At 63.9% G+C, this 229028-nt stretch carries 202 protein-coding genes, 2 tRNA genes and 3 pseudogenes (2 of these 207 cut by a window edge); 101 read left to right on the top strand and 106 right to left on the bottom strand.

All coding sequences use genetic code 11. From position 1 onward, the window contains the following. Nucleotides 1-468, bottom strand: partial view of an ATP-binding protein gene (locus ACP2YP_RS08850; protein ID WP_426423705.1) — the start only. The gene continues 2997 nt to the left of window position 1, outside the view; only the first 468 of its 3465 coding nucleotides appear in the window; the start codon lies at nucleotides 466-468; the stop codon falls past the left edge of the window. Between the two features lie 136 nt (nucleotides 469-604). Between ACP2YP_RS08850 and ACP2YP_RS08845 the strand changes: the two genes are divergently transcribed. The 4 genes from ACP2YP_RS08845 to ACP2YP_RS08830 all read left to right on the top strand — a co-directional run bounded on the left by ACP2YP_RS08845 (nucleotide 605) and on the right by ACP2YP_RS08830 (nucleotide 9288). Next, nucleotides 605-7042: an amino acid adenylation domain-containing protein gene (locus tag ACP2YP_RS08845; RefSeq protein ID WP_426423703.1), complete on the top strand. Its 6438-nt coding sequence runs from the start codon at nucleotides 605-607 to the stop codon at nucleotides 7040-7042. 143 nt (nucleotides 7043-7185) lie between these two features. Next, on the top strand, nucleotides 7186-7350 hold the full coding sequence (locus ACP2YP_RS08840; protein WP_426423701.1) for a hypothetical protein: 165 nt from the start codon (nucleotides 7186-7188) through the stop codon (nucleotides 7348-7350). A gap of 229 nt (nucleotides 7351-7579) precedes the next feature. After that, complete coding sequence (locus ACP2YP_RS08835) at nucleotides 7580-8311, top strand: 4'-phosphopantetheinyl transferase family protein (protein WP_426423700.1); 732 nt, start codon at nucleotides 7580-7582, stop codon at nucleotides 8309-8311. Next, a complete protein-coding gene (locus tag ACP2YP_RS08830; protein ID WP_426423699.1) occupies nucleotides 8308-9288 on the top strand; it encodes an LLM class flavin-dependent oxidoreductase in 981 nt (326 codons plus the stop codon). The genes ACP2YP_RS08835 and ACP2YP_RS08830 overlap by 4 nt, the downstream gene beginning before the upstream one ends. Nucleotides 9289-9434: 146 nt before the next feature. Here ACP2YP_RS08830 and ACP2YP_RS08825 read toward each other — a convergent pair whose 3' ends face one another. The 3 genes from ACP2YP_RS08825 to ACP2YP_RS08815 form a co-directional block, all read right to left on the bottom strand. Continuing rightward, nucleotides 9435-10460 (bottom strand): histone deacetylase family protein, encoded by a 1026-nt coding sequence (locus ACP2YP_RS08825; RefSeq protein ID WP_426423697.1) that lies wholly within the window; start codon nucleotides 10458-10460, stop codon nucleotides 9435-9437. Nucleotides 10461-10590: 130 nt separating this feature from the next. Beyond that, on the bottom strand, nucleotides 10591-11532 hold the full coding sequence (locus ACP2YP_RS08820) for an SMP-30/gluconolactonase/LRE family protein (protein ID WP_426423695.1): 942 nt from the start codon (nucleotides 11530-11532) through the stop codon (nucleotides 10591-10593). Continuing rightward, nucleotides 11489-13564, bottom strand: a complete 2076-nt coding sequence (locus ACP2YP_RS08815; RefSeq protein WP_426423694.1) for a PQQ-dependent sugar dehydrogenase — start codon at nucleotides 13562-13564, stop codon at nucleotides 11489-11491. Before ACP2YP_RS08815 ends, ACP2YP_RS08820 begins: the two co-directional genes overlap by 44 nt. A gap of 209 nt (nucleotides 13565-13773) precedes the next feature. On the opposite strand from ACP2YP_RS08815, the gene ACP2YP_RS08810 reads away from it, so the two are divergent. Together ACP2YP_RS08810 and ACP2YP_RS08805 are read left to right on the top strand one after the other, a co-directional pair. Beyond that, entirely contained in the window at nucleotides 13774-14007 is a 234-nt protein-coding gene (locus ACP2YP_RS08810; protein WP_426423692.1) for a DUF6894 family protein, read from the top strand. 9 nt (nucleotides 14008-14016) lie between these two features. Beyond that, the gene (locus ACP2YP_RS08805) at nucleotides 14017-14193 is read left to right on the top strand and encodes a hypothetical protein (protein ID WP_426423690.1); all 177 of its coding nucleotides are present in this window, start codon (nucleotides 14017-14019) and stop codon (nucleotides 14191-14193) included. Nucleotides 14194-14376: 183 nt separating this feature from the next. Here ACP2YP_RS08805 and ACP2YP_RS08800 read toward each other — a convergent pair whose 3' ends face one another. Next, nucleotides 14377-15150 (bottom strand): enoyl-CoA hydratase-related protein, encoded by a 774-nt coding sequence (locus ACP2YP_RS08800; protein WP_426423689.1) that lies wholly within the window; start codon nucleotides 15148-15150, stop codon nucleotides 14377-14379. Nucleotides 15151-15290: 140 nt separating this feature from the next. On the opposite strand from ACP2YP_RS08800, the gene ACP2YP_RS08795 reads away from it, so the two are divergent. Beyond that, the gene (locus ACP2YP_RS08795; protein WP_426423687.1) at nucleotides 15291-16880 is read left to right on the top strand and encodes a gamma-glutamyltransferase family protein; all 1590 of its coding nucleotides are present in this window, start codon (nucleotides 15291-15293) and stop codon (nucleotides 16878-16880) included. 198 nt (nucleotides 16881-17078) lie between these two features. On the opposite strand, the gene ACP2YP_RS08790 is transcribed toward ACP2YP_RS08795, so the two are convergent. The 5 genes from ACP2YP_RS08790 to ACP2YP_RS08770 are packed head-to-tail and all read right to left on the bottom strand — an operon-like array spanning nucleotide 17079 to nucleotide 20804. Beyond that, nucleotides 17079-18362 (bottom strand): NAD(P)/FAD-dependent oxidoreductase, encoded by a 1284-nt coding sequence (locus ACP2YP_RS08790; protein WP_426423686.1) that lies wholly within the window; start codon nucleotides 18360-18362, stop codon nucleotides 17079-17081. 13 nt (nucleotides 18363-18375) lie between these two features. Further along, the gene (locus ACP2YP_RS08785; RefSeq protein WP_426423684.1) at nucleotides 18376-19107 is read right to left on the bottom strand and encodes an amino acid ABC transporter ATP-binding protein; all 732 of its coding nucleotides are present in this window, start codon (nucleotides 19105-19107) and stop codon (nucleotides 18376-18378) included. After that, entirely contained in the window at nucleotides 19104-19757 is a 654-nt protein-coding gene (locus ACP2YP_RS08780; RefSeq protein ID WP_426423682.1) for an amino acid ABC transporter permease, read from the bottom strand. Before ACP2YP_RS08780 ends, ACP2YP_RS08785 begins: the two co-directional genes overlap by 4 nt. A 25-nt stretch (nucleotides 19758-19782) precedes the next feature. Beyond that, nucleotides 19783-20541, bottom strand: coding sequence for an ABC transporter substrate-binding protein (locus ACP2YP_RS08775; RefSeq protein WP_426423681.1), 759 nt, complete (start codon nucleotides 20539-20541; stop codon nucleotides 19783-19785). Next, nucleotides 20538-20804, bottom strand: a complete 267-nt coding sequence (locus ACP2YP_RS08770) for a hypothetical protein (RefSeq protein ID WP_426426485.1) — start codon at nucleotides 20802-20804, stop codon at nucleotides 20538-20540. The genes ACP2YP_RS08775 and ACP2YP_RS08770 overlap by 4 nt, the downstream gene beginning before the upstream one ends. Here ACP2YP_RS08770 and ACP2YP_RS08765 point away from each other — a divergent pair. Beyond that, on the top strand, nucleotides 20722-21372 hold the full coding sequence (locus ACP2YP_RS08765; protein WP_426423679.1) for a helix-turn-helix domain-containing protein: 651 nt from the start codon (nucleotides 20722-20724) through the stop codon (nucleotides 21370-21372). The genes ACP2YP_RS08770 and ACP2YP_RS08765 overlap by 83 nt on opposite strands. A 156-nt stretch (nucleotides 21373-21528) precedes the next feature. Here ACP2YP_RS08765 and ACP2YP_RS08760 read toward each other — a convergent pair whose 3' ends face one another. Beyond that, the gene (locus ACP2YP_RS08760; protein WP_426423678.1) at nucleotides 21529-22794 is read right to left on the bottom strand and encodes a D-amino acid dehydrogenase; all 1266 of its coding nucleotides are present in this window, start codon (nucleotides 22792-22794) and stop codon (nucleotides 21529-21531) included. A gap of 70 nt (nucleotides 22795-22864) precedes the next feature. Further along, nucleotides 22865-24193, bottom strand: a complete 1329-nt coding sequence (locus tag ACP2YP_RS08755) for an aspartate aminotransferase family protein (protein ID WP_426423677.1) — start codon at nucleotides 24191-24193, stop codon at nucleotides 22865-22867. Between the two features lie 149 nt (nucleotides 24194-24342). On the opposite strand from ACP2YP_RS08755, the gene ACP2YP_RS08750 reads away from it, so the two are divergent. Further along, on the top strand, nucleotides 24343-24891 hold the full coding sequence (locus ACP2YP_RS08750) for a cupin domain-containing protein (RefSeq protein WP_275512342.1): 549 nt from the start codon (nucleotides 24343-24345) through the stop codon (nucleotides 24889-24891). Between the two features lie 37 nt (nucleotides 24892-24928). Here ACP2YP_RS08750 and ACP2YP_RS08745 read toward each other — a convergent pair whose 3' ends face one another. Genes ACP2YP_RS08745 through ACP2YP_RS08735 form a run of 3 tightly spaced genes read right to left on the bottom strand, consistent with a single transcriptional unit; the run spans nucleotide 24929 to nucleotide 28732 of the window. Next, a complete protein-coding gene (locus ACP2YP_RS08745) occupies nucleotides 24929-27190 on the bottom strand; it encodes a xanthine dehydrogenase family protein molybdopterin-binding subunit (RefSeq protein WP_426423675.1) in 2262 nt (753 codons plus the stop codon). Continuing rightward, on the bottom strand, nucleotides 27183-28238 hold the full coding sequence (locus tag ACP2YP_RS08740) for an FAD binding domain-containing protein (RefSeq protein WP_426423674.1): 1056 nt from the start codon (nucleotides 28236-28238) through the stop codon (nucleotides 27183-27185). The genes ACP2YP_RS08745 and ACP2YP_RS08740 overlap by 8 nt, the downstream gene beginning before the upstream one ends. After that, on the bottom strand, nucleotides 28235-28732 hold the full coding sequence (locus ACP2YP_RS08735) for a (2Fe-2S)-binding protein (RefSeq protein WP_148753302.1): 498 nt from the start codon (nucleotides 28730-28732) through the stop codon (nucleotides 28235-28237). The genes ACP2YP_RS08740 and ACP2YP_RS08735 overlap by 4 nt, the downstream gene beginning before the upstream one ends. A 240-nt stretch (nucleotides 28733-28972) precedes the next feature. Here ACP2YP_RS08735 and ACP2YP_RS08730 point away from each other — a divergent pair, with 240 nt between their 5' ends. Continuing rightward, nucleotides 28973-29626 (top strand): TetR/AcrR family transcriptional regulator, encoded by a 654-nt coding sequence (locus ACP2YP_RS08730; RefSeq protein ID WP_426426081.1) that lies wholly within the window; start codon nucleotides 28973-28975, stop codon nucleotides 29624-29626. A gap of 65 nt (nucleotides 29627-29691) precedes the next feature. Next, nucleotides 29692-30099, top strand: a complete 408-nt coding sequence (locus ACP2YP_RS08725; protein ID WP_426423673.1) for a DUF4864 domain-containing protein — start codon at nucleotides 29692-29694, stop codon at nucleotides 30097-30099. On the opposite strand, the gene lspA is transcribed toward ACP2YP_RS08725, so the two are convergent. Both lspA and ACP2YP_RS08715 read right to left on the bottom strand, forming a co-directional pair. Then, nucleotides 30096-30551, bottom strand: coding sequence for a signal peptidase II (gene lspA / locus ACP2YP_RS08720; protein WP_426423672.1), 456 nt, complete (start codon nucleotides 30549-30551; stop codon nucleotides 30096-30098). The genes ACP2YP_RS08725 and lspA overlap by 4 nt on opposite strands. A 34-nt stretch (nucleotides 30552-30585) precedes the next feature. Beyond that, the gene (locus ACP2YP_RS08715) at nucleotides 30586-31773 is read right to left on the bottom strand and encodes an MFS transporter (RefSeq protein WP_426423671.1); all 1188 of its coding nucleotides are present in this window, start codon (nucleotides 31771-31773) and stop codon (nucleotides 30586-30588) included. Between the two features lie 431 nt (nucleotides 31774-32204). Here ACP2YP_RS08715 and flhA point away from each other — a divergent pair, with 431 nt between their 5' ends. From flhA to ACP2YP_RS08700, 3 genes are all read left to right on the top strand, one after another. Beyond that, nucleotides 32205-34343 (top strand): flagellar biosynthesis protein FlhA, encoded by a 2139-nt coding sequence (gene flhA / locus ACP2YP_RS08710; RefSeq protein WP_426423669.1) that lies wholly within the window; start codon nucleotides 32205-32207, stop codon nucleotides 34341-34343. Nucleotides 34344-34637: 294 nt separating this feature from the next. Continuing rightward, on the top strand, nucleotides 34638-34838 hold the full coding sequence (locus ACP2YP_RS08705) for a hypothetical protein (protein WP_057747956.1): 201 nt from the start codon (nucleotides 34638-34640) through the stop codon (nucleotides 34836-34838). A 1005-nt stretch (nucleotides 34839-35843) separates the two neighbouring features. Then, entirely contained in the window at nucleotides 35844-36629 is a 786-nt protein-coding gene (locus ACP2YP_RS08700) for a class I SAM-dependent methyltransferase (protein WP_426423667.1), read from the top strand. A gap of 158 nt (nucleotides 36630-36787) precedes the next feature. Here ACP2YP_RS08700 and ACP2YP_RS08695 read toward each other — a convergent pair whose 3' ends face one another. The 9 genes from ACP2YP_RS08695 to fliI form a co-directional block, all read right to left on the bottom strand. Continuing rightward, nucleotides 36788-37039, bottom strand: coding sequence for a hypothetical protein (locus tag ACP2YP_RS08695; RefSeq protein ID WP_426423666.1), 252 nt, complete (start codon nucleotides 37037-37039; stop codon nucleotides 36788-36790). 319 nt (nucleotides 37040-37358) lie between these two features. Further along, entirely contained in the window at nucleotides 37359-37685 is a 327-nt protein-coding gene (locus tag ACP2YP_RS08690; RefSeq protein ID WP_426423665.1) for a hypothetical protein, read from the bottom strand. Between the two features lie 516 nt (nucleotides 37686-38201). Beyond that, nucleotides 38202-38852 carry a hypothetical protein gene (locus ACP2YP_RS08685; protein WP_426423663.1) on the bottom strand — a complete coding sequence of 217 codons (651 nt, stop codon included), beginning with the start codon at nucleotides 38850-38852 and terminating at the stop codon, nucleotides 38202-38204. A 240-nt stretch (nucleotides 38853-39092) separates the two neighbouring features. Then, nucleotides 39093-39596, bottom strand: coding sequence for a methyltransferase family protein (locus ACP2YP_RS08680; RefSeq protein ID WP_426423662.1), 504 nt, complete (start codon nucleotides 39594-39596; stop codon nucleotides 39093-39095). 432 nt (nucleotides 39597-40028) lie between these two features. After that, on the bottom strand, nucleotides 40029-40988 hold the full coding sequence (locus ACP2YP_RS08675; RefSeq protein ID WP_426423661.1) for an AraC family transcriptional regulator: 960 nt from the start codon (nucleotides 40986-40988) through the stop codon (nucleotides 40029-40031). A gap of 168 nt (nucleotides 40989-41156) precedes the next feature. Next, a complete protein-coding gene (locus ACP2YP_RS08670) occupies nucleotides 41157-42212 on the bottom strand; it encodes an anti-sigma factor (RefSeq protein ID WP_426423660.1) in 1056 nt (351 codons plus the stop codon). Between the two features lie 73 nt (nucleotides 42213-42285). Beyond that, the gene (locus tag ACP2YP_RS08665) at nucleotides 42286-42831 is read right to left on the bottom strand and encodes a sigma-70 family RNA polymerase sigma factor (protein ID WP_426423658.1); all 546 of its coding nucleotides are present in this window, start codon (nucleotides 42829-42831) and stop codon (nucleotides 42286-42288) included. A 222-nt stretch (nucleotides 42832-43053) separates the two neighbouring features. Beyond that, the gene (gene fliJ, locus ACP2YP_RS08660; protein WP_128953708.1) at nucleotides 43054-43473 is read right to left on the bottom strand and encodes a flagellar export protein FliJ; all 420 of its coding nucleotides are present in this window, start codon (nucleotides 43471-43473) and stop codon (nucleotides 43054-43056) included. Nucleotides 43474-43594: 121 nt separating this feature from the next. Then, nucleotides 43595-44920: a flagellar protein export ATPase FliI gene (gene fliI, locus ACP2YP_RS08655; RefSeq protein ID WP_426423657.1), complete on the bottom strand. Its 1326-nt coding sequence runs from the start codon at nucleotides 44918-44920 to the stop codon at nucleotides 43595-43597. Between the two features lie 442 nt (nucleotides 44921-45362). Between fliI and ctrA the strand changes: the two genes are divergently transcribed. Further along, nucleotides 45363-46064 carry a response regulator transcription factor CtrA gene (gene ctrA / locus ACP2YP_RS08650; protein WP_015688285.1) on the top strand — a complete coding sequence of 234 codons (702 nt, stop codon included), beginning with the start codon at nucleotides 45363-45365 and terminating at the stop codon, nucleotides 46062-46064. 88 nt (nucleotides 46065-46152) lie between these two features. On the opposite strand, the gene ACP2YP_RS08645 is transcribed toward ctrA, so the two are convergent. Beyond that, complete coding sequence (locus ACP2YP_RS08645; RefSeq protein WP_426423656.1) at nucleotides 46153-47739, bottom strand: hypothetical protein; 1587 nt, start codon at nucleotides 47737-47739, stop codon at nucleotides 46153-46155. A gap of 74 nt (nucleotides 47740-47813) precedes the next feature. Further along, the gene (locus tag ACP2YP_RS08640) at nucleotides 47814-49631 is read right to left on the bottom strand and encodes a CHAT domain-containing tetratricopeptide repeat protein (RefSeq protein WP_426423654.1); all 1818 of its coding nucleotides are present in this window, start codon (nucleotides 49629-49631) and stop codon (nucleotides 47814-47816) included. A 268-nt stretch (nucleotides 49632-49899) separates the two neighbouring features. On the opposite strand from ACP2YP_RS08640, the gene ACP2YP_RS08635 reads away from it, so the two are divergent. Genes ACP2YP_RS08635 through ACP2YP_RS08625 form a run of 3 tightly spaced genes read left to right on the top strand, consistent with a single transcriptional unit; the run spans nucleotide 49900 to nucleotide 51901 of the window. After that, entirely contained in the window at nucleotides 49900-50304 is a 405-nt protein-coding gene (locus ACP2YP_RS08635; protein WP_426423653.1) for a DUF350 domain-containing protein, read from the top strand. 1 nt (nucleotide 50305) lies between these two features. Next, nucleotides 50306-50737 (top strand): hypothetical protein, encoded by a 432-nt coding sequence (locus ACP2YP_RS08630; RefSeq protein ID WP_426423651.1) that lies wholly within the window; start codon nucleotides 50306-50308, stop codon nucleotides 50735-50737. A gap of 3 nt (nucleotides 50738-50740) precedes the next feature. Then, complete coding sequence (locus ACP2YP_RS08625; protein WP_426423650.1) at nucleotides 50741-51901, top strand: glutathionylspermidine synthase family protein; 1161 nt, start codon at nucleotides 50741-50743, stop codon at nucleotides 51899-51901. A 160-nt stretch (nucleotides 51902-52061) separates the two neighbouring features. Here ACP2YP_RS08625 and ACP2YP_RS08620 read toward each other — a convergent pair whose 3' ends face one another. The 6 genes from ACP2YP_RS08620 to chpT all read right to left on the bottom strand — a co-directional run bounded on the left by ACP2YP_RS08620 (nucleotide 52062) and on the right by chpT (nucleotide 58767). Further along, nucleotides 52062-52934, bottom strand: a complete 873-nt coding sequence (locus ACP2YP_RS08620) for a CheR family methyltransferase (protein ID WP_426423648.1) — start codon at nucleotides 52932-52934, stop codon at nucleotides 52062-52064. Next, nucleotides 52931-54133 carry a protein-glutamate methylesterase/protein-glutamine glutaminase gene (locus ACP2YP_RS08615; protein ID WP_426423647.1) on the bottom strand — a complete coding sequence of 401 codons (1203 nt, stop codon included), beginning with the start codon at nucleotides 54131-54133 and terminating at the stop codon, nucleotides 52931-52933. The genes ACP2YP_RS08620 and ACP2YP_RS08615 overlap by 4 nt, the downstream gene beginning before the upstream one ends. 74 nt (nucleotides 54134-54207) lie before the next feature. Further along, complete coding sequence (locus ACP2YP_RS08610; protein WP_007600538.1) at nucleotides 54208-54573, bottom strand: response regulator; 366 nt, start codon at nucleotides 54571-54573, stop codon at nucleotides 54208-54210. A 72-nt stretch (nucleotides 54574-54645) separates the two neighbouring features. Then, nucleotides 54646-55116: a chemotaxis protein CheW gene (locus tag ACP2YP_RS08605; protein WP_426423645.1), complete on the bottom strand. Its 471-nt coding sequence runs from the start codon at nucleotides 55114-55116 to the stop codon at nucleotides 54646-54648. A 23-nt stretch (nucleotides 55117-55139) separates the two neighbouring features. Further along, the gene (locus ACP2YP_RS08600; RefSeq protein ID WP_426423643.1) at nucleotides 55140-57923 is read right to left on the bottom strand and encodes a hybrid sensor histidine kinase/response regulator; all 2784 of its coding nucleotides are present in this window, start codon (nucleotides 57921-57923) and stop codon (nucleotides 55140-55142) included. A 196-nt stretch (nucleotides 57924-58119) separates the two neighbouring features. Then, complete coding sequence (chpT, locus tag ACP2YP_RS08595; RefSeq protein WP_426423641.1) at nucleotides 58120-58767, bottom strand: histidine phosphotransferase ChpT; 648 nt, start codon at nucleotides 58765-58767, stop codon at nucleotides 58120-58122. Nucleotides 58768-58938: 171 nt separating this feature from the next. Between chpT and ACP2YP_RS08590 the strand changes: the two genes are divergently transcribed. Beyond that, nucleotides 58939-59769, top strand: a complete 831-nt coding sequence (locus ACP2YP_RS08590) for a 3'(2'),5'-bisphosphate nucleotidase CysQ family protein (RefSeq protein WP_426423639.1) — start codon at nucleotides 58939-58941, stop codon at nucleotides 59767-59769. Here the strand turns inward: ACP2YP_RS08590 and ACP2YP_RS08585 are convergent. Further along, complete coding sequence (locus tag ACP2YP_RS08585; protein WP_426423638.1) at nucleotides 59759-60244, bottom strand: YHS domain-containing (seleno)protein; 486 nt, start codon at nucleotides 60242-60244, stop codon at nucleotides 59759-59761. The genes ACP2YP_RS08590 and ACP2YP_RS08585 overlap by 11 nt on opposite strands. A gap of 141 nt (nucleotides 60245-60385) precedes the next feature. Here ACP2YP_RS08585 and ACP2YP_RS08580 point away from each other — a divergent pair, with 141 nt between their 5' ends. The 3 genes from ACP2YP_RS08580 (at nucleotide 60386) to ACP2YP_RS08570 (ending at nucleotide 62631) form a co-directional block, all read left to right on the top strand. Continuing rightward, on the top strand, nucleotides 60386-60994 hold the full coding sequence (locus ACP2YP_RS08580; RefSeq protein ID WP_200472330.1) for a DUF1134 domain-containing protein: 609 nt from the start codon (nucleotides 60386-60388) through the stop codon (nucleotides 60992-60994). Nucleotides 60995-61112: 118 nt separating this feature from the next. After that, nucleotides 61113-62396: a hypothetical protein gene (locus ACP2YP_RS08575; RefSeq protein WP_426423636.1), complete on the top strand. Its 1284-nt coding sequence runs from the start codon at nucleotides 61113-61115 to the stop codon at nucleotides 62394-62396. Nucleotides 62397-62556: 160 nt separating this feature from the next. Beyond that, nucleotides 62557-62631, top strand: a tRNA-Val gene (locus ACP2YP_RS08570). A gap of 115 nt (nucleotides 62632-62746) precedes the next feature. Here ACP2YP_RS08570 and ACP2YP_RS08565 read toward each other — a convergent pair. Together ACP2YP_RS08565 and ACP2YP_RS08560 are read right to left on the bottom strand one after the other, a co-directional pair. After that, entirely contained in the window at nucleotides 62747-63592 is an 846-nt protein-coding gene (locus ACP2YP_RS08565; RefSeq protein ID WP_426423635.1) for a methyltransferase domain-containing protein, read from the bottom strand. A 211-nt stretch (nucleotides 63593-63803) separates the two neighbouring features. Beyond that, nucleotides 63804-63974, bottom strand: coding sequence for an RNA polymerase sigma factor region1.1 domain-containing protein (locus ACP2YP_RS08560; protein WP_426423634.1), 171 nt, complete (start codon nucleotides 63972-63974; stop codon nucleotides 63804-63806). A gap of 209 nt (nucleotides 63975-64183) precedes the next feature. Between ACP2YP_RS08560 and ACP2YP_RS08555 the strand changes: the two genes are divergently transcribed. Together ACP2YP_RS08555 and ACP2YP_RS08550 are read left to right on the top strand one after the other, a co-directional pair. After that, nucleotides 64184-64510 (top strand): hypothetical protein, encoded by a 327-nt coding sequence (locus ACP2YP_RS08555; RefSeq protein WP_426423633.1) that lies wholly within the window; start codon nucleotides 64184-64186, stop codon nucleotides 64508-64510. A gap of 507 nt (nucleotides 64511-65017) precedes the next feature. Further along, the gene (locus ACP2YP_RS08550; protein WP_426426080.1) at nucleotides 65018-67063 is read left to right on the top strand and encodes a carbohydrate porin; all 2046 of its coding nucleotides are present in this window, start codon (nucleotides 65018-65020) and stop codon (nucleotides 67061-67063) included. Between the two features lie 174 nt (nucleotides 67064-67237). Here ACP2YP_RS08550 and mntR read toward each other — a convergent pair whose 3' ends face one another. Beyond that, the gene (gene mntR / locus ACP2YP_RS08545) at nucleotides 67238-67714 is read right to left on the bottom strand and encodes a manganese-binding transcriptional regulator MntR (protein WP_426426078.1); all 477 of its coding nucleotides are present in this window, start codon (nucleotides 67712-67714) and stop codon (nucleotides 67238-67240) included. 162 nt (nucleotides 67715-67876) lie between these two features. Between mntR and ACP2YP_RS08540 the strand changes: the two genes are divergently transcribed. The 3 genes from ACP2YP_RS08540 (at nucleotide 67877) to ACP2YP_RS08530 (ending at nucleotide 71315) form a co-directional block, all read left to right on the top strand. Next, nucleotides 67877-68251: a divalent metal cation transporter gene (locus ACP2YP_RS08540; RefSeq protein ID WP_426423632.1), complete on the top strand. Its 375-nt coding sequence runs from the start codon at nucleotides 67877-67879 to the stop codon at nucleotides 68249-68251. Between the two features lie 131 nt (nucleotides 68252-68382). Next, nucleotides 68383-70353: a carbohydrate porin gene (locus tag ACP2YP_RS08535; protein ID WP_426423631.1), complete on the top strand. Its 1971-nt coding sequence runs from the start codon at nucleotides 68383-68385 to the stop codon at nucleotides 70351-70353. 251 nt (nucleotides 70354-70604) lie between these two features. Beyond that, a complete protein-coding gene (locus tag ACP2YP_RS08530; RefSeq protein WP_426423630.1) occupies nucleotides 70605-71315 on the top strand; it encodes a hypothetical protein in 711 nt (236 codons plus the stop codon). A 53-nt stretch (nucleotides 71316-71368) separates the two neighbouring features. Here the strand turns inward: ACP2YP_RS08530 and ACP2YP_RS08525 are convergent, their stop codons facing one another. Next, nucleotides 71369-72988 carry an ATP-binding protein gene (locus tag ACP2YP_RS08525; RefSeq protein WP_426423629.1) on the bottom strand — a complete coding sequence of 540 codons (1620 nt, stop codon included), beginning with the start codon at nucleotides 72986-72988 and terminating at the stop codon, nucleotides 71369-71371. A 160-nt stretch (nucleotides 72989-73148) separates the two neighbouring features. On the opposite strand from ACP2YP_RS08525, the gene ACP2YP_RS08520 reads away from it, so the two are divergent. Next, a complete protein-coding gene (locus ACP2YP_RS08520) occupies nucleotides 73149-73754 on the top strand; it encodes a response regulator (RefSeq protein ID WP_426423628.1) in 606 nt (201 codons plus the stop codon). Between the two features lie 115 nt (nucleotides 73755-73869). Here the strand turns inward: ACP2YP_RS08520 and ACP2YP_RS08515 are convergent, their stop codons facing one another. From ACP2YP_RS08515 to ACP2YP_RS08505, 3 genes are all read right to left on the bottom strand, one after another. Continuing rightward, nucleotides 73870-74199 carry a hypothetical protein gene (locus ACP2YP_RS08515; RefSeq protein WP_426423627.1) on the bottom strand — a complete coding sequence of 110 codons (330 nt, stop codon included), beginning with the start codon at nucleotides 74197-74199 and terminating at the stop codon, nucleotides 73870-73872. Between the two features lie 688 nt (nucleotides 74200-74887). Then, entirely contained in the window at nucleotides 74888-78112 is a 3225-nt protein-coding gene (locus tag ACP2YP_RS08510) for an efflux RND transporter permease subunit (protein ID WP_426423625.1), read from the bottom strand. 44 nt (nucleotides 78113-78156) lie between these two features. Continuing rightward, on the bottom strand, nucleotides 78157-79371 hold the full coding sequence (locus ACP2YP_RS08505; protein ID WP_426423624.1) for an efflux RND transporter periplasmic adaptor subunit: 1215 nt from the start codon (nucleotides 79369-79371) through the stop codon (nucleotides 78157-78159). Nucleotides 79372-79585: 214 nt separating this feature from the next. Here ACP2YP_RS08505 and ACP2YP_RS08500 point away from each other — a divergent pair, with 214 nt between their 5' ends. Together ACP2YP_RS08500 and ACP2YP_RS08495 are read left to right on the top strand one after the other, a co-directional pair. Then, nucleotides 79586-81178 (top strand): efflux transporter outer membrane subunit, encoded by a 1593-nt coding sequence (locus ACP2YP_RS08500; RefSeq protein WP_426423622.1) that lies wholly within the window; start codon nucleotides 79586-79588, stop codon nucleotides 81176-81178. Nucleotides 81179-81435: 257 nt separating this feature from the next. Beyond that, nucleotides 81436-81558, top strand: a complete 123-nt coding sequence (locus ACP2YP_RS08495) for a hypothetical protein (protein WP_426423621.1) — start codon at nucleotides 81436-81438, stop codon at nucleotides 81556-81558. Between the two features lie 58 nt (nucleotides 81559-81616). On the opposite strand, the gene ACP2YP_RS08490 is transcribed toward ACP2YP_RS08495, so the two are convergent. Next, complete coding sequence (locus tag ACP2YP_RS08490; protein ID WP_426423620.1) at nucleotides 81617-82486, bottom strand: undecaprenyl-diphosphate phosphatase; 870 nt, start codon at nucleotides 82484-82486, stop codon at nucleotides 81617-81619. Nucleotides 82487-82871: 385 nt separating this feature from the next. Between ACP2YP_RS08490 and ACP2YP_RS08485 the strand changes: the two genes are divergently transcribed. The 3 genes from ACP2YP_RS08485 (at nucleotide 82872) to ACP2YP_RS08475 (ending at nucleotide 87833) form a co-directional block, all read left to right on the top strand. Further along, a complete protein-coding gene (locus ACP2YP_RS08485; protein WP_426423618.1) occupies nucleotides 82872-83468 on the top strand; it encodes a YqaA family protein in 597 nt (198 codons plus the stop codon). A 92-nt stretch (nucleotides 83469-83560) separates the two neighbouring features. Continuing rightward, nucleotides 83561-84742 carry an efflux RND transporter periplasmic adaptor subunit gene (locus ACP2YP_RS08480; RefSeq protein ID WP_426423616.1) on the top strand — a complete coding sequence of 394 codons (1182 nt, stop codon included), beginning with the start codon at nucleotides 83561-83563 and terminating at the stop codon, nucleotides 84740-84742. Next, complete coding sequence (locus ACP2YP_RS08475) at nucleotides 84735-87833, top strand: efflux RND transporter permease subunit (protein WP_426423615.1); 3099 nt, start codon at nucleotides 84735-84737, stop codon at nucleotides 87831-87833. Before ACP2YP_RS08480 ends, ACP2YP_RS08475 begins: the two co-directional genes overlap by 8 nt. Before the next feature lie 261 nt (nucleotides 87834-88094). On the opposite strand, the gene ACP2YP_RS08470 is transcribed toward ACP2YP_RS08475, so the two are convergent. From ACP2YP_RS08470 to ACP2YP_RS08455, 4 genes are all read right to left on the bottom strand, one after another. Further along, nucleotides 88095-88877 (bottom strand): class I SAM-dependent methyltransferase, encoded by a 783-nt coding sequence (locus ACP2YP_RS08470; protein ID WP_426423614.1) that lies wholly within the window; start codon nucleotides 88875-88877, stop codon nucleotides 88095-88097. Nucleotides 88878-88993: 116 nt separating this feature from the next. Continuing rightward, the gene (gene greA / locus ACP2YP_RS08465) at nucleotides 88994-89476 is read right to left on the bottom strand and encodes a transcription elongation factor GreA (protein ID WP_426426077.1); all 483 of its coding nucleotides are present in this window, start codon (nucleotides 89474-89476) and stop codon (nucleotides 88994-88996) included. A gap of 98 nt (nucleotides 89477-89574) precedes the next feature. After that, nucleotides 89575-90051 carry a hypothetical protein gene (locus ACP2YP_RS08460; RefSeq protein WP_426423613.1) on the bottom strand — a complete coding sequence of 159 codons (477 nt, stop codon included), beginning with the start codon at nucleotides 90049-90051 and terminating at the stop codon, nucleotides 89575-89577. Between the two features lie 176 nt (nucleotides 90052-90227). Further along, nucleotides 90228-90584: a hypothetical protein gene (locus ACP2YP_RS08455; RefSeq protein WP_426423611.1), complete on the bottom strand. Its 357-nt coding sequence runs from the start codon at nucleotides 90582-90584 to the stop codon at nucleotides 90228-90230. Between the two features lie 380 nt (nucleotides 90585-90964). Here ACP2YP_RS08455 and ACP2YP_RS08450 point away from each other — a divergent pair. Further along, nucleotides 90965-91147: pseudogene (locus ACP2YP_RS08450) on the top strand (peroxidase family protein); the annotation flags it as partial. A gap of 245 nt (nucleotides 91148-91392) precedes the next feature. Here the strand turns inward: ACP2YP_RS08450 and ACP2YP_RS08445 are convergent. Further along, nucleotides 91393-91911 carry a hypothetical protein gene (locus tag ACP2YP_RS08445; protein ID WP_426423610.1) on the bottom strand — a complete coding sequence of 173 codons (519 nt, stop codon included), beginning with the start codon at nucleotides 91909-91911 and terminating at the stop codon, nucleotides 91393-91395. Nucleotides 91912-91950: 39 nt separating this feature from the next. Then, complete coding sequence (locus ACP2YP_RS08440) at nucleotides 91951-93498, bottom strand: acetolactate synthase large subunit (RefSeq protein ID WP_426423609.1); 1548 nt, start codon at nucleotides 93496-93498, stop codon at nucleotides 91951-91953. A gap of 268 nt (nucleotides 93499-93766) precedes the next feature. Here ACP2YP_RS08440 and ACP2YP_RS08435 point away from each other — a divergent pair, with 268 nt between their 5' ends. Then, nucleotides 93767-94345, top strand: coding sequence for a L,D-transpeptidase (locus ACP2YP_RS08435; RefSeq protein ID WP_426423607.1), 579 nt, complete (start codon nucleotides 93767-93769; stop codon nucleotides 94343-94345). Between the two features lie 199 nt (nucleotides 94346-94544). Further along, a complete protein-coding gene (locus ACP2YP_RS08430; protein ID WP_426423605.1) occupies nucleotides 94545-95360 on the top strand; it encodes a DUF2927 domain-containing protein in 816 nt (271 codons plus the stop codon). 180 nt (nucleotides 95361-95540) lie between these two features. Here the strand turns inward: ACP2YP_RS08430 and ACP2YP_RS08425 are convergent, their stop codons facing one another. Further along, the gene (locus ACP2YP_RS08425) at nucleotides 95541-96668 is read right to left on the bottom strand and encodes a threonine synthase (protein ID WP_426423604.1); all 1128 of its coding nucleotides are present in this window, start codon (nucleotides 96666-96668) and stop codon (nucleotides 95541-95543) included. Nucleotides 96669-97054: 386 nt separating this feature from the next. Here ACP2YP_RS08425 and ACP2YP_RS08420 point away from each other — a divergent pair, with 386 nt between their 5' ends. From ACP2YP_RS08420 to upp, 3 genes are all read left to right on the top strand, one after another. Next, nucleotides 97055-98311, top strand: a complete 1257-nt coding sequence (locus ACP2YP_RS08420) for a GTP cyclohydrolase II (RefSeq protein WP_426423603.1) — start codon at nucleotides 97055-97057, stop codon at nucleotides 98309-98311. A gap of 7 nt (nucleotides 98312-98318) precedes the next feature. After that, nucleotides 98319-99557 (top strand): URC4/urg3 family protein, encoded by a 1239-nt coding sequence (locus tag ACP2YP_RS08415; RefSeq protein ID WP_426423602.1) that lies wholly within the window; start codon nucleotides 98319-98321, stop codon nucleotides 99555-99557. 168 nt (nucleotides 99558-99725) lie between these two features. Beyond that, a complete protein-coding gene (upp, locus tag ACP2YP_RS08410; RefSeq protein ID WP_426423600.1) occupies nucleotides 99726-100355 on the top strand; it encodes a uracil phosphoribosyltransferase in 630 nt (209 codons plus the stop codon). Between the two features lie 10 nt (nucleotides 100356-100365). Here upp and ACP2YP_RS08405 read toward each other — a convergent pair whose 3' ends face one another. Further along, nucleotides 100366-101496 (bottom strand): M48 family metallopeptidase, encoded by a 1131-nt coding sequence (locus ACP2YP_RS08405; protein ID WP_426423599.1) that lies wholly within the window; start codon nucleotides 101494-101496, stop codon nucleotides 100366-100368. A 3-nt stretch (nucleotides 101497-101499) separates the two neighbouring features. Further along, a complete protein-coding gene (locus tag ACP2YP_RS08400) occupies nucleotides 101500-102648 on the bottom strand; it encodes a YjgN family protein (RefSeq protein WP_426426076.1) in 1149 nt (382 codons plus the stop codon). A gap of 303 nt (nucleotides 102649-102951) precedes the next feature. Between ACP2YP_RS08400 and ACP2YP_RS08395 the strand changes: the two genes are divergently transcribed. Continuing rightward, a complete protein-coding gene (locus ACP2YP_RS08395; protein WP_426423598.1) occupies nucleotides 102952-104217 on the top strand; it encodes a cytochrome P450 in 1266 nt (421 codons plus the stop codon). Nucleotides 104218-104311: 94 nt separating this feature from the next. After that, complete coding sequence (locus ACP2YP_RS08390; RefSeq protein ID WP_426423597.1) at nucleotides 104312-105586, top strand: cytochrome P450; 1275 nt, start codon at nucleotides 104312-104314, stop codon at nucleotides 105584-105586. A 399-nt stretch (nucleotides 105587-105985) separates the two neighbouring features. On the opposite strand, the gene ACP2YP_RS08385 is transcribed toward ACP2YP_RS08390, so the two are convergent. Then, nucleotides 105986-106906: a LysR substrate-binding domain-containing protein gene (locus ACP2YP_RS08385; RefSeq protein ID WP_426423596.1), complete on the bottom strand. Its 921-nt coding sequence runs from the start codon at nucleotides 106904-106906 to the stop codon at nucleotides 105986-105988. A gap of 125 nt (nucleotides 106907-107031) precedes the next feature. Here ACP2YP_RS08385 and ACP2YP_RS08380 point away from each other — a divergent pair, with 125 nt between their 5' ends. From ACP2YP_RS08380 to mdlC, 4 genes are all read left to right on the top strand, one after another. Next, nucleotides 107032-108195: an acyl-CoA dehydrogenase family protein gene (locus ACP2YP_RS08380; RefSeq protein ID WP_426423594.1), complete on the top strand. Its 1164-nt coding sequence runs from the start codon at nucleotides 107032-107034 to the stop codon at nucleotides 108193-108195. Nucleotides 108196-108205: 10 nt separating this feature from the next. Then, nucleotides 108206-109309: a CaiB/BaiF CoA transferase family protein gene (locus ACP2YP_RS08375; RefSeq protein ID WP_426423592.1), complete on the top strand. Its 1104-nt coding sequence runs from the start codon at nucleotides 108206-108208 to the stop codon at nucleotides 109307-109309. A 14-nt stretch (nucleotides 109310-109323) separates the two neighbouring features. Then, on the top strand, nucleotides 109324-110175 hold the full coding sequence (locus ACP2YP_RS08370) for an FAS1-like dehydratase domain-containing protein (RefSeq protein ID WP_426423590.1): 852 nt from the start codon (nucleotides 109324-109326) through the stop codon (nucleotides 110173-110175). 151 nt (nucleotides 110176-110326) lie between these two features. Next, the gene (gene mdlC / locus ACP2YP_RS08365; protein ID WP_426423589.1) at nucleotides 110327-111949 is read left to right on the top strand and encodes a benzoylformate decarboxylase; all 1623 of its coding nucleotides are present in this window, start codon (nucleotides 110327-110329) and stop codon (nucleotides 111947-111949) included. 119 nt (nucleotides 111950-112068) lie between these two features. On the opposite strand, the gene ACP2YP_RS08360 is transcribed toward mdlC, so the two are convergent. After that, nucleotides 112069-112863, bottom strand: coding sequence for an SDR family oxidoreductase (locus ACP2YP_RS08360; RefSeq protein ID WP_426423588.1), 795 nt, complete (start codon nucleotides 112861-112863; stop codon nucleotides 112069-112071). 51 nt (nucleotides 112864-112914) lie between these two features. Then, on the bottom strand, nucleotides 112915-113610 hold the full coding sequence (gene trhA, locus ACP2YP_RS08355; RefSeq protein ID WP_426423586.1) for a PAQR family membrane homeostasis protein TrhA: 696 nt from the start codon (nucleotides 113608-113610) through the stop codon (nucleotides 112915-112917). Between the two features lie 181 nt (nucleotides 113611-113791). Between trhA and ACP2YP_RS08350 the strand changes: the two genes are divergently transcribed. Together ACP2YP_RS08350 and ACP2YP_RS08345 are read left to right on the top strand one after the other, a co-directional pair. Continuing rightward, entirely contained in the window at nucleotides 113792-115261 is a 1470-nt protein-coding gene (locus tag ACP2YP_RS08350) for a YcjX family protein (protein ID WP_426423584.1), read from the top strand. After that, complete coding sequence (locus ACP2YP_RS08345) at nucleotides 115258-116286, top strand: YcjF family protein (protein ID WP_426423583.1); 1029 nt, start codon at nucleotides 115258-115260, stop codon at nucleotides 116284-116286. The genes ACP2YP_RS08350 and ACP2YP_RS08345 overlap by 4 nt, the downstream gene beginning before the upstream one ends. On the opposite strand, the gene ACP2YP_RS08340 is transcribed toward ACP2YP_RS08345, so the two are convergent. After that, nucleotides 116195-117793, bottom strand: coding sequence for a glycosyltransferase family 39 protein (locus tag ACP2YP_RS08340; RefSeq protein WP_426426075.1), 1599 nt, complete (start codon nucleotides 117791-117793; stop codon nucleotides 116195-116197). The two genes, ACP2YP_RS08345 and ACP2YP_RS08340, sit on opposite strands and share 92 nt — an antisense overlap. A gap of 358 nt (nucleotides 117794-118151) precedes the next feature. On the opposite strand from ACP2YP_RS08340, the gene ACP2YP_RS08335 reads away from it, so the two are divergent. From ACP2YP_RS08335 to ACP2YP_RS08320, 4 genes are all read left to right on the top strand, one after another. Further along, nucleotides 118152-119888 carry an adenylate/guanylate cyclase domain-containing protein gene (locus ACP2YP_RS08335; protein ID WP_426423581.1) on the top strand — a complete coding sequence of 579 codons (1737 nt, stop codon included), beginning with the start codon at nucleotides 118152-118154 and terminating at the stop codon, nucleotides 119886-119888. A 331-nt stretch (nucleotides 119889-120219) separates the two neighbouring features. After that, nucleotides 120220-121419, top strand: coding sequence for a molybdopterin-dependent oxidoreductase (locus ACP2YP_RS08330; RefSeq protein ID WP_426423579.1), 1200 nt, complete (start codon nucleotides 120220-120222; stop codon nucleotides 121417-121419). Nucleotides 121420-121430: 11 nt separating this feature from the next. Further along, complete coding sequence (locus tag ACP2YP_RS08325) at nucleotides 121431-121739, top strand: cytochrome c (RefSeq protein WP_426423578.1); 309 nt, start codon at nucleotides 121431-121433, stop codon at nucleotides 121737-121739. Nucleotides 121740-121946: 207 nt separating this feature from the next. Continuing rightward, nucleotides 121947-122147, top strand: coding sequence for a cold-shock protein (locus ACP2YP_RS08320; RefSeq protein ID WP_008134691.1), 201 nt, complete (start codon nucleotides 121947-121949; stop codon nucleotides 122145-122147). 168 nt (nucleotides 122148-122315) lie between these two features. On the opposite strand, the gene ACP2YP_RS08315 is transcribed toward ACP2YP_RS08320, so the two are convergent. Then, nucleotides 122316-122777, bottom strand: coding sequence for an Lrp/AsnC ligand binding domain-containing protein (locus ACP2YP_RS08315; protein WP_025032087.1), 462 nt, complete (start codon nucleotides 122775-122777; stop codon nucleotides 122316-122318). Between the two features lie 113 nt (nucleotides 122778-122890). On the opposite strand from ACP2YP_RS08315, the gene putA reads away from it, so the two are divergent. Both putA and ACP2YP_RS08305 read left to right on the top strand, forming a co-directional pair. Further along, the gene (gene putA / locus ACP2YP_RS08310) at nucleotides 122891-125890 is read left to right on the top strand and encodes a bifunctional proline dehydrogenase/L-glutamate gamma-semialdehyde dehydrogenase PutA (protein ID WP_426423575.1); all 3000 of its coding nucleotides are present in this window, start codon (nucleotides 122891-122893) and stop codon (nucleotides 125888-125890) included. A gap of 112 nt (nucleotides 125891-126002) precedes the next feature. After that, nucleotides 126003-127208, top strand: a complete 1206-nt coding sequence (locus tag ACP2YP_RS08305) for a CaiB/BaiF CoA transferase family protein (protein ID WP_426423573.1) — start codon at nucleotides 126003-126005, stop codon at nucleotides 127206-127208. 270 nt (nucleotides 127209-127478) lie between these two features. Here the strand turns inward: ACP2YP_RS08305 and ACP2YP_RS08300 are convergent, their stop codons facing one another. The 3 genes from ACP2YP_RS08300 to ACP2YP_RS08290 form a co-directional block, all read right to left on the bottom strand. Then, nucleotides 127479-127643 (bottom strand): hypothetical protein, encoded by a 165-nt coding sequence (locus ACP2YP_RS08300; RefSeq protein WP_426423571.1) that lies wholly within the window; start codon nucleotides 127641-127643, stop codon nucleotides 127479-127481. Nucleotides 127644-127666: 23 nt separating this feature from the next. Beyond that, nucleotides 127667-129217: a hypothetical protein gene (locus tag ACP2YP_RS08295; protein ID WP_426423569.1), complete on the bottom strand. Its 1551-nt coding sequence runs from the start codon at nucleotides 129215-129217 to the stop codon at nucleotides 127667-127669. Between the two features lie 95 nt (nucleotides 129218-129312). Then, nucleotides 129313-130305: a hypothetical protein gene (locus ACP2YP_RS08290; protein WP_426426074.1), complete on the bottom strand. Its 993-nt coding sequence runs from the start codon at nucleotides 130303-130305 to the stop codon at nucleotides 129313-129315. A gap of 280 nt (nucleotides 130306-130585) precedes the next feature. On the opposite strand from ACP2YP_RS08290, the gene ACP2YP_RS08285 reads away from it, so the two are divergent. Together ACP2YP_RS08285 and ACP2YP_RS08280 are read left to right on the top strand one after the other, a co-directional pair. After that, nucleotides 130586-130957 carry a Crp/Fnr family transcriptional regulator gene (locus ACP2YP_RS08285; protein ID WP_254134161.1) on the top strand — a complete coding sequence of 124 codons (372 nt, stop codon included), beginning with the start codon at nucleotides 130586-130588 and terminating at the stop codon, nucleotides 130955-130957. Then, nucleotides 130954-131766, top strand: coding sequence for an MBL fold metallo-hydrolase (locus ACP2YP_RS08280; protein WP_426423567.1), 813 nt, complete (start codon nucleotides 130954-130956; stop codon nucleotides 131764-131766). The genes ACP2YP_RS08285 and ACP2YP_RS08280 overlap by 4 nt, the downstream gene beginning before the upstream one ends. Nucleotides 131767-131843: 77 nt before the next feature. On the opposite strand, the gene ACP2YP_RS08275 is transcribed toward ACP2YP_RS08280, so the two are convergent. From ACP2YP_RS08275 to ACP2YP_RS08265, 3 genes are all read right to left on the bottom strand, one after another. Then, a complete protein-coding gene (locus ACP2YP_RS08275; RefSeq protein WP_426423565.1) occupies nucleotides 131844-132341 on the bottom strand; it encodes a TPM domain-containing protein in 498 nt (165 codons plus the stop codon). A 2-nt stretch (nucleotides 132342-132343) separates the two neighbouring features. Then, nucleotides 132344-133231, bottom strand: coding sequence for a TPM domain-containing protein (locus ACP2YP_RS08270; protein WP_426423564.1), 888 nt, complete (start codon nucleotides 133229-133231; stop codon nucleotides 132344-132346). A 136-nt stretch (nucleotides 133232-133367) separates the two neighbouring features. Next, nucleotides 133368-133976: a LemA family protein gene (locus ACP2YP_RS08265; RefSeq protein WP_426423563.1), complete on the bottom strand. Its 609-nt coding sequence runs from the start codon at nucleotides 133974-133976 to the stop codon at nucleotides 133368-133370. A 171-nt stretch (nucleotides 133977-134147) separates the two neighbouring features. Between ACP2YP_RS08265 and ACP2YP_RS08260 the strand changes: the two genes are divergently transcribed. Genes ACP2YP_RS08260 through ACP2YP_RS08250 form a run of 3 tightly spaced genes read left to right on the top strand, consistent with a single transcriptional unit; the run spans nucleotide 134148 to nucleotide 137365 of the window. Further along, entirely contained in the window at nucleotides 134148-134999 is an 852-nt protein-coding gene (locus ACP2YP_RS08260) for an enoyl-CoA hydratase (protein ID WP_426423561.1), read from the top strand. Nucleotides 135000-135004: 5 nt separating this feature from the next. Beyond that, a complete protein-coding gene (locus ACP2YP_RS08255) occupies nucleotides 135005-136153 on the top strand; it encodes an acyl-CoA dehydrogenase family protein (RefSeq protein ID WP_426423559.1) in 1149 nt (382 codons plus the stop codon). Between the two features lie 15 nt (nucleotides 136154-136168). Next, nucleotides 136169-137365, top strand: a complete 1197-nt coding sequence (locus ACP2YP_RS08250) for an acyl-CoA dehydrogenase family protein (RefSeq protein ID WP_426423557.1) — start codon at nucleotides 136169-136171, stop codon at nucleotides 137363-137365. Nucleotides 137366-137553: 188 nt separating this feature from the next. Here ACP2YP_RS08250 and ACP2YP_RS08245 read toward each other — a convergent pair whose 3' ends face one another. After that, nucleotides 137554-139878, bottom strand: a complete 2325-nt coding sequence (locus ACP2YP_RS08245) for a xanthine dehydrogenase family protein molybdopterin-binding subunit (RefSeq protein ID WP_426423556.1) — start codon at nucleotides 139876-139878, stop codon at nucleotides 137554-137556. A 194-nt stretch (nucleotides 139879-140072) separates the two neighbouring features. Continuing rightward, nucleotides 140073-140948, bottom strand: coding sequence for a dihydrodipicolinate synthase family protein (locus ACP2YP_RS08240; protein ID WP_426423554.1), 876 nt, complete (start codon nucleotides 140946-140948; stop codon nucleotides 140073-140075). Between the two features lie 193 nt (nucleotides 140949-141141). Between ACP2YP_RS08240 and ACP2YP_RS08235 the strand changes: the two genes are divergently transcribed. The 5 genes from ACP2YP_RS08235 (at nucleotide 141142) to ACP2YP_RS08215 (ending at nucleotide 144011) form a co-directional block, all read left to right on the top strand. After that, nucleotides 141142-141894 (top strand): transporter, encoded by a 753-nt coding sequence (locus tag ACP2YP_RS08235; RefSeq protein WP_426423553.1) that lies wholly within the window; start codon nucleotides 141142-141144, stop codon nucleotides 141892-141894. A 213-nt stretch (nucleotides 141895-142107) separates the two neighbouring features. After that, nucleotides 142108-142383: a hypothetical protein gene (locus ACP2YP_RS08230; protein WP_426423551.1), complete on the top strand. Its 276-nt coding sequence runs from the start codon at nucleotides 142108-142110 to the stop codon at nucleotides 142381-142383. Nucleotides 142384-142480: 97 nt separating this feature from the next. Next, complete coding sequence (locus ACP2YP_RS08225) at nucleotides 142481-142612, top strand: hypothetical protein (protein WP_426423549.1); 132 nt, start codon at nucleotides 142481-142483, stop codon at nucleotides 142610-142612. A 164-nt stretch (nucleotides 142613-142776) separates the two neighbouring features. Then, on the top strand, nucleotides 142777-143643 hold the full coding sequence (locus tag ACP2YP_RS08220) for a S1C family serine protease (RefSeq protein ID WP_426423548.1): 867 nt from the start codon (nucleotides 142777-142779) through the stop codon (nucleotides 143641-143643). Next, entirely contained in the window at nucleotides 143640-144011 is a 372-nt protein-coding gene (locus ACP2YP_RS08215; RefSeq protein ID WP_426423547.1) for a response regulator transcription factor, read from the top strand. The genes ACP2YP_RS08220 and ACP2YP_RS08215 overlap by 4 nt, the downstream gene beginning before the upstream one ends. Before the next feature lie 11 nt (nucleotides 144012-144022). On the opposite strand, the gene ACP2YP_RS08210 is transcribed toward ACP2YP_RS08215, so the two are convergent. The 4 genes from ACP2YP_RS08210 to ACP2YP_RS08195 all read right to left on the bottom strand — a co-directional run bounded on the left by ACP2YP_RS08210 (nucleotide 144023) and on the right by ACP2YP_RS08195 (nucleotide 148875). Continuing rightward, nucleotides 144023-145099 (bottom strand): sensor histidine kinase, encoded by a 1077-nt coding sequence (locus ACP2YP_RS08210; protein WP_426423545.1) that lies wholly within the window; start codon nucleotides 145097-145099, stop codon nucleotides 144023-144025. After that, nucleotides 145086-145778, bottom strand: coding sequence for a response regulator transcription factor (locus ACP2YP_RS08205; RefSeq protein ID WP_200469931.1), 693 nt, complete (start codon nucleotides 145776-145778; stop codon nucleotides 145086-145088). The genes ACP2YP_RS08210 and ACP2YP_RS08205 overlap by 14 nt, the downstream gene beginning before the upstream one ends. A gap of 97 nt (nucleotides 145779-145875) precedes the next feature. Next, complete coding sequence (locus ACP2YP_RS08200; RefSeq protein ID WP_426423543.1) at nucleotides 145876-146418, bottom strand: hypothetical protein; 543 nt, start codon at nucleotides 146416-146418, stop codon at nucleotides 145876-145878. 120 nt (nucleotides 146419-146538) lie between these two features. Further along, nucleotides 146539-148875 (bottom strand): Tex family protein, encoded by a 2337-nt coding sequence (locus tag ACP2YP_RS08195; protein ID WP_426423542.1) that lies wholly within the window; start codon nucleotides 148873-148875, stop codon nucleotides 146539-146541. Between the two features lie 1202 nt (nucleotides 148876-150077). Here ACP2YP_RS08195 and ACP2YP_RS08190 point away from each other — a divergent pair. After that, entirely contained in the window at nucleotides 150078-151193 is a 1116-nt protein-coding gene (locus ACP2YP_RS08190) for a ring-opening amidohydrolase (RefSeq protein ID WP_426423541.1), read from the top strand. Nucleotides 151194-151312: 119 nt separating this feature from the next. Then, complete coding sequence (locus ACP2YP_RS08185) at nucleotides 151313-152782, top strand: amidase (RefSeq protein ID WP_426423540.1); 1470 nt, start codon at nucleotides 151313-151315, stop codon at nucleotides 152780-152782. A 167-nt stretch (nucleotides 152783-152949) separates the two neighbouring features. Here the strand turns inward: ACP2YP_RS08185 and ACP2YP_RS08180 are convergent, their stop codons facing one another. Beyond that, nucleotides 152950-153267: a hypothetical protein gene (locus ACP2YP_RS08180; RefSeq protein ID WP_426423539.1), complete on the bottom strand. Its 318-nt coding sequence runs from the start codon at nucleotides 153265-153267 to the stop codon at nucleotides 152950-152952. Nucleotides 153268-153401: 134 nt separating this feature from the next. Between ACP2YP_RS08180 and ACP2YP_RS08175 the strand changes: the two genes are divergently transcribed. Both ACP2YP_RS08175 and ACP2YP_RS08170 read left to right on the top strand, forming a co-directional pair. Next, nucleotides 153402-154310: a PaaI family thioesterase gene (locus ACP2YP_RS08175; RefSeq protein WP_426423537.1), complete on the top strand. Its 909-nt coding sequence runs from the start codon at nucleotides 153402-153404 to the stop codon at nucleotides 154308-154310. A gap of 94 nt (nucleotides 154311-154404) precedes the next feature. Next, nucleotides 154405-154770, top strand: a complete 366-nt coding sequence (locus ACP2YP_RS08170; RefSeq protein WP_426423535.1) for a hypothetical protein — start codon at nucleotides 154405-154407, stop codon at nucleotides 154768-154770. Nucleotides 154771-154958: 188 nt separating this feature from the next. Here the strand turns inward: ACP2YP_RS08170 and poxB are convergent, their stop codons facing one another. The 3 genes from poxB to ACP2YP_RS08155 all read right to left on the bottom strand — a co-directional run bounded on the left by poxB (nucleotide 154959) and on the right by ACP2YP_RS08155 (nucleotide 158336). After that, on the bottom strand, nucleotides 154959-156695 hold the full coding sequence (gene poxB / locus ACP2YP_RS08165) for a ubiquinone-dependent pyruvate dehydrogenase (protein ID WP_426423533.1): 1737 nt from the start codon (nucleotides 156693-156695) through the stop codon (nucleotides 154959-154961). An 80-nt stretch (nucleotides 156696-156775) separates the two neighbouring features. Beyond that, nucleotides 156776-157408, bottom strand: coding sequence for a 2-dehydro-3-deoxy-6-phosphogalactonate aldolase (locus ACP2YP_RS08160; RefSeq protein WP_426423532.1), 633 nt, complete (start codon nucleotides 157406-157408; stop codon nucleotides 156776-156778). A gap of 13 nt (nucleotides 157409-157421) precedes the next feature. Then, the gene (locus tag ACP2YP_RS08155; RefSeq protein ID WP_426423531.1) at nucleotides 157422-158336 is read right to left on the bottom strand and encodes a 2-dehydro-3-deoxygalactonokinase; all 915 of its coding nucleotides are present in this window, start codon (nucleotides 158334-158336) and stop codon (nucleotides 157422-157424) included. A 219-nt stretch (nucleotides 158337-158555) separates the two neighbouring features. Between ACP2YP_RS08155 and ACP2YP_RS08150 the strand changes: the two genes are divergently transcribed. After that, nucleotides 158556-159653 (top strand): LLM class flavin-dependent oxidoreductase, encoded by a 1098-nt coding sequence (locus ACP2YP_RS08150; protein WP_426423529.1) that lies wholly within the window; start codon nucleotides 158556-158558, stop codon nucleotides 159651-159653. 58 nt (nucleotides 159654-159711) lie between these two features. Beyond that, nucleotides 159712-160266: a flavin reductase family protein gene (locus tag ACP2YP_RS08145; RefSeq protein ID WP_426423527.1), complete on the top strand. Its 555-nt coding sequence runs from the start codon at nucleotides 159712-159714 to the stop codon at nucleotides 160264-160266. A gap of 208 nt (nucleotides 160267-160474) precedes the next feature. Here ACP2YP_RS08145 and ACP2YP_RS08140 read toward each other — a convergent pair whose 3' ends face one another. The 4 genes from ACP2YP_RS08140 to ACP2YP_RS08125 all read right to left on the bottom strand — a co-directional run bounded on the left by ACP2YP_RS08140 (nucleotide 160475) and on the right by ACP2YP_RS08125 (nucleotide 169289). Further along, entirely contained in the window at nucleotides 160475-162325 is a 1851-nt protein-coding gene (locus tag ACP2YP_RS08140; RefSeq protein ID WP_426423526.1) for a sigma-54-dependent Fis family transcriptional regulator, read from the bottom strand. Between the two features lie 96 nt (nucleotides 162326-162421). Next, nucleotides 162422-165727 carry a carboxyl transferase domain-containing protein gene (locus tag ACP2YP_RS08135; protein ID WP_426423524.1) on the bottom strand — a complete coding sequence of 1102 codons (3306 nt, stop codon included), beginning with the start codon at nucleotides 165725-165727 and terminating at the stop codon, nucleotides 162422-162424. An 11-nt stretch (nucleotides 165728-165738) separates the two neighbouring features. Continuing rightward, nucleotides 165739-167460 (bottom strand): AMP-binding protein, encoded by a 1722-nt coding sequence (locus ACP2YP_RS08130; RefSeq protein WP_426423522.1) that lies wholly within the window; start codon nucleotides 167458-167460, stop codon nucleotides 165739-165741. 146 nt (nucleotides 167461-167606) lie between these two features. Then, on the bottom strand, nucleotides 167607-169289 hold the full coding sequence (locus ACP2YP_RS08125; RefSeq protein ID WP_426423520.1) for a methyl-accepting chemotaxis protein: 1683 nt from the start codon (nucleotides 169287-169289) through the stop codon (nucleotides 167607-167609). A 307-nt stretch (nucleotides 169290-169596) separates the two neighbouring features. On the opposite strand from ACP2YP_RS08125, the gene ACP2YP_RS08120 reads away from it, so the two are divergent. Together ACP2YP_RS08120 and ACP2YP_RS08115 are read left to right on the top strand one after the other, a co-directional pair. Continuing rightward, nucleotides 169597-170151, top strand: a complete 555-nt coding sequence (locus tag ACP2YP_RS08120; RefSeq protein WP_426423519.1) for a glycine-rich domain-containing protein — start codon at nucleotides 169597-169599, stop codon at nucleotides 170149-170151. 4 nt (nucleotides 170152-170155) lie between these two features. After that, nucleotides 170156-170980 (top strand): TIGR04222 domain-containing membrane protein, encoded by an 825-nt coding sequence (locus tag ACP2YP_RS08115; protein WP_426423517.1) that lies wholly within the window; start codon nucleotides 170156-170158, stop codon nucleotides 170978-170980. Between the two features lie 20 nt (nucleotides 170981-171000). On the opposite strand, the gene ACP2YP_RS08110 is transcribed toward ACP2YP_RS08115, so the two are convergent. Together ACP2YP_RS08110 and ACP2YP_RS08105 are read right to left on the bottom strand one after the other, a co-directional pair. Then, nucleotides 171001-171930, bottom strand: coding sequence for a CobW family GTP-binding protein (locus ACP2YP_RS08110; protein ID WP_426423516.1), 930 nt, complete (start codon nucleotides 171928-171930; stop codon nucleotides 171001-171003). A 3-nt stretch (nucleotides 171931-171933) separates the two neighbouring features. Continuing rightward, nucleotides 171934-173424 carry an amidohydrolase family protein gene (locus ACP2YP_RS08105; RefSeq protein WP_426423515.1) on the bottom strand — a complete coding sequence of 497 codons (1491 nt, stop codon included), beginning with the start codon at nucleotides 173422-173424 and terminating at the stop codon, nucleotides 171934-171936. A gap of 226 nt (nucleotides 173425-173650) precedes the next feature. On the opposite strand from ACP2YP_RS08105, the gene ACP2YP_RS08100 reads away from it, so the two are divergent. The 4 genes from ACP2YP_RS08100 (at nucleotide 173651) to ACP2YP_RS08085 (ending at nucleotide 176920) form a co-directional block, all read left to right on the top strand. After that, a complete protein-coding gene (locus ACP2YP_RS08100) occupies nucleotides 173651-174532 on the top strand; it encodes a LysR family transcriptional regulator (protein ID WP_426423514.1) in 882 nt (293 codons plus the stop codon). 140 nt (nucleotides 174533-174672) lie between these two features. Next, nucleotides 174673-174912 (top strand): hypothetical protein, encoded by a 240-nt coding sequence (locus ACP2YP_RS08095; protein WP_426423512.1) that lies wholly within the window; start codon nucleotides 174673-174675, stop codon nucleotides 174910-174912. Nucleotides 174913-175059: 147 nt separating this feature from the next. Beyond that, nucleotides 175060-175734 (top strand): peroxiredoxin-like family protein, encoded by a 675-nt coding sequence (locus ACP2YP_RS08090; protein ID WP_426423511.1) that lies wholly within the window; start codon nucleotides 175060-175062, stop codon nucleotides 175732-175734. 85 nt (nucleotides 175735-175819) lie between these two features. Beyond that, nucleotides 175820-176920, top strand: coding sequence for an alkene reductase (locus ACP2YP_RS08085; protein ID WP_426423509.1), 1101 nt, complete (start codon nucleotides 175820-175822; stop codon nucleotides 176918-176920). 21 nt (nucleotides 176921-176941) lie between these two features. Here the strand turns inward: ACP2YP_RS08085 and ACP2YP_RS08080 are convergent, their stop codons facing one another. Continuing rightward, nucleotides 176942-177949 (bottom strand): AraC family transcriptional regulator, encoded by a 1008-nt coding sequence (locus ACP2YP_RS08080; protein ID WP_426423507.1) that lies wholly within the window; start codon nucleotides 177947-177949, stop codon nucleotides 176942-176944. Nucleotides 177950-178080: 131 nt separating this feature from the next. On the opposite strand from ACP2YP_RS08080, the gene ACP2YP_RS08075 reads away from it, so the two are divergent. After that, entirely contained in the window at nucleotides 178081-178617 is a 537-nt protein-coding gene (locus ACP2YP_RS08075) for a carboxymuconolactone decarboxylase family protein (RefSeq protein WP_426423505.1), read from the top strand. A 51-nt stretch (nucleotides 178618-178668) separates the two neighbouring features. Then, nucleotides 178669-179172: a YkgB family protein gene (locus ACP2YP_RS08070; RefSeq protein ID WP_426426073.1), complete on the top strand. Its 504-nt coding sequence runs from the start codon at nucleotides 178669-178671 to the stop codon at nucleotides 179170-179172. A 166-nt stretch (nucleotides 179173-179338) separates the two neighbouring features. On the opposite strand, the gene ACP2YP_RS08065 is transcribed toward ACP2YP_RS08070, so the two are convergent. After that, a complete protein-coding gene (locus ACP2YP_RS08065) occupies nucleotides 179339-179872 on the bottom strand; it encodes a 2'-5' RNA ligase family protein (protein ID WP_426423504.1) in 534 nt (177 codons plus the stop codon). Between the two features lie 220 nt (nucleotides 179873-180092). Between ACP2YP_RS08065 and ACP2YP_RS08060 the strand changes: the two genes are divergently transcribed. The 3 genes from ACP2YP_RS08060 (at nucleotide 180093) to ACP2YP_RS08050 (ending at nucleotide 181722) form a co-directional block, all read left to right on the top strand. Then, nucleotides 180093-180434, top strand: a complete 342-nt coding sequence (locus tag ACP2YP_RS08060; RefSeq protein ID WP_426423503.1) for a hypothetical protein — start codon at nucleotides 180093-180095, stop codon at nucleotides 180432-180434. Between the two features lie 363 nt (nucleotides 180435-180797). Then, a complete protein-coding gene (locus tag ACP2YP_RS08055; RefSeq protein WP_426423501.1) occupies nucleotides 180798-181268 on the top strand; it encodes an aminoacyl-tRNA deacylase in 471 nt (156 codons plus the stop codon). Nucleotides 181269-181302: 34 nt separating this feature from the next. Then, the gene (locus ACP2YP_RS08050; protein WP_426423500.1) at nucleotides 181303-181722 is read left to right on the top strand and encodes a CBS domain-containing protein; all 420 of its coding nucleotides are present in this window, start codon (nucleotides 181303-181305) and stop codon (nucleotides 181720-181722) included. A gap of 119 nt (nucleotides 181723-181841) precedes the next feature. Here ACP2YP_RS08050 and ACP2YP_RS08045 read toward each other — a convergent pair whose 3' ends face one another. Together ACP2YP_RS08045 and ACP2YP_RS08040 are read right to left on the bottom strand one after the other, a co-directional pair. Beyond that, complete coding sequence (locus ACP2YP_RS08045; RefSeq protein ID WP_426423498.1) at nucleotides 181842-184625, bottom strand: UPF0182 family protein; 2784 nt, start codon at nucleotides 184623-184625, stop codon at nucleotides 181842-181844. A gap of 602 nt (nucleotides 184626-185227) precedes the next feature. After that, entirely contained in the window at nucleotides 185228-185722 is a 495-nt protein-coding gene (locus tag ACP2YP_RS08040; RefSeq protein WP_426423496.1) for an HlyD family efflux transporter periplasmic adaptor subunit, read from the bottom strand. A gap of 250 nt (nucleotides 185723-185972) precedes the next feature. Here ACP2YP_RS08040 and ACP2YP_RS08035 point away from each other — a divergent pair, with 250 nt between their 5' ends. Together ACP2YP_RS08035 and ACP2YP_RS08030 are read left to right on the top strand one after the other, a co-directional pair. Then, entirely contained in the window at nucleotides 185973-186521 is a 549-nt protein-coding gene (locus tag ACP2YP_RS08035; protein WP_426423495.1) for a hypothetical protein, read from the top strand. Between the two features lie 312 nt (nucleotides 186522-186833). Continuing rightward, complete coding sequence (locus ACP2YP_RS08030) at nucleotides 186834-187061, top strand: hypothetical protein (RefSeq protein WP_426423493.1); 228 nt, start codon at nucleotides 186834-186836, stop codon at nucleotides 187059-187061. A gap of 65 nt (nucleotides 187062-187126) precedes the next feature. On the opposite strand, the gene ACP2YP_RS08025 is transcribed toward ACP2YP_RS08030, so the two are convergent. The 4 genes from ACP2YP_RS08025 to mnmA all read right to left on the bottom strand — a co-directional run bounded on the left by ACP2YP_RS08025 (nucleotide 187127) and on the right by mnmA (nucleotide 190169). After that, nucleotides 187127-187203: transfer RNA gene (locus ACP2YP_RS08025), tRNA-Met, on the bottom strand. A 308-nt stretch (nucleotides 187204-187511) separates the two neighbouring features. Next, nucleotides 187512-187874, bottom strand: a complete 363-nt coding sequence (locus ACP2YP_RS08020; protein ID WP_426423491.1) for a hypothetical protein — start codon at nucleotides 187872-187874, stop codon at nucleotides 187512-187514. 263 nt (nucleotides 187875-188137) lie between these two features. Beyond that, nucleotides 188138-188776 (bottom strand): class I SAM-dependent methyltransferase, encoded by a 639-nt coding sequence (locus ACP2YP_RS08015; RefSeq protein WP_426423490.1) that lies wholly within the window; start codon nucleotides 188774-188776, stop codon nucleotides 188138-188140. 211 nt (nucleotides 188777-188987) lie between these two features. Next, on the bottom strand, nucleotides 188988-190169 hold the full coding sequence (gene mnmA / locus ACP2YP_RS08010) for a tRNA 2-thiouridine(34) synthase MnmA (protein WP_426423489.1): 1182 nt from the start codon (nucleotides 190167-190169) through the stop codon (nucleotides 188988-188990). A gap of 345 nt (nucleotides 190170-190514) precedes the next feature. On the opposite strand from mnmA, the gene ACP2YP_RS08005 reads away from it, so the two are divergent. From ACP2YP_RS08005 to ACP2YP_RS07965, 9 genes are all read left to right on the top strand, one after another. Next, complete coding sequence (locus ACP2YP_RS08005) at nucleotides 190515-192158, top strand: flagellar hook-length control protein FliK (RefSeq protein ID WP_426426072.1); 1644 nt, start codon at nucleotides 190515-190517, stop codon at nucleotides 192156-192158. Nucleotides 192159-192171: 13 nt separating this feature from the next. Continuing rightward, complete coding sequence (locus tag ACP2YP_RS08000; protein ID WP_426423488.1) at nucleotides 192172-192891, top strand: flagellar hook assembly protein FlgD; 720 nt, start codon at nucleotides 192172-192174, stop codon at nucleotides 192889-192891. A gap of 230 nt (nucleotides 192892-193121) precedes the next feature. Beyond that, nucleotides 193122-193397 (top strand): DUF1153 domain-containing protein, encoded by a 276-nt coding sequence (locus tag ACP2YP_RS07995; protein ID WP_002714638.1) that lies wholly within the window; start codon nucleotides 193122-193124, stop codon nucleotides 193395-193397. 189 nt (nucleotides 193398-193586) lie between these two features. Continuing rightward, nucleotides 193587-195197, top strand: a complete 1611-nt coding sequence (fliF, locus tag ACP2YP_RS07990) for a flagellar basal-body MS-ring/collar protein FliF (RefSeq protein WP_426423486.1) — start codon at nucleotides 193587-193589, stop codon at nucleotides 195195-195197. 17 nt (nucleotides 195198-195214) lie between these two features. Continuing rightward, nucleotides 195215-196312, top strand: a complete 1098-nt coding sequence (fliG, locus tag ACP2YP_RS07985) for a flagellar motor switch protein FliG (RefSeq protein ID WP_426423484.1) — start codon at nucleotides 195215-195217, stop codon at nucleotides 196310-196312. Continuing rightward, the gene (locus ACP2YP_RS07980) at nucleotides 196312-196932 is read left to right on the top strand and encodes a FliH/SctL family protein (protein ID WP_426423483.1); all 621 of its coding nucleotides are present in this window, start codon (nucleotides 196312-196314) and stop codon (nucleotides 196930-196932) included. The genes fliG and ACP2YP_RS07980 overlap by 1 nt, the downstream gene beginning before the upstream one ends. A gap of 3 nt (nucleotides 196933-196935) precedes the next feature. Continuing rightward, nucleotides 196936-197286, top strand: coding sequence for a flagellar motor switch protein FliN (gene fliN / locus ACP2YP_RS07975; RefSeq protein WP_426423481.1), 351 nt, complete (start codon nucleotides 196936-196938; stop codon nucleotides 197284-197286). A 53-nt stretch (nucleotides 197287-197339) separates the two neighbouring features. Next, nucleotides 197340-198725, top strand: a complete 1386-nt coding sequence (locus ACP2YP_RS07970; protein ID WP_426423480.1) for a sigma-54 interaction domain-containing protein — start codon at nucleotides 197340-197342, stop codon at nucleotides 198723-198725. Between the two features lie 174 nt (nucleotides 198726-198899). After that, nucleotides 198900-200048, top strand: coding sequence for a M20 family metallopeptidase (locus ACP2YP_RS07965; protein ID WP_426423479.1), 1149 nt, complete (start codon nucleotides 198900-198902; stop codon nucleotides 200046-200048). 115 nt (nucleotides 200049-200163) lie between these two features. Here the strand turns inward: ACP2YP_RS07965 and ACP2YP_RS07960 are convergent, their stop codons facing one another. The 7 genes and pseudogenes from ACP2YP_RS07960 to ACP2YP_RS07930 all read right to left on the bottom strand — a co-directional run bounded on the left by ACP2YP_RS07960 (nucleotide 200164) and on the right by ACP2YP_RS07930 (nucleotide 206948). Then, a complete protein-coding gene (locus tag ACP2YP_RS07960; RefSeq protein ID WP_426423477.1) occupies nucleotides 200164-200319 on the bottom strand; it encodes a hypothetical protein in 156 nt (51 codons plus the stop codon). A gap of 84 nt (nucleotides 200320-200403) precedes the next feature. Next, nucleotides 200404-200985, bottom strand: a complete 582-nt coding sequence (locus tag ACP2YP_RS07955; RefSeq protein ID WP_426423475.1) for a flavin reductase family protein — start codon at nucleotides 200983-200985, stop codon at nucleotides 200404-200406. A 32-nt stretch (nucleotides 200986-201017) separates the two neighbouring features. Then, the gene (locus ACP2YP_RS07950) at nucleotides 201018-201854 is read right to left on the bottom strand and encodes an ATP-binding cassette domain-containing protein (protein ID WP_426423473.1); all 837 of its coding nucleotides are present in this window, start codon (nucleotides 201852-201854) and stop codon (nucleotides 201018-201020) included. A gap of 7 nt (nucleotides 201855-201861) precedes the next feature. Further along, a pseudogene (locus tag ACP2YP_RS07945) lies at nucleotides 201862-202188 on the bottom strand (ABC transporter permease subunit); the annotation flags it as partial. 414 nt (nucleotides 202189-202602) lie between these two features. Beyond that, nucleotides 202603-203772, bottom strand: a complete 1170-nt coding sequence (locus ACP2YP_RS07940) for a cytochrome P450 (RefSeq protein WP_426423471.1) — start codon at nucleotides 203770-203772, stop codon at nucleotides 202603-202605. 277 nt (nucleotides 203773-204049) lie between these two features. After that, nucleotides 204050-205039, bottom strand: a complete 990-nt coding sequence (locus ACP2YP_RS07935; RefSeq protein WP_426423470.1) for an ABC transporter substrate-binding protein — start codon at nucleotides 205037-205039, stop codon at nucleotides 204050-204052. A 118-nt stretch (nucleotides 205040-205157) separates the two neighbouring features. Further along, on the bottom strand, nucleotides 205158-206948 hold the full coding sequence (locus ACP2YP_RS07930; protein WP_426423469.1) for an adenylate/guanylate cyclase domain-containing protein: 1791 nt from the start codon (nucleotides 206946-206948) through the stop codon (nucleotides 205158-205160). A gap of 542 nt (nucleotides 206949-207490) precedes the next feature. On the opposite strand from ACP2YP_RS07930, the gene ACP2YP_RS07925 reads away from it, so the two are divergent. Then, nucleotides 207491-208879, top strand: a complete 1389-nt coding sequence (locus ACP2YP_RS07925) for a hypothetical protein (RefSeq protein WP_426423468.1) — start codon at nucleotides 207491-207493, stop codon at nucleotides 208877-208879. 190 nt (nucleotides 208880-209069) lie between these two features. Here ACP2YP_RS07925 and ACP2YP_RS07920 read toward each other — a convergent pair whose 3' ends face one another. From ACP2YP_RS07920 to ACP2YP_RS07900, 5 genes are all read right to left on the bottom strand, one after another. Then, nucleotides 209070-209441, bottom strand: coding sequence for a hypothetical protein (locus ACP2YP_RS07920; protein ID WP_426423467.1), 372 nt, complete (start codon nucleotides 209439-209441; stop codon nucleotides 209070-209072). Between the two features lie 812 nt (nucleotides 209442-210253). Further along, on the bottom strand, nucleotides 210254-212026 hold the full coding sequence (locus ACP2YP_RS07915; protein WP_426423466.1) for an adenylate/guanylate cyclase domain-containing protein: 1773 nt from the start codon (nucleotides 212024-212026) through the stop codon (nucleotides 210254-210256). Nucleotides 212027-212193: 167 nt separating this feature from the next. Continuing rightward, nucleotides 212194-212982 carry a helix-turn-helix transcriptional regulator gene (locus tag ACP2YP_RS07910; protein WP_426423465.1) on the bottom strand — a complete coding sequence of 263 codons (789 nt, stop codon included), beginning with the start codon at nucleotides 212980-212982 and terminating at the stop codon, nucleotides 212194-212196. Nucleotides 212983-213221: 239 nt separating this feature from the next. Further along, on the bottom strand, nucleotides 213222-214427 hold the full coding sequence (locus ACP2YP_RS07905) for an LLM class flavin-dependent oxidoreductase (protein WP_426423464.1): 1206 nt from the start codon (nucleotides 214425-214427) through the stop codon (nucleotides 213222-213224). 97 nt (nucleotides 214428-214524) lie between these two features. Continuing rightward, the gene (locus ACP2YP_RS07900; RefSeq protein ID WP_426423463.1) at nucleotides 214525-215208 is read right to left on the bottom strand and encodes an acyltransferase family protein; all 684 of its coding nucleotides are present in this window, start codon (nucleotides 215206-215208) and stop codon (nucleotides 214525-214527) included. Between the two features lie 666 nt (nucleotides 215209-215874). Here ACP2YP_RS07900 and ACP2YP_RS07895 point away from each other — a divergent pair. From ACP2YP_RS07895 to ACP2YP_RS07875, 5 genes are all read left to right on the top strand, one after another. Next, nucleotides 215875-216990, top strand: a complete 1116-nt coding sequence (locus ACP2YP_RS07895) for an ATP-dependent DNA helicase (RefSeq protein ID WP_426423462.1) — start codon at nucleotides 215875-215877, stop codon at nucleotides 216988-216990. 479 nt (nucleotides 216991-217469) lie between these two features. Further along, entirely contained in the window at nucleotides 217470-218171 is a 702-nt protein-coding gene (gene msrA, locus ACP2YP_RS07890) for a peptide-methionine (S)-S-oxide reductase MsrA (protein ID WP_426423460.1), read from the top strand. A 30-nt stretch (nucleotides 218172-218201) separates the two neighbouring features. Further along, the gene (gene msrB, locus ACP2YP_RS07885; RefSeq protein WP_426423459.1) at nucleotides 218202-218621 is read left to right on the top strand and encodes a peptide-methionine (R)-S-oxide reductase MsrB; all 420 of its coding nucleotides are present in this window, start codon (nucleotides 218202-218204) and stop codon (nucleotides 218619-218621) included. A gap of 106 nt (nucleotides 218622-218727) precedes the next feature. Further along, nucleotides 218728-218892 (top strand): DUF3309 family protein, encoded by a 165-nt coding sequence (locus tag ACP2YP_RS07880; protein ID WP_187436663.1) that lies wholly within the window; start codon nucleotides 218728-218730, stop codon nucleotides 218890-218892. 213 nt (nucleotides 218893-219105) lie between these two features. Then, a complete protein-coding gene (locus ACP2YP_RS07875) occupies nucleotides 219106-219402 on the top strand; it encodes a hypothetical protein (protein WP_426423458.1) in 297 nt (98 codons plus the stop codon). Nucleotides 219403-219519: 117 nt separating this feature from the next. Here ACP2YP_RS07875 and ACP2YP_RS07870 read toward each other — a convergent pair. From ACP2YP_RS07870 to ACP2YP_RS07860, 3 genes and pseudogenes are all read right to left on the bottom strand, one after another. Next, nucleotides 219520-220157: pseudogene (locus ACP2YP_RS07870) on the bottom strand (glutathione S-transferase family protein). A 69-nt stretch (nucleotides 220158-220226) separates the two neighbouring features. Then, nucleotides 220227-220769: a DUF4112 domain-containing protein gene (locus tag ACP2YP_RS07865; protein WP_426423456.1), complete on the bottom strand. Its 543-nt coding sequence runs from the start codon at nucleotides 220767-220769 to the stop codon at nucleotides 220227-220229. A 61-nt stretch (nucleotides 220770-220830) separates the two neighbouring features. Further along, nucleotides 220831-221256: a DUF5413 family protein gene (locus tag ACP2YP_RS07860; RefSeq protein ID WP_426423455.1), complete on the bottom strand. Its 426-nt coding sequence runs from the start codon at nucleotides 221254-221256 to the stop codon at nucleotides 220831-220833. A gap of 144 nt (nucleotides 221257-221400) precedes the next feature. On the opposite strand from ACP2YP_RS07860, the gene ACP2YP_RS07855 reads away from it, so the two are divergent. Next, on the top strand, nucleotides 221401-221646 hold the full coding sequence (locus ACP2YP_RS07855; RefSeq protein ID WP_426423454.1) for a hypothetical protein: 246 nt from the start codon (nucleotides 221401-221403) through the stop codon (nucleotides 221644-221646). 263 nt (nucleotides 221647-221909) lie between these two features. Continuing rightward, nucleotides 221910-222200 (top strand): hypothetical protein, encoded by a 291-nt coding sequence (locus ACP2YP_RS07850; protein WP_426423452.1) that lies wholly within the window; start codon nucleotides 221910-221912, stop codon nucleotides 222198-222200. A gap of 132 nt (nucleotides 222201-222332) precedes the next feature. Here ACP2YP_RS07850 and ACP2YP_RS07845 read toward each other — a convergent pair whose 3' ends face one another. Then, nucleotides 222333-223919 carry a hypothetical protein gene (locus tag ACP2YP_RS07845; protein WP_426423451.1) on the bottom strand — a complete coding sequence of 529 codons (1587 nt, stop codon included), beginning with the start codon at nucleotides 223917-223919 and terminating at the stop codon, nucleotides 222333-222335. A gap of 37 nt (nucleotides 223920-223956) precedes the next feature. Next, complete coding sequence (locus ACP2YP_RS07840; protein ID WP_426423450.1) at nucleotides 223957-225249, bottom strand: adenylosuccinate synthase; 1293 nt, start codon at nucleotides 225247-225249, stop codon at nucleotides 223957-223959. 423 nt (nucleotides 225250-225672) lie between these two features. Here ACP2YP_RS07840 and ACP2YP_RS07835 point away from each other — a divergent pair, with 423 nt between their 5' ends. Then, nucleotides 225673-226605, top strand: a complete 933-nt coding sequence (locus ACP2YP_RS07835) for a DMT family transporter (protein WP_426423449.1) — start codon at nucleotides 225673-225675, stop codon at nucleotides 226603-226605. Nucleotides 226606-226665: 60 nt separating this feature from the next. Here the strand turns inward: ACP2YP_RS07835 and ACP2YP_RS07830 are convergent, their stop codons facing one another. Beyond that, nucleotides 226666-227055 (bottom strand): DUF1330 domain-containing protein, encoded by a 390-nt coding sequence (locus ACP2YP_RS07830; RefSeq protein ID WP_426423447.1) that lies wholly within the window; start codon nucleotides 227053-227055, stop codon nucleotides 226666-226668. Nucleotides 227056-227160: 105 nt separating this feature from the next. On the opposite strand from ACP2YP_RS07830, the gene ACP2YP_RS07825 reads away from it, so the two are divergent. Further along, nucleotides 227161-228096 (top strand): DMT family transporter, encoded by a 936-nt coding sequence (locus tag ACP2YP_RS07825; RefSeq protein WP_426423446.1) that lies wholly within the window; start codon nucleotides 227161-227163, stop codon nucleotides 228094-228096. A gap of 107 nt (nucleotides 228097-228203) precedes the next feature. Here the strand turns inward: ACP2YP_RS07825 and ACP2YP_RS07820 are convergent, their stop codons facing one another. Further along, on the bottom strand, nucleotides 228204-229028 hold the 3' portion of the coding sequence (locus tag ACP2YP_RS07820; RefSeq protein WP_426423444.1) for a methyl-accepting chemotaxis protein. Its footprint extends 861 nt past the window's final position; the window shows 825 of its 1686 coding nt (coding positions 862-1686); its start codon lies off the right edge, out of view; its stop codon occupies nucleotides 228204-228206.

The raw sequence follows: 229028 nt of genomic DNA, 5'->3' as shown, positions 1-229028 counted from the left end.
ATGCGCCGTCGGGTAGCCGAAATAAACCAGAATGCCGTCACCGACGAAGCGGGCGGCAAAGCCCTCGTAATGCTTGACCACGCGCACGCAGGTCTCGCGGAAGCTCGCGATCATGTCGCGCACGTCTTCCGGATCGAACTGGGCGGAGAGCGCGGTGGAATCGACCATGTCGCAGAACATGGTGGTGAGCTGACGCCGCTCGGCGCCGACCTCGGTGCGGATCGGCCGGTGCGCGGGCGCGGCCGGCGCCTCCGCCGTCTCGGCCTGGAACAGCGACGCGGTCGCCCGCTGCAGCCGCTTGCGATCGCCGAGCGGCAATCCGAGCTCGGCAAGATCAGCCTCGGTCAGGTCGCCCATGACGTCGAGGTCGACGCGGTGCTGTGCGAACAGATCGGTGTAATGGCCAAGACCGATGCGTTCGAGCCAGCTCTTCAACCCGACTTCCGTCCCAGGCTCTTTCTCCAGCATGGTGATCCCGCCCGACACTCCCCCCGCCGAAGGGCTTAAGGTCCCCTCAACCACAGATTTTGGGGCCAAAACTTCACCTCAGACTGGACGCGTTCCCTAACTCTTGGGAAGAATAGCCCAATCAGATCAAAAGGGAATGGCGTTGTCGGGGATTGCATCCGGGGCGGGAGAAGGATCGGCCGGCGCGGGCCCCGAGGCCGAAACCCTTGCCGATATCGGCACCCTTCTCGCCTTCCATGCGCGGACGATACCGGCGGCACCGGCCCTGCTCGCCCCCGGCCGGCCGCCTCTGACCTATGGCGCGCTCGGCGCCAGAATCGCGCATCTCGTCCAGACGCTGCGCGCGCGCGGCATTGCACCTGGCGACCGGATTGCCGTTGCGCTGCCGCGCGGCGCCGACAGCGCGCTGGCTCTGATCGCGGTCGCGTCCACCTGTGCTTGCGTCCCCGTCAATCCCGACCTGACGGCTGACGAACTGCAACGGTATTTCAGCGAATTGAAGCTGACGGCGCTTGTCACCCGGTCCGACATGAACTCACCAAGCCGTGACGTCGCCAGAGCGCTCAATATCGCGGCGATCGACTTCGTGCCGGGACCGGAGATGGACCTCGGCGGCTGCGAGTTCGTCGGGCCGACGATCGGTCCGGCAAGCACAAACGGCGCCGCGCGCGCCGAGGACGATGCGTTCATCCTGCTGACGTCAGGCACGGCGGCGCGGCCGAAAATGGTCCCGCTGACGCATCGCAATGTGTGCCTCTCCGCGCAAAATGCCGGCCGCGTGCTGTCGCTCACATCGCACGATCGCCTGCTGAATGCCTTGCCGCTGTTTCACGCCCATGGGCTGATCTCCGGACTGCTCACGGCATTGGCCGCCGGCTCCAGCGTGATCGCGACCGGCGGTTTCGACGCGCCGTCCTTCTTCGGCTGGATGCGGGACCTGCAACCGACCTGGTACACGGCGGTGCCGACCATTCATCGCGCGCTGCTGACGGCCGCGGAGACCAACCCGGAGCGCGCCCGCGGGTCATCGCTGCGCGTGATCCGCTCGGCCTCGTCCTCGCTTGCCCCTGCGATCCTGAACGGGCTGGAGGCTCTGTTCGGCGTGCCCGTGCTGGAAACCTACGGCATGACGGAAGCGGCCTCGCAGATTGCCGCCAATCCGTTCGAGCTGCGCAAGATCGGATCGGTCGGCCGTGCCGCCGGTCCTGAGATCGCGATCATGGACGAGACCGGCCGCGTGCTTGCAAGCGGCGCGCGTGGCGAGATCATGCTGCGCGGAGCGAACATGAGCCGCGGTTATTATAATGACGAGGCCGCGACGCGGGCCGCATTTCGCGACGGCTGGTTCCGGACCGGCGATCTCGGCTATCTCGATGCCGACGGCTATCTCTTCATCGTCGGCCGCATCAAGGACGTCATCAACCGCGGCGGCCAGAAGGTGTCGCCGCTGGAGGTGGAAGAGGTGCTGCTGGCCCACCCCGCGGTGCTGGAAGCCGGTGTCTTCGCCGTTCCCCACGCCAAACTCGGCGAGAACGTCGCCGCCGTCGTGGTGCTGCGGGAAAATTCCGAGGCGACCTCCGACCAGCTGCGCCAGTTCGCGCGCAAACGCCTCGCCGCCTACAAGGTGCCAAGCCTGATCCGCAGCGTGGCGGTGCTGCCGAAGGGCGCCAGCGGCAAGGTCAAGCGCAACGCACTGGCCGAGCTGATTTCGGCGTCGCATGATGACGACGAGACGCAGCTGCCGCGCACCGCGTTGGAGACCCAGCTTGCGGAGATCTGGGCCAATCTTTTGGAGCTTCCGCAGGTCGGCGTCGATCAGGATGTCTTTGCGCTCGGCGCGGATTCGCTCGCGGTCACGCAGATGCGCTCCCGCCTGCGCGAGCGCTTCAACGTCGACTTCTCGTTCGAGGACATTTTTGATTGCGCCACGGTCGGCGCTCTTGCGACCCGGCTCGAGACCACGGCGCATCGCGATCCGATGCTGCCGGCATGGCGCCCGGCAGCCTCTGAAGGAGACGCGCCGCTGTCGTTCCAGCAGCAGCGGATGTATGTGCTCTCGCGGCTCGATCCGACGCGCTACAATTATAACGTGGTCGAGGTCGCACTGCTCAAGGGCGAGGTCGACATCGCCGCGCTACAGGCGAGCCTCGCGGCGATCTGCGCGCGCCATGAGGCGCTGCACTCGGTCTTCGTCGAACGCGAGGGCGAGCCCGTGCAGCGCGTGCTTCAGACACCGCCGCGGTTCGAGCGGATCAAGCTAAGACCCTGCCCTCCCCACCGGCGGGCTGCGGTCGTCAGGCGCGAGGCGCTCAAGCTGGCGCAATATCCGTTCGATCTCGCCCGCGAGCCGCCGCTGAAAGTCACGCTGCTGTCGTTCGACAAGTCCAGCCATGCGCTGGTGGTCAATGTCCATCACCTCGTCACCGATGGCTGGTCGCAGCGGCTGTTCTGGGAGACGCTCGCCGCCGGATATTCCGCCGCGCGCAAGGGGAGCACGACGATGCTGCCCTCGCCCGGCTTCCAATATCGCGACTTTGCGCGCTGGCAGCAGAGCTGGGCGCAGACACCGGCGGCAAAAGAGCAGCTCAATTACTGGCGAACGCAGCTCGAAGGCGTCACCACGCTGCCGCTGCGGACCGACCGGCCGAGGCCGGAGACGTGGAGCGGTCACGGCGCCCGTCACTATTTCGAATTGTCCAAGACCCTTTCGGCCGACATTCGCGCGCTGAGCCAGGACCAGGGCGTCACGCCGTTCATGGCGCTACTCGCGGTGTTCCAGTGTCTGCTGTTTCGCCATACCGGACACGAGGATGTCGCGACGGGCTCGCTGATCGCGAATCGCAACCAGATCGAGAGCGAACGGCTGATCGGGCTGTTTGCCAATACGCTGATCCTGCGCACCGATTTCGGCGGCGACCCGACTTTCGGCGAGATGCTGCGCCGGGTGCGCCAGGTCACGCTCGATGCCTATCGCAACCAGGACCTTCCGATCGAGGAAGTCCTGCGCGCGTTGCAGATCGCGCGAAGGAGCGATGGCAATCCGCTGTTCCGGATCATGTTCATCCTCCAGAACGCATCGATCGAGGCGGCGCGCTTCCCCGGCCTGTCGACGCGGCGGCTGGAGATCGACCCAAAAGTCGCGCGCTTCGACATCACGCTCGAGCTGGTCGAGGCCGAGGGCCGCTTTACCGGCTTCTTCGAATACGCCACCGATCTGTTCGACGCGGGGACGATCGAGGGCATGGCGGATCAGTTCAAGACCCTGCTCAAGGCGGTTATCGCCAATCCCGAGCAGCGCATCTCGCGTCTGCCGCTGCTGACGGAGGCGGAACGCCGGCGTCTGCCGGCGAGAGGCCGGCCGGCCAATTTCAGCACCCGTGGCAATCTCTGCGAACGCTTCGAGCGGCAGGCGAAGAAGACGCCGAACGCCGTGGCGATATCCGACGGACGTCTGTCCCTGAGCTATCGCGAATTGGCGCGCCGCAGCCAGGCGATCGCGCGGTGGCTCACGCGCGAAGGCGTCGGCGCCGAGAGCGTAGTCGCACTGCTTGCCGATCGCGGGCTCGACCTGCTCGCGGCGATGATCGCGGTCCAGTGCGCGGGTGCGGCCTTCCTGAATCTCGATCCCGAGCAGCCACCGGCAAGGCTCGCAACCATCCTCGGATCAAGCTGCGCAAGCGTGCTGCTGACGGGGCGCGCGCAGTCCGCCATGGTCGACGCGCTGCTCGAGCCGCTGGTCGCGCGCATCCAGGTCGCCGGGATCGAGGATGCGAGCGCGCTGGAATCGACCAGGCCGGCCCGTGCGGCGCGGCGCGCAAGCGCGAGCCTTGCCTATCTCATCTATACGTCCGGCTCTTCCGGCGCGCCGAAGGGCGTCATGATCGAGCAGCGCGGGCTGTCGAACCATCTGGCGTCGCTGATCGCCGAGCTCGGCCTCACGGCAAGGGACGTGATCGCGCAGACCGCACCGCAGAGCTTTGTGATCTCGGTCTGGCAGTTCCTCGCCGGTCCCATGGTTGGCGCGCGCGTCCATGTCTGCGGCAATTCGGTCGTGCAGGACCCGATGATGCTGGCCCGGGAGATCGAACGCGAGGGCATTACGGTGCTCGAGATCGTCCCCTCGCTGCTCCGCGTCATCCTCGAACGTCTCGACGAGGCGCCGATGCTGCGCGCCTTTGCGAAACTGCGGCTCCTGATCTCGACCGGCGAGCCACTGCCGGTCGAGCTCTGCCGCGCCTGGTTCGCCCGCTGCCCGAAGGTGCCGCTGATCAACGCCTATGGTGCCTCGGAATGTTCTGACGACGTCTCCCTGCACCGGCTGACCAGGGCGCCGGACACGGCGACGACCAATGTCCCGGTCGGCGCGCCACTGCCCAATACCCAAATCCACGTGCTCGATCCTGGTCTGGAGCCGCAGCCGATCGGCGTGGTCGGCGAGCTCTGCATCGGCGGCGCCGGCGTCGGCCGCGGCTATGTCAACGATCCCGCCCAGAGCCGGCAGCGCTTCATCCCCGATCCGTTCGCGCGCCAGCAAGGCGCGCGGCTGTACCGCACCGGCGACCTCGCCCGCCGCCGCGCCGACGGGACGATCGAATGCCTGGGCCGCGCCGACCTTCAGGTCAAGGTCCGCGGCTATCGCATCGAGCTCAAGGAGATCGAGGCTGCGCTTGGCGACCACGCAAGCATCCGCGCCGGCATCGTCGAGCCGCGCCGCGACGCCAATGGCGATGTCAGGTTGATCGCCCATGTCATTGCCAGGGCCGGCAGCCAGATCAGCGCCAGCGAGCTGCGCGACTTCCTCAAGAGCCGGTTGCCTGTCCATGCCATCCCGTCGGCCTTTCTGTTCCTGGATCAGGTTCCGCTCAATGCCCACGGCAAGCTCGATCGCTCCGCGCTGCTTGCGCCCGCGCAACAGGAGAGCGCGGGGACGGACGCCGCCGTGCCGGCCCGCCGCTTCACCGAAAAGGTGCTGTCCGACATCTGGATCGACCTGCTGAAGGTCGAGAGCATCAGTGTCACCGACAATTTCTTCGACCTCGGCGGCCATTCGCTGCTCGCCGGCCAGGCGATGGCACGCGTGGCCCGTGCGCTCGGGGTCTCGCTGCCGATCAAGACCATCTTCGAGGCGCCGGCGATCGAGGATCTCGCCCGGCGGGTCGACGAGGCCGTGGCCACGAAACCGCAAATGCCCGCGGGCGGCGTCCCCCGCCTGGCCGACAACGGGCCTCCCACGCTGTCGATCGCGCAGGACCAGATGATGCGAATCGAGCAGAACCTGCCCGATCTGCCGCTTTTCAACCTGCCCTTCGCTTTCCACCTCGAAGGCCCGATTGATCCGCTCACGCTGGCGCAGGCCATCGACGACATCGTGCGCCGCCACGAATCGCTGCGGACGGCGTTCGGCTGGAATGGCGAGGAGCCGGTCAGCCGGATCATCGCACCCGCCGCGCTCGGTCCGGTCCTGACCGTCGAGACCATCGGCGACGGGCGGCCCCACAACAACAAGCGCCGCAAGGCGCTCGAGCTGAAGAAGATCGAGCTCCTGATCGCGCAGGAGACCTACACCCCGGTCGACGCCGCCCGGGCGCCGCTGCTACGGGCGCGGCTGCTGCGGCTGCACGCCGAGGATCACGTCCTGCTGCTGACGCTGCATCATGCCATCGCCGATGGCTGGTCGATCGGCGTGCTGTTCGAGGAATTGTCCAACCGCTACGCCGCGCTGGCAGGCCATCCGTCGACGCCCTTGCCGAAGATGCCGCTGGCGTTCTCCGACGTTGCACGCTGGCAGCGCTGGTGGTGCGGCACCGAGGCGGCCCGCCGCCAGGCTGCCGACTGGACCGAGACCTTGCGCGGTTCAGCCCCCCTGTTTGACGGCGAAGCGCGGCCGGGTGCATCGACCGGCCATCATCCGCTCAGCCTGGAGCGCGACCTGGTCGGCCGGCTCGCGGCCTATGCGCGACAGCACAATGCCACGCTGTTCATGTGCCTGCTCACCGGCCTCAAGGCCCTGCTGCTGGCGCGGACCGGACGCACCGACATCTCGGTCGCGACCGCCATGGCCAATCGCGCCCAGTCGGATACCGAAGGGATCGTGGGTCCGTTCGAGAACACGGTGATTGTCCGCAGCCGAATCACGCCGGATCTATCGTTCACACAGGCCTTAGGCCACGTGCGCCAAAGCGTGCTCGACGCGCATGCCCGGCAGGAGCTGCCGTTCAACATTCTGGCCGACCATCTGGAGCAGGAGGGCATCGATCCGGCTTCGCTGCTCCAGGTCTATTTCACTCTGCAAAATCCGCTGCGCCAGCCGCTCGACCTGCCCAATGTCGCGCTGCGATCGATCGGAAACGTCGCGCGCGAGGGCCAGCCGGTACTGCCGGTCGACCAGACCTGGCTGTCGCTGATGCTCAAGGAGCGCCCGACCGGAATCACAGGCTCGTGCAATTACAAGGGCGAGCTGCTCGACGGAACCATGGTCGGCACGTGGATGGAGGATCTTGTCGCGCTGCTGGGAGCCGCCATCACCCAGCCGAATACGCCGCTCGATCGGCTGCTCGCCCGCCGGGCGGCATGACTGGCTGTGCAGGACGGGCGAACAGAGTTCGCTCGCCAAAGCTGTGAATGATCAAGTTGCATCTTGATTATTTGGCGCCAGCGCGCAAGATTATTCCCGCGTTTTGATTTGGACTATTATTTTCAACCGGGGGAGTGCTTATTATGGGTTTCATCAAATTTACCAAGGGTACCTCGCTGAGCGACAAGGACCGCAAGTCGCTTCAGAAGCTTCTTACCGACGAGAAGAAGAAGCTCCAGGCCGCTCTGAAGGACGTCGACGCCAGCCTTTCCATGCTGGGCGGCAAAAAGGCCAAGAAGAAAAAGTAAGACTCGTCGGCCGGGACGCCGCACGAATCTTCAAATTCATTTCCAAATTTTGGCCGCTCGCCTGTCGAGTTGGGGTCTCGCACAAGCTTGCGCCTGTAAACCGGCCAGCAATCGACAAGAATTTGCCCGGGTGGACCGCTAGAAGCGGTCTGCTCAGTTGCTTCCTGCTCGGTTGATTCTTTCGGTCAGGGCCGGATTTGGCCTCCGCCTGACGCTATGGGCCCAATTGATGGCAGACGACGAAATTGAACTGTTTGTCGGACTGATCGAGAGCATCGACACGCCGGGCGCGGTCGAAGCCTGCCGGCGGCTGCTCTCGGTCGATGAACGGATACGCGCCGACCGCTTCATGTTGGAGCGGCATCAGCGGCAATATATCTTCGCGCATGCGATGTTGCGCCTGGCGCTGTCGCACGCGGCCCCCGAGGTCGAACCGACCAACTGGTCGTTTTCGACCGGCCGCTACGGGCGGCCCTTTGTCGCGGCGCCGGCGACTTCGAGGGCACTGCATTTCAGCCTGTCCCATGCCGACGGCTGCGTGGCTTGCGTCGTGTCGAAGCACGAGACCGTCGGCGTCGACGTCGAGACGGTGTCGCGGCGCGTCGCGCCACTCTCCACCGCGCTTCGCTTCTTTGCGCCGGAAGAGGTCGAGACGCTGCGCGGCCTGCCGGAGCCGGCCGCCATCGAGCGCTTCTTCGACTATTGGACGCTGAAGGAAGCCTATCTGAAAGCCAGGGGTTTTGGACTCAACCTGCCGCTCGACGCATTCGCGATGCAGGTCTCGCGGGAGGCGATCGAAATCAGCTTCAAGCCCGATATCTCCGACGATCCCGCGGGCTGGCGCTTCTCGCTGTGCTCGCCATCGCCCTCGCATCGCCTGGCGATCGCCGACGGCTCCCGTGCGGCCGGCGGCCTTCGCATCACCCGCAATGCCTGGCCGCTGCAGGAAGCGGCGGAATGATGCCGGCGCGGCTGCGCGTCTTTCCCGCAATTTCGCGCAACCGCGATCCCAAGAAATATGTCGGCGAGCTGATACGGGTGGCGGAGTTCGCCGACCGCAACGGTTTCGAAGGCATTTTGCTGTTCGAAGGCAATGACGTCTTCGTCGAGCCCTGGGCCATGGCCCAGCACATCATCGCGGCAACGATGCGATCCTCGCCGCTGATCGCCGTCAATCCGGTCTACATGCACCCGTTCACGGCCGCGAAGTTCGTCTCGTCGTTTGCGCAGCTCTACGGCCGTAAAGTTCATCTCAACATGATCACGGGAACCGCGATCAGCGATTTGCAGGGGCTGGGCGACGAGCAGTCGCATGCCGACCGCTATGTCCGGCTCGGCGAGTTCGTCGCGATCGTGCGCCAATTGCTTTCGAGCTCGCGCCCGGTCGATGTCGAGGGCCGGTTCTATCGTGCCAGCAATTTGCAATTGCGGCCACGCTTGCCGGCCGAGCTGATGCCGGAATTCCTGATCGCAGGCCAGTCGGAGGCGGCGCAGCGCGTCGCAGCGGAGACCGGTTGCATCAAGATGCAGATGCTGCCGCCCGACCTCGATCGCGGTCTCAATGCCCCCGGAATGAATTTTGGCATCTTCGCGCGCGAGAACGGAGAAGAAGCGCGGCAGGCGGCGAAGCTCCGCTTCCGCGACAACCCTGATGACCGCGAGCTGCTCGCACTCACGGTGGAGAACTCGGATTCCGTCTGGAAGCGGCGGCTATATGAAGGCCAGAGCGGCGAGCTCGCCGATAATGGCTATTGGCTGCTGCCGTACCTCACCTTCCAGGCCGACTGCCCCTATCTCGTCGGCAGCTATGCCGAGATCGGCGCGAAGCTGAAGGAGTTTGCCGCGAAGGGCCTCACCACGATCATGCTCGACATGGTCGCGGACGAGACCGAGATGCAGCACGTCTGCAACGCGCTCAGGGCGAGCGGGATGTTTTGAGCACTGATGCCGCCGAGCCAATCACTCTCCCTCATGCAAGGTTGCATCCACGTCGTCATTGCGAGCGCAGCGAAGCAATCCAGAGTCGTCGCGAGGAAAGATTCTGGATTGCTTCGCTACGCTCGCAATGACGAGAATGACGAACCTCACCTTGCCTCTTCGAATCCCGCCAGCACCGAGGTCAGGTTCGCGCCGAGGATATCCGAGAGATAACCGCCTTCCTGCACGAACACGGTCGGCAGGCCCATCTTCGCGATGGCCTGGCCGATGCGGCGGAAGCCGGGCGTGGTGACGGCAAGGCCCTTCAGCGGATCGTGCTCGGAGGCGTCGAGGCCGAGCGCGATCACGAGCGCGCCGGGCGCAAAGGACTCGATCGCCTTGCGCGCGACATCCATCGCCCGGATATAGCCGTCATCGCCGGTGCCGATCGCCAGGGGGATGTTGAGATTGGTGCCGAGGCCGGGACCCTCGCCGCGCTCATGGGCATAGCCCCACACGTAGGGATAATACGCGATCGGATCGGCGTGAATCGAGACCGTATAGACATCCGGCCGCGCATAGAAAATTCCTTGCGTGCCGTTGCCATGATGGACGTCGACGTCGAGGATCACGACGCGCTCGTGCTTGAGCCGCAGATGCGCGGCCGCGATCGCGCTGTTGTTGAGGAAGCAGAAGCCACCGGCCATGTCGCGATAGGCGTGATGGCCGGGCGGACGGCATAGCGCATAGGCCGCGTCCTCGCCGTCCATCACCATCTGCGCCGCGGTGACCGCAACATCCGTCGCCGCGCAGGCCGCGGCCCAGGTGCCCGGGCCGATCGGAGCGGCGGTGTCGGCGGTGTGCCAGCCGAGTCGGCCTACGATATGCGTCGGATAGGTCGCGGCATGGCGCACGGGATGAATGTTGCCGATCATCTCCAGACCGGAATCGCCGAGCGCCGTCCAGGCATCCCAGGCTTCACTCAGGAACGACAGATATTCGGGACTGTGAATGCGCGCGCGCGGGCCTTGGCCGAACTTGGTCGGCTCGACCAGTTGATGCTTGCCGTCCTTCAGGCCTTTGAGCAGGCGATCGGCGCGCTCGGGCTGTTCGGTGGTGCGCTTGACGATGCCGCGGACCAGGAAGAATTGCGGATCGTGGCTGCGGTGCAGTTCGGTATGGACGGCTTTCACTCAACACTCCGTGGTCGCGTGCTCTTTAACGATGCCACAGAATGTCTAAATCCCGGCGGCGGCCAGATGCAAGCAAGAAGAGTGCCGCCTTCGCGCTGCGGCTCTGCGTCAAGAGCAGCCTTTGACGAGCCTAGCAACGGCCCCGCTGGAGACAGTGCTCGCGGCCCTGCTGGTCCGTGCGGAACGATTCGATAAAGCCGCCCTGACGCTGGGTGACGAAGACGGTCTTGCCGTCGCTGCCGCCGAAGGCGAGGTTGGTCGGCTCTTTGCCCTTCAGCGCGATCTCGCGCTCGACCGCGCCATTGGGCTTCATCAGCGCGATCGTCCCCTTGAGAATGCGCGCGACGTAGAGGCGGCCGGTGACATCGGTGCGCAGGCCATCGATGGTGTCGGGCTGGAATGCCTTGACGAGCTTTGCGTCGGTGAGCTCGTTGCCGCGGATAGTGTAGGACCAGACCTGTCCATTGCTGGATTCACCGACATAGAGCGTCTTGCCGTCAGGGCCGAGATCGATGCCGTTGGTGGTGCCCATCGCGCGCGGCGCCGGCATGATTTGTCCCTGCACCGATCCGTCGGCCGCTTTCGCAATGCGCCAGATGTGGCCTTCCCGGCCCTTCCAGTTCGGATCGCTCGCATAGATCGTGCCATCGCGGGCGATGGTGATGTCGTTGGGCTGGTTCATCTCGTCGGAGTGAAACCAGACGCTGGGTTCGATGCCGCCCTTCGGGATCGCAAAGATGTTGTGCTTCTTGTAGTCGGCGATGAACATCGTGCCGCTGCGATCGAAGCGGATGGCGTTGCCGACGCTGCCCTCGGGGAGCGCCGTGAAGGCTTCCGACGCCGCACCGCCCGCGGGCAATCGGCCGATGGTGCCGGGCTTGCCGAAATTGACCACGAAGAGGTTGCCATCGAGATCGGCGGCGGGCCCTTCGATGCCGAACGTATATTCGCTGGCCGGCGTCACCTGCACGCTTTCGAACAGCTTCGTCTCGGCTGCGACGAGCGGCGTGGCGACGACGAGCAGGATGCTACTGCACAGGCACCAGAAATTCCTGCCGAATGAAATAGCCATCGTCGTCGCTGCACTCGCCATTCAAATAAGGATCGGCCGCCCGGAAGAATCGGCTGAAGCCCGGTTTGTCTACAGCGTTCCTTTGTGTCACGACAACGACCTTGGCGGCCGGTATTTCGCCGCATTCCTTGTTCGCCTTGCCATAAAACTTGCGCTGCGGCAGGCCGAGCTTGATGCGCATCCGCGTCCCCGGAACCATCTTGGCAACAAGCAGATCCACAGTCGTGAGCAGCGCCGCATAACCGGGCTCGGTTTTCGGCAGGCTCTCGCCGCCCGGCGGCATCAGCTTCTCCGCGCCAATGCCGCGCAGCCGCGTGCGCAGCTTGCCGGACTCCGGATCGCCCGGATAGATCCAGCCATCCTGCGACAGCATGAACCTCAGCACGGTCGCGTCCTTGTCGCCGTCCAACTGTCCCGTCTTCAGGCCAAAATCGGAGTGGCAGCCGATGCAGTGCTTTTCGACGAGGTTTTTGCGCAGCGTGGTGAGCCGGATCTTGTTTTGCGCATCCTTGGCGACGAAGGCGGCGAGCTGGTCGATCAGCGCTTCGCTGCGCGTGTCGCAGGGCAGCGGCGGCGGTGGATCGCCCGCGGCGCGATCGATGCGGATGATCGTCTGGTTCTTGTCCTCGACCAGCCAGATCGCACCGTCCTCTGCGACCGTCATGCCGACCGGCGCGCCTTGCGGCCGCGCACCATTGACGCGGTGCCAGCCGGCGATCAACTCCTCGAACGGCGCGGCGGCGACATCTCCGGCGTCGGTCTGAAAATTGTGGGTCGGATCGGCCGCACAACTGACGTGGTAGCGCACCGGCGCCGGGGCGGGCTTCGGGAAACCGTGGTCGTCGACGTCGTAGACGACGACGCGGCTGCCGGTCGGGCGATAACCGTGCAGGCCGACCAGCAGCTTGCCTTCGAACTCCGGAAATTTAGCGCCGTGATAATACAGCATCGCCAGCGGCGCACCGTGGGGCGGCAGCAGCGAGAACGGCGCCTTATAGGGCGCGTTGCTCGTGCAAAGCGATTTGTAGACGCCGGATTGCAGCACGCTTCTGAACTCGGGGCTCGGCGTCGACAGGTCATAACAATAGGGCCAGCCATAATGCCTGCCCTGCTCGATCGCATTGATCTCCTCGTTCGGCTTGAAGATATCGGGCAGATCGCGGCCGTTCTCGCCTTGCAGGAACGCGTAGCCGGCATCGGGAAAGTTCGGATGCAGCGCCAGCGCCATCGAATTGCGCAAGCCCCGCGCGTAAACCGCATGTGGCGGATCCGGATCGTTCGGCTTTAACGCCGGGAAGACGCCGCCTGACGGCGGCGTGAACAGCCAGATCGCAGCCATGGCGGAAGGACCTTCAGCCGGCGCACAAGGCCGCGTGATCGGCGCCGGCGTGATGCAGTCGTCGCTGTGGGCGCCGACATTGACGAACAGCCGCCCATTGCGATCGAACACGAACTGCTTGAGCGGGTGCGCGCTCTCATCGAGCCTGGTGCCGTCAGGCAGCGTGATGCGGCGGCCCGGCATGTGACGGATGATGGTCTCGACCGTGCCGCGCGGATTGTCCGCGAGCGGATCGAAGCGGAAGATGGTCTCGGCGGTCGAAGCGTAGAGCTTCTTGTCCGGACCGATGACGAGGCCGAACGGATATTCGACCCCGGTCAGGAGCTCCTTGAACCGCTGGCCGCTGGTGGCGTGGGGATCGAGCAGCAGCAGCCGGCCATCGGTATGGCCCCAGCCGCCCATATCGGCGACCACGAACAGGTCACGACCGGGCACCTGGATGATCGACCGCGGAAATTTCAGATGGTCCTCTTCGCTGGCGACGAGGCCGGCACAAAAACCGGCCTTCATGTCGATCTGGATCTTGGGAAAGGCGAGATCGCCGCTACCGCACGTCTCCGTTCCCACCGCGTAGCCGCTTTTCCTCACGGGATCGGACGCGGCCAGTGGACCAAAGCCGAGCAGGACCGCCGCGAAGGCGGCGACACCCACGCACAAGCTTCCGCGTCCACCCTGAAATGTGAGCTGATTCACAGCGGCCTCTCCCCGGCTTTCGGCCGAGAGTTGTTCCACGCCGCTTTGGCGACGTCCAGTTGAACATCACCCCCCTGTGATCAAACCCACAGGGCTCTTCGTGCCGACCAATCCCCGTAGATTCCCTTACCGGGCTTGGCCCGAATATTTTTCGCTCTCCCCGGATGGTATCGATATGCCGTCCAAATCGCTTTCCAGAGGAGGCGTGTATGGTTCAGATGTATTTCCACTGCTCGAATGCCGATGGCACGCTGATCGATCGTTACGGCACGGCAGTCGCCAACCTGACCGAGGCGCGCGACCGCGCCGCCCAGATCATGCGCTCGATGATCGAGACGCCCGGCGCCGAGGATTGGCGCGATTGGGTGATCCATATCAGCGACGACGATGGCGAGGAGATCTTCGATCTCCCCTTCACTGCCATGCTCGGCAAGCCGCATTGAGGTGATGCCATGCTGTTGGCTTCTTTGACCCTGTTACGCCAGCCCTTCGCCTTCGTCGCCACCAAATGGCAGAAGCTGGTGCGGATCGCAGGCAATCCCTATCGCCCCGAGCTCCACTACATGCGCGGCCCGGGTCCGAAATGGCACGCCAAATATCAGGCTAGCCGGCTGAACCGCGGGCTCTGAGCCTAGCGCCTTCGCTGCTTTCCAACTGATCGGTCTCTCAACTCGTCATGCCCGGGCTTGTCCCGCCTGCGCGGCCGAGGCCGCTTCGACGAGGCGAAGGCCCGGGCATCCACGTCTTTGTCTCTAGCGCGGAAGAACGTGGATGGCCGGGACAAGCCCGGCCACGACGGCGCGGAGACAGGGTCACCGCCCCGTAAATTTCGCCTTGCGCTTCTCGACGAAGGCCTTGCGGCCTTCGATCGCATCGGCGCTTGTGCGGATCGTGGCTTGAAGCTCGATCTCGCGGCGAAACTGCGCCTCGTAGCTTGCGTGCTCGCTCTCCTCGACCAGCGCGCGGGTCGCGACCAGAGCGCGGGTCGGGCCATCGGCGAGACGGCGTGCCAACGTCAACGCCTCCTCCATCAGCTTCGCGTCGTCGACGACCTGCCGCACCAGACCGATCTCCTGCGCCCGCTCGGCCGTGAGCGCCTCGTTCAGCAGCATCAGTTCGAGCGCGCGCTGTCGGCCGATCAGCCGTGGCAGCAGCCAGGTCGAGCCGAGATCGGGCACCAGCGCGATACGGCTGAACACCTGGATGAAGCTCGCCGACCGCGCCGCAACAATCATGTCGCCGGCCATCGCCAGACTGAAGCCGCCGCCGGCCGCAACGCCGTTGACGGCAACGACGACAGGCACGCGGCATTCGCGTAGCGCCTTGAAGGCCGGCCAGTAGAAGCGCATCACGCCGGCCGCGAGGTCGTCGCCCAACGCTCCGGCTGCCTTCAAATTCTGTCCTGAGCAAAAACCACGCCCCGCGCCGGTGAGGACCAGCGCGCGGACCTCCTCATCCCCAGTCGTCTCGGCGACCGCGGCGGCAAGCGCGCCGAGCAGATCGGGCGTCATCGCGTTCAGGCTTGCCGGGTCGTCGAGCGTCAAAATCCCGACGGCGCCATCCCGCGCCTGTTTCACACCTGCCATGTCGCGCCTTCCTTTCGATGTTCTCGTTGACGGCAATGTGCCATTCTTCGCGCGCTCCGCCAATTGCGGAGCTTCGACGTCAGCGCAACGAAGCCAAGACAACTGACAAGACAACCGACCAGACAAGCACAAGCGACATCATGCCTCATCAGTTCAGCCTCAACCAAACCGTCCGCAAACCCGCCGTCACGTCCAGGGGCGGCATTGTCGCGTCGCAATCGCGGCGGGCGGCCGAGGTCGGAGCGCAGGTGCTGGCAGCGGGCGGCGATTGCGTCGACGCGATCGTGGCAACCACTTTTGCGCTGAACGTTCTGGAGCCCTGGAACAGTGGCATCGGCGGCGGCGGCGCGATGGTGCTCTACCGCGCCACGGAAAATCGCTACGAGGTGATCGACTACGGCATGTGCGCCCCGCAGAGCCTGCGCGCCGCCGATTATCCCATCACTGGAGAACGCACAGCTTCCGACCTGTTCCCCTGGCCGCGGGTGAAGGGCGATCGCAACGTTCACGGTCCCGGCGCGATCGCCGTGCCAGGTGTCGTCGCCGGCATGGAGGAGGCGCACCGCCGACACGCCAGGATGTCGTGGAAAGATCTGGTTGCTCCGGCGGTGGCGCTCGCCGGCGAGGGCCTGCTGGCGGACTGGTGGACCACACTGACGATCGCGGGTTCGGCGGCAGATCTCCGGCGCTATCCCGCGAGCGCGGCTGCATTTCTGAAGGACGGCCTGCCGCCGAGCCCGCCCTGGAGCATCGAGGCCGAGACGCGGCTGCCGCTGGACACGTTGAAGGCGACGCTCGCGCACCTCGCCGAAGCCGGTCCGCGCGACTTCTACCAGGGCGACCTCGCCAGGAGCATCGCATCCGACATCGGGGCTGACGGCGGCTCGCTGTCGGTCGAGGATCTCGCCGCGTTCCGCAGCCATTTGCGCGAGCCGCTGGCGATCCCCTATCGTGACGGCAAGGTCTATGCGACGCCCGAGCTTACGGCCGGCCCGACCATGGCGCATGCGCTGCGTCTGTTGCAGCAGAGTCTGAAGCCGGCGGGCGCGCCGGACGCTGCCGCCTATGTCGAATATGCGCTCGCCTTGCAGGCGGCTTTCCGCGAGCGGCTCAAGGACATGGGCGATGCCGACGGCAAGCGCTCGCTCGGCGCCGAATATCTCGCGCCCGCCTGCACCACGCATTTCTCGGTCGTCGACCGTCACGGCAACATCGCTGCGGTGACGCAGACGCTGCTCTCGTCGTTCGGCTCGAAATATGTGACGCCGCACAGCGGCATCGCCATGAACAACGGCATCATGTGGTTCGACCCGACACCCGGCACCACCAATTCGCTCGCGCCCGGCAAGCGCTGCCTCTGCAACTACACGCCTGTCATCGCCGAGACCAAGGACGGCAAGCGCCTCGCGGTCGGTGCGTCCGGCGGCCGCCGCATCCTGCCGTCGGTGATGCAGCTCGTCTCCTTTGCGATGGATTTCGACATGGGCCTCGATGCCGCCATCCATCAACCCCGCATCGATTGCAGTGAAGGCGCGATCGTACTCGGCGACACGCGGCTGCCGGCGGATGCACGCAAGGCGCTTGCCGCACGCTTCGACTACAAGGAAACGCCGGTGCAGACGCTGCCGCAAAAGTTCGCTTGCCCGAGCGTGGTGATGCGCGACGGCGACATCAATTCCGGCGCAGTCGAGATCTTCCAGCCCTGGGCCGACGCGGTGGCGGAAGGCTGATTAAGGAAACGCGATCGGGCCAGGGGCACTGCTGCACCTCTCCCGCTTGCGGGAGAGGTCGACGCGCTCGCAGAGCGCGGGTGAGGGCTTTCTCCTCTTGGGGGTTCCTCACAGCGGAGACACCCTCTCCCCAGCCCTCTCCCGCAAGCGGGAGAGGGAGCGCACCTGCCCTGTGGCCCGATCACATCTGAACGCGCTCTAAATCCCCAGCCTATCTCGAACACGGCCGGCAATCACCGCCGTCGTCACGCCGACCGGCCAGAACGCATGCATCGGGATCGGCGTGATGCCGGTGACGGGCATATCGATCTCCGCCTTGGCACCACCAATCAAGCGGCGCGCGAGCTGCGCGCCCATTGCGGTCGAGAGCGCGACGCCGCGGCCGTTGCAACCGAGCGAGATCAGGATGCTCTCCGCGGGCTCATGCACATGCGGATAATGGTCCTTGGTGATCGCGAGCCGGCTGTTCCAGCCATGGGTCCAGGCGACACCCTTGAGCTGCGGCCATAGCCGCTCGGCGTAGCGGATGAGATAGGCGACGTCGTTCGGCGAGCTGATCCAGCGCATCGGGCCGCGGCCGCCCATCAACAGGCGGTTCTGCTGATCGATGCGGTAATAGACCGTGATGTGGCCGCTTTCGTAGAGCACCGGGCGCGTCGGCATGATCGAGCGGGCAATGTCGTCCGAAAGCGGCGCGGTGGCAGCGATCGACGAAAACACCGGCACGATGGTGCGGCGAAGCGCAGGCCAGAGATCGTCGGTGAAACCGTTGGTGGCGAGCAACACCTTGTCGGCATGCACGACCGCGCGCGGCGTTTCGATGCGCCAGCGGCTGCCATCGCGACGCAGTGACAGCGCCGGCGTCTCGCCGTGGACCTTCGCGCCCGTCGAGATCGCGGCTCGCGCGAGGCCGCGGGCGTAGCTGAGCGGATGCAGGTCGCCACCGCGGGTGTCCAGCATGGCGCCGATATAGCGATCGGTGCCGGTCATCTCGCGCAACTGCTCGCGGTTCAGATACGACACCGGCATACCGCGGCGGATGCATTGCTGCGCGGTCCTTTCGATCGCTGCGGCACTGGCCTCGTTATAGGCCGCGCGCAACGTTCCGTTTTGCCGGGCTTCGCAGGGGATCTGATAGCGGCGGATCAAATCGTGCGTGAAGTTTGTGGTGCCATAGGAGAACGCGATCATGCGGCGGCCGAGCTCGGCGCCGAAATCAGCCTCGATCTGATCGGGATCGTGCTTCAGGCCGGGATTGGTGTGGCCGCCATTGTTGCCCGACGCGCCCCAGCCCGGCTCCTGCGCCTCCAGCACCAGCGCCTCGACACCCTGCTCCGCCAGATGCAGCGCCGTGGAAAGCCCCGTATAGCCGCCGCCGACGATCGCGACGGAAACATTCTTGTCCGCATCGAGCGGCGGCGTATCCACTGGCGCGACGGCGGTGTCGGCATAAAGCGAGGGCGGCAGAGGCAGGCGCGTCATTATAAAAGTCCGGTCAAAGCGGATGCAGCACGCGGCGCAAAAAGTCCTGCGTGCGCGGATGCTGGGGTTGGTTGAGCAGCGTTTTCGCCGGCCCCTGCTCGACGATGACGCCGCCGTCGATGAAGAGCACACGGTCGGCGACGTCGCGGGCAAAGCCCATCTCGTGGGTGACGACGACCATGGTCATGCCGTCGTCGGCGAGCTTGCGCATCACGCCGAGGACGTCGCCGACGAGCTCCGGATCGAGCGCCGAAGTCGGCTCGTCGAACAGGATGGCCTTGGGCTGCATCGCCAGCGCACGCGCGATCGCGACGCGTTGCTGCTGGCCGCCGGAAAGCTGCGGCGGATGCACGTCCGCTTTCTCGGCAAGCCCAACGCGAGCGAGCAGCGCGCGTCCGCGCTCGTATACCTGGGCGCGCGGCTCCCTCTTCACGAACAGCGGCCCCTCGATGACGTTCTCCAGCACTGTCCGATGCGGGAACAAATTGAAGCGCTGGAACACCATCGAAACTTGCGTGCGGATGTTCACGATCGACGGCGCATCGCGGTCGACCTTCAGGCCCTCGACGCTGATCTCGCCGCGGTCGTAGCTTTCGAGCCCGTTGATGCAGCGCAGGATGGTCGATTTGCCCGAGCCGGACGGCCCGATGATGCAGACCACCTCGCCCTTCTCGACCTTCGCCGTGATGCCCTTGAGCACCTCGACCTTGCCAAAGCTCTTGTGGACGTCGCTGAGCTCGATCATTTCTTGCCCGCCCGCTTCTCGAAGTGACGGACCAGCAGGATCAGCGGAATGCTCATGGTGAGATACATCAACGCCACCATCGTAAAGACGTTGGTGTTCTTGAAGGTCGAGGACGCGATCAGCTTGCCTTGAAGGGCGAGCTCGGCGACTGTGATGGTCGAGGCTTGGGAAGAGTCCTTCAGCATCATGATCATGACGTTGCCGTAGGGCGGCAGCACGATACGGACCGCTTGCGGCAGCACCACGCGGCGCATGGTGAGCCACCAGCCCATGCCGATCGACTGCGCCGCCTCGATCTGACCCTTGTCGATGGCCTCGATGCCGGCGCGGAAGTTTTCAGCCTGATAGGCCGAATAGGCAATGCCGAGACCGAGGATCGCGGCCTGTAGCGCCGACAACGTGACGCCGAGATCCGGCATCACGAAGTAGAGGTAGAACAAGAGCACGATGATCGGGATGCCGCGGATCACGTTGATCAGGCTGGCGCTGAGCATCGACAGCGCCTTGATGCCGGAGACCCGCATCATCGCCCAGATCAGGCCGAGCACCGTCGAGAGCAGCAGCGAGCCGATGGTGACGACGATCGTCAGCGCGACGCCGCTCATCAGGATCGGGAAGAACTCGACGACGTCGTGCCAGAAGCCTTTCATCGGGCAGCCTTCGATGACCCTCTCATCAGCCCTGGGCCTTCAGGCCCCACTTGCCGAGAATCTTTTCGATGGTGCCGTTGGCCTTGAGCTTCGCGAGCGACGCGTTGATCTTGCCGAGCAGTGCGCTCTCACCCTTGCGCACGCCGATGCCGACGGAGCCGACAGTGACGGGCTTGTAGCCGTCGACGAGGCGCACCTCGGGGAAGCCGCCCTGCTTCAGATTGTAGGCGAGGATCGGATAGTCGGCGTAACCAGCCTTGAGACGGCCGGTGTTCACGTCGCGCAGGATGTCCGGAATGGTGTCGTAGGCCTTGACGTCGGCGAACAGGCCGGACTTCTTCAGCGCATCGACGAAGGCGGTGCCGACCTGGGCGCCGACCGTCTCGCCCTTCAGATCGTCCTGCGTGGCATAGGCCTTGGTATCGCTCTTCGGCACGACCAGGCCTTCGCCATAGGTGTAGATCGGGTCGGAGAAATCGACGACCTCCTTGCGCGGCGCGGTGATGAACATCGCGGCCGCGATGATGTCGATCTTGCTAGAGGTCAGCGACGGGATCAGCGCCGAAAACTGCATCGGCTCGATCTGCACGCTGAAGCCGGCATCCTTGCCGATTTCAGTGACGAGATCGACCATGATGCCCTGGATGGTGTTGGTCTTGGTGTCGAGGAAGGTGAAGGGGATGCCCGTCGGCGTCGAGCCGACCTTCAGCACCTGCTGCGCCGACGCCGGCACGATGGCCGCAAGTGCAAGCGCCGCGACCGCGGCCAGACCAAAACGCTTCATCGCATCCCCCTTTGGGTCCCGGCCAGTGGCGGCGCTCGCACGTCGTGATCGCAGACGTTGCGGACCGAGCCGTTTCGGCCTATTTTCACCAATATGAAAATTTGGTCACACTTTCGCGGATGACGCAAGCGGTTTTCATGCACATGAAGGAAGCGGTTTGACGTGAGCGGTGGCAAAAGAATGCGCAAACCGGCCGCCGCAAAGCCGGCCAGGAAGGTCAGGAGCGGCAGGAAGGTGACCGCGAAGCCGGCGGAGCCTGCCATGGACGTCGCGGTCGGCCGCCGCATCCGCGATCTCCGCCGTGTCAGGCAGTTCTCGCTCGAGACGGTCGCCGCGCGCACGGATCTGTCGATCGGCTTCCTCAGCCAGATCGAGCGCGGCCTGTCGTCGCCGTCACTGCGCGTGCTGGCCACGCTTTCCGACGTGCTCGGCGTCGGCATCGCCGCGCTGTTCGGCGCAAACCCGAGCGCCGACGGCGCATCCGATCAGGTCGTGACGCGTGGGTCGCAGCGGCCCGAACTCAAACTCTGGCGCACCGGCGTCTCAAAACAATTGCTGAGCCCTGCGAGCGCCGACAACAAGCTCAATTTGTTCCTGGTGCATCTGGAGCCTGGCGGCTCGACGGGCGACGAGCTCTACACCCATGACGGCGAAGAGGCTGGCCTGGTGCTCGAAGGCGAGATGTTGCTGACGGTGGACAGCGAGACATGGTCGCTCAAGACCGGCGACAGCTTTCGGTTCGCGAGCCGAAGGCCGCACCGGTTTTCCAATCCGGCGCTGGATGCGAAGGCCGTGGTGCTGTGGGTGAATTGCGTGACGGGGACGGGGTAGCTGCTTTTCCCTCTCCCCGTTCTTACGGGGAGAGGGTCAGGGTGAGGGGCTCTTTCCACGCAGGCGGTGACCGACGGACTCGCGGAGGCTCCCCCTCACCCGGAATTTGCTCTGCAAATTCCGGCCTCTCCCCGCACGCGGGGAGAGGCAAAGAAATCACCCAAACCGGTGCGCGTAGCGATCCACTGTCAGCGCGCTCACATCCACCTCCGGCTTCTTGCCCGACAGCATGTCCGCGAGCACACGCCCCGAACCGCAGGACATGGTCCAGCCGAGCGTGCCGTGACCGGTGTTGAGGTGAAGATTGGCATATTGCGTCGGGCCGATCACGGGCGGGCCGTCCGGCGTCATCGGGCGCAGGCCGCTCCAGAACGTCGCCTTGGAGAGATCGCCGCCGCGCGGAAACAGATCAGTCAGGGAGTGATCGAGCGTGGCGCGCCGGGCATCGTACAGCTTGGTCGAGAAGCCCGAGATTTCGGCGGTGCCACCGACGCGGATGCGACTTCCCAGGCGCGTGATCGCGACCTTGTAGCTCTCGTCCATCACGGTTGATTCCGGCGCGCCGGAGGCGTCCTTGATCGGGACCGTGATCGAATAGCCCTTCACCGGATAGACCGGCAGCGAGATGCCGAGCGGCGCGACGAGCCGCGACGACCAGCTTCCGAGCGCGAGCACGTAGCTGTCTGCCTGCAACATCCCGGCGCTGGTTGCGACACCGTTGACGCGCGTGCCGTCGGTGACGATGCGGTCGATGCCGGTGTTGAACATGAAACGCACGCCGAGCGCTTCGGCATGCTTGGCCAGCGCCTGCGTGAACATGTGGCAGTCGCCGGTTTCGTCCTGCGGCAGACGAAGCCCGCCGGCAAACTTTTCCTTGACGCCGGCAAGCGCCGGCTCGACCGCGATGCAGCCCTCGCGGCTCAGCACCTCGAAAGGCACGCCATATTGCTTGAGTACAGCAATGTCTTCGCCGGTGCCGTCGAGCTGCGCCTGGTAGCGGAACAGCTGGAGCGTGCCCCGCGAGCGCTCGTCATATTGAATGCCGATGTCGCGGCGCAGATCGCGCAGGCAATCGCGGCTGTATTCCGCGATCGGAATCATCCGGCTCTTGTTGACCGCATAGCGCGCGCTGGTGCAGTTGCGCAGCATCTTGAGCAGCCAGACCCACATCACCGGGTCGAGCTTCGGCCGGACCACCAACGGGCCGTGCTTCATCAACAGCCACTTGACCGCCTTCACCGGCACGCCGGGGCCGGCCCATGGCGAGGAGTAGCCGGGCGACACTTCGCCGGCATTGGCAAAAGAGGTCTCCAGCGCCGGCTCGGGCTGACGGTCGACGACCGTTACTTCGTGGCCGGCACGGGCGAGGTAGTAGGCAGAGGTGACACCGATGACACCGCTGCCGAGGATCAAAACTTTCACGCTTGGTCAAACTCCCGCGGCATCACGCGCGCCGCTGCAAGGAAACAACTCGCAACGGCGAGAGCAATTATCAGGCCACCCGCTTGATGGCATCGCCCAGGATCGACACAATGTCGTCGATGTGGCTCTTCTCGACGATCAGGGGCGGCGACAGCGCGAAGGAGTCGCCGCTCATGCGGAAGTACAGCCCGCGATTGAAGCAGTCGACCATGACGTCGTAACCACGCGCACCGACCGTGCCGTCGCGGGGCGACAGCTCGACCGCACCCATCAGACCGCAATTGCGGATGTCGACCACGTTCGGCAGGCCTTTGAGCGAATGCAGCGCATCGCGCCAGTATTCGGCCATCGTCGCACCGCGCGTGAGCAGGCCTTCGTCCTTGTAGATGTCGAGCGTCGCGATACCCGCGGCGCAGGCGGTCGGATGCGCGGAATAAGTGTAGCCGTGGAACAGCTCCATCTGATTCTCCGGGCCGACCATCATGCCATCGTGAATCTTGCGGCTCGCGAACACCGCGCCGCAGGGAATGGCGCCGTTGGTGATGCCCTTGGCCGTCGTCATCAGATCCGGCGTGACGCCGAAGAAGTTCGCGGCGAACGGCGTACCGAGGCGGCCGAAGCCGGTGATGACCTCGTCGAAGATCAGGAGGATGCCGTGCTTGTCGCAGATCGCGCGCAGGCGCTGCAGATAGCCCTTCGGCGGCGGCAGCACCGCGGTCGAACCCGGCACCGGCTCGACGATGACGGCGGCGATGGTCTCGGCGCCGTGCAACGCGACCAGACGCTCGAGATCGTCGGCAAGCTCGGCGCCATGCTCCGGCTGATCCTTGGCGAAGGCGTTGCGGGTCAGATCATGCGTGTGGCGGATGTGGTCGACGCCCGGCAGCAGCGTGGCGAAGGCGCGACGGTTGGCGACCATGCCGCCGACCGAGGTGCCGCCGAAGCCGACGCCGTGATAGCCGCGCTCGCGGCCGATCAGGCGGGTGCGGCTCGACTGGCCGTTGGCGCGATGATAGGCGAGCGCGATCTTCAGCGCGGTGTCGACCGATTCAGAGCCGGAGTTGGTGAAGAAGATGCGGTCGAGGCCCTCGGGCGCGATCTCGGCGAGACGCTCGGCGAAATCGAACGCCAGCGGATGGCCCATCTGGAAGGTCGGCGCGAAGTCCAGCGTCATCAGCTGCCGCTCGACGGCGGCGGCGATCTGCTTGCGGCCGTGGCCGGCATTGACGCACCAGAGGCCGGCGGAGCCGTCGATCACCTTGCGGCCGTCGACGGTGGTGTAGTGCATGCCCTCGGCCGAGGAGAACAGGCGCGGCGCCTTCTTGAACTGACGGTTGGCCGTGAACGGCATCCAGAACGAGTCGGTCTTGATCGTGTTCGGAATCTGATGAAGGGTCACGGGCCACGCTCCTTTGCTGACGGCGTAGCAGAGGCACGGCTTCGATAGGACAACAAGTCCTTTTCTGATGACCTGCAAGCCATTGATTTCACTGGGGCAGCCGGTCCATATTTGCGCGATTCGCAACACCTGCAACAGGGGCCAGGGGCATGAGCGTCGACATCGGTGGACGGCTGCGATTCATCCGGGCGCGCCACAAGCTGTCGCAGCGTGAGCTCGCCAAGCGCGCCGGCGTCACCAATTCGACGATTTCGCTGATCGAATCCAACCAGATGAACCCGTCGGTCGGCGCGCTGAAGCGCATCCTCGACGGCATCCCGATGGGGCTCGCCGAGTTCTTTGCGCTGGAGCCGGAGAGCAGGCGCAAGATCTTCTACCGCGCCGAAGAGCTCACCGAGGTCGGCAAGAAGCCGATCTCGTATCGGCAAGTCGGCGACAATCTGTTCGGCCGAACCCTGCAAATCTTGAAGGAGCGCTACGAGCCCGGCAGCGACACCGGCCGCGTGCATCTCGTTCATGACGGCGAGGAGGGCGGCATCGTGATCTCGGGCAAGCTCGAAGTCACCGTCGAGGACGAGCGGCGGATCCTCAATCCAGGCGATGCCTATTATTTCGAGAGCCGCCGTCCGCATCGCTTCCGCTGCGTCGGTGGCAAGCCGTGCGAAGTGATCTCGGCCTGTACGCCGCCGACGTTCTGAAGCGGCGGAGCGAGGAGATCCCGCCCCGCCCTTTACCTCAAAGCCCCGGCAACAGCTCCTCGATCCTGATCGGAAAACGGCGCACCCGCACGCCGGTCGCATGCCAGACCGCATTGGCGACCGCGCCGGCGCTGCCGGTGATGCCGATCTCGCCGACGCCCTTGATGCCGAGCGCATTGACGTGCGGATCGTGCTCCTCGACCGTGATCACATCGAGCGGCGGCACGTCGGCATTCACCGGGATATGGTACTCGCCGAGATTGGCGTTCATGATCCGGCCGCTGCGGCGGTCGGTGATGGCTTCCTCGTACAGCGCAAAGGACATGCCCCAGATCATGCCGCCGAACAGCTGGCTCTTCACCAGATGCGGGTTGACGATGCGCCCTGCCGCGAAGGCGCCGACCATGCGGGTGACGCGGATCTGGCCGAGTTCGGGATCGACCTTCACCTCCGCGAACACCGCGCCATGGGCATGCATGGCGTACTCCTCCATCGCCGCCGGATTCGGCGCACCGGTGCCGCGAGCCTCGACCTCGGCGACGCCGGCGCGCGCGAGGATCTCGGTGTAGCTCTCGCTGCGGCTCTCGTCGTCGCGCCGGATCAACCGGCCATCGCGCGCGATCACGCCGGCATTGCCGGCGCCGAACAGCGGCGAGCGCTCGTCCTTGGTGGCGAGATCGGCGAGTTTTGCGATCACGGCAGCGCCGGCGCTGTGGATCGCAGCACCGGCGGTTGCCGTGTGCGCCGAGCCTCCGGCGATGCCGGCATCAGGCAGGTCGGACGTTCCGGCCTTGAACGTGACGCGATCGATATCGAGCCCGACGGCATCGGCTGCGATCTGGGCCAGCGCCGTCCAGGCGCCCTGGCCCATGTCATGCGCGCCGATCTCCATCGCGCCGGTGCCGTCACGGCGGATCGCGGCGCGCGCCTCGGCCTGGAACATCAGCGCCGGGAACGTCGCGGTGCCCATGCCCCAGCCAACCAGCAGGCCGGCATCGTCGCGCATCTGCCGCGGCTGGAGCGAGCGCTTCGACCAACCGAAGCGTTCCGCACCTTGATCGTAGCAGGCGCGCAACGCTTTGGACGAGAACGGCTTGCCGGTGATCGGCTCGACCTCGGCGTAGTTCTTCAGCCGGAAGGCCAGCGGATCCATACCGCAAGCCCAGGCTATCTCGTCGATCGCGCTTTCGAGTGCAATCGAGCCCGTCGCCTCGCCCGGCGCACGCATGAACAATGGCGTGCCGGTATTGACGCGCACGGCGTCGTGCGAGGTGCGGATCGCGGGCGCCGCATAGAGCGTGTGCGAGGCGTCGGCGGCCGGCTCGTAGAAATCGTCGAACGTGCTCGACACCGTCCTTGCATGGTGATCGAGCGCGGTCAGGCGGCCCTCACCGTCGGCGCCGATGCGCAAGCGCTGACGCGTCGGCGCGCGATGGCCGACCGGGCCATACATCTGCTCACGCCGCAGCACGAGCTTGACCGGCTTGCCGACCAGCTTTGCGGCCATCAGGCCGAGCACGGGAGGACCGCCCATGAGCCCCTTGGAGCCAAAACCGCCGCCGAGGAATGGGCTGCGGATGTGGATCTTGTCCGGTGCGATCCCGAACAATTCGGCGATGCGCCCCAGCGACAGCATCAGGCCCTGGGTCGGCATGTCGACCGACAGATTGTCGCCGTCCCAATGGGCGACGATCGCGTGCGGCTCCATGGCGTTGTGATATTGCGGCGGGGTCTCGTAGACAGCCTCGATCCGCTTGTCCGCGGCGGCAAGGCCTGCCTCGACGTCGCCGCGATGGTTTTCGGTGGGGTTACCGACACCAACGACGGGCGGCACAAAACTTTCGCCGGCATCGAGCCCAACGAGCGCAGGCAGCGTCTCATAGCGCGGCGCCAGCAGCACCGCGCCTTCGGTCGCGGCCTCGAGCGTCTCGGCGATCACGACGGCGATGGGCTGGTTGGCGTAGCGGACCTCGTTGCTCTGCAACACCTCCATCCGGAACACGAACGGATTGGTCTTGATTTCAGGATCAATCGCGAGCTGCGGCTTATGGTCCGGCGTCATGATTTCGACAACGCCGGGATGACGCTTGGCCGCCGCGACATCGAGCGAGGTCACGCGGCCATGCGCGATGCTGGACACGGCCATCACCGCAAACAGCATGCCGGGCGGATGATTGTCGGCGGCGTAGGTCGCCTGCCCCCTGACCTTGAGCACGCCGTCGCGGCGGGTCAGCGGCTGGCCGATGCTCGAGCCGTGGCGGAGATGGGCGGGAGCGCTGGTGAGATTGAGCTCAGGCATGGATGGCTCCAGACGTCGAAGCAAAGGGGGAAGCCGGCAGCGCGGGGATACGCGCGGGCGTACCGGCAGCGGCAAGGGTCAGCGCGCGCACGACAATGCGGCGCGCCAATTCGATCTTGTAGGCGTTGTCGCCGGACGGCTTTGCGTCGGTGAGCGCGCGCCAGGCGGCCTCCCGGAAGGCATCTGCCGTTGGTGCGACGCCGCTGAGCACATCCTCCGCGGCGCGGGCGCGCCAGGGCTTTGGGGCGACGCCGCCAAGCGCAAGCCGCGCCTCTGCGACCTTGCCGTTCTCAATCCGCAGCGCCGCCGCAGCCGAGACGACGGCAAACGCGTAGGACGTACGCTCGCGAACCTTGAGATAGCGCGTATGCGCGGCAAAACCACGCGCCGCGGGCGGCAGACGTACCGCGACGATGAGATCGCTGGGCTCAAGCGCGGACTCGCGCTCGGGCGTATTTCCTGGCAGGCGATGCAGTTCGTCGAGCGTGATCTCGCGACGACCGTTCCTGCCTTCGATCTCGACGATGGCGTCGAGCGCGACCAAAGGCACGCAGAAGTCAGACGGATTCGTCGCAATGCAGCTTTCGCTCCAGCCAAGCACCGCGTGCGTCCGGTTCTCGCCTTCGCGGGCGTCGCAGCCGCTGCCGACCTCGCGCTTGTTGCAACGGCTGGCGGTGTCGTAGAAATATGCGCAACGGGTCCGTTGCAGCAGATTGCCGCCCACGGTTGCTGCGTTGCGCAGTTGCGCCGATGCGCCGGAGAGCAGCGCTTCTGCCACGGCCGGATACGACTTCGCGAACTCCGAGTCATGCGCGAGATCGGCATTGCTGACGAGCGCACCGATCCGCAACGACCCGTCGGCGAGGCGTTCGACCTGATCGAGGCCATCGAGATGCGTGACGTCGACGAGCCGATCCGGACGGCTGACGCCGCTCTTCATCAGATCGAGCAGATTGGTGCCGGCCGCAAGATAGGTCGCGCCCGGCTGGGCGGCGGCGGCGACGGCTTCAGCGACCGTGGCGGGCCTGACATAATCGAACTGTTTCATGCGGAGCGCCTCTGGTTGGATTCGTCGGCACCGGCCTGCGCCTCCAGCACGGCATCGACGATGCCGGCATAGGCGCCGCAGCGGCAGAGATTGCCGCTCATGCATTCGCGGATGCGTTCGGGATCATTGCCGGCCTGGGCTTCCTGCATCATGCCGATGGCGCTCATGATCTGGCCGGGCGTGCAGAAGCCGCACTGAAATCCGTCATGGGCGATGAAGGCCGCCTGGACCGGATGAAGCTGGTCGCCGCGCGCAACGCCCTCGATGGTGAGGATGTCGGCGCCGTCATGGCTGATGGCGAGTGCGAGGCAGGAATTGATGCGCTTGCCGTCGACGAGAATGGTGCAGGCGCCGCACTGGCCGCGGTCGCATCCCTTCTTGGTTCCGGTGAGATGGAGGCGCTCACGCAGGAGATCGAGCAGCGTGACGCGCGGATCGTCGAGGACGAAATCGCGCCGCGCACCGTTCACGGTGAGGCTGATGGAGTGGTTCATACAAGGCTCCGATCAGATATGGACATGGCTCATCGCTCAGCGCACCACCGCCGTGGCCGCCGTCGATATCGCGCCGCCCGGACACATTCCGGGCCGGCACCCAGCGAAGATACGGAGGCACCCTCCGCTTAACAAGGGCCGTCGAAAAATATTTGGAATTCGTCAAAAGCCCGTGCGCAGACAACGCGATGCAGCTAGCCAAGGGTTCAATCTAACCAATTCGTGATCTACATTGCCGGGATGGACGACCACACCGACCAGAGCCGAAAGCCCCGCGCCGATGCCGTGCGCAATCGCGAGCGCGTGCTCGAGGCAGCCAAGGTCGTGTTCAACGCCGGCGGCCCGGAGGCGAGCCTGGAGGCCGTGGCCAAACGCGCGGGCGTCGGCATCGGAACGCTCTACCGGCATTTTCCGACGCGCGAGGATCTGTTCGAGGCGGTGTACCGGCGCGAGGTCGAGCAGCTCAGCGAGCTTGCCGAGCAGCTAAAGAACGCCAAGGACCCGGTCGATGCGCTCAGGCGCTGGCTGCGCTCCAACGTCGAATTCGTTGCCACGAAAAAGGGCATGTCGGCGGCACTGGCGCTGACGTTCCAGAGTTCGTCGGACCTGGCTGCCTTCTCGATGGATCGTCTGACCAAGGCCATTGGCTCGCTGCTCGACCGCGCGGTCGCGGCAGGCGAGATGCGCGGCGACGTCAGCCCGCATGACCTGCTCAGGGCCCTCGTCGGCATGTGCTACATGCACGACCAGCCCGGCTGGCAGTCCTCGGTGCTGCGGATGCTCGACGTATTCGTCGACGGTTTGCGCGTGCAACCCGGCGCGAAGGCCAAGTCACACACCGCCAAGTCACGCACCGCCAAGCGAGCCAAGCCGGCGGTGAAACCGAAGCGATAGCGCGTCCGTATTTGCCAAGGTCGTGCTAGGATCAGCATCGCCGGGATTTCAACGCGGAGCCTGCCATGCGCATTGCCGCCTTGCTGGTCGTTCTCAGTATTGCTTGCAGCCCTATCCCCGCACGCGCCGACGATGTCGCGACAGCGCAAGGCGTGATCCGGGCTCAGGAACAAGCCTTCGGCCACGACGACGCGGCGGCCGCCTATTCCTACGCGGCACCTGCGATCAAGCAGATATTCCCCGCGCCCGACATCTTCATGTCCATGGTGCAGAACGGCTACGCGCCGGTCTATCGTCACAAGAGTTTTGAGTTCGGCGAGAGCAGGATCGAAGGCAGCTCGGTCGCCCAGCGCGTTCACATCATCGATGCCAATGGCGAAGCCTGGGAAGCGCTCTACACACTCGAGCAGCAGGCGGACGGAAGCTACAAGATCACCGGCTGCTCGCTGCTGAAGGCAGGACAGGCGGTCTAGGTTGCCTCCAGACATAAAGACACCACGGTCGCGACTGCGCCCAAAGTGATCGCGGTGTCGGCGACGTTGAAAATGGCGAACGACCAGGCCTGATAGGAGAGATGGACAAAGTCGATGACCGAACCGATCCGGGCGCGGTCCAGCATATTGCCGAACGCGCCGCCGATGATCAGGGCTAGTCCGGCAGCCAGGATCGGCTGGCGCGGTGGCACGCGGCGGAGCCACCAGCCCAGCAGTCCGCAGGCGAGAAGCGAGAGGCCAACCAGCGGCCAACGCTGGGCATCGTCCGCGAACCGCAGGAAGCTGAACGAAACGCCCTTGTTGTAGGACAGCACGAAGTCGATGGATGGCAAGACCGTGGACGAGAAGATGATCATCGGACGATCGGGCTCCAGCCAGCCGACGACGAGCTGCTTCGTACCCTGATCCAGCAGCACGACAAGTGGGATCAACCAGATCCAGCGGAGGCTGCCATGTGATGGCGTCCTAGGTTGCAAAACCCGGTCCCGCCTTGACTGAATTCATCCGCGAGCGGATCAGCAGGGTCAATACAATGCCGATATTGAGGGCATTCCACGCCACGCCGTTGGCGAACGCAGCCGCGTAGGAGCCGGTGGCATCGAAGATGATGCCGGACACCCAGCCGCCAAAGGACATGCCGAACACGGAGGCGAAGATCACGATGCCGACGCGGGTCGCGGCCTCGCTGGCCGGCATCGCCTCGCGCACGATGATGGCATAGCTCGGCACGATGCCGCCCTGGAACAGGCCGAACATCGCGGAGATCAGATAGAGCGAAGTGAGGCTGTCGAAGAACAGGTAAAACACCAGCGCAAAGCCCTGCGCCATTGCCCCGATCAGCAGAGTCGGAATGCCGCCGATCTTGTCGGCGAGATAGCCCGACCCGATGCGGCTGACGATGCCGCAGGCCATCATCAGCGACAGCATCTCGGCGCCGCGCGCCACGCCGTAGCCGAGATCGCCGCAATAGGCGACGATATGGACCTGCGGCATCGCCATGGCGACGCAACAGGAAACGCTGGCGATCGAGAGCAGCGCCGTCAGCGTGTTGGTCGAGAGCCTGAGATCAACCCGCGGCGGCGGCGCGTTGGCGTGATTCCGGACCTTGTCATCGCCCATCTGCGCGCGCAGGACCAGCACCAGGATGGTCATCAACACCACGCAGACGACGGCGATGCCGATATGGGTGGTGCGCCAGCCGATCCTCTCCATGCCCGAGCTGATGAGCGGCGGCCACATCGTGCCGGCAACGTAATTGCCGCTCGCGACGATGGTCACAGCCAGTCCGCGATAGCGCTCGAACCAGTGCGAGGCCTCTGCCATCAGCGGCGCGAAGGTCGCGGAGGTGCCGAGCCCGATGAGGAAATAGGCTGCCACGAACTGCCAGAGCTGGGTCGACAGTCCCGCAAGAATATTGGCGACGCCGAGAAAAGCGATGCTGATCGCCATCGCCAGCACGATGCCGAATTTGTCGGTGATCTTGCCGGCGATCACGCCGCCGAGTCCGAAGCCGAACATCATCAGCGTGAAAGCCAGCGACACCGCGCCGCGCGTGGCGGCGAATTCGGCCTGCACGACGGGAAGCACCACGACGACCGCCCACATGCCGACGCCGCCGATCGAGCCGATCAGCAGCGCGAGCAAAAGCCGCACCCAAGCCTGACGGGAGTCAGGGCTGAATGAAGCCGGTTTTTGTGCTGGGTGATTTGGTGCGTGCACGGCGGCAAACTCTCCGCCGCCCGGGCTGCGGTCAAGCACCATGGCGCCATATTAGGCATGCGCAGTGTGCACCGCAGTTGCATCCCACCATCGTCATTCCGGGAAGCGGCTCTTGGCGCGAGCCCGGAATGACGGTCTGAGGGGCAGAAATATCCGCGCCAGACCTCTTCCCGCACCCCTCGTTAACCCTTTGCTAACCATACACCGGGCAAAAATTGCCGGGTGAAGTCGAGTGTCGTCAGCCGCGTAGGACGGGAGCTCCCGTGGACGCCAGTGCGGTGCCTCACTTTCGGAACGGCGGCCCATCGGCCGCCGCGCAGACATTTGGGGCGCGTGGACGTCAGTCGCGCGGGGAGACAGCTACCATGGTCGACGTCACCGCGGGACAAGGCGTAGGCAGCGCAAAGCCCGGCCTTCCCTCCCTTTCCGAAATCGTCAACATCCTCAAGCGCGGCGACATCGCGCTGGCGCTCGGCGTCCTCACCATCCTGGTGGTGCTGATCCTGCCGCTGCCCGCGATCGTGCTGGACCTGTTCCTGGCGATCTCGATCACGCTGTCGATCCTGATCCTGATGACGTCGCTGTTCATCCAGGCGCCGCTGGAATTCTCCGCCTTCCCGACCATCCTGCTGATCTCGACCATGCTGCGCCTGTCGCTCAACATGGCCTCGACCCGCCTGATCCTGTCGCACGGGCACGAGGGCACGGATGCCGCCGGTCACGTCATCGAAGCCTTCGGCAGCTTCGTGATGGGTGGCAATTTCGTCATCGGCATCATCGTCTTCGCCATCCTGGTCATCGTCAACTTCGTCGTCATCACCAAGGGTTCGGGCCGTATCGCCGAAGTCGCCGCCCGCTTCCACCTCGACGCCATGCCCGGCAAGCAGATGGCGATCGACGCCGACCTGTCCGCTGGCTTGATCGACGAGAAGGTCGCCAAGGAGCGCCGCAAGGCGCTGGAGGACGAGAGCGGGTTCTTCGGCGCCATGGACGGTGCCTCGAAGTTCGTCCGCGGCGACGCCATCGCCGGCCTTTTGATCGTCTTCATCAACGTGGTCGGCGGCATGATCATCGGCGTGGCGCAGCAGGGCCTGTCCTTTGCGGACGCCGGCCGCAGCTACACGCTGCTGACCGTCGGTGACGGCCTCGTCACCCAGGTGCCGGCGCTGATCGTCTCGACCGCGGCAGGCCTGCTCGTCTCCAAGGCCGGCGTCTCCGGCGCCGCCGACAAGGCGCTGATGAAGCAATTCTCCGGCTATCCGCAGGCGCTGGCGATGTCCTCAGCAGTCATGCTGGTGCTGGCGGTGCTGCCGGGCATTCCGACCCTCCCCTTCCTCGCGCTCGGCGCCGGCGCCGGCGCGCTGGCCTGGTCGGCGCGCAACCGCAACCGTGCGACGGCCAAAGCCGAAGCAGCTGCAAAGGCCGCACCCGCTGCCGGGACGCCCGGTGCGCCCGGCGCCGCGGCGGAGGAGCCGATCTCGGCGGCGCTCAAAATCGACGACCTCAAGATCGAGCTCGGCTATGCGCTCTTGCCGCTCGTCAACGGCCCTGACGGCACCGACCGCCTCACCGAGCAGATCAAGGCGCTGCGCCGCTCGCTCGCGATCGAGATGGGCTTTGTCATGCCGGCGGTGCGCATTCTCGACAACGTCCAGCTCGAGGCCAACACGTACATCATCAAGATCAAGGAGGTCGACGCCGGCACCGGTAAAATCTGGCCGAACCAGTTCATGGTCATGGATCCCGGCGGCAGCCAGGTACAGGTGCCCGGCATTCACACCACCGAGCCGACCTTCGGCCTGCCCGCGACCTGGGTCGACGCCAGCCTCAAGGAGGAGGCCTCGCTCAAGGGCTACACCGTCGTCGACGCCGCGACCGTGCTCTCGACCCACCTCACCGAGTTGCTCAAGGCCAACATGTCGGACCTGCTCTCCTATGGCGAGGTGCAGAAGCTGCTCAAGGAGCTGCCGAAGGAGCAGAGCGAGCTGGTCAAGGACATCGTGCCCGGACAGGTCACGGTCTCCGGCATCCAGCGCGTACTCCAGCTGCTGCTCGCCGAGCGCATCTCGATCCGCGACCTCTCCACCATCCTCGAAGGCATCGCCGATTCGCTCGCCTTCTCGCGCAATCCCGCGACTATGGTCGAGCATGTCCGCGCCCGTCTGGCGCGGCAAATCTGCGCGCAGAATACCTCGTACAACGGCTATCTGCCGCTGATCGCGCTGTCGGCGCGGTGGGAGCAGGCCTTTGCCGAATCCATCGTCGGCCAGGGCGAAGAGCGCAGCCTCGCGATGCAGCCCTCGAAACTGTCGGAGTTCATGACCGGCGTGCGCGAGGCCTTCGAGCGCGCCGCTCGCGAAGGCGAGGCGCCGGTGCTGGTGACCTCTGCGGCAATTCGTCCCTTCGTCCGCTCCCTGGTCGAGCGGTTCCGGGCCCAGACCACCGTGCTGTCGCAGGCCGAAATCCACCCGCGAGCGAGGTTGAAAACGGTCGGAAGCATCTGATTTGCCTTAAGAAGCCGTGTGTTTTTTGGCCACAGGCAAATGGTTTTTGAGTTCCTGGCGCTTGGTCGACCAAATGCTGACGAGGCGCCTGAGAAGCACATTACATCCTTGAAATAATTGCGAAATCGAACGATCAAGCCTCGTTTTCGATCGCGACCTTTCACGTCCTATCACGCTCTTGTGATGACCCCTTGGGAACGAATCCCCCCAATACTAAGTTGTTGGGCACCGGAAGCATGAACCCGCCTGACAAAGGTAGCGACTACTTCGGGTAGATGGCGGCAGGAGCCTTCCATGAACCACTCGATTTACAGCGCAGATCGCTCGACCCACCTGAAGGTGGTGGCCGTTGCGCTCGTTGCCGGCATCGCAGTCGCGGGCTTTGGCATCTCAGCGCGCTCGGGTTCGGACGAAGGCCTCACGCAGACTGCCCGCGTCATCAAGGCCGGTAAGCCGGTTGTAATCACCAGCTCGAACGCATCGCTCGTTCGCTAAGGAGATCTGAGTTTCAGGAATTCACGCGGCTCTTTACCAGCCCCCCAAAGTCGCCACGTGGATATGTAGACGACCCCAACCCCAAGTCGACTACAGAAAGCGCCCGCCCCCCACGGGCGCTTTCTCATGTCTGGGGTACGTCGCGTCAATGCGGCGCGTGCCCGCGTCATTCTCCCCTCTCGTGTCCCGGACGCGCCGCAACGCGCTAGCGTTGCTGCGCAGAGCCGGGACCCAGGAAGCCGCACGGTACGCTGATGGATGGGCCCCGGCTCTGCAGCGCATCACTTCGTGCTGCGCAGCGTCCGGGGCACGAGACTTTTGCTCAACGATATACATGGCTTCTCATCCTCGCGGCTCATTTCGCCCGAGCTTTGCTTCGTCGTTTCACCCTCAATGAAAGAGGGCGCAGGGAAGACCGGGCGCCGGCTGGCACCCGCAGTCCACTGTGCGAAGTTGCAGCGAGAGAATTTGCACAGCGGCATACAGGTGAAGCCAGGACATCCGGCCTTCCCTGCGCAGTGGTTTGACGGCTTATGTCGCGCTCTCCCCGGGGAGCGATGCACTATTGCCCCCGTCGCCTTGCCGATCACTGATGCAAGAGCCCGGTTGGGTACCCACATCACCACAAGACTTGGCGCACAGACCCCGGGCGCCAGGACCACACGATTTTGCCGTACGCAGATTACATCGGTCGTGCGCGCGACGCATCCGCTCACGGTTGCCCGCCCTGCGATTGCTTTTCGCGCCGATGTGGCCCACGTCCACCGCCGGCCGGCCCGCGTTCGTGACGATCGCGATACGCCCCTCTTCCTTGGGCCGGAGTAGGCGATACATACGCCGTTTCCGAATTTCGGTAAAGTGGAATATTTTTGGCGACGTGGGTTGTCCCAAGTCTGGCGTGTTTTGGCCGTCAGGCAACGCAAGGGCTTGTAGATGAGGCGACCATGCCTTGAACGAAGGGCCTTGCCTGGCTAGGTTTCACAACCTGAAGAAGCGGGGCACTCCATGGAGCAGCGCTTTACCTTCGATCAAATCGCGGGTGCATATGGGGCCTCACGCCCCGAATATCCCGAAGCCCTCGTGGACGACGTGGTTTCGTACGCCAGCGTGACGCCCGGCGATCCCATTCTCGAAGTCGGCTGCGGCACGGGACAGGCAACAAAGAGCTTCGCGACGCGAGGCTTACAGATCGTTGCGATCGATCCCGGACCCGAAATGGTCCGCGCTGCGCGTGCGAGCTTGGCAAAATTTGATAATGTCGAACTGGTTGAGGCGACGTTCGAGGCGTGGTCACAAGACAAGGCACCGTTCCGACTCATCCTCGCTGCGCAGTCGTGGCACTGGGTTTCGCCGGAGTTGCGGTTCGTGAAGGCCGCGAAGCTGCTTTCATCTGACGGATCGTTGGCCGTCTTCGGCCATGTTCCGACAGGACTTCCCGTTGCGTTACTCGAACGGTTCAGGGACATCTACCTGCGTCATACCGGCCGCTGGGGGCCGCCGCCGGAAGCTTGGTACCTGCCCAGCGGTCCATTCAAAGGCTGGTTTGACGAGTCGGGCTTGTTTGGACCGGTGGAGCACCGCTGCTATCCGTGGATGCGGCGGCACACAACATCAAGCTACGCCAATTTCCTGGGGACGCGCTCGGATATCCGGATGCTCATGCCAACGATCCGCGACGAACTGATCAATGACATTTCCGAAGCGATCGATGGGCACGGGGGAGGATTCGAAGTGGACTACGAAACTCACCTCTACATAGCCCGCCGAGCTAGTCTCGATAAGCAGCTCTGACGTGTTCAATGTCTGGAATTGGGTCAGAAGCTGACGGTCGACGGGTGGTACGCGAGGTGAGCTATGGGGCCAGAAGCGGACACTCGACAGTAGCCCAATTCGACGCCTACGAGCATCGGGCTTCTGTCAAAAGATTGTTGCGGCATGGCCTTCGCATCTCAACATATCCTCGCATTGTCGCCCTCGTCGCAAATGTGGCCGGGCACGCCCCGGACCGACGGACCGAACCATACTGGAATGCCCTCCCAGACAATCCAGCAGCCGCCGGGGCCGGTATTGAATATATGACAGGGTGTGCCGTGTACTGTGATGCGCGTTCGCCCGGCTGCGAATTTCTCGCGAGCCACGGCGGTCGTTGTAAGCATGGTGAGCGCGATCAATCCAGTTGCCAAGAGCTTGATTGTGGTCATCGAGCTTGTCCTTTTAACCCTTGATGGCGCTGCGACCTTAGCCTGTTTCCGCAGCCAGTGAAGGACAGGATACGCTTGCTCGTCCGCATCCTGCCCGACGAAGTTCGCCGATGTTGCCCGTGACGACATCCGCCCACGTCACGGGTCACTGCACCCGCAGGATGCCGTGGTGCTTGAGCCACGGTCGACTAAGGGTCAATCGCGTCGGTTGGGCCCTACGGTTATAACTTCCGGTTAGCCCTAGTGAGCGGACTTCGTCAGCGCCAGTCGGAAGGTCTCATTCGGGCCAATATCGGAAGTGGATCGTACCACAGGATAGCTATTGCCAGCGCGTTACGTGTAGACCAAAAATTACGGCTGCGGGGATGCCAACTGCCAAAACGAAAAGGCTGAAATAAAACTCTCGCCGTCCGGCAACGCGCCACCATTTCCAAGCAAAATACGAGGCAGGAACCGCAAAAATAACGATGGTTATCCAGAGCGTGATCGCCCATTCACGGCCTGAGCAGCGCGCCCCGCACAATCCTTGGATCGCCTTCACAGATGGTCCCGTAAGCAGGACCCAAGGGAATACTGGAATAAGTACGCTACCTGGAACAGCCACAAACACAATGACAAGCACGACGACAAATACTATCGCCAACATTGCGGCCACTCTGTTGGCTGTTCAAGGGTGACAATCATGCGCCGACATCGCTCTGCAACATCCTCACACAGGCTCAATAGGCTCATACTTAGATTGTAAGGATGTAATCAGTCAACCTTTGGCCGGTGAGCCGTTCGATTTTGAATGAAGCGGGCGCGACTTCCGCTATGGGTCAAAAAGCGAAGTGGCGGCCATCTCGTGGCCCGTCGGGTTATCTCTCATAAGCAGACGTCGGTCGACACGATGCGTGGGTTCGCGACGGGCCAGACTCGGGCTCTTGCATTGCAGCAAGAAAGCTCTATTCGATCACCACGTTGGCGCGAGCGAGCAACGTGGGCGGCAGTTGCAGGCCAAGTTGACGTGCAGCTTTTTGGTATTACGGTGACAGTGCACCAAATGCCCAGGTCCGAAAAGCTCATCAATTGAGTGCACTGTCACCGTAATACCCGTAATACTCGAACAAGCTGACGATTTCAGAGCCAAGCCGAACTTCGCGTCAGGGCCATTAGCGTCGGATTAGTTGCTTTCGCAACCGTTAGCGCAAGTGCTCTGGCTTGGGCCTACCGCAATGGCAAGGCGCTTCGCATCGCGGAGAACTGGGTAGATCGCAATGCCCGTCATTGTAGTCCAGAAGACCACGCCAAATATCTGGATGAAATTGGCGCCAAACCAAACGAAGCTCGACACCGCGATACCCAACCCAAAGGAAAGAGTACTGAAGAAAATGCAAGACCACAGAAATTGAGATGCATGCCTCTTTGCAGTCTCGCTGGAAGCTAAGCGCTGGACTTCGCGGCGCGTCCAGAGCAGGTCGAAGACGAGAGAAGCGCCGAATAAGACCATGGCTGTGAGGTCAAGAATATCGAGTTGCTTGATGGTCCGTACAAGGAAGAAACCGCACACAAATGCTGAGGGCGCAGCGCAAAAGGCATCGGTTAGTAGCTTTCCCTTAGTGGAATTCATTGCGGTTACAGGAAAGCGCCATGTCAAGCCAGCTACTAAGAGGCTGATGCCAAGAGCGCTCAGTAAACACCCGACCACGATGGCAAACACCTTCGCGATGTTAGCCAGGGGATCTTCGCCCACAATTCTGTCGAAAAAGATTCTGTCGATTCCGACATACAGCAGGCCAAGTGCGGCAAGCAGTGTAAGCCACCGGACTCTCATTTGATCTTTCTTCCCTTGATTCAGGTTAAGCGCGCGCTTTCAGGTGCTTTTGACCTCCGCAAAACACTATAAAATCGGGTATTACGGTGACAGTGCACCAAATGCCAGGTTCGAAAGCTCATTAAATTAGTGCACTGTCACCGTAATACCGTAATACTGACTCAGCTGCTGCACCTGATCAGGGAGGAGAGGCGCGCTTGGACCTTAGCGAAGGCAGTGCCCGTCGTCATGATGCTCGCGTTACGGAACTTGCCATGGCGTCAGCCGTGGAACCCAGCGCGGGACATTGGCCCGAAAGTCCTCGTACTGCGCGCCAAATGTCTGCTTGAGCGTTGGTTCTTCGTACACCAAGACGAAGACGTGGAAAAAGAGCCAGAGCAGCGCGGCATACCAGAGGAGGCGCCAATCGCCGAATAAAAGTGCTTGACCAAAAATGACAGCAGCGACCCCGACGTAAATCGGATTTCGCACGTAGCGATAGAGACCCATGACCACCAGCTTCTGTGTCGGCGCGATCGGGGCTGGCGTTCCCAGCCCCTGCAGTGCAAACCGCGCGAACGAATCCACAACTCCGGGCACTCCGGCAATGATCAACATAAGTCCGATGGCGCGGGTCAGTTCAAAGCCGAAAAAAGCCGGCCGGAACTCCCAATGTGTGATCCACCATGGGACGAACCCCGCCAGCACCAAGGGCGCGACGACGAAGAATAGAGCAGAGCCCAAGATGGCAATCGCCTTCGACACGGGTAGCCCTTAACGCTACTGGTACCAATGTTGAAATCCACACTACTCCAACCAGGCGCGAACCGGAAGACGGGCCCAAAAGCTCCTTCCATCAGGCCCCCTGTCGGAAGCGCCATGTCGGCTTGGGGTCACAGGCGGCAAGGTATGACAGTCCGGCTGATGCCAGCTGTCCTGCTGAAAGCCGACATCAGGAAGGCTTGCGTGTTGTTCGACAACGGGGCCCACTTACAGACATCTCATGACTGACATCTCCGGCCAGGAGTCACTTCAGCCTGTTGTGGTGCGGTGCTTTCTTCGCACTCTGTCGCATCATTTCGCTTGGTTGATGGATGCACGGCCCGGCCCAACGACGCGGTGCTCCATTCGGTCAGGGGCGGCGCCTGCACCGGATCGACCAACCGCGGCAGCGCCCGCCCTGGACAAAATCCCGGCTCAGGCCTCGCGCAGGTCCGAGGGCGTCGCGGCAAAACGCTTGCGGAAGGCGCGATTGAAATAGGATAGGTCGGCGAAGCCCGCGGAATGCGCGATGTCGCTGATCTTGCGCGCTCGCGCGCGGGGATCGCCAAGCAACTTGCGTGCGAGCAGCAGACGCTGTTCGAGCACGAATTCGGTGAAGGTAGTGCCGGCCTGCTCGAACAGCCGCTGCGCCTGGCGCGGGCTGAGGCCTGAGCGGGTGGCAACCTCGGACAGGCAGAGATCGTTGCGGCCGAGGGCGGCCATCACGTCGGCGCGCATCAGATCGAGGCGGGCCGCCGCATGGCCGCGACCGCGCGCGAGCGCCGCGTGCTCGGCGTCGGTGCCGAGCAGGAGGCCGACGAGATCGACCATATGCTGCGCGGTCAGGCGCTGGCCGACGGCGTCGAGATGTGGCGCGTGATGGGCAGCAAGCGCGTGATAGCGGAAGATGGTCTCGGCGACCGCACCGTCCGACAGAACCTGCGACAGCTTCTCCTCGGCGCGCGGATTGATCTCAAGCAGCGCACGGCGCGGCATGCGGATGGTGGTGAAGCGGTTCTCGTCGGTGTGACCAACGCTGCCGGTGATGCCCATATCGGCAAGCACCATCTGCGCCGGTGCAAGCTCGACGGTATGGCCGTTCTGCCGGACGCTGACGAGGCCGGCATGCGCGGCGATCAGCACGAGATCGTCGCTGCCGTCGGCGAGACCGCTCTGCGTGCGCGAATATTGCGCGGAGGCCCCTTCGGGAATGGCGAGCGCGATATTGTCGACCACGCTGATCTGCAGCCGGCAATCGATGCTGTCGCCCTGGCTCGGTCCGATCTCGAGGCCACAGGACCCCAAGGCCCGGTCGCGCCAATGCTCGAACGCCGGCCCCTGCGGCAGGCCAGCATATTGGTGAATAAAGACGCCCGGCGGCTTGGCTGCATCCATCTGATTTCTAGCCCCTCTCCGGAACCTTGATCGGCGGCGCCGACTGCAAATTCCGGGCATTTGACGCCTGGAAATGCATGGAGGTTCAAATCACGGGTGGATTCAGCAGGACTTGTCGGATTGCGACGGCAAAATGGACCGCAGCGACAATGATACGCCTTGTAGCGCCTACTTCTTCGCCGGAACCTGCGGCTGGGACGGCGGCACGGTTTCGATCAGCTTGCCGGAAAACACCGGCGCCGAGGTCGGCTGGCCGTTGGGCGAGCCGCCCGACTGTTCGACCGTCACGGCATAAGTTGCGCCGTTGACGACATCGGCGTCGTAGCCGGCGAGCACCGGACGCGCCGTGAAGTCGCCGCTGCCGATCACGCCCAGCGAACGCGGGCGCGGCAACCTGTCGGAGATCAGCCAGAGCTCAAAACTCTTGCCCGGCTCCGGCGTCGCGCCGACCTTGCGCACCGTGAAGTTCTTGGTCGCCCCGTCAATGGTGAGGATGAAGGCGGGGCCGCCGCTTTGGCCCTGCAACAGCGCGACATATTGCGCGGGCGAAGACAGTGGCGCGGCCGGCGTCTTGAGCTCGACCGTCTGGATGCGCGGTGCGGGCCGCAGCGCGCCCGGCAGCGCATCGGGCAGGAAGATCTGAAGCGACAGCGTCACCAGCAATGCGGCCGCAAGTGCACCCACGGCGGAGGCGATGGTGCGCCAGCGCTTCACGCGGCTCTCGAGATAGATCACGTTGGTGTCGTCGACGACTGGCACCTGCGCGACGGGCGTCACGCTCGGATCGGGCGCATGGGTCTGCGGCACGAATTGCGGCGGGAAAATCGGAATAGCGTCGGAGTCGGATTGGGGCGGCGCCAGCGGCGGCACGTCCAGCGACGATGGTTGCGGCGATGGAGGCTCTGGCGATGAGGGCTCCGGTGAAGAGAGCTCCGGCAGTGGTGGCGCCGGCGCATCCGACAGCGCCGGCGGCGCCTCTGACGAATCCTGCGACGACACTGTCCGCGCGATCTCGCGCTTGATGTTCTCCCACACGATCGGCCGCGGCTCGATCGTGCCGACCATCTGGTTGAAGACGCCGAGCCGGAATTCCCAGGCCTGCACCACGGCGGCGAACTCCTGGTCCACCGCCATCATGGCCGCGACCCGCGCGCGCTCGTCGGCATCGAGTGTGCCGAGCGCATATTCCGCGGCGAGCGCGATATGGTCCTCGCTGTAGGCCATCACTCTGCTTCACCTATCCCATGGAAGAGGTGAAGCAAGAACGCTGCGCCAGCATCTGCACTTTTCATCATCCTCATAGTCCGAGGCACTCCCGGATATCCAGCATGCTGCGCCGCAGCCACGTCTTCACCGTGTTGACGGGCGCAGCGAATTTCTCCGCCAATTGCTCGCGGCTCCAGCCGTTGTAATAGGCGAGAAGCACGAGCCGCTGACGATCCGGCTCGAGGCGGCCGATACATTCCAGCAGCCGCTTCAACTCCTCGGACATCTCCCGGCGTGCCAGGGGATCGGGACTGTCGGCGGCGACCTCCATCGCCTGCGGCTCCTCCTCGATGGAAGCCTCCGTCTTCTTGCGCACGATATCGATGGCACGGTTGCGCGCGATCGACGCCATCCACGTGATCGGCGATGACAGCGTCGGATTGAACTGGCCGGCGTTGTTCCAGATCTTGACGTAGGTCTCCTGGATGACCTCCTCTGCGAGATCCTGTCGGCGCAAGATACGGAGGACGACGCCATAGAGTTTCGCGCGCGTGGCGCCGTAGAGACGCTCGAACGCGGCCTGGTCGCGCTTCGCCACCGCCTCAATCAGCCCGACCAGCTCTGCTGGCGTCAGCATTCAGCCCCCCAACGCGCGGCCCCGTCGCTTCTGTTCACCTCTCCCGGACGGGGAGAGGTGGACACCTCCCTCGCTGGCACCGCTTTCATCCTCGCTACCATAGCGCGCGGCCAAGCCCGTCACCAAGGGGCGGCGCGCCACGCTGTGGACAGCACACGCAAAAACCCGGACCTTGCGGGTCCGGGCTCGCAAATTCTCGGGCGATTTTGGCCGGCGCCGCCGTTAGGCGACGGCACCGATGCGGGAGCGCATCAGGCCGATGCTGTCGAGATCGGCCTGCTCGCGGGCATTTTCCTCGGCGCGCTCGCGGGCCTGGTCGCGCTCGTCCAGGAGCTCGACCTTCTTCAGCTCCTCGAAAGCCTCGCCGAGCGCAGCCTTGGCCTCCTCGAGCTGGCCCTTCAGCTCGTCGGCCGAACGGGTCAGGTTCTCGCGGCGCTGGATGGCGGCCTTGGCATAGGTCGGATAGGCGAAATGCGCGGGATCGTTGATCCCGGCGCGGTCCTGCTCGGTCTGGATCTCGCGATCCAGATCGGTCGACATCCGCTGGAAGTCGGCGATCATGGACTCGATCTGGGCGACCCGGCGGCGCTTCTCGTCGACCTGAAACTTCTTCAGGCGGATGAGGGTATCACGTGACTTCATCGACTCGTACTCCCCAGAAGTCCCTTGGCTGCACGTGGGACGGCACCGGTCTCGCCACGGGCCCGATTGGGACCAAGACCGGCTCTGCTACTCTGTGTGATCGGATGATGACGGGACAAAGTTAGCGTTCCGTTTCCAAATTGCCGAGGATTTGCGCCAACTGACGGTAACCGTCGGCCAGCGAGGCATTTTCGTCCTTGCGCTGGCGCAGGAAGGCCTCCAGCGGCTCGTGCAGGCGGATCGCCTCGTCGACCTCGGGGCTGGAGCCGGCCCGGTAGGCGCCGAGCCGGATCAGCTCCTCCATGTCGGCGTAGGTCGCCATCACAGCGCGCGCCTTCTGGATGGTCGGCCAGAATTGCGGATCGGCCGATTTCGGCATGGTGCGGGAGACCGATTTGAGGATGTTGATGGCGGGGTAGCGGCCGCGTTCCGCGATCGAGCGCTGCATCACGATGTGGCCGTCGAGGATGCCGCGGACGGCGTCCGCGATCGGCTCGTTGTGATCGTCGCCATCGACCAGCACCGTGAAGATCGCTGTGATCGCGCCCTCCGCCAGGCCCGGTCCGGCGCGCTCCAGAAGTTTCGGCAGCTCGGTGAAGACGGTCGGCGTGTAGCCCTTGGCGGTCGGCGGCTCACCGGCGGACAGTCCGATCTCGCGCTGGGCCATGGCGAAGCGCGTCACCGAGTTCATCAGGCAGAGAACGTCCTGGCCCTCATCGCGAAAATATTCGGCGACGGCGAGCGTCAGATACGCGGCCTGCCGCCGCATCAGCGCCGGCTCGTCGGAGGTCGCGACCACCACGACGGAGCGAGCCAGCCCCTCCTCACCGAGGTCGTCCTGCAAGAATTCCTGCACCTCACGGCCGCGTTCGCCGATCAGCCCGATGACGCTGACAGCGGCATCGACGTTGCGCGCGAGCATCGAGAGCAACACGGATTTGCCGACGCCGGAACCTGCGAAGATGCCCATGCGCTGGCCGCGACAGCAGGTGAGGAAGGTGTTCATCGCGCGTACGCCGAGATCGAGCGGCGCGCCGACGCGCTTGCGCGAATGCGCCGGCGGCGGCGAATTGCGATACGGCATCGGCGAAGCGCCTTGCGGCAACGGCCCCTTGCCGTCAATCGGTTCGCCCAACGCATTGACGACGCGGCCGAGCCAGGCCGACGACGGGCGAACCTGGTTGGCGGCATTGGCGATCACAGCCTTGCAGCCGCGACGCACACCGTCGAGGCCGGCGAACGGCATCACGACAGCGTTGTTGCCGGAGAAGCCGATCACCTCGCAAGGGATGGAACGGTTGGCGCCGGTCTCGATCACAAGCCGCGCACCGACCGACATCGCGTGGATCGGGCCGGCGACCTCGACCATGAGGCCGCGCACGCCGACCACACGGCCATAGATATTGACGCCGTCGATATCGCCGATCTGTTCGGCAAGAGCCTTCATGCAGTTGCCCTCATAGAGCAGCCTTCATAAGAGGGCCTTCATAGGCGCGCGCCTTCATGATTGGGGCCTTCATGACGAAACTCTTAAGTTTCGCCATATTTCTGAACGGCACTTAACTTCGTGTTTACCCGCATCGTTAATCATTGCGTCACTGTCTTTGTGACTGAGCGTGGCTCCCCTTCAGAAGAAGGCTGAGTCGCGGGAGTCGGTTAGGCCCGTCTCTTAAAGTGGAACTTGAACGGAGCCGGGTAACGAAAGCTGCTTCTCGCGCAAGACCTTAGGGCGATTCGACAAAAATTGCACCGGGGGGACTTGCGTTCCAGAATCAGGATTTGTTAACCATCTGTTGTCAGGATCCGAATCAGTTGTTCAAAGGCGTTTTGTTGAGTGCCGCGAATGCGGCCGACCTGACGCCCAGGAGCGGCGACTATGGGGAACTGGCATGCGCGTTTTGCTGATTGAAGATGACAGCGCCGTCGCGCAGTCGATCGAGCTGATGCTGAAGTCGGAGAGCTTCAACGTCTACACGACCGATTTGGGGGAAGAAGGCGTCGATCTCGGTAAATTATACGATTACGACATTATCCTTCTCGACCTCAACCTGCCCGACATGTCCGGCTACGACGTGCTCAAGCAGCTTCGGGTCTCCAAGATCAAGACACCGATCCTGATCCTCTCCGGCCTCGCCGGCATCGAGGACAAGGTCAAGGGTCTCGGCGTCGGCGCCGACGACTACATGACCAAACCCTTCCATAAAGACGAGCTGGTTGCCCGCATCCACGCGATCGTGCGCCGCTCCAAGGGTCACGCCCAGTCTGTCATCCAGACCGGCGACCTCGTCGTCAATCTCGACACCAAGACGGTCGAAGTCGGTGGCCAGCGCGTGCATCTGACCGGCAAGGAATACCAGATGCTGGAGCTGCTCTCGCTCCGCAAGGGCACGACCCTCACCAAGGAAATGTTCCTCAACCACCTCTATGGCGGAATGGACGAGCCCGAGCTGAAGATCATCGACGTCTTCATCTGCAAGCTCCGCAAGAAGCTCGCCAACGCGTCCGAGGGACGCAACTTCATCGAGACCGTATGGGGCCGCGGCTACGTGCTGCGCGAGCCGCACGAGCAGGAAGAGCGCATCCCCGCCTGATCTGGTTTGCGTCGCGAGCCCTGTCGGGCTCACTCCTCCCAGCTTGGACCCCGCCGCAAATGGCGGGGTTTTGTTTTTTGGGAATCCGTCAGGCACTCGCCAGCGAGGCGGTGGCAAGAACGGAGCTCCTGACCGGGACGCGCGCGGCCGCCTCGCGCAGCCAGGCGATCAACGCGTAGCCGATGATGAACCCGAACGCGAAGGTCGGGAGCACGAAAGACCAGACAAACATCCAGCCGGAGACGTTGTCGACGACTTCCATCACCGGCATCGGGCTGACCTGGTGGATGGCCAGCAGCACCCACAACAGCACCGTCAGGCCGCCACCGAAGACGAGGCCGTCGCGCATCCGCCGCGTCTTGCGCGACCGCCTGCCCCAGGTCGAATCCTGCACCAGCAGGGCCACCATCGCCGCGATCCCCCAAGGGAAGATCAGGAGCGGCAATTCGTGCAGGACCACGTCGAGATAGGGCTTTTGCGGGAACTGGTAGAAGTCGAACAGCGCTTGAAGCGGAAAGAAAAAGATCAGGGCACTCCAGAGACCGATCGTGAGAATAAATCCGACCGGCAGCCGGCCGAAAATGGTCTCGTTCGCGAACGCGTATTGGCGCTTGACATAGTAGACCAGCCAGAAGTTCACGATGAGGTACAGCGGCGTCACCAGCAGCGTCCGCATCATGCCGACATATTGGTCACCGGGCATGTGGACGACCTTCCCGGACCCGACCAGCCACGCCAGCGACCAGACAAAGGCGAAGCCCGCCACGACCGCCACGAGCTTCACGATGCCGGGCGGCGACGGCTCCAGTGTGAAGCCGATTGTCCCTAACCTTCGCTGGCTGCGGGCAAACGTCCATTCGCCGGCGAGCGCGGCGCGCGCTGCGAACAGCAGAAGATTGTTGAGCAGGGAATCCATGTCCTTGCGCAGATCCTCCAGCATGCATCCGGCCGCGGTTTGGGCGGCCAGCTGAAGCTGGCTGACCGCGCTGTGGCGGGTCGAGAGCTGGTCGAGCGCCTGCCAGTCGTTCGGCTCGACCTGGCTGTCCTCCATGATCGCACCGTAGATCTCGCCGCTGCTCTTGAGCACGCGGACGGTACGGAAACAGAGGGAGTCGTAGACCGCGAGCAGCTCCGCATAGAGATCGGAGTTGCGCTCCATGAAGGCATCATGACCGGCGGCCCAGCGCTCGAGATGAAGCATGAGCGCCGAGATCTTGAGGAAGCGCGACTGGATCGCGGTCGATTGCGTGGCGCGGAAGTCGTCGACCTGATAGCCGACCCTGGACAGCTTGCGCTGAAGGCTCGGCATGTCGTCTGGACCGACCTGGAACGGTGCTGCGGCCAGCGCGTCGCGCAGTGCGAGCGCGCTGACGGGAATGCCGGCCAGCTCCTGGCAGAATTTCCGCCACACCTTTGGCGCGACGGGAATGAGCCAGGCGCACATCAGGAGCCAGACCGCGGCGAGCGGCGACAGCTTGTCGGGAAGGATGGCGTAGATCACCAGAAACGGCGTGACGAAGACGGCGAAGCCGAACAAGAACAGCGGCCGCGTCGTGAACGAGCGGGTCCCTTTCAACGTATGAAACCTGAACCAGTAGAACAGCACGACCAGAAGCGGTCCACCGAAGGACTCGAAGATCGCATTCAAGGGTTCTACGACATGAGCAAGCGGCACGATGAACTCCTATTGCTAGGGTTCGCTGTTGAAAGGCGCGCCGGACACCGCGGCATCCGGCGGTCGCGTGAGAGTCACGCAGCCTCGGCGATCATCTTGGCCTTCTGGACCAGGAAATCGATATTGTCCGGGGCCAGCGCAATCGCGCTGTCCATATCGTTCTGGGCCTTCACCACGTCCTTGATCTGGGCATAGGCATTGGCCCGGGACACCAGATATTTCGGCTCGTTCTCGTTGGTCGCAATCGCCGTGCCGAAGGCCTTGATCGCCTCCTCGACATAGCCGCGCTTGTCGTCGGTGCCGGCGGCCGTCATGCTGACGATGCCCTTGATCCAGTAGAACTCCGCGTTCCTCGGCTTGAGCTTGATCGCTTCGGTGATGTCGCTGAGCGCGTTCTCGTAAAGACCGACCGTCACGTTGAAATTGGCGCGGCGCACGAAATATTCGGGCTTCGCCGGATCGAGCTTCAGCATGTAGGCAAAGCTCGCGGCGGCTTTCGGGATCTGCTTCTGCTTGTGCTGAAGCGTGCCGAGATCGAAATAGACTTTTGCGAGCCGGACCGAAAGTTCGCTGTCATCCGCGAGCAGGCCGTGCAGCTCCTGTCCGCGCCGGGTCAGCTCCTCCAGCGCCTCGATCGTGGCCGCACCAGCGGCGAGCGCCTCCATGAATTTGTCGCGCCGCTGCCGCAGCAATTCCTTCGAGGGACGCGCCGCCTCGGGCGGGGCGACCTGCGGCTGCGGCGCTTCGACGTCAAAGATCCGTCCGTCGGACGAGCGCATGTAAAGAACGGGAATTCCCCACTCGACCCGGGACTTTTCCTGGATGAATTTGCGCGCAAGCGTCACCGCATCGTCGATCGGACGGTTGCCGGCGAGGGCTGCGTAAAATCCTTCCGACATCGAGATCGCGGCGCTGTCGGTGATCGGAAACTGCATCGCCACCACGGCGGGCAGCCACCCCGTCTTCATCAACCCGATCGCCGGATTGCCGAAGCGGTCGCCGACATTGATCCTGGCGCTCTCGCAGCAATTGAGCACGATCAGGCGCAGGCTGCGCCGTGCTCCCGTCAGCATCATCGCGAGGTCGGAGGCGAATTTCTTCACCGGCTTGCCGTCCTCGTCGACCATGACGACGAAGCCAGAGGCACCGGCGCCGGGCAAGGCTTCCTCGACGCCGCCATGCCCGATGAAGTGGAAGATGTGCCACTCGCCTTCCAGCAGCTTCTTCATCAGGTCTTTGCCGGTCCCGCCGGGGACCCACTGAAAATCGACCTTACCCTCGTGCTGGAGCGCATCGACGCCCTTGTTGATGCGGTCGCGCTCCTTGACGACGTTGAGCTTCGGCCATTCGCTGGTCGAGGGATCGGCGATCATGCCGAGGATGCGCAGCGGTCCCTTGACGCCCATCCGGCCGACGCCGCCCGCGGTCTCGAGATAGCGCACGAGGGGACGCGTGAGGCTCACGAAGCCGGGCATGTCGTCTTCGTCGTAGAGATATTCCCAAGGCAGCCCGGCAAGGTCGGCCGCCTCGATGCGCAGCTTGATCCTCAGATCCTGCGCCGCGCCCTTGCTGCGCTCATAGATGCGCTGGATCGACGGCACGTCGGTAAAGACGCTGCGAAACACCCCGCGGCCGAAATCGCGCAGCACCTGCTCGCCGCGCGTGGTCGGCCCCTGGCGATTCTTCTCGTCGACCTCGAGGACCGCGTTTTCCAGCTCGCCGCGCAGCTTGGCCAGTTCACCGGGCGCGGAGAACCAGAACTTCACCTGGCTCTTCGGCGCTTCGCCCGCCGGCGACCTGACGACGCGACCGTAATATTGCTGAGGACCGCCACCCACGGGCAGATCGGAGCCGATCTCGAGCTCGAAATCTTCGTATTCGGCAACAGGCATTTTGAGCCTCACTCAACAAGATTTTGATCTGAACGAAGAAGCCCTCGAATGTGCATGGCCGATCGCAACCAGGACGACCGTGAATGCGCCAGACTATCACACGCAACCTCGAGACGCATTTGTGAAGCATGTCTCATGCGGCTCGATTTTTTGTGCAGTGCCGGGGCGTACCGCAGAGCAGGCTTGTTTCTGGGGATGAACCTGTTCGACCGATGCGGCGACTAAGCGATCGTGCCAGACTTCGCGGCGCCAAACGTTGGACCTCCCCATGATCCTGCAATCGCTCGCCGGCCTGCCCGCCTTCCTGGTCTATTTCTGCACCGGGTTGGTCGCGATAGTGGCATATCTGTTCGTCTACACGCGGATCACGCCGCACAACGAGTTTCAGCTGATCCGCGACAACGATCCAGCGGCTGCGATTGCGCTCGGCCTCAGCCTGCTCGGCTTCGTGGCGCCGCTGTTCAGCGCGATCGCGCATTCGGCCAACGTGCTGGACTGCCTGATCTGGGCCTTCATCGCGCTGATCGTGCAAGTCGCCGTGTTTTACATTGTGAAAATCCCGGTGCCGAACCTGTCGGGGCGGATCGCCACCGGCGAGCTGGCGCCCGCGATCTGGCTCGGCCTGTCCTCGCTCGCCGCGGGCCTCCTGAACGCCGCCTGCATGATCTACTGACATGCCGAACAAGCCGCCCACCAAGGATTTTGGCAAGCGCAGGCCGGCACCCGCGCCGCCGGCACCACGGGCGCCGGTGAAGCGCTCGGGGCATGTCGCGCTGCTGGTGATGGGGACGATCGCGGTCGGCGCCACTGCCTACACGCTGATGCCGCGGCGGAGCTGCGATCCCCCTCCTCCCGGGACGTCAGTCCCCGGGGCGTCAGTCCCCGGGGCGACAGTCCCCGGGGCCGCGACGCCGGCACAGGCGACCACCAATTGCAGCAGCGGCCATGGCTCATCAGGCAGCTCACACTGGTCGTCGCGATCGAGTTTCTACAGCAGCGACTCCTCAAGCCATTCCTCATCAGGGACCTCGTCCGATTCAGGCTCCGGTGGCGTCACGCGCGGCGGCTTCGGCTCGTTTGCGCATGGCTTCTCGGGCGGCGGCTGACACATGCAACGTATCATTTGTCCCGAGCGCGACGACTGGCAACAGACCGCCGAGCAATGCGGCTTCGCCTTCCACACCATCGACGGCGAGCGTTATTGGGACGAGCGCGCCTATTATGCGTTCACGCTCGACGAGATCGAGCGCTCGATCGAAACGCCGACCGGCGAGATCGACGCGATGTGCCTGGAACTCGCCGGTCGCGTGATCGGCGACGAACGCCATTTGCGGCGGCTCAAGATTCCGGAAGCGTTTTGGGACCTGATCGCGGAAAGCTGGGAGCGAGACGACCACAGCCTCTACGGCCGACTCGACCTGAAATTCGACGGCGAAGGCCCGGCAAAACTGCTCGAATACAACGCCGACACGCCGACCTCGATCTTCGAGGCCGCGGTGTTTCAATGGACCTGGCTCGAGCAGGCGATCGAGCGGCGCATCATCCCTGCGCGCGCCGACCAGTTCAACTCGATCCACGAGCGGTTGATCGAGGCGTGGAAAGCGATCGGCGCGGGCGGTCATCTGCATCTCACGGGCACCACCGGCAGTGAGGAAGACGCGGGCACGCTCGCTTATCTCGAAGATACCGCGCGCCAGGCAGGCCTCTCGACCACGCTGCTCGACATCGAGGAGATCGGCTGGCGCGACGAGGCCGGCGGCTTCGTCGACCTCGATGATCGCGACATGGAGCTTGTCTTCAAGCTCTACCCCTGGGAATGGATGTTCCACGACGCCTTCGGCGCCAAGCTCGCCGGCGCGCCGACGCGCTGGATCGAGCCGCCGTGGAAGGCGGTGCTCTCCAACAAGGGCATCCTGCCGCTGCTCTGGGAGATGTTTCCGAACCATCCCAATCTGCTGCCGGCTTTCTTCGAGGACGATCCGCGCGCAGCCGGGCTCGGCAGCTCCTACGTCCGCAAGCCGCTGCTGTCGCGCGAAGGCGCCAATGTCACGCTGGTGTCGGGCGGAATGTCACTCGACGAGCACGCCGGCCCCTACGGCGCCGAAGGCTTTGTGCGCCAGGCGCTGTCGCCGTTGCCGAACTTTTCCGGCGTCTATCCGGTGGTGGGAAGCTGGCTGGTCAACCACGCGCCGTGCGGGCTTTCGATCCGCGAGGACGAGAGCCCGATCACGGGCAACAGCTCGCGGTTTCTGCCGCACGCGATTTTGTGAGGCTTGTCATTCCGGGGCGCGACAAAGTCGCGAGCCCGGAATCCATAACCACAGGCAGATCGAACAGCCCCACGTCTAACCGCCTGCCTATTTCGATGGCCTGTGGTTATGGATTCCGGGCTCCGCGCTAACGCGCGGCCCCGGAATGACGAGGAGAAGTTCACCTTGCCGCGGCGACTTTCAGCGGCTGCGGCATCAGTCCGCCCATCGCCCGGCCGGAGCGGGCCGGATTGAGCTGGTAGAGACCGCGGCGGTCGGAGATCGGGCGGAACGCATCGGTGATGCCGACGACGGATTCGGCCGCGCCCAGCAACAGCGTGCCATCCGCTTCCAGGCCCTTCGCCATGCGCTCGAAGATCACCGCCTTGGTATCCTGATCGAAATAGATCAGCACGTTGCGGCAGAAGATCACGTCGAACGTGCCGAGATGGGAGAAGTCCTGCAACAGATTGAGCTGGCGGAACTGCACCATAGCGCGGACATCGGCCTTGAGCTGCCAGACGTCGCCGGACTGGGTGAAGTATTTCATCAGCAGCTGGATCGGCAGGCCGCGCTGCACCTCGAACTGGCTGTAGACGCCGGCCTTGGATTTCTCCAGCACCTCCTGCGACAGGTCGGTGGCGACGATCTCGATGCGCCAGCCCGCGAGCGCGGCGCCCATCTCCTTCAGGCACATCGCGATCGAATAGGGCTCCTGCCCGGTCGACGAAGCCGCCGACCAGATGCGCAACGATTTGCGCGCGGCGCGGGCCTGGATCAGGCCGGGCATGATGCTGTCGCGCAGATGATCGAATGGGATCTTGTCGCGGAAGAAGAACGTCTCGTTGGTGGTCATGGCTTCGACCACGTCGGTCGCAAGCCGGCCATCGCCGTTCCTGATCTTGAGCACGAGATCGGGGATGCCCGGCAGGCTCGCCTTGCGGGCTAGCGGCAGCAGTCGGCTCTCGACCAGATACTGCTTGTCGGGCGAGAGATCGAGACCGGAGCGCTCTTTCAGGAACTTGCGCAGATACTCGTAGTCCGCGGGCGTCACGAGCGATCTCCCGCGAACAGGCGGTTGACCTTGGCGCCGATCTGGTTGAGCGGCAGGATCGCCGCGCAGATGCCGGCATTGGCAGCGGCACCGGGCATGCCCCACACGACGCTGGAAGCTTCATCCTGCGCGATCACGCTGCCGCCGGCAGCGACGATGTCCTTGCCGCCGCGCATGCCGTCCGAGCCCATGCCCGTCAGGATCACGGAGAGGATGTTGCCGTGCCAGATGTCGATGGCGGAGGTGAAGAGCGGATCGACTGCAGGCTTGCAGAAATTGACTGCAGGACCGTCGTCGAGCGCAATTGCGACTTCAGCGCCGCTGCGCACCACGCGCATGTGCTTGCCGCCGGGCGCGAGGTAGATGCGCCCCGGCTTCACCGGCTCGCCATCGACCGCCTCGGCTGCCGGCCGGCGGCTCGAACGCGCGAGGTGCTCGGCGAGAATGGTGGTGAAGGTCGGCGGCATGTGCTGGGTGATCAGCACCGGGTAGCGGTCGATCACCGGGCCGAGTTCGGTGACCAGCGCCATCAGCGCCTGCGGGCCACCGGTCGAAGAGCCGATCAGCAGCACCTTCGGCGCCTGGGTCGAGAACGGACGCGTGGTGAGCGAGCCTGACGACAGCGCATGCACGGCCGGAGCCGGTGCGGGCGCGGCGGGCCGCGCGACAGCCGGTGCACGTGCAGCCGGGGCAGCAGAGCTCGCGGGAGCCAGCGGCGGACTCGCAACCGCCGGCTTCCGGCGCAGCCGTGCGCCGAGATGACGGATCTTCTGGACCAGGTCGTGATGGAAAACGTCGGCGGCGGATGTCTCGCGGGTCGATTCTGGCTTCGGAATGTAATCGGCCGCGCCGAGCGACAATGCCTTGAAACTGATCTCCGCGTTGCGGCGGGTCAGCGTCGAGGCCATGATGACGACGAGATCGCGCTTCTTCGCCAGCAGTTGCGGCAGCGCCGAGATGCCGTCGAGCTCGGGCATTTCGATGTCGAGCACGGCAACGTCGGGATTGATGCGCTCGAGCTGGTTGACCGCCTCGAGCCCGGTGCGCAGCGAGGCTGCGACCTCCATGTCGTGCTCGGCACCGATCCAGCGCGAGATCAGACCGCGTATGACAACGGAGTCGTCGACGATCATCACCCGCAGCGGCCCGGCCTCACGCGACGTGCCCGTGGTCGAATTACCTGCGAACGCAACACTCATTACTCACCAACTCAGACTGAAACGGTTTAGTTGAAAACAAACGCCGAAGGAGCCGTTCAGCCTCCGGTGTTCGCTTAGATCAGGCCGACTTCCTGGAACTTCGCCGTCACGATGTCCTTGTCGAACGGCTTCATGATGTATTCGTTGGCGCCGGCGTGCAGCGCGCGCGCGATATGCGCCACGTCGTTCTCGGTGGTGCAGAACACCACCTTGGGCTGGTCGCCGCCGGGCATGCGGCGCAGATGGCCGAGGAACTCGTAGCCGTCCATGACGGGCATGTTCCAGTCGAGCAGCACGGCGTCGGGCAGCCCGCGCTTGCAGGCCTCGAGCGCCTTCTCACCGTCCTCGGCTTCGAGAATCTGGAAGTCGAGGCCTTCCAGGATCCGGCGCGCAACCTTGCGGATGACGCTGGAATCATCAACGACGAGACAAGTTCTCATGTGAACCTCTGCTTCTGATCCCCGGTGCGGGGCACTTCCAATTGCAGGCACGTCGGCGGCGATGCCGCCGTATCAGGCCGCCATCATCTCGGGCGCGAGCTCGAGGACGCGATCGACGTCGAGGACGACCATGAGCTGGCCGTCGAGACGGTGGACACCGCCGGCGAGCTTGGCCATGCGGGGGTCGAGATTGACCGGGTTGTCTTCCTTGCCGTCCTCGGACAGGCGCAGCACTTCGCCGATCTGGTCGATCAGCAGGCCATAGGATTCGCCGCGCATGTCGACGCCGACCGCCATCGCCGTCTTGCCGTCTTCCGGCTTGGGCAGGCCGAGCCGGGCGCGCATGTCGACCACGGTGACGATGCGGCCGCGCAGGTTCAACACGCCCGCGATCTCGCGCGAGGACAAGGGAACGCGGGTGACGCGCTCAGGCATGAACACGTCCTGGACGCGGGAGATCGGCAGGCCGAACAGCTGGCCGCCGATCATCGCGGTGACGTACTCGACCATGACGCCTTCGCCGGTTTGCATCTTCTTGGTCATATCGATCTCTCCTCAGGTCCCGCTCAGGCTGCCGCGCGGCTCAGATCGGAGGCGCCGGCGGCACCCGCGGTCTGTTCCTTCAGCGCCGCGATCAGACCGGGACGGTCGAACTTGGCGACATAATCGTGGAAGCCGGCCTGGCGGCCGCGCTCGATCGCGGCCGGCGACACCAGCGCCGAGAGGCCGATGATCGGCATCGAGCCCAGATTGCTGTCGGAGCGGATCACTTCCGCAAACTCGAACCCGTTCATGTCGGGCATCTCGATGTCGGTCAGGACCACGTCGAAGCTCTGCGCGCGGAGCGCTGCCAGACCCTCCTGCGCGGTCGGCGCGGTGCGGACGCGGTAGCCGGCGGCCTTGAGCACCGGCGCCAGCATGTTGCGGAAGAACGCCGAGTCGTCGACCAGCAGCACCGCCTGCGAGTGCATCGACGGCTTCATCTCCTTGCGGGTGAACCAGTCGGCGAACGCCATCGGCAGGAAGTGACCGACGTCGATCACCTCGGTGGCCTGGCCCTTGATCACGGCCGAGCCCAGGATGCCGCTAGCCGAGCCGCCGACCTCGATGTTGAGCCGTTCCTCGACGATGTCGATGATCTCGTCGACGACGAGGCCCATGGAGCGGCCGTCATCGGCGAACACCAGGATCGGCTGGACGCCCTGGGTCGCGATGGTGACGCTCTCCATGGCGACGAGCGGCATCAACTGCTCGCGGTACTGCACCATGTAGCGGCCGTTGGAGAACTCGATCTTGTCGGCCGGGAGCTCTTCCAGACGAGTGACGAGCCCGAGCGGGACCGCCTTGGGCTGGGCCGAGCCGGCGCGGAACACGAGGAGCGAGGTGGTCTGCTCGCCCGAACCGATGTGATGCGCGCCATTGTCGTCGGCCATGTCATGGGCCGAGGAGCCGGCAGCGCCGAGCGCCTTGGCAATGCCGTTGGGGTCGATGATCATGATGACCGCGCCATCGCCCAAAATCGTGTTGCCCGAGAACATGTCGATGTGGCGCAGTTTCGTCGACATCGGCTTCACGACGATCTCTTCGGTATGGAACACGCCGTCGACCACGATACCGAAGGTCTGGCTGCCCACTTGCGTCACCACGATGAAACCGTTCTCGGGATCGGATGCCGCGCCGTCGTCGATCTTGAGCAGCTTCTTCAGATGGATCAGCGGCAAGAGCTTGTTGCGCAACCTGAGGACAGCGGTGTCCTTGATGCGCTCGATACGGTGCTCCGAGTTGGCGCGGGCGCGCACCAGCTCGACCACCGAGAGCTGCGGGATCGCAAAGCGATCGCCGGCGGCCTCCACGATCAGCGCGGAGACGATCGCCAAGGTCAGCGGGATCTTGATGGTGACGGAGGAGCCTTCACCGGCCACCGACTTGATGTCGATGGTGCCGCCGATCTGGTCGATATTGGTGCGGACCACGTCCATGCCGACGCCACGCCCCGACACCGAGGTGATGGCGGCCGCGGTCGAGAAGCCCGGCGCGAAGATGAACTTGTGGATCTGGGCTTCCGACATCTTCTCCAGCTCAGCCTCGGTGACGAGACCGGAGGAGATCGCCTTGGCCTTGATCTTCTCGGTGTTGAGGCCGCGGCCGTTGTCGGCGATGCAGATGATGATGTGGCCGCCTTCATGATAGGCGGAGAGACGGATGGTGCCCTGCTCGCCCTTGCCGGAGGCGAGGCGCTCGGCGGGGGTCTCGAGACCATGATCGGCGGAGTTGCGCACCATGTGGGTGAGCGGGTCCTTGATCAGGTCGAGCACCTGGCGGTCGAGCTCGGTGTCGGCGCCGTGCATCTCCAGCTCGATCTGCTTGCCGAGTTCGCTGGAGAGATCGCGGACGATGCGGGGCAGCTTCTGCCAGGCATTGCCGATCGGCTGCATGCGCGTCTTCATGACGCCTTCCTGCAGCTCGGCGGTGACGTTGGAGAGACGCTGCAACGGCACCTTGAACTCGGTGTCCTCGTTGCGCCTTGAGATCTCCAGCAGTTGGTTGCGGGTCAGCACCAGCTCGGAGACCATGGTCATCAGATGCTCCAGCGTATCCACGTTGACGCGGATCGACTGGTTGGCGACACGGTCGCCTTCGCTGGCTCCCTCGTCGGCCGTCGACTTCTTCGGCGCGGCCTTCTCCATCGCCTTGGCAGCTTCCTTGGCGACGGGGGCCGGCGCTTCAGCAGCCGGCGCGGGCTCAGCCTTCGCTTCGGCGGGCGCCGGGGCTTCGATCGCGGTCTCGCGGAAGGCGCGCTCGAGCTCGTCGAGCGAGACTTCGCCCGGACGCAAGGGTCGCTCCAGGGTCTGGTCGATCAGCGTGCCCGTGGTCATCTCCTTGGCGGGAGCAGGCGCCGCGGCAGCGGGCGCTTCCGGCACCAGCGGCGGGGCTTCAGCAACGGGAGCGGCAGCGCCGGCAGCCATTGCCGCCATACCCTGCTCGACCATCGCTTCGAGCTTGTCGATGAGATCGCGGTCGTTGCCTTCGGGCTCGGCTTCGGTCGCTTCGAGCCCTGCGAGGATCTCCTTGATGCGGTCGATCGACGACAGGATCAGCGTCACGGCCTGACCGGTCACCGGCATGCCGTCGCGGAATTTGCTCATCAGCGTCTCGCCGGCATGCGCCAGCGCTTCAAGCCGCGGCAGTCCGAGGAAGCCGCACGTACCCTTGATGGTGTGGACCAGGCGGAAGATGTTATCCAGGATCTTGGCGTTGTTCGGCTCCTGCTCGAACTTCACCAGCTGATTGTCGACGGTGTCCAGGCTCTCGCTGGTCTCCGTCAGAAACTCCCGCAACAGATCATCCATGAAAACAGGCCTTCATACAGGGAGGGCGCGCACGACTTGTGATGCGCCTATTCGGAATGAGGCCAGCTTCACCGCAAAGCGTTTAATAATGGTTGAGTATGTGCAAAAGAACGGAACCAACAAGGAGATAAGGCGCTCCGGACAAGCCGAAGCGCCTCGTAAAGATTCGATTAACCTCTGAGAGCGACGGGCGCGTTTACGAAGCGGTAACGATGACGGCCTCGCCCTCCAGCTTGAGCGTCACGGTGAGCCCGCAGGCCTGCGCCAACAGCCGCGTATAATAAGGCTGGATCGCGTGCGCGTCCGCTGCCGGCCCGCGTTGACCGCTCAGAAGCTCGGAGATGTTCTGCGGCAGGCGTGCATTGTGTCCGGTCGCGGTGATACGGAAGCTCATCGTCTCGCCCTCGCCGATCGGATCGATCGTGAGCATGCCGCCACGCGGGATCGTGTGCTGGGACACGACAAGCATATTGAGCAGCAGCTTGACGCGATTCTTCGGCATCAGCAGCCGCGGCAGATTCCACGTGATCGTGCACTTGCCGTCCTCGATGTGGCCGCGCGCCATGGTCTGGGCATCGCCGAGGTCGATCTGCGCGCCGGAGGAGCCGGCCGCGCCGAAGGCGAGGCGGCAGAACTGCAGGCGGGCGGAGGCCGTCTTCGCACTCTTGCGGATCAGGTCGAGCGCGAATTCACGGTCCTCGAGCTTGGGATCGTCATCGAGCACTTCGAGGCCATTGACGATGGCGCCGACAGGGCTGATGAGATCATGGCAGACCCGCGAGCACAGCAGCGCCGCGAGTTCGAGCGCATCGGGAGCGGTAGCGGGTGACGGAGCGTCAGACATAAAGGGTTCCTGGAATTGCACGGCGCGAACGCGGCGAATCAAGCATGCTTGACGGATGGCAGGGGTTCTAACATTCGCAAGCCTGTGGCAGCTAGCTTACGATCGGATCGAAGCGGCCATAAAGCCGCGGCGAATCAGTTGAGTGGGGATGGAATTGCCGATGAATGAGGCATGCAGGTGAGGATTATCGACGGCGAGGCCGCATCCCGGCTGATGGAGCCCCTGACCGCGCTGGTGGTTCAGGCCGGCGAGGCGATCCTTCGCGTCAACCGCGCCGCGATGCGGGTCGACGGCAAGAATGACGGCTCGCCGGTGACCGAGGCCGACCTCGCCGCCGACCGAATCATTGCGGAGGGGCTGGCCAGGCTTGCGAACGATGTGCCGTCGCTCTCGGAGGAACGGTGCGAGCTCGCCTCGCCACCGTTTCGCGGCAGCTTCTTCCTGATCGACCCGCTCGACGGCACCAAGGAGTTCGTCGCCGGCCGCGACGAGTTCACCGTCAACCTCGCCCTCGTGACCGAGGGCGTGCCGCTGCTCGGCATCGTGGCCGCGCCCGCGCTCGGGCTGCTCTGGCGCGGCATCGTCGGCCGCGGCGCCGAGCGCGTGACGTTTGACGGCACCACCATCGGCGCTGCCGAGCCGATCCGGACCCGCAGATTGCCCGCGCACGGCGAGCCCTGGGTCGCGGCGGTGAGCCGCTCGCACGGCGACCCCAAAAGCGAAGCCTTCATCGACAGCCGGCCCAACGCGGTCAGAAAGACGTGCGGCTCGGCGGTCAAATTCGGCCGCATCGCCGAGGGCAGTGCCGACATCTATCCCCGCTTCGGGCCGACCTCGGAATGGGACGTCGGGGCGGGCTGCGCCGTGGTCACGGCAGCCGGCGGCAAGGTGACCGACGGCAAGGGCGGCGAGATCCGGTTCGGCGAACGTGGCGATACCCGCTTCATCATCCCGGCGTTCGTCGCCTGGGGCGATGCCGGAGCGGTCATGCCTACTGACTGAGCTTGTCCTGAAGCGCCGGCCAGCGCTTGCCGACGTCATACAGGAAGCGTTCCGGATCGGCGGCGAAGGCGTCGCGATTGGCTTCGCGGCTGAACAGATAGAGCCGCTGCGCCGAGATCACGAAGAAGCGGGGATTGCCGGCGATGATCACGCCGCGCGCGATGTCGGCCGGGTCGTAACCGCCGAACTGCGGGCCGTAGATTTCGGGATGGGCCAGGAAGGAGGCCCGGTTGCCCTCATTGCGGAAGCGCCAGACCGCGCCCCAGAGATTGGCCTCGAACTCCGCCGTCCCCTGCTCGGGCCCGCCATCGACGAAATAGGCCACGGGATCGAAGCCTTCGATGGCGACGCCCGAGAAGCGATTGACGACGATCCGCTCGGTGGTGGCAGCCTGCGTCGGCAGCCCGGAGCAGGCGAGCAAAATGCCCGCCAGCAGGCAGACCAGACGGCCGATCAAGGCAATTCCGGGGCGCAAAGGGCTATCTTCCTGCCGTTGTGCCGTCATAGTTGCTGCGGATAACATCCGAGTCGAGGGGACATCCGGCGCAACCTAGAACCTTGCCTGTTGGCGTCAGGTTAAGGGAAGCGGACCGGAATCGATACCAGGGGTTCTTTTATGACTTTCGCATCACGCCTTGCCGCAGTGGCGCTCGTAGCGCTGGCTGGCTGGATCGTGCCGGCCTCCGCCCAGACGGCCGCGCCGCCGCCGGACCTGCCGCCGCCGCAGCGGACCCCGACGCCCAACACCTATGGGCCGGACGAGCTCGTCACCGCCGGCCATCGCTTCTTCGGCAACGTCTCGCGCGGCCTTGCCTCGATCATCGAGAAGGCGGTCAGCCAATGGGGGCTGCCGAACGGCTACATCCTGGGCGAGGAAGGCTCCGGCGCGTTCGTCGCCGGCCTGCGCTATGGCGAAGGCACGCTCTACACCAAGAACGCCGGCGACCTGCGTGTCTACTGGCAGGGTCCGTCGCTCGGCTTCGACTGGGGCGGCGACGGCGCGCGCACCATGACGCTGGTCTATAATCTGCCCGCCACCAACGCGATCTACCAGCGCTTCGCCGGCATCGACGGCTCGGCCTACATCATCGGTGGCTTCGGCATGACGGCGCTCACGTCCAACAACATCGTGCTGGTGCCGATCCGCTCCGGCCTCGGGCTGCGCCTGGGCGCCAATATCGGCTACCTCAAATACACGCCGCGCGCGACCTGGAACCCATTCTAGGTCCCCTCCTCCAATTCAGGTCCGGATTCACGTTAACAACAGGGCGGGGCTGGCTTTTTGCCGGCCCGCCATGCATTGTCTTTGGTAAATTTTTCCTTAGCTCTCGGAGTCCTGGCCTATGGTCGAACCGATCATGTACCTGGCGATCGGTTTCCTGCTGTCGATGCTGTGCGGGCTTGCGATCGTGCCGCTGGTGCATAACCGCGCGGTCCGCCTGACCACGCGCCGGCTCGAGGCCGCCACCCCGCTGTCGATGGCGGAGATCCAGGCCGACAAGGACCAGCTCCGCGCCGAATTCGCCATGTCGGCGCGCCGGCTGGAGATGAGCGTCGACCAGCTCAAGAACAAGACCACGAGCCAGCTCGCCGAGCTCGGCAAGAAGAGCGACGCCATCAACCGCATGAAGATCGAGCTCGGCGAGAAGAACGCCACGATCTTCGCGCTGGAGGCGCGCGAGAAGGCGGTGAAGGAGCAGCTCCGCGCCACCGAAGAGGAATTCAACGCCAAGACCGAAAGCTTGCGCGCGGCCGAGATGGCGCTGACCGACAAGCAGGGCGAACTCGCAAAAATCAATTCCGAACTGTCCGACCGCTCGATGATGGCGGAGAGCCGCCAGGTCGAGCTGGTCGCGGTGCGCGCGCAGATCGAGGAATTGAAGAACCGCGTCGGCGATGCCGAGAAAGAGTTCACCGCCACGCAGGCGCGGCTGACGCAGGAGCGCGTCGAGTCGGAGACCGCCTCGCGCGAGCTTGGCGATGCGCGCGGCCGCGTCGAGAATCTGAGCCAGCGCGTCACCGAGCTCGATCGCCAGCTCATCGTGCAGGTCAAAGAGGCCGAGATGCTGTCCAACCGCGTCGCCGACCTCGAAGGGCGCCTCGCCACGCAGGGCAAGCTGCTCGCTGAGCGCGAGTATGAGAACAATCAGCTCCGCCAGACCAATGAAGGCTCCGAGCGCACCATCAAGGAGCTGCGCGTCGAGATCGCCGGCTTAAGCGGTGGCAAGTCGTCGGCCGCGATGGAGTCGCTGCGCGCGGAGAAGACCGCGCTGGAAGAGCAGCTGCGCTCCGCACGCGACGAGCGCGCAAAACTTCAGCGCGACATCAATGCGATCCAGCAGCAGGCGGAAAGCTCCTGGGCGACCGAGCGCATGGAGAACGCGCTGCTGCGCGAGCGCATCAACGACATCGCCGCCGAGGTGGCAAAACTCGCGATGCAGCTCGAGGGCCCGAACTCGCCGATCGAGGCGCTGCTGGCGGCCGAGGCTGACCAGCCGCCGAAGCCGGCGCCGCGCCCGGCCAATGGCATCGCCGCAGCCGCCCTCCCCGAGGGCGGCGGAACGCTCGCCGAACGCATCCGCGCGCTGCAGGCCCACGCCTCCCGCGCCCGCCAGCAGGGCGCGTAAGCGACCCGAAATCCGGCCTCGCTGCCGAATTGCGCGATTGACGGAAGGTTTTCAGGCCTCAAGCCGCCTGAAAACTTGACACTTCTAGCCCGCACTTCTAAATCGCGGGCTCCGATGCGCCGGCCGGCCGACAAGGTCCGGCCGTCTGCATGACGGTCCCGGGCGCATAGCTCAGCGGGAGAGCGTTCCCTTCACACGGGAGAGGTCCAAGGTTCGATCCCTTGTGCGCCCACCATTTCCGGACACGAAAACAATCGGTTAGACGAGCGACGGTTTGAGACCGTTTTCCGGGAAGCGAGCGGGAAACGGCAAAGGCCAACTACGAGCCAAAGGCGCTTCAGGTGGCGTGATTACGCTGGCACGCGGCCCTTTGCCGCGTTGGCGCGCGCACTGTAGGTAATGCGCCCCGCGGCGTCTGCCGGCAGGCGCTCGCGCACCCGTGCCTTGAGCCGTTCGACATCGCTAGACGCCATCGCGGCGACCATCGGTCGAAGGCTCGCGGCCAACAGACAGGTCGTCCAGAACTCGTCGAAATCGGCGAACGTCCGCTGGACCGTGATCTCCCGCGTCTCGATCGCTTCGAGGCCCGCCTCCGTCCACAAGCTCTGCAGGGCATCCATCCGTGATGCGCCCGGGCTGGGCGGCTGCACGGGGTGAAGGCCCATTGTGCGCATTTCCGCCCGGATCGGTTCCAGCGGAAATCCGCCCCCCAACATATCCCACGCATAGGTCGTGACCGTGCCGCCCGGGCAAACCACACGCACCATCTCGGCAAGGCCTCTGGCCGGGTCGGGAACGAAGAAAATCACCAGCGCCATGACGGCGGCATCGAACCTGTCTTGGGGAAATGCAAGCGCGGTTGCGTCGCCCTGGTGAAACGCTGCGCCACGCGCCGCGGGCCGGGCGCGCGCGAAGGCGAGTTGCGCCTCGGACGGATCAATTCCCTGAACTTCGGCCGGCGCGCATCGCTCGACGAGCAGCTCTGTGAAGGCACCGTTGCCGCAACCGATATCGATCCATCGCAAGCCCGGGCGTGGCGCAAGCCAATCGAGGAACACCTCTCCCGCGAGTCGGCTCCAGCTTCCCATGTACCTTTCGTATCCAGCCCCGTCGTCGTAGCGGATTTGATGTTCGACCACCCGCACCTCCCCCGTTTGTGCCAACGTCTCCAGATGACTAGCGATCCGGTCAAACATAGCATTCCGTTCGGCTGGGAAGAAAATCAATAAGCAGCATGCACGGCGCGTCCAGAGTTGAGCCCGAGGTCCGGAAATGGCCCCTTCGCGACGAAATCCGCCTGTCGCCTGTATATCGGCTGTCAGGGGTAGACCGGACCTGACAGAGACCGGGCAAAACCGTCGCGATTGACCCATTGCAGATCTGTATCGCTATGCCAGAGCCAAGGTTTCAGTCTCCTTCAATCCAGATTCCCGCTTCGCTCAGACTGTTGAGAATACGTTCGATGTCGTTGGGGTCCAATGCTTCATTGTCACACAATTTATTCAATTCATCGAAGGTAATCTTGCCGTTCCGTTCACCGATCTCGATGGCTTGTCGAATCATTTCCGGCACGCTCATGTTCTCTCCGTTTCAGCAGCCCCCTACTGTACGCAGAGAGAGTCGGGTTACGGACATTGCGGCGACGTCTCTCGACGGCGCTTTTGACCCGGAACGGACCTGGTGCTGTGTCGGCTTCTACATTGATTTTGATATATTCGGAGCATTGAAGCTCCGCTAAGAGTTGGTATCGTCGACCCATGGAAGTTTTGTCCTCCCTAGAGCAGGCAGTGATCGACGCCATTGCGCTTCAGGTGCCCGAAGTCGCTGATGCGCTTGCTGGCCAGCAGGGAAAAGTGCGCGTCACTGCCCGAGAGAACACGGGAGCTGGTTTCTATACCACGCTCGATGTCTCACATCGTTCGCCAATCAAAGGTGTTGCCTCGCCATTGGGCGATGTCGGAGCGACTGTTGTCGGTCTTCAGCATGGGATGGGATTTATGCTCTGGCTTCGGGATGGTCACATTCATCAGCTGGAAGGCTACTCATATGAAGAGAGCACGTCTGGCATCGATTTTGAGCGGGTAGCGTTCGGGTCAGTCGGGCCGCGTACCTGATGACCCGTCCGCCATATCGCATGTTGGCCCTGATGCGAAACTCTTCACACGGGAGAGGTCCAAGGTTCGATCCCTTGTGCGCCCACCATTCAAATCTAAATTATCAATGCCTTAGCGACTTGGCTCCCTTAAGGTGTGCCCTCGAAAAGGCTAGGGCACAAGCGGGGCACTTCACCATTTAAGGCATCAAACGCGCCGCAAATCGCCCGTTGTACCCCAGACTGTTTCGAGCGGACCGGCGTCCGCAGACAGGCGACGCCCGTTTCCCGAATCCAGTGTCAGGATGAGGAATCGCTGTCGCTTCTCATTCAGCCCTGACTGCCTGGCAAGCCCTTGCCCCCGACAGGGAGGGATATTGTCTTGCGATTGCAACTTGCCTTCAATGGGGTTGGAAGGTACGGCGTGGCTGGCCGGCGCGGAAAACGCGGGAACGCAGATTTTTGCCTTGGGCGACGAGAGTAGATGGCTTCATTTGTCGAGGGGCGGCAAGCTGTCAAATCCGAAGGGATGATAACCGCGCGCGCCGGGGGGTATCCCCATGCGGGAAAGAACCGCATCGCGAGGCGCGACCGCCGAACCCTGCACCCGATCATTGCCGGCGCAACGCTCGGCGCGCTTTCGCTCAGCGGCCCTGCGGTTGCAGCGGAGATCAACTTGCCGGTGAAGGCACCCTACCTGCAACCGGCGTTCGACTGGAAAGGATTTTATGTCGGCGCGCATGCAGGCTTCAGTCGCGGCTCTTCCAAAGCCTCATTGATCGATCCTGCTGTCAGCACGACCAGTAATATCTTCGACGGCATGATCGGCGGCGCGCAGGCGGGATACAATTATCGTCTGCCATCGGGGCTGCTGTTCGGCGCCGAAGCCGACATTTCCCTGCCGAACTACCTGACTTCGAATTCGGTCGTCTCATCACTCGCAACGCCACGGTCCGAAGTCACTGAACAATGGGATTATGTGGCGACCGCGCGCGGCCGCGTCGGTTACGCTGCGAGTTCCTGGCTGTTTTATGTCACCGGCGGACTGGCCTGGGCCGGCGAACGCTTTCGCGATCCGCCTGCGATCGGCGATGACGACAAGATTCTCCATACCCGTTTCGGGTGGGCCGCGGGTGGCGGCGTCGAGTATGGCATCGCCCCGGACTGGAGCGTGAAGCTGGAATATCTCTACAGTCGGTTCAACCAGGCGAAGGTAGCGTTCCAGACGGGCGCGCAATATGCCTCAAGCCTTGATTTCCAGGCTCTTCGTGTCGGCCTCAACCGCAAGATCGACTGGCCGGGCTCGCCCGCTGACAATCCGAAGACCTCGCCGACGGATACGGAATCCGACCGCTGGGAAATCCACGGCCAGTCGACGTTCCTGCCGCAGGGATATCCGGCCTTTCGCGCGCCCTACAGCGGCCCGAACAGCCTGACACCGGCGCCGCAGCTTCAGGAGACCTGGAGTAACAGTCTCTATCTCAACGCGCGGCTGTGGGACGGCGGCGAGGTCTACTACAACCCCGAACTCCTGCAAGGCTTCGGCCTCAACAACACGACCGGCGCCGCCGGATTCCCCAGTGGTGAAGCGCAGAAATCGGGCTTCCCCTACCCGCATTACAACACGTCGCGGTTGTTCCTGCGCCAGACCCTCGGCTTCGGCGGCGAACAGGAGGAGCTATCGAGCGGCCAGTTGCAACTCGCCGAGAAAGTCGACGTCTCCCGCCTGACGCTGCAGATCGGCAAGTTCGCAGTGGCCGACTTGTTCGACGGCAATTCCTATGCGCACGATCCCCGCAAGGATTTCATGAACTGGTCGATGTGGGCGTCCGGCGCCTTCGACTACGCTGCTGACAGGCTCGGGCTCGGCTACGGCGTCACCGCGGAGCTGAACCAGAAGCAATGGGCGCTGCGCGGCGGCTATTTCCTGATGGATGCTGTCTCCAACTCGAACAATTTCGATACCAGGGTGCCGCAGCGCGGCGAATATGTGGTCGAGTTGGAAACACGCTATTCGCTGTTCTCCCAGCCCGGCAAGCTACGCACTATAGCGTGGCTGAACAGCGCCTTCTCCGGAAGCTATCGCGAGACGCTGGACAATCCGGCGCTCAACCTCGATATCGCGCAAACGCGCAGGGGTCGCATCAAATACGGCTACGCGCTCAACCTCGAACAAGCCCTGACCAGCGATATCGGCCTCTTCGGCCGCTGGAGCTGGAACGATGGCAAGAACGAGATCATGGCGTTCACGGATATCGACACCAGCTTCTCATTTGGCACCTCGATCAAGGGCACGAGATGGAGCCGACCGGATGACGTGATCGGCATCGGCGGAGCAGTCAACGCGCTATCGAGGGATCACCGCGATTTCCTCGCCGCCGGCGGTCTTGGACCGGTGATCGGCGACGGCCGGCTCAACTACCGGACGGAGCGCGTGCTGGAAGCCTATTACGCCTTTGCGCTCAACAAGGCCTTCACTTTCACCGCAGACTATCAGTTGATCGCCAACCCCGCCTACAACGCCGACCGCGGCCCGGTCCATGTCTTTTCTGGAAGGCTGCACGGCGAGTTTTGAAAGCTGGGCCGGCCAGCCTATGGCGCACACAAAATGTCGAGGCGGCGGGCCTCACGCGCGGTCTTCCCCATCGCAACGCGCGGAAATGCCGGAAAGTCCGAGTCGGTCCGATCGCCGCCTGGCTCGAATTGAAGTGAGACTGCGATTTCCGAAGACACATCCTGCGCGGACGAACTAGCCGCCGGTATGCGATTTAAGAAAATGGGCAAAGGCTTTCAGCGTGGCTTCCGAGACGTGATGCTCGATCCCCTCCGCGTCAGCCTCGGCGGATTCGGCAGGGACCCCCACCGCGCGCAACAGGTCGACAACGACTCGGTGACGAGCGTGGACCCGTTCGGCCAGCGCGTGGCCTTTTTCGGTCAGAAACACACCGCGATAGGGCCGCGAGGTCGCTAATCCCGCCCGTTTCAGCCGGGACACAGTCTTGATGGCCGTCGCGTGGGATACGCCCAATCGTCGCGCGATGTCGGTCGGACGCGCCTCGCCGACGCTCGCCAGGAGATCGGCGATCAGCTCGACATAGTCTTCAAGCACGGCCGTCGATTGCGCCGAGCGCGTCTTGCCGAAGCGGCGCGCCTGGGTCAGCTCCGTGGGGAGTCCCTCAGGCCCGACGCGGTGCCGTTTCGCTTTTCCCGACGCCGTGGGCTGCATCATAGCTGATCCAAAATGACCGGAATTGTGTGAGCAGAGAACACATCTGAATCGTCGCGTCAAATTGTAGCTCATGCTACATTACGTAGCCGTTGACAAAATTGGATCTGCGCTTACTCTGTAGCTAATGCTACATCTTCGGGCAGATATTGGATCTTCAAAGTGACCGAAATTGTCGCGCAGCGGCAATCGCTTTCCGCACGAACCATGTCGACGGCGCGCCATGTGCTCGCCGGGCGGCGCGCTTATCTCCTGGTCCGCAGGCTTGTCACCATGCTGCCGGCCTTCGCCGTGGTCGCCCTCGGCGCCAACGCAACGAGTGCGCTGGTTATCAATCAGGTGATGCTGAGCATCGCGCTGCCGCTACCGATGATCTCGCTCCTGATCTTCACCAGCCGGAGCGACATCATGGGGCAGTTCGCGAATAGCCGGCTGACCTTCATCGCCGCCCTGGCCGGGACGACAGCGGTGTTGCTGCTCAACATCTTCCTCATCCTACAAACCTTGGGCGTGCCGACGCCCGGTTTTGCGGTCTGATCTGCTTGGCAAAGAGGTCCGCAAGCCTTTGAACTTTGGAGCTGCTCCATGTTGAACGTTAGAGCTATTCTATTGTTGCAAATGACTTGCATTCGCTTTGCTGCGTGATAGTCGGATCAGGGGCGCGTGCAATGTGTTTCGTGAGAGCCTTTCTTTCCGGCCTGTCGTTGTCCGTCGCGTTCGCGGCGTCTGCGACCGCGGCGGATGTTCAGGGCTTCGATTGGTCCGGCCTCTATGTCGGCGGTCATGCCAGCTACGCGCGAGGGCGAGCAAACAACACTCTATTCGATCCCGCCGCTTCCGGGTCGGGCAAGAGCTTCGGCAGCCTCTATGGCGGCCTGCAAGCCGGCTACAACTATCAGCTTCCGTCCGGCTGGCTGCTGGGAGTCGAGGCTGACGTCTCGTTTCCAAATTTCCTGGAAGACGGCTTGATCGGGAGCCGCGCGACGGCGCAGAGCGCGAGTGTTACTGACCAGATCGACTATATCGCTACGCTGCGCGGCCGCATCGGTTACACCTTCGGTCATTGGCTGATCTATGGAACGGGCGGATACGCCTGGTCGCAGGCGCGCCTGGTTGAGACACCTGGCGTTACCCTTGATGCGGACAAGACGCTGCCGATGCGCACCGGCTGGACCGCCGGCATGGGAACCGAGGTCGCCGTCGCACCCGATTGGACGGCACGGCTGGAATATCTCTACGACCGCTTCGGCAGCGTGACCGGCGCGTTTCCCTCCGGCACCCAGTACGCGTCGGCCTTCGATATCCATATGCTGCGCTTCGGACTGAACTACAAGCTGGGTTGGAGCCGCACCGATGCGCCGGCGGCGACGATTGCGCCCACCGACGCCTGGCCGAGCGCATCGGATAACTGGAACATCCACGGGCAATTCACGCTGATCGGACAGGGATATCCTGCGTTCCGCTCGCCTTACGAAGGTCCACAAAGTCTATCCGGCGCGAGCCAGTTCAAGAACACGACGAGCGCGACGGCCTTTGTCGGCGTTCGCGCGTGGGAAGGCGGCGAGATCTACATCAATCCGGAGCTGATGCAGGGTTTTGGTCTCGGCAATACATTCGGCGCCGCGGGCTTCCCCAATGGCGAAGCGCAGAAGTCGAACTTCCCGATGGGACGCTTCAACATCGCGCGCGCCTATCTGCGGCAGACCTTTGGTCTCGGCGGCGAGCAGGAGGCGATCGCCGACGGCCCGAACCAGCTCGGCGGCAAGCAGGACATTTCGCGTATTTCGATCACCGCGGGCAAGATGTCGGTGATTGATTTCTTCGACAACAACGCATTCTCGCACGATCCGAGACGGGATTTCCTCAACTGGAACATGTACTGCTGCGGTTCGTACGACCTCACGATGGACAAGATCAGCTACACCTGGGGCGCATTCGCAGAGCTCAATCAGAAGCAATGGGCCGTTCGGCTCGGTTACTTCCTGGTCCCCACCGTGTCGAACGACAACACCTTCGATACCCATATTCCCGATCGAGGCGAATATATCGGTGAGCTCGAGCTGCGTTATTCGCTGTTCCAGCAGCCGGGAAAGCTGCGACTGATGGGATGGGCCAATCGCGCCACCGCCGGCAGCTATTCAGAGGCCGTTGCCCTGCCAATCAGTTCGACGAACTATCCCGACATTACGCTCACGCGCAAAGTGCGCACGAATTACGGCTTCGTGGCCAACCTTGAACAGGCGGTCACCGCGGATCTCGGCTTTGTTGCGCGCGCGAGCTGGGACGCCGGCCAGACCGAGAAGATCGGATGGACGGACTGCGACAGAAGTCTCTCGCTCGGCGCCGTACTGAAGGGATCTTCGTGGGACCGACCTGACGACAAGATCGGCATTGGTGGCGTGATCGAGGGCCTCTCGCCGGAAGCGCGCGCCTATTTCGCCGCCGGCGGTCTCGGCATCCTCATCGGCGATGGCGGGCTCAACTATCGGCAAGAGAAGGTGTTCGAGACCTACTACGCCTACAGCCTCAACAAGTGGACGACGTTCACCCTCGACTATCAGCTCATCACCAACCCGGCCTACAATGCCGACCGTGGTCCGATTTCGATTCTTGCAGGCCGCCTGCATGCCGAGTTTTGAAGACCTGTCCGCTTATTCAACCCAACCGCGCTGCGTCGATCTTTGGGGCACCATCAGCGACGTTGCGCCGCGAGAGGCACTTAGAGTACTTTGTCGAAAATACGCCCGGCGTGAAACGGGAATAGGATCACCTCTCACTGGGAGGCGGTCCTGTTCCGTAAGCTCAGTGATTCGGTATGCGGAGTTCGCGAGCGACGCGTAACGTCAATTTCACGCGGGACCCATCACCCATTTCCATTTCCAAAGTCCGCATGAGAGAGCGCCACCAGCATCTTAAGAACCATCAACTGGACGCCTGGCTTGCGCGAGGTGCTGTACTCCTTATCGTCGCGTTGCAGGTTGCATTCGTGAACGACTTGTCTGTTGGACCCTGGTGGCTTGCTCCGGCGATAGAGCTGGCACTGCTGATACCTCTGTCAATCGGCACAGCTTGGACGCAACGATCGGTGCGGCAGGCAGAGACGGACAATGCGTGGAGCTTGGTCCGAAACAAGCGAAAATTTGTCAGACGTCTCGCAACCGTTCTCACCGGCTTCAGCACAGTAATCAATTTCATCGCACTTGCCCTGCTGATGCGCGCCATTGTCAACGGCCATGCCGGGACGGGTCGTACGCTTCTGCTTGACGCCGTGAACATCTGGGTGACGAATGTTGTGGTCTTTGCGCTCTGGTACTGGATCCTCGACAGAGGCGGCCCCTCTTCGCGAGGCCTGGTACCGAGCAACATGCGAGACTTTCTCTTCACTCAACAGCAAGGGACGGATCAATCCGCCGGATTTGTGGATTGGTTGCCTGGCTTTATTGATTATGTGTTCCTGGCTTTCACAAACGCGACGGCTTTTTCTCCGGCGGATACGTTTCCGCTCACAGCTCGAGCGAAACTTCTGATGATGGCCGAATCGACAATCTCCCTGATCACCGTTGCAGTGGTGGCTTCCCGCGCCGTCGGAATTTTGAATTAGGCAAGATTTCGAAATTGAGCGACCAGACTCGTCGAGAATCGGAAACACAGAGATCAGCCTGAGCGCGCCTCAACGTGAGGCGCTTCGTTGAGCGCGCCAGCGCCACATTGTTCGGGCTGGCCAAGGTCTACGCCGGGCTTGACAGGCAGCCGGACAGTGAAACGGGATCCCTTCCCTTCCTTGCTGTCGACTTGCACCCCTCCGCCGTGAAGCTCGGCCACCATCTTGACCAGGTAAAGGCCCACGCCGGTTCCGACGATTCCCGATACGTTGCTGCCGCGATAGTATCGTTCGAAGAGTCGGTCGATATCAGCGGAGGGGACGCCGATTCCTTGGTCTGTCACGGAAATCACGATCTCAGCCGATGCGACGATGGCATCAATCTCGACCGGCTTATCTCCTGGAGAATACTTGATTGCGTTCGACAGCAAATTGCTGAACAGCTGAAATAGAAGCCTTGGGTCGCCCCTCATCGGCAAGGCTGCCGCCGCGAACCGCTCGACGATCGGCGCCCCCTGCGCGATCTCACGATGCAACTGACATACTTCGCGCAGTAAAAGTGCGACATCGAGGTCCATTAACTCGAGGGGTAACAAGGCCCCACCTTCGACCAGACGCGAGGAGTTCAGCAAATTGTCGATCAAGTGTGTCAGCCGCAGTACCGATCCGCGGATCCGGCCGGCCCGCTCCCCGATATCGTCGGGCTGCAGCCGGTTCTTCAATTTGATCAGCCGGCGCGCGTGACCATCGATATTGGTCAAAGGCGTACGGAATTCGTGCGAAGCCATGGTCACGAAATTGCGCTGCAGCAACGCCAAGCGCTGCTCCTGCTCCAGCTGCTCCTTCAGCATTGAGGCCTGCTCGGCGAGCGCGCGCTGACTGTTCATCAATTCTATTGCGTTGCTGCGGAACACCAAGGCGGCGCGTGCCATCTCGCCAATCTCGTCGCGTCGCTCGATGCCCGGAAAGCCGATACTGATATCGTTGGCGGCGAGGAGATGCATGCGGCGCGCCAGATCGAGAAGCGGCGCGGAAATCACGCGGACAACATAGATGAGTGCCCCGGCCACTATGAGGCCTGCGATGGCAATGGCCAGTCCGATCAGCCAGAACGCGCGCCGGTAGGCGGCCGCAAGACGATCGCTCGCGATCTGGGAGTTGGCCACAGCGCGATCGGTGAGCTGGTTCAGCGCGTCGTTGACCGCGTTGTAGGCAGCCCGCGAGCCGCTCCTGTGGATCGCGACCGCCTCGGCCTTGCGATTGTTTCGCGAGTAGTCGAGCATCTGATTGACGACCTTGCGATAGTCGTTCCAACGATCCTTGAACTTGGCGTAGAGATCGTCCTCGGTGGCATCGTGCCGGATCTGCTCGAAGCTGCGCTCGGCCTGCGCAATCAATCGATCGAGATCTTCCATTTCCTTTTCGGTTGCCGCGATCTCGGATGGATCTGATGATAAAAGATGACTGCCTTCGATTGCGCGGAAGTCGGATGTAAAATTGTTGAGATCGCCGAGAGCGCGGGTGGTCGGAAGCCATACATCTGCAACGTTGGCGGAGAGATCATTGAAGCTGTTGAGCTGGGAAATGCTGAACAGGCCGAGTGTGCCGGCCAGCAGGAAAAAGAAGACGAAAACCGCGGCAAGCTGGGATCGGACTGAGTGCGGCTGCCACATAGGGCCCAACCCTTCGATTTACGAAACGCCAGAAACTTAAGCGCAACCAACTTCTTTGGCCTAGTGCGGGAACCCGGATTTTGGCAAGATTGGGTCCGCCTAGTACTATTATACCATCTGACATCGATACCCAGCGACGTTGTTTTTTTCAGGTGCACTTATGTCCGAACCGCCCAAAAGGGTGCTTTGTATCGAGGACGACCGCGAAACCGCAGCCTTAATTGCGGAGGATTTGATCGATCGCGGTTATGAAGTCAGCATCGCGCACGACGGCCACGAAGGCCTTGCCGCGATTCTGAAGAATGCGCCGGATCTGGTGCTCTCGGATATCAGCATGCCGGTAATGTCCGGCTTTGAGTTGCTGGAACGGTTGACCAACCTGGCGCCTCGCTTCGCCAAGGTGCCGTTTGTCTTCCTGACCGCGCTCACCGATCGTGACAACGAGCTCAAAGGCCGCCGCCTCGGAGCCGACGACTACGTTTCCAAGCCGATCGATTTTGACCTGCTTGACACCATTATCAAGGCCCGGCTCGCCGGTGTAGCCCGCACGGAGCTATGGCCGAGCCTCGTCGAGCTGAATGATCGGGAAGTGGAATGCTTGACCTGGGCTGCGCGCGGCAAGACGTCTGCAGACGTCGCTCAAATTCTCGGCCTGAGCAAGCGCACGGTCGACTTTCACATCGATAACGCCCGTACAAAACTTGGAGCGGCAACCCGGATCGAGGCCGTCGGCAAGGCGGCCGCCGGAGGCTTGATCGAGCCGTAAAAGCGCGGCGACTTTCGTCGCTCCCATCCTCCCGCCTTGTTGAGGATGACGCGCAGATAAAACCGCGTGGTGCGCGAAAAAGGGTGCCTGCCTTGCGCCACCCTGGGCCTGCACCTCACCAGGTAGCGATCAGGCAGATCAGGGCGAACGGCAGGGCAACGAGGCTGAGATAGACCCAAGTCCGATATGCCCCGGGATCTTTTGGGGGGCTGAACAGATGGATTACGACCCAGATACAAAAGAGCGCGCCCAAGGCCAGCCTGACCAGATCGCCAGGGGTCTCATAAACGCTCCAGATTTCCTCGTTTTGCGGAAGGCTGACGCGCGCGGTCAAGGCCACCAGGATGACGATGAGCGCCGCGCGCAAAACCAGCGCCAACATCCGCAGGCGCCTGGAGGGCGGGGGATGCAGTGATGCGACCGGCTGGTCCGGGTTGGCAGACATCGCCCGACATCCTGGTCTGGATCGACACTGAAGAATCAGCCGCTATGAATGTATGTTTCCGCCTCGGGCCACGCAATAGGTCAGTAGCACCGTCGCCATCGCGCTCAATCCTTACCGCTTCCGCTGGAAGTTGGTGCCGTTGACCGCCCCCAAGCTCTTTGGGGTACCGCGGACGATTCCAGGACCAGCGCCCAGGTGGGTTATACCGGTGCCGCTGATGGTTGCATGGTTCAACGCGGCTGGAGCGACAGACCTCTCGCCAGCGCTCGCCGACCCTGTGGAAAAATTCGGATTCGCCAATCTCGCGCCCGGCTGGGGATCGGGGGGATGGCCCCCTGGCGAGCCGGCGGCTTGGGGGGCCCCTCCCTTGCTGACCGGAAAACCGACAGCATTCGGAGTCATGATCTCGCTTGGCACGCGAGGCGCCTGTTGACCCGCGGAAACGCCGCTCTTGGCTTTCGCTCCACTGGCATTTTGGCCTGGTTTGGTCGCGCGGCCCGACTGCACAGTGATGCGGGTATCGATTGGTTCAGCCTCAGTCCCAGCGCCGCCGGCCGGCGGCGCAGCTTCCTGCGCCCCGCTCGCGTGCGTCATGAGCGCACCAAGCAGGGCAAGAATTATCAAACAGCCCCGGCTTCGCGCGCGGACCTGAGGTACAGGCAAATCATTTGCAGGCCTCCGCCCCATCTTAAGCCTCAGTCGTTTCCGCCGACGGCGGTGAACCGCCTTCATCGCGTGTCAGCATCGTCTGTAGCGCGGGCACGACCACCAGCAGGATGATTGGTCCGATGAACATTCCTCCGACCACCACAGCCGCCAATGGCCGTTGCACCTGGCTACCGATGCCGCTTGAAACTGCGGCGGGCAACAGGCCAATGCAGGCCGACAGCGCCGTCATCAACATCGGGCGCATCCGCTGCTCTGCCGCATGGAACATCGCCTCAATGCTTCCCTGGCCGCTCGCTCTCACCTCATTGTAATAGGTCGTAATCAGGATGCCGTTCATCACGGATACGCCGAACAGCGAGATGAATCCGACCGCCGCCGAGATGCTGAAATCGAGCCCGGAGAAATAAAGCGCCATGACGCCGCCGCCAGCGGCGAACGGAATGCCGGCGAGCGCCATCAAACTGTCACGCAGCGAATTGAACAAGCCATAAAGCAGAACGAGAATGATGACGAGGGTCACGGGGACGATGATTGCGAGGCGCGCCTTGGCCTGCTGCAGCGAATCGAACTCGCCGGCCCATGTGATGCGATAGCCGTTCGGAAGCTTGACGTTTTCTGCGACGCGCCGCTGCGCTTCCTCGACGGTGCTTCCGAGATCGCGATCGCGCACACTGAATTTGACCGGGATGAAGCGCTCATTGCGCTCATGCCAAATATAGCTCGCGCCAGTGTCGAGGGAGATATCGGCGAGATCACTCAGCGGGATATAGGCGTTCGCGCCGCCATTGGTCTGGAATCCGACCTTGACCGCACGCACCTTGTCGATTTCGTCACGATACTTTGGCGCCAGCCGCACAGTGACATTGAACTGTCGCTCGGCTTCGAGCAACGTGGTCGCCACCGTGCCGCCCAGCGCTGCCTGGATCAGCGTATTGATATCGCCGGCGTTGAGGCCGTATCGTGCAGCCTTTTCACGGTCGACCTTGATGTTCAGGTTGGGCTGCCCGAGGACGTGGAAGATACCCAGGTCCGCAACTCCCCTCACTTTCTCCATCTCTCGCATCACCTGATCGGCGAGACGCTCCAGAGTTGCAAGGTCGCGGCCGATGATCTTGACGGAGTTGGCGCCCTTCACGCCCGAGAGCGCCTCTTCGACATTGTCCTGGATGTATTGCGAGAAATTGAGTTCGATTCCGGGAAACTCATTCGAATATTCTGCCTGGACCTGCTTGATCAGGTCCTCTTTCGTCTTTCCTGCGGGCCATTGTTCAAATGGCTTGAGCGGCGCGAAAATCTCCAGATTGTTGAAGCCGGCAGCATCGCTACCGTCGTCGGGGCGGCCGTGCTGGGTGACCGCCGTCGTGATTTCCGGATGATGGAGCAGGATCTCCCGCATCCTGTTTGCGATCGGCATCCCCGCCTCGAGCGATATCGTTGGCGGCATCGTTGCGCGAATCCAGAGATTGCCTTCCTCCAGATGCGGCAGGAATTCGGTGCCGAGGCGCGGGATCAGAACGCCGACAAACGCCAGAAAACCGACTCCGACCGCAACCATGGTCTTGCGGTGCGCCAGCGACCAACGCAAGATCGGCGTATACGCCCTGCGCAAGAGCCGTACGACGATGGTTTCTGTCTCCTCAATGTCCTCTGGCAACAGGTAAGAGGTCAAGACAGGTGTAATGGTGAAGGTCGCGATCAGCGCACCGACCAGTGCATAGCCGTAGGTCTTTGCCATCGGACTGAAGATCTGACCTTCGACGCCCTGCATGGTGAAGAGAGGCACGAACGCCGCGACCGTGATCAGGGTGGAGAAAAGCACGGCCTTGTCGACCTGCAGCGCGCTTGCGAAGATGAGACGCAAGCGATCCGTCCAGGTCGGTGCGAAATCCCCGGCGTGAGTGGAATCGGCGCCAGAGCGGTCGCGCGCGAGCTGATCGAGCAGTGTCTGACGTTCTGCAGGTGGCGCCTGAAAATTCCGGAAAATGTTCTCAACAAGGATGACCGCAGAATCCACGATGATGCCGAAGTCGACCGCGCCGATGGACAGGAGATTGGCGTCTTCACCCCGCAGCACCAAGATCACGATGCTGAAAAACAGCGCAAACGGAATGTTCACGCCGACAATCACCGCGCTGCGGAAGTTTCCGAGGAAAAGCCACTGGATGAAGAAGACCAGCAGGCATCCGAAAATGAGGTTGTGTAGGACGGTATGGGTCGTGACCGACACCAGCGTGCCGCGATCATAATACGGGACCAGCTTGACACCAGCTGGCAGCGTACCGTCGCTATTGATCTTCTCTATCTCTGCCTCGAGCCGCGGCAATACATCATTGGTATGCAGCGTGCGATTCATCACCACGATCGCGGCAACGACGTCATCCTCCTTGTCGCGGCCGGCCTTGCCTAATCGCGGCAGAATGCCGACGTAGACCTTGGCGACATGCTTGATCTGGACCGGTGTGCCGTTCGACTGCGCGAGGACGATGTTCTCGATATCGTCGACCCGATAGCCTTGTGTGAGATCGCGTTCGCCGCCGCTGTCGAGAAGCCCTACCCCCCGAATATTCACCGACTGCTGGCCAACATTGATGGTCCGCCCCCCGACGTTGACATTGGCGTTGCCGATCGCGCTGATCAATTGCGACAGCGTGACGCCATAGGCATCGAGCTTGTTGAGATCGGCCTCCACCTCAAATTCTTTGGTCGTGCCACCCCAGGTGTTGACCTGGACGACGCCGGGGACGGTCAGCAAGCGGCGCTGCAGCACCCAATCCTGAATTGTGCGAAGGTTTGTCAATCCAATGTTCGGGGGGCCGACGAGCTGATAGCGGAATATCTCGCCGACCAGGCTGCCGCCCTGAATGGTCGGCTGCACGTTGTTTGGAAGGCTGACGCGTTGTTGCAGATTGAGCGCCGCCTGGGTGAGCGCGAAGTAGTAGTCGACCCCATAGTCGAACACGACGCGAACGAACGACAGACCATAGAATGAGTTTGATCGAATGACGTTGACGCCGGGGGTTGCGGAGAGGCCGACCTCCATCGGGATCGTGTAGTAGCGCTCCATCTCCTCGGCCGACAGACCAGGTGCCTGCGCGGTGATCTCGAGGATCACGGGCGCCGGATTAGGGTAGGCCTCGATGTTCAGCTTGGTGTAGGCAACCAGCCCCGCGCCGATGAACACCAGTAGGCCAAGGAGAACGATCGGGCGACGCGTCAAGCCGAACGCAAGTATTCCTCTTAGCACCAGTCCCTCTCAGTCTCCGTGCCGCCGCACGTTCGCCAACAAAATTACGACCGCGCCCCGTTGGCCAGTGCGTTGCTCAGGAACAATGCGCCTTCGGTCGCAACAAGTTCGCTTGGCTGCACGCCTTCGATGATCTGGCGCACACCATTGCGCTGTAACCCGATCTTGACGGTGCGCCGCGTGAAGCGGCGGCGATCGGCAGTCACCCACACAGTCATCGTGCCGTCGCCTTCGCGCACGACGCCGTCCACTGGCACCGCGGACGAGGTGAGTGGCTCGCCAACAGTGATGACGAAGTTCGCAAACATTCCCGACTTCAACTCGTGTTGCGAATTTGCGATCTCGGAGCGAACCAGCACACGCCGGGTCGTCGGGTCAACCATCTCGCCGATCCTGGTGATCCTTCCGTGGAAGGTACGCCCAGGAAAGGCATTAACGCTGACGCGCACCTCCTGGCCGACGCGATACGCCGGACTATCGGTCTCGGCCACATTGGCCAGCATCCACATGGTCTCGACATCGGCCACCGTGATCGGAGCCGGCGCGCTGCCCGGCTGCACGTATAGGCCGGGGGCCGCATTGCGAGCCGTAACCCGGCCGGTGATCGGGCTCGGGACCACAAGGACAGACTCAGCCGTGCGTTGGGCAATGACGCGGTCGATCTCAGCCTCGCTCTTGCCGAACAGCCGCACTGAGTTGCGCGCAGCTCTCAACGCGCCCTCGGCTGCCTGCTGATCGGAGGTTGCCTGATCCAGGTCCTTCTGAGAGATCGCCCGGGTTGTGTAGAGCTCTTTCAGGCGCGCCAGATTCCGATTCGTGAACTCGAGCGTTCCGGCAGCAGAAATCAGGGTCGATTCGGCCTGCAGGAGATCGGGGCTATCGATCGTGAACAGGGTGTCGCCCCGCTTCACATCGTCCGCGATTGTCGCAAACGTGCCGATAATCCTGCCAGGGTAAGGCGTGAACACATCGGTCGACACTTCGCCGTTGAACTGGATCGTCCCGACTGCCTCCTTTTCCACAGGGAAAGCTTGCTGGCGCACAGGCTCAACCTTCACCCATGCCAGCTGAGTTTCCGGTAGATCGATGGTGGGCGCGTCTCGCGAAACCTCGGGGCTTGCACGTTCGGTCTTCGCGCCTGTGGTCGCGAGCCCGACATGGATGCCGCCAACCTGCCAAATCAAGATCGCGGCCGCCCCGGCGAGTCCAGTGGCAGCAACGGCTGTTCGGATTCGACTGCCCATTTCAAAGAAAGCCATAAACAATTGACCCCGCGTGCAGAATCGATCGGAGGATAGTCACCACAATGGCCTTCAGACCTCGCGCCGGTCTACTGTGATTAGTCACAGTTCCCGAGACGGTGAATATTTGCCAGTTGTGGTAAGGGGATTACAGCAAAGCCACGGCGGACCTGAAATGATCGACAGCGCAGGCCGGGCCGGGGCGCCGGGGCAATCAGCACGATTGGCGAGCATGACATCGACCGCATCTACTTCGTCGAAGGCCTTTGCGCTGGTCGTCACGGCCCTGCTCGGCGGCTGCGCCGTGGGCCCTGATTTCGCCGTCCCGGCAACTCCTGACGTCGACCGTTACAGCAAGGCGCCCCTGGTCAGCCGCACCAGTTCAAGTGATGCAGCTCTCGGCGGGGCGCAGCACTTCAACGGCGGCAAAGACGTGTCCGACAGATGGTGGGAGCTGTTTCGTTCGCCAGCGCTCAACTCGCTGGTCGAGGCATCTTTGCAAGCCAATCCCAACCTGCAGTCACAACTGGCCGCGCTGCGCTCCGCCAAGGAGCTGGTCTACGCCCAGAAGGGCAAGTTTTTCCCGACCGTCCAGGGGGGGTTCGGTGCAACGCGTCAGCAGTCACCCAATAATCCGTTGGGATCGGCGCCGACCGGGGACGATGGCAACGTCATCAACCCCTTCAACGTGTTTACGACCCAGGTCTCGGTTTCTTACGTGCCGGACGTGTGGGGCCTCACTCGGCGGGGTGTCGAGTCGCAGCAGGCGCTGGCCGATGCCCAGCGTTTCCAGATGGAGGCGGCCTACATCACCCTGACGTCGAATGTCGTTGTCGCGGCGGTCCAGGAGGCATCGCTGCGGGCACAGATTGCTGCGACGCAACAGATCATCGATGTCAATACCAAAATGGTCGAGATCCTGCGCCGGCAATTTTCCACAGGCTATTCCACTCGCAGCGACTTGGCCGTGCAGGAAGCCTCGCTTGCGCAGAACAAGGCCACGCTGCCGCCGCTACGGCAGCAGTTGGCAGTGCAGCGCGATCTTCTCGCGGCGCTCGCCGGCCGATTCCCGAGCCAGGAGCCGACCGAGACCTTCAAGCTGGTGTCGTTCCGCCTGCCATCGGACCTGCCGGTGAGCTTGCCCTCCAGGCTGGTCGACCAGAGGCCGGACGTTCGCGCGGCGGAAGAGCAACTGCATTCGTCAGGCGCGCTTGTGGGCGTCGCGATCGCCAACATGCTCCCGAATTTCACGATCAGCGGCAATCGCGGCTACACGTCGCTGGAGCTCGCCAACCTGATTTCGCCCCCCAACCTGATGTGGTCGGTGGGCGCAAATGCTGTGCACACCATCTTCGACGGATTCTCGTTGTTGCATCAACAGCGAGCGGCGCAAGCGACGTTCGAGCAGGCGGCCTGGAGCTATCGGACGACCGTGGTCGGAGCTCTGCAGAACGTCGCCGACGTCCTGCATGCTCTGCAAAACGATGCCGACGCGCTCAAGGCGGCGCGCGATTTCGAGCGTGCCGCCAAGATCAGCTTCGACCTGGCGCGCCAGCGGATGGAAACCGGCGACGCCAATGTCCTTGTCCTCCTCACCGCGCAGCAGACCTACCTGCAAGCACTGATTCAAGTCGCGCAAGCCCAAGCAAGCCGTCTCTCGGACACGGCAGCGCTCTATGTGGCGCTCGGGGGCGGATGGTGGAACCGCGAAGGCCCGCCCGCACCGGAACAGAAGTTTGATACGGCGACGGCGACGACCCAACCGCTTCCGAGCCAGGAAAAGCAGGGATTCTGGCCGGGCTTTCCATCAAGCGACAAGTTTTGATGGAGTTCGCACGGATCGGGAAGGCCGAAGCCGCCGCTCATGGCTAAGAGCGTCGAGGAGGTTTCGAGCGCAACTAACGCGAAGGTGCAAGAGACAAGCGCTGACTGAGATCCATTCATGGTCAGTGCAGTCTTTCGGTGCGGCCGCGCTGGGCACTAGCCGCACCAATCCGCTGCCGCCGCGTGCCATCGTTCTAGACGAAAAAGCTTGGAGTGACCTCAAGCAGGCGAACGACTGGGCCAATCACAGTCAAACCCATGACCGACGGGGATCATTACGATCGCTACTACAAGCGTCAATCGCAGGAGGACCCGAACCAGTGGGTCTGGCTCGATGATACGGGTGCCGGCACAGCGACATTGTCCGCGGGCAAGCGCTAGAAGGCTAATCGTTCAAGGGCCGGGCGTGCTTGGCGGTTCGCCCAGCCTATGCTCCGGCTCAGAGAACCCCTGCCGTGGCTCCCGCGAGGATGACAACGCCGATGACGAAGCGATAGACTACGAACGGCCAAGTGGAAAACCGATCGAGAATGCGCATCAGGCCCCAGATCGCGACAAACGCTGAAACGGACGCAACCGCGAGACCGACAATCAAAACCGACCATGCATGATGGTCGAGATGAATTTTGTGAAGCTCCCACAGCTCCTTGATGCCGGCCAAGGCGATTGCAGGCAACCCGAGAAGAAATGACAACCGCGCCGCCTCATCTCGTTTGAAGCCGAGCGCGAGGGCTGCCGTAAGAGTCGAGCCCGAGCGCGATACACCAGGTATCAAGGCCCCCATCTGCGCAAGCCCCACGAGCATCGCATCGACAAGACCGGCTTCACCGATGGCCCGCTGATGACGGGCACAGATCTCCGCCAGACCAAGCAGGAACGCCATCGCGACGCACGTCCAACCGATGACTGTGAGCCCACGTAGGGGCGAGTTACAGGTGTTTAAAACGCTCGACGTCAGCAATCCCGCGATAACGATGGGAATCGTCGCCAGAACAATCCACAGAACGAGACGAAACGATCGATCTTCGAATTGCCCGCGTGCCACCGCGGCAATCGAATTCACCGTGAGCGCCTTGACGTCGCGCCGGAAATAACTCACCACGGCCGCTAGTGCGGCAAGTTGCATGGTGGCAGAGAATGCTGATCCCGGATCTTGCCAGCCGAGAAGGGCCGGCACCAATCGCATGTGCGCAGTGGACGAAATCGGCAGCAGCTCGGTTATTCCCTGAACCACCCCGAGGACCGTAACTTTCGCATAGCCAAGCGCGATGAACCCTGTGTCAATGCCATGTGTACATGTGCTCGCCATTCGTACCCGCTCATTGCGCCGACCACATCGACTCGTGACCTGCTCAGTCCGCGATACTGGCAGGCGCGAAAGAACGACGCGGGCCCTCGATGTCGAGGCGGCCTCACCTAAGCTTGTGGAGCTACCCCCAAACGGGAGGCCTGTCACTGTGATAAATCACATCGGAGTCCGGTTGCGCTCCACGACGCCTCTGATATGGCGTTGCCCCCTTCGAGCCCACCCTCAGGACCCTTGGCCCGGGAGCTAGCCAGCTTGCAGCCGTTCTGGCGTTCTCCGGTCCTAGGAACCGTGTCGCGAAATAGGGTTCCGACAGATCCAACGCTTATGTTAGCGTCGAGTAATGCAACCAATGAGGCCGATGGGCCGCGCCGGTAACGAACTGCCAATGCCCTTGTTCTCCAGCAACCACGACCTCTGGCTGCGCCGCGCCGAAGACTTCTCGGACGGCAGATCGGGGCTTGCGCTGCTCGCGCTAATAGCGTTTGCCGACAGTTCTGTTCTTCCGGTCCTGCCGGACCTGCTCCTCGTCCCAATGCTGCTGCTGCGGCCGGAACGAAGTCGGTTGCTGACCGGAGTCTGCGTGTTTGCGTCTTCTGTCGGCGCCCTCGTGGGTTACGGCATCGGCCATTTCGCCTGGGCCACTCTGGGGCAAACCCTGGTCGAGATGTACGGGCAGGCCGACAAGTTTCAGCGCTATCAGGAGCTCGTCGAGAATTGGGGGCTATGGATCATCATCGCCAAGAGCTTCACGCCGATACCCTTCAAGTTCATCGCGATTGCCGCCGGCGCGGCCTCGATGAATCTCTTGACCTTCACAATCGCGACTTTGATCGGTCGTACCCTGCATTTCGCCATCGTCGCCATCCTGGTGGCGTTGTGGGGCCGGCAATTGCTACGACTGATTGAGAAATACGAGCGCTGGATGATCGGCCTTGGGATCGCCGTTCTCATTGGTCTCGGCATTGCCTATGTCACGCGATAACTGATAGCTGTGACGTTCCTCGCCACGATACCTGCCGATATGCTCAAGCACAAAACTGTCATACTCCATTGTATTACCTCGAGACGGATGCGATGAAGAGCACCGATCACCCCAAACGACCCCTGATCCGCCAGTACGTGTTTGCCAGCCTCGTGCTGTTGCTGATCGGTGCGGTGGCGGGTGCGATCGTCTACCGCTTCGCAAGCCGGGAGGCCTTCCACGCCCCCCTGTCCACTGTGGATGAGAACGCGCCACGCCTCGTCAAGCAAGGCAACCGCATCATCATTCCGGAAAACTCACCGTTGCGTAGTCAATTGACGGTCGCGTCCGTTGGACAAAGGGAAGTTGAACGCAATCTCATTCTTCCCGCAGTCGTCGAAACGGACCCCTCACGACTGATCAAGATCCTTCCTCCCCTCTCCGGCCGCATCACGCAGTTGAAAGTGCAACTTGGCCAGCGGGTCGAAAAAACCCAGCCGCTTGCCGTGCTTGATTCACCCGATTTGCAGGCTGCTTACGCTGATTACGGCCGCGACAAGGTCCAGGTGGCTCAAGCTCAGAGCAATCGCGACCGCCTCCGCGCCCTTGGACCGAGCGGAGGCGTCTCGCAAAAGGAAGTCCAGCAGACCGAGACCGATTTTCTGACCGCCCAAACAGAATATCAACGCGCCGAAGCGCGGCTCCGACAAATTGGCGTTGATCCGGAGGTGACCGACAGGTCGCGCACGCTGACGATCCTGGCACCGATCGCAGGCAGCGTCATCGATCTCACTGTGGCCCCCGGTGCCTACTGGAACGACGCGACGGCGCCGCTGATGACCCTTGCCGACCTCAGCCTGGTCTGGGTCACGGCCAACGTCCCCGAGAAGGACACGGCTCGTGTCGCGCAAGGCCAGGCCGTCGACGTCGAGTTGGCCGCCTATCCAGGCGAGATATTCAAGGGGCAAGTCCTGTTCGTCAGCGACGTCGTAGATCCCGACACGCGCCGCACCAAGGTCCGCATCGCCTTCCAGAATACCAACGCACGGTTCAAGCCGGGCATGTTTGCGAATGCGACGTTCTTTGCCCCCAAGCAGGTTCTGCCGATCGTGCCGGCAGGCGCTCTCGTGCTCAGGGATGACACGAACCAGGTGTTCGTGGAGGTCGCGCCCTGGACCTTTGAAGCGCGCCAGGTGGAGATAGGTTTTCAGCAGGGCGATCAAGCCATCGTCCGGAGTGGCGTGCAGGCCGGCGATCGCGTGATCGTCAAGGGAGGGGTCCTGCTCAATGATTGACTGGATTGTCAGCTACGCCTTCCAAAAGCGCCTGATCATCTGGATGATCTGCGTGTTCGTGGCGATCTACGGCTATTACTCCTGGACGCAGCTCCCTCTCGAAGCTTATCCGGACATTGCCGACGTGAGCTCGCAGGTGATCACTCAGGCGCCGGGTCTCGCGGCGGAAGAGGTTGAGCGGCAGATCACCATTCCCCTCGAACGCGAACTGAACGGCACGCCGGGCCTGTTTGTGATGCGCTCCAAGAGCACGTTCGGGCTCTCATTGATCACATTGGTTTTTCGCGACGGCGCCGAGGACTATTGGTCGCGCCAGCGCATATTGGAGCGGGTCCAGAGCGTGCCCCTGCCATCCGGCATCACGCCGGGCCTCGATCCCCTGACCTCTCCGATCGGCGAGATCTTCCGGTACACCCTGGAAAGCAGCAGCAAGAACCTGCGCGATCTCTCCGAGATTCAGCGGTGGACCGTTATTCCAGCCTTGAAGCAGGTGCCGGGCGTCGCCGACGTCACCAATTTTGGCGGAGTAACGACCCAATTCCAGCTTGAACTCGACCCGGCGCAACTCATGCGCTTCAACGTGTCACTCAAGAACGTCACCGATGCCATCAACGCCAACAGTGCCAATGCAGGCGGGAGCGTGTTGACGCGCGGAGAATTGGGCTACGTCGTCCGCGGTATCGGACTGATCGAAAACCTCGACGATTTGGGAAACGTCGTCGTCACGCAGCGCAGCGGAACGCCGATCTTCCTGCGCGATCTCGGCAAGGTGAGGCTGAGCAACCAGGAGCGGCACGGCATTCTCGGCAAGGACAACAGGAACGATACGCTTTCAGGGATCGTCCTGCTGCTGCGAGGCGAAAATCCCTCTCGGGTCATCGAAGGAATTCACGCCAAGGTCGCCGAGCTGAACAAGAGCTTGTCGGCATCAGACGTTCAGATCGTTCCCTATATGGATCGTTCAAATCTGGTCAACGCCACGATTGACAAGGTGTCGCATACGATCCTCGAGGGCATTGCCCTCGTCCTCATCGTGTTGATCGTGTTTCTCGGCGGCGTGATCAGCCCCGTCATCGTCGGGATGACGATCCCGTTTGCCATGCTGACCGCGTTCATCCTGATGAACCTCACCAAGATTCCTGCAAATCTCTTGTCCCTCGGAGCCATCGATTTCGGTATTATCGTCGACGCATCGATTGTCATGATCGAGGTCATCCGCCGCAAACGCGAGGCAGCCCCTACCGAGCCGCTCAGCGAAGCGGATGCGCGCCACGCCGCACTTCAAATCGCGCATCCGATTCTGTTTGCAACCTTGATCATCATCGCCGCCTATTTGCCGCTGTTTGCCTTCCAGCGCGTCGAGGCCAAGCTTTTCCTGCCGATGGCCTATGCGGTCGGGTACGCTCAATTTGGCGCCCTGCTGTTTGCCCTGACGGTTGTGCCCGGTCTCGCCTACGTCGCTTATCGCCATCCACGGCACCTCTTTCACAATGCCGTCCTCGATTGGCTCGAGATTCGGTATCACCGCGCGCTCGAGGGGTTGCTCAGGCGGACGAGCATCGCCTTCGGGCTTACCGCTTTGGCGGCCGCGGCGGTTGTATGGTCCGGCTCGACCGTTGGGCGCGAGTTCCTGCCCGAGCTCGACGAGGGATCAATTTGGCTTCAGGTGCAGATGCCGGCCGGCATTTCGCTGGACAAGGCGACCGAGATGGCTGGCGGTCTGCGCAAGACGGTTCGCGAATTCCCCGAAGTGTCCTACATCGTCACGCAACTCGGCCGCAACGACGACGGCACCGATCCCTGGACGCCGTCGCATATCGAAGCGAGCGTCGGCCTCCACCCCTACGATCGATGGCCGAATGGAGAGACCAAGCAGGATTTGATTCGACGCATGGCGGAGCGCTTCCGCATGTTGTCCGGATTTGACGTCGGCTTCAGCCAACCCATGATCGATGGCGTCAACGACAAGATTGCAGGCGCGCATAGCCAGTTGGTCATCAAGATATTCGGCGACGATTTCGGCGAGCTTCGTCGAATTGCAAGGGAAGTCGTCGATGTCCTGAACGACACGCCCGGTGCCGTGGACGTGGCAATCGATCAAGAGCCGCCGCTGCCGCAAGTTGCCGTCAAGATCGATCGCGAGGCGACGGCGCGCTACGCCATCAATGCGGCCGATATTTCGGACCTGATCCAAAAAGGGATTGGCGGCGCCGCGATCAGCCAGGTCTTCATCGGAGAGCGGCACTACGATACGACGGTGCGCTTTCCTTCGACCGCCCGCAACAGTCCCGAGGCCATTGGCGATCTCGTGCTGACGTCCAGCGGTGGCGCGCTCATTCCGTTGTCGCAGGTCGCCAAGGTCGTATTGCAGACGGGCGAGAGCACCATTACCCGCGAAATAAATCACCGCCAGCTGACGGTCAAGCTGAACTATCGCGGGCGGGACCTTTCCTCGCTGCTCGCCAGTGCTCAGCAGGCGGTCGAACAGAAAGTGCAATTCGACCGCGACAAGTATCGAATCGAGTGGGGCGGACAATTTGAGAACCAACGGCGTGCGGAGACCCGTCTTCTGCTCATTTTCGGCCTTGTTCTCGGGCTGATGCTGGTTCTGCTCTATGCGGGCTTCGGCGCTTTCCGTCAGGCGCTGCTGATACTCGGGGTGGTGCCGCTCGCGATCCTGGGCGGTCTCATTGCGATTCATGTGACCGGCACGACGCTTAATGTCGCGTCGGGGGTCGGGTTCATCGCGCTGTTCGGCGTGGCGGTCATGAATGCCGTCGTGATGGTGGCCAACCTCAATCGTGTTCGCGAACTCGGCATTCCACTATTTGAGGCTGTGGTGACCGGTGCCGGGGAGCGCCTGCGGCCGGTGCTCATGACGGCCGCGGTGGCGACGGCGGGCATGTTCCCTGCCGCAATGGCAACCGGGATCGGCAGCGACGTCCAGCGCGGGGTCGCCACCGTCGTCGCCGGCGGTCTCATCCTGGCCACCATGCTGACGCTGTTCATCATCCCGACCCTTTACTTCGTGATAGAGCGCCGCGTCGAGCGGCGCGCGGCCGGGGTCATCGATCCGGAGCGCAAGCTTTGAGGCGTGCGATCGTGGTCGGCTGATCCAGCGACCTCAAAGGCATTGGGCCGCAAATGACCACGCGTGGTGGCTTTCGCCACCCGTCCGATCGAAACGTCGAAAACAACCCCATGCACCGTAGCCGACATCAGTCGGATCAATGGGTTACGACTTTTCCGAAATTTAGTTGACACGTCGGGCAAAACACCGGCAGGATGGCATGATCCGGGGACTGCAAGCGGCTGCGCCGTCCGTGCGGTGCGGACAGCGCCTACGCCAGCGTCATGCCGATGGAAACGGATTTGCGGCCTTGGTGTATTTCAGCGCGCCGATACCGAAACCTTCCTGGCTGCGGTTCTGGATGAATTCCTTGTGCTCGTAGAACGGCGACAATTCGCGCCATAGCTGCGGGACGCCGCCGGCCCAGGCGCTGGTGTTGCCGCTGGACTCGCAGATGTCGTGGAACAAGATGATTCCACCCTCCCGGACGAAATGCCGGTAGCAGAGAAAGTCCTGCTTGACGCCTTCGTAACGGTGATCGCCGTCGATGAACAACGCATCGATCAACCTGCCATTGAGGAATTTCTCGACCCGCTTGACGGTATCATCGGCGTAGGACGGCATGTCGAAGAAGGTCCATTGCTGCTTCGGCGTCGCAAGCAGCTTCAGCATTTCCTTGTTCTTCACGTGCAGATCGATGCAGATCATCGTCTCCATCGTCGGAAGAAATCGTCCGAACAGGAGGGAGGTGCCGCCGTTCAGCGTGCCGATCTCAACCACGAGCTTCGGAGCCGACGCGGCGATGTAGTCGAGGGCCGACGAGATCTCGGTCTCGATCTGGCAGGAGCCGGTGCCCATATGCTGCTTGGTGAAGTCAATGACGTCCTGCACGCTCGATGCGCGCTGGTACTCCCCGATGATCTCGTCGCGCTTTTGGGTATTGAACTTGAGGCGCAGTGCTGGTCCGCTATCGGCCAGACGCTTCTTGACCTGTCTGACCGCGAGGACGGCTGGATGGAATTTCAGTTCCGTTAGTCGCTCATTGAAGGATTTGCTCAACGACATTATCGAACCTCACTTCATGCAGAGTGCCCGACAGCTCCAAATGCTAGGATCGCTTCAAATTTTGATCAACTTAAGGTTTTTGCTTGACGGCGGGATGAAACGCGGAACCCGGATCGCTACGCGATCCCGATGAGCTCGATCTCCTGAGTTCCCGAGCCGACGACGTCTCCGACGCTCTTCCCCATCAGCGACTTCGCGACCGGCGAAACGAACGAAATCGAGCCGGCCTTCGGATCGGCTTCATCTTCGCCGACGATGCGATAGGTCTGCACGCGGCCGTCGGCGCGGCTGAAGGTCACCGTGCTTCCGAAGGCGACAACATCGGTCGACGCCGGATTGGGAACCAATTGCGCCGTGCGCAGGCGTTCGGTCAGATAGCGCACGTCGCGCAAGGGCACCGCCGATTGCCGGCGCTTCTCGTTGACGTCATCGATGGCTTGCGCGGCTTCATAGGCCTCGCGTGCGTCCTGGAGCTGCTTCTGCAGCGCCTGCAAGCCTGTCTCCGTCACGAGGTTCGGATGCGGCGAGATCGGGCGATCCGGCAACAGCGTCTCGGACGCGGTCTCGGCGCTCTCTTCTTTGGTAAAGGCGACGCTCAATTCGAATATCCTGTCGAGCAGTTTTGGCGTGACCACCGCGCCATCACATCGCGATCCACCGAAATGAACCGCGCCGGGCCGCCGGCGATCGTCCTTCACTATATCTCAAGTTCGACGAAACGGCGCAGCTTGAAGACGAGGTCGGGCAGGGCCTGACGGAACCGGGTCGCGTTCTGGAACTTGGTCGAGAACGGCGCGAAGGTGATCATCGCGTTCCAGTGCCGATAGCCGTAGACCGTCACCGAGACGCCGGAGGCCGGAAAATCCTCGATCTTGCGCAACTCGCCGAGCACCAAATCGGCAATCGCGTCCGCCGGCAGAAGCCGCTTGCCGTCCGGCGTCAGGGGTTGACTGGGCGCAACCGGCTTCGCCGCCACGGCTTGATCGGATGCATCCTGGAGCTTCGGAGATTCCGCTTCCGGGATTTGCGCCACGTCCGCTACCGGTGCGGCCGCCGCCGCAGCCGGCATGAAGTCAGCAAGCGGCGGCGGGCTGGCGGCCTCTGCGCGCTTGTTGCCTCCCAGGATGCTGCTGATCATGGCCACAAGGCCAGCATCCTTCGCGTCGTCGCTCATCACGGCTTCCCCCCTGCTTGGCCCAGTCTAACACCGGTACCGGAGACCGCCACAGGGTCAGCCGATCAGATCACGCCATCGCTCCGGCATGGCGTCCGTTGTATGGCTTCCGTTGCATGGCTCCGGTTCCACCGCGGCGCAAGACGGGCGAGCACCTCGCGCCGCGGTGCGATCGGTCACTGCTTCTCGAACGGAATATATTGCTGGTACTGCTTCGGCACGGAGCTGCGATAGCGCGCCGGAACGGTGCCGGTGTCGACCGAATGGTCGATCTCCTGCTGCCGCGTCATCTTCTTCTTCGCCGGCTTCTTCTCGACACTCTTCTTCGAGCCGGCCGGCGCCGTCGAACCATCGGTGGTCGCAGCCGGCGTGGAGGTGGCGGCCGGTGCAGTGGTCGCAGCAGGCGCTGTCGTGGTGGCCGCGTCGGCCGGCGGCGTGCCGCCTGCGGCCGGTGCGCTCTGCGCCAGCGCGAGCGGTGTCTGCATGATGAGCGCCAGTGCCGCAGTCGCAACCAGCAAATATGATTTTTGCATCAGAACCTCCAAAATGCTGATCCCCAATGACGGAAGCGTAGTCCCGCGGGATCGACGCGTGCAAGTCCGTCGAAGATAGGCGGGACCCGGACTGCAAACTGTGGCCGAGATCACATTACCCATGACGACTTGACCCATGACGACTTGGCCCATCATAGGCCGATGCCGAACGCGGCGCACGCGCCGACACCAAGACGCGCACGACAATGTGTCGGGCGAGTCCCGGAACGCGCGGCGCGCGACTGATATGCAACGCGACGATCGACGAGGCGGCACGCGCACGCCGTTGCAATTTTTGCGCGAACGCGATGTTCGCTACGACAAATTGCTTGCCGATTAGGTCGGCGACGCTGACATTGCTTCGCGTCGCGATTTTCGACAACACGCCGCAGCTCGGCCCGGTCGGCGGACGCATCGTCGCCGAAGTCTTCCTCGGCATGATGTTCGGCGACGCCTCCTCCGTGCTGTCACTCGATCCGAACTGGGCGCCGGTCACCGGTCCCGATTTCCGGCTGAAGGATCTCGTGACCTACGCGCTCGGCCAGGGCGCTCCGCTGCATTGAGCTCTGATGAGATGAGACGCGACTAACGCCCCGACGAAGGTGTGTTCCCTCCCCCCTTGCGGGGGAGGGCTAGGGAGAGGGGTAGCCCAGGAAAAGGTCGTTGACGATGCACCGAGGCGAATGCGCGACGGAGAGAATCCCCGTGTGGCACCCCCCTCCCTGACCCTCCCCCGCAAGGGGGGAGGGAACGGAGAGAACGGTGCTATTGGCCGAATTTGATTCGACTTCGACCCGTCGCTCCCAGTTCAATGCGCGGTCGCCAGACCGCTCTCCGCAAGCCGCTCCGCCAACCAGAGCGACAGCGGCTGATCGACGACGCCACTGACATAGACTTCCGAAATCGTCACGTTGTGCTTGTCCAGCACCAGCAGCACGCCGATCCAATAGGCGAACCAGACATGCGGATCGGTCAGCGCCTTCAGCTTGTGCTGGTCGTGCTCCAGGGGCGTGTGATTGCTCGCCTTGCGGATCTCGACGGTGAGCAGATTGTTCGGAATCTCGCGCTGATGCACGACGACGTCGGGATAGATCGACTTGCCCAGATGATCGTCGGTCGAGATGATCGTGCCGTGCGGCAGATGCAGCGTGCGCTCGCCGAGCCGGTCGTAATTGCAGTCGACCGCCCAGCCCGAAAACTGCCGCTCGAGATAGACGGCGAAGCGGTGCGTGATCGCACGCTCGCCGATGTCCTTCTCGAACAGGAATCCCTCGTGGGCGTAGAAGTCCCGGAGCGCCGCGATCACCTTGTTCAGCTCGGTCTGCATCGTGCCTCCGGGCTTTTGGCGCTCCGTCTCGCGCGTCCCTTACATCTGCACTTCGATCAGCCGCGGCCCGGGCTCGGCGACGGCCTCGGCCAGCGCCTTGTTGAACTCGTCGGCATTGGTGACGGCGCGGCCGGGCACGCCCATGCCCTTCGCCAGCGCGACGAAATCGAGCGTCGGACGGTCGAGCCTGAGCATGTCGGTGGCGCGCTGACCGGGCTCGCCGGCACCGACATTGTCGAACTCGCCGCGCAGGATCTGGTAGATGCGGTTGGCGAACACGATGGTGACGATGTCAAGGTTTTCGCGGGCCTGCGTCCACAGCGACTGGATCGTGTACATCGCGCTGCCGTCGCCGACCATGGTGATGACCTTGCGGTCCGGGCAGGCGATCGCCGCACCGATCGACAGCGGCGTCGAGAAGCCGATCGAGCCACCCATGTTCTGGAGCCAGTCGTGCGGCGCGGCGGCCGCGGTCGGCGGGAAGAAGCCGCGCCCGGTGGTGAGGGATTCGTCGACCATGATCGCGTTCTCGGGGATCGCACATGCGATCGCCTGCGCGATCGAGGCGAAGGTGAGCGCGCCGGTCGGCTTGACCAGCTCCTGCAACGCCTGCGGCCTGACGTCCTTGGCGCTGGCCTTCACGGCGCCGGCCAGGGCTTCCAGCGCTGCGACCGAATTCTCGCCCCAGGAGGTCATGCGATGGACATCGCAGCCCTCGGGCTTGAGCATGCTCGGCTTGTTCGGATAGGCGAAGAACGCCACGGGATCGTCGGACTCGACCAGCACGATGTGACGGAATTTCGCCAGCATCGGCAGCGCGTTCTCGATCACATAGTGGATGCGGTCGATCGAGAAGCGGCCGCGGCCGCGCGCCATCTTGGGACGGAAGGTCGGGCCCATGACGGTGCAGCCGGTCTTGCTCGCGATGCGCTCGGCCAGCGCCAGGCCCTTCTCGCTCAGCGCGCTCCCGGTCATCAGGAGCAGCGTGCCCTCGCCGTCGCCGTGCAGGATCTTGGCGGCCTGCTCGACCGCCTGCGGCGAGTAGCTGGCGCGCTGCTGCTCGGCTGGCACCTCGGCGATGCCGTCGGCCTCGTTCCAGGCGGTGTCGGCGGGCAGGATCAGGGTCGCGATCTGCGGCGGGGCGCTCTTGGCGGCGGCGATGGCGGCGGCACCGTCAGCGGCGACCGATTTGGAGTCTGGCGAGGTGCGGACCCAGGACGACATCGGCCGGGCCAGACCCTCGATGTCGGAGGTCAGCGGCGCGTTGTAGCCGATGTGGTAGACGGCATGCTGGCCGACGATGTTGACGATGCCGGAATTGGCCTTCTTGGCGTTGTGCAAATTGGCAAGGCCGTTGGCGAGGCCGGGGCCGAGATGCAGCAGGGTCGAGGCAGGCAGGCCCTTCATGCGGAAATAGCCGTCGGCCGCGCCCGTCACCACGCCTTCGAACAGGCCGAGCACGCAGCGCATGCCCGGCACACGGTCGAGCGCCGCGACAAAATGCATCTCGGAGGTGCCCGGGTTGGTGAAGCAGACGTCCACCCCGCCCTTGACCATCGTCCGCACCAGGCTTTCCGCACCGTTCATTCTGTCTGCTCCCGCAACCGGCTATTTCCAGTGATCTGTCCGAACGATCATTGTTCGCGGGCCCCGTCAAAGCAAGAGCCGGCATTGCGGCCCTGCCCCGCATGGCGATTTGCCGGCTTGGCTCATGCTTTTTCGGTAAATTGGCGTGGTTGCCGATTTGGTAACGCCAACCGCGGGAGACGACGCCCCTCACGGCCCCGTGGCTTGCGGAACGTACGCGAATATGGATTCTAGCTTTCGTTGAATCGATTTTTTACTGGGGGAAGCAATGATCCGGTTTTTTGCCGCGCAGGTGACCGCAATGGCGCTCTTGCTGGCCGGTGCGGCCGACGCATCCGCGGCGGGGATGATAGACTTCACAGGCACCAGCTCCGCCGGCTATCTCGGCGGTGGCGGCGCCAGCCCGATCCCCCGCACCACCGTCATGTATCCGACAAATTACGCGCCGGGCACCGTCGTGGTGAATACCGCCGAGCGGCGGCTCTATCTGGTGCTCCAGGACGGCCAGGCCCTGCGCTACGGCATCGGCGTCGGCCGCGACGGCTTCCGCTGGGGCGGGGTGCACAGGATCACCGCCAAGAAGGAGTGGCCGGATTGGACGCCGCCGTCGCAGATGGTCGCCCGCCGGCCCGACCTGCCGCGCCACATGAAGGGCGGCATCGAGAATCCGCTCGGCGCGCGCGCGATGTATCTGGGATCGACGCTCTACCGCATCCACGGCTCCAACGAGCCGGAGACGATCGGCCAGGCGGTGTCCTCCGGTTGCTTCCGGATGACCAATGACGACGTCACCGACCTCTACGGCCGCGTCGGGGTCGGCACCACCGTGGTCGTGCTGAATAACTAGGGCTTGGGCCGGCTTCCGTAGGGTGGGCAAAGGCGCACTAGCGCCGTGCCCACCATGTTTACGCAGCTTCGATCAAAATGGTGGGCACGCTTCGCTTTGCCCACCCTACGGCACTGCGCTTGAAAGCGGCAGGAACCCGCAGGGCGCGTGAATTTGCGGACTTGTGCGCGCCTCACGGATACGGCAGCGTCGCGCAACGATGAGCGCATTGGTCCCGCCCTCGGCTGCCCTTCGCTTCGCCCTGCTGGCGTTTGCAGCGCTCACATGTGTGCTTGACACCGCACCCAAGGCAACCGCCGGCGAGCTGCCCGCGATCGCGTCGCGCCAGCGCGCCGAGAAGAAGAGCTTTACCGACGCCGAGATCGTCGACGGCTTTCTCAAGACCGCCTTCGGCGCTGAATTTCACCTCGCCGGCCGCGTCGACCGCATCCGCAAGTTCGAGGGACCGGTGCGCGTGTTCGCCGAGACCGACCGTGCCGACCGCAAGGCGCAGCTCGCAAAGGTCGTGGCCGACATCGGCGCGCGCGTGCAGCATCTCGACATCGCCATGACCGGCACCAGCGAGTCGGCGAATGTGCGGGTGAAGCTCGTGCGCGACCGCGACCTCTACCGCACCATCGCGAGCTTCTACGGCGCGGAGAAGGCGCGCGAGATCCGCACCTCGCTCGATCCGCAATGCCTGTCCGGCTTCCGCAAGAACGACAATTTCGAGATCGAGCATTCCGACGTCATCCTCACCGTCGACAAGGGCGACTTCACCTTCCTCGACTGCGCCTATGAGGAGCTGCTGCAGTCGCTCGGGCCGATCAACGACACCGCGAGCGTGCCGTGGACGATGTTCAACGACAATGTGTCGATGGGCTATTTCGACGTCTACGACCAGTACATCCTCAACCTGCTCTACGACCCCCGCATCAGGCCCGGCATGACCGTGCTGGAGGTGAGATCGGTGCTGCCCGAAGTGCTCACCGACGTGCGCGCCTGGGTGAAGCGCGTGAATGATTTGAAGGAGTGAGGTTCTTCTTTCCCTCTCCCCTTGTGGGCCCCTTGTGGGAGAGGGTGGATCAATCGCGCTCCGCGCGATTGAGACGGGTGAGGGGTATCTGTCCTCACGAACAATCTTGTGCGTGGAAAGAACCCCTCATCCGGCGCTTCGCGCCACCTTCTCCCACAAGGGGAGAAGGGAAGAAACCCTCTACTGCACGAGATCGGCGACGGTGGTCGCAGCCTTCAGCCCGGTACCGGTGAGGACCGCGACCGTGGTCTCGTTCGCCTTGATGGCGCCGGTGGCGGAGAGTTTCTCCAGCGCCGCAGCCGCACTGGCGCTGGTGGGTTCGGCGAACAGACCCTGCCGCGCAAGACGGCGCAGGGCGGCGACGATCTCGCCCTCGGTGAGCGCAATTGTGCCGCCGCCGCTTTCGCGCAGCGAGCCGATGATCTCGCGCAGCCGCAGCGGCTGCTTGATCGCGGTGCCTTCGGCGATGGTCTTGTTGACCTCGCGCGCGACAGGCGTATCGACGCCGGCTTTGAAGCTGGCATCGATCGGCGAGCAATTGAGCGGCTGAGCCGCAAACAGGCGCGGCAGCTTTGCAATCTGCCCAGCCTTCAAGAGCTCGCGGAAGCCGAAGGCGCAGCCGAGCAGACTGCTGCCGGCACCGACGGGGACGATGACATTGTCGGGCGCACGAAAACCGAGATCTTCCCAGATCTCATAGGCGAGCGATTTTGTGCCCTCAAGGAAGAACGGCTGCCAGTTGTGGCTGGCATAGAAAGTCTGGCTCGACTGCCTGATAGCCTCGGCCTCCGATTCCTCGCGCGGGCCCTCGACGAGCTGCACTTCGGCGCCGTAGGCACGCACCTGCGCGATCTTGGCCGGCGAGGTCGAGGCCGGCGCCAAAATCTTCACGCGCATGCCGCCGGCCGCACCGAGACCAGCCATCGACGAGCCGCCATTGCCGGAACTGTCCTCCAGAATGGCATCGACGCCGATCTGCCGCAGGAAGGACAGCATCACCGCAGACCCCCGGTCCTTGAAGCTGCCGGTCGGATTGAACCATTCGAGCTTGAAGAACGGCCGCAGGTCACCCCAATCCTGCTGCACGAGCGGCGTGCAGCCGGCGCCGAGCGAAATCGGGTCCTTGATCTCCACCGGCAGCGCCGCCCGGTACCGCCAGAGTGACCGCGTGCGGCTGTCAATGTCGTCGCGCGAAATCCCCGCGCCCGGCGTCACCAGCAGCGGCGTGCGCTCGTCCGAGCACCAGCGTGGCTCGTGAAGCGGATAGAGCGTTCCATTGCGGGGATCGATGTAGCTGGCGGCGGACATGGCGCACTCCGGGGTGGGGCCGAAGCGGTAGGATATGTCTGATTGCCTGCATCTTGCCTAGTTTGATGCCCGCGCCGCCGCCGCCGGCGCGAGCCCCAAGCTTGCGGCAAGCGAAATAATTAAGATATTTCAATGCATTATATAAATCACCGGAAGTCGAGCGCTGTCATTCGACTGCTTCCGGGACGTGGCAAACTGGAAAGACGCGCCATATCTCCATTTGGTCGAATTTGGCAATGACGGCCCTGCCCGCCCCATACGATTAACTTGTCTGTCGTGGCTGGCCGTTACAATATGATGGATTGCGTCGCCGGGCTCTGTTCCGGCGACGCCGCAGAGCCAGGCCCGTCCGAGCGGCGGGCCGTTGGCTTTTTGGGAGTTTGGGCATGAGCCGCGCGAACCGTACCGACCACATCCGCCTCACCTCGCACCCGGAGCCGGGCCGGAAAGCCGCCTTTCCGATTCACTGGGGCGCAGCCGATGCACGGACCCGCGGGCCGATCATCGGCACGGTGTCGCGTGCACAGGACCGCAACGTGATCGGCAGCCATGGCGGCTCCTACGCGATGTACCGCGCGCTCGCGGTGTCCGCCGGCGCGCTCGATCCGATCCGGCGTCCCGATCTCACCAACACGTTTCCGGCGGCGACCATCGGGCCGTTCGAGCAATGGCGCGATCCCGCAAAGATCGTCGCGCTCGATCCCTGGGGGCATCTCGTCGCCGAGAATTTCGGCAAGGACATCGCCGAAGGCGTCGATATCCGCCCGAGCATCGCGGTGACGCGCGCACGGCTTGACCTGCCCGAGATCCGCGAGGCGCTCGCGGCCAAGCGGCTGCGTGCCGACGGCGAGGTCGTGCATGCCAATGGCAGCGTCTCGGTGGTGAAGATCGCGATCGATCCGGTCTGGTACCTGCCCGGCCTTGCGGAGCGCTTCGCGACCGGCGAAACCGAGCTGCGCCGTACACTGTTCGAGCAGACCGCCGGCATGTTCCCCGAGCTGGTGACCCGGCCGGACATGAAAGTGTTTCTGCCGCCGATCGGCGGCACCACGATCTACATGTTCGGCGACGTTACCAAGCTGCCGGACCACCGCACAAAAATCACCTGCCGCGTGCATGACGAGTGCAACGGCTCCGACGTGTTCGGCTCCGACATCTGCACCTGCCGGCCCTACCTGATCCACGGCATCGAGGAATCCGCGCGCGGGGCGCAGGAGGGCGGGCTCGGGCTCGTCATCTACAACCGCAAGGAAGGCCGCGCGCTCGGCGAGGTCACCAAATTCCTGGTCTACAACGCGCGCAAGCGCCAGGAGGACGGCGACGCCGCCGCCGCCTATTTCGAGCGCACCGAATGTGTCGCCGGCGTCCAGGACGCGCGCTTCCAGCAATTGATGCCCGACACCATCCACTGGCTCGGCCTGAAGCGCATCGACCGCTTCCTGTCGATGAGCGACATGAAATACGACGCGCTGACCTCGCAGGGCATCGATATCGTCGAGCGCGTGCCGATCCCGCCGGAGCTGATCCCGGCCGACGCCTATGTCGAGATCGCCGCGAAGAAGGCCGCCGGCTATTACTCGACCGACATTGCGCCCGAAAAGGACGTCGACGGCGTGGTCGGACGTTCGCTGGAAAAATACTGATCGATTGATGGCGAACGTTTTGGAACGAGAGGCGCGCGCGCTGCTCACCGCAAAGGCGGTCAGCGCGCGCGCCGGGCAAATGCTCGACATCGGCCTGCAGGGCGGGCTCACGCATTTCACCATCGATCTCGATCGCATGGATGGCGTTGCGGAGGCCGTGCTGGCCGTCACGCGCAAAGCCTATCCGACGCTCGACATTCCCTTCCACGCGCGGTGGCGGCATTTTGTGTTCGGCGGCGTCGACCGCTGGGCGCAACTGGCCGACACAGCATCATGGCCTGATCGCGCGGCGCGGGCGCGCGCGGAGTTCGACCTCGCCATCGTCAGCGTGCTGCTCGATGCCGGCGCCGGCGCGACGTGGCGCTATCGCGACGCGGTGACGGGGCAAGGCATCGGCCGCTCCGAGGGGCTGGCGCTCGCAAGCCTCGACATGTTCGCCGGCGGCCTCTTTTCCGGTGACGCGCGCGCACCGTTCAGGGCCGATGCGGACGTGATCGCCAAGCTGCCGCTTGCCGCGTTGACGTCGGCGTTTCAGGCGAGCGATGGCAATCCGCTGCTCGGCCTCGAGGGACGCACCGATCTGCTGCGGCGCCTCGGCAAGCAGGTCGCGGCACGCCCCGATGTCTTCGGCATGCAGGACACGCCGCGACCGGGCGGCCTGTTCGATCATATTGCCGCGCAGGCAACGAACGGCGCCATCCCCGCGCCCGCAATCCTGTCCGCGGTGCTGAACCAGCTCGGACCGATCTGGCCATCTCGGCTCGAGCTCGCGGGCGTCCCGCTCGGCGATTGCTGGCGCCATCCGGCGATCAAGGCCGATGATGCGACCGCCGGCCTCGTGCCGCTACACAAGCTGTCGCAATGGCTGAGCTATTCGCTGATCGAACCGCTGCAGCGCGCCGGATTTGAGGTCACCGACATCGACGGCCTGACCGGGCTTGCCGAATACCGCAATGGCGGCCTGTTCGTCGATCACGAGGTGTTGCGCCTGCGCGACCCCGCGGACGCCGATCGCGCGCATGCGGTGGATTCGCTGCTCGTCGTGGAGTGGCGCGCGCTGACCGTCGCGCTGCTGGATCGTGTTGCGGAGCTTGTTCGCGCCAAGCTCGGCCGCACGCCTGAGTCGCTGCCGCTCGCCAGCATCCTGGAAGGCGGCACCTGGGCCGCGGGTCGGGCGATCGCGTTTGCGCGCCGTCCCGACGGCTCACCGCCGCTCAAAGTGATCAGCGACGGCACTGTGTTTTAAACCCTCTCCCCTTGTGGGAGAGGGTGGCTTCGCGAAAGCGAAGCCGGGTGAGGGGTATGTCTCCGCAGGCACATCTCTCATTGTAATTCGTGGAGAGAACCCCTCATCCGGCGCTTCGCGCCACCTTCTCCCACAGGGGGAGAAGGAAAGAAGCAAGAGCATCCGATCATGGAAGGCGTCACGATCGTCGATCATCCGCTGGTGCAGCACAAGCTGACGCTGGTGCGGGACAAATCGATCTCGACAAAATCGTTCCGCGAGCTGATCAAGGAGATCGGCATGCTCCTGTGCTACGAGGTGACGCGCGACCTGCCGCTCGCCGACACCGTGATCGAGACGCCGCTGGCGACGATGCACTCGGCCAAGATCGCCGGCAAGAAGCTGGTGTTCGTGCCGGTGCTGCGCGCCGGCACGACCTTCGTCGACGGCATGATGGATCTGGTGCCGACCGCGCGCGTCGCGCATATCGGGCTCTACCGCGAACCACACAGTTTTGCCGCGGTCGAATACTTCTTCAAATCGCCCTCCGATCTCGGCGAGCGCCTCGCGATCGTGGTGACGCCTGTCGTCGCGACCGCCAACACGGCCGTCGCCGCAGTCGACCGGCTGAAGGAGCGCGGCGCCAAGGACATTCGCCTCGCCTGCCTGATCGCAGCTCCGGAGGGGCTCGAGCGCCTGCGCGGCTTGCATCCGGACGTGCATATCTGGACCGCCGCGGTGGATGAAGGCCTCGACGAGAACGGCTTTATCCTGCCGGGCCTCGGCGACGCCGGCGACCGCGCCTACGGAACGCGGTAAGCGAGCAAGCTCAGATCTTCCCGCTGCCGCAAATGCCCTTCAGCGCCTGCCACTCCGTGTCGGTCAGCAGCGGCGGGCCGCTGGCGGGACGGTCCTCCTTCGTCATGCGCGCGAGGCGATCCTCGGTCAGCGGGTGGCTTGCCAGGATGGTGAAGCCGCTGTCGCCTTCCTTGCCGGTGATGCGGAACATCAACTCGGCCGCGGGCTTCGGCGAGCGGCCGAGCTTGTGCATGATCTCGATCGCGAAGGTGTCGGCATTGGTCTCGGCTTCGCGCGAATAGGAGGCTTCGACCAGGCTGCGCGAGGCGAAGATCACGGCGGAGGAGCCGGTGACGTCGCCGAACAACAGGCCGATCAGGAACGAGGTGCCACCGTTGTAGATCAGGCCGCGCATGTTGTCGTGATGCTTGAGATGGCCGAGCTCGTGGGCGAGGATGCCGGCGATCTCGTCGGGACTTTCGGCCTTGTCGAGCAAGGCGTTGAGCACGAAGACCTTGCCGCCCGGCAGCGCGAACGCATTCGGCACCGAGCTTGGCAGCACGCCCGCCGTCATCGCATCGTCGTCGAGCCCGGCGGCATCGCGCAGGCGGTTGACGAGCTTGGAAAAAGCCGCCTGGCCAGCCGGATCGCTGCAGGACTCGCGGCCGAAGATGGCCTTCATCTGGACCTCGGACGCATCGCCGATCCGCCGCTCGATCGGTTTCGGCACCAGCGGCGCCAGCCGATCCGCGGCGAGCGGCACGCCGAACAGCACGACGCAGACGATGGAGACGGCGGCGGCAACCGACCAGCCGACGATCTTTGCAACACCACGCCGCGTGGTCTGGTGCTCGTCGAGCCGCGGACATCGTGCGACGAGATCGGCTCCGAAAGCCGCATCGCGAATCTCGAGCCGCGCCAGCGACGGCGCGGACGTCGAGGTCAGGCGCAGGATGCCGGCCGGACTGTCGGCGCGGCGGATTTCGTCATAGGCCCAGCGCATGACAGTCGAGCCGGCCTCTACGTCGCTCAGCTCGGCGATCTCGAGCGCGTCACCGAGCGTCAGCATGACCTGCCGCCGACGGCTCGATAGTCCGTCGAAGAAGATCGCGGGCTGTCCGCGCTTGGTCTCGGCGCCGGGCTCGGCGGTCACATTACTCATTGCTCAAAATCCCGCGACATCCAGACCATCGGCAAAGCCTTCGCCGAGCGCGCTGGCGAGCTCGCCGCTGGCGCGGACATCGGCTGCGGCTCCAATATCGTGCACCGCGACGGTTTCCAGCACCTTGGCCCAGAGATCGCGCTGGAGATAAACGCGCATGATGATGTTGATGGCAAGGGCAACGGCGAAATAGCCGACCACCATCATCACCAGCATGGGGATGCTCCTGGCGTGAGCATTTGGCCCGAGTATCTGGTCGACCGGAAGGCCGCTCAGCTTGACGGCGAGCGCGGTGGCTCCGCCAATGTAGAAGCCGAAGATGGTGATCAGCAACATCCACCAGCCGATCACTTTCCAGTAGAGGCCGTAGAAGGCGTTATGGGACAAATCCGAGGACAGGCTGACGCCGCCGATGCGGATGCCGTTGAGCCACCAGCGCCATTCGCGCGCCTTGAACTCGGCATAGAAGAACGGCGCGAGCGGGAAGATGATCATTGCGATCGGGCTCAACAGCCACAGCCACCAGCCGCGCTTGAAGAACTCCCAGCCGTTACCTTCGAAGTCGCCTTGCAGATCGCCGAAATACGTGTGCTGCATCTTGTAGCGCTCCAGCGACGCCTCGCGCCACGGCAGCGCGAGACCGAGCGTAAGGAACACCAACAGGCCCCACAGCATCGCGCGGAACGAATAGACCCAGCCGGAGCCGTCCATCCAGAAGCGCACGCCGCGCCAGACCGTGCGCGTCAGACGATAGCGTCGCGCGCGAAAAATCGCGAACTGGCCGAAGGCATAGAAGGAGATGAACAGCGGCGTGGAGGCAAAACCCCTCCAGCGCTCGAACTCGATACCGACCAGGAAATAGGCGACGTAGATCGGCACCAGGATCGCGAGCGCGAACAGGAAGCCGATCAAGAGCTCCTTGCCGCGGCCGGTATATTCGGCGGCGTCGCCGTCGATCGCGGTGTTCGACCACAAATGGCGGCGGATGTCGGTGACGAGCCAGAACCGGTAGAAGCCAAAGGTGACGAGCTCCAGCATGGCACCCTTGGTGACCATTTTGCGGAACTCGGTGCGATTGCCGGTGAAGTCCACCCGCGAGGGCGGCAGCGGCGGCGGGACCGGTTCGGAGGGGCCGGCGGGGGTCCATTGCATGTCGTTCACGGCAGCAACCTCGGGATGCGGATCTGATCCGCTCAAACTATAGATCAGAGATTGGTCGATCCCCAAGACGGGCGGGTTCGATTTACCTCGGTTTCGAGCGATTTCTCGCACAGTTCTCCCCTGGGACAGTGTGTCAGAAGTCACGCCGGAGGGAGCACGGCCGGTGCTCTCACAATGGCTGGATGTGGTAAAACTCGCCCTTGCTACGGCGCAGACAACGCGCTGTAATTGCAACCCAAATACCGCAGCGCAGAATTCAACGAGAACGCGCGGTTCATGTCAGGGAGAGCGGTCATGCACGGGACCATCGAGAGCGCGGCAAAGATCGACGCATTGCGCGAGCGCGCGTCGTCACTTCCGCTGGACCAATACGATCCCGGCGATCCCGAACTGTTCAGGACCGATACGTTCTGGCCCTATTTCGACCGGCTGCGCCGTGAAGATCCGGTGCACTATTGCAAGGATTCGATGTTCGGGCCGTACTGGTCGGTGACGCGCTACAACGACATCATGGAGATCGAGACCAACCATTCGGTGTTCTCCTCGGCCTCCGCGCTCGGCGGCATCACCATCCGCGACATCGACCCCGACCTGCGCCGCGAGAGCTTCATCTCGATGGACCCGCCGCGGCACGCCGCTCAGCGCAAGACCGTGGCGCCGATGTTCACGCCGACGCATCTGGACAATCTCGCGCTCAACATCCGCGAGCGCTCGGCCGAGTGCCTGGACAATCTGCCGCGCGGTGAGGTGTTCGACTGGGTCGACCAGGTCTCGATCGAGCTCACCACGCAGATGCTCGCGGTGCTGTTCGACTTTCCCTGGGAGGACCGCCGCAAGCTGACGCGCTGGTCGGATATCGCCACCACCATCCCCGGTCCCGACGGCCTCGTCGCGACCGAGGACGAGCGGCAGGCTGAGCTGACGGAATGCGCGGGCTATTTCGCGCGTCTCTGGAAGGAGCGCATCGAGCAGCCGCCGAAGAGCGACCTGCTCTCGATGATGGCGCACGGCGCCGCGACCCGCGACATGGACGCGCGGAACTTCCTCGGCAATCTCATCCTTTTGATCGTCGGCGGCAACGACACCACCCGCAACACCATGTCGGGCTCGCTTCTCGCGCTGAGCCAGCATCCGGAGCAATACCGCAAGCTGCGCGACAATCCCGCGCTGCTCGACAGCTTCGTGCCCGAGGTGATCCGCTGGCAGACGCCGCTGGCGCATATGCGCCGCACCGCGCTTGCCGATTTCGAGTTCCGCGGCAAGCGGATCAAGAAAGGTGACAAGGTCGTGATGTGGTACGTCTCGGGCAACCGCGACGAGGAGGCGATCGAGAAGCCTTATGACTTCATCATCGACCGGGCCCGCCCGCGCACGCACCTCTCGTTCGGCTTCGGCATCCACCGCTGCGTCGGATTGCGGCTTGCCGAACTCCAGCTCAAGATTATCTGGGAGGAGATCCTGAAGCGGTTCGACCATATCGACGTGGTCGGCGAGCCGAAGCGGGTGTATTCGAGCTTTGTGAAGGGTTTGGAAACGTTGCCGGTCAAGATTGCGGCGTGACCGCAGAATTATAGTGTATAACATTGGCACTTGCGACGACGCCCCTCGCGCCGCCACCGCGACGGCGTGAACGAACACACTGGAGCGACTGCCCATGAACATTCAAACCCCTGTCAAGGCCGACAAGGCCGAACGCATGCGGCGCGCGCATGAGGAAGCCTATGCGACCCCGCTGAAGAATTTTCATCCGGGCGCGCCGCGGCTGTTTCAGGACGACACCTTGTGGCCGTGGTTCGAGCGCCTGCGCAAGGAAGAGCCGGTGCATTACTGTACCAACGCGCCGATCGAGCCGTACTGGTCGGTGGTGAAGTACAACGACATTATGCATGTCGACACCAATCACGGCCTGTTCTCGTCCGACTCGACGCTCGGCGGCATCGGGATCCGCGACGTGCCGCCCGGCTATGACTGGCCGAGCTTCATCGCGATGGACCAGCCCCGGCATTCGTCGCAGCGCAAGACGGTGTCGCCGATGTTCACGCCGACGCATCTGGACGAGCTGGCAAAGCTCATCCGCCAGCGCTCGCAGACCGTGCTGGACAATCTGCCGCGCAACGAGACTTTCAACTTCGTCGAGCGCGTCTCGATCGAGCTGACGACCCAGATGCTAGCGACCCTGTTCGACTTCCCCTGGGAGGAGCGGCGCAAGCTGACGCGCTGGTCGGACGTCGCGACCGCACTGCCCAAGAGCGGCATCGTCGAATCCGCCGAAGAGCGCCGCCGCGAGATGGACGAGTGCTACGCCTACATGTCGAAGCTGTGGAACGAGCGGGTCAACTCGGCGCCGCGCAACGATCTGCTGTCGCTGATGGCCCATAGCGACTCCACGCGCTTCATGGATCCCGACAACCTCATGGGCAACATTATCCTGCTCATCGTCGGCGGCAACGACACCACGCGCAACACCATGACCGGCTCGGTGCTGGCGTTGAACGAGAATCCCGAGCAGTACGACAAGCTGCGCGCCAACCCGGCGCTGATCGACACCATGGTGCCCGAGGTGATCCGCTGGCAGACCCCGCTGGCGCATATGCGGCGCACCGCGCTTGCTGATACCGAGATCGGCGGCAAGCAGATCAAGAAGGGCGACCGCGTCGTGATGTGGTACGTCTCCGGCAATCGCGACGAAGAGATGATCGAGAAGCCGAACGAGTTCATCATCGATCGCGCCCGGCCGCGCACGCATCTCTCCTTCGGCTTCGGCATCCACCGCTGCGTCGGCATGCGGCTCGCCGAGCTCCAGCTTAAGATCGTCTGGGAGGAGATGCTGAAGCGGTTCGACCGGATCGAGGTGGTCGGCGAGCCGAAGCGGATCTATTCAAGCTTCATCAAGGGATATGAGTCGCTGCCGGTGCGGATACCGGCCTAAGGTGGCGTCCGCGCGGCGCTGAACTCTCTCCCCTCACCCTGAGGAGCCTGCGCAGCAGGCGTCTCGAAGGGCGAGGCCACCGGCCGGGCCTTCATCCTTCGAGACGCGCGAAGACGCGCTCCTCAGGATGAGGACAAACACCTCCCGCGCGGCTATAAAATTCCGGCATGACAGGTCGCACCAGATGCGAAGGGCCAGCTGCGGGCATGTGTCCTAAGCATTCACCGAGCGCTGGCTTCGCTCCCTCGCCCCGCTTGCGGGGAGAGGGTTGGGGTGAGGGGGAGTCTCCACGGGGACGGTGACAGTTCGAACTCGCGGAGACTCCCCCTCACCCGGAATTTGCTACGCAAATTCCGGCCTCTCCCCGCAAGCGGGGAGAGGCGAAGAAAGCAACGGCGCTCAAGCCAGCTTGATGTCCCAGACGCCTTCCTTGCGGCAGGCGGCAACCTCGTCGCGCAACAGTGCGGTGACGGCCAGCGAGGCCGTCGAGGGCGGGCGGTCGATCGGAGAGGCGAAAATGAGCTCGCGTGACATCGGCTTCGAGACGGCAGCGGTTTCCAGCCGTCCGTCCGCGACCTCGGCGTGGACCGACGATGGCGGCAGCAGCGCGAAGCCGAGGCCTTCCTCGACCAGGCTCGTCAGCACGCGGAACGAATCTGCTTCCAGCTGGACGTTGAGCTTGATCTTGCGCTGGGCGGCGGCATGCTCGATCAGCGCGCGGAGGCCATGGGAATGACTGGGCAGCACCAGCCGCTGCCGCAGCAGCCAGCCGATATCGACGTTCTTCTTGCGCGCGAGACCGCAGCCGCGCGGACCGACCGCGACGATGTTGTCGCGGCCGAGACTCTGCACATTGAGATGCAGATCGGCCGAGCGGCCGTAGAGGATGGCGAGATCCATTTCGCCGCGATGCAGCCATTCGACGATGTGGCCGCTGTAGCTTTCGACGATGCGCAGCGAAATGCCGGGATATTTTTCGACGCAGCGCCGCGCAAAGCGCGCCGACAGCACGCAGCTCACGGTCGGAACCAGGCCGAGCACGACCTGGCCCGACGGCGGGCCCTTGGCCGACTGGATGTCGTCGCGGATCTGGTCGATCTGCCGCACGATGCCGGAGGTGCGCGCCAGCAGCAGCCGCCCGGCCTCGGTCAGCACCATGCCGCGGCCATTGCGGGTGAACAATTCGGTGCGCAGCTCGTGCTCCAGCAGCTTGATCTGCCGGCTGAGCGCCGGCTGCGCCACGCGCAACGTGTCGGATGCTTTGCTCAGGCTACCGAGCTCCGCCACGCAACTGAAGGTCCTGAGCTGCCGGAAATCCATGCTTGCCAATCCTGGAAGGCTACTCCATACGCTATAGCAAATGAGCATAGGGGGATGGCGTTGTTTTCACAACGCCGGGGGATCGGCCGGCGTTATCTTAACTGCCGCTATCAACGGGAAACGCCATGAGCGAAGAACACGAAGATCACGCCGACATCCGCGAAGCCGTCGCAAAGTTGTGCGCGCAGTTTCCCGGCGAATACTGGCGCAAGCTCGATCGCGAGATGGCCTATCCCACGGCCTTCGTCGACGCACTGACGCAGGCCGGCTATCTCTCGGTGCTGATCCCCGAGGAATATGGCGGCGCGGGCCTGAAGCTTTCGGCGGCGGCTGCAATCCTCGAAGAGATCCAGCGTGCGGGGTGCAACGGCGGCGGCTGCCACGCCCAGATGTACACGATGGGCACGGTGCTGCGGCACGGCAACGACGAGCAGAAGGCAAAATACCTGCCGAAGATCGCAAGCGGCGAATTGCGGCTGCAGGCGTTCGGCGTTACCGAGCCGACCAGCGGCACCGACACGTCCTCGCTCAAGACCTTCGCGCGCAAGGAAGGCAACGACAGCTACATCGTCAACGGCCAGAAGATCTGGACCAGCCGCGCCGAGCATTCCGACCTGATGGTGCTGCTGGCGCGCACCACGCCGAAGGAGCAGGCCAAGAAGCGCACCGATGGCCTTTCGGTGTTCATCGTCGACATGCGCGAGGCCAGGAACAACGGTCTCGAGATCCGCCCGATCCGCACCATGATGAACCACGCCACCACCGAAGTGTTCTTCACCGACATGAAGGTGCCGGCGGAGAATTTGATCGGCGAGGAAGGCAAGGGCTTTCGCTACATCCTCTCCGGCATGAATGCCGAGCGCATTTTGATCGCGGCCGAATGCGTCGGCGATGCCAAATGGTTCATCGCCAAGGCCACCAACTACGCCAAGGAGCGCGCGGTGTTCGGCCGGCCGATCGGCCAGAACCAGGGCATTCAGTTCCCGATCGCCAAGGCCTACGCCTCGATGCGCGCGGCCGAATTGATGGTGAAGGAAGCGACGCGGAAATACGAGGCCGGGCTCGACTGCGGCGCGGAGGCCAATATGGCGAAGATGCTGGCGGCCGATGCGTCGTGGGAAGCGGCGAATGCCTGCATCCAGACCCACGGCGGCTTCGGTTTCGCCGAGGAATACGACGTCGAGCGCAAATTCCGCGAGACGCGGCTGTATCAAGTCGCGCCGATCTCGACCAATCTCGTGCTGTCCTTTGTCGCCGAGCACGTGCTCGGCATGCCCCGCTCGTACTGAGGCCACCATCATGGGAGCATTGGACGGGATCAGGGTGATTGCGGTCGAGCAAGCGGTGGCCGCGCCGTTCTGCTCGTCGCGGCTGGCGGATGCGGGCGCGGAGGTGATCAAGATCGAGCGGCCCGAAGGCGATTTCGCCCGCGGCTATGACGCGGCGGCCAAGGGCCAGAGCAGCTATTTCGTCTGGCTCAACCGCGGCAAGCAGTCCGCGGTGGTCGATCTCGCCACCAAGGAGGGGCGCGCCGAACTGGAAAAGCTGATCGCGAGCGCCGACGTGCTGGTGCAGAACCTCAAGCCCGGCTCGATGGACAAGCTCGGCTTCTCGCGCGAGCGGCTGTTGAAGGATTATCCGAAGCTGATCTCCTGCACCATCACCGGCTATGGCGACGAAGGTCCCTACGCCCACCGCAAGGCCTATGATCTGCTGATCCAGGCCGAGAGCGGGCTTGCCTCGATCACCGGCAATCCCGACGGCGCCTCGCGCGTCGGCATGTCGATCGTCGATGTCGCGACCGGCGCCACCGCGCATGCCGCGATTTTGGAAGCGCTGATCGCGCGCGGACGCACCGGCAAGGGCTGTGACATCCGCATCTCCATGTTCGACGTGATGGCGGACTGGTGCACCGTGCCGCTGCTCAACGCGGAGGCCGGCAATCCGCCCAAGCGCATGGGCCTGCGTCATCCCTCGATCGCGCCCTATGGCGTGTTCACCTCGCAGGACGGCAAGGACATCCTGATCTCGATCCAGAGCGAGCGCGAGTGGAAAACGCTCTGCGCCGAGGTGCTGGACCAGCCCAACCTGCCCGCCGACCCCCGCGTCGCCAACATGGTGGAACGCGTGCGCAACCGCGATTTCACCGACAAGACGGTCGCGGATATCTTCGGCAGGATGACGCGCGACGAGCTGCTGAAGCGGTTGTCCGATGCCGACATCGCGTTTGCCGAGGTCAACACCATGACCGACCTCACCAACCATCCACATCTGCGCCGCATCGAGGTGGATACCCCGAACGGCCGCGTCAGCTATCCCGCGCCGGCGCCGATCATCGTCGGCGAGACACGCGCTTACGGTGCAGTACCCGCGATCGGCGAAAATCCCCAAGCCAGGAAATAACAGAGCGAGGCGTCATGACCGGGAAGCTCGACATCGATCATCTCAGGCAATGGATCGGCCGCAGCGAAGAGGCGACCGACATCGTCACCGCGCAGCTCGTCAAAGGCCTGCGCGCGACGCTGTTCCAGGAGGTCGGCGAGCCCAGGACCGGCGACGCCGCGCCGTTCACGGTGCATTGGTGCCTGGCACAGCCGGTGTTTCCGATGTCGATGCTCGGCCCCGACGGCCATCCGACCCGCGGCGGCTTCCTGCCGCCGGTGCCGCTGCCGCGCCGGATGTGGGCCGGCGGCGAGATCGAGTTCCTGCAGCCCTTGCGCGTCGGCGATGAATCGACCCGGACCTCGCGCATTGCCGACGTGCAGGTGAAATCAGGCTCGACCGGAACGCTGTGCTTCGTCTCGGTCGAGCACAGCATCTCCTCGCCGCGCGGCGTTGCCATCCGCGAGCGGCAGGACATCGTCTATCGCGAGATGACGAGCGGCGCACCCGCTGGCGCCAAGGACCCGCCTCCGCCGCCGAAGGCGCAGCATTGCGAGACCCATCTCTCCGATCCCGTGCTGCTGTTCCGTTACTCCGCACTGACCTTCAACGGCCACCGCATCCATTATGACCGCGATTACGTCACCAAGGTCGAGGGCTATCCGGGCCTGATCTTCCACGGACCCTTGCAGGCGGCGCTCATCATCGAGATGGCGGCAAAACTCCGCAACGGCAAGTCGCCGAAGAAGTTCACCTATCGCGGCCTGCAGCCGCTGTTCGAGGGCAGCGAGTTCTCCATCAACGCCAACGAGACTGCCGATGGCATGGAGCTGTGGACCGCGAATGCGGAGGGGCAGCCGACGATGAAGGGAACGGCGGTGTGGTAAGCCACCGCTGCCTCCTCCTCGTCATTGCGAGCGCAGCGAAGCAATCCAGAATCTCTCCGCGGTGATAGTCTGGATTGCTTCGTCGCAAGGGCTCCTCGCAATGACGGTGAGGCTGGTAGCGCGTCAATCAACAACAGGGGACGGAAAACCAATGTCCAAGAACGGCAAGACCGGCAGCAAGTCCGTCACCGTCAAGCAGGCGACGCTCGACCTGCTGCGCTCGTTTGGCATCAAACGCGTGTTCGGCAATCCCGGCTCGACCGAGCTGCCGTTTCTGAGCGACTGGCCCGATGACATCGACTATGTGCTGGCGCTGCAGGAGGCCTCCGCTGTCGGCATGGCCGATGGTTATGCGCAGGCGACGCGCAATGCCGGCTTCGTCAACCTGCATTCGGCCGCCGGTGTCGGCAATGCGCTCGGCAACATCTACACCGCGCACCGCAACCAGACGCCGCTCGTGATCACAGCGGGCCAACAGGCTCGCTCGATCCTGCCGTTACAGGCATTCCTCTATGCAGAGCGTGCGTCAGAATTCCCCCGGCCTTACGTGAAATACAGCGTCGAGCCGGCGCGGCCTGAGGACGTGCCGGCTGCGATCGCGCGGGCCTATTACACCGCGATGCAGCCGCCCTGCGGGCCGACCTTCGTGTCGATCCCGATCGACGACTGGGCGCATGCGGCGGCGCCAATCGAAGCACGCAAGGTCAGCCGCGAAATCGGTCCCGAGGCTGAGGCCATGAAGGCACTGGTTGCCGCACTCGATTCCGCAAAACACCCTGCCCTCGTCGTCGGCCCCGGCGTTGATCGCGCCGGCGCGGTCGATTTGATGGTACGCGTGGCCGAGAAGGCGAAGGCGAGCGTCTGGGTCAGCCCGTTCTCGGCGCGCTGCTCGTTCCCCGAGCGGCATCGGCAATTCGCGGGCTTTTTGCATGCCTCGCCGGCGCAACTCTCCGACGCACTGCGCGAGCACGACATCATCGTCGTCATCGGCGCGCCGGTGTTCACCTTCCATGTCGAGGGCCATGCCGCGATCTTTGATGGCGGCGCGACGATCTTCCAGATCACCGATGATCCGGATGCCGCCGCGGTAACGCCGGCCGGCACCAGCATCATCGCGACGATGAAGCCGGCGCTGAGCATGCTGCTCGACCTCTTGCCCGAGAGCAAACGCGCCACGCCCAAGGGCCGCACGCTGCCGCCGGCGCCGCAAGCCGCCGATCCGCTGCCGGTTGAATTCCTGCTGCATTCGCTGTCGCTGGCGATGCCGGATGGCGCGTCACTGGTCGAGGAAGTGCCCTCGCATCGGCCGGCGATGCAGAAATTCCTGCCGATGCGCGGCCAGGACAGTTTTTACACCATGGCGAGCGGCGGCCTCGGCTATTCGCTGCCCGCCGCCGTCGGCACGGCGCTCGGCAAGCCGAAGACCCGCACGGTGTGCCTGATCGGCGACGGCTCGGCGATGTATTCGATCCAGGCGCTATGGACCGCCGCGCAACGCAAGCTGCCGCTCACCGTCGTCGTCATCAACAATTCCGGCTACGGCGCGATGCGCTCGTTCAGCCAGGTGATGCAGGTGCGCAATGTGCCCGGGCTGGAGCTGCCGGGCATCGATTTCGTCCGGCTCGCCGAAGGCATGGGCTGCCATGCGGTGCGGGTGAGCAGGGCGGCGGAGCTCGGCGAGGCGCTGAAGGATGGGATGGCGCACGAGGGCGCGAGCCTGGTCGAGGTCGTCGTGGATTCGGCGGTGCCGGTGCTGTACGGGCAGAAACATTAACGAGGCGGATAGCCCGGATGGATCTCGCTTCCGTCATTCCGGGGCGGTCCGCAGGACCGAACCCGGAATCTCGAGATCCCGGGTTCGATGCTTCGCACCGCCCCGGGATGACCTGACGGTCACTTCCCGAACTCCTCGCGCATCTTGGCCTGGATCTTGGCCATGCCTCCGATCCAGCGGTCGTAATTCTCGGTCTTCTTGCGCATGTAGCCGAGCACCTGGGGGTGCGGCAGGATCAAAAACGTCTCCTGCTCAAGGCCGGCGAGCACGTCCGCCGCGACCTGCTCGGGCGTGAGATCACCGTCGCCGGATTGCGGGCCCTTCGGGATCGAGCGCAGCATGTTGGTGTCGACGCCCTGCGGGCAGAGGATCGAGACCTTGATATTGTCAGCCTTGTGCGAGATCGCGAGGTTCTCGGCAAAGCCGACCGCGGCGTGCTTCGTCGTGGAATAGGCCGGGCTGCCGACTTGCGATAGCAGGCCCGCGGCCGAGATGGTGTTGAGGAAATAGCCGCCGCCGCGCGCCTTCATGCGGGGGATGAGATGCCGCGCCGCATAGACATGCGCCATCACGTGGATCGCCCAGCTGCGCTGCCAGGGTTCATCGGAGGCGCCGCCTGCATTGACCGACATCGGATCGAAGCCGCCGCCGATGCCCGCGTTGGAGCAGAACAACGCGATCGGACCGAACTGCCGCTCGGTCTCCTCGATGACGTGCGAAACATCTTTTTCCTGCGCGACGTCGCATTTGAAGGCTGCGCCATCGACCATGGCGGCGACGGCGCGCGCGTTCGCAGCGTCCATGTCCGCGACCACGACCTTGGCCGCGCCCGCCTTGTGGAAGGCGTCGCACAGCGCCTTGCCGATGCCGTTAGCGCCGCCCGTGACGACCACGACCTTGCCGGTCACCTGCATGCGACGTCTCCTCGTTTCTTGATTCGTCTTATCCCGCTGCGCGGGACGCGCTCAGCTCAGCACGAGGTCGAGCACCGCAGTATAATGGCATGCCGCGCCGGCCAAGACAAAGCCGTGCCAGATCGCATTCTGGAAGCGCAGTCGCCGCCAGGCGTGGAAGATCACGCCAAAACTGTAGAGCAGGCCGCCCGCCAGGATGAAACCCAGCGCCAGCGCGGGCAGCGCCTTGACCACGGGGCCATACAGCATCACGCCGCTCCAGCCCATCGCGAGATAGATGCCGACGGCGACGCGGTCGAACCGGCCGGGGTAGCGAAGCTTCAGCACGATGCCGACGATCGCCACGCACCAGACGCAGACGAGCAGCGCCAGCGCGAACACGCTGTCCTTCACCTCCAGGATGAACGGCGTGTAGGTCGCGGCGATCAGAAGGTAGATTGCGGAATGGTCGAAGCGCCGCAGCAGCCATTTGACCGGCGAGACCGGCCAGAGATTATAGCTCGCCGACAGCACCAGCATCGAGAGCAGGCCGGCGGCATAAATCGAGACGCCGACGATGTCAGTCGCATTGGCATAGACCGCCGCCAGCACCACCAGCACGGTCGCGGCGATGATGCCGGAGAGCACGCCGATGGCATGGATGATACCGTCGGCGATCAGTTCGGCGCGGTCGTAGTTCCAGCCCATCGCATCGGCGGCGGCATGGACGGAGTTCGAGGCGAACTGTTTCAGCGTAAAGACGGGCATGGCGGTCCGAAAGCGTCGATCAGTGTCCAATATGGGTCTTTCGCAGTTAACGCAGCGTTCAATGGGTGCTTCGCCCAAGAACGCGGTGGAAGTATGAAGCTTGATTTTCGTCAGGCAGTTGCCACTTTTGTGACCAGTCCATTTTTCGTCTTTGTCCCGCCCGAGATCCATCAACGTTCATATGGCATTCAGCTTTCAGGATATGGTCGAAGAGGCGCGGCTTTCGGCCCGGGCGTTGATCGACTATGGCGAGCACTTCTTCAACCCGACGGTGCGGCTTGGTGTCACCGGCCTGTCGCGGGCCGGTAAGACCGTATTCATCACCGCGCTGATCCACGGGCTGACGCGCGGCGGCCGGTTTCCGGTGTTCGAGGCCTATGCCTCGGGCCGCATCGCACGGGCGCATCTGGCGCCGCAGCCGGACGACGCCGTGCCGCGCTTTTCCTATGAGAGCCACCTGCGCGCACTGATCGAGGAGCGGCGCTGGCCGAGCTCGACCGTCGACATCAGCGAGCTGCGTCTCGTCATCGACTATCAACGCCCGAACGGCGCCGACCGCACACTGACGCTCGACATCGTCGACTATCCCGGCGAATGGCTGCTCGACCTGCCGCTGCTGCAGAAGAGTTTTGAGCAATGGTCGGCGGGAAGCCTGGCGCTGTCGCGCGAGGCGCCGCGGGCGCATTTGGCCGCGGACTGGCACGCGCATCTTGCGACCTTGAAGCCCGAGGCGTGCGAGGACGAGCAGGCGACACTCACCGCCGCAAAGCTCTTCACCAATTATCTGCGCGCCTGCCGCGACGAGCGCTTTGCGATGAGCCTGTTGCCGCCCGGCCGCTTCCTGATGCCCGGCAGTCTCGCCGACACGCCGGCGCTGACTTTTGCGCCGCTCGACGTGCCCGTCGGTGGCCAGGCTCCGGAGGGATCGCTGTGGGCGATGATGGTGCGCCGCTACGAGGCCTACAAGGACGTCGTGGTGCGGCCGTTCTTCAGGGATCATTTTGCCCGGCTCGATCGCCAGATCGTGCTGGCCGATGCGCTTTCTGCATTCAATTCAGGACCCGAGGCGCTGCACGATCTCGAAGCCGCGCTCGCCGGCGTTCTCGATTGCTTCCGCATCGGCCGCAGCACGCTCCTCTCCAGCCTGTTCAGGCCACGCATCGACCGCATCCTGTTCGCGGCGACCAAGGCAGATCATCTGCATCATTCCAGTCACGACCGGCTCGAGGCCGTGCTGCGCCGTGCGGTCACACGCGCCGTGGCGCGCGCGGACGATACCGGCGCGCAAATCGATGTGGTGGCACTCGCCGCCGTCCGCGCCACCCGGGAAGCTCAGGTCACCCGTGGCCGCGACAAATTGCCCTCGATCCTGGGAACGCCGGCCGCAGGCGAAAGCGCCGGCGGCGAGTTCTTTGACGGCAACACGGAAGTCGCGACCTTTCCGGGCGACCTGCCGCTCGACCCCGAACCGCTTTTCAACGGCACCGACGCATTCCGCGGATTGTCGACACAAGCTGCCGAGACAAGCGATTTCCGCTTCCTGCGCTTCCGCCCGCCAAAGCTGGAAAGCGCGGGAACGGAAGAGCCCGCGCTGCCTCACATCCGCCTCGACCGTGCCTTGCAGTTCCTGATCGGAGACAAGCTCGCATGAACGACCGATCCCAGCCGCGGCGGCCGGCGACGTTCCGGCTGGATGATCCCGGCGTCGTCGTGACCGAAGCCGACGAGACAAGCCGGCTCGGTCGCGCCACCATCCAGATCACGCCGGAGCCCGATCCGGCGACATTGCCGGTGCCAATCGAGACCGCGCTTCCGGCGCGACGCGGTTTTCCCTGGGGCGCGCTGTTCTGGTCCGGCGTCGCAGGCCTGACGCTGCTCGGCACCGGGCTCGGCGTCGTGCGTCTGATCGAGGATCTGTTTGCGCGCAGCGAGAGCCTCGGCTTCGTCGGGCTTGCGCTCGCCTTCGTGACCACGCTTGCGCTCGCGGTCGTGATCGGGCGCGAGGCGTTCGGCCTCGCACGGCTTGCCACGATCGAGAAGCTGCATCGGCGTGCCGCCGAGGTGCTCGCCAGCGACGATCGCAAGGAGAGCCGCGCCATCGTGCAGGATCTGATCGCGATCGCGCACCAGAACCCGCAGCTTGCCCGCGCCCGTGCCGCACTCGAAAGTCATTCCGGCGAGATCATCGACGGCGCCGACATGATCCGACTCGCCGAGCGCGAGTTGATGTCGCCGCTGGATGCGGCGGCACGGCGGCTGGTGTCGTCGGCGGCGCAGCGCGTGTCGATCGTCACGGCGGTGTCGCCACGCGCGCTGTTCGACGTGCTGTTCGTGTTCGTGGCCTCGCTGCGCCTGATCCGCCAGCTCGCCCGGCTCTATGGCGGCCGGCCCGGCGCGCTCGGCATGATCCGCCTGCTCCGCCACGTCATCGCCCATCTCGCCATCACCGGCGGCCTCGCCGCCAGCGACAGCCTGGTGCAGCAGATGCTCGGGCACGGGATTGCAGCAAAACTGTCGCAGCGGCTCGGCGAAGGCATGCTCAACGGGCTCTTGACGGCGCGGCTGGGATTGGCCGCGATCGACGTCACGCGGCCACTGCCGTTCGCCGCCCTGCCGCCACCAAAACTGTCGGACCTCGCGACGGATTTATTGCGAAGGAAAGAGGACGAGGCGTAGCTCGCAGGGCCAGCACCCGCCACTGGAACAGCGGCGAGTCCTTTGGCGGAGACAGCTCCGGGGTCCATCCGGTGAGCTTGTCGATTGTGTAGGTATCGATCAGGACACCGCGCCAGCGGCGTTCGACCTGCCCCAACGGTTCGCGCGTCGCGGGGATCGAGTCCCAGAGAGGCGAATGATCGTCGGGCTGGCGGCCGATATAAATTCCGGCGTGTCCTTTGATCCGGTCCATGCCGGGATCGCGGAAATCCTGGAAGCGGCCGCGCTCGTTGATTTCGACCACGGGGACGCGGCCGCGGAACAGCCAGCGCATCATGGCGTAGGTGCGGTAATCCGTGGTCGCGATCCAGGTCGCGCCGGTCTCGTCCAACGCAGCCTGTGCGCGCGCGGCGACTTGCTCGTAGCCGGCCTCGGCGCCGATCGGATCCGCCTTGCCGAGGAAATTCCAGGGCGCCGCGACGTAATAGAGGAACACGAGCACGACGAAGGCGATCCCCGAAACCAGCGCCGCCTTCACCCAGAAGGTGCACGACCGGATCATTCGCGCCGACCAGCCTTCTTTCGGCAGCATCGCAAGGTTCACAGCGGCGGCGGCGAAGCCGATCGGCCACATGAACATCGGCCAGGTGTCGCCGACCCTGAGCGTCAGCGACTTGAAGAAGAAATAGACGAACGGCACAAGCACCGCCGTCGACAGCAGGATCGCCACCGGCTCGCGCCTGCGATAGCCGCGCCACACCGTCATGACGAGGCCCAACAGCACCACCGGCAGCATGACGAAGCCGACGAGGCCAAATTGCAGGCCGACATAATCGCCGACGGTGCGCAGCGAGATGCCGTAATTGGCGGTGGCCCGCACGCCCTGGAAACGGAGCGAGGCCCAGTGGTGCTGCGCGTTCCAGATCAGCACCGGAGAGAACACGACAATCGCGATCAGCACTGCGAGATAAGGATAGGGGCTGCGCAGCCAGCGCCAGCGCCAATCCGGCACCAGCAGAAACGCAGCGACCGCGGGCGCGAACATGATGGCGGTAAATTTCGACAGCAGCGACAGGCCGGCGAACAGGCCGGCCGCGAGCCACCAGCGTCCATCCCCGCTCTGCGCCAGCCGCACCAGCGACCACATCATCGCCGCCGCAAACGGGATCATGGCGACGTCGGGAGCGACCTTGGCCATCAGCAGGCCGTAATAGAGCGCGGCCTCGGGCATCAGCACCGCCACCACGACCGCGCGCACATCGCGGGTGAGGCGGCGGACGATGTCGGCGAGCAGGCACTGCGTCACCAGCATCGCGACGATGCCGCCGAAGCGGACCCCGAGCACGGTGTCGCCGAAGATCGCGGTACCGAGCCAGATCAGCCAGGCGATGCCGGGCGGATGATCGAGGAAGCTTAGTGCCGCCTCCTTCGACCAGGTCCAGTAATAGGCCTCGTCGGTGCGCAGCTCGATCGCGGAGGCATAGACGATGCGCAGCACCGTCATCGCGGCGATCACCAGTGCGGCCATGACGAGCGCCCGGCGCGACGCGCCGTCGGGCTTCACGGTGATGTCGGGAGCGATCGTCACGACCGCGCTTTTCCCTGAGTTGGGAGGGGGAGTCAATGTGGACACCGTCGTCCCGGGCAAGCAAAGCGTTGCGGTCGATGTCTGCCGTTCCGGACAGACTCGTAGGGTGGGCAAAGGCGCTCTGGCGCCGTGCCCACCGCTCCAGAACCACTCCCGATGGTGGGCACGCTTCGCTTTGCCCACCCTACGATACTTACCGTTACGTAACCTTGTCGGTTATGTGATCCGGCCGTTCGTTCACAGGCGGAATTTAACTCTGCGCTGGCTGTTCTCCTCAGTGAACTGATACAACCGAATCATGGCCACCACCGCCTTTTTACGATTGCCCGAACTCGTCCGCTCGACCAGCGCGCGGCAGGTGCGGCTGGTCTGCGGCGTGATCCTGTTCTCTTACGTGGTCAGCCATTTCCTCAACCATGCGCTCGGCAATATCTCGGTCGATGCCATGCAGATCGGGGTCTATTACCACACGTCGTTCTGGCAGTTCCTGCCAGTCGCGATCGTGTTCTATGGCGCAGCCCTGACCCATATGGGGCTTGGCATCTATGCGCTGTACCAGCGCCGCCAGTTCCGCTGGAAGACGATCGAGCCGCTGCAGCTCGTGCTGGGGCTGAGCATCCCCGCGCTGGTGATGGCGCATGTGATCGGTGTCCGGCTCGGCCAGACGCTGTATGGGCACGAGAAGCTGTATCCGCAGGAACTCTATCTGTTCTTTGTCGTGTCATCCAACCGGCTCTGGACGATGACGACCCTGCTCATCGTCGCCTGGGTGCACGGCTGCATCGGCGTCTATTTCTGGCTCCGGCTCAAACCGTTCTTCGTCCGCGCGGCGCCGTACCTGCTGGCGGCAGCCGTGCTGATCCCCACGCTGGCGCTGCTCGGCATCTACCAGGGTGGCCGCAGCGTCGCCGCCGAGAGCGAGGACGGCGAGTGGCGCACACATAACTTCACGCAGCGCCAGGTCGGTACGGTCGCAGAGGCGGATACGCTCGACCGTATCACCGGCGCCCTCACCATCAGCTATGTCGGCCTGCTCGGACTGGTGCTGCTCGGGCGCGGTGTGCGCGGCTGGCGCGAGCGGCGCGGCGGCATGATCGCGCTGTCCTACGGCAACGGCAAGATCGTGCGCGTGCCCAAAGGCCTCTCCGTGCTGGAAGCGAGCCTGCGCCACAACGTGCCGCACGCCAGCGTCTGCGGCGGCCGCGCCCGCTGCTCGACCTGCCGCATCCGCATCATCGGCGACCACGGCACCTTGCCCGAGCCGTCGCAGCGCGAGGCCTTCGTGCTGGCCCGCGTCGGCACCGCCGATCCCTCGATCCGGCTTGCCTGCCAGCTGAGACCGAACTCCGACCTCTCCTTCTTCCAGCTGTTCATGCCGCAAATGCTGTCGGCCAACGCGCATGCGTCCTCGCCTGCACGAATCGGGCAGGAGCGCTATCTCGTCAGCCTGTTCGTGGACATGCGCGGCTCGACGCAGTTGGCCGAGAAGCGGCTGCCGTTCGACACCGTCTTCATCGTCAATCGCTTCCTCGGCGCGGTGTCGCAGGCCGTGATCGAGAATGGCGGCCAGCCGAACCAGTTCGTCGGCGACGGCATGCTGGCGCTGTTCGGCCTCACCAGCGAGCCGCAGACCGCCTGCCGGCAGGCGCTGAAGGCAGTGGCCGCCATCGCGACCCATGTGGACGAGCTCAACGAGCTCCTGAGCCACGATTTGCGGCAGCCGATCCGTTTCGGCATCGGTGTTCACGGCGGTGAGGTCATCATCGGCGACATCGGCTACCGCGACCACATCGTCTTCACCGCGCTCGGCGACGCCGTGAACGTCGCGGCCCGGCTTCAGGACATGACCAAAACGCTCGCCTGCGAGGCGATCGTCTCCGAAGAGGTCCGCCTCACCGCCGGCATTCACGACGATGCGCTGCCGAAGCAGGAGGTCGCGATCCGCGGCCGCGACGAGCCGATGGTGGTGCGCGTCGTTGCGGACACCAGGGCCTTGTCCGCCCTCATTGCCGGCGGCGAGCGCGTCGCGGCGTAAAGCGCGAGCTGCGCGGGAAGTGCGCTCCCTCGCCCGCTTGCGGGAGAGGGGCGGGGAGAGGGTGTCTCCGCAACGGGACAATCCCCAAGAGGCGAGAGCCCTCACCCGCGCCTTCGGCGCGACCTCTCCCGCAAGCGGGAGAGGTGCAGCGAGCGTGCGGCGAGATTGATTCAACCAATCAAACTCATCGCGTAACACCGGCTTGCTGCAGCGCGATGGCATGGGCTTGCTGCGAAAGCACGAATTGACTTCGCCTCGATCGTTGCGACAGATGAGCATGGGATTCGCGGTGATGACCGCTATCCAGCGAAAAGCTCCGGGAGGAGACTAAATGTTCGATCGACGCGACCTGCTCAAAGGAGCAGGCCTTGCCGCACTTGCGACCACACTGAATTCCACCAAAGCACTGGCACTCGATACCGTTACGCTGCCCTTCGCCAATGGCGAGCGGCCGCTGGTGAGGTATCCGCAGAAGCGGCCGATGATCGGGCTCACCAGCCAGCCACCGCAGCTCGAGACGCCGTTTGCGGTGTTCAACGACGGCCCGATCACGCCGAATAACGCGTTCTTCGTGCGCTATCACCTCGCCGACCTCCCCTACGATCTCGACCCCGACAAGTTCACGCTCGAGGTCAAGGGCAAGGTCGACAAGCCGCTCAAACTGTCGCTGAAGGACATCAGGAAGATGAAGGCGACCGAGATCGTCGCCGTCAACCAGTGCTCCGGCAACAGCCGCGGCCTCGTCGAGCCGCGCGTCGCCGGCGGCCAGCTCGCCAATGGCGCGATGGGCAATGCGCGCTGGCGCGGCGTGCCGCTAAAGGCGGTGCTGGAGATGGCGGGCGTGCAGGCCGGCGCCAAGCAGGTCGTGTTCGGCGGCATGGACGGGCCGGTCAGCGACAAGACGCCCGACTTCGCCAAGGCGCTCGACCTCGCTCACGCCACCGACGGCGAGGTGATGCTGGCCTATGGCATGAACGGCGACGATTTGCCGTTCCTCAACGGCTTCCCGCTGCGCCTGATCGTGCCCGGCTATTACGGCACCTACTGGGTCAAGCACCTCAACGAGATCACCGTCATCGACACTGTCTATGACGGCTTCTGGATGAAGTCGGCCTATCGGATTCCAGACACGCCCGACAATTCGATCGAGCCCGGCACCGCGCCGAAGGCGACGATCCCGATCAACCGCTTCACCATCCGCTCCTTCATCACCAGCGTCGCCGACGGCGCCAAGCTGAAAGCCGGACGCACGACGCTGCGCGGCATCGCCTTCGACGGCGGCAAGGGCATCAAGGACGTCTCGGTCTCCATCGATGGCGGCAAGACCTGGACCGCCGCCAAGCTCGGCAAGGATCTCGGCAACTACTCATTCCGCGAATGGAAGCTGCCGGTGAAGCTTGCCGCGGGCGAGGTCGAGCTTAGGGTGCGCGCCACCAGCAATTCCGGCGAGACGCAGCCGGAGACGCCGCGCTGGAATCCGGCGGGTTATTTGCGCAACGTCGTCGAAACCGTCCGCATCAACGTGGCCTGAGGAGAATGATCATGCAGCGCACCGTTCTGCTCGCCATCACACTTGCCGTCGCCGCCGCGGCGGGTTCGGCTCTCGCAGCGCCAATCAATTACAAGACGCCGGATGAGACAGCAGCTTTCAGGCCCGGCCCCAATCTCGAGGTGGTTCAGGGCAATTGCGCCGCCTGCCACTCGTCCGACTACATTGCGACGCAGCCGCCGATGAAGGACAAGAAAGGGTTTTGGCAGGCCGAGGTGACCAAGATGATCAAGGTCTATGGCGCACCGATCGACGACGCCGATGTCGGCAAGATCGTGGATTATCTGGCCGCGACTTATTGACGGAGGGCGTGCTGCGTCCCGGAGAATTGACCGCGAAACGGGCAAAACCGGCAAAAACGCCGCGAAGTTGAGCGAATTTCCGCGAAATGCCGATGTGGTTTGATCTACCAAGCCCGCCACATTCCGCGTATCCTATAGGACCGAACCGGCCGGTTGGCGGGGATTGGCGGTTCGCGATCTCGGAGGAAGACCCGCGGAGAAGACGTGATGGCTAAAGGTACGGTCAAGTGGTTCAATCCGACGAAGGGTTATGGATTTATCCAGCCTGCGTCGGGCGGCAAGGATGTGTTCGTGCATATCTCGGCAGTGCAGAAAGCCGGTCTGTCCTCCCTCAACGAGGGCCAGACGGTTGAGTATGAAGAGATCGCAAACCGGGGCAAGACATCCGCAGAGAACCTCAAAGTATAAGCCCGCCAGCCTTTGCTGCCTCCCGGATCTGTCCGGGAGTTGGGCCAAGAAAATTTTAGAAGACGATCGGTGCATTCGACGACAGGCGTTGCGACTGCGCGCGGAAACTATTTGCCCGTAGAGATCGCCAATCAACGCCGCAGCAGTGACAATCGCGACCGCATTTCGTCAGCCAACCGGCAACGGTGCGTCGCGCTTGATCTCCTCCATCACTGCATAGGTGCGCGTCTCGCGCACGCCCGGCATCGACAGCAAGGTCTCGCCGAGGAAGCGCCGATACGCGGTCATGTCGGCCAGCCGCGCCTTCACTAGATAGTCGAAGCCTCCGGCAACCATGTGACACTCCAGCACTTCGGGCGCGAGTTTCACCGCGCGCGCAAAGCGCTCGAAATTATCAGGCGTGGTCTTGTCGAGCAGCACCTCGACGAACACCAGCAGGCCGAGACCAAGCCGGTGCGGATTGAGCCGCGCCCCATAGCCCTCGACAAAGCCCTCGCGCTGCAGGCGCTTCAGCCGCTCGCCGATCGAGGTCGGCGACAGCCCGATGCGCTCGGCCAGCTCGACATTGGCGATCCGCCCATCCTCCTGCAAAATCGAGAGGATTTTCCGGTCTGTTCGATCAAGTTCCATATTTTATGCGGCTGATGTGCCTATGATCTTCATTTCTTAAGGCAAAATGGCTAACTTGTCTATCGAACCACGGTCATGCGGACTTTATCCTGATTTCAGCCACAGGACACGCCATGCCGAACATCCCGCCTCCCTTCACCGCGCCCTATGCGCCCGACGATGTCGACATCGCCGCACGGCTCTTTCCATCGGCACATCTGAGCCCGTCGCAGGAAGCGCGGATCGACCGCACCGCGACCCGGCTGATCGAGGCGATCCGCAAGCGTGACGATCGACTTGGCGGGGTCGAAGACATGCTGCGCGAGTTCGCGCTCTCGACCAAGGAAGGCCTGGCGCTGATGGTGCTGGCGGAAGCATTGCTGCGCGTGCCGGACGCGCGCACCGCCGACCAGTTCATCGAGGACAAGCTCGGCGAGGGCGACTTCATCCATCACGAGACCAAGTCCACGGCGTTCCTGGTCAACGCCTCGGCCTGGGCGCTCGGCCTGTCGGCGCGCGTGATCCAGCCCGGCGAGACGCCCGACGGCACCATCGGCCGCCTCGTGAAGCGGCTGGGCGCACCGGCCGTGCGCACCGCCACGCGCCAGGCGATGCGGCTGATGGGCAATCATTTCGTGCTGGGCGAGACCATCGAGCAGGCGCTGGAGCGAGGTCGACCGCGCTCCGGCCAAAAGCCGCGCTACTCCTTCGACATGCTTGGCGAAGGCGCGCGAACGGCGACCGACGCCAAACGCTATTTCGACGCCTATGCGAGCGCGATCGAAACCATCGGCAAGGCAGCGGGCAACCATCCCCTGCCCGACCGGCCCGGCATCTCCGTAAAGCTCTCGGCACTGCATCCGCGCTTCGAGGCGATCAGCGGCGCGCGCGTGATGGCAGAGCTGGTGCCGCAATTGCTGGATCTGGCGCGGCGCGCCAAAGCGTACGACCTCAACTTCACTGTCGATGCCGAGGAGGCCGACCGGCTCGAGCTGTCGCTCGACGTCATCGCGGCAACGCTCGCCGATCCCTCGCTCAAGGGCTGGGACGGTTTTGGGCTCGCAATTCAGGCCTATCAGAAGCGTGCGAGCGCGGTGATCGACTATGTCCACGAGCTGGCGCGGGCGCATGACCGCAAGCTGATGGTGCGCCTCGTCAAAGGCGCCTATTGGGACACCGAGATCAAGCGCGCGCAGGAGCGCGGGCTCGACGGCTATCCGGTGTTCACCCGCAAGGCGATGACGGATCTGAACTACGTCGCCTGCGCATCAAAACTCTTGAGCCTGCGGCCGCGCATCTTCCCGCAGTTTGCGACCCACAACGCGCTCACCGTCGCAACCGTGCTCGAGCTCGCAGGCACGAGCGGCAGCTTCGAGTTCCAGCGCCTGCACGGCATGGGCGAAGCACTCTACGAGCGGCTTGCCAAGGATCACCCAGATATTGCCTACCGCACATATGCGCCGGTCGGCAGCCATCGCGACCTGCTCGCCTATCTGGTGCGGAGGCTCCTGGAGAACGGCGCCAACTCGTCCTTCGTGGCGCAGGCGGCCGACTACCGCGTGCCCGTCCCGGCGCTGCTGAAGCGTCCGGTCGATCTCATCGTCCGTCCCGATCACGCGCATCACGCCAAAATCCCGCTGCCGGGTGATCTGTTTGCGCCGGAGCGGCATAATTCAGGCGGGATCGAGTTCGGCGAACGCGTGGCGCTCGACCGGTTGCTCAGCGACGTCAAGGCCGCGACGACCAATCTCAAGTCGGTCACCGATGCAACGCCCGAGCAGGCGGGTACGGCGATCGCTGCGGCACGCACCGGCTTTGCGGCCTGGAGCCGGACGCCACCAGCCACACGCGCGGCGGCGCTGGAGCAGGCCGCGCATTTGTTAGAAAGCCGCGGCGCGCACTTCATTGCATTGCTTCAGCGCGAGGGCGGCAAGACGCTCGACGACGCGCTGTCCGAACTGCGGGAAGCCGCCGATTTCTGCCGCTATTACGCGGCGCAGGGCCGAAAACTGTTCGGCAGCGAGGCCGCGATGCCGGGCCCGACCGGCGAGAGCAATTCGCTCGCCATGCGCGGCCGCGGCGTCTTCGTCGCGATTTCGCCGTGGAATTTTCCGCTGGCGATTTTCCTCGGTCAGGTCACGGCCGCGCTGATGGCCGGCAACAGCGTCGTCGCAAAGCCCGCCGAGCAGACACCGCGCATTGCGCGCGAGGCCATCGCCCTGCTGCATGAGGCCGGCATCCCCACAAGCGCGCTGCATCTCGTCACCGGCGACGGCCGCATCGGCGCGGTGCTCACCGCGCACCCTGACATCGCCGGCGTCGTCTTCACGGGCTCGACCGAGGTCGCGCGTCACATCAACCGGACGCTTGCCGCCAAGGACGGACCGATCGTGCCGCTGATCGCGGAGACCGGCGGCATCAACGCCATGATCGCGGATGCCACCGCGCTGCCCGAACAGGTCGCCGATGACGTCGTCACCTCGGCGTTCCGTTCCGCAGGCCAGCGCTGCTCGGCGCTGCGGCTATTGTTCGTGCAGGAGGACGTCGCCGACCGCATGATCGAGATGATCGCGGGCGCGGCGCGCGAGTTGAAGATCGGCGATCCCAGCGAGGTCGCGACCCATGTCGGCCCGGTGATCGACGCCGAGGCCAAGCAGCGCCTCGACGGGCACATCGCGCGGATGAAGTCCGAGGCGCGGCTGCACTTTGCAGGCATCGCGCCGGAGGGCTGCTTCGTCGCGCCGCATATCTTCGAGCTCAAGGACGCCGGCCAGCTCACTGAGGAAGTGTTCGGCCCGATCCTGCATGTGGTGCGGTATCGCGCCGAAACCCTCGTGCGAGTGCTGCAAGCGATCGAGCGCACCGGCTACGGCCTGACGCTCGGCGTCCACTCCCGTATCGACGACACGGTCGAGGCCATCATCGACCGTGTCCAGGTCGGCAACATCTACGTCAACCGCAACATGATCGGCGCCGTGGTCGGCGTGCAGCCGTTCGGCGGCAACGGCCTGTCCGGAACCGGCCCAAAGGCCGGCGGCCCGCATTACCTCGCGCGCTTTGCCACCGAGCAGACCGTGACCATCAACACCGCGGCAGCCGGCGGCAACGCTGCGCTACTGGCGGGCGAGGAGTGAGGCACGGAAGGAGCGTTGCATCCCGCCGAAACATCGGTCTAATGCTCCCATGACTTGGCCTGCGCCAATTCCAGCGCACGGGAAACAACAAGAGCGAGGGAGCAACGCCGCGATGGAAAAAGGCATTTTTGCAGGGCTTAGGGTTCTGGACTGCGCGAGCTTCATCGCGGCGCCCGCGGCCGCCACCGTGCTGTCCGATTTCGGCGCCGACGTCATCAAGATCGAGCCGCCCGGCGCCGGCGACCCCTACCGCAATCTGCCGAACCTGCCCGGCTATCCCACGGGCGAGCACAATTTCGCCTGGCTGCTCGAGGCCCGCAACAAGAAGAGCCTCGCGCTCGACCTCTCCAAGCCCGAAGCCCAGGCCGTGCTCTACAAGCTGGTCGAACAGGCTGACGTCTTCATCACCAACATGCCGCCGCCGGTGCGCGGCAGGCTCGGCATCACCTATGACCACCTCGCCCACCTCAACGACCGGCTGATCTACGCCTCTTTCACCGGCTATGGCGAGAAGGGCGAGGAAGCCAACAAGCCCGGCTTCGACAGCAACGCCTATTGGGCGCGCTCCGGCCTGATGGACCTCGTCCGCGCCGACATCGACACGACGCCGGCCCGCTCGGTCGCCGGCATGGGCGATCATCCCTGCGCCATGGCGCTGTACAGCGCGATCGTCACTGCGCTGTATCAGCGCGAGAAGACCGGCAAGGGCTCGCATGTCGCCTCCAATCTGATGGCGAACGGGGTGTGGGCCGCGAGCGTGCTGGCGCAGGCAAAACTCTGCGGCGCCAAGTTCGGCGAGCGGCGCCCGCGCGAACGCGCGCTCAATGCGGTCGCCAACCACTATCAGTGCAAGGATGGCCGCTGGCTGATCCTGTCGCTGCTCAGCGAGGAGAAACAGTGGCCGACGCTCGCGAAATGCCTCGGCCGCGAGGACCTGATCGCCGATCCCCGCTTTGCCACCAAGCTCGACCGCCACGCCCGCTCGATCGAGCTGATCAAGATCTTTGACGAGACGTTTGCCACCAGGGATCTCGCCGAATGGCGCAAGATCCTCGACGGCAACGGCCTGGTGTTCGGCATCGTCGGCATTCTGGACGACATCCCGAACGACAAGCAGATGCTCGACAACGAGGTGCTGGTGCCGTTCGAGAACGACACCATGCTCACAATCAATAGCCCGATCTGGATCGACGGCACCAAGAAGGTGCAACCGCGCAAGCCGCCCGGCGTCGGCGAGCACAGTGATGAGATTTTGCGTGGCGCGGGATACGATGACGCCGCGATCAAGCAGCTGCGGTCGAAGGGGGCTGTGGGGTAAGGCCGGAGCTAAACATTCCGCTGTCGTCCCGGCGAAAGCCGGGACCCATACCCCCAGGGAGAAGTTTGGCGAAGACTCGTCGTTCGGTACTCCTACCGACCACAATCGATAGATTCCGCGGTATGGGTCCCGGCCTTCGCCGGGACGACGAGGAAGCATAGATGCATTGCTGGATTGCTTCGCTGCGCTCGCAATGACGACGTGGGACGATCTCGCGATAAACTCGCGGCAACGTCGCGGATGATGAACTACGCGAAGTGAGGGTGTCGATTACTTCAGCGCCAGCCAGCCGAGCGTGAACAGGATGCCGCCGATGATGACGACGACCGCGACCGCCCAGGTGCTGACGCGGATGCTGCCGGTGACCTGTTTGGCTTCCTCATTGCGCGCGATCTCGCGATTGCGCTCCTTGTTGGCCTCGCTCGTGTCCGTCATGGGTCATCCAAATCGCTATTTTGCTAACGCGTCTTGATGAAGCACATGCCAATGCGGCTCGAAGCCGCGGCGGCCTGACAGGTGAGACCTTTAGCACAGGTCCATGACGTAAAACTCTGATCCGGCGTTCCCGATCCCTCGTTTTGCAGGGAACAATGGGCGCCCCAGCCGTCCTGATATTCGGTGCCGGCGAGCTCCCGGCTGCCGCGGGTCTGCGGCCGGCTGGCAAATCCGCGCGAGAAATCAGGGCGTTTGCCTGCGGCAAAGGCGGTCAGGATGTCGCGGCGGCGGAGCTGGTCGCCGACAAAATGCGGCGAGGCCGGCACGATGGTGGAGTTCGTCGCCCCGTCCGTCAGCCAGTCCACGCCCGGGAAATGGAAGCCGCCGATGCCCCGGGTCTGGTGGCAGCCCGAGCAGGTGACATCGTTGAGGCGGCGTTGGAAGCCCGCGACCGAGCGGATGTTCTCCATGGTGATGCCGCGTGCGGCCGCCTGCTTCAGCGCGCCGACGACGTCGTCGTCGGTAAAGACGGGATCGCTCTTGCCTTCACCTTTTCCTTCCCCCTGCACCATCCCGAACTCCGGCTGCAGGTCCGATGCATCGAGGCCCGCAGGTGTCGGCGCCACGGCAGCCTTGGCGAGATACTGCTCCGGGATCAGCACGGTGCCGCGATCGAACTCGCGAAGATTCGCAGGCGTCAGCAGCCAGGCCTTGAAATCGCGCCGGAGCGCGTCATCGGCCAGGATACGATCGCGGTCGATCTGGTTCTCCAGCGTCGATTCCTCGAACGTCTTGGTGGCGGCGTCGTATTTGAACACCTTGAGCAGATAGTCGGAGCGGAAATCGTGCAGCGCCGATTTCGGTGCGATCGAGATCTGGATGTTGGTCTCGATGCGATCGATCATCGCATCATAAGGGGCCGAGCGGCTGCCGATCAGCCCTTGCCAATCGCCTTTGTCCAGCCAGCGCCGCGCGACCTCGGCGCAGGTGACAGGCCTGCCGTTGCCATCCGTCTGGTGTGCATCGCGCGCCTTCATCACGAGGTTGAACGTCATCGGCAGGCGCGTCGCGATGTTGCTGCCGTCCGGCTTGGTCTCAAACCGCGCCAGGCGATAGATCAGCCGGATCTCACCGCAGGACTCTTCCGAGACATAGGCGCGGTCCATGCGGTTGACGATGCCTGCCAGCACGAAGCGCGTATTGGCGGAATTCATGTTGGCTCGATCAAACAGCTGGATGTCGAAACCGTCACCGACGCCGATGGTCTCGCTCGGCGAGGTCGCCTTGTGCTGCGCGATGTAGCGATCGAACTCCGCATCGATCGCCGGCGGAATTGCCTTCAGCTGCGGCAGCGAGGCGAACAGCAGATCGCTGGTCAGCGGAACATTCGCGTTCCGCTCAGGCTGCAGCAGGCGAGAAATCGACAGGGCATCGGTCCGGTCGAGCTTGCGGAGGAGATCGGGATCGGTGATCGCGGTGCCGCGCGCGAGCGGCGCGTTCTCTGCTGACGAGAGCGACTTGACGCTGCCAAACAACATAGTGGCAGCCAGGAGAATTCGCAGCGCGCGGCTCATGCTTCCACTAACACCGCGCGTGACAGCCTATTCAAGTAAAAAGGCGCTTCACGCGGTGGTGAAGCGCCTCTTCTGATGAGTCGGATATCGACCGCTTACCGCGCGACGATCAGGCCCTTGCTGGTGACAACCACCCAGCGGCCGTCCTGGCGACGGATCGCATCGACGCGGCCGATTCCGGGGATGGGATCGCCGGCATAGACCTCGTACAGGCCGCCCCGGCCCTCAATCAGCGCGCCGCCATTGGCGACGTCGCGAAGCCTCCAGCCGTCAACCGTCGGCAGGCGGCCCACCTCTGTCTTCGGCACGGCCGGCGCGGGAGCCGGCGCAGCAGCGGCCGTCGCGACCTGGTTCGGAGCCGGTGCGATCGAGCCGGTGGTCTCCTTCGCGGGCGCCGCGGCTGCGGCCTGCGCGGGGGCTGCCGGGGGCGTGGCGCGGAGCTTGTCGACGGTCTCGGACAGCTTTGCGAGCTTGGCCATCGGTTCGGTCTGCGCCTTCTCGAGCTTGTCGAGACGGTCGTTGGCCCGGTTGAATTGGCTGACGCCGGTCTTCGAGGCGTGCTCGACATTGGCCTTGAGCGCGACGATGTCGGCATCGATCCGGGAGACGGAGGCATCCAGCGCACTGGTATCGGCAACCTGCGCCGGCGCCGGGCCGGCGAAATGCATCATGCCGGCGGTCGCGAGCGCGCCACTGATGGCGCCGACGCAGGCCGCGATCGCCACCACCGCGGCTATCGCCGACAGGCGACGCTTGCCGCCGGTATCACGCACCTCGTCCGCCTTCACATGCGGGGCAAACTCTTCGCGGTCCCAGGACCGCTCCGAGGGCGCCATGACAATGAGCTTGCCGGGCTTTGTCTCGGATTTTGGCTCGGGCTTGGTTTCGGCCTGCGGTGCGGCGTTGATCTTGGGCACCTCGATCCCTAAAGCCTCGATCTTTGGCGGCTCGACCTTCGGAGCGTCCGGTTTGGGCGGCGCCTCATGGTCGGGGGCGATCGAGGGGGCCTCGATGCCGGCGGCGGCAGCGACGGCGTCAGTCCGGTCACCAGTCTGGTCACCAGTCTCTTGGCCGGCCAGTTCGGGCATTGCTTCGCTCACGGCTCAAATACTCCAGTCTCGGTTGACTTTTTGGTAACGTTCATTGCTTGCGAATTCCTTACCTCGGGACCCGCTTACCGAAATTTTAGGAACTCGTCCGAGGCCGAATTGGGTCGGGAAAGTGGAACCGGCGTGACGGCGTGCAACAAATTGTCAGCCGATGCTGCCATGCGGTAGACCCCGCCTTAGCCGAAGGGGTTGTTTGCCCGTCGTTGTTCCGCGGCTAACATGGGTCGTCCCGTCAGCCAGAAGGGCGTTTGGGGGTGCCATGACGATCGAGAAATGCATCAACGCGTTTGCCGTCGATGACGTCATCTTCGAGGAGGGCTCGACCGGCCGTGAGCTGTTCGTCGTGCTCGACGGCGAGGTCGAGATCGCCAAGGTCGACGGCGCACGCAAGACCAGCATCATCAAGCTCGGCAAGGGCGAGTTCTTCGGCGAGATGGCCGTGATCGACGGCTCTGCCCGCTCGGCAACCGCAATCGCATCGGCGCCGAACACGAAGGTGATGCGGATCAACCACGCCCGCTTCGTCTATCTCGTTAGCCAGCAACCGGCGTTCGCGCTGATGGTGATGGACGCGCTGTCGAAACGCCTGCGCGCCTCCAACGCCGTCACCTACCGGGCGGCGCAATCATGAGCGAACGGAAGCCGACCGCATTCCCGATCCTGATGAAGAACGACACCTGCTCGCTGATCCAGGCGGCCGATGACGTCTACCAGATCCGTTTCTCAAACCGCGCGGCGAATGCCTATCTGGTGCGCGGCTCGGCGCGCACCATCCTGATCGATGTCGGCCTGTCCTCGAACTATCCGGCAATGGTCGAGTGCCTTAACTTCGTCGGCTGCCCGCCCGATAAGATCGACATGGTGGTGCTGAGCCATGAGCATCTCGACCATATCGGCGCGGCCTGGCACTTCAACGAGCGTCGCACCTATGTCGCCGCCCATCGGCTTGCCGCCAACAAGATCATGCTGCGCGACGATTTCTCGATGCTGCGCAAGATGTTCAACGAGCCGAACGTGCCAATCAACATCGACATCTGGCTCGAGGAAGGCAATCTGATCGACCTCGGCAATTTCCGCCTCAACGTGATGTACACACCGGGCCACACCTCGGCCTGCATCACGCTGTTCGATCAGGACAAGGGCCTGCTGTTCGCCGCCGACACCTTGATGCCGGGCGGCGTCATGGGCGGCGTGTTCGGCTCGGGCAGCATCTCCGACTACATCCAGTCGCTCGAACGCATCAAGGGGCTGAACACGAAGATCCTGCTGTCAGGGCACGGACGCCTATCGGACACACCGCAGGAAGACGTGCGCATCGCGATTGCGCGCTCGCACGGTCTGCTGGAGGACACCGCGCAATTGTTCGATGCGCTGGATGCGCGCTCGAACTTCGAGCCGATCATGCAGTCGGTGCGGGATTTGAACAAGCTGGATGATTGACCCGTCATTGCGAGGAGCGAAGCGACGAAGCAATCCAGAGTCTTTCCGCAGTGGCAGTCGTCTGAGTGCTCCGCCCCTCACATCACCACCGGCTTGTCCGGCAGCTCGTTCGGATGCGCACCCACCGGCGGGAAATGCTTGGCGAGCTCCCGCGACACCGCCGCGATGCCATCGATCACGCCGCGCTCGAACTGGCGGGAGCCGAACTCCGCTTCCATTGCCCGGCAGATCGTCTCCCAGCCAGCAGCACCGACCTTCCCGTCGATGCCGCGGTCGGCGATGATCTCGACATTGCGGTCGGCGAGCAGCAGATAGATGAGGACGCCGTTGTTGTGCGCGGTATCCCAGATGCGCAGATGCGAGAAGACGTCGAGCGCGCGCTCGCGCGCGTGCTGGTTGCGAAACAGCGGACGGCCGTCGAGCGCGCCTTCGACGACGAAGCGGATTTGGCCGGAATGCGTCGTTTCGCTCTGCCTGATCGCCTGCTCGATGCGATCGAGTACGCTTTGCGGAAACACCCGCCTGGCGCGCCAATGGTGCTGGAGCAGATGCCGGGTGATACGCCCAATGCTCATGACTACCAGCTCCCCGAGGCGCCACCGCCACCAAAGCTGCCGCCGCCTCCACTGAAGCTGCCGCTGTCACTGGACGACGATCCGCTGCTCCAGCCGCCGGACGAGGAACCGCTCGACCACGCCCCGCCGCGCGACGACCCCGTCGCGGCCGGAAACAGATCGGCGATGAAGGACAGCACGAAGCCGACGATCCCGGCGAGCAAGGCCCAACCTGCGGATCCGATGATGAGCAACGCCAGGATGGCGATCACGCTGCCGGTCGCGACCGAGCCCAGCAATCGCCCCAGCAGCGCGCGCAGGAAGCCGCCGACGATGAGTGAGGCAAACAGGACGACCGGGGCGAGCGGCCCGATCTCGTCCAAATTGGCAAACTTCACGCTGCGTGAGGGAACCGGCAACGGCTCGCCATCGACGACACGCATCATTCGGTCGACGCCGGCCGAGATGCCGCCGGCGAAATCGCCCTCGCGGAATTTCGGCGTGATGACCTCGTCGATGATGCGACGCGAGGTCACATCGGTGAGTGCGCCTTCAAGACCGTAGCCGACCTCGATGCGCAAATGCCGGTCGTTCTTGGCAACGACGAGGATCGCGCCGTCGTCGACCTTCTTGCGGCCGATCTTCCAGGCCTCCGCCACACGGATCGAGAACTGCTCGATCGTCTCCGGGTCTGTCGTCGGCACGATCAGCACGGCGATCTGGCTGCCCTTCCTTGTTTCGAAGTCGCTGAGTTTCTGGCTCAATGACGCAATGTCGCCGCTTGACAGCGTGCCGGTCCGGTCGACCACGCGGCCGGTGAGCTGCGGCACTGCGACGTCGGCTGAGGCAGGGACGACGAAGGCGAGGAAGAGCGCTGCAACGATGGCTGCACGCCACACACTCAGTGTCATCGCCCGGCTTGACCGGGCGATCCAGTATTCCAGAGACGCCAGCAAGATGCGGAGAAGCCGCGGCGCACTGGATTCCCCGCTTTCGCGGGGAATGACAGCGGTGGGTGGGGTGCGACGCATTTGCAAAGATGCGCGCTTACTTCGACGGCGCGGGCGCTGGATTGAAATCAACCTTCGGCGCGGTCGAGATTTCCTTCTCGTTCTCGACCGAAAAATTCGGCTTCTCCTTGTAGCCGAACATCATCGCGGTGAGGTTGTTCGGGAACGATCGGACGGTGACGTTATAATCCTGCACCGCCTTGATGTAGCGGTTGCGCGCGACCGTGATGCGGTTTTCGGTGCCCTCGAGCTGCGACATCAAATCCCTGAACAGGGCGTCCGACTTGAGCTGCGGATAGTTTTCCGTGACCACAAGCAGCCGCGACAACGCGCTGGAGAGCTCGCCTTGCGCCGCCTGGAATTTCTGGAAGGCCGCGGGATCGTTCAGCACCTCCGGCGTCGCCTGGATGCTGCCGACCTTGGCACGGGCATTGGTGACGCCGAGCAGCACGTCCTTCTCCTGCTGCGCAAAGCCCTTCACCGAATTGACCAGATTGGGCACGAGATCGGCGCGGCGCTGATACTGGTTCACCACCTCGGACCAGTTCGCCTTGATCTGCTCGTCCTCGCTCTGGATCGCGTTGTAGCCGCAATTGGTGAGGCTGAGCGAGGCCAGCGCCGCCAGCACGGTCAGGATCTTGCGCATCAAATTTCTCCCGGTGGAATCGGGCGCAAACTACCAGATTGCATGCACACGGCGCCAGCTATCCCGCGCGGACCGCGCGAAAAGCAGCCGGCTGACGCAAGCCTCTTGCCTATCACCACGCGACATAGTCAACTCGAAGCAAACAAGCCGAAAAAGACACGGGAGCGCGCCATGTCCTCGTTCGAGACCATCCTCGTGGAGCGGCCGGAGCCGGCGATTGCCAGGGTCGTGATGAACCGGCCCGACGCGCGCAATGCCCAGAACCTGCAAATGACCTACGACCTCAACGCCGCCTTCGACGCGGCGGTGCAGGACGACACGGTCAAGGTGATCATCCTCGCCGGCAACGGGCCGCATTTCTCGTCCGGCCACGATCTGCGCCCCGGTGGCAAAAATGCCGCAGGCATCGATTTTCCGCCGATTGGAAATTGGGGTGGCTTTGCGGAAGCGAACGCCCATGGCCGCTTCGCGCGCGAGCAGGAAATATATCTCCAGATCACGCGGCGCTGGCGCAACCTCGCCAAGCCCACCATCGCCGAGGTGCACGGCAAGTGCATCGCCGGCGGATTGATGCTGGCCTGGGCCTGCGACCTCATCGTCGCCAGCGACGATGCGCAGTTCTGCGATCCCGTCGTCACCATGGGGGTCTGCGGCGTCGAATGGTTCGTGCATCCCTGGGAGCTTGGTCCGCGCAAGGCCAAGGAGTTTCTGTTCACGGCCGACAGCTGGAGCGCCGAGGAGGCGCACCTGCTCGGCATGGTGAACCAGGTCGTTCCGCGCGCGGAGCTGTCCGCGCGGGTGCTGGAGCTGGCGCGCCGGATTGCATCAAAACCGTCCTTTGCGCTGAAGCTGACCAAGGAAGCCGTGAACCGCTCGGTCGACGTAATGGGCCAGCCCGCGGCGATCGACCAGGCCTTTGCCCTGCATCAACTTTGTCACGCCCACAATCTTCAGGAGTTCGGCATGGTGGTCGATCCATCCGGACTGCATCCGTCCGTGCGCAAACCGGCGGCCGCGGAGTAGACGCAATGGACCTCAACCTCAATGACGAGCAACGGCTGCTGCGCGAGAGCGCGGAACGCTTCGTAGCCGAGAGCTACGACGCCGAGCACCGCCGCAAGACGGCCAACGATCCGCTCGGCTTCAGCCCGGCGGTGTGGAAACAGTTTGCCGAGCTGGGCTGGCTGGCGCTGCCGATCCCGGAAGAGTTTGGCGGCCTTGGCGGCGGGCCGGTCGAGATCGGCATCTTGATGGAAGCCTTTGGCCGCGGGCTGGTGTCGGAGCCCTATGTCGCAACAGTCGTGCTTGGAGCCGCGCTGATCGACAGATGCGGCAACGCGGCACAGAAGCAGGCGAGCCTGCCCAAGATCGCGGACGGGTCATTGAAGCTCGCATTCGCGCATTCCGAGCGCGTGGCGCGGTTCGACCTTGCCAAGGTCGCGACCATCGCGACCAAGACAGCGCAAGGCTGGCGCCTCGCCGGCAGCAAGATCGCCGTGCTCGACGGCCATGCCGCCGACGAGATCATCGCCTCCGCGCACCTTCATGATCATCAGGGACCATCGGGGCGGATCGGCCTGTTTCTGGTGCCGGCAACGGCGCCAGGCCTTGCGATCTCCGACTATCCGCGCCTTGGCGGCGGGCGCGCCTGCAACATCGAGCTGTCCGACATGCGGCTGCCGGAGGATGCCCTGCTCGGCGACGGCAAGGATGCGTTGCCCGCAATCGAATGGGCCGTCGATCGCGCCATGGCCGCGTTCGGTGCGGAAGCCGTCGGCATCATGCAGACGCTGCTCGACACCACGCTCGACTACACCAAGATCAGGAAGCAATTCGGCCGGCCGCTGTCCGCCAACCAGGTGATCCGCCATCGCCTCGCCGACATGGCGATCCAGGTCGACGAGGCCCGCTCCATGGCGCTGCGCGCCGCGCTGAAGGCCGATCACCCGCCGGTCGAGCGCGCACGCGCCGCGTCGGCTGCGAAGGCGAAGATCGGCAAATGCGCGCGCTTCGTCGGCGAGCAGTCGATCCAGCTCCATGGCGGCATGGGCGTCACCGAAGTGCTCGAGGTCGGCGCCTATTTCAAGCGCCTCGTCGCCTTCGACACGCTGTTCGGGGGCAGCGCGCATCACTACGCCCGCCACGCCCAGCTTGGCCGCGCCACCCAGCCCGCCTGACACAAAGAGCGCATCATGGACCTGTCGTTCAATGCCGAAGAGCGCGCCTTCCAGAGCGAGGTGCGCGGTTTCATCGCCAGGAATCTCACCGAGGAGATGAAGCGCGCCACCGCGCTGACGCCATCGGTGTTCTCCGATCCCGATATCGGCATGGCCTGGCAACGCGCGCTGCACAGGCAGGGCTGGGGCGCGCCCGGCTGGCCGGTCGACCATGGCGGCCCCGACTGGACGCCGGCGCAGCGCTGGATCTTTGAGAGCGAGTGTGCGCGCGCCGGCGTGCCCAATGTCAATGTGATGGGCGTGAAGATGGTCGGGCCAGTCATTATCGGCTTCGGCTCGCCCGAGCAGAAGAATTTTTATCTGCCGCGCATACTCACCGGTGAGGATTACTGGTGCCAGGGCTATTCCGAGCCGGGCTCCGGCTCCGACCTCTCCTCGCTGAAGACGCGCGCGGTGCGCGACGGCGACGACTACATCATCAACGGCACGAAAATCTGGACCACGCATGCGCACCACGCCAACCGCATGTTCGCGCTGGTGCGCACCAGCGACGGCCCGCGGCAGCAGGACGGCATCAGCTTCATCCTGATCGACATGAAGACGCCGGGCATCACGACGCGGCCGATCCTCACCATCGGCGGCGACCACGAGGTCAACCAGGTGTTTTTCGACGACGTGCGCGTGCCCGTCGCCAACCGCGTCGGCGAGGAAGGCAAGGGCTGGACCTACGGCAAATATCTGCTCGAGTTCGAGCGCGGGTCTGGCATTGCGTCCGCCAAGCTGCGCGAAGGGCTGCGCGCCATCACCGAACTAGCCGAGTCCGACCTCACCGGACGCGCCTTCGACAGCCCCGATATCGCATCCCGCATCTCGGAGGTCGAGGTCGACATCGACGCGCTGGAGATGACGGAGCTGCGCGTACTCTCGGCACTGCAGACCGGGCAGAATCCCGGCGCGGTGTCGTCGATCCTGAAGCTGCGCAACAGCGAGATCCGGCAAGCCGTGACGCGGCTCGGCGTCGACGTGATCGGCCACGACGCGCTCGCGGTCGAGCCGATGCGCCCGCTCTACAAGCTCAACCACGAGCCGGCGCTGCCGGAGGATATGCTGACGGTGGTGCCGGAATATCTCAACGGCCGCGCCTACACGATCTTCGGCGGCACGTCGGAGATCCAGCGCGATATTATCGCGAAGATGATGCTGGGGATTTGAGGGGCGCTGGCGCTGCATACTCGGTGTCGTCCCGGACAAGCGCAGCGAAGCGGAGCGCTGATCCGGGACCCATAACCACAGGAAGAGGTTATGGCGTGAGCTGGTAACCGCGTGTCTTCACCAAACCACTCCCTGTGGTTATGGGTCCCGGGTTCGCGCTGCGCGCGCCCCGGGACGACAGCAGAGTGTTAGGCGCCCACCTTTGCATCCCTGATCGCCTTCCAGATCTTCTGCGGCGTCAGGGGCGTGTTGAGCTGGGTGATGCCGAGCTCGGCGAGCGCGTCCATCACGCCGTTTGTGACGCAGGGCGGGCCGCCAATGGCGCCGGATTCGCCGCAGCCCTTGGCGCCGAGCGGATTGGTGCGGCAGGGCGCGGAATCGTCCAGCGTTACCACGATCGGCGGGACGTCATCAGCGCGCGGGATGCAATAGTCCTGATAGCTTGCGGTCAGGAGCTGGCCGTCAGCATCATACGACACGCCCTCGTAAAGCGCCTGACCGATGCCCTGCGCAACACCGCCATGGATCTGGCCGGTGACCAGCATCGGGTTCACGGCGACGCCGACGTCGTCGACGGTGGTGTAGCGCACGACCTTGGACACGCCGGTCTCCGGGTCGATCTCGACCTCGCAGATATGCGTGCCGTTGGGCCAACTCGGACCGTCGACCTCGCCTTCGGAATCGACGCTGAGCTTGGCGCCGGTCTCCTTCTCGGCGATGTCGAACAGGCTGATGCGGCGGTCGGTGCCGACCACGGTGAGCATGCCGCCCTGATATTCGATGTCCTCGACCGAGGTCTCGAGCACGTTTGCCGCTTTCTCGCGCGCCTTCTGGATCAGATCGTTGGAGGAGACGGCGACCGCGGTGCCGCCGACGAACAGCGAACGCGAGCCTACGCTGCCAAAACCCATGGCAAGATCAGTATCGCCCTGCACGACGTCGATCTTGTCCATGGGAATGCCGAGCGTGTCGGAGATCATCTGGGTGTAGGTGGTCTGCAAGCCCTGCCCCATCGCCATGGTGCCGGAATGCAAGATCACGCGTCCTTGCGAGGTCGCGTGCAGGCTGACCTTTTCGGTGTGGGCGCGGCCGCCGGTCCATTCGATATAGGAGGTGAGGCCGCGGCCGTAGAGCAGACCCTTCTTCTTCGCGGCCTTCTTGCGCGCGGCAAAGCCGTCCCAGTCGGCGAGTTTTACCGCACGATCGAGCATGTGGGCGAAGGCGCCGGAATCGTACACCTGACCGGCAGCGTTGGTGTAGGGCAGCTGCGCCGGCTTGATGTAGTTCGCTTTCCGGATCGCGCGTGGATCCATGCCGATTTTTCGCGCGGCAGCGTCAAAGAGGCGCTCGACAATGAAGACGGCCTCGGGGCGGCCAGCACCGCGATAGGCACCGACCGGTGCGGTGTGCGTCATCACCGACTTGACCGCGAAATGCACCAGCGGCAGATCATAGACGCCGGTCTGCACGAAGGGCCCGAGCACCAATGGAATGATGTTGGCAGCGCCCGACGAATAGGCGCCGGTGCAGCCGATCGAGGTGACGCGATAGGCCAGTACCTTGCCCTTCTCGTCGAGCGCGAAGGAGGCGGTCGAGGTGAGATCGCGGCCATGGGTGCCGCCGACGAATTCGTCGGTGCGGTCGCCGCGCCAGCGGATCTTCGTGTTCAGCTTGGTCGCGGCGTAAGCGACGATGCCGTCTTCCGGATAGAGGTTGGTCTTCTGGCCAAAGCCACCGCCGATGTCGCCGACCAGCACGCGCACGCTGTCCTTGGGACGCTTCAGCACGGCTTCCGCCAGCACGTCGCGGGTCGAGGCCGGGGTCTGCGACTGCACATGCAGGAGCAGCCGGCCGGTCTTCTTGTCGATCTCGGCAATGGTCGAGCGCGGCTCCATCGCCGACGGCACCAGGCGCTGGCTGACCAGATCGAGCTCGACGGTGTGCGCGGCCTTGGCGAAGGCCTCATCCACCTTGGCGGCATCGCCATAGCTCATCGCGCCGACAATGTTATCAGGGGCGTCCGGCCACACCACGGGGGCGCCGGGTTTCACGGCTTCGACGGGATCAACCACCGCCGGTTGAACATCGTACTCGACCACGATCGCTTCGGCCGCGCTCTGGGCTTCCGCACGTGACGAGGCCACCACCGCCGCCACCGCCTCGCCGGTGTAACGCACGACCTCATTGGCGAGCAGCCGCCGCGGCGGCACTGTCATCGGCTTGCCGTCGGGGCGCTTGAAGATGCTCAGCGTCGGGATGGTGCCGATGTCGTCCTTGATCAGGTCGGCGCCGGTGTAGATCGCGGTGACGCCGGGCATCGATGCCGCCGCGCTGGTGTCGATCGAGACGATCTTCGCGTGCGCATGGGGTGAGCGCAGCACGTGCAACCACAGTGCGCCGTCTTCCGGCTTGTCGTCGATGAATTGTCCCTTCCCGGTGAGCAGCCGCTGGTCTTCCAAACGCTTGACGGGCTGGCCCGCTCCGAAACGCAAATTGCCGGGAAGAATGTTCATTCCGCTGGATCCTCTAAGCCTCAAAGTGCGGCCGCCTTTTAGCGGATCGACCAGAGGCATGCCAGCCGCGGTTTTGGGCGTCGAGCCCACGGTTTCGTCATCACCGGGCTTGTCCCGGGCATCCACGTTCTTATTCGCGTGTCCTGAGGCGTGGATGGCCGGGACAAGCCCGGCCATGACGACTGCTGAGGGATCTAGCCGAGCTCCCGCAGAGCCGCTTCCACGACCTTGCGCGCGTCGGCCGACAGTGCGGCCTGCGGCGGGACGGGATCGCCGACGTCATAGCCCTGGATCGCGAGGCCGGCCTTGATGCACGCCGCGAGGTTGAAGCGGGCGAAGGCCTCGTTGATGCGCCACAGCCTGCGCTGGAGCGCCATGGCCTCGTCCCAGCGGCCGGCCTGGCAGAGGTCGTAGAGCGCGACGCTCTGGCGCGGGATGATGCAGGCCGGGCCCGCCATCCAGCCGAGGCCGCCGATCAGCATCACCGCGGCCGGGATATGGGCGGAGGCCGAGAACACGCGCAAGGAATCGCCGCAGCGGTTCATGATCGAGAGCAGCCGCCCGGTGTTGGTCGAGGCGTCCTTGATGTAGCCGATGCGCGGATGCTCGGCGAGGCACGCGATGATGTCGAGGGTCAGATCCGAGCGCTGGAATTGCGGATTGGTGTAGATGACGACCGGAATGTCGACGGCATCCGCAATGGCGCGGAAATAGGATTCGATCTGGGCATCGGCGAGCGGGAAGTACGCCTCGAGGATCGCCAGAATGCCGTCGGCGCCGAGCTTTTGATAGGCCTTCGCCTGCGCCACCGCATCCGCCGTCGACGTGGAGGCGACCCCAGCGACGACCGGCACGCGGCCCTTCGCAGCCTCGATCGTGGTCTGCACGATCGCCATGCGCTGCGCGGCGCCGAGATACGCGAACTCGCCGGTCGAGCCGAGCGGCGTCAGCCCGTGCACACCGGCCCCGATCAAATCGTCGCAGAGCTTTGCGAGCACGTCGGTCCGCACCGTGCCGTCGGCATCGACGGGCGAGACGAGATAGGGAAAGACGCCGCGAAAATCGGTCATGTCGGGAATAAAATCCGGGGCAAGCAAGTCTTGTCAGTCAGGCGCGCGATCCATCGCGTGCTACCATGAGGTACTATTGCCAGCAAGCGACCTGCCTTCGACGAGCGTATTTGTGGCTTTAGGAGTTGTCCTGCAGCGTCGGCGGGTTTCGTTGTGTTGCGTCGGCCTTCTTGCCGCCGCGCTGTGCCCCGGCATGGCTCAGGCCGGTGAATGCCCCTCGCCGCAATCGGAGATCGCGACCGATCGCCCTGACGTGACCAATTCCAGCCTGGTCGTGCCTGATGGCAGCATCCAGATCGAGAACGGCCTCAACACCTTCGGCCAAAGCGCCGGCAAGGGCTTCGACGGAAGCAACAGCCGTCTCCGTTTCGGCGTCGCGCCGTGCCTCGAAGTGCTGGTGGACGTGCCAAGCTATGTCGGACGGCTGACCGGCACGGTCGACACCGGTTTCACCAATGTCACCCCCGGCGTGAAATGGCAGGTCAGCGGACTGCCTGAGCCCGCGAACCTCTCGGTGGTGTTCGGAGTCGGCCTGCCGACCGGCACGCCCGCGATCACCGGCGCAGGCTTTCAACCGTATCTGCAATTTCCCTGGTCCTACGAGCTCGGCGGCGGCTGGGGCATCAGCGGCATGTTCACGAGCTTCTTCCGGCCATTCGATTTCGCCAACCGCCAGACCAGCGAGGCGACCTTCGTGATCGAACGGAAGGTCAGCGACAAGCTGGCGCTGTTCGCCGAATATGTCGGCGACTATCCCTCGCGCGGCGCGAGCACGGCGCTACTCAATGTCGGCGGCGGCTATCTCTTGAACCGGACCGAACAACTCGACTTCCACCTGGCCCTCGGCCTCAACCGGAATTCGCCGGACTACATCATCGGTGTCGGCTATTCCTACCGCTGGGACAATGTCCTCGGCGCGGCAACGCGACCGATGCTTCGGCATTGACCAGTTTTGAAGAACTGCGCATCTGCGCGCCCGAGCGCGCGCGCTGGAACGTCAGGCAGGCTGACGCCTCCGCGCTCACAATCAATAATACTTGACGCAATCTTATGCATCCTTTCGGTGTGAACGGCTTCACACCGGACTTGGCCACCGGGGTCTAGCGTCGCGGGCGCTGCGGACAACAAGCGCAGCGATCCCTTAGCGAGGAGTCAGGTCATGGAAATTTGCATCAACTTCGGTGGCGCACGACATTGCTTCTTCCTACCGATCTTTCAGATCCCGATCAACTGGGGCAAGCCCGGCCCCAATCCGCACAACTATCCGGCCCTTTTCCAGGATGCGATGATCCTGGCGGCGGTGTCCAATGTGGCGAAACAGATCACCGACGAGAACGTGCGGAAATCAGTCGAGCAAGGCATCACGGCCGGCTTCCAGGCCGCGCAGAAGCATGCCGGCGCCGACGTCTCGATCAACCCCGTGGCACGCGGCTGAACGTGCACCACTGACCACGCGGGGGTCGTTCGCCCCCGCGCCGTCCCTCTCGCTAAAACGACAATGAACCGTTCCATCGAGCCACCCACGCGCTGACATGTTGCTGCCGATCGGCATCGCCGCGCTCCTGATCGCAATCCTGCTGCTCGTCGCCGGCCATTTCTTTCCGTTCGGCGTCGCCGTGTTCATGCGGCCCGAAACCGGCGAGCGGAGCTATCGCGAGCTCTGAGCTGCCGCCCGTACATTGTGACGCCTTCCCCGCGCAATTTTCGATGCTGCTACACGTTCCCGTGAGTGGTTCGTCGGCCGCGGTCCCACGGTGGACTGGCCACCCGGCCAGTTTCGCAATTGCCGGAAACATCCCAAATTGTGGACAGCTTACAGGAGCCTTCCATGACCGACTTCACCCCTCTCACCTCGCTGTCGTCCGCGCTCGCGGATGTCGTGGCGAGCATCGCGCCGTCCGTCGTCTCCGTGCATTCGCATCGCTCCCGCTCAACCGGCTTCGTCTGGAAGCCGGGCCTGATCGTGACCGCCGACGAGGCACTGGCGGACGAGGGCGACGTCCAGATCGTCCTCGCCGACGGCAGCACGGCTGCTGCCACGATCGTCGGTCGCGACCACACCACCGATATCGCGTTGCTGCGTGCCGATACCAGCATCGCCCCGGTCAAGCTCGCCGCGACGGTCCCTGCCCTCGGCACGCTGTCTGTCGTGGTCGCCACCAATCGCGATACGCCGAGCGCGGCGCTCGGGATGGTGTCGGTGTCGGCCAAGAGCTGGCGCTCCTTGCGCGGCGGCGAGATCGATGCGCGGATCGAGCTCGATGTTCGCCTGCGTCCGAGCCAGGAAGGCGGCCTTGCCCTCGACGCATCGGGCGAGGCCTTCGGCATGGCCGTGCTCGGACCGCGGCGCGTGCTGGTGATCCCGACCGCGACGATTGAGCGCGTTGCGGCGCAGCTCGAGACGCGCGGCCGCATCGCGCGCGGGTATCTCGGGCTCGGGCTGCAGCCGCTGCGACTCGACGACGGCATCGGCGCCATGGTGATGAATGTCGACAAAGCCGGTCCGGCGGCCGCGGCCGGCATCCGCCAGGGCGACATGATCGTGGCGGTCAACGACCAGAAGCTTTCCGGCGTGCGCGCACTATTGCGAACACTGGGACCTGCGAGCGTCGGCCAGGTGGTCGATGTCGCCGTCCGCCGCGGCGGCGAGCCGGCGAGCTTCAAGGTCACGATTGGCGAGAGGCCTGAGGCGTGAGCGAGGACAACGCACCCGAGATCGTGCTGTCCCTGGAGATCGACGATCCCACGCTGGCCGACCGCCTCGCGACGCTGCTCGGCAATGTCGCGGGGCTGCGCCTTGCCGCCCCCGGCGAGACCGCCACGGCGAGCGTCGTCGCACGCGATCCGCGCGTCATGCCGGAGGACATTGCGCTGACGCAGCGCGAACTCGATGTGCTCGCGTTGATGGCGGAAGGTTCCTCCAACAAGATGATCGCGCGCCAGCTCAACATCTCCGTGCACACCGTGAAATTCCACGTCGGCTCGCTGCTCGACAAGCTGGACGCCACCGGCCGCACCGATGCGGTGGCGCATGCGGCGCGCCGCGGCGTGATCGAGCTTTAGCGCAGTTGAGCTCATTGCGCTGAGGTCGCCGGGAAGCTGAGCTGAACCGTCAGGCCCGGCGCGCTGTCATGCAGCGCGATCTCGGCGCCGTGGAGGCGTGACACCGCCGCGACCAGGCTCAGGCCCAGGCCGTTGCCCGGCGTGTAGCGGCTCTGCTCAAGCCGGTAGAAGCGCTTGAACACGTGATCATGCTGGTCGGCCGCAATGCCCGGACCATCATCGACGATCGCAATCGTCGCGCCGTCACCGGCGTTGCGGCAGGTCACGGTGACCTTCCCTCCCGCGCGGCCGTGCTTGATCGCATTGTCGACGAGATTGGCGATGGCATCGAACAGGAGGTCGCGGTCGCCGGTCACGGCGACCTCGCGGTCACCACCGAGGCTCAGGCGCGTCGCGACCTGTTCGGCGGCGGCGTCGTAGAGCTCGACGACCTCGCCGGCGATCTCGGCAAGGTTGAGCGCGCGAAACGCGCTCCTGCGGGCACGGGTCTCGATCTCCGAGATCCGCGTGATCGAGGCGAACATGCCAAGCACGGCATCGAGATCGGCGATGGTATCGCCGATCAGCGCGGCATCGGCCTCACTGTCGCGCTCGTGGTGATAGGCCTTTTCCAGCCGGCCCCGCATGCGCGTCAGCGGCGTGCGCAGATCATGCGCGACATTATCGCTGACCTGCTTGACCTCGCCCATCAGCGTCTCGATCCGATCGAGCATCAGGTTGAGGTTTTCGGCGACGCGGTCCCATTCGTCGTGGCTGCCGCGCAGGGGAATGCGCCGGTCGAGGCCGGACAGCATGATGGCGCGGCTGGTGGCGTTGATCTCCTCGATCCGTCCGACCGTTCGCCGCGTCACCAGCACGGCGGCAAGGCCGGCCAGCACAACCAGCAATACGGCGACTGCGATCATCGCCAGCTCGATCATCGCGGTGAAGGCGCTGTGGTCGCCGATATCGCCGACCCGGCTCCGCACATAAGCGAGCGTGCCAAAATAGACGTAGGCCATGATCGCCGCGACGATCAGGCCGAAGATCGCGATCGCGATCAGCGCCAGGCGGAAGGTCGAGGAACGGAGCGTGTTAGCCAGGAGCACGGAGGCAATATCCAATGCCGCGGATGGTGTGGATCAGCGGATAGGCCTGGGCATCGTCGACCTTGCGGCGGACGCGTCCGACATAGACGTCGATGATGTTGGTGGAGGGATCGAAATGCAGGTCCCAGACATGCTGGAGCAGCATCGCGCGGGACACGACGCGTCCCTCGTTGCGGACGAGATATTCGAGCAGTTGGAATTCACGCGGCAGCAATGGAATCTTGCGGCCGCGGCGGCTGGCGTTGCGCGCGATCAGGTCGACGGCGAGATCGCCGACCCTCAAAATGGTTTCCTTGGCGATGGTCTCACTGCGGCGGCCGAGCGCCTCGAGGCGTGCGAGCAGCTCGACGAAGGAGAACGGTTTGACGAGATAATCGTCGCCGCCGGCGCGCAGGCCGCGCACGCGGTCGTCGACCTCGCCGAGCGCGGAGATGATCAGGAAGGGCGAGGCAACGCCGTCGTCACGCATCTGCCGCATCACGGTGATGCCGTCGATATCTGGCAGCATGCGGTCGATGGTGATCACGGCATAGTCGCGCGCGACGCCGTGGCTGAGGGCTTCACGCCCGGTGGCGGCGAGATCGACGTCGTAGCCGGACGTCGTCAGCTCCTCGACGAGCTGGCCTGCGGTTTCCGGATCGTCCTCGACGACCAGGATGCGGCGGTGACCTCCGGTCATGACAAACTCCGCGCGACGATCGCCACCAGACTATCCCGTTCCGGGGCTGAGCGGAACCACCCGGTGGCGATCGCGACAATGGTGCGGTCCAGCGATGCTAGTACCAATTCTCCCCGCACACATTGACCCATTGCCACCCATAAGGCGTCAAGCTCCTACGCCAGCAGCCATCGTCGTAATAGTTGGCATAGTAGGGCGCGCCGAACACGGCGAAACGGCGGAAATGATGATGGTGGTGGAAGAAGAAGGCGTGACGGCCGATAAAGGGCCGACCGTGCCAACCGGCGCCGGCGAAGCGCGGCCCGATCGCCGCATGCGCGAAGCGCGCGCCGCCGAAGGCCGGTCCACTAAAGCCTGGTCCACCGACATGGGCGAAGTGCGCACCGCCACCCATGCCGCCGACATGCATCCCGCCGAAGCCGCCTGCGTGCATGCCGCCGCCGAAGCCTCCGCCGTGCATTCCGCCACCGATGCCGCCGCCACCGAAATGGCCACCACCGCCGAAGCCGCCGCCGCGTGCGCCACCGCCGCCGCCATGACCGCCGCCCCCGCCTCCACCTCGGGCGAGCACCGGCGAAGCGAGCGCCATCACCGCGGCGATCGTCGCCGCAGTGAGACCTTTGAGAAGCCTGTTGTTCATCGAAACATCCTCCTTGCAGTGCGGCGGTGACCGCGCCGCACGAGGATGATCAGATGAGGAGAAGGAGCGCTCTCCTTCAACTTACAAATGCGCCAGATTCTGACGCGGAAGTTAAGAAGCCTACGCCCGCTTGCCGCCGTTCTTCTCCGCAGCCTTACGCAACGCCTCGGCAAGCGCGCCGCCACCGCTGGAAGATTCCTGCTTGCGCGGCGGCGACGAGGTCATGCGGTTGGGGTTGCGCGTGTTGTCGCGCTGCATGCCGGGGGCGTCTTTCTTGGCGCCGACCTCGTCGTCGAGACGGAGCGTCAGCGAGATGCGCTTGCGGGCGACCTCGAAGTCAAGCACCTTCACCTTGACGATGTCGCCCGGCTTCACCACCTCGCGCGGATCCTTGATGAAGGTTTTCGACATCGCCGAGATGTGCACGAGGCCATCCTGGTGCACGCCGATGTCGACGAAGGCGCCGAAAGCGGCGACGTTGGTCACGGTGCCTTCGAGGATCATGCCCTTCTGGAGATGCTTGATCTCCTCGACGCCCTCCTTGAACACCGCGGCCTTGAACGCCGGACGCGGGTCGCGGCCGGGCTTTTCCAGCTCGCGCAGAATGTCGGTGACGGTCGGCAGACCGAAGGTCTCGTCGACGAAATCCTTCGGCTTCAGGGTGCGCACGATCTCGCTGCTGCCAATCAGCGCCTTGATGTCGCTCTTGGTGGCGCTGAGAATCCGGCGTACCACCGGATAGGCTTCCGGATGCACGCCGGAGGCATCGAGCGGATCCTCGCCGCCAAGGATGCGCAGGAAGCCGGCGCACTGCTCGAACGCCTTCGGGCCGAGCCGTGGCACCTCCTTCAGCGCCTTGCGCGACTTGAATGGACCGTTGGCATCACGGTGCGCCACGATGCTCTGGGCAAGGCCGGAGCCGACGCCCGACACGCGGGCGAGCAGCGGCGCGGACGCCGTGTTGACGTCGACGCCGACCGCGTTCACGCAGTCTTCGACCACGGCATCGAGCGATTTGGCCAGCTTGGCCTGGCCGAGATCGTGCTGATACTGGCCGACGCCGATCGCCTTGGGCTCGATCTTGACGAGCTCGGCGAGCGGATCCTGCAGACGACGGGCGATCGAGACCGCGCCGCGCAGGGTGACGTCGAGATCAGGCAATTCCTCCGAGGCGAAAGCCGAGGCCGAATAGACCGACGCGCCGGCTTCCGACACCACGATCTTGCTCATCTTCAATTCGGCGAGGCCCTTGACCAGATCGCCCGCGAGCTTGTCGGTTTCGCGCGAGGCGGTGCCGTTGCCGATCGCGATCAGCTCGACGCGGTGCTTGATCGCGAGCTTGCCGAGGATCGCGAGCGACTCATTCCACTGCCGCTGCGGTTCATGCGGATAGATCACGGCGGTATCGACCACCTTGCCGGTCGCATCGGTCACCGCGACCTTGACGCCGGTGCGGTAGCCGGGGTCGAGCCCCATGGTGGCGCGGGTGCCGGCGGGCGCGGCCAGCAGGAGGTCGCGCAAATTCGAAGCGAACACGCGCACGGCCTCAGTCTCGGCCGCGTTCCACAGCCGCATGCGCAGGTCGATGTTGAGATGCACCTGGATCTTGGTGCGCCAGGCCCAGCGCACGGTGTCGATCAGCCAGCGATCGCCGGCGCGCTTGAGGTCGGTGATGCCGAACCGCTTCATGATCTTCAGTTCATAGGCGCCCGGGACGCCCGCCGGCGGCACCTCGGCTTCGGCCTGGATCTGGAGATCGAGGATCTCTTCCTTCTCGCCGCGGAACATCGCGAGGATGCGATGCGACGGCAGCTTGGTCAGCGGCTCGGAGAAATCAAAATAGTCGGCGAATTTTTCGCCCTCGGTCTTCTTGCCGTCGCGCACCTTCGAGGCCATGCGCGCGTTGGTCCACATCTCCTCGCGCAGCACGCCGATCAGATCGGCGTCTTCGTCAAAGCGTTCGACCAGGATGGCGCGGGCGCCGTCGAGCGCGGCCACGGCATCCGCGACGCCCTTCTCGGCGTTGATGAAGCCTTCGGCGACGACCTTGGGATCATTGCCGGGCTCAGCCATGAGCTGGTTGGCGAGCGGCTCGAGGCCGGCCTCCTTGGCGATCTCGGCCTTGGTGCGGCGCTTCGGCTTGAACGGCAGATAGATGTCTTCCAGGCGCGCCTTGCTGTCGGCGGCAAGAATGGAGGCCTCCAGCGCGGCATCGAGCTTGCCCTGCTCGCGGACTGATTCGAGGATGGCCTTGCGGCGATCTTCGAGCTCGCGCAAATAGCCCAGGCGCTCCTCCAGGGTGCGCAATTGCGCGTCGTCGAGCGCACCAGTCGCTTCCTTGCGGTAGCGCGCGATGAAGGGAACCGTGGCGCCGCCGTCGAGCAACGTCACCGTCGCCTCGACCTGCTCCGCCCGTACCCCAAGCTCCTGCGCAATTTTCTGGTTGATATTTGCCACGCGAGATTTCCTCTATATCCAAGCCCGCGACACAAACCGAAATCCGGCCGCGGGACGCCGCTTATGGACCAACCAAGGTTGATTCATCAAGGTGCGGCGCGCAACCGTCGACAGAGGATTTTTTGTCGAACCGATGCGATCTCGCCACAATCGTGGGGATGTCGCGGGTATTGGCGCTCTCGTGTCCCGGTCTTGGCGTTGCTGCGCAGAGCCGGGATCCAGAAGGCGGCACGGTGCGCGGCAAGATGGGCCCCGGCTCTGCAGCGCACCGCACCGGACGATGCTTCGCATCGCCGGGGCGCTGCGCTGCGTCCGGGGCACGAGACCGTGTTTGAATCATCCATCCATCCAACCTTCGAACCGCAGACACACCTTTGCCGCCTCGCGGCGCATTCCGCCCGAGTTTTGCTCTTCGCTTCACGCCCTCCGAACAAAGGGCGCAGGGAAGGCCGGGTGCTGACCTCGCACCCGCGGTCTGCTGCGCGAAAATGGTGCGCAAAGAGACCGCACAGCAGCATACAGGTGGTGCCGAACACACGGCCTTCCCTGCGCAGTGGTTGGACGGCTTATGCCGTGCTCTCCCGGGAGCCGAGTTCCTTCTGGCCTCCCTCGCCCCACGGAATTCGCCGACACCGCGCCGGTTGGCGCCAGTGCCGCCTCCGCGAAGAGCTTGACCGTAGCGACGACGGCCAGGACCACACGGTTTTGCCGTACGCAAGCATCCGGCTTCGCCAAAAGGCTTCGCCGGACATGTCCCGCTTCGCCCGAGGGCGTCACAGGCATTGAGCGCCGTTCGTACAACGCGGCTTGCAAGCGGCTCACGGGGCTCGGCTCAATCCACTGCCCCGCCCTGCCACCCGCATCCGCGACGGCGCCGCTCGCGTCCACCGCAGCCCGATCCGCGGCTCGTGACGACGTACGACCGCCCCTTTTCGCCGGATCAGGATGGGCAACACATACGATAATTCCGAATTTCGGTAAAGTGGAATATTTTGATGCGCGCCGATTGACCCAGCGATCGTGTTTCGCCCGGCGGGCAACGCAGGATCTTGTAGCCCGCATGGAGCGAAGCGGAATGCGGGGACGCCACCCCGGATTACGCGAAGCGCAATCCGGGCTACGTACGGTATGCACCTTGACATCCACCCCGCTCCCACGGCTGGTTGCCCCTGCCGGACCACCGAACTCCACGAGGAGCATCCATGCGGACAATATCGGTCGGCGTCTTCAAGGTCGCCACCAGGGGCCCCGGCGACGTGTCCGGCCTCATGAGCCTGATCGTTACAGGCGCGATCGATCCGACCTCCATTCTGGCGATCCTCGGCAAAACCGAAGGCAATGGCGGCGTCAATGATTTCACCCGGGAATATGCCGTGGCTGCGCTGTGCACGGCGCTGGCGCCAAAGCTTGATCTGACGCCGCACGGGGTCGAGCAGCGCATCGCCTTCGTGATGTCGGGCGGGACCGAAGGCGTGCTCAGCCCGCACATCACGGTGTTCACGCGCCAAAAGGTTGCGAAGCCGCCCGCAGGCATCACTGGCAAGCGCCTGAGCATCGGCATGGCGCAGACGCGCGATTTTCTGCCTGAAGAGCTTGGCCGCTCGGCACAGATCACCGAGACCGCCAGCGCGGTGAAGGCCGCGATGGCGGATGCCGGCATCACTGATCCCGCTGATGTCCATTTCGTGCAGATCAAGTGCCCGCTGCTCACCAGCGAGCGTGTCGCGGCGGCGGCCGCGCGCGGCAACAAGACGGTGACGATCAGCGCTTACAGCTCGATGGCCTATTCGCGCGGCGCCTCCGCGCTCGGCGTCGCGGTCGCGCTCGGCGAGATCGCATCCGACGTCCGCGATGACGACGTGCTGCGGCGCTACGATCTGTTCTCGAAGGTCGCCTCGACCTCGTCAGGGATCGAGCTGATGCACAACGTCGTCATCGTGCTCGGCAATTCGGGGGCGTCAGCGAGCGAATTCGAGATCGGTCATGCCGTGATGAGCGACGCGATCGACGCGCCGGCGGTGGCATCGGCGCTGAGCGGCGTTGGACTTGGCGTTGGACTTGGCGCGCAGGCAAGAGCGGGCCGCGAGCTCGTCAACATCTTCGCCAAGGCCGAGGCTTCGCCTGACGGCACCGTGCGCGGCTGCCGCCACACCATGCTGGAGGACACCGACATCAGCTCGACCCGCCATGCCCGCGCGGCGGTCGGCGGCCTGATCGCCGGCCTTGCCGGCACCAGCGCGGTCTACGTCTCCGGCGGCGCCGAGCATCAGGGACCCGCCGGCGGCGGACCGGTTGCAGTGATCGCACGGCTGTCTTAAAGCGCGATGAGATAGCGACCTCTCCGTTCGGCGCAACCCTGCCCTTCGCGGCGGCTCAGTTGATTCACCCGGGCCCTTGCGAAAAAGGTGACGCCGCACTCCAAGAGGATTTTGACTTCATGACTTTGCCGATGAGCTGGAACGAATGGGCGCAGCACGATGGCGTGGGCCTGGCGGCACGCGTCCGCAAGGGCGAGCTGACGGCGAAGGAACTGGCACGTCAGGCCGTAGCGGCCGTCGCCAAGGTCAATCCGGCGCTGTCGGGCGTGGTCGAGCTATTCGATGACGTGATCGCCGATCCGGCCAAGGACGGCGCCAATCTCGCCGGTCCGTTCGCCGGCCTGCCCTTCCTGATGAAGGATCTCGGGCCGACCATGAAAGGCCGCCTCCAGGAAATGGGCTCGCTGTTGATGCGCGGCAATCGCGCCGCGGCCGACACGTTCCTGACCGGCAAATTCCGCCAGGCAGGCCTCAATTTGATCGGTCGCACGACGACGCCGGAATTCGGCGTGTGCTCATCGGCCGACAATCCCGCCGTCTATGTCACCCGCAACCCCTGGAATACCGACTACACCACCTGCGGCTCGTCGGCGGGCAGCGCCGCGATGGTCGCGGCCGGCGTGGTGCCGATCGCGCACGCAACCGACGGCGGCGGCTCGATCCGCATTCCCGCCGGCGTCAACGGCAATATCGGGCTAAAAGTTTCGCGCGGCGTGTTCTCGCTGGCGCCGCACATGTCCGACCTCACTGGCCTGGTCTCGATCCAGGGCTGCCAGTCGCGATCGGTGCGCGACACCGCTGCTTTCGTCGACCATGCCCGCGGACCTGCGCCCGGCGAGTTCATGCCGTTCTGGACCACGGCGCAGCCGTATTCCGAGATGATCAAGCGCGATCCGTCAAAGCTGCGCATCGCGCTGTCGCACACCTGGGGCGACTACACCGCGACGCCAGAGATTGCAGCCGAGCTGGAAAAGACCGGCCGCTTCCTCGAAGGCCTCGGCCATCACGTCGACTACGCGCTGCCTGAGCTCGATTTCCGCGCCGCCTTTGCGGCGCAGACCACCTGCTACATCTCGAATTTTTCCGTGGTGATCTCCAACATGCTCGCCGCGCGCGGGCTGGAGCGGCCGCCGGAGGATCTGATCGAGCCGATGAATATCCGCATCTGGGAAGCCGGTCGTCACACCAGCTTCGCCGATCGGGCGAAGATGCAAGCCGTGTTCAACACGACCTCGCGCGGCTTCGGCAGCTTCTTCGAGCAGTGGGACGTGATCCTGACGCCGATCACCGCGTTGCCGACGCCGAAGGTCGGCACGAAGGAATATCTCACCATCTCGGATAATCCTGATGTGCTCGACTGGTTCGGCAATCTCTGGCGCTTCTTCGCCTTCACGCCGCTCGCCAATCTCTGCGGCATGCCGGCGATCTCGATGCCGATGGCCGCGCAAGGGCACGACCTGCCGCTCGGCATCCAGGCCATCGCCAAGCAGGCCAACGACGGCCTGCTGCTGCAACTCGCCGCCCAGATCGAGCGCGCGCTCGAGGGCAAGTGGAACGGCGGCAGGAAGCCGAAGGTGCATGTGAGCTGAGGTAGGCCTATTTGTTTCGAAGGCCGCGCTCGCGGCCGTCCTTCGAGACGCCCGCCGATGGCGGGCCCTCGGGATGAGGTTTGGTTTCGCAGCGACATCTCAGACCCTCATGGTGAGGAGCGCCGCCTTGTGGCGCGTCTCGAACCATGCAGGCCCACGCGACCGCCTCAGTTCTTCATGGCGGGGATCGCTTCTTCCGGCTGCTGCTGTCCGAGCTTGAGCATCGCGAGCGCCTTGTCGAGTGCTTCACGCAAGGCCAGCGCCGCAGCCGGACTGCAGCGCAGATGGGCGGTCTGGACCACGTCGACCCTGACGGCGGCACCGATCGGCATCAGGAGGTTCGCGGCGAGCTCGATCTGGATCGCGCCGTTGTGGTGGCCGAAGCAGGATGCACCGTCGAAATAAATGATCGGCGCCCGCTCGGAACTGGAGCTCGAAATGGTGACGGGCCCCTGGTTGGCAGCGGGCGTTTCGGGGTCAGCCATGGGATACTCCTCGCGGGCAATGGACGAACGCCCACCATCGGTGCTTCGGCCGGCTCTGTCGAGGCCAAACCGGCCTTGTACGGCGATGCATGCGGGGTTTTGCGCGGCGCCCGGCACTGGTCTAGAACGTCGTCATGTCCAATTCATCGACCACGCTTCCCTTCGAGGAACTCGCCGAGGCGATCAAGGGCCGCCGTTCCGATTACGGCCATATCAGCGGACTCCAGCTGGACCGGTTCGCACCGGGCGAGGCCTGGTCGAGCCTGCCTTATCGCCCCGTCTTCGTCGGCGACACCGAGACCGGTGTGCTGCATGGCGGCGTCGTCACCGCGATGCTGGACGAGAGCTGCGGCATGGCGGTGCAGCTTGCGCTCGACGGCACCAGCGCGATCGCGACGCTCGACCTGCGCATCGACTATCAGAAGCCGGCCACGCCCGGCCTCGCCATCAAGGCGCATTCGGTCTGCTACCGCACCACCCGCTCGATCGCATTCGTGCGCTCCACGGCTTACCAGGAATCCGAGGGCGATCCGGTGGCGACCGCCACCGCCTGCTTCATGATCGGCGCCAACCGCACCAACATGCTTGCTGACCGCCGGATGGACTCGCGCAGCATCCCGACGCTGGAGTCGCCGGAGGATCCGGACGGCCCGTTCGCCACCAGCCCGTTCGCGCGCTGCCTCGGTATTCGCGTCAATGATGACGGCACGCTGACAATGCCGTTCTCGCCAAAGATCGTCGGCAACCCGATCCTCCCCGCGATCCATGGCGGCATGACCGGCGCCTTCCTCGAGACCACCGCGATCCTCGGCGTGCGGCGCGAGCTCGGGATCGCGCCGCTACCGAAGCCGATCGGGCTGACCGTCAACTATCTGCGCTCCGGCCGCGCGCTTGACACCATTGCCAATGTCTCGATCGTGAAACAGGGCCGGCGTATCGTCGCGTTCGAGGCACGGGCCTGGCAGGACGATCCGAACAAGCCGATCGCCTCCGCCTTCGGGCATTTCATGCTGCGGCCGACGCCGGGAAACGACGAGGAATAGGCGTATTTTACTTGACGGAACGGGCTTGACGTCGAAGGCTTGACGTCGAAGGCTTGGGACTCAACCATGGCGCATTCCCGCGAGAGGTATTCGGTTGCGACATCCGATTGACATCATCGCCATGTTTGCCGCCATCTGGCTGTTGGCGTCGATGGTGCTCGACGCGTCGACGCCGAAGGAGCTGACGGCGGTCATGATCGCCATTGCGATCGGGCCCGCCGTGGTCATCACCGCCGTGTTCTACTATCTGCGCTGCCCGCGCACCGATTTCGCGGTGATTTTTGCAGCACTCTGGCTGATCTCGGACATCGCCATCGCCTTCATCTCGCCGAAGGAACTGCCGCATTTCCTGATCGTGCTCGGCTTCGTTCCGGCCGCGCTGATCGGCATCGTGCTGCACTGGCAGCGCTTCCAGCGCCGCCATGAGCGGTTGCCCGTGCCGTCGGTGAAGCGCGGCTAGCGCAATGGTACACCTCTCCCCGACGGGGAGAGGTCGGATTGCGCCTGGCGATGCGAAGCATCGTCCAGTGCAATCCGGGTGAGGGGCCGCAGCGATCAGCGAGACTGTAACCCCTCACCCGGATCGCATTTTCCATGCGATCCGACCTCTCCCTTCGGGAGAGGTGAACCAGACCGCGTCAGCCGAAATCAGCGCGACAGCAGATTCGTTTTCGCAAGATCCAAGACCTCGTCGCCGCGGCCGTTCATCACCGCGCGCAGAATCCACAGGCTAAAACCCTTGACCTGTTCGGCGGTGATGGTTGGCGGCATCGACAGCTCCTGCTTGGCGGTGACGACGTCGAGCAGCGCCGGGCCAGTGTGCGCCAGCATCTCCTTCATCGCGCCGGGGAGCTCGCCCGGATCCTCGACGCGCTTGGCAAAGATGCCCATCGCGCGCGCCATCGCGGCGAAATCAGGGTTCTCCAGATCGACATTGGTGTCGACGAAGCCCGCCGCCTTCATCTCCAGCGCGACGAAGCCGAGCACACCGTTGTTGAAGATGACCACTTTCACCGGCAGCTTCATCTGCGTCAGCGTGATCAGGTCGCCCATCAGCATGGTGAAACCGCCGTCGCCGGAGAGCGAGATGACCTGACGGCCGGGCTGCGAGGCCTGGACGCCGATCGCCTGCGGCATCGCGTTGGCCATCGATCCATGCACGAAGGAGCCGATCAGCCGGCGGCGGCCGTTCATATTGAGATAGCGCGCAGCCCACACCGTGGGCGTGCCGACATCGGCGGTGAAGACGGCATCGTCGGAGGCGTGGTCGCTGATGACTTTTGCCAGATATTGCGGATGGATCGGCTTGCTGCCGGGCGTGCCCTTGGCGAGTGAATCCAGCCCCTCGCGCGCCTTCTTGTAATGCGCAACGGCATCGTCGAGATGGCTGCGCTGCGTCTTGGTCTTGAGCAGCGGCTGCAGCGCCTCGATCGTCTGCTTGACGTCGCCGACGAGGCCGAGATCGATCCGGCACCGCCGTCCCAGATTTTCCGGGCGAATGTCGATCTGCGCGACCTTGGCATCGGTCGGGAAGAACTGCTTGTAGGGAAAATCCGTGCCGAGCATCACCAGCGCATCGCAGGCGTGCATGGCGGCGTAGCCCGAGGAGAATCCGATGAAACCGGTCATGCCGACGTCGTAGGGATTATTGTATTCGACATGCTCCTTGCCGCCGAGCGCATGCACGATCGGGCTCTTCAAGGCTTCGGCAAGCTGCATCAGCGGCGCATGCGCGCCGGCGCAGCCACGGCCGCAAAACAGGGTGATGCGCTCGGCGCCGTTGAGCAGATCCGCGAGCGCCTTCAGCTCATCGGCTTGCGGCACGACCTTGGGCGCTGCGAGCGCAAGCCCGCGTGGCGTCGACAGCGCGCGCTTCGGCGGCGCGCGGAAGGCGACGTCGCCGGGCATGGCGATAACAGCGACGCCGCGCAGGCCCACCGCCGCGCGGATCGCATTCTCCAGCACGAAGGGCAACTGGCTCGGATCCGAGACCAGCTCGCAATAATGGCTGCATTCGCGAAACAGGTTTTGCGGATGGGTTTCCTGGAAATAGCCGCCGCCGATCTCGGCCGACGGGATCTGCGCCGCGATCGCCAGCACCGGCACGCGGCTGCGATGCGCATCGAATAGGCCGTTGATCAGATGCAGATTGCCGGGGCCGCAGGAGCCGGCGCACACGGCAAGGCTCCCCGTCATCTCGGCTTCGCCGGCGGCCGCGAAGGCCGCGACCTCCTCGTGGCGGACATGCACCCATTCGATGGTGCCGCGGCGGCGCAGCGCCTCGGTGAAACCGTTCAGGCTGTCGCCGACGATGCCATAGATGCGCTTGACGCCGGCCTGCTCGAGCGTTGCCACGAACAGATCGGCTATGTTGTTGATCGCCATGTCGGTCTCCTGATCTCGCAAGTTCCACAAGATAGGATAGAAGGCGACCGTGACGACATCACGGCTTGTTTATTGCCGCCTCAGTCTTTCACAATCGCCCGATCATAGGCGGCGATCGTCACCTTTGCGCGATCAGCAACATCCGCCGACGTCATGCCGGGCTTGTAGAGACTGGAGCCGAGCCCGAAGGCTGTGACGCCGCCCTTGATGTATTCCGCAAAATTCTGGTCGGAGACGCCACCGACGGCGGCGATCATCACGCCTGCGGGAAGCACAGCGCGGATCGCGGAAATGCCGGACGCGCCGAGCACGCTCGCCGGAAAGAATTTCAGGCCCGATGCGCCGGAGCGCGCCGCGAGCAGCGCTTCGGTCGGCGAGAACACGCCGGGCAGCGTGATCATGCCGTACTGGTGTGCGCGCGCGAGCACCTGCGTATCGACATTCGGCGAGACCATTAACGTGCCGCCGACGTCGTTGAGACGATCGACATCTGCTGCGGCCAGCACCGTGCCGGCGCCGATCAGCACGCCGGCCGGTGCGAGCTTCGCGGCGCTGGCGATCGAGCGGAACGGATCCGGCGAGTTCAGGGGAATCTCGATCGCGGTCATGCCGGCCTCGATCAGCGCGCCGACAATGGCCTCGGTCTCCTCGGGCTTGACACCGCGCAGGATCGCAACCAGGGGCCGCTTCATCGGCGGAAAGGGAACGGTCATCTCAAAAATCCTCTCACTGCGTCCAGATCGAAGCAGCCGCCATCGACAGGCCACGGCGCACCGCTTCATCGGCATCGATCGGGTTCACGGTCACGGACAGCGCGTCGAAGGCCTGCCGGTAGAGCATCGCCAGCCGCCCCGACGCGATCAGCGTGATGCCAGCTTTCGGCAACGCACCGGAAAGGCCCGCCGCGAGCTCGACACCGATCAACGTGCCCGACAGCGTCTCGCGCGCCGCAGCCGGCGTGCCGCCGAACAGCAGCTGCCGCGACCGCGCGCCGAACAGGAGGTTTGCGGCGAAGGCCGGCGCCTCATAGGCGGCTTTCACCGCCGCCTTGAAGCTCACGACATCCTCGGCATCATCGGCACCGGCGACCGCGAGCGATAAGATCGTCTCGCGCGAGACGACGCTGAAGAGTTCGCCGGTCATGAAGGTCGAAAAATGCGCGACCGCGCCGTCCTTCACGCGCACCCATTTCGAATGGGTGCCGGGCATGCAGACCAGCGCCTCGCCGGCCGCATCAAGGCCAAGCGCGCCGAGCAATTGCGTCTCCTCGCCGCGCATCACGTCCGGCGCTTTTGCATCGCGCTGCGCGATGCCCGGGAGGATGCGGATGTCGCGCGCCTCGCCCGGCACGCGCGCGGCCTGCTTCAGAACTGCCGAGAGCGGCGCCGGCGTATCGACGTAGCCGGCCTCGACCCAGCCGGTTTTGGCACCGGCCATGCCGCAGACGAGAACGGGCAGATGATCCGGCGCGCTGATGGCGGCCAGATGCGATTGCAGCACGCCGGGGAAGCCGGCCTTGGCCGCGGCCATCATGCCCTCATCGCTGCGGCGCTCCGCCAGCACATGGCCGGTGCGATTGACCAGCCAGAGCCGAAAGCTGCTGGTGCCCCAGTCCACCGCGACAAAAGCGGGTTCGGTCATTTCGAATCGGATCCTCGTCTCACGGCCAAGACGCCGTCTCGCGACAATGAGACGGGCATCCCGCAAATCCGCCCCGGGATATCGGCAATTTGTGCCGCAAACCAGCGTTTTCTCGCAGGTCTGGGGCGCCGCCCACGCTGGCACACCGCTTGCTGAAGCTGTCCCTGTTTACGTCCCGGAACGCGCAGCAAGACGCGCCAACATCAGATGAGGAAACCCATGGAGATCGGCTATTTCACGATGCCTTCGCATCCGCCGGAGTGCGGCTTGAAGGAAGGACATGACTGGGACCTGCAGGTCCTGCGCTGGCTCGACGAGCTCGGCTATCAGGAAGCCTGGATCGGCGAGCATCACACCGCGCCCTGGGAACCCAATCCCACGCCGGACCTGTTGATCGCGCAGGCGCTGATGCAAACCAAGAACATTCGCATCGGACCGGGCGGCTTCCTGCTGCCCTACCATCACCCGGCCGAGCTCGCCAACCGCGTCGCGATGCTGGACCACCTCTCCGAGGGCCGGCTCAATTTCGGCGTCGCGGCGAGCGGCCTGCCGAGCGACTGGGCGATGTTCAATGTCGATGGCATGAGCGGGCAGAACCGCGACATGACCCGCGAGGCGCTGGAGATCATCCTCAAGCTTTGGTCCGATCCCGCTCCCTTCACCTACAAGGGCAAGTTCTGGACGGTGACCAAGCCGGACACCATGTTCGACTTCCTCAAGCCCCACATCAGGCCATTGCAGGCGCCGCATCCGCCGATCGGCGTTGCCGGGCTGTCGAAGAACTCGGACACCTTGAAGCTCGCCGGCGAGCGCGGCTTCATCCCGATGAGCCTCAACCTCAACCCGGCCTATGTCGGCAGCCACTGGGACTCGGTCGAGATCGGCGCCGCCAAGACCGGCCGCAAGCCGAACCGCGCGGACTGGCGCCTGGTGCGCGAGGTGTTCGTTGCCGACACCGACGAAGAGGCCTGGAAGCTCTCGACCGGCGACATGATGGGCCGGATGATGGGCGAGTACTTCCTGCCGCTGCTCGGCCATTTCGGCTTCAAGGACTATCTGAAGCACACGCCTGACGTGCTGGACAGCGACGTCACCGTCGAATATTGCGCCAAGCGGAACTGGGTCGTCGGCTCGCCCGCCACCGTCGCCGAGAGGATCGAGACAATCTACGAGGAGGTCGGCGGCTTCGGCGTGCTCCTGGTGTTCGGTTTCGACTACAAGCACAAGCCGGACGCCTGGCACCACTCGCTCTCGCTGCTCAAGACCGAGGTGATGCCGCGCCTGAAGCATCTCGGCTCCGCGAAGAAGGCAGCTTGACCGAATGCGGGTGCGGCGCGAACGTACCGCACCCGTTTTCAATTTCGGAGATTTCCGCGTGAGCGTGGACGCAAAGGATTTCAAGCAGGCGATGCGCCAATGCGCCGGCGCGGTGGCGCTGGTCACGGTCGGCGCCGAGCACGGCAAGCGCACCGGGCTCACGGTGACGTCGGCCTGCTCGCTCTCGGACAACCCGCCCTCGCTGATCGTCTGCGTTAACCGCAACGCCAGCGCGCACGCCCGCATCCGCGAGGAGGGCGCTTTCGCGATCAATTTTTTGCACGAGGATCATGCGCTGCTGGCGCTCACTTTCAGCGGCCAGAAGGGCGTCAATGGTGACGACCGCTTTGCGTTCGGCCAGTGGACGCGCGGGGTAACAGGCGCGCCGGTGCTGACCGACGCGGTCGCCGCGTTCGACTGCGTGCTGGCGCAGGAGTTCGAGACCAAGACGCATTCGATCTTCGTCGGCGAGGTGCGCCACGTCTCGCATTCCGACGGAGCCGCGCCGCTGGTGTACCTGCGCAGCAGCTTCCACACACCTCACGAGATCCGCGAGACCGTTTCAGTCGGCGATCTCGATTCGCGGCATCTGAGCTGGACGGATTTTTCGTAAGACGCATCGGCGGTGTGCTGCCCTTCCCTTCTCCCCTTGTGGGAGAAGGTGGCGAAGCGCCGGATGAGGGGTTGCATCCGCAAACTCACTGCGAGTTTCACTCGCGGAGAGATACCCCTCACCCGTCTCGCCGCTAACGCGTCGAGCCACCCTCTCCCACAAGGGGAGAGGGAAAGAGGGTCCGCGGCTTGCAAAAATTGATCAGCGCCTACTGCGTCGTCTCGATTTTCAGCTGCTTGATCTTGCGATACAGCGTGGCACGACTGAGCTTCAACGTGCGGGCCGCTTCGGTGACGCGGCCACCGTGCTTGCGGAGAGCCTCGACGATCGTCGCGCGTTCGGCCGCTTGAAGATCGGTCTCGGCGGTCCTCCCGCCGAACGGCGGTAGATCGAGATCGGCATCGGTGATGGCCCCATCCTCTGCCGTGCAGCCCGCAAGCCGCAGCACATGGCGGAGCTGGCGCATGTTGCCGGGATAGGGATAGGCCGAGAGCAGGGACCAAGCTTCCTGAGACAGGCGGCAGTTCGGCGCCTCCTCGCGCGCGATCTGGCGGATGATATCATCCCTGTCCGCGCGCTCGCGCAGGGCCGGCAGCCGCACCTCCATGCCGCGCAGGCGGAAATAGAGGTCGGCGCGGAATCTGCCCTCCTCGGCCATGCGACCGAGATCGCGATGGGTCGCGCTGATCAATCGGATATCCACCGGCACGGGCTTGAGCGCACCAAGCGGCCAGACCTCGCGATTCTCCAGCACGCGCAGCAGCCGCGTCTGCAGCGCGATCGGCATGTCGCCGATCTCGTCCAAAAACAGCGTGCCGCCATCGGCCTGGACGATCAGGCCCTTCGAGCCATCACGGCGCGCACCGGTGAAGGCGCCGGCCTCGTAGCCGAACAGCTCGGCGTCGATCAGGCTCTCCGGCATCGCCGCGCAGTTCAGCGCGACGTAATTGTTGCGGGCGCGGTTGCTTGCGGCGTGAATGGCGCGCGCGAACACGTCCTTGCCGACGCCGGTCTCGCCATGCAGCAGCACCGGCAGATTGTGATCGCCGATGCTCCTCAGCCGCTTCACGCTTTTGACCAGGCCGGGATCATTGCCTGCTAGCCGATGCAACGCATCGAACCGATCGACGGACGCATCACGGCGCAGCGTGGCGGATTTGGCGCGCAGCGGTGGGGCGACATGGCCCTGCCCCAGCGGACGGCCATCCGTGCGGCGCAGCTCGACGATTTCGTCCGAGTTGCGCGAATGGTCGAGCTTGATGTAGCGCGACAGATCGATGCCGGAGGCGATCAGGCCATCGGTGAGGCCGAGCAATGCGCGCGCCGAGCGGCAGGCGCCGACGATGCGGCGGTCGTCATCATAGGCGAGCAGGCCGCTGCCGCAATCGCCCGGCACGGTCGCGATCCAGGCGCTGCGGAAATGGTCGCGGAAGATCGCCCCTTCCATCCGCCGCGTCGCCTCCATCGTCACCGCGAGCGCAAGCTGATGTGCGGCCCGTTCGAGATCCTCACGACAAGAGGTGATGTTGACCGCGCCGGCAAGACGCCCGGCCTGATCGAACAGCGGCGCCACCGCGCAGGAGAACATGTGCCACTGCGCACGAAAATGCTCGTCGCGATGGACGAGGATCGGCTTCTGCTCGGCCAGCGCAGTGCCGAGCCCGTTGGTGCCCTCGAACGTCTCGGCAAAGTTCGAACCCGTGTAGATCTTCCAGTCCATGAACATCCGCGCGTCGGCTTCGCCCGGAAGACGGCTGAACAGCATGGTCGCGTTCGCGTCAGCGAGATTGACGCAATAGCCGGCGTCGCGCAGCACGCGCGCGAGATCGTCGAGCTCGGGCGTGACGAGCCTGATGGTCTCCTCCATCGGCTCGGCTACGTGGCGGACTTCGGCTTCAGTGAGCGTCTGCGGCGGGCCTTGGCGGGCGGGATCGAGCTTGTGGCTGATCAGGCAGCGCCGCCAGGAGGTCGCGATCCGCGACTCAGCGTCGACGTCGGCCACATGGTTGGCGACGGACAAGACACGGGCGACATGGTTCGAGGCCGAAAGGCTGGCCATCGCGGACGTCTCCACCCTGTATTATTGTGCAAAGTCTGGCACCACAGGCGGGGATGTCAATCGGGAACCGGGACGCACGCTATTGCTGCACCGCGCTCACCACGTGTCGATACACGGCCGTTTCTTCTCTGTCCGCACCGGCGGTTTCGGCACCGAGCGCAGGCCCGCCATGATCCAGCGCCGCGTCTCCGCGGGGTCGATGACGTTGTCGATCTCGAACACCGAGGCGATCGAGACCGCCTTGCCGTTGGCGTAGAGCTCGGCGACCTTGTTGCGATAATAGGTCTCGCGCTCCTCGGGGTCGGCGATCGCCTCCATCTCCTTGCGGAAGCCGAGGCGGACATAGCCTTCGAGACCCATGCCACCGAACTCGCCGGTCGGCCAGGCCGCCGTGAAGAAGGAGGCGTGGAAGCCGCCGCCGATCATCGACTGCGCGCCAAGGCCATAGCCCTTGCGCAGCACGATGCCGAACAGCGGCACGGTGAGGCTCGCGCCGGTGACGAACATGCGGGAGACGTGGCGCACGATCGCGGTCTTCTCCGCTTCCGGGCCGACCATGAAGCCAGGCGTGTCGCAGAGCGAGACGATTGGCAGATCGAAGGCGTCGCAGAGCTGAAGAAAGCGCGCGGCCTTGTCGCCGGCATCGGCGTCGATCGCGCCGCCGAGATGGCGCGGATTGTTGGCGATCAGGCCAAACGGCTTGCCTTCGATGCGGATCAGCGCGGTGATCATGCCGACGCCGTAGTCGCGGCGCAGCTCAAGCACGCTGTCCTTGTCCGCGACGAGATCGATGACGCTGCGGATGTCATAGACGCGCAGGCGGTTCTCGGGGATGGCACGGCGCAGCAGGCGCTGGTCGGCCGCCTGCCACTCCGTCACCGCGCCCTGGAAATAGGACAGGTATTTTTGCGCGACGGACGTCGCCTCTTCTTCGTCCTCGACCACGATGTCGATGACGCCGTTCGGCGACTGGAACGAGACCGGACCGACCTCGGCCGGGTGATAGACGCCGAGCCCGCCGCCCTCGATCATCGCAGGGCCGCCCATGCCGATCGAGGCATTCATGGTGGCGATGATGACGTCGCAACAGCCGAGCATCGCGGCGTTGCCGGCGAAGCAATAGCCGGAGACGACACCGATCACCGGCACGAGGCCGGACAGCCTTGCGAACTGCACGAAGGACGGACCGTCGAGGCCGGTCATGCCGAGCCGGTCGGTGTCGCCCGGACGGCCGCCGCCGCCCTCGGCATAAAACACCAGCGGCACGCGCCAGTCTTCCGCCAGCGTGAGCATGCGGTCGATCTTCTTGTGGTTCATATGGCCCTGCGTACCCGCGAGCACGGTGTAGTCATAGGCCACGACGATGCAGCGCGCGGTGTCGGGGCCGAACTTTTCGGCGTTGACGGTGGCAACGCCCATCACGAGGCCGTCGGCCGGGGTGTTCATGATGAGATCGTCGAGCTTGCGACGGCGCCGCTGGGCGGCAATGGCGAGGCTGCCATATTCCATGAACGAGCCGTCATCGACGAGCTGGGCGACGTTCTCGCGCGCGGTGCGCTGGTTGGTGTTGCGGCGGCGCTCGACCGAGGACGGGCGATTTTCGTCGAGCGTGTTGGCCTGGCGCGCGATCAGCTCGGCGAGATCGGGGCGAATGTGGTCGAGGTCGATGTCGGCTTCGGCCGCCGCGCTGTCGGCGGCGACGTCGAGCGGTTCGAGATAGAGGATCGGCTCGCCATGCATCAGTGTGACGCCGTCGCCGGCGACGAGCTTTGTCACTCGCCCGCCCTGCTCCGCCATCACCAGATGCTCCATCTTCATGGACTCGATCACGGCGAGCTGCTGGCCCGGGCGCACGATTTCGCCTTCCTTCACCTGGATGGTGACGATGGTGCCCTGCAGGGGCGCAGCGACCGCCACTGCACCTTCGGGCACGGCTTGCGCGACGTGCGTCTCCGCGCCATGGGCGCCACTGCGCTCGGTCGCCGCGAAGTAGAGCGGCTTGGCCGCGCCATCGGCCGCCTCGACCAGCTTTGCGATGTTGCGATCGATGAAGTCGGTCGCGATGCGATTGGTCCTGAAATCCGGGTGCGCCAGCACCGCCTGGAGGAAAGCGATGTTGGTGACGACGCCGTCGATCCGGAATTCACGCAAAGCGCGCGAGGCTTTTGCCACGATGTCGTGCCAGGCTTCACCCGGCGTATGCACGATGACCTTGGCGAGCAGGGAGTCGAACGCCGCGCTGGTCTTGTAGCCGGCATAGCCAAAGCTATCGACGCGGACGCCGGGCCCTGACGGCGGCTCGAACACGGCGAGCACGCCTCCGGTCGGATGCGTCGCGCCAATCTCGTCGAGCGTCTCCATGTTGACGCGAAGCTGCATGGCATAGCCGCGCGGCTTCGGGATCGCGCCTTGCGTTAGATCGAGCGAAGCCAGCGTGCTGCCTGCGGCAATCGCAAGCTGAGCGCGGACGAGGTCGAGGCCAAGCACCTCCTCCGTCACGGTGTGCTCGACCTGAAGCCGCGGATTGGCCTCGATGAAGGCAAAGCTGTCCTCGGCCATGCCGTCGACCAGGAACTCGAAGGTGCCGAGATTGTCGTAAGAGGCTGCCATCGCGAGTTGCTTCGCCGCCTCGATGATGCGACCGCGCAAGCCGTCGCTGAGTGACGGGCTCGGCGCCACCTCAACCAGCTTCTGATGCCGGCGCTGGATGGTGCATTCGCGCTCCCAGAGATGGGAGATCGCGCCGTGACGGTCGCCGATGATCTGCACCTCGATGTGGCGCGCCTGCCGGATCAGCCGCTCGGCATAAACGCCATCGAAGCCGAACGCCGCCTTGGCCTCGGACTGGCAGCGCGCATGGGCTTCCGCGAGATCGCCGGCGTTCTCGACCACACGCATGCCACGGCCGCCGCCGCCGGCCATCGCCTTGATCACAATCGCCGCATGGCTGCCGAGGGAGGTGAAGAACGCCGTGATCTCGTCGAGCGACGACGGGCCGCTGGTGCCGGCGATGATCGGCACGCCACAGCGTTTTGCCAGTTGCCGTGCCGCGACCTTGTCGCCGAACAGTTCGAGTGCTGCCGGCATGGGTCCGACAAAGACGATGCCCGCGTCCGCGCAAGCTTTCGCGAATGCCGCGTTCTCGCTGAGGAAGCCGTAGCCGGGATGCACGGCATCGCAGCCGGCGCTCTTCGCCGCCTTCACCACGGCCTCGATGTCGAGATAGGCCCGCGCGCCGCGGCCGGGGATTTCGACGGCGTCATCGGCGACGCGCACGTGCAGCGACAGCGCGTCATCTGCGGGATGAATCGCAACCGTGGCGATGCCGGCATCGGCCGCCGCGCGTGCGATGCGGATGGCGATCTCGCCGCGATTGGCGATCAGGAGCTTTTTGAACGACATCGGTCTCTCACTCAGACTGCAGCAGGTTGGTTCGGATTTAAGTCCTGCTTCTTCACTTTGCCCGTGGCCGTTAAAGGCAGCGCGTCAATGATGCGCACCTCCGGGACCTTGTAGACGGCCATGCGCTCGGCGCACCAGGCGCGCAGATCGTCAGCGGAGATGGTGCCGACCGCCTCCGGCTTGAGCTGGATATAGGCCACCGGCACCTGCCCTTTTTCGGGGTCGTCGCGCCCGACCACGCCCGAGCCCAGCACCTTCGGGTGCAGCCCCAGCAGCGCCTCGATCTCCGGCGGAAACACGCTCATGCCCTTGACCTTCAGCATCTCCTTGCGGCGGCCAAGGAAGTGCAGAAAACCGTCCTTGTCGATCACGCCGATGTCGCCGGTGCGCAGCCAGCCGTCGATCAGCGACTCCGCGGTCGCCTCGGGTTTGTTCCAATAGCTCTTGAGCAGCGACGGCGTCCGCACGCGGATCTCGCCCTCCGCGCCGAGCGGCAGCAATGCGCCGGTCTCGAAATCGGTGATCTTGAACTCGGCGCCGGGCACCGGCAGGCCGACAAAGATGGGTTGATTGTTGAGATCGAAATCGTCGTCCTGGAAACCGGCCGTAAAAGTGTTGGAGGTGTGGGTCTCCGTCATGCCCCAGGCCGCCTCCATCAGAATCGTGCCGGTGAGATCCTTCCAGCGCCTGCGATAGTCGGCGTTGAGCTTCTTGACGAACGAGACCACACGGACCTGCTTCAGCGACGACAGGTCGAACTCGCTCCAGCGCGGATGGTCCATCAGCTCGACCGCGCCATCGACCGGCATCGCCGTGATCGTGACCTTGTACTTGTCGATCGCGGCCATCGCGCCGACGGCGTCCCAGCGTGCCAGCAGGATCAGCGTTCCGCCGGAGAACAGCGGGAAGATCAGGCCGAAATTCTCGCCCGCAATCCAGAACTCCGGAAAGAATGACAGGAACACGCTGCTCTCATCAGAAAGCACCGAGATGCCGTAATTGGCAGCCGCCGTATAGACCATGTCGCGATGGGTATGGACGCAGCCTTTCGGCATGCCGGTGGTGCCGCCGGTATAGTTGAGCGCGGCGACCTCATCGAGGCCGGGCGGCGGCAGCGGCGACGGCGCGGGCATCGCAGCGAGCGCAGGGAGCAGGTCGGTCGCGCCATCGACAGCAATGCGCGGCGCGCGGATCGAATCGGGTGTCGGAAATGCGGGCGTTGCCGGCACGACATCGGCGAAGCTGGTGACGATGACCTCGCGCAGGCTCACCTCGCCCCGGACCTGCTCCACCACGGACATGAGCTGGTCCAACGCCACGATCAATTCGGCCCTGGTGTCGTTGAGCTCGTAGGACAATTCGAACGCACGCGACAGCGGGCTCACGGGAACATGGACCGCGCCGAGCTTCAGAATACCGAAGAACACGATGTGGAATTGCGGACAATTCGGCAGGAAGACGGCGACACGATCGCCTTTGCGCACGCCCTTCGCCTGCAACAGTGCCGCAAAGCGATCGCTCTGCTGGTCGAGATCGGCGTACGTGGTGACGTGACCGTAGAAGATCACCGCAGGCCGCGCCGGGCTCTGCTTCGCCCAGGCGCGCAGATATTCGGTCAACGGAACTTCGCCATGCAGGTAGTTCGGCGAACGCGGCATGCCCTTGGGCCAGGCCTTCTCCCACAGGCCATGCAAGGTGGCGAGGTAGTCCTGTTCGTTGAGGCCTGCACTCATGACGTCTTTCCCGTGTGGCTTTTTTGCGGGCACACGCGTGCCTTCGACATCGTTAGAGGTCGAGCACGGCAGAGGTCATGTCAAGCAAAACAGTTTTCCGCACTACGGCCGATGCCGTGGCGCGGAAAACGCGGAGCGCTCGCGCGTCAGGCCGCGCGCACGCCGGCAGCGAAGGCGCTGACCTCGTTCTCCAGCGATTGCAGCTTCTCGGTCAGGCGTCCGCTCGATTGCAGCACGAGGCCGGCGGCCTGGCCGGTTTCGGCCGTCGCATCGGTGACGCCGGAGATGTTTTGCGAGACCTGGTCGGTGCCGGAGGCCGCCTCCTGCACGCTGTGCGCAATGGCCTGCGTCGCGGCGCCCTGCTCTTCGACGGCGGCCGCGATCGACGAGGAGATCTCGTTGACCTCCATGATGGTGGCGCGGATGCTCTCGATGTTGCCGACAACCTGGTTGGTCTCGGCCTGGATCGCAGTGATCTGCGCGCCAATCTCGTCGGTCGCCTTCGCGGTCTGGCTCGCCAGCGACTTCACTTCGCTCGCGACCACGGCAAATCCCTTGCCCGCTTCACCGGCGCGCGCGGCCTCGATCGTGGCGTTGAGCGCGAGCAGATTGGTCTGCGAGGCGATCTGGTTGATGAGGTCGATGACCTCGCCGATCTTGTGAGCGGCCGCGGCAAGTCCCTGCACTGTATCGTTGGTGCGCTGACCGTCGGCGGCCGCCTTGTCGGCCACTGACGCGGCCTGCGCGACGCGCTGGCTGATCTCGGTGATCGAGGCCGACAGCTGGCTGGCGGCGGAGGCCACCGTCTGCACATTGCTCGAGGCCTGCTGGCAGGCGGTGGCGACGAAGCTCGCGCGATCGGTCGCCTTGTTGGCGGTCTCCGACATGCCCTGCGCTGCCTGCTGCATCGCGCGCGCCTCGTTGAACACGTCGCGGACGACGGCCTGCACGCTCGCCTCGAACCTGCCGGCGAGATCGGTCATGGTCTTGCGCTTCTCGTCGTCGGTGCGCTGCTTGGTTTCCTGCTGCTCGGCATGCATCCGGCCCACCGCCGACGCGTTGTCCTTGAACACCGCAAGCGCCTTGGCCAGCCCGCCGACCTCGTTGCTGAGGTTGGTGTAGGGCACCTCGAAGGCGCTGTCGCCGGCGGCGAGGCGCTCGGTCAGGTCAGTGATTTTCGCGAGCGGTCTGGTCACGCTGCGGCCGATCACGAAGGAGGCGCCGAGCACGAGCACGAACACCGCGAGGCACACCAGGCCGAACGTCATCGCATCCTGGCGGAAGACGGCGTCAACGTCGTCGAGATAGATTCCGGTGCCGACGATCCAGCCCCAGGGCGCAAAGCCCTTCACATAGGAAATCTTGGCAACCGGCTGCTCGAAGCCGGGCTTGGGCCAGAGGTAGCTGTAGAAGCCCGCGCCCTGTTTCCTGACAACGTCAACGAAGCCGACGAACAGCGCGTTGCCGGAGGGATCCTTCATCCCGGCGAGATCCTTGCCGTCAAGCTCGGGCTTGATCGGGTGCATGATCATCTTGGGGGTCATGTCGTTGAGCCAGAAATACTCGACCTTGTCGTAGCGGAGGCTCTTGATCTCGGCCATTGCGGCGGCCTGCGCCTGCTCGCGCGAGAGTTTTCCGTCGCTCTCGAGCTTCTGGTAATGCGCGAGGATGCCGTAGCCGACATCGACCATGTGCTGCGTCTTGGCCTGGCGGTCGGCGATCATCTGGCTGCGCAGGGTCGACAGCGCGATCGGTGCCAGCGTGATCATGCCGAGAAGGCCGATCCCGACAATGAGGACCAGCTTGAAACTGATGCGGGAGAAAATCATCGGTGCTCGCAAGAATTAGCGGGGCTGATATGCCAATTTATCCCGAGGGTCTTAGCAAAGCTTTAAGCATTCGGGTTCCCCGCACAGAAACCGGCCCGCTGATGCCTAGCGACCGTCTTTGCCGAGCGCGAGGTCGATGGTGTCGCGCAGTTTGCATGAGCGTGCTGGATCATGTCGCCACGCGCTGTCCCTGCGGCGCTACTGACATCTCCTTTAGATTGGGATAAGAATGTCATCATTCAATCCCTCGTAAAGCCCGGCCATCCTGTGCTATTCTCAGTGCATGGACGGTCATTCGGAGCTTTCGTTGCAACGGGCCCCGCTCAAGGTCGACCTTCAGTCCGGCGAGCCCGCATGGACACCGCCACGGCAGGAATTGTGGCAACGCATCGCGCAGCATGATTTCGAGCCCGATACGCAACTGAACTTTACCCATCGGCTCGCGCGCGATCACGGCTGGACGCTCGAGACTACGCGTGCGGCCATCGATGGCTATCGGCGCTTCTGCTTTCTGGCCGTCGTCTCGCCGACGCCGGTGACGCCAAGCGAGGTGGTCGACGAGGTCTGGCACCAGCACCTGATTTATTCGCGCGACTATTGGACGGTCTGGTGCGGTCAGGCGCTGCAGGCGCCGCTGCATCATGATCCCACGCCCGGCGGGCCTGAGGCCCAGACAGTCTATCGGCGGCAATATGCCGAAACCCTGGCTTTGCACGAACAATTCTTCGGACCACCGGCCCCCGAACTGTGGCCGGCAACGCATCTGCGCTTCGGACCTCCCCGCTACCATGTGACGGACCGCAGCAACTGGCTGATCGTTCCGAGACCCATGGCCTGGATCCGCCGTTTATCCAAAAGGTGAACCGATGGAATGGAATCCGTTCAACTGGACTGCCGGCCCTTTCCTCACCCTCTATCTGGCTCTCGCATTCTCCATCTTCGTGCTGGGCTTCCGCCTCAAATCGCAGATCGGCCCGGCCGCGCGAGCGACCGGCAAACTCGGCATCCTGGAATTGGCGTATCTGGCGGGCGGTGCACGACGGCTCGGTGATGCCGTGTTGCTCAGGCTCACGTCCGGACACGGCGCCACCATCGAGCCCAACGGTTACAAGATCACCGTCATTGACCAGTCGCCGCTGGCAACGCTGATCAGCCACCCGCCCCAGGTGCAATTCCAGGCCGGCATGACCCGGCAGCAGTTCCAGACGGCCATCGACCCGATCGTCGCGCGCATTCAGGACCTGCTGGAAAAGTCCGGTTATTGCCCGACCCGCGAACAGATGGCGTCATTCCGCCTGGAGGTCCTCCCCTTTGTCGCGCTTCTGATCGTGTTCGGCATCACCAAGGCCGTGATTGGCTCATCACGGCATCATCCAGTCGAATTCCTGATAGTCCTCATCGTGCTCACCGCATTCGCCGGCTTCCTGCTGGCGAAAGCGCCCCGGCGGACACGGGCCGGCACCGACATTCTAGAGACCTATCAGTCCTCGCATACGCGGGCTTCGCGCGCGCCGCGCGACCAGGAACTGCTTCTTGCTTTGGCGCTCACAGGTCCTGTGGTCCTCACGGGCACCGCCCATGCCTCTGTCTACAGTGCGTCGCAGACGATGAGCAGCGGAGGCGGTGGCGACGGCGGTGGTTGCGGGGGCGGTGGCGGCGGAGGTGGTGGCGGATGCGGCGGCTGCAGTTGAGCCGTCGGCCGCTGCGTGCCTCACCCTGCTGCGACACAAGCTTCCATGATTCCGTCGAGCTCAGCTTTCGATAGCACCCCGAGCTCGGCGATGAAGACGATCCGCGCCCGCGGCACGCCTTCAGTCGGTGGTTCGCCCGGCGCGAGCGTCGCGCGGCCGCCGGCGAACTGAAACACCATCAGGCGTCCGGGCTGCTCGAGCGTCTCGAACAGGCCTTTCGCGCGCGCAAGCTTCGGCGCCAGCTTGCCGATCGCCTGCTGCAAGCGCGGCAGCGAGAGCGGCCGATCGGAGGTCCAGCTCAGCGTCTCGAAGCGTTCTTCTGCCGGACGTCTCGGCCCCGGCTTGCGCGGTGCTAGCGCGCGATCGACGTTCGCGGGAAACAGCAGCGCTGCTGGAAGCTCGCCGTGCTTCGCATCGATCACCACGGCAGGCACACGCTGCGCGCGGATGGCCTCGCGCATCCGCGCCCCCGCGCCTTCGTCGGCCAGATCCAGCTTGCTCAACGCCACGATATCGGCGACGCGCAGCTGCGAGCGCTGCAGCGCATCATCGAGGGCAGAAGGCGGCGTTGCTGCGTCGATCACGCAAAGCACGGTTTCCAGCGGCGCCTCGCGCAGGATCACCGGGTCCATCAAATTGCGGACGATGTCGGCGGGATCGGCGACGCCGCTGGTTTCGATCACGATGTACTCTGGCTTCGGATCGCGCCGCAGCAGCGTCGAGAGCGTGCGCAACAGATCGCCTTCGAGCGAGCAGCAGATGCAGCCATTGGCAAGGCTGACCACGCCATCGCTCGCGCCCGCGATCAGCTCCGCATCGATGTTGATGGCGCCGAAATCATTGACGATTGCGGCAATCCGCCGTCCGTCCGCGTTTGCCAGCAGATGGTTGACGACCGTGGTCTTGCCCGCCCCCAAAAAGCCCGTCACCAGGAGAATGGGGACCGGCATGGATCAGCTCCCGACGACGGGACGGCGCACGGGCCGGCCGGGCCGCGCTGCGACGTCGAGCACGCCGTCAGTGATCAGCACCTCGCCGCTGACCACGAGATGACGGACGCCTTCGGACGGGCGGTTCATCGCGGTGAATGTCGCGCGGTCCGAGAGTCTTTCGTAGTCGAACACGACGATGTCGGCATCGGCGTCCTTCGCCAGCCGGCCCTTGGCGCGCATCGCGGGCGTGCTCTGTGACAGGATTTCAGCGGGGATCAGCGCGCATTTGCGCACGCCTTCGAGCAGCGACACGGTGTTGCGCTCGCGCACCCATTCGCGAATGAACTTCGTGAAGCAACCCGCCGAGCGCGGATGCGAGGTGGTGTCATCCGGCAGCGGCCAGGCATCTCCCTTGTAGGTGGTGCCATCCGGCAGCGTCCACGGCATCGCGTCGGATGCGATCGCGCCGCCGGGATAGAGCACCGACATGTCGAGGAGGTCGCGATGATGCGCATTGTTCTCGGTATCGAGAATGTGCCAGAGCACCAGCGAGGACGGCTCCTCCGCCTGTGCCTTGAGCAGCTCCTCGCGGTCGTGGAAGCGATAGCCGTCGGTCACGCGCTGCACGGAATCGTAGCCAGTGCCGTTGCGCTCGACGAACTGCGGATCGCTGAAGAAGGCCGCCGCCAGCACGGTCGAGCCGGTGCCGTAAGGGTAAGCCTCGACCGTGATGGGCAGGCCCTGCGCCTGCGCCTTCTCGATCAGCACGCGGCAGCGCTCGATGTCGGTCTTGCTCGACGAGTTGAAATGGCAGATGTGCATGTGGGCGCCGGTGGCGCCGGCATAGCCGATCAGGCGGATATAGGCCTCCGCCGCGCTTTCAGGGTCGATGCGCGACATGTAGGCGACGTGGGTGAAGGTCGGCACGTCCTGCTTGGCCGCGAGCTGGCAGACCGCGGTCAACTCCTGCACGCCGGCGCCCGGCGCATAGGCGTTCAAGATGCCGACGCCGATGCCGCCTTCGTTCAGGCCGCGCGCAAGGCGCTCGAGGATGCCGGCGACCTCCGCATCGCTCGCGACGTTGTCCATCCAGCGGCGGTCGCGCATGGCATTGCCGAACGCTTCCAGCGAGCTCTCCGCGTTGGAGCCCGTCATCGCGCCGATGCGCGCGAAGGCCCAGTTGGTGGCGGCGCCATAGTTCAGTACGCGGCCCTTCCTGGCCTGGCGCTCATACCAGGAGCCGACCGGCAGCACGCCGGCCTCGAGATCGAGCGTCGTCGTCACGCCGTCGAAGGCCTGCATGCGGTCGGCCGGGATCGACTGGCCATGGGCGTGCAAATCGATGAAGCCGGGCGCGACCACGAGCCCGGTCGCATCGATCACCCGCTCGGCGCCGCCGAGCGAGGAGCCGACCGCGGCGATCTTGCCGTCCACCACCGCCACGTCGCCAACGGCGTCCATTCCGCTCGCGGGATCCACCACCCGGCCGCCAGAGATCACCAAACCGCTCATATCGTCACACTCCTCCGCGCTGAGGCCGCATAGAGGCAGATTCCGGCAGCAACGACCACCTCCAATGAAGCCGATGCATTATGCTCGCACGGACTGGCGCTCGAGAGGATTTGGCGTGTTTTGCCCGACGGATCGCCCCGGCGTGGATGCCTCGAGCGATGGCCAATTCCCGCGTGGCATGGCAGGTAGGACGCCGGCAATATCGTTCATTCCCGCGGAGAATATGATGGACCGGCTGGCTGCGATGGAGACGTTCGTCCGGGTCGTCGAAACGGGCTCCTTCTCCGGAGCCGCCCGACAACTTCGGGTGGGGCAGCCCGCCGTCTCGAAGTCTGTCGCCCAGCTCGAGGAGTATCTCGGCGTCAAGCTGCTGACGCGGTCGACGCACGGCCTCACCCCAACGGAAGCCGGGCTCGGTTATCTCGAGCGCGCCAGGCGCGCGCTCGAGGAGGCAACCGAGGCCGAGCTCGCCGCACGCGGAGCGGGCGCCGGGCTGAAAGGCAGATTGCGAATCTGCGCTGCGGTGACCTTCGCCAGCATTCATCTCATTCCATTGTTGCCGAAGTTTTTGGCGCAGAATCCGGAGCTGGACCTGGAGGTCATCCTGGACGACCGCCAGATCGACCTCGTCCAGGAGGGCATCGATGTGGCTCTGCGCATGGGAAAGTTGACGGATTCGAGCCTGACCGCTCGCCGTATCGCACGATGCAAGCGTCTCGTGTTGGGTACGCCTGCCTACTTCGATCGGGCGGGGATGCCGTCGACGCCAAGTGAACTGAGCAAGCATCAGGCCGTCGTCTATCTCCAGGGAGAAGGCAGCGTCTGGTCATTTCGGCGCGAGAGCACCGAATTGGCTGTTCAGGTTCAAGGCAGATTACGGGTGACCGCTGCGGAAGGCGTGAGGGCTGCGGTGCTCGCCGATGCAGGCCTCACCATCGCCTCGGAGTGGATGTTCAGTCCCGAACTGCGATCGGGCATCGTGCGTGCGGTCCTGTCGGAATGGAGCTTGCCGGCGCTCGACCTGTGGGCGGTGCTTCCAACCGGTCGCGCCGCGACGGCCAAGGCGCGCGCGTTCGTGGCTTTCTTCGAGCGTACGTTCAACGCGTGACGGGCTGAGGTGACGCCGGTCACGGTGAGACGAACGAGCATGTCTTCGATCTCACGCGGCATTCAGCGTTTCGGATCGATGAGTACGGTGACACCCAACAGAGCTCGCTCATCCCGAGCCTCCACCCAAGGAGTGTCGCCATGTCCCGCAGATCGATCCTGAATCGCTTCATCCGGACCGTCGCCTCGACAGCCGTCTTCATCAGCCTGCTGTCGCCGGCACATGCGACCGCACGCCTCCCCTGGCCTGCGCCGGTCGGCCATCGGCAACCGCACCGGGCCGACGTCCCGCAATCGGAGGCCGTTTCGGCCTGGGAGCGCCAGCAACAGCGCTTCGACCAGGAGCTGGACCGCAGGCTGGTCATCTGCCGCGGCTGCTAGGCCTGCGCGATGCTTATTCCTTTCGGGAATAACCACTAGTCGGACGGTCCTGCTACCCCCGACCGCCCTCTCCTTTACCTTGCTGCCTGTGAGTTCAACCAGACGGGCGGCGCCGCCGCCCTCCACGCAGAGGCCAAGGAGAACGCCATGCCACTTCAAGCGAAGCTCGACGCTTTCAAAGCCGATTTCGAAGCCGGAAAGCCGCCCTATAATGTTCCTCACGCCGTCATCGAAATCATGCATCGCGCCACCGCCGAACTGGTCCAGTCGGGTGCCGCGCAGCGCGCCAAGAAGGCCGGCGATATCGCGCCGTCCTTCTCGCTGACGGATCCCGAAGGCAACATCGTCAACTCGGCGGATCTCTTGAAGCGCGGCCCGCTGGTGCTGAGCTTCTACCGCGGCGTCTGGTGCCCGTATTGTAACATGGAGCTGCAAGCGCTCGAAGCGGCGAAGCCGGAGTTCGACAAGTACGGCGCCTCGCTGATCGCGATCTCGCCGCAGACCGCCCCGAACAGCCGCAAATCGGTGCGCCAGAACAAGCTCTCCTTCCCGATCCTCTCGGATGCCAAGGGCAAGGTCGGCGCCGCGTTCGGACTGCGCTTCGACTTGCCCGACTATCTGGTCGAACTCTACAAGCAACTGAAGAACGATCTGCCGACGTTCAACGACGACCCGAGCTGGACGCTGCCGATGCCGGCCCGCTACGTCATCGGCCAGGACGGCGTGATCCTCTACTCGGAAGTGAACCCGGACTATACCCGCCGGCCCGAACCCGAAGACATGATTCCAGTTCTTCAGCGGACAGCGGCCGTCAAGGCATGACGGCGTACGAGGCGGCCGATGGGGCGCAAGCTTTAGCGACTATCGGCCGCCGTCTTTTCAAGCCTTGATCCCAAAGGAAGCCACGATGTCCAAGCTGTTCACGCCGACCACGGTCGGCCGCTATCGATTGTCCCATCGCGTCGTGATGGCGCCGTTGACGCGGATGCGCTCTGATCCCGGCGATGTTCCGAGCGAGCTGATGGTCGAGTATTACACCCAGCGCGCCTCCGACGGCGGCCTGATCATCTCCGAAGCCACCCCGGTCTCGATCCGCGGCAACGGCTATGCCGGCGCGCCCGGCATCTACTCGGATACCCAGATCGCCGGATGGCGGCGCATCACCGACGCGGTCCACGCCAGGGGTGGGCGCATCTTTCAGCAATTGTGGCATGTCGGCCGGCAGTCGCACGTCGATTTGCAGCCGAATGGCGAGGCGCCGGTTGCGCCGTCTGCCATTGCGGCCGAGGGCTATGCCTACACGAAGAACGGCGAAGCCCCGTTCTCGATGCCGCGCGCGCTCGAGCAGCATGAGATTCCTGATATCATCGAAGAATTTCGCGCCGGCGCCGGGCGCGCGTTGCGTGCCGGTTTCGACGGCGTCGAGATTCACGGCGCCAACGGCTACCTGCCCGATCAATTCCTGCAGGACGGCACCAACAAGCGCACGGACGCGTATGGCGGCAGCATCGAAAATCGCGCGCGGTTCATGCTCGAAGTGACACAGGCCGCGATCTCGGTTTGGGGTGCCGATCGTGTTGGCGTGCGCATCGCGCCGAGCGGCAGTTACGGATCGATGTCGGACAGCGACCCGGCGGCGACGTTCGGCTATGTGACGACAGAGCTTGACCGTCTGGGCATCGCCTATCTGCATGTGGTCGAGCCGCGTATCAAGGGCATCGAGGAGATCGCGAAGGGCCAGGCGCCGGTGGCAGCCCAGCATCTGCGGCCGAAATTTTCGCGGACCTTGATCGCGGCCGGCGGCTTCGCGCCGGACTCGGCGGAAGCCATCGTCGCGGCGGGAGACGCTGATCTCGTCGCATTCGGCCGTCACTTCATCTCCAACCCGGATCTGCCAGCGCGGCTGCGGCATCGCCTCCCGCTCAACCGCTACGACCGGTCGACCTTCTACGGCGGGGATGCGCGCGGCTACACCGACTACCCGGCCGCCGAAGTCGCGCCGGCTTGATCGGCAACTCATCTCGAATCTCTAGGCCAGCGAGGGCGCATCGCCGCCTTTCGCTGGCCGCGCGTCCGTCGCGGCCGGCCTTGCGAAGATGTCCTGACCGGGCGGCTCCTCCATCTTGCGCCACTGTGCCGGCGTGATGCCCATGTGGCTCTTGAAGGCGCGCTGGAATGCCGCTTCGGATTGATAGCCGACAGCTTCCGCCACGGCGCCGGTCGACAGCGAAGAGTTTTTCAGCTCGTTCGCCGCGAGCGTCATCCGGATATCGGTCAGGAGATCTGCGGCCGAGCGCCCGAGCTTCTCCTGGAATTGCCGCACGAGCGTGGCGCGCGACATGCCGCACAACCGCGCCAGCTCGGGCAGCGACCATGCGCGCGCCGGTTCGTTGAATAGAGCGGCCATCGCCGGTGCAAGGCGCGGGTGACCGGCCAGGGCAAGCAGGCCGCGCGGCGCGTCGTCGGTCAGGCTGGCGAGCCGTAGCACCAGCGCGAACATCGCGCTCGACAGTGCGTTCAGCATGGCGCGACCACCGAGACGATCGTCCGCGGACTCGCCCCGCATCAGCGCGACAAGCCCGGCGAGTTGCCCCGCCGCGTCCGTCTCGCCGGCGTCAGCGCCGGCATGCACGACGAGGCGCGGCGGCAAATAGCTGCGCAGCAGGCGGTCATGCGGGGGCGCGATGGCGAAGTGTCCGCACAACAGATCGAGCCGTTCCCCCGAGCCGGGATTTTCGCTGATCGTGAAATTGAGCGACGCGCGGTTGCGTGCCGGCAGCGGCGCGGCTCCGCTGCCGTCGTGCATGACGTGTCTGGGATTGCCGGGGAGCAGCAGGATATCACCGGATTTCAGCAGCAACGGCCGGCCTCCTGCCGGATCGTCCAGTGTCGCCGAGCCGGCCAGCACGGCGTGATAGGGAATTTCGTTTGACTTGCCCGGTCCCTGGTCGATGCGCCACGGCGCGCCGTAGGAGCAGCGCAGGTCGAGCCGCCCGCGCACGGACATCATCTCGAACAGCCGGCTCAGCCAATCCATTGCGGTCTCCTGACACGCTCATTCCGAGACGTTTGAGCATATATTCGAGATTTATAAACATTAAAAGTATCAGAGCGGCGCCCTATTGTCACCCTGCAAACGTTCACCAACCCCAACAAGGAGTGCCAACAATGTCCCGTCTTTCCGTTCCCAGTCTCGAAACCGCAACCGGCGCGACCGCTGAAATCTATGGCCAGATCAAGAAGACGATCGGCAGCGTGCCGAACACCTTTGCCGCGATCGGCGCCCATGGACCGGACGCGCTCAAGGCTGTCCTGCTCGCCGACAGCGTGCTCGCCGCAGGTTCGCTCTCGAAGCGTGACCAGGAAACCATCAAGCTCATCATCTCCGAGGTCGCGGGTTGCGACTACTGCGTCGCCGCGCACAGCCTGCTCGGCAAGCTCGCGGGCCTGAAGCCCGAAGAGTTGAAGAACATCCGCGAGCGCCGCGCGACCGGCGATGAGAAGCGCGATGCGCTGATCCGCTTCGTCCGCAAGCTCGCGCAGACCAGCGGCACCGTCAGCAACGAGGAGTTCGCCGCTATCAAGGCTGCGGGCTACACCGACAAGCAGCTGGTGGAGATCAGCCTGGCGTTCGCGACCACCGTCTTCACCAATGTGTTCAACCGCATCAACGACACCGAGATCGACTTCCCCGCGGTCGTGTGAAGCGACGCGCCAGGTCCGATCATCCATGAAAGGATTACGACCATGACGGCAATGACCAACACCAACATCACGCAAAATGCGTTTGTCCGCGCGCTGCAAAACTCCGGCCTGCTTGCGGATGATCTCGACTACCACCTCGTCCGGGCCTCGATGGTGATCATGTTTCTCTTCTTCGGCTATCAGAAGTGGTTTCCGTACGAGTTCGAGCGACTGGTCCCGTTCATCAGCAACGGGCCGCTGATCTGGTGGCTCTATCCCGTCTTCGGCCACGCCGGCGCCAGCTATTTCCTCGGCACCTCGGAGTGGACGTTCGGGACCCTGCTGCTCGCGGGCTTCTGGGACAAGCGGCTCGGCGTGCTCGGTGCCCTCGGCTCGACCGGCACCTTCATCGCGACGGTCACGATCATTCCGTTCATGCCGGAGGGCTGGGATGTCGCCGCGGGAGGCTTCCCCGCGATGACGGGAAACGTGCCCTTCCTGATGAAGGACGTCGTTCTGCTGGCGGTGTCGTTCTATCTGCTGAGGCAGGATGTGGTTCGGCTGATCCGGCGGTAAGGATTGGGATCGGCATATGAAACCTCCGGGCCCAAGGCCCGGAGGTCGCAGATTGAATAGACCGTTCGCCACGGCGTTCTCCGCTGCGGCGAATTCCGAGCCGATCCACTTCACCTCAGTCGCGACAGGAGATCAAATGGCGCGCCATTCATGAAGCGATCACCGACTACGGCGCCAATCTCCGCTCGGAGATGACCCTCACCGGTGGAAACACAACACAATCAACCACGTCGAACATCACTTCGATGCTGCGATCGAACGTCCGTGCAAAGGCAATGGCATCATTGCGCCGCTCATCTGCGATGCCAGTGCCGAGCGTACAGTGCGGCGTCCACGCGCCGGGCCGATAATGAGGACGACAATGCGCAGGATCGATTGCCACGCTGACAGCGCCATGAACGCGAGCCAGGGCCTCGTCGACCACTGGCTCCGCCCAGAGGACAAGCGGAGAACCTTCGAACCAGCGAATACGCTTGAATTCGATGCGCAACTGCGTTTCGCCGGCCGCAGCTGCCAGCATAGCGTCCCATGCAGCCTTTTCGTCGATCGCGGGCCCATCGTAGATCGCAAATGTAAAATGCGGACGGTAGCCAAGCGCACGCATCGACGCCTTGGCCTCGAACGCGCTGACCTGATCCCACAGCCGCTCGATCTCGTCCGCTGAACTGTTGTCGGCTCGGATGTTGATCGCCAATGCCACAGGCTCACCCCGCGGGTGGAACAATCAAATCGGGATCGAGACGGGAGAATAGCTTCGAAAAAATGGCGTGCCAATCAGAATAAAACCGCGAACTCTTGTGTGATTGAAATTCCAATGGTGTTCGGCCAGGTTCGAAGCGCAGTCCGACGAAGGGCTGATGCTGGATGCAATGCGAAGGTCGCAATTTGCAATACTCCTGATTGAGCAGCGTCACGATGCGGTGGGCCTGATCGCCACCGACATTCTCCGCAACTCGAAAGTATGGCTGCTCGACGTCGGGATTGAGAGTTCGATCGACGACGGCGAATTGATTGCCACCAGGCTGCTCACGCCCGGCCCGTTCTCGATGACGGCCGGCGTCATGGTCCCGTTCGAGATCGAAATGCTCGAGCCGATTTGCATGCTGCTGCCGCAGCGCGTGGGAAACAGCAAGTTGAGCCGAGTAGCGGACGACAGGCGCTTCGCCGAAGCTGTCTACAAGGTGGCGCTTGCGGACGGCGTCATGGATCGCGTCGGCTATCTCGATCTTGCAGGGGCTAGGGAGGATCGCGGACACGGTTGAATTCGGCGACCTTGGCGCCAGCCGCCGCAATCTGGAGGCGACGCGGTTTCATTCCCTCAAAGGACGATTCGCTCGTGAAGTGAGCCATCGTACGATGTCGTGGAATGGTCCTGCTTTGGCGCGCCACCCAGAACGACGCCGCGAACTCTTATATAATTGAAATTGCTATATGATTTCGACAGAAATATCCCACCCCCCCCCCCACGGGATCCTCGCATATGCTCATTGACGATGACGAATTGCACCTTGCGGGTGGGAGGCCTATGTTGAGCGTCTAACCACGCAGCCGCTCATCGTACGGCGAGATTCTGCAGGGGACAACCTCACGGTGGATGGTTTGCATTTTGCGCCGGAGGTTACGTCATGGCCATTGCTCCCACACTCCAGAAATATCTAGCCGCTGAAAACATCCAATACGAAGTGATTCCGCACGAACTCAGCATGACCTCCACTCACACGGCGGAGGCATGCCACATCTCGGGTGATCGCCTCGCCAAGGGCATCGTGTTGCGGCGTGACGACGGATACATGCTGGCAATCCTGCCCGCATCGCACCATCTCCGCCCGTCGGAACTGAGGACAATACTCGGTGACAATGTCCATATCGCCAGCGAAACCGAGATCGGGAAGCTGTTCCGCGACTGTGCGCACGGTGCAGTTCCCGTCGTCGGCAAGTGCTACGGGCTGGATACCATCGTCGACGACAGCATCGAGGCGCAGCCGGACGTCTATATGGAAGCCGGCGATCACGCGACGCTGCTTCATATGGGCCATACGCAGTTTGCGCGCCTGACGGCCAACGCATTGCACGGGCGCTTCAGCGCGCACGATTAAGGATGCATCTGAAACCCTGGAACGGAGGTTCGCCATGAAAGTCAAAGACGTGATGCACAAGGGCGTCGACTGGGTCAGCCCCAACACCCCAATCACCGAACTTGCGAAACTGATGCGGGGGCATGACATCGGCTGCATTCCGATCGGCGAGGACGACAAACTAATCGGGATGGTGACCGACCGCGACATCGTCTGCAAAGGACTCGCAAGCAACGGCTTCGATGCCGGCCGCGCGACGGCGCGCGATGTGATGACCGAAGGCATCCATTGTTGCCGGGAGGACGATGACCTCGCCAAGGCGATGCATCACATGGAGAAGTTGCAGGTCCGCAGGCTGCCGGTGATCAACAAGAGCAAGCGGATGGTCGGCATCATCAGCCTGGGCGACCTCGGGCGTTCCGCGTCGGGTGATTTGCTGACCGAGACCGTGAGGAGTGTTTCGGCGCATCACTGAAATCCGGCCAGAGCGTCGAAAGCGGCGGCCTGACACCTTGCGTCGGTGCAAACGCAAGACGATGTCGGCGCGCGTCTCTTTGCCGATGCCGTCCAGACTTTGGGAGTGGTGGCGCTGGACTAATGGCCGGTGGAGCGTCGGTTCATTTCCTCCAGGAGCTCGCGCATTGCATCGAACTGCGTGCCAAAGCCTTTCCAGTCGCCGGACCGCAATCGTTCAACGGCCTGATTGTAGCGATCGAGCGCCTCCCTTGCCTGACCTGTCGACGGGCCTGTGACAGGCATTTCCTCAATCGCGATCGAGACCGGCCGCGCCCCGCCAGGCTCGATGAACAGCGCGGACAAGGCCTCGCCGAGCGTCTCCTTCATCACCACATGTTCGCCGTAGGCTGCGATCACACGTTTCAGTTCCGGCAAGTGTCCGTGCTCCGCCCGCAAATAGAGCGGCGATACATACAGGATCGAGTTTTCGATCGGGATCACAAGCAGGTTCGCGCCGCGTATCACCCGCGAGCCCATCTGATTCCACAGCGTGAGTTGTTGCGATATCTCCGTATTTTGATTGATCCGCGCCTCGATCTGAAACGGCCCATAGACGAGCTTCTCCTTTGGGAATTCGTACACGATGAGCTTGCCGTAGTCGGGCGCGTCGCAACGCGCAGCCAGCCACGCAATCATGTTGTCGCGGCGGCTCGGTGCCATGGGAACCATGAGGAAGAACTCGGCCTGTGGCTCGCCGGGCAGCCGCATGACGATATAATAGGGGTTCATCACCGAGACGCCGCCACCGCCCGGCTGGCGCGGGAACTGCCAGAGATCCTCGCGGTTGTAGAAAACGTCCGCGGCCTCCATGTGGTAGGTCTGGTACAGCCGCGCCTGAATCAGGAACAAATCCTCCGGATATCGAATGTGCTTCTGCAGGTCCAGCGGCATCGCTGCGAACGGCTTGAACAAGCTCGGAAAGATGCGCCCGTAGGTCGCGGCAATCGGGTCACTGGGATCCATCAGATAGAAGTCGACGGTCCCATGATAGGCATCGACGACGACCTTCACCGAATTGCGAATGTAATTGAGATCGAAATCCTGCGCGGGCGGCGCCGACGGGAAATAGGGACTCGTCGTATAGGCGTCCTGCATCCAGAACATCCGCCCATGGCCGATCACCAGATAGGGATCATGATCAAGCCTGAGAAATGGCGCGATCGTGGGCACTCGTTCCTGGATATTGCGCCGGATCATAATTCGGCTGTCCGGCGTAATGTAGTTCGAGAGCAGCAGATTCGGGTCGTTGAAGTAGAAGGCGAACAGCATCCTCCACACCACTGCACCGACCGGAACGCCTCCGGCGCCGTCATAGTCCGCATAGGCGTTGTCTTTTCCCTTCGGATAATCAAACTCCGGCGTGCTCCCCTTGACGATGACGTAGTTGTCGCTCTCTTCGCCGTAATATATGCGCGGCTCGTGGATTTCCGGGCCTCCATCCGCAACGGGAGGAATATCCCGCAAATAGAACAGCGGCAGTCCTTCAGTGCTTTTGCGGGTGACCGGGCTCATTACCGCGCCGTTGCCGTGAGTAAACAGCACGTGGCGGTTCACCCATGTCTGGGCGTTCGGCGGCAACAGCGAGGATCGCAGTTCGCGTGCCGAGAGCATCACGCTTTGGTAGGAGCCATCGAGCCAGTAGCGATCAACGTCGAGATCATGGAATTTGTAGTAGGTGCGAATCTCTTGCAGTTGAGCATAGGTGTCCGACAAGGGCAGCCAGTCCCACAGCCTGATATTGTCGATTGTGGCCTTGTTGGCCTCGAGCGTCTTGAAGGTAAGCTTCTGTTCGGCGGCAAAGGGCCTAGCTGCGATCTTATCGAGATTGTATGCCTGCCGGGTGAGCGCGATGTTGCGTTCGATGTAGGGCTTCTCCAGCTCCAGCTCGCTTGGTTTGACGAAGAATTGCCGGAACAGCACCGGGACCATGCCGGACAACACGAAGGTGCCGACGCCGACGAGCACGATCGCCGCGGCCGGAAGCCGGTAGGTGCGAACTCGCAAATTCACCAGCGCGGCGAGCGCCGCGATGATCGAAAGTCCGATCATCAGCCACAAGGCCGGCAGCCCCACATGGACATCGGTGTAACTCGCGCCGACGACCACACCGTTGTCGCCGTAGAGCAGCAGATAGCGATCGAGACCAAAGGACCAGGCCTTCGCCGCGAAGAGAAGACCGAGCAGCGCCGAGCCGTGAGCAATCACCGTCGGCGACATTGATCGGTGATGAATGTCGTACTCGATATCGCCGTGCACCCAGTAGATCGCCGCGGCGAAAAGCGCGCTCAGAACGATCGTGAGCATCATCCAGTTCTTGATGAGGATATAGGCGGGCAGCGAGAAGAGATAGAAGCCGATGTCCTTGTTGTAGAGCGGATCGTCTGCGCCATATGGCACCTGATAGACAAATTGCAGGAAGACGCCCCAGTTGCTGACTTCTGCCGAGGCGACAAGCAGCGCGAGCAAGGCTGCGCCGCCTGCAATCATCCAGGGCCACGGCAGTCGATCGCGCACGAGCGCAAGCTGATCCGGCGGCGCGTTGCCCGCGGCTCGCCACCCGGAAGCGGCGACAGGTTGTGTCGACGGCCGTCGAGCAAAACGCACCGCGAACCATCCGTTCAACCAAAGGAAGACGGCGGTCCCCGTCCAGACCGCAAAAAGCACGGCAGCTTTAGCGCCGATTGTTGTCCAGAAAACCTGCAGATAACCGATCGAGGAAAACCACAGCCAGTCGACCAGGATGTCGCTCGCGAGCCAGAGCAGAATCAGGCAAATCCCACCGACAACGGCCGCAATGATGAACCCGACCGAGGCACTTTGCCTTGGTCGCTTCCGTTCGGGTCCGGTAATCCCGATCGTCATGGTTTGATCATAGCGGAAATGAGGGACGCCCGCCGCTTGATTCGTGGTCGGGACTCCGCCTCTAGGTGGGCGACGCAGGTGCTGGAAAACCGCGTCGCTGGGATCGCGACGCAGCGCAAAATGGCAATTCGAGCGGGCGCAACGCGGCTGATACAGCGGCCGCCATCAGTCAATCATCGAGCGGCGTGGCGCTCCCGAAGCGGAGCCATATCGTACGATGTCGTGGAATAGCGCAAAAATGGCGCGCGAGAATAAAACTGCGAACTCGTACATCATTGAAATTTCTGTGTAATTTTGGAGCGCCGATCCACTCGGCGTACGCGTAGGGTTCATCCGGCCAGGGGATTAGGCCGGGCGATCGAGCTCTTCGGCATCCAGCGTGGTCGCGTGGGGGAAAGTTTTTGCGCAACTGACCCAGCCAGCCGTTCTCGCGGCATTCGAAAGCCAAGTTCTGGGGCCATTGGCGCATTGCCCAGACGCTGGGACCGAGGTTGCCGAACGATGGCGCCATCGTGTTTGCCACGTGAGCGGCGGGTACGCGCGCGCAAGCGATACGCGGCCGCGATCCGTCCTTGACGATGGAAGCCACGAACGCTTCGTCTTCACCTTTCCTTGAAGGCTTCGGAAGTCGTCTCGACGAGGGGGGAGAACAAATATTCCAGAATGCGCCTGCTGCCCGTGGTGATTTCAACGTTGATCGCCATGCCAGGCGTGAGCGGCACGGCCTCGCCGTCGATCGTCATCGTCGTTCGGTCGGGCACCAGTTTCACGGGGAAGACGAGATTCTGAACGCGTTGGGCCCCTGCGAAGCTCTTGATTGAACGGTTGGACCTTGTCGGATCGCCCTCCGTCGCCTGGGCGTCGGGTTCAGGAATGGCGTCGAGTGCAACGTGATCGATCGTTGCCAAAATGGTGCCGTAACGGAGGAATGGAAAAGCCTCCAGCTTGATCACGGCCTTCTGGCCCGGCTTGACGAAGGCGACGTCCTTGTTGGCCAGATAGGCCTCGATTTCAAGCTTGGCGTCACGCGGCACGATGCGCATGACGGGCTCGCCGCTACTCAAGACTTGCCCGACCGTCGTGACGGAAAGCTCCATGACCTCCCTAGGGGGGAATCGAACCCCTGTTTCAGCCTTGAGAGGGCTGGAATGGTTCTTCCTTTAGCTTTCGCGTCAGTTCGCCATAATATCGTTTTATAACTTAGATGGAGATCGTTCGTCGTTGTTCGGTCTCGTAACGTGAATGCTTATTCGACGGATATTCGACGTCTTCTGGAGGGGGCTGCAATGGCGAAAAGACTTATTGAGGCTCAGCTCACGACCGCCAAGGCGCGCTCGAGGCTGGATTTTGGCGTGCATTGGCAGCCGTCTCGACGCTGAGGCGCACCTTGGCTATCGCAAGGGCAAGCGCAGCGGCGCTTGGTTCGTGCGCTGGCGCAATCACCATGACGGGGCCAACTACAAGCAGGCTCCAATCGGCGTCGCCAACGATCTCAACGACAAGTTTGCGGAAGGAACGCTGACTTTCGAGCAGGCGGTGACGCAGGCGCGGGAACACGTCACGCCTTTTCGTGAGAAAGTGCGTTGCTCCTATCCGATACTTCATCGCGCCGAACGGATGCTCGGCTGTCTGACGGCGGACACCCATTGCATTGGGATCGTGGTCAAGCCAATTCTGAACTTCCTCCAGAACGGCCTCGTGCCCCTAGCGCGAGATGCGACGCAGATCCTATTTCACATTGCGGTGACAAACCATCAAGTCGGAACTGTACCTCAGCCCGGCCGCTTCGGCGCCGTCGCGCCGGTCACCGTTGGTGAAACTCAATGCAACGCTGGACCTGTCCAATATCATGAACCGGGACAACATATCCGAGCGTTGAACCTAATCACCAACTGAGAGCCTGTCGCACATCATCGCTCCCGAAAAGAGCTCCACGACTGGACCTGTCGTGGAGTTCAAGTGCAGGGAGGAACGCCCGGTGGTCAACAGCGGAAAGCATCCCGCTGGTTATCTCGACGGGACGGATGCGGCCCGCAGAGATCGTGACGAGCTGCAATGCGTTTCCACAGTGCGTTCGGTATGCGAGGAGTGGCCATCTCATCGCCATTGGCACACGACCGTGAAAATGGAGTCGGCAATGATCGTTGAATGTTTGTTTGACGGTGGAGTGCGCCTGACGGACCTATTCGATTTCCGCAGATCAAACTGGTGCTGAAGGGCAAGACCGACACCGCCTCTCTCTCGGCGAGGCGGATAAGCTTTGTCGATGCGGAAAATGCACTCGTCCCCATCGACCTCGTTCCTTCGCTCCCCGGTCGTCCAGCGGACGAGGCGTGGGAGCACGGCTACACTGAAATGGTCGCGAAAGCTCGTGAGCACGGTCGGATCGACGCAAGCGCGAACGCCATCCGCGGTCATGTCGAAAGAGAATGCTGAATATGCGGATCGACTTGCGCGCAAGTCGTAGTTGCTTCGTAGCTTGGCGTACAAAATCGTACGATTGGTAGCGGGAGAGGGACTCGAACCCCCGACCCCAGGATTATGATTCCCGTGCTCTAACCAGCTGAGCTACCCCGCCACAGGGCTCGCGGGGGCCGAATATGGCCGATCTCGCGAACGCGCGGCATATAAGGAAGGGGGCGGCGGGCTGTCAATCCGCGTTTGCTTCCGCTGTCGCGAAAGCTTCCGCCTACACCTAAGGTTTCCGCCTTCGCCAAATGGCTTCGGCGGGACAAGTCGGCGGGAAAACAACGATTTTTGGCACTCACCCGCAGGATTTCCGGCACCAGACTCGTGGAGAGTCCCCCTCACCCAGAATCCACGCTTTGCGCGGATTCCGGCCTCTCCCCGGCGGGGAGAGGCGAAGGAAGAAGCGGTGAAACTAAGCTATTTCGGCTTGATCGTGGGGTCGCCGCCGGGGCTGCCGGGGGGCGGGATGACGGGCATGGCGCCGTCCGTGCTCGGCGCGGGGGCGTGCATTTCGGGGTCGACGCCGGCAGGCGGGCAGAGCACGCCGTCAGATTTTGCGAGCTTGTCGCCGAGCGGTTCCCGGGATTGGCCGGTGGTGGTGCCATCCGGCGCGGTGGCCCGGTTCGGGCGGTCCTGCGGCGTGCAGTCGGCCGTGTGTTGCGGGGATGGCGGCGCGGTCGCTTGCGGCGGCGTCGCCGGGGCGGGCGGGGCCTGCGCGATCGCGGCGCCGGAGGCGGCGATCAGGAGGCTGGCCAGGATGATGTTTGATGTCGTGCGCATGGGAGGGGAACGCGGGGGGCGGGGGTGATGTTCCCGGAGGAAATGCGATGTGATCGGGGTTGGATCGGGGGCGAATTTGGGTGCAATCGCCGCCGCGCGCTCGGTGCACCTCGCCAGCTTGCGGGAGAGGTCGGCACGCAGTGCCGGGTGAGGGTTCTCTCCGCTCGCGATATACGCTGATGGAGAGAGCCCTCTCCCCTACCCTCTCCCGCAGGCGGGAGAGGGGCGCGCCGGCGGCTTGGCTGCGGGCCGGGCTCAGCTCGTTATGATTTGTGGTAGCGGATCAGAGAAAAGTGCCCCATTGGCGGCATCGGGCGGCGCTCGGCGAGGGTGATGCCGCTGTGCTTGGCGGCCCAGTCGACCAGGCGCTGCCAGGGGAATTCCGGGCGCCAGCCGAGGCGGCGGGCGAGCGGCGCGAATGCGAGCTCGGAGAGTTTGCGAAGACCCTTTTCGGCGCCGATGTGGTTGACCAGGATCAGCTCGCCGCCGGGCTTGAGCACGCGCACGAACTCGTCGAGCGTGCCTTCGGGATCGGGCACGGCGGTGATGACATATTGCGCGACCACCGCATCGAAGGCGGCGTCGGGGAAGGCGAGGTTCTTGGCGTCCATCACCGAGAGCACTTCGACATTGGAGAGGCGCAACGCACGCACGCGCGCCTGCGCCTTGCGCAGCATCGGCTCGGAAATGTCGACGCCGCAGATCTTTGTGGTGCGCGAATAATCGGAGAGTGAGAGACCGGTGCCGACGCCGACGTCGAGGATGCGGCCGCCGATGCGGTCGGCTTCCGCAATGGTCGACTGCCGGCCGGCGTCGAACACCTTGCCGAACACGAGATCATAGACCGGCGCCCAGCGGCCATAGGCCTTCTCGACCCCGGCCCGCGAGATGTCTGCTGCCATGCCCCCTGCCTTTACTTCACCGCTCCCCAACGGGGAGAGGTCGGATTGCGACGGCGATGCGAAGCATCGTCCAGAGCGATCCGGGTGAGGGGCCGCAATCACTGTTGAGACCGCAACCCCTCACCCGGATCGCATCTATCGATGCGATCCGACCTCTCCCTATGGGAGAGGTGAACCCAGCCCGACCAGTCGTGTTTGATTTCGTCATCCCTCAGCCGCGGACCGCTTCCACCAGCGGCATCGCCGTATGGCTCGCGACCTTCGCCGCGGCGCTCTGAATAAATCCGCCGCCGAGCACGCGCGCCTGCCCCGATGGCGCGTCGTAGAACACACAGGCCTGGCCCGGCGAGACGCCCTCTTCGCCGGCGACGAGCTCGACCTCGTAATGGCCGTCGGCGCCGCGCAGCCAGGCCGGCTGGGGGCTGCGGGTCGAGCGGACGCGGACGAACAGCTCCAGACCAGAACCAATCGCGCGGTCGATGTCGCCGCCGCCGATCCAGTTGACGTCGCGCAAGGAGATGCGGTGCATCCTCAGCGCATCGCGCGGGCCGACCACGACGCGGCGGTTGGCGGCATCGACCCGCACCACGAACAGCGGCGCGGCGGCCGCGATGCCGAGGCCGCGGCGCTGGCCGATGGTGAAATTGGCAATGCCGTGATGCCGGCCGAGCACGCGGCCGTCGAGATCGACGATGTCGCCGGGGTCCATCGCGTTCGGACGCAGCCGCGTGATGATGTCGGTGTAGCGCCCCGTGGGCACGAAGCAGATGTCCTGGCTGTCGTGCTTGTCGGCGACGGAGAGACCGAAGCGGCGCGCGAGCTCGCGCGTCTCCGGCTTGGTCATGTCGCCGAGCGGGAAGCGCAGGAAGTCGAGCTGTGACTGCGTGGTCGCGAACAGGAAATAGCTCTGGTCGCGATCGCTGTCGGCGGCGCAGACCAGCGCGCGCGAACCGTCGTCGCGGCGGCGCGAGGCGACGTAATGGCCGGTGGCGAGCGCTTGCGCCCCTAACTCGCGCGCGGTCTTCAGCAGGTCACGGAATTTGACGCTGCGGTTGCACTCGATGCAGGGCACCGGCGTCTCGCCGAGCGCGTAAGAGTCGGCGAAATTGTCGATGACGGACTCGCGAAAGCGGTCCTCGTAGTCGAGCACGTAATGGGGAATGCCGAGTTTTGCGGCGACGTCGCGGGCATCGTGGATGTCCTGGCCGGCGCAGCAGGCGCCCTTGCGGTGGGTCGCCGCGCCATGATCGTAGAGCTGCAACGTGATGCCGACGACATCGTAGCCTTCCGCCTTCAACAGCGCAGCCGTCGTCGAGGAGTCGACGCCGCCCGACATGGCAACGACGACCCTGGTATCCTCAGGACGGCCTTGGAGATCCAGACTGTTGAGCATGGCACTTAAGCTGACGTGACGGCGGCGATCCGCGATTCCTGATGCTTTGTGCCGGGGCACCGGCGGTCCCCGGGAACCGAGAGTTCCCGAAGGGCGCGGCTGGCCCGGTCGAAAGCGGCTGAGAGCACCCTTTAATATAGGCGGCATTCCGGTGAAGCAATCGCGCGAGCCGCAAGCTGAGGGCAATTCTTGCCGGGGCGGCAGAAATGACGGGGCCGCGAGGCGGCCGACGACAGCAGCGTCGATTCATCAAGATGTTGATTTTACTATATAAATTTATGACACGGACGATTGGCCCGCTCCTTGCTGACCTTCTGGTCCGAAGATGTTTTCAAGGGGTTGCCTGTGGTCGGTGTCACGTCAGACGTAGCGGCAAGCGCGCAGGTCTCCAGCGCGCAGCAAAAGCCTGCCCGGTCCCAGAGCTCCAAGGACACGACGGCGAGCGACTCCTTCGGTTCGCTGGTCGACAGCAACACCCAGGCCATCAGCAACAGCGCCTCGTCCGCGAGCCAGGACAACGCGCCGCGGCGGACCGATTCATCGTCGTCGTCGCCCTCCTCGTCCGACCGCAGCACGCGCGACTCGTCCTCGACCGACCAGTCCTCGCAGAGCAACGCGACCGACAGCACGGCTTCCTCGACGCAGGCGGCGAGCGACACGCCGGCCGATCCGACCAAGGCGACGGCTAAACCTAAGGACAAGAGCGACGCGTCCGGCACCAAGGCGAGCGACAAGTCGCAGGACTCCAAGGACAGCAAGGGCGCCAAGACCGCCGGCACCACCGATGGCCTCGCCGCCGCGGTCGATGCCGCTGCCGCGGCGCAGGCCACCGCAACACCGGCGGCGACGCCCGATCCGACCGCTGTCCCCGTTGCCGCGCCGGTCGTGCCAGTCGATCCGAATGCGGCGGCGAACCAGGCCGCCAGCACCGCCTCATCGCCGCTGACGATTGCCGCTGCCGGCATCGCCGCCAGCGCCTCGACCGCGGCGCAGATCGCCGGCACCAAGACGGATGCCACCGGCAAGACCGGCGACGCCAAGACCGGAGACGCCAAGACCACTGACGCGAAGACCGCGCTTGCCGATGCGGCTGGCGCTGCGACCGACACCACCGCAACCGACGCCAAGAGTAACGCCGCGCAGCTCACGGCGGTCGATCAGGGCACGCCCAAAACCTCGTTCAAGGGCGCCGCGACCGCGCAGGGCGAGAGCGACGTCTCCAATATCGGCCAGGACACCGGCAAGACCGCGCAGACTGCTGCCACCGCACAAATTCCTGCGACCGCAACGATGGCCAACGCCGCCGCGCATCCGCAAGCCGCAAAGCCGCAGGCCGACGCAACTGCGGCCGACGCCAAGGCCGATGCTGCCAATCGCACGGCTGGCGCGACGCCGGCCGCGCCGACCACGCACGCGCATGCCGACACGCAGGCCACCGCTAGCGCGACGACCGACGCCAGCGCGCAGGCCGCCTCCGCCGTGCAGGCGCCGCTGACCAATACGACATCGACGGCCACCGCCTCCACCGCGACGCTGACCGCGACTGCGGCGAATTCGACGGCGGTGCCGATCAGCGGCATCCCGGTCGAGATCGCGGCCGCCGCGCGCGCCGGCAAGACGCGCTTCGACATCAGCCTCGATCCGGTCGATCTCGGCCGCATCGACGTCCGCATCAATGTCGACCGCAACGGCCAGGTCACCTCGCATCTCACCGTTGAGAAGCCGGAGACGCTGCAGATGCTGCAGCAGGACGCGCCGCAATTGCAGCGCGCGCTCGACGATGCCGGGCTCAAGACCGGCAGCAACGGGCTCTCCTTCAGCCTGCGCGACCAGAATTCGTCGGGGCAGAACTCCGGACAGAACAACGACAATTCAGGCAATTCCCGCCGGCTGATCATCAGTGAAGACGATTCTGCCGCCGCCGCGCCCGTCAGCCGCAGCTATGGCCGCATGCTCGGATCGAGCAGCGGCGTCGATATCAGAGTGTGAGGAGTAATTCGACATGACCACCACGAATTCCGCCACCGCGCCTGCCGTCGTCTCCGGAACGACGCAAACCTCATCGTCGTCGTCCTCGTCGAGCTCGAGCCTGAGCTCGTCCACGGGCGCGACGCTCGCCGGCAACTTCCAGACCTTCTTGACGCTGCTGACCACGCAGCTGCAGAACCAGAACCCGCTCTCTCCGCTCGATACCAACCAGTTCACCCAGCAACTGGTGCAGTTCGCCGGCGTCGAGCAGCAGCTCAAGACCAATGATTCGCTGTCGCAGCTCGTTACCCTGCAAAAGACCACGCAGGCGACCCAGGCGCTGGACTTCGTCGGCAAAACCGCAGTGGTCGACGGCACCACCGCAACGATGAAGAGCTCGTCGGCGACCTGGCATCTCAACGTGCCGAGCGATGCGACCGTCGACATTTCGATCGCCAATTCCAGCGGCCAGATCGTGTTCACCGGCAAATACACCGCCGGTGCTGCCAGCGACGTTCCCTTCACCTGGAACGGCCAGGGCAATGACGGCACGCAATGGCCTGACGGCAAATACACCATCACGGCGACCGGCAAGGACGTCGCGAACAACAATGTCGGCATCGCCGCGCAGGTGCAGGGCACGGTGTCGTCCGTCGACCTGACCCAGTCGCCGCCGCTGCTCAGCATCGACGGCAGCAGCTACACGCTGAGCCAGGTGAAGAGCATCGTCGCGACCAGCAGCAGCGGCAGCTAGGACTCGCGCTTTGCGCTGATGCGCGCGGTTTGCGCGCTCTGTTCGTTAGTAAAGTATTTACGATGACCCCGCTCGGCCCGCTAAAAATTGCGTTTTCAGCGCGCAGGGACAGCGGCGTTCCCGCAAGTTTCAACGAGAATTGTATTGAAGCCTTAGGCTTAGCGGATTTTTAAGCCGCGATGCGTAGGGTTGTGAAGTGAGTTCAGTGGTTGAGAGTTTGTGAGTACGCCATGACAGAACCCCATCGCCCGAGGGTAAAATACGTCATCGGGCCGGACGGCAGTCCGCTGACGATTGCAGATCTGCCCGCACCCGGCACCAAACGCTGGGTCATCCGCCGCAAGGCTGAAGTCGTCGCCGCAGTTCGTGGCGGACTTCTCTCGCTCGAGGAGGCCTGCAGCCGGTACACCCTGACGGTCGACGAATTCCTCTCCTGGCAGTTTTCCATCGACCAGCACGGTCTGGCGGGCCTTCGCACCACCCGCATCCAGCAATATCGCCAGTAAAGCAATCCGGAAATCTGCTGCTTTTGACGAAAATCGGCCCCGCGTTGCGAGGCCGATTTTTTTCATGTTTGCGTTTGGCGCTACTTTTGTCCGAGCTCTTAACCTTCGTTAACCATATCGAAACCATCACCTAGGCAATAATTGCCCAGTCGGCCGCTCAGTTGCGGGTCGAAGCTTCGGGGCGGTTGCTTGCAAGGTCTTGCGGACTTTTTAAAAGGTATCGGCGCCGCCCGCTTCGGGGCGATGATCGCGGTCACCGCCGCGCTCGTCGGCTTCTTTGCCTTCGTCATCATGCGCGTCACCACGCCGCAGATGACGACGCTGTTCACGGACCTCTCGGTCGAGGATTCGTCCAGTATTATCAAGGACCTGGAACGCCAGGCCATCCAGTTCGAGCTGCGCAACGAAGGCACCATCATCATGGTGCCCAAGGACAAGGTCACCCGTCTGCGGATGAAGCTCGCCGAGGGCGGCCTGCCCAAGGGCGGCGGCATCGGTTATGAAGTCTTCGACAAGTCGGACGCGCTCGGCACGACCTCTTTCGTCCAGAATATCAATCACTTGCGCGCGCTGGAGGGCGAGCTCGCCCGCACCATCCGCGCCATCGACCGGATCCAGGCCGCCCGCGTCCACCTCGTGCTGCCCGAGCGTCCGCTGTTCTCGCGCGAGGCGCCGGAGCCGTCGGCCTCGATCGTGGTGCGGGTCCGCGGCTCGCTCGAAGCCCAGCAGATTCGCGCCATCCGCCACCTCGTCGCCTCCGCCGTCAACGGGTTGAAGCCGCAGCGGGTCTCGATCGTCGACGAAGCCGGCCAGCTGCTCGCCGACGGCGCCCAGACCGATCCGGACCAGGAGATCGGCGACGAGCGGCGCACCGCCTACGAGAAGCGGATGCGCAAGCAGGTCGAGGACATCGTCTCCTCCGTGGTCGGCTCAGGCCGCGCCCGCGTCCAGCTCTCCGCCGATTTCGACTTCAACAAGGTCACCCAGACCTCGGACAAGTTCGATCCCGAAGGCCGCGTGCTGCGCTCGACCCAGACCCGCGAAGAGCAGAGCATGACCGCCGACAACAACGGCCAGGTCACGGTCAACAACGAGCTCCCCGGCCAACAGCAGAACGGCGGCCCGGCGGCGAAGGACCAGAGCAAGAAGACCGAAGAGACCAACAATTACGAGATTTCCCGCACCACCAAGACCGAAGTGACCGAGGCGGGCCGGGTCAACCGCATCTCGGTCGCGGTGCTGGTCGACGGCATCTACACCAAGAACGACAAAGGCGAGCTCGCCTACACCGACCGCACCAAGGAGCAGCTCGATCGCATCGCCACCCTGGTTCGCTCGGCGATCGGCTTCGACCAGAAGCGCGGCGACCAGGTCGAGGTCGTCAATCTGCGCTTTGCCGACGCCCCCTCCACCACCCCGATCGCCGAGCCCAGCGGCTTCCTCAGCGCGCTGCAGTTCACCAAGGACGACGTCATGTACTTCGTCGAGCTCGGCGTGATGATGCTGCTCGGCCTGATCGTGATGTTCATGGTGATCCGCCCGCTGGTGAAACGCATCCTCGCCTCCGACGAGGTCGCCGCCGCGATCTCCGGCGTTCTCTCCGGCCCCGCCGCTTCCGAAGAGGCCGCGCCGGCCGGTCAACCGCTCCTGCCGAGCGGAGCCGCCAACGCGATCGACGTCGCCACCATCCAGGGCCAGGTCCACGCCCAGTCCGTCCATCGCGTCGGCGAGCTCGCCGAGCGCAATCCCAACGAAACCGTCGCCATCATTCGTCAATGGCTGACCGAACCCGCGAAATAATCGAGAAGTGAACTGACATGGCCGCCAGCTTGCAGAACGCCAACTCCAACGACATCACCAGCGTGATCTCCACGCTCGGTCAGCGTGCCGGCACCCGCGCGGCGGGCGGCGCCAAGGTCGAAGCGGTGGCGGGGCCGAAGCGCGCCGCGATCCTGATGCTGGCGCTCGGCGAGCAATATGGCGGCAAGATCTGGTCGCTGCTCGACGACGACGAGGTGCGGCAGCTGTCGCTGGAAATGTCGACGCTCGGCACCGTCGAGGTCGACACGGTGGAAGACATGCTGCTCGAATTCGTCTCGCGCATGTCGGCCTCCGGCGCGCTGATGGGCAATTTCGACGCCACCGAGCGCCTGTTGCAGCAATATCTGGCGCCCGAGCGCGTCAACGGCATCATGGACGAGATCCGCGGCCCCGCCGGCCGCAACATGTGGGAGAAGCTCTCCAACGTGCAGGAAGAGGTTCTCGCCAACTACCTCAAGAACGAATATCCGCAGACCATCGCGGTGGTGCTGTCGAAGCTGAAGCCTGAGCATGCCGCGCGCGTGCTCGGCATCTTCCCCGAGGACCTCGCGCTCGATGTCGTCAATCGCATGCTGAAGATGGAGGCGGTGCAGAAGGAGGTGATCGAGAGCGTGGAGAAGACGCTGCGCACCGAGTTCATGTCCAACCTCTCGCAGACCCGCCGCCGCGACGCCCACGAGGTGATGGCGGAAATCTTCAACAATTTCGACCGTCAGACCGAAACCCGCTTCATCACCTCGCTGGAAGAAGATAACCGGGAATCGGCCGAGCGCATCAAGGCGCTGATGTTCACCTTCGACGATCTCGTGAAGCTCGATTCCGGATCGGCCCAGACCCTGATGCGCAACGTCGACAAGGACAAGCTCGGCGTGGCGCTGAAGAGCGCCAACGAGGACGTCCGCAACTTCTTCTTCGGCAACATGTCCTCGCGCGCGGCCAAGATGCTGCAGGACGACATGGCCGCGATGGGCCCGGTGCGCCTGCGCGACGTCGACGAGGCCCAGGCTCTGCTGGTCAACCTCGCAAAGGACCTCGCAGCCAAAGGCGAGATCATGCTGACCAAAAACCGCGCTGACGACGAACTGGTGTATTGATGGGCGCTCCGGCCAAATTCCTGTTCGACACCGACTTCGCCGCGCCGGACCGGACGCGCGAGAAGGCCGCGACCGCGGCCGAGATCGCGCAGAAGGTCGCGGAAGCCGAAGCGCGCGCCTATCAGGACGGCTTTGCCGCGGGCCAGCGCGAGGCCAAGGCCGAGAGCGACCGCCGCGTCGCGCTGGCCATGGAAGAGATCAACATCGCGATCCGGGGCATCGCTGCAGGGATCGGCAACATCGAGAGCAAGATGGAGACCGAGGCGGTCGACGTCGCGGTCGCGGTGGCGCGCAAGCTGTGCGCCGACCTGATCGCCGCCGAGCCGCTCGGCGAGATCATGGCGCTGGTCAAGGATTGCTTCTCGCATCTGGTCGCGACGCCGCATCTCGTCGTCCGCATCAACGACGCGCTCTACGACAGAGCGCGCGAGAAGATCGAGCGGCTCGCCAAGCAGAGCGGCTTCGAAGGACGGTTGGTGATCCTGGCCGAGCTCGAAATTGCCACCGGCGACTGCCGGATCGAATGGGCCGATGGCGGCGTCGTGCTGGAGCGCAGCGCTATCGCGGCCAAGATCGACGATATGGTCGGACGCTATATTGCGTCCCGCAGGGGGAATTAAGCCATGAGCGACAACGACGGACAGGTCCCGCTGCCCGACCTCAACGGCCCATTGCCGCCGGCCGGCGCCGATGTGAGCTACAACGAGGACGAATATGCCTCGCGCGTCGCCGCCGATCTCGAGGCCGTCTTCGACGTGCCGGTACAGGTCTCGGCCGTGCTCGGCCGCTCCAAGATGGACGTCGGCGAGCTGTTGAAGCTCGGGCCCGGCACCGTGCTGGAGCTCGACCGGCGCGTCGGCGAGGCCATCGACATCTACGTCAACAACAAGCTCGTCGCCCGCGGCGAGGTGGTGCTGGTCGAGGACAAGCTCGGCGTGACCATGACGGAAATCATCAGGACGGAACGCGGCTAGCGCACGCACAGGAATAAAGCGCGGCAGCGCGAACAGACGGACAGGAGACTGACATGCGGCTTCTCATCGTTGGCACATTGAAGGGCCAGCTCACCACCGCCACCAAGATCGCGATGGAGAACGGCGCCACCGTGACCCATGCCGAGGATCACGAGCAGGCGATGCGCGTGCTGCGCGGCGGCAAGGGCGCCGACCTCCTGCTGGTCGACGTCGCCCTCGACATCCGCGAGCTCGTGATGCGGCTCGAGGCCGAGCACATCCACGCCCCGATCGTCGCCTGCGGCATCACCAATGACGCCCGCGCCGCTGTCGCCGCGATCCACGCCGGCGCCAAGGAATACATCCCGCTGCCGCCCGATCCGGAGCTGATCGCAGCGGTGCTCGCCGCCGTCGCCAACGATTCCCGCGAGCTGATCTATCGCGACGAGGCGATGGCGAAGGTCGTCAAGCTCGCTCAGCAGATCGCAGGCTCGGACGCCTCGGTGATGATCACCGGCGAATCCGGCACGGGTAAGGAAGTGCTGGCCCGCTACGTCCACACCCGCTCGGCCCGTGCCAAGCGTCCGTTCATCTCGATCAACTGCGCCGCGATCCCCGAGCATCTGCTGGAGTCCGAGCTGTTCGGCCATGAGAAGGGCGCCTTCACCGGCGCGATTGCGCGGCGCATCGGCAAGTTCGAGGAGGCGACCGGCGGCACGCTGCTGCTGGACGAAATCTCCGAGATGGACGTTCGCCTGCAGTCAAAACTGCTCCGCGCCATCCAGGAGCGCGTCATCGACCGCGTCGGCGGCACCAAGCCGGTCCCGGTCGACATCCGCATCATCGCGACCTCGAACCGCAATCTGGCGGAAGCCGTGCGCGAAGGCACGTTCCGCGAGGATCTGCTATTCCGCCTCAACGTCGTGAACTTGAAGATCCCGCCGCTGCGCGAGCGTCCCGCCGACATTCTCGAGCTCGCCCAGCATTTCGTGAAAAAATATGCCGAGGCCAACGGCGTGCCGATGCGGCCGATCTCGGCCGAGGCGCGCCGCGTGCTCTCCACCAACCGCTGGCAGGGCAACGTCCGCGAGCTCGAAAACACCATGCACCGTTCGGTGCTGATGGCGCAGGGCGACGAGATCGGCCCCGATGCGATCCTGACGCCGGATGGCGACCGCCTCGACCTCGCCAAGACGGCACCGGCCGTGGCGCATGCCACCATGGCCGCCGAGCAGGTGACGCGGGCCCTCGTCGGCCGCACCGTCGCCGACGTCGAACGCGACCTGATCCTGGAGACGCTCAAGCACTGCCTCGGCAACCGGACCCATGCCGCCAACATCCTCGGCATCTCGATCCGCACGCTGCGCAACAAGCTCAACGAATATGCGGACGGCGGCATCCCGATCACACCGGCGGGCACGCCCGGCGAGTATCCGCGGATGCCGATGATGGGGGCGTAAGGCTGTATATTGCGAACGTGAATGCCCGGGCCAAGTCCCGGGCATTTTGTTTTGTGGTCCACCCCACCCGCTTCGCCGGGACGACATTGGTGGACATGGCCGCACCGCATTCTCCGACTAGGTCGCGCCTGCACAACGCCCTATAACCCGCATGAGATCCACGCGAGGAACCACATGTCTGAAGCTCAAATCACGGATTGGCTGGCGTCGCAGCGGCAGGCGATGATCGATCTGCTGCGCGATGTCGTGAACATCGATTCCGGGTCCTATGACAAGGAAGGCGTCGATGCGGTCGGTGCGCGGTTCGAGCGGCACTTTGCCGAGCACGGCATTCCCTCGCGCCGGGAGAGCCACGGCACGTTTGGCGACGCGCTCCACGCCGAAGTGGCAAAACCCGGCAGCAACGAGAAGCCAGTGCTGTTGATGGGGCATCGCGACACTGTGTTCGGCAAGGGCGAGGCCGGACGTCGTCCGTTCACGATCAAGGACGGCCGCGCCTATGGACCCGGCGTCGCCGACATGAAGGCCGGCCTTGTCATAAACGTGTTCGTGGCCACTGCCTTCCACAAATTCGGCGGCTCACCGCATCCGATCAAGGTGCTGATCACCTCGGACGAGGAGATCGGCTCGCCCTCGTCGCGGCCGGTGATCGAGCGCGAAGGGCGCGCCGCACGCGCGGTATTCAACTCCGAACCGGGCCGCCCCACCGGCAATGTCGTCACCAGCCGCAAGGGCGGCATCTTCATGCATATGGCCGTCACCGGCAAAGCGGCGCATTCCGGCGCCAATTTCGCCGCCGGCATAAGCGCGATCGGCGAGCTCGCGCACAAGATCATCCAGATCCACGCGCTGACCGACCTCACCAAGGGCATCACGCTCAATGTCGGCCTCGTGTCGGGTGGCCAGTCGGTCAACACGACCGCTCCTTTCGCCGAGGGACAAATCGACATGCGCTATGTCGATCCGAAGGACCGCGCCACCGTGATGGTCGAGATCGAGCGGATCATCGCGACGCCTTACGTGCCTGGCACCAGCGCGACCTTGACCATCAAGGGCGAGTTCGTGCCGGTGGTGCAGAGCGAGGCTTCCAAGGTGCTGTTCGAAAACTATCAGGCCGCGGCGAAGCAGGCCGGCCTCACCACGCTGCAGGGCGAGTTCTCCGGCGGCTGCGCCGATTCCGGCTTCACCGCGGCCGTTGGCACGCCGACGATTTGCGGTGTCGGGCCGGTCGGAGGTCTCGCACACACGCCGGAAGAATATCTCGAGCTCGACAGCATCGTGCCGCGCGCGCAGACGCTGGCACTGGCGATTTTGCGGGGATGAAGGTGCCGTAGGGTGGGCAAAGCGAAGCGTGCCCACCGCTTCGGTCGAAAATTGCGGAGAGGTGGTGGGCACGGCGCAAGTGCGCCTTTGCCCACCCTACGAGACCTCTCAAGTCCTACGAATAGTTCGGCGCGTCGGGCTTTCGGAAAATGTGGATGGGATCGCCCGGCACGAAGGGCTGGCCGCGGAACATCGCATAGGCATAGAGAGCGAGATAGGCGATCGCCAGCGCGCCGACGGCATAGAAGGCCCAGGTCGCGACGCGCTTCATCGTTCCGCTCCATGGCCGTCCCGGATGGAAGGCTCAAGGGCTTCTAGAGCGATGAGCGAGAAAAGACCAGCCTGGGCGCTGCGATCAGGCGCCGCGCAAGCTGCGCGCGGGAACGCTGACTTCCGCGAGCCTTGCAGCGTCCTCGTCCTGGTCCACGGCCACATACTGGCCGTACCAATAGGCAAGCGCCGCGGTCCGGGCCGAGTTCTTGATGTCCCTGACGCGGCCAATGACGATGCCGTGCGAGTGCCGCTCGACGATCTCCTCGACCTCGCAATCGACGGCGGACAACGCGCCGACCAGCAGCGGCACGCCGGAGACGGCCGTGACCCATTGGGCGCCGGCGAAACGATCGGCCCCCTTCAGGCCACCCTTGCCGGCAAAACGCTCGGCGATATCGAGCTGATCGGCTGCGAGGATATTCACACCGAAGGCGCCGTGGCGGCGGATCAGCGGGAAAGACGAGGCATCGCGGTTGATGCTGACCAGCAGCGTCGGCGGATCGACCGACAGCGACGTTACGGACGTAACCGTCATGCCAGTGATGTCCTTGCCCCGCCCCGCGGTGATGACGCTGACGCCGCCGGTGAGATGGCGCATGGCGCCGCGGAAATCGGCAGACGAGACGGGAATTTCGGTCATGAGATCGCGCGGGACTACATTCATGGCATGCTCCCCGAAGCGGGGTTCCCTTCTATCTAGGTGCGATCGTCCGCCGATAAAAGATGGCTCAGGATCGAGCCTTCGAGGCTCGCAAGCTCGGCGGAGCCCCGCGCGCGCGGCCGGGCCACGTTAACCATGACATCGTGGGCAATTCGGCCCTCGTCGATCACGAGCACCCGGTCGGCGAGCGCGACGGCTTCGGAGACGTCGTGGGTCACCAGGATCGCGGTAAAGCCCTGGTCGCGCCAGACCCGCTCCAGCAGCCGTTGCATCGAGATCCGGGTCAGCGCGTCGAGCGCGCCGAGCGGCTCGTCGAAGGCGAGCACGCGCGGATGGGAGACCAGCGCGCGCGCGAGCGCGACGCGCTGCTTTTGGCCGCCCGACAGCACCGAGGGCCACTGGTCACGCTTGTCGACAAGCCCGACCTCGGTGAGTGCCTTCTCCGCACGCAACTGCGCATCATCGGATGCACGATCGCGGCCGAGACCGACCTCGACATTGGACAGCACGCGCGCCCAGGGCAACAGACGCGGCTCCTGGAACATCACGCGGATGTCCTCTGCCTGGACGTCGCTACCAAAACTGATGCTGCCGGCGTCGATCTTTTCCAGGCCGGCAATCAGGCGCAGCAGCGTGCTCTTGCCGCAACCGCTCTTTCCGACGATCGCGACGAACTGGCCGGCCGGAATGTGCAGATCGATGCCGCGCAGCACCTCATTGTCGCCGAAGGATTTGCGCAAGCCACGGATGCTCAGCGGCAGGCTGCTCACATGCAGCGGCCGCTCCTCGCGCGTCACACGGCCGTGAGGCGCAAAACTGGCGCGGCTGGCGAGCTCGGACTCGGGAAGGGAGGTACGAAGCGCTGTCTGCATGTCACTCTCAACGTTTCTGGAAGGCGGGGTGCCAGGAGAGCGTCGCCCGCTCCAGCACGCGGGAGGCGCTGTCGGCGAGCTTGCCGAGCAGGGCGTAGATCAGGATCGAGAGCACAACGACGTCGATCAGCATGAACTCGCGCGCCTGCATCGCCATGTAGCCGAGGCCCGAGGACGCCGCGATGGTCTCGGCGACGATCAACGTGAGCCACATGATGCCGAGCGCGAAGCGGATGCCGACGAAGATCGAGGGCAACGCGCCCGGAAAAATCACGCGGCGGAACAGTTCGCCGTCGCTCATGCCATAGATGCGCCCCATCTCGATCAGCTGCGGCTGCCGCAGTTCCAACGGACAGTTTCAAAAAGTCACGACGCTGCATTCCACACCCCAAGCCGCACGCGGCCATCACCATCACGTTCGAGGATGATGGTGCGGGTTATCTGAGGTGTCGAGACGGCTGGAAAAATAGCGACGCGCGCACTGCGCGCGCGGCAACGCGCATGATTAATCTTTCAAGCGGCGAAGCGAATGAGGATGGAATTTTTCTGCACGCGAATGTGAACGCCGTGCGCATTCAATCTCAGACTCGCGGCGGGAACACAAAACGTGAAAACAACCCCATGCACAGTAGCCGGAGCGTGCGAAAACAACAGCTTACGAATTATCCGAAATAGATTTGACACGTCGGGCAAAACAGGGGCAAGATGGCGTGATGGCGGCATTCGGAATGGACCGCCGGGTGCCGGGCTATTGCAGCCATCTCACCGGCAAATTCTGCAAGCCCCGGAACGCCCAGCCGCCGATCCGCACCGGCTCGTCATCGGCAATCTCAATGTGCCTGGCACACGCGAACAATGTCGGCAGCGCGACGTCGGCGATCATGGCGCGCGAGGCCCAGGCGCCAGCGCAGAAATGCGGCCCCGCGCCAAAAGCGACGCTCTTCGAGGTGTCACGCCGCACGTCGAACTGGTCGGCGCGCTCAAAGTGCTTCTCGTCGCGGTTGGCGGAACCGAACATCAGGAACACGCGTTCGTCCGTCTCGAACGCAACATCGCGGATCGACCACGGCTTGGCGATACGCCGCGGCGACATGCCGATCGGCGAGATCCAGCGGGCGTATTCCTCAAAGGCCTCGAGCCACGACACCTCGCCCTTGCGCACGAGCTCGAGCTGATCGGGATGCGTCAGCAGCGCCCACACCGTGCCGGCGATCGCCTTGCGCGGCTCGTTCTGGCCGCCTGATATCGCGAGCTTTACATTTGCGCGCACGCTCTCCATCGCCATGCCGGAGGCGAGCAGTACGCCGAGAATGCTCTGGTCGGGATTCTTGCGCATCACCGGCAGGATGTCGTCGATCGCGGCATCAATGCCCGAGGTCGCGGCGTGGCAGCGTGCCTCGACCGCGGGATCGCCGCCGTAATTGGCGATGCCTTCGATCATGCCTTGCGACCACGCATCCATGTCCGCAAAGCCGATATTGGTAAGGCCGGTGATCGACTTCAGGCATTCGCCAGAGAACGGCAACGCGAAGTCGCGCATGAAATCGATCCGGCTCCCCGGCGCGATCGCCTCGATGATGCGGTCGGCGTGGGCCTGGAACAGCGCGGTCCAGTGCGCCTTCACCGTCTTCGGCGACACCGTCGGAAACATCGCGCGCCGCTCGACCTGATGCGCCTCGCCGTCCTTGCGCATCATGTTGTGGCCCATCAGCCGGTTCATCAGGCCTGCAGGCTGGTGTGAGGAGAACACGTCGATCTGCTTCTCGGAGATCGAGATGTCGTCGCGACAGCTCAGCAACGTCGAGCCGAGCTGCGGCACGAACGCGATCGGCGCTTCTTTTCGCAGCTTGGCGAGCATCGGATAGGGATCGGCCCAGAAGCTGACAGAGTCGATGTCAATGCGCGGCGCGGTGCTCAAGGCGGTCTCCCCTGGATTCTCGTGTGATTCAGGTCAGACTAGCGAACTTCGGCGCCGGCGTCTGTCCCTAACGATAGGGACAGACAGTTGGGGCGTGTCTCCGTAGGTTGGAGGCGTGCGGGCACGATAGCGGGTCCGCAGACCCACAACAGCGGGCCTCAACGAGCGCAACGTACGTTAAGATCCAGAGCCGGAAGTCACGACCTACGCCGGAGAGCGGGCGTTTCCGAACTTCGGCGCAGGCACTCACAATGATCGTTCGTGCCATCGGTCGGAACTACTCGATCACGGTGTCGGCGCTCGCGAGCAGCGCTGGCGGCAGCGAGAGCCCAAGCGCCTTTGCCGTCTTGAGGTTGAGAGATAATTCGAACTTGGACGCCTGATAGTAAGGAATATCACCGGGATTTTCGCCGCGTAGGATGGCGTCGATGTCGTTGGCCACCCGCTTGTTCAGTTCCACTAGATCAAACGAGTAGGCAATTAATCCGCCCGCATCGACGAACTCCGGAAGCGCATACATCGCCGGGAGACCTGCCGTCCCGATCAAACTGGCGATCAAGACGCGGTTTGTCATGGTGTCCGGATTGTCTCCGACCATGATTGCACTCGCGCCGTTGCGCGCAGCCTGAGCGACCGCCTCCCGATAAGCCGTTTCGCTGGTGGGAAGTTCTAGTGGTGCAACCTCAAGCGTAATGCCAGCCGCGGCGGCCGCGGCGCTCATGAAAGAACCCATCGCGTCAATCCGTAGCGTGAGGTAGGCCAGCTTCGACATGCCCGGAAGTATTTCGCGAAGTAGCGCAATCCGTTTCCCATAGAGGGAAGGGCCGGTATCAACGCTGACGCCCGTGATGTTACCGCCGGGATGAGCTAAATTCTGCACGAGCCCGACCGCCACGGGGTCTCCGGTCAGCGCAACGATGGGTAGTCTGTCCGTCTGCTGTTTGAAAAGCAGCGTGCCGGGTCCAACGACGTAAACGACATCGGGATTACTGCGGACCACCTCCGACGCCAAGGCAGCAGGACCGAACGTGTTTTGCTCTCGACCATAGCGTTCGATGAGAAGATTTTGTCCCTCAACGTGCCCCAGGCGGCGAAGCTCCGCGAATAGTGCCCGATAATAGCGATTGTCGCTGCGCTCATTCATCAGCGTCGTGGACTCGGACAGACTGAAGATGGCGAGCCGCCTGCTGGCGCGTGGCTGCTGGGCCACTGCACGCGATACGGCGACCAACGAACCCGCGCCAACGATGAACTCACGTCGCCTCATTGCCAATCCCGCCCCTATGCCCTCAAGCCGAGCGTATGCGATCTATCTCTGTTGGTCCAACCGGTCGAATGTCCGTTGTGGGTCAACAGCGGTCAGGCGAGTCCCTTGCCTATTTGCTTCACTCATACCCGGCCTTTTTTAACGCATCCAAATACAGCTCTAACATCCACGAGTGTTCATATTTAGTTCGGTCCGAAACTTCCTTCAGGGACGGCGCCGCCTCAAGCGACCGAGCAACCTTGACGGCGTCTTGGGCCTCCTTGAGCCTGCCCAAGTGCACCAGCGTTGCCGCCTTGTAACGCCATGGAACTGGTGCCGTAGGAAAGAGATCGCTTGCGCGTGTCAGCAAACTCAGCGACTCTTCGAAATCCTTTTCGAAAAAGGCGACCATACCGCGGGCCAGGAAATTGAACCAAAGACGAGGATCAAGCGGGCTCAGACGAAACGCATTTTCAAGCGCCTGACGTGCAATTCCTAGCTCACCAAAATACATGAAAGCGTAACCAGCGTTTGTACAGACGAAGTTTGAATTTGGTTGGAGCTGGAGCGCACGCTCAGCGTATCCTCGGGCTAACGAAAATCTTCCAATAAAGACGGAGAAGACCCAAGCAGCAACGGCTAGTGCCGTGGCGTCTTCGGGGTCCGCTTCCACAGCTTGCTGCGAGAACTTGGCGGCCTCAAGAATGCCCTCGTCGTAAGGCTTGGTACCCCTGACACACTGCCGTCCAATACAATCTGCCAGATATGCCAGGGCAGTAGAGTACCGTGGGTCAATCGCAATCGCTTGTCGTAGCAATTTCTCCGCGTTCATATTGCTTTGGGCGTCACCGCCCCGCAAAAAAAGCGGTTGGGCTCGCAGACAATAATCGTACGCGCTCAAGTCGGACGTAGGTTTTCGGCTTGAGCGTTCGAGTTCTCTGAGGTTCAACCTTGGCTCAACCGCAGTAGCGACAGCAGCCGTTATATTGTCCTGCAACTCGAAGATGTTGTTGTAGTCACCCTCGAATCGGTCAGCCCAAATATGAAACCCGGTCTCTGCCTCAATGAGCTGAGCGGTGATACGAACTCTGTTGCCGGCCTTTCGCACGCTTCCCTCGAGCACGTAACGGACGCCGAGTTCGCGACCAACCTGCATAATATCGACTGCTTTTCCCTTGTAGGTGAAGCTCGAATTGCGAGCGATGACGAAGAACCATTTGATGCGCGACAGCGCGGTTATGATCTCCTCCACCATCCCATCGGCGAAATACTCCTGCTCGGCATCACCGCTCATGTTCTGGAAGGGCAGTACAGCAATTGAAGGCTTGTCAGGTAGGGCCAGAGCTTGAGTTTGTGTGCTCTCGACGCGCGGCTTGGTCGACCTTGCCGCCGAAGCGCTCGCGCCCATCTTCAATCGCCACGCGCGCATCGGTTCGGTGATATTTTTCAAATTCTGCGGACCCATATCCTCGAAAGCGATATCGACCTTGCGGCGGACCTGACGTTGCGCGTCATCGGAAATACAGACGCCTCCCGGTTCGGCAATGCCCTCAAGGCGCGCGGCAATGTTGACCCCATCTCCAAATATGTCGTTGTCGTCGATGATAATGTCGCCGATGTGAATGCCGATGCGGAGCTCGATCCGTATATCCTTCGGCACTTCGGCGTTCTGCTGGGCCATTCCGCGCTGGACTTGGAGCGCGCAACGCGCGGCATCGACGGCACTGGCAAACTCCACCAACATGCCGTCGCCGGTCGTCTTAACGATGCGGCCGCGATGTGCGGCGATGGTTGGATCGACAAGAGACTTTCTGATTGCCTTGAGCCGGACCAGGGTGCCTTCCTCGTCGGCACCCATGAGGCGGCTGTATCCGGCAATATCGGCCGCCAGAACAGCCGCTAGACGCCTTTCTGCCCGTTCTTCCGTCAACAAAGTCCCCGAAACTAGAAACTCAACCACGCCGATGAAAGCATGGCAGACGGCCTTCGGCTAGGCCCTATGTCTGTTCAGGGTCAATCGCGTCACTTTGGCCGCGTGCCGTTCTCTTCCGGTCTACCCCCGTGAACGGACATCGTCAGACCGCCACCGGCGTGTCTCACACGGGCCAATTCCAAACTCATGCACAGCAGCAATTCCGCGTCCTATTCGACCGATCTCATCGGCGCTCGCAAGCAATGACTGTTCGACCGGCACCCAGGACGCATTCCCGCAGCACACGACATCGTTGAAGGCGCCTTGAGAAATCGTGCATCGCAGCAAAAAAACATCAGTAGAAGCGGACCAGACTTTCGACCCTCCAACCGCCTGTCGAAACGGAAGAATAGTGGAGCGCCGTTCGAATTCTCCTTCGGACTTCTCTTCCGCCCGATCGCCCAGAGCGTGTGCTGTTGCGTATTTATCGTCATCGGTAGTATCGTCCGTTCGGGTTCGGGGCACGCACTGACAACTAAATTCCTTATGGGAGGATTAGCATGTCTAGAAATCTGCGGGCCTATCTCTATGCCTCTGCGGCAGCCGGGCTATGGTCGGTTGCGTCTACGAGCTCGTTCGCCGCGCCATGCAGCGGTCCGGGGGCGCCGACCACCACACAGACGAAATGTCTGACAGCGATCCAGATCCCGGGAATGCCGCTGCAGTCGTTCGACATCAGCTGGGTCAATCCGAAGCGCGCCGAAATGTATTTCGCGGATCGCTCCAATGCCGGGGTCGAGGTCATCGATACCCAGAACCTGAAGTGGAAGCGGGTGCTCCCCGGCTTCAAAGGGGCTGTCCACAATCCCAGTGGCACCGTCAACAACAGCATTTCGGGACCGGACGGCGTCGTGAGCCGCGGCCGCTGGCTGTACGCGGGCGACGGCGACAGCACCCTCAAGGTGTTTGATCTCGATGGGGCTTCGACGGCCGTGGCCAGCATTTCGACCGGCGGGACCACGCGGGTGGACGAGATGGCCCTCACATCGAATGGCAAGCTGTTGCTCGTGGCCAATAACGCCGAGGATCCACCCTTCGCGACGCTATTCGCGGCAAACGGAAACGCCGCCAAGAACCACGTCGGCATCATCGCCCGGATCATTGTTGATCAGACGATCATCCCCTCGGGCGCCGGGCTGTCGCTCGAGCAGCCGAGCTGGGACCCGACGACGAAGCGCTTCTTCAACTCGATACCGATCATCGCCAACAACCCGACCGGATGCAATTACGGGCAGCTTTCCGGGCCGATCACCTGCCACGGTGGCGTCCTCGTGATCGATCCGAAAACCGTGACTGGGCCAACCACGCAACTCGGTGCATTCAATCCGGCAACCAACACTGGCGTCATCCCGCTCAATGGCTGCTCGCCGAACGGCTCCACGGTCGGTCCGGACGCCAACATCCTGCTCGGCTGCACGCCGCAGAACAATCCGAACGACGTGATCCAACTGGTCATCAACGCGGTCAGCAAGAAGCAGACCCCCATCGCCGACATCACCGGGTCCGACGAGGTATGGTTCAACTGGGGCGACGACCGCTACTACACGGGGTCAAGCCGGAACTGCAAGGCGTTCCCGCCCCCCGGGGGCAACTGCGCCACCGCGAGCCAGCAGCAGGCCGTGCTCGGCGTGATCGACGCCAAATCCAACCAGCTGATCGAAACCATCCCGCAAAGCTCCAACTCGCATTCGGTGGCGGCCGATTCCAAGCGCAACCTGATCTTCGTTCCGCAGGTTGCACCGGCTTCGGTCGTCATCGGCGGCGACACGACCGCTGTAGGAGCAGGCCTTTGCGGCCAGGCCACCAACGGATGCGTCGCTGTCTTCCAGCATAAGATCGAGGGGAAGGATGACGACGACGACCGCGACGACGACGATGCGATAGACTAAGCCAAGACCCCGACGCGATGGAACGATTCAGCCCGTCGCGACCAGGGAGCTCAGCGACTCCAAAAGTTGACGAATGCATCACGACGAGAGGCCGGGCAAACCCCGGCCTCTTTCAGCAGTCCGGGAGTGCCTTGCTGCGGCTTAGATCCGCGACTGCGCCGCCACGCTGGCAGGCCGCCAATCCGCGCGGTCAGTCGGTGCGCCGGACGTGTTTCGCCGGATGGGTAGGCGGCGCAAAGACAGGCGCCGGCACCGCGTTTCTCGATCCCGCGCCCAGCACGACCACCTCGAGCCCTTCGCCGCGAGTCTCGATAAAATAGTTGTATCCATCGAGCACACGCGCCACGACGCGGCGCAGCGGGCCCTCGAACGTCGCGGTCACGCTGTCGCCTCCCGCGGAACTGCGGTAGCGGAGCGCGAAGCGCTCACTCAACGCCGCCAGGATCTCGTCAACGGTTGCATTGTGCGCCTCGACGCGCACGTCGCCTGCCTGTCCTTGCACGCGGACCTCGGCACGGAGGGAATTGGCCGGAAGCGCTGCGAAGATCACCCCGGCGATCATCGCAACGGGCTTGAGGCTTCGCGTTGGCCGGATTCCCCTCATCGAAAAACCCTAGCACCGGCCGTTTTGGTGTCAACGCGGGAAGAAAAGGAATCGTTCGCGGGGCGACGGGCGCGTCCTGCCGCTATGCAAGTTCCACTTCCGAGTTGGGTCAATCGCGTCGGCTTGGTCCTTCCACGATGACTCCCGGTCAACCCCGGGAAGCGGACAACTTCAGCGCTGGTTGCAAGGTCTCATTCGGGCCACAAGGCGACATCGCATCCGGCGAACTAACAGAGACCACCCACTGAGCGGCCTCTAATCAACCGTTAACTGCGCACTGTCTACTTCTTGCCATGTTCCTCCGCGTGAGATTTGGCAGCTTCATCGGAGTGATGTCTGGCGTGAAGCGCGTGCCCCCTTGCGGTATGTGCATGATGTGCCGCTTTCTCGTGGTGTCCGGCCTCATGGTGTTTGGCTGCTTCACCGTGGTGATGCGCGGCATGCGTATGATGCTCAGACGATTGTCTGTGATGCTCGGCTGCTTTCTTGGACATAGCGGTGTTTCCTCTTTTTGGTTATCCGGGAAACCAAAGAACGCTACGCAAGCCAAAGCGTTCCTCTGTGACATCCACGGTCCTTCCCCCTATGCTGGTTCTTGGAAGAGAGGCCGCCTCTGCATCATATGACCGCTTCTGGGTGGACGACAGCCAAACGCCAGCTTCGCTCCTGAAAGCGGACATCAATAGATCTCGTCGCGATGATCGAGATGGGCCAATTGGCGACGTCAGCCATGCGTTGGGTTGATCGCATGCTTGCGGGGGAAAACCTATCTAGTCGAGGTCCCAAACATCTGACAGCATCCTGGCCACGCGCCGTCCATGAGACTTTTCGATCTCTTGCTGCGTAAGTTGCGGCCGCAGACGCCTCGCTGACATCAGAGCGCTTCGGGCGAGTTCGGTCCGCGCCAGCGCGGCCTGAGCCGCGGCTTCAAGGATCGGCGGCAGGAAAAGGCGGGGATCTCGTCGTGCGGCGATGCGAGCCTCTTCGAGCGCCTCATCCGGTCGGCCGGAACGCAGCAGAAAAGCGCCCAGCGCCCAGCCCCAAAATCCCAACCGCCTGTCGCGGGGACTAAGCCTAATCCCGTGGCGCATACGTGCAACTCCAGCGTCAAGATCGCCCATCATCGCGACCGCTGCGCCGAGAGCTACCTCGGCCTGGGCATTGCTTGGATCTATCTCCACAGCCTGCCTCAGGATTTCCACCCCCCGCTCTGCATGCCCAAGATCGGCGAGCGCACAGCCGGCATAGCCCAAGACTTCGGAACTACCTGTATCGGCAGCAATCGCCATTTCGGCCGCCGTTAGCGCCTCTTGGGTTCGCTCCGCTGAATGTTCGACCAGCCCCGTGTTTTGCGCCAGCGCCGATAGAAGGGCCAGTTGCCCGCGCGCAAGCGCGAAGTTGCCATCGAGTTCGAGCGCCCGTCGGAGAAAGTTTTGTGCCTCCGTAACAGCCAGCTCGTTCCACCCCTTGCCTCCGAGCGCGCCTGCGGCCTGATGGTAGCAGCCCCAGGCATCGACATTCTCCGGACGCTGACGCTGGATGACGGTGACCTGTGCCTGGGTGAGCGCAGGCTCAAGTTCGATCATTATTCCGCGTGCAATGTCGTCCTGTAGTTCCAGCGTTTCGGCTCGGGTGGCCTCGAACTTCCCGGACCAGAGAATGCGGCCGGTTGCGGCTTCGGCAAGTTGGGTCGAAACGCGAACTTGGTCGCCAGCACCTCGAACGCTTCCGTCCAGCACGTAGCGAACCCCCAGTTGTTGGGCGACGATTGAAGCTGGCGTTTCATGATCTTGAAAAGCAAAAGACGATGCCCGAGAGATCAAGAAAAAGCCGGGTACCCGTGCGAGCAGCGCGATAACGTCTTCCGCCAACCCTTCGGCGAGAAATTCGAGCTTGCGATCTTCTGACAGAACCTTGAACGGCCGAACGGCGATCGACGGCCCCTCGGCGGCGGAACCGGTCTGCGGGTGCCGGGAACGGTCTATTGCATCGACAGCGTTTGCATCGTCACCCGGTCCGAACACGACCTGAAATGCACGGACAGGGCGCGCGATGTTCTTTAGCGACAGTCCACCGAGGTCGCGGAACTCTGCATTTACGCGATTCAACACGGCATCATGGGCAGCGGCGGAAATGACGATGCCACCCGGCTCGGCTAGTCCTTCAAGTCGGGCGGCAACATTTACGCCGTCGCCAAAGATATCGTCGTCTTCGATGATGATGTCGCCGATATTGATCCCAATCCGAAACTCAAGACGCTTATCCTGCGGCACAGAGATGTTGTGCTTCTTCATGCCCAGTTGAAGCTCAACAGCGCAACGCGAGGCGTCAACGACACTTGCGAACTCAACCAAAAGCCCATCGCCGGTGGCCTTGACGATACGGCCCCGATGCGCGGCAATCTTGGGATCAAGAATGTCCCGCCGGTGGGCCCGGAGCGCGGCAAGCGTGCCTTCCTCGTCCGCACCCATCAGGCGGCTGTAGCCCGCAACATCGGCAGCGAGGATGGCAGCCAGCCGTCGTTCGACGCGCGCCTCGGTCACAGAGATCGTCCTGATCCAGTGTGGCTTCAGGCAAAGTCTAGGCTCGGGAATAGCGGGTGTCTATCGGGCAGACCATGTCCGAGTTGGGTCACAAGGCGACGGTCCCGGTGGCCGGCCCCGTGTCCGCTTTGCTCTCGGAAGCAGAGATCGCGGACTTAGCGTATCCCTCAGTTCAGGCGGCCAGGCCCGGCGAGCAAGCCCAGCACGATCAAAAACAGCTCGTTCTGCGCGGAAATACCGAGCCGCTCATAGGCGCGCTTGCGGTAGGTCAGGGTCGAGTGCAGGCTGATGCCGAGCGCTTGCGAGATCGCCTCGGAGCTGAGACCGAGCAGGATGTGGCGGCAGACTTCCTGCTCGCGCGGCGTCAGCGTGGAGAGTGGCGCGCGCGTCGCGAACAGCGCGGCGAGGTTCTGGTCGGGCGTTGCGGTGCCGGCCTGCTGGAAATGACGCGCGACGCTGGCGCCAATCGCCGGCGCGATCGCCTGCAGCCGCGCGCGCTCGGAATCGCTGAAGCGGCCCTGCGCCGTGATGCGGTAGAAATTGACATAGAAGCAGGTGTCGCCAGTCCAGATCGCGGTCGCACATTTGTCGACAATGTTGGAGTCGCTGAAGAAGATTTTCCGGTAGCGCGCGCCATACATGCGCGGGGCGAACGACGGCAGCACGATCGGCGCGCTGCCCTCGCCTTCGAACAGCGCATCGCGATTGGGATCGGATTCGTGGAACTGCCCGGCATAGGCGGCGCCGAGATCGCCGCCGGTCGGGATGTTGCCGGCGTCGAGCAGACAGCTCGCCGCGCCGGCGCGCGTCAGTGCAAACACCATGCAATGGCCGACGCCGGCCTGCCGTCTCAGCGTGTCGATGAGAATCTTCGGGAAGTCCGGACGACCAATGGCGAGCACCGCGGGCGTGACGTCGCCAGAAGCTGGATGTGAGGCCATCGTGTGGGGCCGCATGGGGATCCTCCGCTAAAGTTCTTTTGGCGGAAGATAGCAGCAAGGGGATTTGGCTGGAAGTCGGCGTCGCCGGCTTGCGCCGCTTCTGGGTCCCGGCTCTGCGCCGCATCGCTACGCGCTGCAGCGCGTCCGGGACACGAGAGTGACCGCCGCGATAAACGGTCTCGTGCCCCGGACGCAGCGCAGCGCTTCTTAGGCGGTGCGCTGCTGAGCCGGGGCCCATGCCAGATGCGGGATCCCTACCCCGCAGCCGCCTTCGCCGGCGCGACGTTGATGGCGAGCTTGCCGTAGCGGTCGGTAAAGGCCTCGGTGTCGATCTCTTCAAGCTTGATCTCGCCGCTCATCACGCCCTGCTTCCAGGCCGCCTGCGCCGGGTCGTTCTGGAACTCGGGCATCACCTCGCGACCGAACAGCTCGAGCGATTCACAGATGTGCTCGTGGCTGTTCTTGCCGGCCTGGTTGAGCAGGATGACCTGGTCGATATGCGACGACTGGAAGCGCCTGAGCTTCTTGCGGATCGTCTCCGGCGATCCGATCAGGCCGCCGCGCAGCGCCGCCTCCTGCGCTTCCGGATTGTCGCGCTTCCACTTGTTGTACTCGTCCCACATGTTGACGGTGTAGGGCGCGGGACGCTGGCGGTTCTGCGCAGCACCGTAGAAGCGCAGCGCGAACTGGAAGAAGGTGGCGCCGTCGGCGCGCGCACGGGCCTCTTCATCCGTCCTGGCGCACATGAAGAACGACACCAGCGCCATGTTCGGATTGATCTCGTAATCGGCGAGCTTGTGAAGCCGCTTGGTCGTGGCGTTGTAATAGGCGTGCACCCAGGCATGCGCTGCATCGGCGCTGACGAACTGGAAGCCGAGCGCGCCAAAGCCGTGGCGGCCGGCGCGCTCGATGGTCGGCAGTTGCGAGCACGCCATCCACAGCGGCGGATGCGGCTTCTGCACCGGCTTGGGCACGACATTGCGCAACGGAATGTCAAAGTACTTGCCGTGATGCTCGGAGCCCGCATCCCTGAACATCGGGAAGATCGCGGCGACGGCCTCTTCGAACACCTCCTTCTTGGTTTCCATGTCGCGGCCGAACGGCGTCAGCTCGGTGATGGACGCGCTCTCGCCCATGCCGAATTCGCAGCGACCGTTGGAAAGCAGATCGAGCACCGCGACGCGCTCGGCCACGCGCGCCGGATGATTGGTGGTGAGCTGGAGAATGCCGTGACCGAGGCGAATGTTCTTCGTGCGCTGGCTCGCGGCCGCAAGGAACGACTCAGGCGAGGGTGAGTGCGAATATTCCTCGAGGAAATGATGCTCGACGACCCAGGCGTGGTCGTAGCCGAGCTTGTCGGCGAGCTCCATTTGCGAGAGTGCATTCTGGTAAAGCCTGAGCTCGTCGCCGGCCACCCAGGGCCGCGGCAGTTGCAGCTCATAGAAGATGCCGAACTTCATGACGACGTCTCTCCCAAGTTTTCTTGCAAGTTTTCTTGCAAGTTTTCTTGCCCGCTTATTTTTGTTGCGGGCATCTTAATGCGTGGGGCGGCGCTGTCTACGCGGTCGCAATTCCGCCATGCGGGAGAACGCGCTTTTCGGCGCGGCGGCCATTCAGGACCGCACCGATGAAGGTGAAGCGCACGAAGAGATGATAGCTCGCCAGCATCGGCGGAATCGCGACGATGAGAATGATGGTGAACTTGATCAGCGCGGGCCAGTCGCGTTGCGACAGCGCGACCTGCAGCGCCATCACGATCGGCATGTGGATCAGATAGAGCCAGTAGGACGCATCGGCGAGATAGCGCCAGGTCGGGCTGAAGCCCGACATGAAGCGGAGCGCGAGGCCGATGACCGCGAAGGTCGCAATCCAGATTGCCGGCGCATAGAGGATCGCGGAGACAAGCCTGAGTGTGGCGAAACTGACCGGCAATTTCGGTGCACCCGGCGCGGACAACATCACACCGGAGAGCACGAAGCTGATCAGGATCAGGACGATCGCGAGCAGGAGGTGAGGAAGCCAGCGTCGCTCGATGAGCCGCAGCAGATCGATCTGCCGATGCAGCAGCCAGCCGATGCCGAACGCGGTGCCGAAGCCGATCCAGGCCTGCGCGTTGGTGATGAGTGATTGATCCGGCGTCCTCACACCCATCACATTGATCCAGCGCTGGTCGAGACAGAAAGCGATGCCGAGACCGTGGAGCCGTTCAGATGCGGACGTGGCGGAAGGCCGATGAGACATGGACAGCCTCGACTTGCTAGAGAACGACTTCACCCCGCAATTTGCCTGATCATGGCAGGACTCTCTCACCCGATCCAAAAAATCGACTAGCCGATTTCTCGGCGAGGTTGGCTGATTTCAGCCTTCTCGGCCGGCTCAGCGCCTCGCGCCGAAATTCGGTCGGGGTCACGCCGGTCTCGGCCTTCACGCCTTCTAGTCTCTCCGGTCTCCATTCGAGAGCTCAACTCTCGCATCGCCTTCGCGCGTACACAATCTAAACTTGCACTTGCGGTCATGGCGGCGCTCTGTCGTCGCACCGGACAGTTTGATCCGGAAAGGCATTGCCCTCCATCTACCCGACATGCGCGGCGCAATAGGATGTCTGCGCCGCTCGAACTCAGGGCTATCGGATATGAATTCTTGGCGGGGCCTGAGCGAGCGCCTCGTCCTTCGAGACGACCGCTTCCAGCGGTCTCCTCAGGATGAGGCTGACCGGCCTCTTTACTTGCCGGAATTGCTGCCGCGCACTCCGTCCTCATCCTGAGGGCCCGCCAAAGGCGGGCGTCTCGAAGGATGGGCCGCAGAGAACAGGCTTAAATGCGATGGCCCTGCGCTTGAACCATCTAGGCGAATGGTTAGTTTTGGGGGATGGCGAATCGCCTCGTTTCGCCCCTCCTCAAGACAGATATGGCCACATTCACCCCGCATCAGGATGCCGCGCTCAAAGCCGTCGGCGACTGGCTCAAAGCAAAACCCGGACGCAACGGCACGCCGCCGGTTTTCCGCCTGTTCGGCTTTGCCGGCACCGGCAAGACCACGCTGGCGCGGCACATCGCCGACGGCGTCGACGGCGAGGTGAAGTTTGCCGCCTTCACCGGCAAGGCGGCGCTGGTGATGCGCAACAAGGGTTGCGACGACGCCTCCACCATTCACTCGCTTATCTATCGCGCCCGTGAATCCGGCGAGGAGCAGCCGAGCTTTGAATTGTGGGACGACGCGCCGGCCTCCAAGGCCAAGCTGATCGTGATCGACGAATGCTCGATGGTCGACGCCGAATTGGGCCGCGACCTGATGTCGTTCGACTGCCCGCTGCTGGTGCTCGGCGATCCCGCACAGCTGCCGCCGATCCAGGGCGGCGGCTTCTTCACCAACACCGAGCCCGATGCGATGCTCACCGAAGTGCACCGCCAGGCCCAGGACGATCCGATCGTGCGGATGTCGATGGACGTGCGCGAGGGGCGCGAGCTCGACATCGGCCGCTACGGCGAGAGCGAGGTGGTGTCGCGGAAAGAGCTCGACCCTGATCGCGTCATGGGCGCCGACCAGGTCCTGGTCGGCCGCAACAACACCCGACGCGCGTACAACATGCGGGTGCGGCAGCGCCAGAACATCGAAGACACCTTTCCGGTCGCCGGCGACAAGCTGGTCTGCCTGCGCAACAACCGCAAGAAGGGCCTGTTCAACGGCGGTCTGTGGCGCGTCAAGTCGCGCAACACCTCGCGCTCGAAGTCGCGCATCCTCAGCATGCGGCTGTCGCCGGACGAGGATTTTGGGCACAAGGTCACAAAAGTCTCGGTGCGCGCCGATTGCTTCGAGGGCGGCATCGAGCAGATCGCCTGGGAGCAGCGCAAGCCCTATGACGAGTTCGATTACGGCTACGTGCTGACCGTGCACAAATCGCAGGGCTCGCAATGGGACGACGTCGTGCTGTTCGACGAGAGTTTTGCGTTTCAGGAGAGCCGCGCCAGGTGGCTGTATACGGGGATCACGCGCGCGGCGAAGCGGTTGAGCATTGTTGTTTAGAACTCCGCTCCCGTAGGGTGGGCAAAAGGCGCAAAGCGCCGTGCCCACCATCTCTCCACACACGTAATGAACATGGTGGGCACGCTTCCGCCTTCGCTCTTCGAGCTACGGCGGACAAGTCGCTTTGCCCACCCTACGGCACCGCGAATGAGGCGCCGCCGTCGCATCCCACGGGCAGCCCTCACTTCCCCGCCACGAAATAAAAATCCTCGCAGGGGGACGACGCGCAGCATGTTGTCAGATCAGCTCCAGCCACCACATTTTTAAGTCGATCAGCGATCGCGCCGGTTCATCTAGCCCGGCGTTCCCTACGCCGCCAAGCCGGGCGACGGGTTGCGGCTTTTTTTCACGGACTCGTGTCTGTCCCCCGTAACAATCGCCCCCTCCGCCCGTATCTCCTTTGTCTGAAAACGCCGGGAAGGCTGTTCGCCCGCCTTCAATCGCCCTAAACTGTCAGGCCTTCCGAAAGAGGATCCGCCATGCGCCGCTCCGTCCTGTCCCTGCTCGCCGCCACCACCGCCTTGACGCTGGCCTTTGCCGCACCGACCCGGGCCGCGGAAGACGCCGTCGTGATCCCCGCCCCCGCAGTCGACGCAGCACCCGCGAATGGCATCCAGACTGCGGTGATCGCCGGCGGCTGCTTCTGGGGCGTGCAGGGCGTGTTCCAGCACACGGCCGGCGTCGTCAACGCCGTCTCCGGCTATGCCGGCGGCAGCAAGGCAACCGCCGACTACCAGACCGTCTCGACCGGCCGCACCGGCCACGCCGAGTCGGTCGAGATCAAGTTCGACCCGAAGAAGATCTCTTATGGCAAGATCCTCCAGATCTACTTCTCGGTGGCGCACGATCCGACCCAGCTCAACCGCCAGGGACCGGACAGCGGCACGCAATATCGCTCGGCGATCTTCACCACCTCCGACGAGCAGAAGAAGGTCGCGGAGGCCTATATCGCCCAGCTCGACGGCGCCAAGGTATTCAGCAGGCCGATCGTGACCAAGGTCGGCGCGCTCGAGGCGTTCTACCCGGCCGAGGCCTATCACCAGGACTATCTGACGCTGCACCCGAGTCAGCCCTACATCGCCTATAACGACATCCCGAAGGTCGAGAACCTGAAAAAACTGTTCGCGGCTAACTACATTGAGAAGCCGACGCTGGTGAGCGCCAGCAAGGCCACCAACTGATCGCGAGATCATTGAAACAACGGGAGATCCATGCCCGACACCAAGACGAAAACCACAGACGACAAGGTCATCAAGAGCGAAGAGCAGTGGCGCAGCGAATTGTCGCCGATGCAGTACGCGGTGCTGCGCGAGAAGGCGACCGAGCGTCCCTTCTCCGGCGAATATGAGCACGACCATCGCGCCGGCACCTATGTCTGCGCCGGCTGCGGCAATTTGCTGTTCGAGTCCGACGCCAAGTTCGATTCCGGCTGCGGCTGGCCGAGCTTCACCGCGCCTGCGGTCGAGAGCCATATCGACGAAGAGCGGGATATGACGCACGGCATGGTCCGCACCGAGGTGCTCTGCTCAAAGTGCAGCGGCCATCTCGGCCATGTCTTCCCCGACGGACCGGGGCCGACCGGGCTTCGCTACTGCATCAATTCGGCGGCGCTGAAGCTGGAGCCGAAATAAGGTTGCGCGCCGTCGGGTTCCCCGATGGAACCCGGCGGCGCGATGTGCTTTTCTTTTCTGGCGGTGTGGCCGATGAGCTAGTCCGGCGGCCGCCAGGGAGGACGCCATGTCACTCGGGACCATCCTGATCATCCTGGTGATCATCTATCTGTTGGGCGGCTGGTCCGGCCGGATCGGCGGCTATGGCTACGGCATGGGCCATTCCGGCATGGGGATCGGCGGCGTCGTCCTGGTGGTGCTGCTCGTCCTGCTGCTTCTTGGCAAGCTGTAAACCATATAACATATTGTAATTACTTAGTTTTCAGAAGTTGCGGGCCTGCCATGCGTGGATTCATCATCTCCCATCGCAGGGGTCGCAATTTTGTCAAATCGGCTTATATTAGGGGGCGAAAATGACATGTGCGGCGGCCCACATGATTGTGGCCTCCGCTGTCCCAAACCCCACGCGCTTAAAGCCCCAGAGAAGATCACGAGGTCTTTGACCATGCGTCCACTGCGTCCGTTCAACTTCAACACTTCCGCCGAGCTCTTCCCCGCCGCGATCCGCAAGAAGAAGCGTGCCGGCTTCACCTATCGGCGGTTCGGCACCGCGGCCGAAGCCGTGCAGTTCGCAATGGAGCAGTTGCCGACGGATTCGTTGAACGGCGCCTATCTCCAGGTCGAGGAAGCACGCTTCGACCAGAACGGCATCCGCTCGCTCTATGAGAGCGAAGCTTTCCCGCTGCCGCGCCACCGCAAGCCCGAGCCGGCCGCCGCCGAGACCGACGCCGACGCGGCGTAGGTTTTCGCCAGCCTCCGATGTGCGCAGACAGCGCGATGGCCGACAGGCTGTCGCGCTTTTTGCGTTTCCAGGCCGTCGACTCGCAAGCGCGGAGCCACAGCCGGATTGAAGCGAGCACTACAATCCCGGTGATCTCGCCGCCCAAGCCTTGGTGGCCTGACAGCTTTCCATCGCGCGGGCGTAGGCAGGGCGTGCCGTCGTGCGGGCGAGATAGTCCCGCTCGGTAGGACCGGGGACGTAGTTGCCAGTTCGCAGGCCGAGCAGGAGGGCGTAGCTCACCGAGATATCGGCAGCAGTGAATCGGTCGCCAGCGAGATAGGGGCAATCCGCGAGGCGGCGGATAACCAACCCCAGCCGGCTCTCGAAGGTTTCGAGTGCCCAGCAGGTAACCCGGGCATCTCGCTCGGCTTCGGGCGCCAGTTCGCGACCGACAAAGACGGCGTTCATCGGCCCGGCGAGCCCGGCCTCGCCTAAGTGGAGAAATTGCAGATAGGAAGCGAAGGCGGGATCGTCCGGGGCGACGGCAAGCGAACCTGAGCCGTGGCGGGCGAGCAGGTACTCAAGAATCGCGATCGATTCGACCATGATCGTCTCGCCGTCCTGCAGTGCGGGAATGAAGCCGGCGGGGTTGATCGCGAGGAAATCGCGATCTCGACTGCCAGCAGATCGACCGGGCGCAGCCGATAAGCCAATCCTAATTCCTCGAGCAGCCAAACAACACGGAAGCCACGACCTTCGCCATAGACGGTGAGCATAGTTGAGCGTTCCTGGAGTGGGCACACCGAGCCTGACGCTCGATCGAATTCATCAAGATTCTTCGCACCTCAGATCCGCGGCTGCTTGTCGAGCCAGCGGCGCAAGAGGCGCACGTTGCGCATGTTGGCGCGGAACATGACGTCGAAGGCGTCGCCGGCGAACGGCACCATGCCGACCACGCCGTCGACCGCGACATTGCCGAGCATCCGCGCGGTGATGTACCAGGGCGCGCCCAAGGCACGCGCCTCGCGCACCAGCCACAGCGAAATCGCGGTGGTGATGATGTCGCCGATGACGGGGATCAGGCCGATCAGCCCGTCGATGCCATAGCGGATGTTGGTGCCGGGCAGGATGAAGGCGACGTCGAGCAACTTTGCGATCGCCTCGAGCCGCGCAACTCGCTGCTCGCGCGTCAGATTGGCGAACGGATGACCTTGGCCGAACTCAAAGCGAAACTCGCGAAACCCCTGCTCCAGGGTTTCAGGGCGGATCTCATGGCCGTCCTGGTCGATGATCGGCCCGCGCCCCTCGCGGCCCGAAAAATCGGCGCGCGATTGCGGCCCGGAGCGGGACTTGCGTGGCGCGAGAATGTCGTCGTCTTGCATGGTCATGGCCATTACGGAACGCACGAGCGCGAAGGAGGTTGCCGCGCCGCGTCCGAAGGTCGCGCGCTCAGCTCGCAGCCTGAGCCGGCTGCGGCTCCTCGACATAGTGATGCACGAACCAGGATGACAGCACCGCCGGCACGAAGCCGACCAGGCCGTACAGGATGAACTGTACCGCCCCCGAATCCGACCCGCGCGAGCTGTAGGTAAATGCGGCGAGGATGAAGGCGATCAGGCCGACCAGCAGCATCCGCAGCACCGGCCCGATCCGCCTGACATGCATCAGGATGTCATCCACCGCGCCGATCATCAGCGACGGCAGGAAGCCGAACAGATAGCTGTATTGCAGCGTCTTGAAGAAAACCACGAACAGCTTGCCGACCTCGCCCCAGTTGGTCTGCGTCCAGTAGCCGGACTGGTAGGTCGTCGTCAGCAGCAGCAGGAAGCCGCCCAAGAACGGACCAACCAGCGCAAACACCAGATAGCGTTTCATCCAGAACTCCTCAAACCCGAGGGCATTTATAGCAGCGCGGCGGGAACCTTGGATAGCGGGGCTGCGGGCTGTTTGGGGGAACAAGTGGCAAGGCGGCGGGTTCAGACTGGACCTGAGATTCACCTGTCAGATCTGGAGCCGCCAATGTCTCGTAAACTGTTGTCGCTGGCGACGATCACGCTGACGGCCCTCGGCGGCCTGGCGAACGCACCTGCCTTCGCGCAAGGCCATAAGGGCACGCCGCAGGAGCAGAACGCCTGCTCGCGCGATGCCTCGCGGCTGTGCCGCAAGGACCTCGGCAATGACGGTGCGGTACAAGGTTGCCTGCAGGCCAACCGCGCCAAGCTGTCGAAGTCATGCAGCAAGGTGTTCGAGAGCCACGGCATGTAACGGCATGTGAGGTGGGCTTCGCATTTTGCGTGACGGACGCGCAACAATTGCGAATTCCTTTGCGTCTCCCATTGAAGCTTCGCGACAATCGCGCATACTCGAATCGGGCGGCGCAGCACTTTTCGATTCGAACATCAAGCGATCGAGCGACCACATGCGGGATTGAGTTCCCGGCGTGAAGGCTGTGACATGCGGCAGATCAAGCCGCGTGCGGCGCCCCAAAACAAAGTGGTTCACCCACGGAACTCGGGGACGCATTCTTCATGACACGCACCATCGCTTCACTCTTCAAGACCACCGCTTCGCTGTTGGCCTTCGCCGCCACCGCCATCGTCATCCAGACATCACCCGGCCTCGCCTTCTCGTCCGAAGCGCAGCAGATGTGCTCGGGCGATGCGATGCGGTTGTGCTCCAGTGAAATCCCGGACATCCCGCGCATCAGGGCCTGCATGGTGCACAAAAAGGCACAGGTCAGCCCCGGCTGCCGCGCCGTGATGGACCGCGAGGCAGCAGCCGCCGCGGCATCGCGCAAGCGGGAAGCGGCCGCGCAATAGACCGCTGGACGTCATTCCGGGGCGACGCGCAGCGTCGAGCCCGGAATCCATTTCCCCGCATCGCGTGCTGCACGATGGATTCCGGGTTCGCGCTCTGCGCGCCCCGGAATGACGGAAGAGAACTCGGCTCGCCTAGTCGCCCCACTGCGCGAAGGCGTCGTTGAAGGTGCGCTCGCCGGGGGCGCCCTTCTCGATGGCGATGATGGCGCGGCGCTGGTTGGCATAGACCAGCGGCACGTCGAACCACGAGCGCTCCTTCAGGAGCTGGACGTTGCGGCTGCGGTCGGCGTCGACATTGGAGAGGCCGACCAGGAAGAAGCCGTCGGTGACCTTGACGGCGAGGCCCGCGAGCGGCGTGCCGCGCGCCTGCTCGTTCGACTTCATCAGGATGCCCGGCACGTTGGAGACGCTGCCGCCCGGAAAGTCCGGCGGCAGGATAAAGGTCAGCTCGGCCGTGTGGCTCGCCGGCAGCGACGAGTCGGTGTTGCGGCGGAACGACATCGTCATCTTGAACTTGCGGTCGGGGATCTCGATGTCGGCGCGCACGGCGATGTCGGCCTTCTGGTTGCCCGATGCCTTGATCGGCTCGAGCCGCCACACCACCGAGCCGACATATTGCTTGCCCTTGGGGTCGGACGGATCCTCGTCATAGAGCACGACCTTCTGCGCCACCGGCGCGGCCGGCTGGTCGCTGGGCTGGCCGACGCGATCCGGAATCTTCGGTTTGCTCTGCGGCTGCGAAGCATCCTTCGGCGCCTCCACCACCTGGGTCGGCGAGGGCTTGAACAAATTGGTCGCGGTCTGCACCAGCTGTTTGCCCCAGAGGATGCCGGCGCCAACCAGGATCAGCACGATGCCGATGGCGATCGCGCTCTTGAACGGGAAGATGGAGCCTGTGCGCTTGGGCTTCTTGGCATTGCGATCTGGCGCAATGCGCGGGCGCGACGATGGCGGCTGCGGCGCGTAGCGCTCGGCCTCCTCCATCGATTCGTCATAGGAATAGGGCGCGTCGGGTTCGGCGGCGCGGTTTTCCAGGCTCGGCTCGAGTCGGTCGAATTCCGGCGAGGGCGAGGGCACATTGGCGTAGGTGCGGCGCGCGGCGCGATTGGCCTGCGCGGCGGCACCGCCGAGATCGTTGACGTCGGCCGTGATGTCGCGGAAGCCGCGCACGCCCGGCGCCGGCGGCAATGGCGGCGGCGGTCCGCCCTCCTGCGGGCGCCGCGGAGGAGAGCGCCCGGCCGGCGGTTCCGGCGGAGCCGGCTGGCGCGGCGCATCGAAACGCGGGGCGCGCGGCGGACGCGGAGCGTCGTTCTGGTCGTCGCCGCCGAGCGGCGGGCGATCGTTGCGCGGCGGCGGTGCGGCGGGACGGGCCCGCGGCGGCGCGGCCGACTGAGGAGATGCGGGCGGGTCGTTGTCGGCCGCACGGACGCTGGCCCGGCGGAACGCATCGCCGCTGCCGCTCCCGCTGCGGGCGCCGCCAGCGGGGCGCGAGGCCTCGCGGGCCCGCTGGGCGGCTTCCGATTCGACCTTGCGGACGGCCTCTTCCAGCGACAGCCGTTCGCGGGTGATCTCGGATTCGGAGAGCGGCGGCTGCACGCTGCGGAGCTGCGCGATCAGGGCCGTGCGCGCCCGCTCATAGAGCGCGCGCCGGCTTTCGCCGGGAGCGTTGGGGTCCAGGGCGGAAATAGCGCGGGCGATCAGCGGATAGTAATCAGCCATTTCAACTCAACTATACGCACGTCCCGGTAAGAGATCGTTAAGCCTCAAACGGATTTTGCACCAGGATAGTATCCTCGCGTTCGGGGCTGGTGGAAAGCAGCGCCACCGGGCACCCCACCAATTCCTCGATCCGGCGGACATATTTGATGGCCTGGGCCGGCAGGTCGGCCCAGGACCGCGCGCCAGCGGTGGGCTCCTTCCAGCCCTCGATGGTCTCCCAGATCGGCTCGACCCGGGCCTGGGCGCCCTCGCCGGCCGGGAAATGATCAATCTCCTTGCCGTCGAGCCTATAGCCGACGCAGACCTCGATCGAATCGAAGCCGTCGAGAATGTCGAGCTTGGTCAGCGCCAGGCCGTTGATGCCGCAGGTCCGCACGGTCTGGCGGACCAGCACGGCATCGAACCAGCCACAGCGGCGCTTGCGCCCCGTGTTGACCCCGAACTCGCGGCCGCGACGGCCGATCTCCTCGCCGATCTCGTTCAGGAGCTCGGTCGGGAACGGCCCCTGACCGACGCGGGTCGTATAGGCCTTGCAGATGCCGAGCACGTAGCCGACCCCGTTCGGACCGATGCCCGTTCCGGTCGCGGCCTGCGCCGCCACCGTGTTGGACGAGGTCACGTAAGGATAGGTGCCGTGGTCGACGTCGAGCAGCGCGCCCTGCGCGCCTTCGAACAGGATGCGCTTGCCGGCACGCCGCTCGGTATCGAGCAGACGCCACACGGTCTCCGCATAAGGCAGCAGCTGCGGCGCCAGCGCGCTCAGCTCCTTCAGGATATCGTTGCCGTCGAACTCCGGCAGGTTGAGGCCGCGACGCAAGGCGTTGTGGTGCGCAAGGAGCCGGTCGATCTTGTGCGGCAGCGTGTCGAGATCGGCGAGGTCCATCAGACGGATCGCGCGACGGCCGACCTTGTCCTCATAGGCAGGTCCGATGCCGCGGCGCGTGGTGCCGATCGCCGTCGCCGAATTGGACGATTCGCGCAGCGCATCGAGCTCGCGGTGCAGCGGCAGGATCAGGGTCACGTTTTCCGCGACGCGCAGATTCTCCGGGCCGACCGCGACGCCCTGGCCGCGCAGCCTGGTGACCTCGTCGAGGAAGGCTTGCGGATCGAACACTACGCCGTTGCCGATGACCGCCAGTTTCGACGGGCGCAACACGCCCGAGGGCAACAGCGCGAGCTTGTAGGTCTCACCATTGATGACCAGCGTATGGCCGGCATTATGGCCGCCCTGGAAGCGTGCGACGATGTCCGCCTGCTCCGACAACCAGTCGACGATCTTGCCCTTTCCTTCGTCGCCCCACTGGGCGCCGACGACGACAACATTGGCCATTCGCGGGTAATCCTTCGAGGAATTCTCTCTGTAAGTGCATGATCCAAACGGAAAACCGGTATCCACTTTTCCGGGATCATGCCTGCGCCCAGCCCAATTCCCGGCCCAGGGCCGTTCGTATGCGAGGCAGCCAACCGGATAAAGGAAGCAGCCTCTCTAAGCAAGCAAGAACGGGGCTTTTTGAGGACCCAACGCCCGATCCAAGCCTTTGATATCCCCGGAAAATCCGGAAATCTTCCAAGGCGGTGCGCCGACCTCGACCAAAGCGCTAGCGGCCGCGTCGGCCGCTGCATGGTCGCGATGCGCTCGCCCCCGTTGATACAAGCTCGATTTCCGTGTCTTTGAACGGGGCCGGGTCGTGACCGGCCCGGACAGAGCCGGGCTGGAGGCTCAGGCGTATGACGCGGGGCCATAACAATCACAATGTCCGCCACCGGCCAGACCACGAGCGCCGAAGCATCCGCTCCGCACTGGATTGCCAACCAGCCTTATCTCCTGCTCAGCATCACCGCGCTGTGCTGGGCTGGCAATGCGGTCGTGGGGCGGCTCGCCGCCGGCCACATCCCGCCGGTGACGCTGTCCTTCCTGCGCTGGACCTTCGCCTTCCTGCTGGTGCTGCCGTTCGCCTGGAAGCATCTCGCCCGGGACTGGCCCGCGATCCGCGAGAAACTCGGCCTGATGATCGTGCTGTCGATCACCGGCATCGGTGCTTTCAACACCCTGCAATATTGGGCGCTGGAGCATACCCAGGCGCTCAACACCCTGCTGCTGCAGTCGGCAGCGCCCCTGGTCGTCGCGCTGTGGTCGCTGGTCATCCTCGGCATCCGTCTCACCGCGGCGCAGGCCTTCGGCGTGGCTCTATCGATGTGCGGCGTGCTGATCATCCTGCTGCACGGCGATATCACCACGCTGTCGAACATCGCCTTCAACAAGGGCGATTTGATCTTCATCGTCGCGCTGATCATCTTCGCGCTCTATTCGGTGCTGACCTTGAAGCGGCCGCCGATCCACGGCCTGTCGTTCCTCGCCTTCACCTTCGGCGCGGGGGCGGCCTGCCTCATTCCGCTCGAGATCTGGGAATTGTCGGCGCGTCCCGTCATGAAGCTCGACGGGCCGAACCTCCTCACTTTGTTCTATGTCGCGGTGTTTCCCTCGACGCTCGCCTATCTCTGCTTCAACCGCGGCGTCAGACTGATCGGCGCCAACCGCGCTGCACCGTTCTTCCACGTTGTGCCGGTGTTCGGCTCGATCATGGCGATGGCCCTCCTGGGCGAGCACCCGCAGGCCTTCCACTTCATCGGCTTCGCGCTGGTGCTGTCGGGCGTGTTCGCGGCGTCAAGGAAGCAGACGACGTAGCCTCTTCCTTCTCCCCTTGTGGGAGAAGGTGGCGCGCGCCGCGCGAGCCGCAACGCCGCGCTACTTCGTCTTTAATTTGCTGTAGGTCTCGCTCGTCGCGATGATGACGTGCTCGGCGCAGCCGTTGACGCGATGCGGATCGGCATCGCGCTCGTAGGCCTCCGACGTCATCATGTCGAGGAACGCCGCGACGGACGGATAGAACACCAGCGCGACGAAATCCCAGTCGTTGCCGGCCTGCGGGCCGAGCGCGATCGCCTTGGCCTCGCCGGTCCATAACAGCGTGCCGCCGCGCGCCTTGATCATGGGCACAGTGATCGCGCTGTAGCGCAAATACGCATCCCAGCCCGAACCGTCGCCGTCGCGGGAGCGTTCGTGAAAGCGCATCAGGTTCAGCATCACCACCGGCGCATGCCGGTCGAGCCGTTCCAGGCCCACAATGTTCAACATATTGACCGCCAATGGCACCTCCTCGGGTCTTGCCTGCATTGTAGCATTGCGGTGGCGTGACTTGTGTCACGACAGCTATCCAGCGCAAGCTCGTATTCAACGCCAATGACGATTGCTTCACCCGCGCCAAAGGCCTTCAATCCGGTCAGTTGGCTCAACAACCAGCCTTATCTGCTGCTCAGCCTGAGCTCGCTGTTCTGGGCCGGCAACATCGTGCTCGCACGCCATGTCGGCGCGCATGTGCCGCCGTTGACGGTGACCACGATCCGCTGGTTCGGCGTGTTCCTGATCCTGCTGCCATTCTCCTGGCCGCATCTGAAGCGCGACTGGCCTGCGTTGCGCAAGAGCCTGCCGCTGATGCTGTTCCTGTCGCTGGTCGGCTTTGCCTTCAACAACGCGATCTCCTACTGGGCCCTGCAATATACCGAGGCGCTGAACGCGCTGCTGATCCAGTCGGCCGGGCCGCTGTTCGTGGCGCTATGGTCGCTTGTGTTGTTCGGCGTGAGGTTGACCGGCGGCCAGCTTGCCGGTATCGCAATTTCGCTGATCGGCGTGCTGATCATCATCCTGCGCGGCGACCTTGCGGCGCTGGCAAGCATCTCGTTCAACCGGGGCGACATCATGTTCGCCTCCTCGCTGGTGGCATTCGGGATCTACTCCGCCTTCATCCCGCGCCGGCCGAAGGTTCACCAGCTCTCGTTTCTCTCCTTCACCACCTGCTGCGGCGCCATGATGCTGCTGCCGACGGCGGTCTGGGAGGTGTGGTCCGGCAATGTCATGCAATTCGACAGCGTGACGCTGATGACGCTCGGCTACATCCTGATCTTTCCCTCGACGCTCGCCTATCTCTTTTTCAACCGCGGCGTCGCGCTGATCGGGCCGAACCGCGCCGCGCCGATCTTCCATCTGGTGCCGGTGTTCGGCTCGGCGATGGCGATCGTCCTGCTCGGTGAAAAACTGCAGCCGTTCCACCTGATCGGTTACGCGCTGGTGCTCGCCGGCGTCGTCATCGCCTCGCGCCAGGGCTCGGCGGTGAAGTAATTCCGCGCGACGGACGCGTGCCCACTATCGATTGTCACGCACTCAAAAAGAAAGGTGGGCACGACGCTTTCGCGTCTTTGCCCACCCTACGAATTCAGCACAAGAATTTAGGCCGCGCGGACCTTGGCGAGGAAGCCGTCCACCGCGCTACGCAGCGCGCCGGACTGGTTGTCCAGCTCGCGGGCGTTGGTCAGCACGTCGGCGGCTGCGGTGCCGGTCGCTTCGGCGGCCGAGGTGACGCTGCCGATATGGGCGTTGATCTCGCTCGAGCCAGCCGCGACCGACTGGATGTTGCGGGCGATCTCGCGGGTGGCCTCGCCCTGCTGCTCGATCGAGGCCGAAATGCCGGCGGTGATCTCGCTCATCTCGGCGATGGTCTGGGTGATGCCGCCGATCGCTGCGACCGCATCGCTGGTCGACGTCTGCATCGCCGCGACCTGGGCCGAGATTTCCTCGGTGGCCTTGGCGGTCTGGTTGGCCAGCGCCTTGACCTCGGAGGCGACGACGGCGAAGCCGCGGCCGGATTCACCGGCACGCGCCGCCTCGATGGTGGCGTTGAGCGCGAGCAGATTGGTCTGTGCCGCGATCGAATGAATGAGCTTGACCACCTCGCCGATCTTTTCGGCGCCGGTCGAGAGCTCCTGCACCGTGGCGTTGGTACGCTCGGCGTCGCTGACGGCGCGGCTCGCCACTTCCGTCGAGCGCGTCACCTGGCGGGAGATTTCCGTAACCGAGCTCGACAGCTCTTCGGCGGCGGCCGCGACCGTGCCGACATTGCCGGAGGCTCTTTGCGAGGCCGCACCGACGGTGGCCGCACGCGAGCTGGCGTCGCTGGCGGTCGCGGTCATCGACTGCGCCGTGGCCTGCATGCCCGTCGCAGCCGAGGAGACCGAGCGGACGATGCCGTTGACGCTGCGTTCGAAGTCGCTGGC

Source organism: Bradyrhizobium genosp. A (genome assembly GCF_049949275.1).
Classification (GTDB): domain Bacteria; phylum Pseudomonadota; class Alphaproteobacteria; order Rhizobiales; family Xanthobacteraceae; genus Bradyrhizobium.
Note: the sequence above shows the minus strand (reverse complement) of the source record. Positions and strands in the feature narration are given on the sequence as shown.

Bases quoted from the DNA above. Each gene is read 5' to 3' on its own strand.
- ACP2YP_RS08345 (WP_426423583.1), top strand. From the start codon at position 115,258: ATGAACGACCGATCCCAGCCGCGGCGGCCGGCGACGTTCCGGCTGGAT.
- ACP2YP_RS07895 (WP_426423462.1), top strand. From the start codon at position 215,875: ATGGCCACATTCACCCCGCATCAGGATGCCGCGCTCAAAGCCGTCGGC.
- ACP2YP_RS07860 (WP_426423455.1), bottom strand. From the start codon at position 221,256: ATGAAACGCTATCTGGTGTTTGCGCTGGTTGGTCCGTTCTTGGGCGGC.
- ACP2YP_RS08225 (WP_426423549.1), top strand. From the start codon at position 142,481: ATGTTGCTGCCGATCGGCATCGCCGCGCTCCTGATCGCAATCCTGCTG.
- ACP2YP_RS08640 (WP_426423654.1), bottom strand. From the start codon at position 49,631: ATGCCTGTTGCCGAATACGAAGATTTCGAGCTCGAGATCGGCTCCGAT.
- ACP2YP_RS07855 (WP_426423454.1), top strand. From the start codon at position 221,401: ATGTCTCGTAAACTGTTGTCGCTGGCGACGATCACGCTGACGGCCCTC.
- msrB (WP_426423459.1), top strand. From the start codon at position 218,202: ATGCCCGACACCAAGACGAAAACCACAGACGACAAGGTCATCAAGAGC.
- ACP2YP_RS08220 (WP_426423548.1), top strand. From the start codon at position 142,777: ATGACCGACTTCACCCCTCTCACCTCGCTGTCGTCCGCGCTCGCGGAT.
- ACP2YP_RS08400 (WP_426426076.1), bottom strand. From the start codon at position 102,648: ATGCAATGGACCCCCGCCGGCCCCTCCGAACCGGTCCCGCCGCCGCTG.
- ACP2YP_RS08455 (WP_426423611.1), bottom strand. From the start codon at position 90,584: ATGCAAAAATCATATTTGCTGGTTGCGACTGCGGCACTGGCGCTCATC.
- ACP2YP_RS08805 (WP_426423690.1), top strand. From the start codon at position 14,017: ATGCTGTTGGCTTCTTTGACCCTGTTACGCCAGCCCTTCGCCTTCGTC.
- ACP2YP_RS08405 (WP_426423599.1), bottom strand. From the start codon at position 101,496: ATGAGTAATGTGACCGCCGAGCCCGGCGCCGAGACCAAGCGCGGACAG.
- ACP2YP_RS07910 (WP_426423465.1), bottom strand. From the start codon at position 212,982: ATGCGGCCCCACACGATGGCCTCACATCCAGCTTCTGGCGACGTCACG.
- ACP2YP_RS08350 (WP_426423584.1), top strand. From the start codon at position 113,792: ATGGCATTCAGCTTTCAGGATATGGTCGAAGAGGCGCGGCTTTCGGCC.
- ACP2YP_RS08775 (WP_426423681.1), bottom strand. From the start codon at position 20,541: ATGAAGCGTTTTGGTCTGGCCGCGGTCGCGGCGCTTGCACTTGCGGCC.
- fliN (WP_426423481.1), top strand. From the start codon at position 196,936: ATGAGCGACAACGACGGACAGGTCCCGCTGCCCGACCTCAACGGCCCA.
- ACP2YP_RS07950 (WP_426423473.1), bottom strand. From the start codon at position 201,854: ATGCAGACAGCGCTTCGTACCTCCCTTCCCGAGTCCGAGCTCGCCAGC.
- ACP2YP_RS08340 (WP_426426075.1), bottom strand. From the start codon at position 117,793: ATGGCCGCACTGGTGATCGCCGCGATGACGGTGCTGCGCATCGTCTAT.
- ACP2YP_RS08285 (WP_254134161.1), top strand. From the start codon at position 130,586: ATGACGATCGAGAAATGCATCAACGCGTTTGCCGTCGATGACGTCATC.
- ACP2YP_RS08085 (WP_426423509.1), top strand. From the start codon at position 175,820: ATGTCCAAGCTGTTCACGCCGACCACGGTCGGCCGCTATCGATTGTCC.
- ACP2YP_RS08140 (WP_426423526.1), bottom strand. From the start codon at position 162,325: ATGGCCAGCCTTTCGGCCTCGAACCATGTCGCCCGTGTCTTGTCCGTC.
- ACP2YP_RS08430 (WP_426423605.1), top strand. From the start codon at position 94,545: ATGAGCGCATTGGTCCCGCCCTCGGCTGCCCTTCGCTTCGCCCTGCTG.
- ACP2YP_RS08135 (WP_426423524.1), bottom strand. From the start codon at position 165,727: ATGTCGTTCAAAAAGCTCCTGATCGCCAATCGCGGCGAGATCGCCATC.
- mdlC (WP_426423589.1), top strand. From the start codon at position 110,327: ATGTCCAAGAACGGCAAGACCGGCAGCAAGTCCGTCACCGTCAAGCAG.
- ACP2YP_RS08495 (WP_426423621.1), top strand. From the start codon at position 81,436: ATGACCGACGGGGATCATTACGATCGCTACTACAAGCGTCAATCGCAG.
- ACP2YP_RS08390 (WP_426423597.1), top strand. From the start codon at position 104,312: ATGAACATTCAAACCCCTGTCAAGGCCGACAAGGCCGAACGCATGCGG.
- ACP2YP_RS08370 (WP_426423590.1), top strand. From the start codon at position 109,324: ATGACCGGGAAGCTCGACATCGATCATCTCAGGCAATGGATCGGCCGC.
- ACP2YP_RS08525 (WP_426423629.1), bottom strand. From the start codon at position 72,988: ATGTGGCAGCCGCACTCAGTCCGATCCCAGCTTGCCGCGGTTTTCGTC.
- ACP2YP_RS08425 (WP_426423604.1), bottom strand. From the start codon at position 96,668: ATGTCCGCCGCCAGCTACATCGATCCCCGCAATGGAACGCTCTATCCG.
- ACP2YP_RS08625 (WP_426423650.1), top strand. From the start codon at position 50,741: ATGCAACGTATCATTTGTCCCGAGCGCGACGACTGGCAACAGACCGCC.
- ACP2YP_RS08180 (WP_426423539.1), bottom strand. From the start codon at position 153,267: ATGGCTGACCCCGAAACGCCCGCTGCCAACCAGGGGCCCGTCACCATT.
- ACP2YP_RS08745 (WP_426423675.1), bottom strand. From the start codon at position 27,190: ATGCCTGAGCTCAATCTCACCAGCGCTCCCGCCCATCTCCGCCACGGC.
- flhA (WP_426423669.1), top strand. From the start codon at position 32,205: ATGGTCGACGTCACCGCGGGACAAGGCGTAGGCAGCGCAAAGCCCGGC.
- ACP2YP_RS07840 (WP_426423450.1), bottom strand. From the start codon at position 225,249: ATGGCCAATGTTGTCGTCGTCGGCGCCCAGTGGGGCGACGAAGGAAAG.
- ACP2YP_RS08240 (WP_426423554.1), bottom strand. From the start codon at position 140,948: ATGACCGATTTTCGCGGCGTCTTTCCCTATCTCGTCTCGCCCGTCGAT.
- ACP2YP_RS08150 (WP_426423529.1), top strand. From the start codon at position 158,556: ATGGAGATCGGCTATTTCACGATGCCTTCGCATCCGCCGGAGTGCGGC.
- ACP2YP_RS08600 (WP_426423643.1), bottom strand. From the start codon at position 57,923: ATGGATGATCTGTTGCGGGAGTTTCTGACGGAGACCAGCGAGAGCCTG.
- ACP2YP_RS08605 (WP_426423645.1), bottom strand. From the start codon at position 55,116: ATGACCAAGAAGATGCAAACCGGCGAAGGCGTCATGGTCGAGTACGTC.
- ACP2YP_RS08675 (WP_426423661.1), bottom strand. From the start codon at position 40,988: ATGGATGCAGCCAAGCCGCCGGGCGTCTTTATTCACCAATATGCTGGC.
- ACP2YP_RS08695 (WP_426423666.1), bottom strand. From the start codon at position 37,039: ATGACCACAATCAAGCTCTTGGCAACTGGATTGATCGCGCTCACCATG.
- ACP2YP_RS08500 (WP_426423622.1), top strand. From the start codon at position 79,586: ATGACATCGACCGCATCTACTTCGTCGAAGGCCTTTGCGCTGGTCGTC.
- ACP2YP_RS07965 (WP_426423479.1), top strand. From the start codon at position 198,900: ATGTCTGAAGCTCAAATCACGGATTGGCTGGCGTCGCAGCGGCAGGCG.
- ACP2YP_RS08735 (WP_148753302.1), bottom strand. From the start codon at position 28,732: ATGAACCACTCCATCAGCCTCACCGTGAACGGTGCGCGGCGCGATTTC.
- ACP2YP_RS08000 (WP_426423488.1), top strand. From the start codon at position 192,172: ATGACCACCACGAATTCCGCCACCGCGCCTGCCGTCGTCTCCGGAACG.
- ACP2YP_RS08330 (WP_426423579.1), top strand. From the start codon at position 120,220: ATGTTCGATCGACGCGACCTGCTCAAAGGAGCAGGCCTTGCCGCACTT.
- ACP2YP_RS08260 (WP_426423561.1), top strand. From the start codon at position 134,148: ATGTCCTCGTTCGAGACCATCCTCGTGGAGCGGCCGGAGCCGGCGATT.
- putA (WP_426423575.1), top strand. From the start codon at position 122,891: ATGCCGAACATCCCGCCTCCCTTCACCGCGCCCTATGCGCCCGACGAT.
- ACP2YP_RS08615 (WP_426423647.1), bottom strand. From the start codon at position 54,133: ATGAGTGTTGCGTTCGCAGGTAATTCGACCACGGGCACGTCGCGTGAG.
- fliJ (WP_128953708.1), bottom strand. From the start codon at position 43,473: ATGAAGTCACGTGATACCCTCATCCGCCTGAAGAAGTTTCAGGTCGAC.
- ACP2YP_RS08685 (WP_426423663.1), bottom strand. From the start codon at position 38,852: ATGAGAGTCCGGTGGCTTACACTGCTTGCCGCACTTGGCCTGCTGTAT.
- ACP2YP_RS08095 (WP_426423512.1), top strand. From the start codon at position 174,673: ATGTCCCGCAGATCGATCCTGAATCGCTTCATCCGGACCGTCGCCTCG.
- ACP2YP_RS08635 (WP_426423653.1), top strand. From the start codon at position 49,900: ATGATCCTGCAATCGCTCGCCGGCCTGCCCGCCTTCCTGGTCTATTTC.
- ACP2YP_RS08245 (WP_426423556.1), bottom strand. From the start codon at position 139,878: ATGAACATTCTTCCCGGCAATTTGCGTTTCGGAGCGGGCCAGCCCGTC.
- ACP2YP_RS08125 (WP_426423520.1), bottom strand. From the start codon at position 169,289: ATGATTTTCTCCCGCATCAGTTTCAAGCTGGTCCTCATTGTCGGGATC.
- ACP2YP_RS08375 (WP_426423592.1), top strand. From the start codon at position 108,206: ATGGGAGCATTGGACGGGATCAGGGTGATTGCGGTCGAGCAAGCGGTG.
- ACP2YP_RS07825 (WP_426423446.1), top strand. From the start codon at position 227,161: ATGACGATTGCTTCACCCGCGCCAAAGGCCTTCAATCCGGTCAGTTGG.
- ACP2YP_RS08100 (WP_426423514.1), top strand. From the start codon at position 173,651: ATGGACCGGCTGGCTGCGATGGAGACGTTCGTCCGGGTCGTCGAAACG.
- ACP2YP_RS08460 (WP_426423613.1), bottom strand. From the start codon at position 90,051: ATGAGCGACGACGCGAAGGATGCTGGCCTTGTGGCCATGATCAGCAGC.
- ACP2YP_RS08320 (WP_008134691.1), top strand. From the start codon at position 121,947: ATGGCTAAAGGTACGGTCAAGTGGTTCAATCCGACGAAGGGTTATGGA.
- ACP2YP_RS08810 (WP_426423692.1), top strand. From the start codon at position 13,774: ATGGTTCAGATGTATTTCCACTGCTCGAATGCCGATGGCACGCTGATC.
- ACP2YP_RS08080 (WP_426423507.1), bottom strand. From the start codon at position 177,949: ATGGATTGGCTGAGCCGGCTGTTCGAGATGATGTCCGTGCGCGGGCGG.
- ACP2YP_RS08835 (WP_426423700.1), top strand. From the start codon at position 7,580: ATGGCAGACGACGAAATTGAACTGTTTGTCGGACTGATCGAGAGCATC.
- ACP2YP_RS08415 (WP_426423602.1), top strand. From the start codon at position 98,319: ATGGCGAACGTTTTGGAACGAGAGGCGCGCGCGCTGCTCACCGCAAAG.
- ACP2YP_RS08315 (WP_025032087.1), bottom strand. From the start codon at position 122,777: ATGGAACTTGATCGAACAGACCGGAAAATCCTCTCGATTTTGCAGGAG.
- ACP2YP_RS07835 (WP_426423449.1), top strand. From the start codon at position 225,673: ATGTCCGCCACCGGCCAGACCACGAGCGCCGAAGCATCCGCTCCGCAC.
- ACP2YP_RS08360 (WP_426423588.1), bottom strand. From the start codon at position 112,863: ATGCAGGTGACCGGCAAGGTCGTGGTCGTCACGGGCGGCGCTAACGGC.
- ACP2YP_RS08230 (WP_426423551.1), top strand. From the start codon at position 142,108: ATGGAAATTTGCATCAACTTCGGTGGCGCACGACATTGCTTCTTCCTA.
- mnmA (WP_426423489.1), bottom strand. From the start codon at position 190,169: ATGCTCAACAGTCTGGATCTCCAAGGCCGTCCTGAGGATACCAGGGTC.
- ACP2YP_RS08280 (WP_426423567.1), top strand. From the start codon at position 130,954: ATGAGCGAACGGAAGCCGACCGCATTCCCGATCCTGATGAAGAACGAC.
- ACP2YP_RS08325 (WP_426423578.1), top strand. From the start codon at position 121,431: ATGCAGCGCACCGTTCTGCTCGCCATCACACTTGCCGTCGCCGCCGCG.
- ACP2YP_RS07850 (WP_426423452.1), top strand. From the start codon at position 221,910: ATGACACGCACCATCGCTTCACTCTTCAAGACCACCGCTTCGCTGTTG.
- ACP2YP_RS08845 (WP_426423703.1), top strand. From the start codon at position 605: ATGGCGTTGTCGGGGATTGCATCCGGGGCGGGAGAAGGATCGGCCGGC.
- ACP2YP_RS08130 (WP_426423522.1), bottom strand. From the start codon at position 167,460: ATGAGTGCAGGCCTCAACGAACAGGACTACCTCGCCACCTTGCATGGC.
- mntR (WP_426426078.1), bottom strand. From the start codon at position 67,714: ATGCAGCCCACGGCGTCGGGAAAAGCGAAACGGCACCGCGTCGGGCCT.
- ACP2YP_RS08580 (WP_200472330.1), top strand. From the start codon at position 60,386: ATGACTTTCGCATCACGCCTTGCCGCAGTGGCGCTCGTAGCGCTGGCT.
- ACP2YP_RS08265 (WP_426423563.1), bottom strand. From the start codon at position 133,976: ATGCGCAAGATCCTGACCGTGCTGGCGGCGCTGGCCTCGCTCAGCCTC.
- ACP2YP_RS08305 (WP_426423573.1), top strand. From the start codon at position 126,003: ATGGAAAAAGGCATTTTTGCAGGGCTTAGGGTTCTGGACTGCGCGAGC.
- ACP2YP_RS08040 (WP_426423496.1), bottom strand. From the start codon at position 185,722: ATGGAGCTTTCCGTCACGACGGTCGGGCAAGTCTTGAGTAGCGGCGAG.
- chpT (WP_426423641.1), bottom strand. From the start codon at position 58,767: ATGTCTGACGCTCCGTCACCCGCTACCGCTCCCGATGCGCTCGAACTC.
- fliI (WP_426423657.1), bottom strand. From the start codon at position 44,920: ATGAAGGCTCTTGCCGAACAGATCGGCGATATCGACGGCGTCAATATC.
- ACP2YP_RS08090 (WP_426423511.1), top strand. From the start codon at position 175,060: ATGCCACTTCAAGCGAAGCTCGACGCTTTCAAAGCCGATTTCGAAGCC.
- ACP2YP_RS07900 (WP_426423463.1), bottom strand. From the start codon at position 215,208: ATGTCTCATCGGCCTTCCGCCACGTCCGCATCTGAACGGCTCCACGGT.
- ACP2YP_RS08630 (WP_426423651.1), top strand. From the start codon at position 50,306: ATGCCGAACAAGCCGCCCACCAAGGATTTTGGCAAGCGCAGGCCGGCA.
- ACP2YP_RS08185 (WP_426423540.1), top strand. From the start codon at position 151,313: ATGACTTTGCCGATGAGCTGGAACGAATGGGCGCAGCACGATGGCGTG.
- ACP2YP_RS08480 (WP_426423616.1), top strand. From the start codon at position 83,561: ATGAAGAGCACCGATCACCCCAAACGACCCCTGATCCGCCAGTACGTG.
- ACP2YP_RS08750 (WP_275512342.1), top strand. From the start codon at position 24,343: ATGAGCGTCGACATCGGTGGACGGCTGCGATTCATCCGGGCGCGCCAC.
- ACP2YP_RS08780 (WP_426423682.1), bottom strand. From the start codon at position 19,757: ATGAAAGGCTTCTGGCACGACGTCGTCGAGTTCTTCCCGATCCTGATG.
- ACP2YP_RS08395 (WP_426423598.1), top strand. From the start codon at position 102,952: ATGCACGGGACCATCGAGAGCGCGGCAAAGATCGACGCATTGCGCGAG.
- ACP2YP_RS08530 (WP_426423630.1), top strand. From the start codon at position 70,605: ATGAGAGAGCGCCACCAGCATCTTAAGAACCATCAACTGGACGCCTGG.
- fliG (WP_426423484.1), top strand. From the start codon at position 195,215: ATGGCCGCCAGCTTGCAGAACGCCAACTCCAACGACATCACCAGCGTG.
- ACP2YP_RS08490 (WP_426423620.1), bottom strand. From the start codon at position 82,486: ATGGCGAGCACATGTACACATGGCATTGACACAGGGTTCATCGCGCTT.
- ACP2YP_RS07880 (WP_187436663.1), top strand. From the start codon at position 218,728: ATGTCACTCGGGACCATCCTGATCATCCTGGTGATCATCTATCTGTTG.
- ACP2YP_RS07865 (WP_426423456.1), bottom strand. From the start codon at position 220,769: ATGACCATGCAAGACGACGACATTCTCGCGCCACGCAAGTCCCGCTCC.
- ACP2YP_RS08270 (WP_426423564.1), bottom strand. From the start codon at position 133,231: ATGACACTGAGTGTGTGGCGTGCAGCCATCGTTGCAGCGCTCTTCCTC.
- ACP2YP_RS08535 (WP_426423631.1), top strand. From the start codon at position 68,383: ATGTGTTTCGTGAGAGCCTTTCTTTCCGGCCTGTCGTTGTCCGTCGCG.
- ACP2YP_RS08110 (WP_426423516.1), bottom strand. From the start codon at position 171,930: ATGCCGGTCCCCATTCTCCTGGTGACGGGCTTTTTGGGGGCGGGCAAG.
- ACP2YP_RS08300 (WP_426423571.1), bottom strand. From the start codon at position 127,643: ATGACGGACACGAGCGAGGCCAACAAGGAGCGCAATCGCGAGATCGCG.
- ACP2YP_RS08795 (WP_426423687.1), top strand. From the start codon at position 15,291: ATGCCTCATCAGTTCAGCCTCAACCAAACCGTCCGCAAACCCGCCGTC.
- ACP2YP_RS07960 (WP_426423477.1), bottom strand. From the start codon at position 200,319: ATGAAGCGCGTCGCGACCTGGGCCTTCTATGCCGTCGGCGCGCTGGCG.
- ACP2YP_RS08470 (WP_426423614.1), bottom strand. From the start codon at position 88,877: ATGTCGTTGAGCAAATCCTTCAATGAGCGACTAACGGAACTGAAATTC.
- ACP2YP_RS08075 (WP_426423505.1), top strand. From the start codon at position 178,081: ATGTCCCGTCTTTCCGTTCCCAGTCTCGAAACCGCAACCGGCGCGACC.
- ACP2YP_RS07830 (WP_426423447.1), bottom strand. From the start codon at position 227,055: ATGTTGAACATTGTGGGCCTGGAACGGCTCGACCGGCATGCGCCGGTG.
- ACP2YP_RS08820 (WP_426423695.1), bottom strand. From the start codon at position 11,532: ATGGCTATTTCATTCGGCAGGAATTTCTGGTGCCTGTGCAGTAGCATC.
- ACP2YP_RS08730 (WP_426426081.1), top strand. From the start codon at position 28,973: ATGGACGACCACACCGACCAGAGCCGAAAGCCCCGCGCCGATGCCGTG.
- ACP2YP_RS08475 (WP_426423615.1), top strand. From the start codon at position 84,735: ATGATTGACTGGATTGTCAGCTACGCCTTCCAAAAGCGCCTGATCATC.
- ACP2YP_RS08610 (WP_007600538.1), bottom strand. From the start codon at position 54,573: ATGAGAACTTGTCTCGTCGTTGATGATTCCAGCGTCATCCGCAAGGTT.
- ACP2YP_RS08250 (WP_426423557.1), top strand. From the start codon at position 136,169: ATGGACCTGTCGTTCAATGCCGAAGAGCGCGCCTTCCAGAGCGAGGTG.
- ACP2YP_RS08420 (WP_426423603.1), top strand. From the start codon at position 97,055: ATGAGCCGCGCGAACCGTACCGACCACATCCGCCTCACCTCGCACCCG.
- ACP2YP_RS08070 (WP_426426073.1), top strand. From the start codon at position 178,669: ATGACCAACACCAACATCACGCAAAATGCGTTTGTCCGCGCGCTGCAA.
- ACP2YP_RS08050 (WP_426423500.1), top strand. From the start codon at position 181,303: ATGAAAGTCAAAGACGTGATGCACAAGGGCGTCGACTGGGTCAGCCCC.
- ACP2YP_RS08770 (WP_426426485.1), bottom strand. From the start codon at position 20,804: ATGGCAGGCTCCGCCGGCTTCGCGGTCACCTTCCTGCCGCTCCTGACC.
- ACP2YP_RS08380 (WP_426423594.1), top strand. From the start codon at position 107,032: ATGAGCGAAGAACACGAAGATCACGCCGACATCCGCGAAGCCGTCGCA.
- ACP2YP_RS07995 (WP_002714638.1), top strand. From the start codon at position 193,122: ATGACAGAACCCCATCGCCCGAGGGTAAAATACGTCATCGGGCCGGAC.
- ACP2YP_RS08275 (WP_426423565.1), bottom strand. From the start codon at position 132,341: ATGAGCATTGGGCGTATCACCCGGCATCTGCTCCAGCACCATTGGCGC.
- msrA (WP_426423460.1), top strand. From the start codon at position 217,470: ATGCGCCGCTCCGTCCTGTCCCTGCTCGCCGCCACCACCGCCTTGACG.
- ACP2YP_RS08115 (WP_426423517.1), top strand. From the start codon at position 170,156: ATGGAATGGAATCCGTTCAACTGGACTGCCGGCCCTTTCCTCACCCTC.
- ACP2YP_RS08435 (WP_426423607.1), top strand. From the start codon at position 93,767: ATGATCCGGTTTTTTGCCGCGCAGGTGACCGCAATGGCGCTCTTGCTG.
- ACP2YP_RS08785 (WP_426423684.1), bottom strand. From the start codon at position 19,107: ATGATCGAGCTCAGCGACGTCCACAAGAGCTTTGGCAAGGTCGAGGTG.
- ACP2YP_RS07970 (WP_426423480.1), top strand. From the start codon at position 197,340: ATGCGGCTTCTCATCGTTGGCACATTGAAGGGCCAGCTCACCACCGCC.
- poxB (WP_426423533.1), bottom strand. From the start codon at position 156,695: ATGGCGATCAACAACATAGCCGATCTGTTCGTGGCAACGCTCGAGCAG.
- ACP2YP_RS08520 (WP_426423628.1), top strand. From the start codon at position 73,149: ATGTCCGAACCGCCCAAAAGGGTGCTTTGTATCGAGGACGACCGCGAA.
- ACP2YP_RS08335 (WP_426423581.1), top strand. From the start codon at position 118,152: ATGGCCACCACCGCCTTTTTACGATTGCCCGAACTCGTCCGCTCGACC.
- ACP2YP_RS08725 (WP_426423673.1), top strand. From the start codon at position 29,692: ATGCGCATTGCCGCCTTGCTGGTCGTTCTCAGTATTGCTTGCAGCCCT.
- ACP2YP_RS07920 (WP_426423467.1), bottom strand. From the start codon at position 209,441: ATGATCGCCGGGGTGATCTTCGCAGCGCTTCCGGCCAATTCCCTCCGT.
- ACP2YP_RS08740 (WP_426423674.1), bottom strand. From the start codon at position 28,238: ATGAAACAGTTCGATTATGTCAGGCCCGCCACGGTCGCTGAAGCCGTC.
- ACP2YP_RS08800 (WP_426423689.1), bottom strand. From the start codon at position 15,150: ATGGCAGGTGTGAAACAGGCGCGGGATGGCGCCGTCGGGATTTTGACG.
- trhA (WP_426423586.1), bottom strand. From the start codon at position 113,610: ATGCCCGTCTTTACGCTGAAACAGTTCGCCTCGAACTCCGTCCATGCC.
- ACP2YP_RS08255 (WP_426423559.1), top strand. From the start codon at position 135,005: ATGGACCTCAACCTCAATGACGAGCAACGGCTGCTGCGCGAGAGCGCG.
- ACP2YP_RS08670 (WP_426423660.1), bottom strand. From the start codon at position 42,212: ATGGCCTACAGCGAGGACCATATCGCGCTCGCCGCGGAATATGCGCTC.
- ACP2YP_RS08205 (WP_200469931.1), bottom strand. From the start codon at position 145,778: ATGACCGGAGGTCACCGCCGCATCCTGGTCGTCGAGGACGATCCGGAA.
- ACP2YP_RS08385 (WP_426423596.1), bottom strand. From the start codon at position 106,906: ATGGATTTCCGGCAGCTCAGGACCTTCAGTTGCGTGGCGGAGCTCGGT.
- ACP2YP_RS08200 (WP_426423543.1), bottom strand. From the start codon at position 146,418: ATGAACAACAGGCTTCTCAAAGGTCTCACTGCGGCGACGATCGCCGCG.
- ACP2YP_RS08485 (WP_426423618.1), top strand. From the start codon at position 82,872: ATGCCCTTGTTCTCCAGCAACCACGACCTCTGGCTGCGCCGCGCCGAA.
- ACP2YP_RS08055 (WP_426423501.1), top strand. From the start codon at position 180,798: ATGGCCATTGCTCCCACACTCCAGAAATATCTAGCCGCTGAAAACATC.
- ACP2YP_RS08690 (WP_426423665.1), bottom strand. From the start codon at position 37,685: ATGTTGGCGATAGTATTTGTCGTCGTGCTTGTCATTGTGTTTGTGGCT.
- ACP2YP_RS08015 (WP_426423490.1), bottom strand. From the start codon at position 188,776: ATGGCAGCAGACATCTCGCGGGCCGGGGTCGAGAAGGCCTATGGCCGC.
- ACP2YP_RS07875 (WP_426423458.1), top strand. From the start codon at position 219,106: ATGCGTCCACTGCGTCCGTTCAACTTCAACACTTCCGCCGAGCTCTTC.
- upp (WP_426423600.1), top strand. From the start codon at position 99,726: ATGGAAGGCGTCACGATCGTCGATCATCCGCTGGTGCAGCACAAGCTG.
- ACP2YP_RS08790 (WP_426423686.1), bottom strand. From the start codon at position 18,362: ATGACGCGCCTGCCTCTGCCGCCCTCGCTTTATGCCGACACCGCCGTC.
- ACP2YP_RS08175 (WP_426423537.1), top strand. From the start codon at position 153,402: ATGTCCAATTCATCGACCACGCTTCCCTTCGAGGAACTCGCCGAGGCG.
- ACP2YP_RS08840 (WP_426423701.1), top strand. From the start codon at position 7,186: ATGGGTTTCATCAAATTTACCAAGGGTACCTCGCTGAGCGACAAGGAC.
- ACP2YP_RS08155 (WP_426423531.1), bottom strand. From the start codon at position 158,336: ATGACCGAACCCGCTTTTGTCGCGGTGGACTGGGGCACCAGCAGCTTT.
- ACP2YP_RS08290 (WP_426426074.1), bottom strand. From the start codon at position 130,305: ATGCCCGAACTGGCCGGCCAAGAGACTGGTGACCAGACTGGTGACCGG.
- ACP2YP_RS08565 (WP_426423635.1), bottom strand. From the start codon at position 63,592: ATGTTTGACCGGATCGCTAGTCATCTGGAGACGTTGGCACAAACGGGG.
- ACP2YP_RS07925 (WP_426423468.1), top strand. From the start codon at position 207,491: ATGTCTAGAAATCTGCGGGCCTATCTCTATGCCTCTGCGGCAGCCGGG.
- ACP2YP_RS08445 (WP_426423610.1), bottom strand. From the start codon at position 91,911: ATGCAGACCGAGCTGAACAAGGTGATCGCGGCGCTCCGGGACTTCTAC.
- ACP2YP_RS08020 (WP_426423491.1), bottom strand. From the start codon at position 187,874: ATGCGCACGACATCAAACATCATCCTGGCCAGCCTCCTGATCGCCGCC.
- ACP2YP_RS08045 (WP_426423498.1), bottom strand. From the start codon at position 184,625: ATGACGATCGGGATTACCGGACCCGAACGGAAGCGACCAAGGCAAAGT.
- ACP2YP_RS08700 (WP_426423667.1), top strand. From the start codon at position 35,844: ATGGAGCAGCGCTTTACCTTCGATCAAATCGCGGGTGCATATGGGGCC.
- ACP2YP_RS08235 (WP_426423553.1), top strand. From the start codon at position 141,142: ATGGCTCAGGCCGGTGAATGCCCCTCGCCGCAATCGGAGATCGCGACC.
- ACP2YP_RS08575 (WP_426423636.1), top strand. From the start codon at position 61,113: ATGGTCGAACCGATCATGTACCTGGCGATCGGTTTCCTGCTGTCGATG.
- ACP2YP_RS07845 (WP_426423451.1), bottom strand. From the start codon at position 223,919: ATGGCTGATTACTATCCGCTGATCGCCCGCGCTATTTCCGCCCTGGAC.
- ACP2YP_RS08190 (WP_426423541.1), top strand. From the start codon at position 150,078: ATGCGGACAATATCGGTCGGCGTCTTCAAGGTCGCCACCAGGGGCCCC.
- ACP2YP_RS08505 (WP_426423624.1), bottom strand. From the start codon at position 79,371: ATGGCTTTCTTTGAAATGGGCAGTCGAATCCGAACAGCCGTTGCTGCC.
- ACP2YP_RS08105 (WP_426423515.1), bottom strand. From the start codon at position 173,424: ATGAGCGGTTTGGTGATCTCTGGCGGCCGGGTGGTGGATCCCGCGAGC.
- ACP2YP_RS07955 (WP_426423475.1), bottom strand. From the start codon at position 200,985: ATGAATGTAGTCCCGCGCGATCTCATGACCGAAATTCCCGTCTCGTCT.
- ACP2YP_RS08705 (WP_057747956.1), top strand. From the start codon at position 34,638: ATGAACCACTCGATTTACAGCGCAGATCGCTCGACCCACCTGAAGGTG.
- ACP2YP_RS08590 (WP_426423639.1), top strand. From the start codon at position 58,939: ATGCAGGTGAGGATTATCGACGGCGAGGCCGCATCCCGGCTGATGGAG.
- ACP2YP_RS08765 (WP_426423679.1), top strand. From the start codon at position 20,722: ATGCGCAAACCGGCCGCCGCAAAGCCGGCCAGGAAGGTCAGGAGCGGC.
- ACP2YP_RS07935 (WP_426423470.1), bottom strand. From the start codon at position 205,039: ATGAGGCGACGTGAGTTCATCGTTGGCGCGGGTTCGTTGGTCGCCGTA.
- ACP2YP_RS08550 (WP_426426080.1), top strand. From the start codon at position 65,018: ATGATAACCGCGCGCGCCGGGGGGTATCCCCATGCGGGAAAGAACCGC.
- ACP2YP_RS08295 (WP_426423569.1), bottom strand. From the start codon at position 129,217: ATGAGCCGCGCGCTGCGAATTCTCCTGGCTGCCACTATGTTGTTTGGC.
- ACP2YP_RS08665 (WP_426423658.1), bottom strand. From the start codon at position 42,831: ATGCTGACGCCAGCAGAGCTGGTCGGGCTGATTGAGGCGGTGGCGAAG.
- ACP2YP_RS08160 (WP_426423532.1), bottom strand. From the start codon at position 157,408: ATGACCGTTCCCTTTCCGCCGATGAAGCGGCCCCTGGTTGCGATCCTG.
- ACP2YP_RS07905 (WP_426423464.1), bottom strand. From the start codon at position 214,427: ATGAAGTTCGGCATCTTCTATGAGCTGCAACTGCCGCGGCCCTGGGTG.
- ACP2YP_RS08560 (WP_426423634.1), bottom strand. From the start codon at position 63,974: ATGAGCGTGCCGGAAATGATTCGACAAGCCATCGAGATCGGTGAACGG.
- ACP2YP_RS07980 (WP_426423483.1), top strand. From the start codon at position 196,312: ATGGGCGCTCCGGCCAAATTCCTGTTCGACACCGACTTCGCCGCGCCG.
- ACP2YP_RS08515 (WP_426423627.1), bottom strand. From the start codon at position 74,199: ATGTCTGCCAACCCGGACCAGCCGGTCGCATCACTGCATCCCCCGCCC.
- ACP2YP_RS08830 (WP_426423699.1), top strand. From the start codon at position 8,308: ATGATGCCGGCGCGGCTGCGCGTCTTTCCCGCAATTTCGCGCAACCGC.
- ACP2YP_RS08440 (WP_426423609.1), bottom strand. From the start codon at position 93,498: ATGAACGGTGCGGAAAGCCTGGTGCGGACGATGGTCAAGGGCGGGGTG.
- ctrA (WP_015688285.1), top strand. From the start codon at position 45,363: ATGCGCGTTTTGCTGATTGAAGATGACAGCGCCGTCGCGCAGTCGATC.